Annotated in this window: 218 protein-coding genes, 8 tRNA genes, 1 other RNA gene, 3 pseudogenes and 1 riboswitch (2 of these 231 cut by a window edge); of the genes and pseudogenes, 134 read left to right on the top strand and 96 right to left on the bottom strand. The window is 62.5% G+C overall.

The features are described 5' to 3' along the window. On the top strand, nt 1-1,021 hold the 3' portion of the coding sequence (gene folP, locus LZ496_RS00860; protein WP_249902717.1) for a dihydropteroate synthase. It extends 56 nt beyond the left edge of the window; the window shows 1,021 of its 1,077 coding nt (coding positions 57-1,077); the start codon falls outside the window, past its left edge; its stop codon occupies nt 1,019-1,021. On the opposite strand, the gene LZ496_RS00865 is transcribed toward folP, so the two are convergent. Together LZ496_RS00865 and LZ496_RS00870 are read right to left on the bottom strand one after the other, a co-directional pair. Further along, the gene (locus LZ496_RS00865) at nt 1,018-1,764 is read right to left on the bottom strand and encodes an SDR family NAD(P)-dependent oxidoreductase (protein ID WP_249902718.1); all 747 of its coding nucleotides are present in this window, start codon (nt 1,762-1,764) and stop codon (nt 1,018-1,020) included. The genes folP and LZ496_RS00865 overlap by 4 nt on opposite strands. Nucleotides 1,765-1,783: 19 nt before the next feature. Then, on the bottom strand, nt 1,784-3,223 hold the full coding sequence (locus LZ496_RS00870) for a sigma-54-dependent transcriptional regulator (protein ID WP_249902719.1): 1,440 nt from the start codon (nt 3,221-3,223) through the stop codon (nt 1,784-1,786). Nucleotides 3,224-3,342: 119 nt separating this feature from the next. Between LZ496_RS00870 and LZ496_RS00875 the strand changes: the two genes are divergently transcribed. Beyond that, nucleotides 3,343-3,492 carry an aa3-type cytochrome c oxidase subunit IV gene (locus LZ496_RS00875; protein ID WP_249902720.1) on the top strand — a complete coding sequence of 50 codons (150 nt, stop codon included), beginning with the start codon at nt 3,343-3,345 and terminating at the stop codon, nt 3,490-3,492. Nucleotides 3,493-3,501: 9 nt separating this feature from the next. After that, on the top strand, nt 3,502-4,632 hold the full coding sequence (locus tag LZ496_RS00880) for an NAD(P) transhydrogenase subunit alpha (protein WP_249902721.1): 1,131 nt from the start codon (nt 3,502-3,504) through the stop codon (nt 4,630-4,632). A gap of 502 nt (nt 4,633-5,134) precedes the next feature. Here LZ496_RS00880 and LZ496_RS00885 read toward each other — a convergent pair. Further along, a complete protein-coding gene (locus LZ496_RS00885; protein ID WP_249902722.1) occupies nt 5,135-7,423 on the bottom strand; it encodes an EAL domain-containing protein in 2,289 nt (762 codons plus the stop codon). A 168-nt stretch (nt 7,424-7,591) separates the two neighbouring features. Between LZ496_RS00885 and LZ496_RS00890 the strand changes: the two genes are divergently transcribed. From LZ496_RS00890 to LZ496_RS00905, 4 genes are all read left to right on the top strand, one after another. After that, on the top strand, nt 7,592-7,873 hold the full coding sequence (locus tag LZ496_RS00890; protein WP_249902723.1) for a proton-translocating transhydrogenase family protein: 282 nt from the start codon (nt 7,592-7,594) through the stop codon (nt 7,871-7,873). A 3-nt stretch (nt 7,874-7,876) separates the two neighbouring features. Further along, nucleotides 7,877-9,307: an NAD(P)(+) transhydrogenase (Re/Si-specific) subunit beta gene (locus LZ496_RS00895; RefSeq protein WP_249902724.1), complete on the top strand. Its 1,431-nt coding sequence runs from the start codon at nt 7,877-7,879 to the stop codon at nt 9,305-9,307. A 61-nt stretch (nt 9,308-9,368) separates the two neighbouring features. Then, nucleotides 9,369-10,166: a class I SAM-dependent methyltransferase gene (locus tag LZ496_RS00900; RefSeq protein ID WP_249902725.1), complete on the top strand. Its 798-nt coding sequence runs from the start codon at nt 9,369-9,371 to the stop codon at nt 10,164-10,166. A 93-nt stretch (nt 10,167-10,259) separates the two neighbouring features. Next, the gene (locus LZ496_RS00905) at nt 10,260-11,756 is read left to right on the top strand and encodes a tetratricopeptide repeat protein (RefSeq protein WP_249902726.1); all 1,497 of its coding nucleotides are present in this window, start codon (nt 10,260-10,262) and stop codon (nt 11,754-11,756) included. Here LZ496_RS00905 and LZ496_RS00910 read toward each other — a convergent pair. Next, the gene (locus tag LZ496_RS00910) at nt 11,753-12,157 is read right to left on the bottom strand and encodes a DUF6356 family protein (protein ID WP_249902727.1); all 405 of its coding nucleotides are present in this window, start codon (nt 12,155-12,157) and stop codon (nt 11,753-11,755) included. The genes LZ496_RS00905 and LZ496_RS00910 overlap by 4 nt on opposite strands. A 145-nt stretch (nt 12,158-12,302) precedes the next feature. On the opposite strand from LZ496_RS00910, the gene uvrC reads away from it, so the two are divergent. From uvrC to apaG, 3 genes are read left to right on the top strand one after another with little or no spacing between them, the layout of a single operon-like run. Next, on the top strand, nt 12,303-14,249 hold the full coding sequence (uvrC, locus tag LZ496_RS00915; protein WP_249902728.1) for an excinuclease ABC subunit UvrC: 1,947 nt from the start codon (nt 12,303-12,305) through the stop codon (nt 14,247-14,249). Then, nucleotides 14,249-14,986: a DNA repair protein RecO gene (gene recO, locus LZ496_RS00920; protein WP_249902729.1), complete on the top strand. Its 738-nt coding sequence runs from the start codon at nt 14,249-14,251 to the stop codon at nt 14,984-14,986. Before uvrC ends, recO begins: the two co-directional genes overlap by 1 nt. Nucleotides 14,987-14,994: 8 nt before the next feature. Then, the gene (apaG, locus tag LZ496_RS00925; RefSeq protein ID WP_249902730.1) at nt 14,995-15,414 is read left to right on the top strand and encodes a Co2+/Mg2+ efflux protein ApaG; all 420 of its coding nucleotides are present in this window, start codon (nt 14,995-14,997) and stop codon (nt 15,412-15,414) included. 35 nt (nt 15,415-15,449) lie between these two features. Here apaG and LZ496_RS00930 read toward each other — a convergent pair whose 3' ends face one another. Beyond that, on the bottom strand, nt 15,450-15,797 hold the full coding sequence (locus LZ496_RS00930) for a hypothetical protein (protein ID WP_249902731.1): 348 nt from the start codon (nt 15,795-15,797) through the stop codon (nt 15,450-15,452). Nucleotides 15,798-16,015: 218 nt separating this feature from the next. On the opposite strand from LZ496_RS00930, the gene LZ496_RS00935 reads away from it, so the two are divergent. From LZ496_RS00935 to LZ496_RS00965, 7 genes are all read left to right on the top strand, one after another. Further along, on the top strand, nt 16,016-17,149 hold the full coding sequence (locus LZ496_RS00935) for a glycosyltransferase family 4 protein (RefSeq protein WP_249902732.1): 1,134 nt from the start codon (nt 16,016-16,018) through the stop codon (nt 17,147-17,149). Nucleotides 17,150-17,156: 7 nt separating this feature from the next. After that, nucleotides 17,157-17,921: a metallophosphoesterase gene (locus LZ496_RS00940; RefSeq protein ID WP_249902733.1), complete on the top strand. Its 765-nt coding sequence runs from the start codon at nt 17,157-17,159 to the stop codon at nt 17,919-17,921. A gap of 135 nt (nt 17,922-18,056) precedes the next feature. Further along, nucleotides 18,057-18,731: a polysaccharide biosynthesis/export family protein gene (locus LZ496_RS00945; protein ID WP_249902734.1), complete on the top strand. Its 675-nt coding sequence runs from the start codon at nt 18,057-18,059 to the stop codon at nt 18,729-18,731. A gap of 39 nt (nt 18,732-18,770) precedes the next feature. Continuing rightward, nucleotides 18,771-20,972, top strand: a complete 2,202-nt coding sequence (locus LZ496_RS00950; protein WP_249902735.1) for a GumC family protein — start codon at nt 18,771-18,773, stop codon at nt 20,970-20,972. A 17-nt stretch (nt 20,973-20,989) separates the two neighbouring features. Then, nucleotides 20,990-22,165, top strand: coding sequence for a tetratricopeptide repeat protein (locus tag LZ496_RS00955; RefSeq protein WP_249902736.1), 1,176 nt, complete (start codon nt 20,990-20,992; stop codon nt 22,163-22,165). Continuing rightward, complete coding sequence (locus LZ496_RS14030) at nt 22,162-23,529, top strand: O-antigen ligase family protein (protein ID WP_249902737.1); 1,368 nt, start codon at nt 22,162-22,164, stop codon at nt 23,527-23,529. The genes LZ496_RS00955 and LZ496_RS14030 overlap by 4 nt, the downstream gene beginning before the upstream one ends. Before the next feature lie 116 nt (nt 23,530-23,645). Beyond that, nucleotides 23,646-24,686 (top strand): EpsG family protein, encoded by a 1,041-nt coding sequence (locus tag LZ496_RS00965; RefSeq protein WP_249902738.1) that lies wholly within the window; start codon nt 23,646-23,648, stop codon nt 24,684-24,686. Here the strand turns inward: LZ496_RS00965 and LZ496_RS00970 are convergent. Genes LZ496_RS00970 through LZ496_RS00980 form a run of 3 tightly spaced genes read right to left on the bottom strand, consistent with a single transcriptional unit; the run spans nt 24,683 to nt 27,469 of the window. Next, complete coding sequence (locus LZ496_RS00970; protein ID WP_249902739.1) at nt 24,683-25,462, bottom strand: hypothetical protein; 780 nt, start codon at nt 25,460-25,462, stop codon at nt 24,683-24,685. The two genes, LZ496_RS00965 and LZ496_RS00970, sit on opposite strands and share 4 nt — an antisense overlap. Next, a complete protein-coding gene (locus LZ496_RS00975) occupies nt 25,443-26,108 on the bottom strand; it encodes an HAD family hydrolase (RefSeq protein ID WP_249902740.1) in 666 nt (221 codons plus the stop codon). The genes LZ496_RS00970 and LZ496_RS00975 overlap by 20 nt, the downstream gene beginning before the upstream one ends. Further along, nucleotides 26,105-27,469 (bottom strand): glycosyltransferase, encoded by a 1,365-nt coding sequence (locus LZ496_RS00980; RefSeq protein WP_249902741.1) that lies wholly within the window; start codon nt 27,467-27,469, stop codon nt 26,105-26,107. Before LZ496_RS00980 ends, LZ496_RS00975 begins: the two co-directional genes overlap by 4 nt. Between LZ496_RS00980 and LZ496_RS00985 the strand changes: the two genes are divergently transcribed. Then, nucleotides 27,450-28,460, top strand: a complete 1,011-nt coding sequence (locus LZ496_RS00985) for a glycosyltransferase (RefSeq protein WP_249902742.1) — start codon at nt 27,450-27,452, stop codon at nt 28,458-28,460. The two genes, LZ496_RS00980 and LZ496_RS00985, sit on opposite strands and share 20 nt — an antisense overlap. Here the strand turns inward: LZ496_RS00985 and LZ496_RS00990 are convergent. After that, nucleotides 28,440-29,774 (bottom strand): lipopolysaccharide biosynthesis protein, encoded by a 1,335-nt coding sequence (locus LZ496_RS00990; RefSeq protein ID WP_249902743.1) that lies wholly within the window; start codon nt 29,772-29,774, stop codon nt 28,440-28,442. The two genes, LZ496_RS00985 and LZ496_RS00990, sit on opposite strands and share 21 nt — an antisense overlap. Nucleotides 29,775-30,069: 295 nt before the next feature. On the opposite strand from LZ496_RS00990, the pseudogene LZ496_RS14120 reads away from it, so the two are divergent. Next, nucleotides 30,070-30,297: pseudogene (locus LZ496_RS14120) on the top strand (DapH/DapD/GlmU-related protein); the annotation flags it as partial. 132 nt (nt 30,298-30,429) lie between these two features. Further along, on the top strand, nt 30,430-32,415 hold the full coding sequence (gene asnB, locus LZ496_RS01000) for an asparagine synthase (glutamine-hydrolyzing) (protein WP_249902744.1): 1,986 nt from the start codon (nt 30,430-30,432) through the stop codon (nt 32,413-32,415). Nucleotides 32,416-32,602: 187 nt separating this feature from the next. On the opposite strand, the pseudogene LZ496_RS01005 reads toward asnB, so the two are convergent. Both LZ496_RS01005 and surE read right to left on the bottom strand, forming a co-directional pair. Next, nucleotides 32,603-34,072 (bottom strand): annotated as a pseudogene (locus LZ496_RS01005) (ATP-binding cassette domain-containing protein); the annotation flags it as partial. An 86-nt stretch (nt 34,073-34,158) separates the two neighbouring features. Further along, complete coding sequence (surE, locus tag LZ496_RS01010; protein WP_249902745.1) at nt 34,159-34,935, bottom strand: 5'/3'-nucleotidase SurE; 777 nt, start codon at nt 34,933-34,935, stop codon at nt 34,159-34,161. Between the two features lie 245 nt (nt 34,936-35,180). On the opposite strand from surE, the gene dksA reads away from it, so the two are divergent. Continuing rightward, on the top strand, nt 35,181-35,645 hold the full coding sequence (gene dksA, locus LZ496_RS01015) for an RNA polymerase-binding protein DksA (protein WP_436286442.1): 465 nt from the start codon (nt 35,181-35,183) through the stop codon (nt 35,643-35,645). Between the two features lie 105 nt (nt 35,646-35,750). On the opposite strand, the gene LZ496_RS01020 is transcribed toward dksA, so the two are convergent. Next, nucleotides 35,751-35,906 carry a YdcH family protein gene (locus tag LZ496_RS01020; RefSeq protein WP_249902746.1) on the bottom strand — a complete coding sequence of 52 codons (156 nt, stop codon included), beginning with the start codon at nt 35,904-35,906 and terminating at the stop codon, nt 35,751-35,753. 164 nt (nt 35,907-36,070) lie between these two features. Here LZ496_RS01020 and LZ496_RS01025 point away from each other — a divergent pair, with 164 nt between their 5' ends. From LZ496_RS01025 to LZ496_RS01040, 4 genes are all read left to right on the top strand, one after another. Beyond that, nucleotides 36,071-36,268 carry a YdcH family protein gene (locus tag LZ496_RS01025; RefSeq protein WP_249902747.1) on the top strand — a complete coding sequence of 66 codons (198 nt, stop codon included), beginning with the start codon at nt 36,071-36,073 and terminating at the stop codon, nt 36,266-36,268. Between the two features lie 100 nt (nt 36,269-36,368). Beyond that, entirely contained in the window at nt 36,369-36,863 is a 495-nt protein-coding gene (locus LZ496_RS01030; RefSeq protein WP_249902748.1) for a DUF1465 family protein, read from the top strand. A gap of 19 nt (nt 36,864-36,882) precedes the next feature. Then, entirely contained in the window at nt 36,883-38,028 is a 1,146-nt protein-coding gene (locus LZ496_RS01035) for an iron-containing alcohol dehydrogenase (RefSeq protein WP_249902749.1), read from the top strand. A gap of 41 nt (nt 38,029-38,069) precedes the next feature. Then, entirely contained in the window at nt 38,070-38,456 is a 387-nt protein-coding gene (locus tag LZ496_RS01040) for an acyl-CoA thioesterase (protein ID WP_249902750.1), read from the top strand. A 71-nt stretch (nt 38,457-38,527) separates the two neighbouring features. On the opposite strand, the gene LZ496_RS01045 is transcribed toward LZ496_RS01040, so the two are convergent. Next, entirely contained in the window at nt 38,528-39,475 is a 948-nt protein-coding gene (locus tag LZ496_RS01045; RefSeq protein ID WP_249902751.1) for an NAD(P)H-dependent flavin oxidoreductase, read from the bottom strand. 15 nt (nt 39,476-39,490) lie between these two features. Continuing rightward, complete coding sequence (locus LZ496_RS01050) at nt 39,491-40,492, bottom strand: GDP-mannose 4,6-dehydratase (RefSeq protein WP_249902752.1); 1,002 nt, start codon at nt 40,490-40,492, stop codon at nt 39,491-39,493. A 94-nt stretch (nt 40,493-40,586) separates the two neighbouring features. Between LZ496_RS01050 and acs the strand changes: the two genes are divergently transcribed. Next, entirely contained in the window at nt 40,587-42,536 is a 1,950-nt protein-coding gene (acs, locus tag LZ496_RS01055) for an acetate--CoA ligase (protein ID WP_249902753.1), read from the top strand. On the opposite strand, the gene LZ496_RS01060 is transcribed toward acs, so the two are convergent. The 12 genes from LZ496_RS01060 to LZ496_RS01110 form a co-directional block, all read right to left on the bottom strand. After that, nucleotides 42,520-43,593 carry a nucleotidyltransferase domain-containing protein gene (locus tag LZ496_RS01060; protein ID WP_249902754.1) on the bottom strand — a complete coding sequence of 358 codons (1,074 nt, stop codon included), beginning with the start codon at nt 43,591-43,593 and terminating at the stop codon, nt 42,520-42,522. The two genes, acs and LZ496_RS01060, sit on opposite strands and share 17 nt — an antisense overlap. Beyond that, the gene (locus LZ496_RS01065; RefSeq protein WP_249902755.1) at nt 43,590-45,521 is read right to left on the bottom strand and encodes an asparagine synthase-related protein; all 1,932 of its coding nucleotides are present in this window, start codon (nt 45,519-45,521) and stop codon (nt 43,590-43,592) included. Before LZ496_RS01065 ends, LZ496_RS01060 begins: the two co-directional genes overlap by 4 nt. A 75-nt stretch (nt 45,522-45,596) precedes the next feature. Continuing rightward, a complete protein-coding gene (locus tag LZ496_RS13855) occupies nt 45,597-45,719 on the bottom strand; it encodes a hypothetical protein (protein WP_283937854.1) in 123 nt (40 codons plus the stop codon). 90 nt (nt 45,720-45,809) lie between these two features. After that, nucleotides 45,810-46,241: a lasso peptide biosynthesis B2 protein gene (locus LZ496_RS01070; protein ID WP_249902756.1), complete on the bottom strand. Its 432-nt coding sequence runs from the start codon at nt 46,239-46,241 to the stop codon at nt 45,810-45,812. After that, nucleotides 46,228-46,494, bottom strand: coding sequence for a PqqD family protein (locus tag LZ496_RS01075; protein ID WP_249902757.1), 267 nt, complete (start codon nt 46,492-46,494; stop codon nt 46,228-46,230). The genes LZ496_RS01070 and LZ496_RS01075 overlap by 14 nt, the downstream gene beginning before the upstream one ends. Next, nucleotides 46,491-47,351: a phosphoenolpyruvate carboxykinase (ATP) gene (locus LZ496_RS01080; protein WP_249902758.1), complete on the bottom strand. Its 861-nt coding sequence runs from the start codon at nt 47,349-47,351 to the stop codon at nt 46,491-46,493. The genes LZ496_RS01075 and LZ496_RS01080 overlap by 4 nt, the downstream gene beginning before the upstream one ends. 66 nt (nt 47,352-47,417) lie before the next feature. Next, nucleotides 47,418-47,493, bottom strand: a tRNA-Lys gene (locus tag LZ496_RS01085). A 97-nt stretch (nt 47,494-47,590) separates the two neighbouring features. Continuing rightward, nucleotides 47,591-48,703, bottom strand: coding sequence for a rod shape-determining protein RodA (gene rodA / locus LZ496_RS01090; RefSeq protein ID WP_249903824.1), 1,113 nt, complete (start codon nt 48,701-48,703; stop codon nt 47,591-47,593). After that, nucleotides 48,703-50,625, bottom strand: coding sequence for a penicillin-binding protein 2 (gene mrdA / locus LZ496_RS01095; RefSeq protein ID WP_249902759.1), 1,923 nt, complete (start codon nt 50,623-50,625; stop codon nt 48,703-48,705). The genes rodA and mrdA overlap by 1 nt, the downstream gene beginning before the upstream one ends. Continuing rightward, nucleotides 50,622-51,149, bottom strand: a complete 528-nt coding sequence (mreD, locus tag LZ496_RS01100; RefSeq protein WP_249902760.1) for a rod shape-determining protein MreD — start codon at nt 51,147-51,149, stop codon at nt 50,622-50,624. Before mreD ends, mrdA begins: the two co-directional genes overlap by 4 nt. Then, a complete protein-coding gene (locus LZ496_RS01105; RefSeq protein WP_249902761.1) occupies nt 51,149-52,033 on the bottom strand; it encodes a rod shape-determining protein MreC in 885 nt (294 codons plus the stop codon). Before LZ496_RS01105 ends, mreD begins: the two co-directional genes overlap by 1 nt. Before the next feature lie 13 nt (nt 52,034-52,046). After that, nucleotides 52,047-53,090, bottom strand: coding sequence for a rod shape-determining protein (locus LZ496_RS01110; RefSeq protein ID WP_249902762.1), 1,044 nt, complete (start codon nt 53,088-53,090; stop codon nt 52,047-52,049). A 152-nt stretch (nt 53,091-53,242) separates the two neighbouring features. Here LZ496_RS01110 and mutL point away from each other — a divergent pair, with 152 nt between their 5' ends. From mutL to LZ496_RS01125, 3 genes are all read left to right on the top strand, one after another. Continuing rightward, the gene (gene mutL / locus LZ496_RS01115) at nt 53,243-55,027 is read left to right on the top strand and encodes a DNA mismatch repair endonuclease MutL (RefSeq protein WP_249902763.1); all 1,785 of its coding nucleotides are present in this window, start codon (nt 53,243-53,245) and stop codon (nt 55,025-55,027) included. A gap of 261 nt (nt 55,028-55,288) precedes the next feature. Continuing rightward, nucleotides 55,289-55,834 carry a porin family protein gene (locus LZ496_RS01120; RefSeq protein WP_249902764.1) on the top strand — a complete coding sequence of 182 codons (546 nt, stop codon included), beginning with the start codon at nt 55,289-55,291 and terminating at the stop codon, nt 55,832-55,834. 116 nt (nt 55,835-55,950) lie between these two features. After that, complete coding sequence (locus LZ496_RS01125; RefSeq protein WP_249902765.1) at nt 55,951-56,124, top strand: hypothetical protein; 174 nt, start codon at nt 55,951-55,953, stop codon at nt 56,122-56,124. Here the strand turns inward: LZ496_RS01125 and ilvC are convergent. Further along, complete coding sequence (gene ilvC, locus LZ496_RS01130; protein ID WP_249902766.1) at nt 56,121-57,086, bottom strand: ketol-acid reductoisomerase; 966 nt, start codon at nt 57,084-57,086, stop codon at nt 56,121-56,123. The genes LZ496_RS01125 and ilvC overlap by 4 nt on opposite strands. Nucleotides 57,087-57,095: 9 nt before the next feature. After that, on the bottom strand, nt 57,096-58,028 hold the full coding sequence (gene miaA, locus LZ496_RS01135; RefSeq protein ID WP_249902767.1) for a tRNA (adenosine(37)-N6)-dimethylallyltransferase MiaA: 933 nt from the start codon (nt 58,026-58,028) through the stop codon (nt 57,096-57,098). Between miaA and serB the strand changes: the two genes are divergently transcribed. Next, complete coding sequence (gene serB / locus LZ496_RS01140) at nt 57,994-58,887, top strand: phosphoserine phosphatase SerB (RefSeq protein ID WP_249902768.1); 894 nt, start codon at nt 57,994-57,996, stop codon at nt 58,885-58,887. The two genes, miaA and serB, sit on opposite strands and share 35 nt — an antisense overlap. A gap of 30 nt (nt 58,888-58,917) precedes the next feature. On the opposite strand, the gene LZ496_RS01145 is transcribed toward serB, so the two are convergent. Further along, on the bottom strand, nt 58,918-59,838 hold the full coding sequence (locus tag LZ496_RS01145) for an SPOR domain-containing protein (RefSeq protein ID WP_249902769.1): 921 nt from the start codon (nt 59,836-59,838) through the stop codon (nt 58,918-58,920). 141 nt (nt 59,839-59,979) lie between these two features. On the opposite strand from LZ496_RS01145, the gene LZ496_RS01150 reads away from it, so the two are divergent. From LZ496_RS01150 to LZ496_RS01160, 3 genes are read left to right on the top strand one after another with little or no spacing between them, the layout of a single operon-like run. Continuing rightward, the gene (locus tag LZ496_RS01150; RefSeq protein ID WP_249902770.1) at nt 59,980-60,702 is read left to right on the top strand and encodes a ParA family protein; all 723 of its coding nucleotides are present in this window, start codon (nt 59,980-59,982) and stop codon (nt 60,700-60,702) included. A 12-nt stretch (nt 60,703-60,714) separates the two neighbouring features. Continuing rightward, nucleotides 60,715-61,425: a hypothetical protein gene (locus tag LZ496_RS01155; protein WP_249902771.1), complete on the top strand. Its 711-nt coding sequence runs from the start codon at nt 60,715-60,717 to the stop codon at nt 61,423-61,425. A gap of 28 nt (nt 61,426-61,453) precedes the next feature. Beyond that, nucleotides 61,454-62,773, top strand: coding sequence for an SPOR domain-containing protein (locus LZ496_RS01160; protein WP_249902772.1), 1,320 nt, complete (start codon nt 61,454-61,456; stop codon nt 62,771-62,773). Between the two features lie 38 nt (nt 62,774-62,811). Here the strand turns inward: LZ496_RS01160 and LZ496_RS01165 are convergent, their stop codons facing one another. From LZ496_RS01165 to LZ496_RS01175, 3 genes are read right to left on the bottom strand one after another with little or no spacing between them, the layout of a single operon-like run. Beyond that, a complete protein-coding gene (locus LZ496_RS01165) occupies nt 62,812-63,711 on the bottom strand; it encodes an aspartate carbamoyltransferase catalytic subunit (RefSeq protein ID WP_249902773.1) in 900 nt (299 codons plus the stop codon). Nucleotides 63,712-63,723: 12 nt separating this feature from the next. Continuing rightward, on the bottom strand, nt 63,724-64,212 hold the full coding sequence (gene ruvX / locus LZ496_RS01170) for a Holliday junction resolvase RuvX (RefSeq protein ID WP_249902774.1): 489 nt from the start codon (nt 64,210-64,212) through the stop codon (nt 63,724-63,726). Continuing rightward, nucleotides 64,197-65,306, bottom strand: a complete 1,110-nt coding sequence (locus tag LZ496_RS01175; protein WP_249902775.1) for a DUF3089 domain-containing protein — start codon at nt 65,304-65,306, stop codon at nt 64,197-64,199. The genes ruvX and LZ496_RS01175 overlap by 16 nt, the downstream gene beginning before the upstream one ends. Before the next feature lie 178 nt (nt 65,307-65,484). Between LZ496_RS01175 and LZ496_RS01180 the strand changes: the two genes are divergently transcribed. From LZ496_RS01180 to LZ496_RS01230, 11 genes are all read left to right on the top strand, one after another. Next, on the top strand, nt 65,485-66,297 hold the full coding sequence (locus LZ496_RS01180) for a bestrophin-like domain (protein ID WP_249902776.1): 813 nt from the start codon (nt 65,485-65,487) through the stop codon (nt 66,295-66,297). Between the two features lie 138 nt (nt 66,298-66,435). Beyond that, a complete protein-coding gene (locus LZ496_RS01185) occupies nt 66,436-67,902 on the top strand; it encodes a phospholipase D family protein (RefSeq protein ID WP_249902777.1) in 1,467 nt (488 codons plus the stop codon). Nucleotides 67,903-67,931: 29 nt separating this feature from the next. Beyond that, the gene (locus LZ496_RS01190) at nt 67,932-68,657 is read left to right on the top strand and encodes a CDP-alcohol phosphatidyltransferase family protein (RefSeq protein WP_249902778.1); all 726 of its coding nucleotides are present in this window, start codon (nt 67,932-67,934) and stop codon (nt 68,655-68,657) included. 124 nt (nt 68,658-68,781) lie between these two features. After that, nucleotides 68,782-70,470, top strand: coding sequence for a DUF4153 domain-containing protein (locus tag LZ496_RS01195; RefSeq protein WP_249902779.1), 1,689 nt, complete (start codon nt 68,782-68,784; stop codon nt 70,468-70,470). A gap of 38 nt (nt 70,471-70,508) precedes the next feature. Next, complete coding sequence (gatC, locus tag LZ496_RS01200) at nt 70,509-70,796, top strand: Asp-tRNA(Asn)/Glu-tRNA(Gln) amidotransferase subunit GatC (protein ID WP_249902780.1); 288 nt, start codon at nt 70,509-70,511, stop codon at nt 70,794-70,796. Further along, nucleotides 70,796-72,277 carry an Asp-tRNA(Asn)/Glu-tRNA(Gln) amidotransferase subunit GatA gene (gatA, locus tag LZ496_RS01205; protein WP_249902781.1) on the top strand — a complete coding sequence of 494 codons (1,482 nt, stop codon included), beginning with the start codon at nt 70,796-70,798 and terminating at the stop codon, nt 72,275-72,277. Before gatC ends, gatA begins: the two co-directional genes overlap by 1 nt. 141 nt (nt 72,278-72,418) lie before the next feature. Continuing rightward, on the top strand, nt 72,419-73,894 hold the full coding sequence (gene gatB, locus LZ496_RS01210; RefSeq protein WP_249902782.1) for an Asp-tRNA(Asn)/Glu-tRNA(Gln) amidotransferase subunit GatB: 1,476 nt from the start codon (nt 72,419-72,421) through the stop codon (nt 73,892-73,894). 107 nt (nt 73,895-74,001) lie between these two features. Next, entirely contained in the window at nt 74,002-75,645 is a 1,644-nt protein-coding gene (locus tag LZ496_RS01215; protein ID WP_249902783.1) for an alkaline phosphatase family protein, read from the top strand. Between the two features lie 78 nt (nt 75,646-75,723). Continuing rightward, entirely contained in the window at nt 75,724-76,494 is a 771-nt protein-coding gene (locus tag LZ496_RS01220; RefSeq protein WP_249902784.1) for a hypothetical protein, read from the top strand. Further along, nucleotides 76,491-77,717 carry a M48 family metalloprotease gene (locus LZ496_RS01225; RefSeq protein WP_249902785.1) on the top strand — a complete coding sequence of 409 codons (1,227 nt, stop codon included), beginning with the start codon at nt 76,491-76,493 and terminating at the stop codon, nt 77,715-77,717. Before LZ496_RS01220 ends, LZ496_RS01225 begins: the two co-directional genes overlap by 4 nt. A gap of 11 nt (nt 77,718-77,728) precedes the next feature. Then, a complete protein-coding gene (locus LZ496_RS01230; RefSeq protein ID WP_249902786.1) occupies nt 77,729-78,352 on the top strand; it encodes a hypothetical protein in 624 nt (207 codons plus the stop codon). Between the two features lie 105 nt (nt 78,353-78,457). Here LZ496_RS01230 and LZ496_RS01235 read toward each other — a convergent pair whose 3' ends face one another. Continuing rightward, the gene (locus LZ496_RS01235; protein WP_249902787.1) at nt 78,458-78,634 is read right to left on the bottom strand and encodes a hypothetical protein; all 177 of its coding nucleotides are present in this window, start codon (nt 78,632-78,634) and stop codon (nt 78,458-78,460) included. Between the two features lie 111 nt (nt 78,635-78,745). Here LZ496_RS01235 and LZ496_RS01240 point away from each other — a divergent pair. From LZ496_RS01240 to clpP, 5 genes are all read left to right on the top strand, one after another. Continuing rightward, nucleotides 78,746-78,830: transfer RNA gene (locus LZ496_RS01240), tRNA-Leu, on the top strand. A gap of 95 nt (nt 78,831-78,925) precedes the next feature. Next, nucleotides 78,926-80,518 (top strand): trigger factor, encoded by a 1,593-nt coding sequence (tig, locus tag LZ496_RS01245; RefSeq protein ID WP_249903825.1) that lies wholly within the window; start codon nt 78,926-78,928, stop codon nt 80,516-80,518. A gap of 105 nt (nt 80,519-80,623) precedes the next feature. Next, entirely contained in the window at nt 80,624-81,574 is a 951-nt protein-coding gene (locus tag LZ496_RS01250; protein WP_249902788.1) for a glycosyltransferase, read from the top strand. A 93-nt stretch (nt 81,575-81,667) separates the two neighbouring features. Then, nucleotides 81,668-84,511 (top strand): TonB-dependent receptor, encoded by a 2,844-nt coding sequence (locus LZ496_RS01255; RefSeq protein WP_249902789.1) that lies wholly within the window; start codon nt 81,668-81,670, stop codon nt 84,509-84,511. A gap of 148 nt (nt 84,512-84,659) precedes the next feature. After that, a complete protein-coding gene (gene clpP, locus LZ496_RS01260; RefSeq protein WP_249902790.1) occupies nt 84,660-85,313 on the top strand; it encodes an ATP-dependent Clp endopeptidase proteolytic subunit ClpP in 654 nt (217 codons plus the stop codon). 15 nt (nt 85,314-85,328) lie between these two features. Here clpP and LZ496_RS01265 read toward each other — a convergent pair whose 3' ends face one another. Continuing rightward, nucleotides 85,329-86,234 carry a DUF1349 domain-containing protein gene (locus LZ496_RS01265; RefSeq protein WP_249902791.1) on the bottom strand — a complete coding sequence of 302 codons (906 nt, stop codon included), beginning with the start codon at nt 86,232-86,234 and terminating at the stop codon, nt 85,329-85,331. Between the two features lie 276 nt (nt 86,235-86,510). On the opposite strand from LZ496_RS01265, the gene clpX reads away from it, so the two are divergent. The 5 genes from clpX to LZ496_RS01290 all read left to right on the top strand — a co-directional run bounded on the left by clpX (nt 86,511) and on the right by LZ496_RS01290 (nt 91,303). Further along, a complete protein-coding gene (gene clpX, locus LZ496_RS01270; protein ID WP_249902792.1) occupies nt 86,511-87,788 on the top strand; it encodes an ATP-dependent Clp protease ATP-binding subunit ClpX in 1,278 nt (425 codons plus the stop codon). A 3-nt stretch (nt 87,789-87,791) separates the two neighbouring features. After that, nucleotides 87,792-88,310, top strand: a complete 519-nt coding sequence (locus tag LZ496_RS01275; RefSeq protein ID WP_249902793.1) for a CPBP family glutamic-type intramembrane protease — start codon at nt 87,792-87,794, stop codon at nt 88,308-88,310. A gap of 42 nt (nt 88,311-88,352) precedes the next feature. Further along, nucleotides 88,353-90,755, top strand: coding sequence for an endopeptidase La (gene lon, locus LZ496_RS01280; protein ID WP_249902794.1), 2,403 nt, complete (start codon nt 88,353-88,355; stop codon nt 90,753-90,755). An 86-nt stretch (nt 90,756-90,841) separates the two neighbouring features. Next, nucleotides 90,842-91,114: an HU family DNA-binding protein gene (locus LZ496_RS01285; protein WP_249902795.1), complete on the top strand. Its 273-nt coding sequence runs from the start codon at nt 90,842-90,844 to the stop codon at nt 91,112-91,114. Between the two features lie 114 nt (nt 91,115-91,228). Beyond that, a tRNA-Val gene (locus LZ496_RS01290) sits at nt 91,229-91,303 on the top strand. 85 nt (nt 91,304-91,388) lie between these two features. Here the strand turns inward: LZ496_RS01290 and LZ496_RS01295 are convergent. Then, nucleotides 91,389-92,105: a Crp/Fnr family transcriptional regulator gene (locus tag LZ496_RS01295; protein ID WP_249902796.1), complete on the bottom strand. Its 717-nt coding sequence runs from the start codon at nt 92,103-92,105 to the stop codon at nt 91,389-91,391. Nucleotides 92,106-92,187: 82 nt separating this feature from the next. Beyond that, nucleotides 92,188-92,613 carry an HIT family protein gene (locus LZ496_RS01300; protein ID WP_249903826.1) on the bottom strand — a complete coding sequence of 142 codons (426 nt, stop codon included), beginning with the start codon at nt 92,611-92,613 and terminating at the stop codon, nt 92,188-92,190. Between the two features lie 95 nt (nt 92,614-92,708). On the opposite strand from LZ496_RS01300, the gene LZ496_RS01305 reads away from it, so the two are divergent. The 9 genes from LZ496_RS01305 (at nt 92,709) to LZ496_RS01345 (ending at nt 98,971) form a co-directional block, all read left to right on the top strand. Further along, nucleotides 92,709-92,785 (top strand) — tRNA-His (locus tag LZ496_RS01305). Nucleotides 92,786-92,875: 90 nt separating this feature from the next. Then, nucleotides 92,876-93,925 carry a Glu/Leu/Phe/Val family dehydrogenase gene (locus LZ496_RS01310; protein WP_249902797.1) on the top strand — a complete coding sequence of 350 codons (1,050 nt, stop codon included), beginning with the start codon at nt 92,876-92,878 and terminating at the stop codon, nt 93,923-93,925. Nucleotides 93,926-94,037: 112 nt separating this feature from the next. After that, nucleotides 94,038-94,757 (top strand): heme ABC transporter permease, encoded by a 720-nt coding sequence (locus tag LZ496_RS01315; protein WP_249903827.1) that lies wholly within the window; start codon nt 94,038-94,040, stop codon nt 94,755-94,757. Continuing rightward, complete coding sequence (locus LZ496_RS01320) at nt 94,754-94,885, top strand: heme exporter protein CcmD (RefSeq protein ID WP_249902798.1); 132 nt, start codon at nt 94,754-94,756, stop codon at nt 94,883-94,885. Before LZ496_RS01315 ends, LZ496_RS01320 begins: the two co-directional genes overlap by 4 nt. Beyond that, nucleotides 94,882-95,307 (top strand): cytochrome c maturation protein CcmE, encoded by a 426-nt coding sequence (gene ccmE / locus LZ496_RS01325; protein WP_249902799.1) that lies wholly within the window; start codon nt 94,882-94,884, stop codon nt 95,305-95,307. The genes LZ496_RS01320 and ccmE overlap by 4 nt, the downstream gene beginning before the upstream one ends. A 115-nt stretch (nt 95,308-95,422) precedes the next feature. Beyond that, on the top strand, nt 95,423-97,345 hold the full coding sequence (locus LZ496_RS01330; RefSeq protein WP_249902800.1) for a heme lyase CcmF/NrfE family subunit: 1,923 nt from the start codon (nt 95,423-95,425) through the stop codon (nt 97,343-97,345). Beyond that, entirely contained in the window at nt 97,342-97,869 is a 528-nt protein-coding gene (locus LZ496_RS01335; RefSeq protein ID WP_249902801.1) for a DsbE family thiol:disulfide interchange protein, read from the top strand. Before LZ496_RS01330 ends, LZ496_RS01335 begins: the two co-directional genes overlap by 4 nt. A gap of 71 nt (nt 97,870-97,940) precedes the next feature. Beyond that, nucleotides 97,941-98,333, top strand: coding sequence for a cytochrome c-type biogenesis protein (locus LZ496_RS01340; RefSeq protein WP_249902802.1), 393 nt, complete (start codon nt 97,941-97,943; stop codon nt 98,331-98,333). Continuing rightward, nucleotides 98,330-98,971 (top strand): tetratricopeptide repeat protein, encoded by a 642-nt coding sequence (locus LZ496_RS01345; RefSeq protein ID WP_249902803.1) that lies wholly within the window; start codon nt 98,330-98,332, stop codon nt 98,969-98,971. The genes LZ496_RS01340 and LZ496_RS01345 overlap by 4 nt, the downstream gene beginning before the upstream one ends. On the opposite strand, the gene ald is transcribed toward LZ496_RS01345, so the two are convergent. Continuing rightward, nucleotides 98,956-100,056 carry an alanine dehydrogenase gene (gene ald / locus LZ496_RS01350; protein ID WP_249902804.1) on the bottom strand — a complete coding sequence of 367 codons (1,101 nt, stop codon included), beginning with the start codon at nt 100,054-100,056 and terminating at the stop codon, nt 98,956-98,958. The two genes, LZ496_RS01345 and ald, sit on opposite strands and share 16 nt — an antisense overlap. A gap of 187 nt (nt 100,057-100,243) precedes the next feature. On the opposite strand from ald, the gene LZ496_RS01355 reads away from it, so the two are divergent. Next, nucleotides 100,244-102,193 carry a potassium transporter Kup gene (locus tag LZ496_RS01355; RefSeq protein ID WP_249902805.1) on the top strand — a complete coding sequence of 650 codons (1,950 nt, stop codon included), beginning with the start codon at nt 100,244-100,246 and terminating at the stop codon, nt 102,191-102,193. Nucleotides 102,194-102,274: 81 nt separating this feature from the next. Then, a complete protein-coding gene (locus LZ496_RS01360; protein ID WP_249902806.1) occupies nt 102,275-102,784 on the top strand; it encodes a 2'-5' RNA ligase family protein in 510 nt (169 codons plus the stop codon). Here the strand turns inward: LZ496_RS01360 and LZ496_RS01365 are convergent. After that, complete coding sequence (locus tag LZ496_RS01365; RefSeq protein WP_249902807.1) at nt 102,777-103,187, bottom strand: DUF3775 domain-containing protein; 411 nt, start codon at nt 103,185-103,187, stop codon at nt 102,777-102,779. The genes LZ496_RS01360 and LZ496_RS01365 overlap by 8 nt on opposite strands. Before the next feature lie 130 nt (nt 103,188-103,317). Between LZ496_RS01365 and LZ496_RS01370 the strand changes: the two genes are divergently transcribed. After that, a tRNA-Met gene (locus LZ496_RS01370) sits at nt 103,318-103,394 on the top strand. 12 nt (nt 103,395-103,406) lie between these two features. On the opposite strand, the gene LZ496_RS01375 is transcribed toward LZ496_RS01370, so the two are convergent. From LZ496_RS01375 to LZ496_RS01385, 3 genes are read right to left on the bottom strand one after another with little or no spacing between them, the layout of a single operon-like run. Next, complete coding sequence (locus LZ496_RS01375) at nt 103,407-104,072, bottom strand: MIP/aquaporin family protein (RefSeq protein ID WP_249902808.1); 666 nt, start codon at nt 104,070-104,072, stop codon at nt 103,407-103,409. Beyond that, nucleotides 104,065-104,577 carry an arsenate reductase ArsC gene (locus LZ496_RS01380; protein ID WP_249902809.1) on the bottom strand — a complete coding sequence of 171 codons (513 nt, stop codon included), beginning with the start codon at nt 104,575-104,577 and terminating at the stop codon, nt 104,065-104,067. Before LZ496_RS01380 ends, LZ496_RS01375 begins: the two co-directional genes overlap by 8 nt. Then, nucleotides 104,574-104,924 (bottom strand): ArsR/SmtB family transcription factor, encoded by a 351-nt coding sequence (locus tag LZ496_RS01385; protein WP_249902810.1) that lies wholly within the window; start codon nt 104,922-104,924, stop codon nt 104,574-104,576. The genes LZ496_RS01380 and LZ496_RS01385 overlap by 4 nt, the downstream gene beginning before the upstream one ends. Before the next feature lie 153 nt (nt 104,925-105,077). On the opposite strand from LZ496_RS01385, the gene LZ496_RS01390 reads away from it, so the two are divergent. Then, the gene (locus LZ496_RS01390) at nt 105,078-105,518 is read left to right on the top strand and encodes a DUF2165 family protein (protein WP_249902811.1); all 441 of its coding nucleotides are present in this window, start codon (nt 105,078-105,080) and stop codon (nt 105,516-105,518) included. Nucleotides 105,519-105,614: 96 nt separating this feature from the next. Then, a complete protein-coding gene (locus LZ496_RS01395; RefSeq protein ID WP_249902812.1) occupies nt 105,615-106,043 on the top strand; it encodes a Crp/Fnr family transcriptional regulator in 429 nt (142 codons plus the stop codon). Between the two features lie 164 nt (nt 106,044-106,207). Here the strand turns inward: LZ496_RS01395 and LZ496_RS13860 are convergent, their stop codons facing one another. Then, nucleotides 106,208-106,342, bottom strand: a complete 135-nt coding sequence (locus LZ496_RS13860) for a hypothetical protein (protein ID WP_283937855.1) — start codon at nt 106,340-106,342, stop codon at nt 106,208-106,210. Between the two features lie 213 nt (nt 106,343-106,555). Continuing rightward, nucleotides 106,556-106,786, bottom strand: a complete 231-nt coding sequence (locus tag LZ496_RS01400) for a cold-shock protein (protein ID WP_249902813.1) — start codon at nt 106,784-106,786, stop codon at nt 106,556-106,558. A 291-nt stretch (nt 106,787-107,077) separates the two neighbouring features. Between LZ496_RS01400 and LZ496_RS01405 the strand changes: the two genes are divergently transcribed. Together LZ496_RS01405 and LZ496_RS01410 are read left to right on the top strand one after the other, a co-directional pair. Then, on the top strand, nt 107,078-107,236 hold the full coding sequence (locus LZ496_RS01405) for a hypothetical protein (protein ID WP_249902814.1): 159 nt from the start codon (nt 107,078-107,080) through the stop codon (nt 107,234-107,236). Between the two features lie 34 nt (nt 107,237-107,270). Then, complete coding sequence (locus LZ496_RS01410) at nt 107,271-107,447, top strand: hypothetical protein (RefSeq protein WP_249902815.1); 177 nt, start codon at nt 107,271-107,273, stop codon at nt 107,445-107,447. A gap of 23 nt (nt 107,448-107,470) precedes the next feature. Here LZ496_RS01410 and LZ496_RS01415 read toward each other — a convergent pair whose 3' ends face one another. Further along, nucleotides 107,471-109,168: an AMP-binding protein gene (locus tag LZ496_RS01415; RefSeq protein WP_249902816.1), complete on the bottom strand. Its 1,698-nt coding sequence runs from the start codon at nt 109,166-109,168 to the stop codon at nt 107,471-107,473. A 556-nt stretch (nt 109,169-109,724) separates the two neighbouring features. Here LZ496_RS01415 and proS point away from each other — a divergent pair. The 5 genes from proS (at nt 109,725) to dnaE (ending at nt 117,057) form a co-directional block, all read left to right on the top strand. After that, a complete protein-coding gene (proS, locus tag LZ496_RS01420; protein WP_249902817.1) occupies nt 109,725-111,047 on the top strand; it encodes a proline--tRNA ligase in 1,323 nt (440 codons plus the stop codon). Next, complete coding sequence (locus tag LZ496_RS01425) at nt 111,044-112,294, top strand: lipoprotein-releasing ABC transporter permease subunit (protein ID WP_249902818.1); 1,251 nt, start codon at nt 111,044-111,046, stop codon at nt 112,292-112,294. Before proS ends, LZ496_RS01425 begins: the two co-directional genes overlap by 4 nt. Next, on the top strand, nt 112,287-112,961 hold the full coding sequence (locus LZ496_RS01430) for an ABC transporter ATP-binding protein (protein WP_249902819.1): 675 nt from the start codon (nt 112,287-112,289) through the stop codon (nt 112,959-112,961). Before LZ496_RS01425 ends, LZ496_RS01430 begins: the two co-directional genes overlap by 8 nt. A gap of 79 nt (nt 112,962-113,040) precedes the next feature. Next, nucleotides 113,041-113,523 carry a glutathione peroxidase gene (locus LZ496_RS01435; protein ID WP_249902820.1) on the top strand — a complete coding sequence of 161 codons (483 nt, stop codon included), beginning with the start codon at nt 113,041-113,043 and terminating at the stop codon, nt 113,521-113,523. Between the two features lie 72 nt (nt 113,524-113,595). Continuing rightward, nucleotides 113,596-117,057: a DNA polymerase III subunit alpha gene (dnaE, locus tag LZ496_RS01440; protein WP_249902821.1), complete on the top strand. Its 3,462-nt coding sequence runs from the start codon at nt 113,596-113,598 to the stop codon at nt 117,055-117,057. A gap of 260 nt (nt 117,058-117,317) precedes the next feature. On the opposite strand, the pseudogene mtgA reads toward dnaE, so the two are convergent. Both mtgA and LZ496_RS01450 read right to left on the bottom strand, forming a co-directional pair. Continuing rightward, nucleotides 117,318-118,037, bottom strand: a pseudogene (gene mtgA, locus LZ496_RS01445) (monofunctional biosynthetic peptidoglycan transglycosylase); the annotation flags it as partial. Nucleotides 118,038-118,188: 151 nt separating this feature from the next. Continuing rightward, entirely contained in the window at nt 118,189-118,749 is a 561-nt protein-coding gene (locus LZ496_RS01450) for a hypothetical protein (RefSeq protein ID WP_249902822.1), read from the bottom strand. Between the two features lie 129 nt (nt 118,750-118,878). Between LZ496_RS01450 and LZ496_RS01455 the strand changes: the two genes are divergently transcribed. The 4 genes from LZ496_RS01455 to LZ496_RS01470 all read left to right on the top strand — a co-directional run bounded on the left by LZ496_RS01455 (nt 118,879) and on the right by LZ496_RS01470 (nt 123,956). Further along, nucleotides 118,879-119,859, top strand: a complete 981-nt coding sequence (locus tag LZ496_RS01455) for a hypothetical protein (protein WP_249902823.1) — start codon at nt 118,879-118,881, stop codon at nt 119,857-119,859. 108 nt (nt 119,860-119,967) lie between these two features. After that, a complete protein-coding gene (locus LZ496_RS01460; protein ID WP_249902824.1) occupies nt 119,968-120,819 on the top strand; it encodes an NAD-dependent epimerase/dehydratase family protein in 852 nt (283 codons plus the stop codon). A 45-nt stretch (nt 120,820-120,864) separates the two neighbouring features. Further along, the gene (gene alaS / locus LZ496_RS01465) at nt 120,865-123,519 is read left to right on the top strand and encodes an alanine--tRNA ligase (RefSeq protein WP_249902825.1); all 2,655 of its coding nucleotides are present in this window, start codon (nt 120,865-120,867) and stop codon (nt 123,517-123,519) included. 23 nt (nt 123,520-123,542) lie between these two features. After that, nucleotides 123,543-123,956: a GFA family protein gene (locus LZ496_RS01470; RefSeq protein ID WP_436286458.1), complete on the top strand. Its 414-nt coding sequence runs from the start codon at nt 123,543-123,545 to the stop codon at nt 123,954-123,956. On the opposite strand, the gene LZ496_RS01475 is transcribed toward LZ496_RS01470, so the two are convergent. Beyond that, nucleotides 123,940-125,706, bottom strand: a complete 1,767-nt coding sequence (locus LZ496_RS01475; RefSeq protein WP_249902827.1) for a cation:proton antiporter domain-containing protein — start codon at nt 125,704-125,706, stop codon at nt 123,940-123,942. The two genes, LZ496_RS01470 and LZ496_RS01475, sit on opposite strands and share 17 nt — an antisense overlap. Nucleotides 125,707-125,785: 79 nt before the next feature. Here LZ496_RS01475 and LZ496_RS01480 point away from each other — a divergent pair, with 79 nt between their 5' ends. Continuing rightward, entirely contained in the window at nt 125,786-127,390 is a 1,605-nt protein-coding gene (locus LZ496_RS01480) for a cation:proton antiporter domain-containing protein (RefSeq protein WP_249902828.1), read from the top strand. A gap of 41 nt (nt 127,391-127,431) precedes the next feature. Here LZ496_RS01480 and LZ496_RS01485 read toward each other — a convergent pair whose 3' ends face one another. After that, the gene (locus LZ496_RS01485) at nt 127,432-128,661 is read right to left on the bottom strand and encodes an NADP-dependent isocitrate dehydrogenase (protein ID WP_249902829.1); all 1,230 of its coding nucleotides are present in this window, start codon (nt 128,659-128,661) and stop codon (nt 127,432-127,434) included. 112 nt (nt 128,662-128,773) lie between these two features. Between LZ496_RS01485 and LZ496_RS01490 the strand changes: the two genes are divergently transcribed. Together LZ496_RS01490 and LZ496_RS01495 are read left to right on the top strand one after the other, a co-directional pair. Next, complete coding sequence (locus tag LZ496_RS01490) at nt 128,774-129,502, top strand: phosphatidylserine decarboxylase (protein ID WP_249902830.1); 729 nt, start codon at nt 128,774-128,776, stop codon at nt 129,500-129,502. A gap of 38 nt (nt 129,503-129,540) precedes the next feature. Continuing rightward, a complete protein-coding gene (locus LZ496_RS01495; protein ID WP_366516671.1) occupies nt 129,541-130,293 on the top strand; it encodes a CDP-alcohol phosphatidyltransferase family protein in 753 nt (250 codons plus the stop codon). On the opposite strand, the gene LZ496_RS01500 is transcribed toward LZ496_RS01495, so the two are convergent. Continuing rightward, complete coding sequence (locus tag LZ496_RS01500; protein WP_249902832.1) at nt 130,226-130,447, bottom strand: hypothetical protein; 222 nt, start codon at nt 130,445-130,447, stop codon at nt 130,226-130,228. The genes LZ496_RS01495 and LZ496_RS01500 overlap by 68 nt on opposite strands. Nucleotides 130,448-130,671: 224 nt before the next feature. Between LZ496_RS01500 and rpsB the strand changes: the two genes are divergently transcribed. The 11 genes from rpsB to fabZ all read left to right on the top strand — a co-directional run bounded on the left by rpsB (nt 130,672) and on the right by fabZ (nt 141,413). After that, nucleotides 130,672-131,427, top strand: a complete 756-nt coding sequence (gene rpsB / locus LZ496_RS01505) for a 30S ribosomal protein S2 (RefSeq protein ID WP_249902833.1) — start codon at nt 130,672-130,674, stop codon at nt 131,425-131,427. An 87-nt stretch (nt 131,428-131,514) separates the two neighbouring features. Further along, nucleotides 131,515-132,459 carry a translation elongation factor Ts gene (gene tsf / locus LZ496_RS01510; protein ID WP_249902834.1) on the top strand — a complete coding sequence of 315 codons (945 nt, stop codon included), beginning with the start codon at nt 131,515-131,517 and terminating at the stop codon, nt 132,457-132,459. 105 nt (nt 132,460-132,564) lie between these two features. Then, on the top strand, nt 132,565-133,287 hold the full coding sequence (gene pyrH / locus LZ496_RS01515; protein ID WP_249902835.1) for a UMP kinase: 723 nt from the start codon (nt 132,565-132,567) through the stop codon (nt 133,285-133,287). A gap of 4 nt (nt 133,288-133,291) precedes the next feature. After that, on the top strand, nt 133,292-133,849 hold the full coding sequence (frr, locus tag LZ496_RS01520) for a ribosome recycling factor (protein WP_249902836.1): 558 nt from the start codon (nt 133,292-133,294) through the stop codon (nt 133,847-133,849). Further along, complete coding sequence (gene uppS, locus LZ496_RS01525) at nt 133,846-134,592, top strand: polyprenyl diphosphate synthase (RefSeq protein WP_436286443.1); 747 nt, start codon at nt 133,846-133,848, stop codon at nt 134,590-134,592. The genes frr and uppS overlap by 4 nt, the downstream gene beginning before the upstream one ends. After that, nucleotides 134,589-135,236, top strand: coding sequence for a phosphatidate cytidylyltransferase (locus LZ496_RS01530; protein ID WP_249902837.1), 648 nt, complete (start codon nt 134,589-134,591; stop codon nt 135,234-135,236). Before uppS ends, LZ496_RS01530 begins: the two co-directional genes overlap by 4 nt. Then, the gene (locus LZ496_RS01535; protein WP_249902838.1) at nt 135,233-136,396 is read left to right on the top strand and encodes a 1-deoxy-D-xylulose-5-phosphate reductoisomerase; all 1,164 of its coding nucleotides are present in this window, start codon (nt 135,233-135,235) and stop codon (nt 136,394-136,396) included. The genes LZ496_RS01530 and LZ496_RS01535 overlap by 4 nt, the downstream gene beginning before the upstream one ends. Next, the gene (rseP, locus tag LZ496_RS01540; RefSeq protein ID WP_249902839.1) at nt 136,396-137,505 is read left to right on the top strand and encodes an RIP metalloprotease RseP; all 1,110 of its coding nucleotides are present in this window, start codon (nt 136,396-136,398) and stop codon (nt 137,503-137,505) included. Before LZ496_RS01535 ends, rseP begins: the two co-directional genes overlap by 1 nt. Nucleotides 137,506-137,602: 97 nt before the next feature. Further along, a complete protein-coding gene (bamA, locus tag LZ496_RS01545) occupies nt 137,603-140,347 on the top strand; it encodes an outer membrane protein assembly factor BamA (RefSeq protein ID WP_436286444.1) in 2,745 nt (914 codons plus the stop codon). After that, complete coding sequence (locus LZ496_RS01550) at nt 140,347-140,940, top strand: OmpH/Skp family outer membrane protein (protein ID WP_249902840.1); 594 nt, start codon at nt 140,347-140,349, stop codon at nt 140,938-140,940. The genes bamA and LZ496_RS01550 overlap by 1 nt, the downstream gene beginning before the upstream one ends. 50 nt (nt 140,941-140,990) lie before the next feature. Next, the gene (gene fabZ, locus LZ496_RS01555; protein WP_249903830.1) at nt 140,991-141,413 is read left to right on the top strand and encodes a 3-hydroxyacyl-ACP dehydratase FabZ; all 423 of its coding nucleotides are present in this window, start codon (nt 140,991-140,993) and stop codon (nt 141,411-141,413) included. Here fabZ and LZ496_RS01560 read toward each other — a convergent pair. Genes LZ496_RS01560 through LZ496_RS01575 form a run of 4 tightly spaced genes read right to left on the bottom strand, consistent with a single transcriptional unit; the run spans nt 141,379 to nt 145,589 of the window. Further along, nucleotides 141,379-142,104, bottom strand: coding sequence for an ABC transporter ATP-binding protein (locus LZ496_RS01560; protein WP_249902841.1), 726 nt, complete (start codon nt 142,102-142,104; stop codon nt 141,379-141,381). The two genes, fabZ and LZ496_RS01560, sit on opposite strands and share 35 nt — an antisense overlap. Then, nucleotides 142,101-143,057: a FecCD family ABC transporter permease gene (locus LZ496_RS01565; RefSeq protein WP_249902842.1), complete on the bottom strand. Its 957-nt coding sequence runs from the start codon at nt 143,055-143,057 to the stop codon at nt 142,101-142,103. The genes LZ496_RS01560 and LZ496_RS01565 overlap by 4 nt, the downstream gene beginning before the upstream one ends. Next, complete coding sequence (locus tag LZ496_RS01570; protein ID WP_249902843.1) at nt 143,054-143,800, bottom strand: ABC transporter substrate-binding protein; 747 nt, start codon at nt 143,798-143,800, stop codon at nt 143,054-143,056. The genes LZ496_RS01565 and LZ496_RS01570 overlap by 4 nt, the downstream gene beginning before the upstream one ends. Then, complete coding sequence (locus LZ496_RS01575) at nt 143,769-145,589, bottom strand: TonB-dependent receptor plug domain-containing protein (protein ID WP_249902844.1); 1,821 nt, start codon at nt 145,587-145,589, stop codon at nt 143,769-143,771. The genes LZ496_RS01570 and LZ496_RS01575 overlap by 32 nt, the downstream gene beginning before the upstream one ends. Nucleotides 145,590-145,684: 95 nt before the next feature. Further along, nucleotides 145,685-145,827: riboswitch (cobalamin riboswitch) on the bottom strand. Nucleotides 145,828-145,930: 103 nt separating this feature from the next. Between LZ496_RS01575 and rpmE the strand changes: the two genes are divergently transcribed. Together rpmE and LZ496_RS01585 are read left to right on the top strand one after the other, a co-directional pair. Beyond that, nucleotides 145,931-146,161: a 50S ribosomal protein L31 gene (gene rpmE, locus LZ496_RS01580; RefSeq protein WP_249902845.1), complete on the top strand. Its 231-nt coding sequence runs from the start codon at nt 145,931-145,933 to the stop codon at nt 146,159-146,161. Between the two features lie 9 nt (nt 146,162-146,170). Then, a complete protein-coding gene (locus LZ496_RS01585) occupies nt 146,171-146,731 on the top strand; it encodes a GNAT family N-acetyltransferase (protein ID WP_249902846.1) in 561 nt (186 codons plus the stop codon). A gap of 151 nt (nt 146,732-146,882) precedes the next feature. Here LZ496_RS01585 and LZ496_RS01590 read toward each other — a convergent pair whose 3' ends face one another. The 4 genes from LZ496_RS01590 to LZ496_RS01605 form a co-directional block, all read right to left on the bottom strand. After that, nucleotides 146,883-148,796, bottom strand: coding sequence for a DUF2207 domain-containing protein (locus LZ496_RS01590; RefSeq protein ID WP_249902847.1), 1,914 nt, complete (start codon nt 148,794-148,796; stop codon nt 146,883-146,885). Between the two features lie 4 nt (nt 148,797-148,800). Next, nucleotides 148,801-149,361 carry a LemA family protein gene (locus LZ496_RS01595; RefSeq protein ID WP_249902848.1) on the bottom strand — a complete coding sequence of 187 codons (561 nt, stop codon included), beginning with the start codon at nt 149,359-149,361 and terminating at the stop codon, nt 148,801-148,803. Between the two features lie 133 nt (nt 149,362-149,494). Next, nucleotides 149,495-150,685: an acyl-CoA dehydrogenase gene (locus LZ496_RS01600; protein WP_249902849.1), complete on the bottom strand. Its 1,191-nt coding sequence runs from the start codon at nt 150,683-150,685 to the stop codon at nt 149,495-149,497. A gap of 46 nt (nt 150,686-150,731) precedes the next feature. After that, the gene (locus tag LZ496_RS01605; RefSeq protein WP_249902850.1) at nt 150,732-152,903 is read right to left on the bottom strand and encodes a TonB-dependent receptor plug domain-containing protein; all 2,172 of its coding nucleotides are present in this window, start codon (nt 152,901-152,903) and stop codon (nt 150,732-150,734) included. 179 nt (nt 152,904-153,082) lie between these two features. Here LZ496_RS01605 and LZ496_RS01610 point away from each other — a divergent pair, with 179 nt between their 5' ends. Continuing rightward, on the top strand, nt 153,083-153,349 hold the full coding sequence (locus tag LZ496_RS01610) for a hypothetical protein (protein WP_249902851.1): 267 nt from the start codon (nt 153,083-153,085) through the stop codon (nt 153,347-153,349). Between the two features lie 15 nt (nt 153,350-153,364). On the opposite strand, the gene LZ496_RS01615 is transcribed toward LZ496_RS01610, so the two are convergent. Together LZ496_RS01615 and LZ496_RS01620 are read right to left on the bottom strand one after the other, a co-directional pair. Then, the gene (locus LZ496_RS01615) at nt 153,365-155,122 is read right to left on the bottom strand and encodes a TIR domain-containing protein (protein WP_249902852.1); all 1,758 of its coding nucleotides are present in this window, start codon (nt 155,120-155,122) and stop codon (nt 153,365-153,367) included. Between the two features lie 68 nt (nt 155,123-155,190). Next, a complete protein-coding gene (locus LZ496_RS01620) occupies nt 155,191-156,267 on the bottom strand; it encodes an alpha/beta fold hydrolase (protein ID WP_249902853.1) in 1,077 nt (358 codons plus the stop codon). Between the two features lie 247 nt (nt 156,268-156,514). Here LZ496_RS01620 and LZ496_RS01625 point away from each other — a divergent pair, with 247 nt between their 5' ends. Both LZ496_RS01625 and LZ496_RS01630 read left to right on the top strand, forming a co-directional pair. After that, complete coding sequence (locus tag LZ496_RS01625) at nt 156,515-156,778, top strand: hypothetical protein (protein WP_249902854.1); 264 nt, start codon at nt 156,515-156,517, stop codon at nt 156,776-156,778. A 118-nt stretch (nt 156,779-156,896) separates the two neighbouring features. Next, nucleotides 156,897-157,553, top strand: a complete 657-nt coding sequence (locus tag LZ496_RS01630) for a hypothetical protein (RefSeq protein ID WP_249902855.1) — start codon at nt 156,897-156,899, stop codon at nt 157,551-157,553. 4 nt (nt 157,554-157,557) lie between these two features. On the opposite strand, the gene LZ496_RS01635 is transcribed toward LZ496_RS01630, so the two are convergent. Further along, nucleotides 157,558-157,645 (bottom strand) — tRNA-Ser (locus tag LZ496_RS01635). A gap of 153 nt (nt 157,646-157,798) precedes the next feature. On the opposite strand from LZ496_RS01635, the gene LZ496_RS01640 reads away from it, so the two are divergent. From LZ496_RS01640 to mazG, 9 genes are all read left to right on the top strand, one after another. Further along, nucleotides 157,799-158,902: a lytic murein transglycosylase gene (locus LZ496_RS01640; RefSeq protein WP_249902856.1), complete on the top strand. Its 1,104-nt coding sequence runs from the start codon at nt 157,799-157,801 to the stop codon at nt 158,900-158,902. Nucleotides 158,903-158,972: 70 nt separating this feature from the next. Next, nucleotides 158,973-160,148, top strand: coding sequence for a D-alanyl-D-alanine carboxypeptidase family protein (locus tag LZ496_RS01645; protein ID WP_249902857.1), 1,176 nt, complete (start codon nt 158,973-158,975; stop codon nt 160,146-160,148). Nucleotides 160,149-160,157: 9 nt separating this feature from the next. After that, nucleotides 160,158-160,787: a dTMP kinase gene (tmk, locus tag LZ496_RS01650; RefSeq protein WP_249902858.1), complete on the top strand. Its 630-nt coding sequence runs from the start codon at nt 160,158-160,160 to the stop codon at nt 160,785-160,787. Then, entirely contained in the window at nt 160,784-161,749 is a 966-nt protein-coding gene (locus LZ496_RS01655) for a DNA polymerase III subunit delta' (protein WP_249902859.1), read from the top strand. The genes tmk and LZ496_RS01655 overlap by 4 nt, the downstream gene beginning before the upstream one ends. Nucleotides 161,750-161,774: 25 nt before the next feature. Then, nucleotides 161,775-163,283, top strand: coding sequence for a methionine--tRNA ligase (metG, locus tag LZ496_RS01660; RefSeq protein ID WP_249902860.1), 1,509 nt, complete (start codon nt 161,775-161,777; stop codon nt 163,281-163,283). Next, a complete protein-coding gene (locus LZ496_RS01665) occupies nt 163,280-164,059 on the top strand; it encodes a TatD family hydrolase (protein WP_249902861.1) in 780 nt (259 codons plus the stop codon). The genes metG and LZ496_RS01665 overlap by 4 nt, the downstream gene beginning before the upstream one ends. After that, a complete protein-coding gene (locus LZ496_RS01670) occupies nt 164,056-164,820 on the top strand; it encodes an MBL fold metallo-hydrolase (protein ID WP_249902862.1) in 765 nt (254 codons plus the stop codon). The genes LZ496_RS01665 and LZ496_RS01670 overlap by 4 nt, the downstream gene beginning before the upstream one ends. Then, nucleotides 164,817-165,404 (top strand): retropepsin-like aspartic protease family protein, encoded by a 588-nt coding sequence (locus LZ496_RS14035; protein ID WP_249902863.1) that lies wholly within the window; start codon nt 164,817-164,819, stop codon nt 165,402-165,404. The genes LZ496_RS01670 and LZ496_RS14035 overlap by 4 nt, the downstream gene beginning before the upstream one ends. A gap of 131 nt (nt 165,405-165,535) precedes the next feature. Beyond that, nucleotides 165,536-166,279 (top strand): nucleoside triphosphate pyrophosphohydrolase, encoded by a 744-nt coding sequence (mazG, locus tag LZ496_RS01680; protein WP_249902864.1) that lies wholly within the window; start codon nt 165,536-165,538, stop codon nt 166,277-166,279. On the opposite strand, the gene hflX is transcribed toward mazG, so the two are convergent. The 5 genes from hflX to dusB form a co-directional block, all read right to left on the bottom strand. Then, a complete protein-coding gene (gene hflX, locus LZ496_RS01685; protein WP_249903831.1) occupies nt 166,276-167,574 on the bottom strand; it encodes a GTPase HflX in 1,299 nt (432 codons plus the stop codon). The genes mazG and hflX overlap by 4 nt on opposite strands. Then, the gene (hfq, locus tag LZ496_RS01690) at nt 167,571-168,062 is read right to left on the bottom strand and encodes an RNA chaperone Hfq (protein WP_249902865.1); all 492 of its coding nucleotides are present in this window, start codon (nt 168,060-168,062) and stop codon (nt 167,571-167,573) included. The genes hflX and hfq overlap by 4 nt, the downstream gene beginning before the upstream one ends. Before the next feature lie 8 nt (nt 168,063-168,070). Beyond that, on the bottom strand, nt 168,071-169,450 hold the full coding sequence (ntrX, locus tag LZ496_RS01695) for a nitrogen assimilation response regulator NtrX (protein ID WP_249902866.1): 1,380 nt from the start codon (nt 169,448-169,450) through the stop codon (nt 168,071-168,073). Further along, nucleotides 169,450-171,678, bottom strand: a complete 2,229-nt coding sequence (locus LZ496_RS01700; RefSeq protein WP_249902867.1) for a sensor histidine kinase NtrY-like — start codon at nt 171,676-171,678, stop codon at nt 169,450-169,452. The genes ntrX and LZ496_RS01700 overlap by 1 nt, the downstream gene beginning before the upstream one ends. Before the next feature lie 96 nt (nt 171,679-171,774). Continuing rightward, nucleotides 171,775-172,773, bottom strand: coding sequence for a tRNA dihydrouridine synthase DusB (dusB, locus tag LZ496_RS01705; protein ID WP_249902868.1), 999 nt, complete (start codon nt 172,771-172,773; stop codon nt 171,775-171,777). Between the two features lie 132 nt (nt 172,774-172,905). Here dusB and LZ496_RS01710 point away from each other — a divergent pair, with 132 nt between their 5' ends. The 3 genes from LZ496_RS01710 to LZ496_RS01720 are packed head-to-tail and all read left to right on the top strand — an operon-like array spanning nt 172,906 to nt 175,131. Further along, complete coding sequence (locus LZ496_RS01710) at nt 172,906-174,060, top strand: bifunctional 2-C-methyl-D-erythritol 4-phosphate cytidylyltransferase/2-C-methyl-D-erythritol 2,4-cyclodiphosphate synthase (protein WP_366516672.1); 1,155 nt, start codon at nt 172,906-172,908, stop codon at nt 174,058-174,060. A 41-nt stretch (nt 174,061-174,101) separates the two neighbouring features. Next, complete coding sequence (locus LZ496_RS01715) at nt 174,102-174,617, top strand: hypothetical protein (RefSeq protein WP_249902869.1); 516 nt, start codon at nt 174,102-174,104, stop codon at nt 174,615-174,617. A 4-nt stretch (nt 174,618-174,621) separates the two neighbouring features. Continuing rightward, nucleotides 174,622-175,131, top strand: coding sequence for a CinA family protein (locus LZ496_RS01720; RefSeq protein ID WP_436286445.1), 510 nt, complete (start codon nt 174,622-174,624; stop codon nt 175,129-175,131). Here LZ496_RS01720 and LZ496_RS01725 read toward each other — a convergent pair. Both LZ496_RS01725 and lipA read right to left on the bottom strand, forming a co-directional pair. Then, nucleotides 175,092-175,553: a type II toxin-antitoxin system RatA family toxin gene (locus tag LZ496_RS01725; protein ID WP_249902871.1), complete on the bottom strand. Its 462-nt coding sequence runs from the start codon at nt 175,551-175,553 to the stop codon at nt 175,092-175,094. The two genes, LZ496_RS01720 and LZ496_RS01725, sit on opposite strands and share 40 nt — an antisense overlap. Further along, nucleotides 175,553-176,494, bottom strand: a complete 942-nt coding sequence (gene lipA / locus LZ496_RS01730; RefSeq protein ID WP_249902872.1) for a lipoyl synthase — start codon at nt 176,492-176,494, stop codon at nt 175,553-175,555. The genes LZ496_RS01725 and lipA overlap by 1 nt, the downstream gene beginning before the upstream one ends. Before the next feature lie 83 nt (nt 176,495-176,577). Between lipA and LZ496_RS01735 the strand changes: the two genes are divergently transcribed. Then, entirely contained in the window at nt 176,578-177,210 is a 633-nt protein-coding gene (locus tag LZ496_RS01735; protein ID WP_249902873.1) for a carbonic anhydrase, read from the top strand. A gap of 18 nt (nt 177,211-177,228) precedes the next feature. Here LZ496_RS01735 and LZ496_RS01740 read toward each other — a convergent pair whose 3' ends face one another. Continuing rightward, nucleotides 177,229-177,549, bottom strand: coding sequence for a YMGG-like glycine zipper-containing protein (locus LZ496_RS01740; RefSeq protein WP_249902874.1), 321 nt, complete (start codon nt 177,547-177,549; stop codon nt 177,229-177,231). Nucleotides 177,550-177,667: 118 nt separating this feature from the next. On the opposite strand from LZ496_RS01740, the gene LZ496_RS01745 reads away from it, so the two are divergent. Beyond that, the gene (locus tag LZ496_RS01745; protein WP_249902875.1) at nt 177,668-178,402 is read left to right on the top strand and encodes an NYN domain-containing protein; all 735 of its coding nucleotides are present in this window, start codon (nt 177,668-177,670) and stop codon (nt 178,400-178,402) included. Here LZ496_RS01745 and LZ496_RS01750 read toward each other — a convergent pair whose 3' ends face one another. Both LZ496_RS01750 and LZ496_RS01755 read right to left on the bottom strand, forming a co-directional pair. Further along, the gene (locus LZ496_RS01750) at nt 178,403-178,690 is read right to left on the bottom strand and encodes a DUF1905 domain-containing protein (RefSeq protein WP_249902876.1); all 288 of its coding nucleotides are present in this window, start codon (nt 178,688-178,690) and stop codon (nt 178,403-178,405) included. Between the two features lie 146 nt (nt 178,691-178,836). Next, entirely contained in the window at nt 178,837-179,415 is a 579-nt protein-coding gene (locus tag LZ496_RS01755) for a YdeI/OmpD-associated family protein (protein WP_249902877.1), read from the bottom strand. Nucleotides 179,416-179,508: 93 nt separating this feature from the next. Between LZ496_RS01755 and LZ496_RS01760 the strand changes: the two genes are divergently transcribed. Continuing rightward, nucleotides 179,509-179,988 (top strand): hypothetical protein, encoded by a 480-nt coding sequence (locus LZ496_RS01760; RefSeq protein ID WP_249902878.1) that lies wholly within the window; start codon nt 179,509-179,511, stop codon nt 179,986-179,988. Between the two features lie 43 nt (nt 179,989-180,031). On the opposite strand, the gene ettA is transcribed toward LZ496_RS01760, so the two are convergent. From ettA to ffs, 5 genes are all read right to left on the bottom strand, one after another. Beyond that, nucleotides 180,032-181,711: an energy-dependent translational throttle protein EttA gene (gene ettA, locus LZ496_RS01765; RefSeq protein ID WP_249902879.1), complete on the bottom strand. Its 1,680-nt coding sequence runs from the start codon at nt 181,709-181,711 to the stop codon at nt 180,032-180,034. Nucleotides 181,712-181,854: 143 nt separating this feature from the next. Continuing rightward, nucleotides 181,855-183,459: a long-chain fatty acid--CoA ligase gene (locus LZ496_RS01770; protein WP_249902880.1), complete on the bottom strand. Its 1,605-nt coding sequence runs from the start codon at nt 183,457-183,459 to the stop codon at nt 181,855-181,857. Nucleotides 183,460-183,582: 123 nt separating this feature from the next. Next, on the bottom strand, nt 183,583-183,906 hold the full coding sequence (locus LZ496_RS01775) for a YbaB/EbfC family nucleoid-associated protein (RefSeq protein ID WP_249903833.1): 324 nt from the start codon (nt 183,904-183,906) through the stop codon (nt 183,583-183,585). A gap of 2 nt (nt 183,907-183,908) precedes the next feature. Continuing rightward, nucleotides 183,909-185,546: a DNA polymerase III subunit gamma/tau gene (locus LZ496_RS01780; RefSeq protein ID WP_249902881.1), complete on the bottom strand. Its 1,638-nt coding sequence runs from the start codon at nt 185,544-185,546 to the stop codon at nt 183,909-183,911. Between the two features lie 175 nt (nt 185,547-185,721). Next, nucleotides 185,722-185,816, bottom strand: an RNA gene (gene ffs / locus LZ496_RS01785) — signal recognition particle sRNA small type. 189 nt (nt 185,817-186,005) lie between these two features. Between ffs and LZ496_RS01790 the strand changes: the two genes are divergently transcribed. Beyond that, nucleotides 186,006-186,563 (top strand): EF-hand domain-containing protein, encoded by a 558-nt coding sequence (locus LZ496_RS01790; protein WP_249902882.1) that lies wholly within the window; start codon nt 186,006-186,008, stop codon nt 186,561-186,563. Here LZ496_RS01790 and LZ496_RS01795 read toward each other — a convergent pair. Genes LZ496_RS01795 through LZ496_RS01805 form a run of 3 tightly spaced genes read right to left on the bottom strand, consistent with a single transcriptional unit; the run spans nt 186,560 to nt 189,071 of the window. After that, the gene (locus LZ496_RS01795) at nt 186,560-186,892 is read right to left on the bottom strand and encodes a 2Fe-2S iron-sulfur cluster-binding protein (protein WP_249902883.1); all 333 of its coding nucleotides are present in this window, start codon (nt 186,890-186,892) and stop codon (nt 186,560-186,562) included. The genes LZ496_RS01790 and LZ496_RS01795 overlap by 4 nt on opposite strands. Continuing rightward, nucleotides 186,889-188,001 carry a cysteine desulfurase family protein gene (locus tag LZ496_RS01800; protein ID WP_249903834.1) on the bottom strand — a complete coding sequence of 371 codons (1,113 nt, stop codon included), beginning with the start codon at nt 187,999-188,001 and terminating at the stop codon, nt 186,889-186,891. The genes LZ496_RS01795 and LZ496_RS01800 overlap by 4 nt, the downstream gene beginning before the upstream one ends. Beyond that, a complete protein-coding gene (locus tag LZ496_RS01805; RefSeq protein WP_249902884.1) occupies nt 187,998-189,071 on the bottom strand; it encodes a cysteine desulfurase family protein in 1,074 nt (357 codons plus the stop codon). The genes LZ496_RS01800 and LZ496_RS01805 overlap by 4 nt, the downstream gene beginning before the upstream one ends. A gap of 117 nt (nt 189,072-189,188) precedes the next feature. On the opposite strand from LZ496_RS01805, the gene LZ496_RS01810 reads away from it, so the two are divergent. Together LZ496_RS01810 and LZ496_RS01815 are read left to right on the top strand one after the other, a co-directional pair. Further along, nucleotides 189,189-189,845: an alpha/beta hydrolase gene (locus LZ496_RS01810; RefSeq protein WP_249902885.1), complete on the top strand. Its 657-nt coding sequence runs from the start codon at nt 189,189-189,191 to the stop codon at nt 189,843-189,845. Nucleotides 189,846-189,903: 58 nt separating this feature from the next. After that, nucleotides 189,904-190,191, top strand: coding sequence for a GIY-YIG nuclease family protein (locus LZ496_RS01815; protein ID WP_249902886.1), 288 nt, complete (start codon nt 189,904-189,906; stop codon nt 190,189-190,191). 42 nt (nt 190,192-190,233) lie between these two features. Here the strand turns inward: LZ496_RS01815 and LZ496_RS13870 are convergent, their stop codons facing one another. Continuing rightward, on the bottom strand, nt 190,234-190,365 hold the full coding sequence (locus tag LZ496_RS13870; RefSeq protein WP_283937857.1) for a hypothetical protein: 132 nt from the start codon (nt 190,363-190,365) through the stop codon (nt 190,234-190,236). Between the two features lie 86 nt (nt 190,366-190,451). Between LZ496_RS13870 and LZ496_RS01820 the strand changes: the two genes are divergently transcribed. Next, nucleotides 190,452-190,715 (top strand): hypothetical protein, encoded by a 264-nt coding sequence (locus LZ496_RS01820; protein ID WP_249902887.1) that lies wholly within the window; start codon nt 190,452-190,454, stop codon nt 190,713-190,715. Here LZ496_RS01820 and LZ496_RS01825 read toward each other — a convergent pair. Next, a complete protein-coding gene (locus LZ496_RS01825) occupies nt 190,712-191,671 on the bottom strand; it encodes a threonine ammonia-lyase (protein ID WP_249902888.1) in 960 nt (319 codons plus the stop codon). The genes LZ496_RS01820 and LZ496_RS01825 overlap by 4 nt on opposite strands. 191 nt (nt 191,672-191,862) lie before the next feature. On the opposite strand from LZ496_RS01825, the gene LZ496_RS01830 reads away from it, so the two are divergent. The 5 genes from LZ496_RS01830 to LZ496_RS01850 all read left to right on the top strand — a co-directional run bounded on the left by LZ496_RS01830 (nt 191,863) and on the right by LZ496_RS01850 (nt 196,564). Continuing rightward, on the top strand, nt 191,863-193,050 hold the full coding sequence (locus LZ496_RS01830; protein WP_249902889.1) for a type III PLP-dependent enzyme: 1,188 nt from the start codon (nt 191,863-191,865) through the stop codon (nt 193,048-193,050). Between the two features lie 125 nt (nt 193,051-193,175). Continuing rightward, nucleotides 193,176-194,261, top strand: coding sequence for a 1,9-bis(guanidino)-5-aza-nonane synthase (locus LZ496_RS01835; protein ID WP_249902890.1), 1,086 nt, complete (start codon nt 193,176-193,178; stop codon nt 194,259-194,261). Next, on the top strand, nt 194,261-195,691 hold the full coding sequence (locus LZ496_RS01840; RefSeq protein ID WP_249902891.1) for an amidohydrolase family protein: 1,431 nt from the start codon (nt 194,261-194,263) through the stop codon (nt 195,689-195,691). The genes LZ496_RS01835 and LZ496_RS01840 overlap by 1 nt, the downstream gene beginning before the upstream one ends. 151 nt (nt 195,692-195,842) lie before the next feature. Beyond that, complete coding sequence (locus LZ496_RS01845) at nt 195,843-196,037, top strand: hypothetical protein (RefSeq protein WP_249902892.1); 195 nt, start codon at nt 195,843-195,845, stop codon at nt 196,035-196,037. 77 nt (nt 196,038-196,114) lie between these two features. After that, nucleotides 196,115-196,564 carry an MAPEG family protein gene (locus tag LZ496_RS01850; RefSeq protein ID WP_249902893.1) on the top strand — a complete coding sequence of 150 codons (450 nt, stop codon included), beginning with the start codon at nt 196,115-196,117 and terminating at the stop codon, nt 196,562-196,564. 3 nt (nt 196,565-196,567) lie between these two features. On the opposite strand, the gene LZ496_RS01855 is transcribed toward LZ496_RS01850, so the two are convergent. Genes LZ496_RS01855 through LZ496_RS01875 form a run of 5 tightly spaced genes read right to left on the bottom strand, consistent with a single transcriptional unit; the run spans nt 196,568 to nt 203,192 of the window. Continuing rightward, entirely contained in the window at nt 196,568-197,752 is a 1,185-nt protein-coding gene (locus LZ496_RS01855) for a class I SAM-dependent RNA methyltransferase (RefSeq protein ID WP_249902894.1), read from the bottom strand. Continuing rightward, entirely contained in the window at nt 197,749-199,101 is a 1,353-nt protein-coding gene (locus LZ496_RS01860) for an NAD(P)H-hydrate dehydratase (protein ID WP_249902895.1), read from the bottom strand. Before LZ496_RS01860 ends, LZ496_RS01855 begins: the two co-directional genes overlap by 4 nt. An 11-nt stretch (nt 199,102-199,112) precedes the next feature. After that, the gene (locus LZ496_RS01865) at nt 199,113-199,916 is read right to left on the bottom strand and encodes a 4-(cytidine 5'-diphospho)-2-C-methyl-D-erythritol kinase (RefSeq protein WP_436286446.1); all 804 of its coding nucleotides are present in this window, start codon (nt 199,914-199,916) and stop codon (nt 199,113-199,115) included. Next, on the bottom strand, nt 199,916-201,541 hold the full coding sequence (locus tag LZ496_RS01870) for a tetratricopeptide repeat protein (RefSeq protein WP_249902896.1): 1,626 nt from the start codon (nt 201,539-201,541) through the stop codon (nt 199,916-199,918). Before LZ496_RS01870 ends, LZ496_RS01865 begins: the two co-directional genes overlap by 1 nt. Nucleotides 201,542-201,545: 4 nt before the next feature. Then, on the bottom strand, nt 201,546-203,192 hold the full coding sequence (locus LZ496_RS01875) for an electron transfer flavoprotein-ubiquinone oxidoreductase (protein WP_249902897.1): 1,647 nt from the start codon (nt 203,190-203,192) through the stop codon (nt 201,546-201,548). Between the two features lie 137 nt (nt 203,193-203,329). Here LZ496_RS01875 and LZ496_RS01880 point away from each other — a divergent pair, with 137 nt between their 5' ends. The 7 genes from LZ496_RS01880 to LZ496_RS01910 all read left to right on the top strand — a co-directional run bounded on the left by LZ496_RS01880 (nt 203,330) and on the right by LZ496_RS01910 (nt 209,065). Beyond that, a complete protein-coding gene (locus LZ496_RS01880; RefSeq protein ID WP_249902898.1) occupies nt 203,330-204,019 on the top strand; it encodes a uracil-DNA glycosylase in 690 nt (229 codons plus the stop codon). Beyond that, nucleotides 204,019-205,803, top strand: a complete 1,785-nt coding sequence (locus LZ496_RS01885; RefSeq protein ID WP_249902899.1) for a lytic transglycosylase domain-containing protein — start codon at nt 204,019-204,021, stop codon at nt 205,801-205,803. Before LZ496_RS01880 ends, LZ496_RS01885 begins: the two co-directional genes overlap by 1 nt. Before the next feature lie 174 nt (nt 205,804-205,977). Next, the gene (locus tag LZ496_RS01890) at nt 205,978-207,048 is read left to right on the top strand and encodes a PA0069 family radical SAM protein (RefSeq protein ID WP_249902900.1); all 1,071 of its coding nucleotides are present in this window, start codon (nt 205,978-205,980) and stop codon (nt 207,046-207,048) included. A gap of 79 nt (nt 207,049-207,127) precedes the next feature. Beyond that, nucleotides 207,128-208,516 carry a M20/M25/M40 family metallo-hydrolase gene (locus LZ496_RS01895; protein WP_249902901.1) on the top strand — a complete coding sequence of 463 codons (1,389 nt, stop codon included), beginning with the start codon at nt 207,128-207,130 and terminating at the stop codon, nt 208,514-208,516. Between the two features lie 32 nt (nt 208,517-208,548). Continuing rightward, nucleotides 208,549-208,785, top strand: a complete 237-nt coding sequence (locus LZ496_RS01900; RefSeq protein ID WP_249902902.1) for a hypothetical protein — start codon at nt 208,549-208,551, stop codon at nt 208,783-208,785. Between the two features lie 64 nt (nt 208,786-208,849). Next, a tRNA-Pro gene (locus LZ496_RS01905) sits at nt 208,850-208,926 on the top strand. Between the two features lie 64 nt (nt 208,927-208,990). Continuing rightward, nucleotides 208,991-209,065, top strand: a tRNA-Ile gene (locus tag LZ496_RS01910). Between the two features lie 6 nt (nt 209,066-209,071). Here the strand turns inward: LZ496_RS01910 and LZ496_RS01915 are convergent. Next, a complete protein-coding gene (locus LZ496_RS01915) occupies nt 209,072-210,604 on the bottom strand; it encodes a sensor histidine kinase (RefSeq protein WP_249902903.1) in 1,533 nt (510 codons plus the stop codon). Between the two features lie 185 nt (nt 210,605-210,789). Beyond that, nucleotides 210,790-212,028 carry a tetratricopeptide repeat protein gene (locus tag LZ496_RS01920; protein ID WP_249902904.1) on the bottom strand — a complete coding sequence of 413 codons (1,239 nt, stop codon included), beginning with the start codon at nt 212,026-212,028 and terminating at the stop codon, nt 210,790-210,792. A 290-nt stretch (nt 212,029-212,318) separates the two neighbouring features. Here LZ496_RS01920 and gyrA point away from each other — a divergent pair, with 290 nt between their 5' ends. After that, nucleotides 212,319-215,099, top strand: coding sequence for a DNA gyrase subunit A (gene gyrA / locus LZ496_RS01925; RefSeq protein WP_283937858.1), 2,781 nt, complete (start codon nt 212,319-212,321; stop codon nt 215,097-215,099). A gap of 66 nt (nt 215,100-215,165) precedes the next feature. Beyond that, nucleotides 215,166-215,633 carry a host attachment family protein gene (locus tag LZ496_RS01930; protein ID WP_249902905.1) on the top strand — a complete coding sequence of 156 codons (468 nt, stop codon included), beginning with the start codon at nt 215,166-215,168 and terminating at the stop codon, nt 215,631-215,633. On the opposite strand, the gene LZ496_RS01935 is transcribed toward LZ496_RS01930, so the two are convergent. Both LZ496_RS01935 and LZ496_RS01940 read right to left on the bottom strand, forming a co-directional pair. Next, nucleotides 215,630-216,061, bottom strand: coding sequence for a DUF488 domain-containing protein (locus LZ496_RS01935; protein ID WP_249902906.1), 432 nt, complete (start codon nt 216,059-216,061; stop codon nt 215,630-215,632). The two genes, LZ496_RS01930 and LZ496_RS01935, sit on opposite strands and share 4 nt — an antisense overlap. Further along, the gene (locus tag LZ496_RS01940) at nt 216,061-216,555 is read right to left on the bottom strand and encodes a putative glycolipid-binding domain-containing protein (RefSeq protein WP_249902907.1); all 495 of its coding nucleotides are present in this window, start codon (nt 216,553-216,555) and stop codon (nt 216,061-216,063) included. Before LZ496_RS01940 ends, LZ496_RS01935 begins: the two co-directional genes overlap by 1 nt. Nucleotides 216,556-216,704: 149 nt before the next feature. Between LZ496_RS01940 and trmFO the strand changes: the two genes are divergently transcribed. Then, on the top strand, nt 216,705-218,039 hold the full coding sequence (trmFO, locus tag LZ496_RS01945; protein WP_249902908.1) for a methylenetetrahydrofolate--tRNA-(uracil(54)-C(5))-methyltransferase (FADH(2)-oxidizing) TrmFO: 1,335 nt from the start codon (nt 216,705-216,707) through the stop codon (nt 218,037-218,039). Here trmFO and LZ496_RS01950 read toward each other — a convergent pair. Further along, nucleotides 218,036-218,479 (bottom strand): EF-hand domain-containing protein, encoded by a 444-nt coding sequence (locus tag LZ496_RS01950; RefSeq protein WP_249902909.1) that lies wholly within the window; start codon nt 218,477-218,479, stop codon nt 218,036-218,038. The two genes, trmFO and LZ496_RS01950, sit on opposite strands and share 4 nt — an antisense overlap. Before the next feature lie 136 nt (nt 218,480-218,615). Between LZ496_RS01950 and LZ496_RS01955 the strand changes: the two genes are divergently transcribed. After that, nucleotides 218,616-219,569 carry a hypothetical protein gene (locus LZ496_RS01955; protein ID WP_249902910.1) on the top strand — a complete coding sequence of 318 codons (954 nt, stop codon included), beginning with the start codon at nt 218,616-218,618 and terminating at the stop codon, nt 219,567-219,569. A gap of 112 nt (nt 219,570-219,681) precedes the next feature. Continuing rightward, nucleotides 219,682-220,638: a hypothetical protein gene (locus LZ496_RS01960; RefSeq protein WP_249902911.1), complete on the top strand. Its 957-nt coding sequence runs from the start codon at nt 219,682-219,684 to the stop codon at nt 220,636-220,638. On the opposite strand, the gene LZ496_RS01965 is transcribed toward LZ496_RS01960, so the two are convergent. From LZ496_RS01965 to eno, 6 genes are all read right to left on the bottom strand, one after another. Beyond that, nucleotides 220,635-221,162, bottom strand: coding sequence for a hypothetical protein (locus LZ496_RS01965; protein WP_249902912.1), 528 nt, complete (start codon nt 221,160-221,162; stop codon nt 220,635-220,637). The two genes, LZ496_RS01960 and LZ496_RS01965, sit on opposite strands and share 4 nt — an antisense overlap. 97 nt (nt 221,163-221,259) lie before the next feature. Then, nucleotides 221,260-222,633 carry a pyruvate dehydrogenase complex E1 component subunit beta gene (locus tag LZ496_RS01970; protein ID WP_249902913.1) on the bottom strand — a complete coding sequence of 458 codons (1,374 nt, stop codon included), beginning with the start codon at nt 222,631-222,633 and terminating at the stop codon, nt 221,260-221,262. Then, entirely contained in the window at nt 222,633-223,703 is a 1,071-nt protein-coding gene (gene pdhA / locus LZ496_RS01975; protein ID WP_249902914.1) for a pyruvate dehydrogenase (acetyl-transferring) E1 component subunit alpha, read from the bottom strand. The genes LZ496_RS01970 and pdhA overlap by 1 nt, the downstream gene beginning before the upstream one ends. A 69-nt stretch (nt 223,704-223,772) precedes the next feature. Beyond that, nucleotides 223,773-224,426 (bottom strand): hypothetical protein, encoded by a 654-nt coding sequence (locus tag LZ496_RS01980; RefSeq protein WP_249902915.1) that lies wholly within the window; start codon nt 224,424-224,426, stop codon nt 223,773-223,775. A gap of 27 nt (nt 224,427-224,453) precedes the next feature. Beyond that, on the bottom strand, nt 224,454-224,765 hold the full coding sequence (locus tag LZ496_RS01985) for an FtsB family cell division protein (RefSeq protein ID WP_249902916.1): 312 nt from the start codon (nt 224,763-224,765) through the stop codon (nt 224,454-224,456). A gap of 79 nt (nt 224,766-224,844) precedes the next feature. Further along, a protein-coding gene (eno, locus tag LZ496_RS01990) for a phosphopyruvate hydratase (RefSeq protein WP_249902917.1) crosses the window boundary here: on the bottom strand, nt 224,845-225,964 show its 3' portion. The gene runs 170 nt beyond the window's last position; only the last 1,120 of its 1,290 coding nucleotides appear in the window; the start codon falls outside the window, past its right edge — the gene reads right to left on this strand; its stop codon occupies nt 224,845-224,847.

Here is a 225,964-nt window from a genome sequence, read left to right on the forward strand (position 1 = left end):
CGGCAAAGTCGCGCGGCTTGCCGGTGGCTTGAACTGGTTCGGCCTGGTCGAGCTTCTCCGGATCGATGGCAATCGCCGCACGGCAGGTGAGATCGTCCCAGTCGCAGGCATCGAAGATCGCTTCGACGCGGCAATGGCAGCCGACTGGGCGCGGATCACCGGTCAGCGAAAAGCGCTGCAGATGGGCGAGCGGACGATCCGCCTGGACCAGCCGCAGGTGATGGGCATCGTCAATGCGACGCCCGACAGCTTTTCCGACGGGGGAGCCTATGCCGACGCGTCCGGTGCAGCCGATGCTGGAGCAGTAATGGCGGCCGCAGGTGCGGCGATCATCGACATCGGCGGAGAGTCCACCCGGCCCGGCGCGACTACCGTGTGGGAAAATGACGAGATCGAACGAGTTCTTCCGATCGTCCAGCGACTGGCAGCGGGCGGTCATGCCGTTTCGATCGATACGCGTAAGTCTGGCGTGATGAGCGCTGCGCTGGGGGCGGGGGCCAAGCTGGTCAATGACGTATCCGCGCTAACCTGGGACCCGCAGTCGGCGAAGGTCGTCGCGGAGGCGGGCGCTCCGGTCGTGCTGATGCATCACCAGGGCGATCCCACAACGATGCAGGACGCGCCGCGCTATGACGATGCGCTGGTCGAGGTGTTTCTGTGGCTGGAGGAACGGATTGCTGCCGCGGAGGAAACGGGGATTCCGCGCGACAGGATCCTGGTCGACCCGGGAATCGGATTCGGAAAGACCGTCGCCCACAATCTGGAGCTGATGAACGGGCTGGCGCTGCTGCATGGCCTCGGCTGCCCGATCGTCCTCGGCGCAAGCCGCAAGAGGATGATCGGCGCGCTTGCCAATGAGGCGCCGGCGGACAAAAGATTGCCGGGAAGCCTGGCTCTCGCGCTCAAGGGGGTGGAGCAAGGCGCGCAGATCCTCCGGGTGCATGACATTCCCGAAACGGTGCAGGCACTGAAAGTCTGGCGCGGCCTCAGGGATGCCGCGCTGACGCCGAAGTCCGTCTAAAGTGAGTAGCCGCCGTCGCTGGTGAGGACGGTGCCGGTCATCGTCGCGGCATCATCTGACAGCAGGAATGCGATTTGCGCGGCAATTTCGTCGGCACTGGCATAACGGCCTAAAGGCGTTGCCATCTTCGCCATGGCGCTGATCGCGGCTTCGCGGCTGCCCTCACTGGCGACGAGCTGTTCAAAGAAGGGCATGTCGTCCCAGATCGGCGTGTCGACACCGCCGGGTGCGATCGCATTGACGCGAATGCCGTCTGGCGCGACTTCCTTGGCGGCGACTTTCGCCAACTGCAGGACCGCAGCCTTCGATGCGCCATAGGCTGCCACGCCGGCTTCCGCCTTCATTCCGGAGATGGAGCCGGTGATGACGATGGAACGTGGGCCGCTGCTGGCCTTGATCGCTCGTAGCGCGGCCCGCAGCGTCAGGAACGCTCCGTCGAGATTGACCGACATCACGCGGCGCCACTCGTCGAATTCGAGCGCCTCGATCGGCCCGCCGCTGGAGACGCCGGCATTGACGACTGCGTGTGTCAGGCCGGCCAGCGCGGACTGGTTTGCGGACCAGAAGCTTTCGTCGGAGACGCTGCCCCGCAGTCGCTGAACTGGTGAATGTTGGGACGCGACATCCGCATGATCTGCCAAGTCGACGAGGACCAGATCATAGCCCTTGGCGGCAAACAGATCGGCGACGGCACGGCCAATGCCGGATGCGGCGCCGGTGATGAGGATTTTGGGCTGCGGCATAAGCCGCAACTAGACCGGCTCAGGCGGCGGTGTCGATCCCGAGCTCGCCAAGCTTGCGGTAGAGAGTCGACCGGCCGATCCCGAGGCGGCGAGCGACTTCCGTCATGCGTCCGCGATAATGGCCGATCGCCAGCCGGATGATATCCGCCTCGATTTCCTCGAGACTGCGGAGGTGGCCATCCTGGCGATATAAAGTGACGCCGGGCGCGCCGGCCATCGCCGCGTCTGTCGATAGCTTGCCGATGTCCGGCGAAGCATCGCTGCGACGGCCTGAAAAACGCGACTGGATGGCGATGTGCGGGAATTCATTGGCCGTCAGCGAATTGCCATCGCTCTGGAGCGCGGCTCGGAACAGCACGCCGGCCAGCTGGCGGACGTTGCCCGGCCAGCCGTAGCGCATGAGGATTGCGAGCGCGTCATTGCCGATCGAAAGGGGGCGCATGCCCGGCTCTTCGGCGAAGCGTCCCAACAGGTGGCGGGCCAGCGTTGGAATATCCCCGCTACGCTCCCGCAGAGGCGGCAGGGTGACCGTGGTCGCGGAAATGCGCTCGGCCAGGCTCGGTAGGAAATCGCCTGGCAGGGGACGGCTGGACGTCGCGATCAGGCGAATATCGACGGAATTGGAACCATTGCATCCGACCGGGCGAACTTCGCCGGTCGCCAGGACGCGGTCGAGCTTCTCCTGCGTTTCCTGAGGCAGCGATCCCACCTCGTCGAGCAGCAAGGTTCCGCCGTCCGCTTCCACAATACGGCCGACACGCTCCGCGAAGGCGCCCGGGAAAGCGCCCGGCATATGGCCGAACAGCTCGCTGTCGATGATGTTGGCGGCGACCGACTTGCAGTCGACCTTCACGATCTGATTCTTGGCGCGAAGGCTTGCGTGATGGATCGATCGGGCAAAGGTTTCCTTGCCCGAACCGGGCTCGCCGACGATGAGGATCGGAAGGCGGTTGCGGGCCGCCTTGGCCGCAACGGCCAGTGCCGCGCGGAAGGCCGGAGCCGAGCCTACCAGCTGGTCCAGCATCAGTTCCGGAGCGATCTTTTCGGAAATGGGCGCAAGCTCGCCGGCGGCGCGGCGGCGATCGGCGTGGGCAGCCAGCGCATCGAGCAGCCGTTCCGGAGCGACCGGCTTGGCCAGGAAATCGGACGCACCCGCACGCATCGCATCGACCGCCTGCGCGATCGAGCCGGCGTCGGCCAGTGCAATAATCGGCAATGTGGAACGGCAACGGCGCAGCGCCGCAATCAGGGCAGGGCCGTTCTCGGCATCCCAGCTCGACAGCACAGCGGCGCGGACCTCGCGGCCATGCGGGCCTTGCAGGATGGCCGCAGCCGTCTCGTCGCATGATGCGCCGACCGTGCTCCAGCCGGCGCGCGAGGCGATCGCGGAGAGCTGCCTCCGCTCATTGGCATCGGCATCGATCAGGAGCAGCGAGCGTAGGACGACTTCTTCGCGCATGCGTAACTTTTAGCGCAAATGGGTAAAGCTCCCCTTAAAGCTTCGCAAAAAGCTGCTTGGGCGTCGGCGGCGGGCTTGTTAAGACCGCCCCAACCAGAAGTTGAACGGGGAATATCGTAATGGCTGACAACAAGGTTCATCCGACCGCCACCGAAATGGATTATCCGGCGCATCACCGGAACTACGCCGGTTTCATCACTCTGTTGAAATACGGCATTATTGCCAGTGCGATCGTTACCGCGATCGTCATCTACACGATTTCGAACTAGGGCCCCGGCTTGAAGGTCGCGGTCCTGAAGGAAGGCGCGGGGGAAACCCGGGTCGCCGCCATTCCCGAAACGGTGAAGAAGTTCGCCGGGCTCGGCGCAACGGTCGCCGTTGAGAAGGGCGCCGGCGAAGGCGCCACCATCTCCGACGCCGAGTATGAGGGCGCGGGAGCCGCGACCGGTTCCAGGGCCGACGTCCTGAAAGACGCCGATATCATCCTTTGCGTCAGCGGGCCTGATGCTTCGACGTTGAGCGGAGCCAAATCGGGTGCGCTACTCGTCGGCGCGCTGGATCCGGCAAAGCGGAGCGAGGCGATCGCCGACTACGCCAAGGCCGGGCTCGAGGCGCTGGCGATGGAATGGATGCCGCGCATCACGCGGGCCCAGTCGATGGACATCTTATCGTCGCAGTCGAACCTCGCCGGATACAAGGCGGTGGTAGACGCGGCATCGACTTATGGCCGCGCCTTTCCGATGATGATGACAGCCGCCGGGACGGTCAGTCCCGCGAAGGTCTTTGTGATGGGGGTCGGCGTTGCGGGCCTCCAGGCGATCGCCACCGCGAAACGGCTCGGTGCGCAAGTCAGCGCCACCGACGTCCGTTCGGCGACGAAGGAACAGATCCAGTCACTGGGTGCCAAACCGATCTTCGTAGAAGGCGTTGCCGGCATCGAAGGCGAAGGGCAGGGCGGCTATGCCAGCGAAACCAGCCCCGAATATCAGGCGGCGCAGGCCGAACTTGTGTCCGGCCATATCGCCAAGCAGGATATCGTGATCACCACCGCGCTGATTCCGGGACGCCCCGCGCCGCGGCTGATCAGCGATGCCCAGCTGGCGACGATGCGGCCGGGCAGCGTCATTGTCGACCTGGCCGCCGAAGCGGGTGGCAATGTCGAAGGGTGCGTGGCCGGAGAAACGGTCGTGCGCCACGGCGTAGCGATTGTCGGCGCGGTTCAGCTGGCGCGGACGCTTGCCGCAGACTCTTCCGCACTATTCGCGCGAAACCTGGCCAACTTCCTGACTGCCTTCTGGGACAAGGAAAAGTCGGAAGTCGTCCTTCCTGACGATGATGAGATTGTGACCGGTATCCGCCTGACGCGCGGCGGCGCGGTGGTTCACGAGCGCCTCAAGACAGCGCAGTAACGATTAACCATTTCGAATCGGGCAAACAGGCTCTGCACCGTGCAGGGGCCGGTTACTTCCGTGCCTGAATGGACCATGCGCTTTGGCTGAAAAGAGAAAGGCGTCCCCGCAATGCGGAGACGCCAAAAGACGATCCACGCCGAGCCGTAGATCGTCGAATTTTTGGCAGAATCCCGACCTTTCGGCCGGGGATTCAATTAGCCGCTGCCGCCAGCGCCGCTCCAGCCATGGCCGAACAGCCAGCTCCAGAGGCCAAGACGGGTAGCACTCGCTTTCTTGTACTTCATGATCGTCCCCTGTCGTCAAACGCGACTCACGCCGCCGACAAGGACATTAACCTTAATCGAAATGGTTAGCAACGAATTTACCAAGTTCTCCAGAAGCGGCCGCTAAGGGTCAAAGTAATGGATGAGTCAAACGGCACTCCCGCAGTAGAAACTGCGACCGTGTCTTGCGTTAACCTTTATTAACAGAAGGCTGAAAAGCTAAGCAGAAGAGTGCTTTAAGCGGCGCGCTTTTTCCGTTCGCCATTCAAGCGCTTGGCAAGGTCGTTAAGACTGCTGGGCCGACCGACAATAAAGCCCTGGGCGACTTCGCACTTCATCGCGATCAGCATGTCGAGGATCTCGCGATTTTCCACGCCTTCCGCGACGACTGTACGACCGAGCGAATGGGCCAGTGCAATGGTCGACTGGACCATCACCAGGTCGCTGCGATGTTCGCGCATGGATTTGACGAAACTCTGGTCGATCTTGATTTCGCTCGCCGGCACCTTCTTCAGATAGTCGAGCGTCGACAGGCCGGTGCCATAGTCGTCGATCGATACCCGCACGCCCAGGTCCTTGAGACCGAACAGGGGGCTGGTATCCGCGCCGTTGGCAAGCGCTGCCGTTTCGGTCAGCTCAAGCGTCAGTCGGGCAGGGTCCAGCCCATGTTTGTCGAGGACGGCGCGCACGCGCGAAGGAAGCGATTTGTCGCCCAGCATTCGGGCCGACAGATTCACGGCCATGTCGAACGGCCCATGTTCCTTGTTGATGCGCGCGGCTGCTTCGACCGCCTTGTCCAGCACGAACATGGTCAGCTTTTCGATGCGATCGTTCTGCTCGGCGGCGGCCACGAATTCGACCGGGCTGATCGGGCCCTTTTCCGGATGGGTCCAGCGCGCAAGCGCCTCGGCTCCGCGGATTCGATGGCTCCGGAGATCCAGCTGCGGCTGGTAAGCGACCCAAACCTGTCCATTGTCGATCGCATCGTCGAGCTGGCTGAGCAACGACAAGCGCCAATCGGCATCCTTCAAGCGCTCAGGATCGTGATACTTCCACCGAAGGCCTTCATTCGTGGCCTCGTCGGCGGCGACCAGCGCACTGTTCAAACGGTTGCTGAGCGAGCGACCGCTTCCGATCTCGACGCCGAAGGTGATCGCGATGTCGAGCGGCCGGCCGTCGATCTTCGCCGGACTGCGGAAGAGAGCAGCGAGCGCTTCGACATGGTGACCGATCGCGGTGCCGGGGGGAACGGTCCAGGCGAAGATGCCTTCGTCGCCCTGATAGACAGTCGCGACTTCCGAACCGACCTTGAGGCGAGCTGCCACCTGTTCGACGAGGTTGCGCTCGTTGGCCTGGGTGAGCGTCGATACGATCTGCGCATAGTTGACGACGCGCGCGACGATGAGCGGACGATCGCGCTCCGTGCTCGCGCGCCGAAGTGCATTGAGGTTCGGCAGTCCGCTGATGGCGTTGGTAAGGCCGCGGCGCTTGGCGTTCCGCAGCAGCAAGCCAATGCCAACCCAACTGACGACGAACAGGCCGGGCGTTACGTCCGCGAATATCTGCGAGCGTTCAAGAAGTGCCGGGAGCAGGAGCAGAGCCGCCATACCGGAAACAAGCGCCACAATCTGCTGTCGACCGCTGCGCTTGATCGTCAAGCATACCAAAGCCGTGGCGAGGAGGAAGGCCGGGATCCAGCCAAGATCGATTGGCTTACCCGCTTTCAGCGTCTCTGCACCGATGATGTGAATGTAGACGCCGCTCATCTTGCCCCAGCCGGGCAGCATGAACTGGTCGCCCAACCGCTCGGCGGCCAGGCCGACGACTACGGTCTTTCCACGAAGCGCTTCGCGATGGCGGCCGGCAATGACGTCCGCTGCGCTAAACGTCTTGATGGAAGCCGGGTCGAACGCATAGTTGACGCGGAATTCCTCGCTTCGTCCGGAATAGCGTTGGGCCAACACCGTCGCGAGTGACGGGATGACCGAATTTCCGCGCTCGGTACCGAGCGGCAGCATCCAGCCTTCGTTCGCATAATTATACTGCAGGGCGATCGCGCCGACCCCTGTATGCTCCCGGAATTCGGGCAGCGGCTGCACGTCTTCGTAGACGCCTTGCTGCGCACCGGCACGGGGAAGATAGGCGAGGGTCACATTGCTGCTGCGCGCAAAGGAGGCTGCAAGCAGCCGGTCCTGCGCCGGATCCGACCGATCCGGGAACATGATGTCGTGAACCTGCTGCTTCGGCCTTGCCGCATCGATCGCATCGACCAGATCGGCATAGCGGCCGCGCGGCCATGGCCAGCGACCGACCTCCCGCAGCGACTTTTCGTCGATTCCGACCATGACGATTTCGCCGCTGGCGGGGCGTTCGTTCAGATGATTACGGACGGCCCGCAGCCGGTCCTCGGGATATTCGCCCGCGCGTACGAGCGCAAAAAGCAGGCCAAGGACGATCGCCCAGCCAAGCAGCCTGGTCGGCCTACTTTCCTTTCGCTCTCGGTCCTTGCGGCGCAACCAGCGCATCGGCGCTTGTTCCCTTCCTGCTTCGTTAACTGCTTCACCAGAAAGAGGTTAACAAATGGGAAACCGCGCTAAATTTAATGGTATGGCGAAAGCGGAAATATTCGCGCCTCGACATCCATCGCCGGGCTTGCCACAAGTTCAGTCAGAACAGTGCAGGGGAGGTGCCCGTTGGACTTTATTTCGATCCTGTCGATCTTCGTCCTGGCCTGCTTCGTCGGATATTATGTCGTCTGGTCGGTGACGCCGGCACTCCACACGCCATTGATGAGCGTGACCAACGCCATTTCTTCCGTGATCGTCGTAGGCGCGCTGATCGCGGCGGCCTCATCGGGCAGTGTCCAATCCAAATGGCTTGGGTTGATCGGCGTCGCGCTGGCGTCGGTTAACATTTTCGGCGGCTTCGCGGTCACCTACCGAATGCTCGCCATGTACAAGAAGAAGGAGCGCTGATCGATGAGCGCTCCTGAAGTTCATACCGACGTGATCCACGTCATCCCGAGCTGGGTTCTCATTGCCTATCTGATCTCCGGCGTCTGTTTCATCCTGGCGCTTCGCGGCCTGTCGAGCCCCGACAGCAGTCGTCGCGGCAACATCATCGGCATGATCGGGATGACGATAGCGGTCGTAACGACCCTTGCGACGCACGAAATCGCGACTTTGTGGGAGATTGCCGCCGCTATCCTCATCGGCGGGGGAATTGGCCTTGTGACTGCCCGGCGGATCCAGATGACGGCAATGCCGCAATTGGTCGCGGCATTTCACTCGTTGGTCGGCATGGCGGCCGTCCTGGTCGGGGCCGCGGCGTTCCTCAATCCATCCGCATTCGGAATTGTCGATGGCTCGGGCGCGATATTGGGCGTCAGCCGCATCGAGATGGGATTGGGCGTCGCCATCGGCGCCATCACCTTCTCAGGCTCGGTAATCGCGTTCCTGAAGCTCAACGGGAACATGAGCGGCAAGCCGATCCTCCTGCCCGCCCGGCACTGGATCAACCTGGCCGTCGGACTTGCGATCTTCTTCTTCATCTATGGCTTCTGGCATTCCCAATCGCCGATCGACTTCTGGACCTTGACCGCGCTGGCATTCGTGATCGGCTTCCTGCTGATCATCCCCATCGGCGGCGCCGACATGCCTGTCGTGATCTCGATGCTCAACAGCTATTCCGGCTGGGCCGCGGCCGCGATGGGCTTCACGCTGCACAACACCGCGATGATCATCACTGGCGCACTGGTCGGCTCGTCGGGCGCGATCCTTAGCTACATCATGTGCAAGGCCATGAACCGCAGCTTCATTTCGGTCATTGCCGGCGGATTCGGCGCCGTCGAGGCGGCGGGTAGCGCCGCTGCAATCGACCGGCCCTATAAGCGCGGCTCGGCCGAAGACGCTGCCTTCCTCATGAAGCAGTCCGACAAGGTCATTGTCGTGCCCGGCTATGGCATGGCCGTCGCCCAGGCGCAGCATGTGCTGAGGGAAATGGGAGACCTCCTCAAAAAAGAGGGGGTGGAGGTCAAGTATGCGATCCACCCGGTCGCGGGCCGCATGCCGGGCCATATGAACGTGCTGCTCGCCGAGGCGAACGTTCCCTATGACGAGGTGTTCGAACTGGAGGACATCAACAGCGAATTCGCGCAGGCGGATGTCGCCTTTGTCATCGGCGCCAATGACGTCACCAACCCGGCCGCCAAGACCGACAAGAGTTCGCCGATTTACGGGATGCCCGTCCTCGACGTCGAAAAGGCGCGGACGGTGCTGTTCGTCAAGCGGTCGATGGGGGGCGTCGGCTATGCCGGCGTCGATAACGAGCTCTTCTATCGCGACAATACGATGATGCTGCTCGCCGACGCCAAGAAGATGGTGGAAGAGATTGTAAAGGCGCTCGGGTAGCGGCCGTTAACCTGCAGTAACGTGACGTTCGCCTGCACGTCTCTGGCGCGTCGGCATAGGCGTGGCCGAACCTTCCGCCATGCTGCGCTCGGTCTCCATCATCACCTTCGTCCTTGGTTTCGCCTTATTGGCAGGTCCGGCAGGCGCTGAGCCCGCGGATATCAAGGCCGCAGTCGCGGATGCCGACCGGCCAGAGAAGACCAAACTGATCGACATGGTGCGAAAGCCGGTCGAAGTCCTCCAGTTCCTGGGACTTCAGCGGGGCGGTCATGCGCTCGACCTGTTCGGTAGCGGCTCCTACTACGGCCGGATCATGGCGCGGGCCGTCGGACCGGAAGGTTCGGTGGACGCTTGGGAGGCGGCCAATTTCTCGAGCCCCAAATCGCGCAAGAGCTGGAACGAGATCGAAGCCACCTATCCGAACATGAAGCTTCTCGTCAGTCCGGCGAACAGGATCCAACTGTCGGAAAACAAATATGATTTCGTGATGTTCAACCTGAACTATCACGACCTTTATTGGGAAAGCACCAAGTTCAACTTTCCCCGCATGGACCCCAAGCCGTTCGTCCGGACAGTCTTCAACGCGATGAAGCCGGGAGCAGTGATCGGTGTGATCGATCATGTGGCGAATCCCGGCGGGGATGTTCGAAAGGTCGCCCAGGACCTGCACCGTATCGATCCTGCGCGGGTGAAAGCCGATTTCGAGGCGGCAGGATTTGTGTTGGAGGCGGAATCTCCCGTCCTTCGCAACCCGGCCGACGATCACAGCAAGAATGTGTTCGACGAAGCCATCCGGTTTCGGACCGACCAGCTCATCTATCGCTTCCGGAAGCCGGCGAACGTCAGTTCCAAGCCCTAAGCCGTGCGTGGCGGGGAGCACAGCCGCCTAATTGAATTGCCAATTCTGGTACGGTGACCTAGCCTGCAACCAGCAGTTCGCAGGGGGATGGCGATGACTGTAACCAGAATTATCGTAGCGCTGACGCTGATGGGTGCCCCGGTTCCGGCCTTGGCGCAGCACGAAGGACATGGCGGGGCGGAAGCACAGGCTGTGCCCAGTGGCCAGAATCCGTATGCGCGCGGCCTCTACCTGCTTCACAACTTCGAATATCCTACCGCTGCGGCGGCATTTCGTGATGCGCAGAAAGCCGATCCCGCCAACGTCATGGCCTATTGGGGCGAGGCGATGACCCACAACCACCCGCTATGGGCTGAGCAGGACACCGCTGCCGCGCGTGCCGTGCTGGCGCGGCTGGGCCCGGACCCCGCGGCCCGACGCACCAAGGCGCGATCGGCGCGCGAAGCGGCATGGCTGGACGCCGTCGAGGCCCTGTATGGGACCGGCAGCAAGATCGAACGCGACGTCGCCTATCATGAGCGGATGCGGGCCTTGTTCGAAGCCGACCGTTCGGACATCGACGCGCGGACATTTTACGCGCTGGCCACGCTGGGCCTGGCGAGCCAGGGCCGCGACACGGCGCTTTACATGAAGTCGGCTGCGCTGCTCGAAGAGGCCCTACCGGCGCACCCCGACCATCCGGGCCTGCTCCATTATATGATCCACAGCTATGACGATCCGGCGCATGCGCCCTTGGGCGAGCGCGCAGCGGCACGTTATGCACTCGTCGCGCCGGATGCCGGTCATGCCCAGCATATGATTTCCCACATCTATCTCGCGCTTGGCCGTTGGGATGCGGTGGAACGCGCCAATGTGACGGCCGCCAAGCTGGTCAACGAGCAGCGTGCCGCAGCCGGCAGGCCGCCGACCAGCTGCGGCCACTACAATGAATGGCTGGCATATTCGCTCGACCAGCAAGGGAAGGACAGTCGCCCATTGGTCGATGCCTGCCGGGCCGAGGCGCTGGCCGCGGCGGCCAAGGGCGAGGACAAGTCGGTTCTTGGCGCCGTCAGAAATCCCTTCAACAATTGGGCGAATATCGCGGTTCGGCACGGTGTCGACACCGGCAACTGGCCACCTGCGGACGCGGTTTCGGCTGGGGATCGGGCCCTGTGGGGCCGCTTCTCGCTGGCTTATGGGCGGGTGCTCGGCTCACGCAACGATGCTGCGGCTGCCGGTGCCGCCCTGGCCGAAATGAAGAGCTACCGAGGCGAAATAGCCGCTGCCTTGCCGGTCGAATCTCCAGACGACCATGAGTCCGGCGCATGGCTGGATCGCGCGGTCGCACAAGGCGAAGCGGTCGTCGCTCTTGCACGCGGTGAGTATGATCTGGGTGTTGAGCTATTGCAGGCGGCAGCCAATGCCGAGGCCGCCCTGCCTGTGCCATTCGGTCCGCCGGCACTTGCCAAGCCAAGCGCGGAATTGCTCGGCGATGAGCTTTTGGCGAAGGGCCGCAAGGCGGATGCTGCGGTTGCCTATCGGCAGGCGCTGGCAGCGGCGCCGAACCGGCGGCGTTCGGTCGACGGACTGAAGGCGGCCGCGGCGCCCTAGGCCGCGTGCTCTTCGCTGGTGATTAGTTCGGGATTGCTGATCATCAGCGCGGCGGGCAGCGCGAAGGCGAGTACCGTGTAGGCAATGCGCAAGGCATTCGGTGCGTCCAATATCCACAGCGGCGCGACGGCTGCAGTCGCCAAAAGCAGCAGCATCACGAAAGCCCGAGCTTCCACCGCCTCATTCTCGATCGCGTCGATCTTGCTACGATCCTCAAGCAGGTTGCCGAGGTGGCGGATGATGCGGCTGGCGGTGCTGGTGCAGACACCAGGGATGAAGGCGTGGAGGATGGCCGCGAAGCCTGCCGCCATGGCCAGAAGCCCAAAGGTCGTGGCAAAGCGGAAATGCTGCCAATAGCCTTCGCCGGCACTTCGAAGATGGGCTCTCGATTGACCAATCATGGCGCGTCCCCAGCCGTGAAGCCGCAACGCCGCCAGAAGTGCCGGAAACTGTCAATCTCCGCGCGGCTGGTTGGCGGCAGGCGCATTGCCGGGTGCGCCGAGTTGATCTCTGGCTTCAGGCGAAGGCTGCTCCTACATCAGCAATATGGACCGAACGCCCGCCGGCCGGCCCGACCTTCCGGGGTCTGGCGACCGCTTCAATGAGGAGAAGGCGACCTACGCGCTGCGTGGGGCGGATGCGCCTGACCTTGAGGCGGGGGTGAAGGCGATCCGCAATGTGCTGAAGACGCTGCCGGCGCGGCCCGGCGTCTACCGCATGCAGGATGCGAAGGGGGAGGTGCTCTACGTCGGCAAGGCGAGGGCGCTGAAGAACCGGGTGACCAACTACACCCAGGTCACGAAACTGCCGAAGCGGCTGCAGCGAATGGTTGCCCAGACGCGCGACATGACGATCGTCACCACGCGGACGGAGGCCGAGGCGCTGCTCCTCGAGGCGCAGCTGATCAAGCGCTTTCGCCCGGCGTTCAACGTCCTGCTTCGCGATGACAAGAGCTTTCCGTTCATCCTGCTCCGGGAAGACCATCCCTTTCCGCGCGTTCAGAAACATCGCGGTGCGCGGCGGGCGAGGGGCCAGTATTTCGGGCCGTTCGCAAGTGCTGGCTCGGTTACCAGCACTCTTAATGCGCTGCAGAAGCTGTTTCTTTTAAGAAGTTGTTCTGACAGCTTTTTTGCCAATCGATCGCGGCCCTGCCTGCTTTATCAAATCAAGCGCTGCTCGGCTCCCTGCGTCGATCGTATCAGCAAGGGGGATTATGCCGAGCTGGTCGCTGACGCGAAGCTCTTCCTGGCCGGCAAGTCGACCGGGGTGCAGGCGCGGCTTGGGAAGCTGATGGCGGAAGCTGCGGAAAAGCAGGATTTCGAGCTGGCCGCCGTCTATCGCGACCGGCTTCGCGCCCTGACTTACATCCAGGGCAGTCAGTCGGTCCATTCGGAGGGTCTCGGAGACGGCGATATTTTCGCGCTGGCGAGCAAGGCCGGCCAAATGTGCATCCAGGCATTCTTCATTCGGGGCGGCCAGAATTGGGGCCACCGCAGCTTCTTCCCGGCCCACACCAACGACGTTCCGGAAGAGGAAGTGCTATCGACTTTCCTGATGCAATTTTACGAGGAGGTGCCGCCGCCGAAACGGATTCTGGTCGATCGGGATCTAGAGGAGGCCGAATTGATCGGCGAGGCTCTATGCGAGCGAGCCGGATACAAGGTCGAGATCAGCCAACCGCAGCGCGGAGCGCGCCGAAAGTTGATTGAACAGGCGAAGCGCAATGCCGAGGAAGCGCTCGACCGGCGAATGGCGGAGACAACGACGCAGGGCAAGCTGCTTCGAGAGCTGGCAGAGGTCTTCGAACTTCCCGAGCAGCCGAAGCGGATCGAGGTCTATGATAACAGTCACATCATGGGGACGAATGCCACTGGCGCGATGATCGTCGCCGGCCCCGAAGGCTTCCGCAAGAACGCCTATCGCAAGTTCAACATCAAGTCGGGCGTCACGCCGGGTGACGACTTCGGGATGATGCGCGAGGTGTTGGAACGGCGTTTCGCCAGGCTCGAGAAGGAAGATCCCGACAGGACCGGCGGCGAATGGCCCGACCTGCTGCTGATCGACGGCGGCAAGGGGCAATTATCCGCGGTATGCGAGGTCATGGAAGAGCTGGGCGTACATGACGTGCCCGTCGTCGGCGTGGCCAAGGGGCCGCATCACGGTCGCGAGGGTCGCGAGGTGTTCCATTTGCCCGGGGGCAGGGAGATCACCTTCCCGCCCAACAATGCGCTGCTCTTCTATCTCCAGAGATTGCGCGACGAGGCCCACCGGTTCGCGATCGGCACACACCGGCAGAAGCGGGCCAAGAGCCTGACCACCTCGACCCTCGACGAAGTCCCCGGCATCGGCCCGAACCGCAAGCGCGCCCTGCTGATGCACTTCGGAACAGCTCGGGCGGTCAAGGGCGCGGCGCTTGAGGACCTGGAGCGTGCGCCCGGCATCAGCAAGGCGATGGCGCGCCAGATCCACGACTATTTCCACCCGCGCGGCTGATGCGGTTCACCACGCCAGCAATCATCGTCGCGCTCCGCCCGCATGGCGAGCATGGTGCGATCGTTCGCTTGATGACACCGGACCATGGCCTGCAGGCGGCCTATGTGAGGGGAGCGCGCGGGCGCCAGTTGCGGCCCGTACTGATGCCGGGAAACCAGGTGGAGGCAACGCTATCGGCGCGAACCGAGGCCCAGCTTGCCCAAGGCACGATCGAGCTCGTCCATAGTCGTGGACCGCTTCTGCAGGAGCCGTTGCCGGCGGCTGCAATCGACTGGATCGCTGCACTGACCGCGACGGTATTGCCGGAAGGCCAGCCCTATCCGCGCTTGTACCAGGCCCTGGACGGACTGCTGGCGGCGATCGAGGCCGCTCCGTCGGCCAGCGGCTGGGGAGCCGCGTTGGTGCGGTACGAACTGCTACTGCTCGCGGAACTTGGGTTCGGTCTGGATCTGGAGAAATGCGCGGTTTCCGGCGCGAATGACGAGCTGATCGCGGTCAGTCCCCGATCGGGCCGGGCGGTAAGCGCAGCGGAAGCCGAGCCCTATGCCGGGAAGCTGCTGCCGCTGCCACGGTTCGTCATCGAAGGGGGCACGGCGAACTGGCCGGAAATATTGGAAGGACTGGCACTTACCGGCCATTTCCTGCTTCGCGACCTGGTAACCGACCGGTCCGCCCCGATCGCCGAGTCACGAATCCGACTGTTTGAGCGCTTGCGAAAGGCTGCGGGTCAGGCATAGCGTTAACCATGGCCGATACACTCGCCCTGCTATTTCCCAATGTCGCGGTCACCGGCGAACTGACGGTCCGCGTTGCCGTGAGCTTCCTGCCCGAGCAGTCGGCGCCGGAGCAGGATCGCTGGTTCTGGTCCTACCACATCCGTATCGAGAATGACGGGGAACGGACGGTCCAGCTTATGGAACGTTACTGGCGGATCGTCGACGGACGCGGGAACGTCCATGAGGTGAGGGGACAGGGCGTGGTCGGCGAAATGCCCGTGATCACACCCGGAGACAGCTTCGATTATGTCTCCGGCTGCCCGCTCGATACGCCTGCGGGCACGATGGAGGGCCATTACATCTTCATCGACGAGGAAGGTGACCGCGTTACCGCGGACATCCCCGAGTTTACCTTGCTTTCGCCGCTTGAGCCGGGATTGAAATCCTAGGACTTAGGGCGCGGCCTCACGGGGCATCAGTGCGTTCAAGCAGGACTGACCGGCTCTTGTTGGATCGAGAAATGCCCGTTGTCGTCATGAACTAGGATCCAGACGCCCAAGGCGATCGTCCCAAGCATAACCATAAGCGGAGCGAGTGGCGGAAAGCCGGCTTCGCCTCCGTCATTTGCAGCGGCGGCCGTTGCCGCGGCCGCGCTCGACGAGCTTCCGGTCATCGCGCTCAATGTCAGCCAGGGATTGGTCGATGCGGCGGCAGCAGCCTGCTGTACCTTGGGCGCCGGGGTTGGCGGTGCAGCCGCGATCGAGCCCGTCGGAACGGCGACAACCGCGACGGCAGTAATCACAGCACAGAGTCTACGAACAAGATTCGGCATCTTCATTCCACTCGGCAAAGGCGATCTCAACCGGCTGAGCCGCCTTCGTCCTGGCGATCATAGCCATAATCCGCTGGAATGCCCACGCCGGTTGGCAGTTAACTGTAATTTTCTCGCCGACTGTTGCAGCGAGGGCAGATTTCGACTGGCGTCGCGGCGATTAACCGGCAAGCTATCTGCTCCAGTAGCAGGATCGTGGTATGACTTCGGAATGGGCAGTGCGAACCACTTCAGGCGCCCGCCCTGCCATCATCCTGTCAGCCAATTCATTCTGGAACGTCGCCAATTTTCGGGCCGGTTTGCTGAAGGCATTGGCCGCAGAAGGATTTCGCATCGTCATTGCGGCGCCCCAACCGGACGAGGAATGGGCGGCGCGACATGGAGCGTCGACGAATCCGATTTCCATCGATCGTTCGGGTCTCAATCCCTTTCGGGATGCGCTGCTCTTTTTTGAATATCTCAAGCTGATCCGCAGGGTCCGGCCCGCAGCATTCATCGGCTTTACGGCAAAGCCCAATATCTACGGGTCGCTTGCGGCAGTCATTTGCGGCGTGCCGTCGTTGCCCAACGTCAGCGGACTGGGAACGGCGTTCATCAAGCCTGGACCGCTATCCGTCATTGTCGGCACTCTCTATCGGCTGGCATTCCGCAATTGCCCGATCGTCTTTTTCCAGAACCCGGACGACAGCGAACTCTTCATTCAACGGGGAATCGTGCGGCGGGAACAGGTCCGGATATTGCCCGGTTCCGGCGTGGACCTTGCGCATTTCTCGCCGGCTCCGACACCCGATGCGATCCGCTTCCTGTTCGTCGGTAGGCTGCTCGGCGACAAGGGCGTTCGGGAATTCGTGGAAGCTGCACGACTGGTTCGCCAGGATCATCCCGACTGGATTTTTCAGCTGCTTGGCCCGCTGGACGAGGACAATCGCTCGGCGATCCAACGAGCAGAACTCGATCAGTGGCTGGCGGACGGTACGGTGGAATATCTGGGGGCGGTCGATGACGTTCGGCCTCATATTGCCGCGGCAACTGCCATTGTCCTGCCGTCCTATCGGGAAGGTCTTTCGCGCTCCTTGCTCGAGGCCGCGGCGATGGCGAGGCCGCTCATCGCCACCGATGTCCCAGGCAACCGCCATATCGTAAGCGATGGCAATAATGGCCTGTTGTGTGCGGTGCGGAAGCCGTTGAGCTTGGCGTCGGCCATTCGGAAGATGGGCCAGATGGCGAGCGGCGAACGGGAAGCCATGGGGCAGTCAGGCCGGGCAATTGTCGAGCGGGAGTTTAGCGAAGCCAAGGTGACAAGCGCTTATTCCGAAGCGCTCGCGCAACTTTGCAATCGGCCGAGGAGTTAGGATCGAGATGCTCGGATGGCGCTCCAAAGAAGGGGGGCGTGCTCGCACTCCGCGAGGGCGCCGCGCCTATGCGATCGGGGACGTGCATGGCCGGCTCGATCTGCTCGACCAGCTTCTGTTGCAGATCGAGCAGGATATCGATCGCCGACCGACAAGGAAGGCCGCCCTGATTTTCCTCGGCGACTTGATCGACCGAGGAGCGGATTCGCGCGGCGTGATCGAACGGCTGCGCAATTATCGCCACAGCACCCTGAAGCCATATTTCCTCGCCGGGAACCATGAAGAGGTGCTGCTCCGCTTGCTGCAAGGGGAGCGCGGCATCCTGACGAGCTGGCTCAAATATGGCGGAGCACAGTGCCTGGCCAGCTATGGCCTGGATGTTGGGCAGCTGGACATCCGCAACGAACATGCGACGCTGTCGGCGATCCGGGGAATCATTCCGAACTCTCATGTGGAATTCATCTCCGGCTTTGGCGATACGCTTCGCTTCGGCGACTATCTGTTCGTTCATGCCGGAATTCGTCCGGGAATCGATCTGGAGCTGCAGAGTCAGTCGGACCTGCGCTGGATCCGATCGCCTTTCCTGGAAGATAAAAGCGATCATGGGATGATCGTCGTGCATGGCCACACGATCAGCAACGACGTCGAAGTGGAACATAATCGGATCGGCATCGATACTGGAGCCTATCGAACCGGTCGCCTTTCCGCACTTGCAGTCGAGGGCGAGGATCGCTGGTTCCTCGACACCGCGGCTGCTGCCGATCAGGGTTAATTTACGTGACGTTAAATTAACCCATTTTGTCGATTGCACGAAAAGGCGCAGCGGGTATCTAAGAGGTTGTCCGTAATCGTGAATCTCAACTTAGCGCAGTTTTAGTCGGCAGTGTCCATGATCAAAAAATTCGTAATGCCGGCGCTTCTTCTTGCAGGATTGGCGCTTGCCAGTTGCGCGGACAGCCCTGGCGGCCCCATTCCCTATAATGTCTCCAGTTTCGGAGTGCCGGACTCGCCGGCGCTGGTTCCACTGGAAGCGGGCTACAAGATCGCCCCGTTGGACACGTTGACGGTCAAGGTTTTCAAAATGCCCGATCTGTCGGGAGATTATGATGTCGACCTCGCCGGCAACATCTCCATGCCTCTGGTGGGAGAGTTGCGGGCTTATGATTTGACGACGGCTGAGCTTGATGAATCGCTGACGCAGAAACTCGGCGCCAAATATCTCGAGAATCCCGATGTCAGCGTCGGCATCAAATCGTCGACGCGCCGAAGCGTGACGGTCGATGGTGCGGTGAACCGGGCAGGATCCTATCCCGTCAGTGGTCCGACGACCCTGATGCAGGCCGTGGCCGCGGCCGGGGGCGCGCGGGAGGATGCCAATATCCGTCGCGTCGCGATCTTCCGGACGATCGGCGGGCAGCGCCAGGCCGCGGCATTCGATTTGCAGGGCATTCGGCGGGGCGAAGCCAATGATCCACCGGTCTACGCCGGCGACATCGTCATTATCGACGGATCGGCGATCAAGGCGGCCCAGAAGCAGATCCTACAGTCCTTTCCGCTACTATCGATTTTCTCTCCACTATGATGACTGCTTCCAGGAAACCGTCGACCTTGGAGTCACTGGGTGAACAATAATCTTGCAGTTCCCGACGGCGATGCGTGGCTGATCGATCGTTATGATCCCAGCCGCGGGCTTCGTCCGGGGACCGCAACACAGCCGGAAAATCCCGGTCTCGATCTCGCGGCGCTGCTCCGCATCGTCAATAACTGGCGCTGGCTGATCCTGGGCTGTCTCGCGCTCGGCATTTTGGTCGCGATCATCGTCACGCTGCTGACGCCGCCGACCTATCGTTCCTGGGTTACCCTTGAGGTCAATCCGCCCACGGTGGAGATCATGGACGAGCAATCGCGGGATCGCTCGTCGACCGGGGCGAATAGCTGGGACTTTATCGCTACCCAGGTCGGGCTGCTTTCCAGTCGAAACATAGCGGAGCGAGCAGCTCAGGATCTCAATCTCCCCAACAACAAGGAATTCGTCGATAGCACGGCCAACGTTCCGACCCGGCTCAGGATGGCAACGTCAAAGGTTGCAAGCGGCCTCGACGTGGAAGTGCCGGAAGAAGGACAGTTGATCCGGTTTAGCTATGTCGCCGAGTCCCCGCAGCTTTCGGCCACCATTGCGAACCAGATTGCCGAAAGCTTTATCAATTCGAACCTGCAGCGCCGCTTCGAAGCGTCCGCCTATGCCCGGAACTTCCTGGAAAAGCAGATCGCCAAGACCCGAACGGATCTTGAGCGTTCGGAGCGCCAGCTTGTTGCCTACGCGCAGGCCCAGGGGATCATTGTCACTGGAAGCGGCGAGGCGGGATCCTCACCGAGCGACGCCAACTCCATTCAGGGCGAATCCCTGATCGCGCTGAACCGGGCATTGGCTGAGGCGACGGCCAGGAGGGTTGCGGCCGAAGGTGCCTATCGATCGGGCGTGTCGGTGGGTCCGACAGCTGACGTCACCGCAAGCACCCAGGCGCTTCGGCAGTCCCGGTCCTCTCTGGAGGCGGAATATCAGGACAAGCGAACGCTCATGAAGCCGGAGCATCCGGATATGTTGAGCCTGCGTTCGCGGATCGACGAGCTGGATCGCCAGATCGCTCGCGAATCTTCCCAGGCATCGTCTGGCCGCAACAATTCGCTGCTCGCCGAATATCGCGGAGCGCTCGCTGCCGAACGCGCGCTGCAGTCGCGGGTCGGAGGGCTGAAAAGCTCCGTCCTGAACCTGCGCGGACGAAGCATCCAGTACACGATCCTGCAGCGTGAAGTGGATACCAACCGAAGCCTCTATGAGGCGCTGCTGCAGCGCTACAAGGAAGTGGGCGTTGCGGGCGGGATCGGGACCTCGCCGATTTCAATCGTCGACCGGGCGGAAGTTCCGACCGGTCCTTACAAGCCCAATCTGCTGCTCAATCTCCTGATCGGATTCGGGCTGGGACTGGCTGCCGGGCTGGCCACCGCGATAGCGCTCGAATTCCTGTACGACACGATCAAGACGCGTGACGATGTTCGCAACAAGCTGGGTCTTGGCTGCCTGGGCGCAATTCCCAAGGCGACCGGACAAGACTCGTTTGTCGAAGCACTGCGGGACCCCAGTTCGCTCGTTTCCGAGGCCTATTCAGCGGTGGTGACTTCGCTGCGCTTCAGCACGGAAGAAGGGCTCCCGAAGACGCTGGTCGTCACAAGCACCCGGTCGGGAGAGGGGAAGTCCTCGACGGCACTGGCAGTTGCCCAGAATTTCGCGCGCCGCGGAGCGTCAGTGCTTTTGATCGACGGCGACCTTCGCAAGCCGGCCTTCAAGGCGGCTTCGGACAAGGTCGGCCTTACCCGCCTTCTGACGAGCGATGACGAGGCGGCGCGCAATCATATCCTTCCGACCCAGTTCGACGATCTTTGGCTGATGCCCAGCGGTCCATTGCCTCCCAATCCCGCCGACCTGCTTTCCACCGGGCGGTTCCAGGAAATATTGGGAGAGGCCGCCGCGCAGTTCGACATCGTCATTGTCGATGCTCCGCCGGTCATCGGCCTGGCCGATTCATTGCTGCTGTCTTCCGTCGCCGCCCATGTCCTGTTCGTCATCGAAAGCGGGAAAACCCGAACGAAGGCCGCGGTTGAAGCCTTGCGAATGCTCGGTGGCACGGGGACTCACCTCCTCGGCGCCGCCTTGACCAAGTCGAAGGAAGACATGGGCGGATATGGCTACAAGGCCTATGGCTATGGCTCGCTCGACCGCAAGCGGACGGAAATCCGGATGATCCCGCACGAGGCGGAGCACTGAGGCGCACTCGGCCCTTCATGGCTTGGGGTCGCACGGCACTGGCGCTGGCCGTTGCGCTCTCCCTTGCGATCCTGATCGTCCTGGTTGCTCTGAGCCAATCGTACTCAGGCGGAAATGCCGCGAAATTGTCGAGGTTTTGGCCAGGCCATCCGGATGCCGTCTTGCAATCGGGCCTTGCGGAAATCGGTGCCAAGGCCGCAGCGGCAGAACCAATCGATCCGGCGCTGATCGATCACCTGCTGGACGCATCGGCGAAAGCGCCGCTCGCGCCGGAGCCTTTCCTGGTCCGCGGCGTCGAAGCCCAGTTGGCCGGGGATGAACAGCTCGCGCTGCGCGCCTTTATTGCCGCCCGCGAACGAAGTCCTCGAACGATCGCCGCTCGTTACTTCCTGGCGGATCATTATTTGAAGGCCGGGCAGACGGGGCAGGGGCTCGCCGAGATTTCCACCCTTGCCCGCCTGGTGCCGCAGAGCATCCCCGACATGGCTCCCTTTCTCGCTGCCTTCGCGCGTTCGCCGGGCGCTGCGCCGCAGGTCAGGCAAGTGCTTCGCACACATCCGCAGCTTGAACCTGTGTTGCTCGACGCGCTGTCGACCGATCCTGAAAACGTCGACCTGATCCTTGGGCTGTGGAACGGCCAAGGCGGCGAGCAGGATGCAATTTGGCAAAGGCGCCTGTTGAACCATCTCGTCGATGCCGGACGGTTCCAAATGGCGCGTGAGACCTGGGCTCGTTTTGCCGGCGTGGTTGCCGAGCCGAGCCGCCTCTTTGATCCCGAGTTTGGCAAGCCGGCGCCCCCCCCGTTCGGATGGAGCCTGGCGTCCGGTCCGGCGGGTGTCGCGGAATCGGAAGGGGACGGCCGGCTTCACGCATTGTTCTACGGGCGTGACGACGCGGTGCTTGCGACGCAGCTCCTGGTGCTGGAGCCCGGGCGCTACAGGCTTTCGATGAAGGCCGAGGCGACGGCCCCGTCATCAAGCTCCCTAGAATGGACCGTGAAATGCCTCCCCTCGTTGGATCCGGTAGCGGTCATCCCGCTGATCCGCTCCGGCTCGATTTCGCAATCATTTTCGGTGCCGACTACCGGTTGCCCGGCGCAGCGATTGGAATTGAACGGGACTGCTCAGCAAATGCCGCAACAGGCTGACGTCACGATCAGCCAATTCAACCTCCAGCCGGAGGTCGCCCGGTGATCGAACGGATAAGGCCCGCGGTTGCGCCCGCATATCTGTTCCTTTGCCTGCTGTTGGGAGGCAGTCCGCAGGGAGTATTGGGCAATGTCCTGCTCCAGCTGCTCGCCGTGGCGATCATCCTGTGGGCGCTGGTCGAATGGCGTGTCGATAGCCTGACCCGACCCGTGCGGCAGTTACTGATGATCGTGGCGGCCGCGATCTTGATCCTTGTGGCGCAGCTGTTGCCGCTGCCGGCCAGCGTCTGGAGCGCGCTACCCGGCCGCGACTTCGTCGTGGACGGGTTCAACCTGCTCGGCATTCCGCTGCCGGCAATGCCGGTATCGCTGGCTCCCTACGACAGCATTGCAATGCTGCCCGCCTTGCTTCCGCCGCTTGGAATGCTTGCCGCCATGATCGGCCTACGCGGATATTCGGCCCTGTCACTCGCCGTGGCTTTGATCGGGGGTGCGATGGCCGGCGTCCTGCTCGGAATCCTGCAGGTCAGCAGCCCCATGCCGATGGAATCCCCGTGGTATCTCTATCGGATCAGCAATTTCGGAGTTGCAACGGGCTTCTTCGCCAACAGCAACCACATGGCCAGCCTTTTGCTCGTCACAATTCCGTTCGTTGCATCGCTGGGCGCTACCATTCGCCATCGGTCGTCGGACGCGCGGTCGCGTGCCGTGGGCACCGCGGTTGTGTCGGGCGGATTGATCCTCGCGATCCTGGGCCTGGCACTCAATCGGTCGCTTGCCGGATACGGCCTTGGCGTTCCGGTCGTGCTGGCCAGCCTGATGATACTCTTCGGTTTGTCGGCCAAGTGGGTTCGCGGTTCGATCGCGGCGATCGGAATAACCGGGGCGGCGGCGATGGCGATACTTTGGGCTAGCCCCGTTGGATCGCAAATGGACAAGCTTGGCGTCAGCACGTCGATTGCGTCGCGACATGAGATTGTTTCGAACAGCACTGAACTGGCGCTTCAATTTGCGCCGTTCGGGTCCGGCATCGGGACCTTCCCGAAGCTCTACGTATTGACGGAAGATGCCGACAGGATCGACCGCTACTACGTCAATCATGCGCACAACGACTATCTTGAGCTAGCCGTCGAAACGGGCCTGCCGGGCGTCCTGCTGATCATCCTGTTCATGCTGTGGTGGGGAAGGTCAGTCGTGCAAATGCTGCGTTCTCCGGCCGCTGACCAGTTCGCGATGGCGGGAGCGATCGCGTCCGCGGCGATCCTCCTTCACAGCCTGGTCGATTATCCGCTGCGAACAGCCGCCATTAGCGCGGTCTTTGCCATGTCGATCGTGCTGGTCATTCAGTCCCGGCGGACGGCGCAAAAGGATACCGACCTTTGGCCCACCCGCCACATCGTCATCGACTGAGCCATGGACCGGATCACCTGCACAGCAGCCGTGACCGCCGAACTGGCTTGCTGGACGGTGCGCGATTGCCGACTTAGAACGGCCGCGCGGACCTGTTGCGCGAAGGATAGCATCGCTTGCTCGTCTATTGGCTGATGCTTGGATATTTCGCCGCGGGATCATTCTTCTACCGTCCTTCGCCGAACCAAAGAACCGGGTCGCTTCCGCTCTACTTCGGGACGGTCCTGGTCGCCCTCGCGATCGGCCTTCGATACAAGGTCGGCGCGGACTGGGAGGCGTACAGGTTCCTCTTTTCCTATGCGGGCTATGCCCCGCTGCATCGAGTTCTGAACATCGGTGATCCGGGCTATCAGCTGGTGAACTGGTCCGTTCAGCGTGCCGGTTTCGAACTTTGGCTGGTCAACCTCATCTGCGGCGCCATTTTCTCGATTGGCCTGTACCGATTTGCGCGCGCTCAACCGGATCCCTGGCTGACCTTCGTCGTCGCCGTCCCTTATCTCGTGGTAGTCGTGGCGATGGGCTACACGCGACAGGCAGCTGCCATCGGCATATTGATGGCCGGCCTGGCTTCGCTGCAACGTGGCTCGTCGGTCCTTCGCTTCACCATCTATATCGCGGTGGCCGCCCTGTTTCACAAAACCGTCGTAGCGATCTTGCCGCTCGTGGTCTTCGCCAGCCAACGCAGCCGGCTTCTCAACCTGCTGGCCGGGATCGCCGGTACGATCCTCCTGTACGACATTTTCCTATCGTCTTCGGTCGAAGGCTTCGTTCGCAATTACATCGATGCGGAATATAATTCCCAGGGAGCATTGATCAGGGTCGTCATGAACCTGGTGCCCGCGGTCGCCCTCCTGATGTTCCGCCGCCGCCTGTCGTTCAGTCCGGTTGAGGGAAGGATGTGGACCTATTTCGCCTGGGCCGCGGCGGTGATGCCCTTGGCACTGGCGATCCTGCCTTCGACAACGGTGATCGACAGGCTGTCGCTCTATCTGATCCCCCTGCAACTCGCCGTGCTGCCGCGACTTGCCCAATTGTTGAAGCAGCCCGGGCGGATGCTGGTGATTTGCTACGCAGTGTCAGTGATGTTCGTCTGGCTGAACTATGCCGCCCATGCGAAATATTGGGTACCGTATCGGATCCAGCCCGACTTGTTCTAGCGCGGGGCCTGCGGCAGCCGAGCCATCGCCCACCAGATTCCATAGATGACAAGATAATATGCCGTCAGCTCGACCAATGCCGTCGTTCGGAGCAGGTAAGCTGAAAAGAGCAGCAAGGGCGCCAGTGAAAGGATGAGGAAGAAGCCGAACTGCGGCTCCCTCCGCTCAGGCAGGTTCAATATGTCCTTACTGTCCAGATAGCCCAGGAATCGTGGGAAGCTGTATAACAGCAACGCTGTCAGGATCGCCGCTGGCAGCGAGGCGGCGGGCAAGGCAGCCAAGACTGGCAGTAGAAACCGAAGGGTTGCAAGTTCGTAGAAGGACGCCAGGCGCAGCCCGTTCGACTGGAATATATTGTGCTGGGCGATGGCCAGGCACAGCGCTGCGTAGCCGGCCAGCCAGAGCGGATTGTCGATCCATCCGGTCAACACGCCGACGACCGCCCAGACGGCAAGACGAATTGCAACGAATGCCAGCGCGAATGATGGCGTAATTGGAAAATTCAATCGCTGACGGCCTTGCGGTGATCGGGGTGCGTCCCAGGCATCGTTGACGAGGTATCCGATCTCGTAAATCGAGATATAGGCGAGATAGCCCGCAGCGAAGGCGAGCGCCGAACCGGCTACACTGAGGTCGGTTAGCCTCCACAGCAGCCAAATCGCGGGCAGCCATGATGTCGCGACGAGATAGGTCATTTCGCGCGACGTCCAGGCACGGGAAGTAGCGAAGTAGGCAAAGGGGAACAGGCAGATCGCCCTAGAGGCTGATATATTCACAATTATCCCCCGCCCATCGGTCCTGCCGTCTGCCGCGCGGCAGTACGATTGTCGCTCGGCCCACACTTGCTACCAGATTCTTGTCGGATCGGTTGTCGGTATAGACCCAGGTTTCGATACCCGGTCCCGCAAGGCCGCGCAGTTGATCCGCTTTTCTACCGGTAAGGTCGGCGGCCAAGCGCCCCGTGCACAGGTCGTCGTCGAATTCCAGGACGGATGCCCGATATTCGGTGTCCAGGACGGCTGCGATCTGGCTGACGACCAGATCGATGCTGCTCGACATCAATATGACCCGATCCCCAGCCTCTTGATGCGCTTTCAGCCTGTCGTGAATTGGCTGGTTGGCGGATGCCGGAAGGATGTCGCGCACATATTGAAATGCTGCATCCGTCAATCGGCTCCGGGGTTCGCCGTCCAATGCGGCAATGATCCGCTGTCGTGCGACATCCCAACCGAGCAAATGATGCGCCGCCGCGCCCGCGTAAAAGAATGGCGACCCTCGATCGAGCCAGCGCGAAAGGGCTTTTGCGAGCGCACCGCTCGCATGGCGGGACTGATAGTAGCGAATGAATCCAATGGTCGTATTGGCGTCGTAGAGGGTGTCACAGACGTCGAATATCACCAGGCGGGAGGCGCTGTCGCTCATCGCAATCCTACATCGACCGCGGTGTGAAGATCACGATAAATGGCCTGATAAGCGTCGGCTGCCACGTCGAGGTCGAACGGCTGCGCTCGCCTCCGCAATGCCTGACGGTCAACGGTCCGCAACTTGAAGAATGCATCGACCGCAGCGCCCACATCCTCCGCACCGAAATCGGAAAGGAGGTGCCCCGCGTCGAGCTTCGTCACAATCTCTTCCACGTCCCCGACGCATGTGTTGGCGATAACCGGGATGCCGCTCGCCAGATATTCGGCAAGCTTTGTCGGCGATACGCCCTTGCTCGAAGGCCGCGGAATGATGAAGCAGGTACCTACATCGACGGCGCCAAGCCATTTGGGCAATTCGCTTCGTTCCCCCGCGACGACGATCACATCCTTTTCATCAAGGCTGACCCCCATGTCGGCGGCCAGCGACAATATCTCCGCCGCCTGGTTGCGCCCGATAAACAACGCCTTCGCCCGCGGGTCGCGGCGCTTGATGGCCTCGAAAAGCTGAAGATGGCGGCCGATCATGTAGACCGTTCCAATCGATCCAAGATATCCGAGAACCGGATCTTCCGGGCCGATCCCAAGCCGCAGTCGCGTCTCAAGCGCCGCCGACCGGTCGGCAACCTCGAATATGTCGAAATCGGCACAGCATGGGATCACCGAAATGGGTGCCCCCCGATAGGCGGCACAACTCTCGACCTCCCGTTTTGCGGCATGGGTCAGTACGATGATGTGGTCCGCTTGCTTTACGAGCCGCGCCTCATGGCCCTTCCAGCGCCGATACAACCAGTTGCCGATCGGGCTACGCCGCGACCAGCGGCCCCCTTCGCGGCGCTGGTCCGGCCAGAAACCACGCATGTCGAATAGCAACGGCGTGCCGTGGCGGCGCTTGATCGCCAATCCGGCCATCGCGGCAGGGTAGCTGCGGCAATGAAGAAGATCGAAGCGGGTTTCGCCAATTGCAGCGCTGGCTGCCCGCTGCATGGCCAGCTGATCGATGAATTTGGCGAGATAAGGAGGGCTGCTTCGGAATCGCTTGGGGCGCCAATCGATTCCGGCATCGCGGCAAGTGCGCTCGACCTCAGCCCCGATGATCGCCTGTCGGTCGGGCTTTTCGAAGCTGACAACGGTGAAGCGCGCGCCAGCCGCCGCACTGCCCAATAGATAGGGCAACACTTGTGACTGGCCGATAAAGTCGGTCAGGCCGTCGTAGGTGATGTAGAGTATCTTCATCGGCTTCGCTTGAGACTTAGCCGATCGCCAATGGGCGACAAGATCAGTTCCCGCGAGGCGCCGCCGAGGTGGTGCGACGCCAATGTCCGTGCCATCACCTGCCGCAATGGCCAGCGTCTCCGTCATCATCACTTGCTTCAACCTGGAACGATACATCGGCAAGGCCATCGAGTCCGTGCTCGCCCAGGATTGCCCGGTGCCAGTGGAAATCATTGTCGTCGACGACTGCTCCACCGACGCAAGCGCCGCCATCATCCAGTCCCATCCGGAGGTCCGCTACGTCCGCACGCCAAGCAACAGCGGCGTACTGCTGGCCACGCTGGAAGGGATAAAGTCGTCCAGCGGCGAACTCATTTTCTTTCTAGACGGCGACGACCTGTGGGAACCGGACAAGCTGTCGCTTTGCGTCGCTGCATTTGACCAGGATCCAGGCTGCGCACTGGTGACGCATGACCTCGGCTTTATCGACCAGGATGGCGAGTTCGTTGAGAGGATTTCGCGTCCCAAGCAGGTCCTGGGTCCGCTGTCGGTGGCCAGTCGCGGTCCCGCGGTGATCGACGCTATCCTGCATCACCGCGACTATGTGTGGTTGGGAAGCGCGCTGGGCATTCGCAGATCGCGGGCCCGCCTGGATGAGTTCGCCGGTTGGGCAACGGCCTTGCCCGACCCCGCCAACACCTATCAGGATTGGCCGCTTGCCTATTGGGTCGCGTCATTGGGTGGCGCAACTGCTTCCTTCTTGCCGGCGCGATTGTTTCGCTACCGCCTGCATGGGGCAAATCACAGCGGCGATGCAGGCACCGCCGATCGCGCCGTCCGGAACTTTACCAGGGCCAAGAATACGCTTCTGGCGATGAAAGACATCGCAGTCAGTCGGGAATTACCTGGCCATGTCCAATTCATGCTTGAGAGCCGAGCAAATGCGAACGCCTATCTAGCCTCTCTCCATAATGTTGGGGCCATCCGGGCGTTCTCCGGGTTTGCCGGCAGTGCCCGCGAATTTCTCAGGAAAGGAGAGTTGGCGAAGGAGGTGGCACGTTTCACAGGTGTCTTGCTTGCCGGGCCCGACCGGTTTGCGCGATGGGCTGCGCGGCGCTCAGGCGGCAGACCGCAGTAGCGGAAGAAGAGTAGAATCGACGCCAAGCCGGCGTAGCCCCCATCGCCACGACAGGAACCCGGTTGAGCCGTTGGACAGGATGATGGCGGCGGCCGCACCGGCCGGGCCGAACTCCATGATCAGCGGGACGGCGGCCAGCATGCCCAGCCCAACGGAAAACAGGTAGATCCGGATCAGGTGACGTTCGCCTTCGCACATCGCCAGCAGGATTGGCCCCATTCCGAAGAAGGCGAAGACAAGTTGTGCCACGCACATCAGGAACAATGGCAGCCATGCCGACCCATAGGCCGGGCCGAATACCAGCTCGATGAGGTCGCGGCCGATGAGCCATGCAGCAAGGGTAATGGGAACGACCGCGAGGACGAGCGTCATGCTGGTCCGGCTCAGCAACTGCTGCAGCTCGACCACCCGGCCTGACTTCTGGAGCGGCCCAAGTCGCGGGGCAAGGACGACATGCAGGATCGTGACGGGCATCGCGACAACGACGCTGCACGCAACTGCGACACGGAAGATGCCGAGCGCTTCGTCGCTTGCAAGCCATCCCATCATCACCACGCCATAGGCCCCGTCGAGCTGGCGGAGGATATCGACCGCGCCAAGGGGCAGGGCAGCCGCGGCCCAGGGGATGGCCGGCAAGGTGTCAGTCTGGCCCTCACCGCGCGGGATTGCGCCCCTGATCCATGCGAAGCTGACAATTGCCGCAATCAATGCAACGAACACCTGTGCCCACAGGGCCAATGTTGCGGTCAGGCCAATGCCAGCCAGCAACAAGGACAGCATGACGACAAGCGTGAGGACGGGCCTGGCGAAGATATCCATGACCTGGCCCCTGAACAGCTGTCCGAGGCCTCTAAGCTCAGCAGCCAGTAACGACGTGACGCCGATGAGCATCATCAAGGCCGCTCCCGGGAGTAAGAGGCTGATCGTGCTCCCGTCGCCGCTATCGAGTGTCGCGCCGACGAGGATCGCGATCACTGCGATCAGTGCTGACGCGGCGGCCGTAGCCAGCCCGAAGCGCTTGAACAGGGATCGAATCCCGGCCCAATCCCCGCGGTCCTTGCGAATGCTGAACTCCCGCACGGCAAGCTGCGGCGTTCCCAATAGCCCCGCGCTCATTCCCAGCGCCGCAAGCGTCGTCACCAGTCCATAGATGCCGAATTGCGCTGGGCCCAATAGTCGAGCGAGCAACACACCGAGCAGGAATGTGGACGCGAGACCAGCGATGCGCAGCGCCAGGCTGGACATGCTCGCATGGATGACCTGCCGGCCCTCCGCCAACATTTCCGCAACCCGCGAGCGAGACCTACTCATCATGGTTGCGGAGCTAACCGGCCACGCATAGCGATTTCAATTGGCCCCATGGCAGGGGATGCTGCTTATATGCATGGAGAGATGGGAGGGGCCATTGCTGCAACGGTTAAGGCGCTACTGGCTGGCGCTCAAGGGCTACCGGAAATTTGGCAAGCGGGTGGAAGTTTTCGGCAACTTCACCGTCATCAATCCGAAGAATGTTCGGATCGGCACTCGGTGCGCGATCAACCATGACGTGTTCATCCTCGGCCGGACCGGCATCACGATCGAGGACGATGTCGTTCTTTCGGCTCGCTGCATGTTGCTCGATGGAGGACTTCAGGCGGCCGGTTTCCAGTCGACCGAGACGCGCGGCTACAAGGAGGAGCCGATAACCATCCAGCGTGGCGCCTGGGTCGGTGCCGGTGCAATCATCCTTCCCGGCGTGACAGTCGGCAGCAGAAGCATTATCGGCGCCGGAAGCGTCGTGACGAGGGACGTCCCCCCTAATACGATCGTCGCCGGTAACCCCGCGCGGCCAATTGGGTCTATCGATAGCTAGATTGAGTGCTCGACGAACTGGGCGCCGGTTCGCGTCGTGGCTTTCCGGGTTTGCCCAGACGCATGAACGAGAATACTTCCCTTTCACTTCTTTGAGTTCAAGCGAAACGACAAATCCATGTGCGGAATTGCCGGCCTTTTCACTCTCGACCGCATCGACCCGGCTCTGCTGAGGCGGATGGGCGATGCGATCGCGCACCGTGGGCCGGACGATCAGGGGATTTGGTCGGACGAAAGCGCCGGGATCGGATTTTCCCATCGACGTCTATCGATCCTCGATCTTTCGGCCGAGGGGCATCAACCGATGCACTCGGCGAACGGGCGCTTCGTCATCTGCTTCAATGGCGAGATCTATAATCATGCCGAAATTCGCACCGAGCTCGAGCAAGCGGGCCTGACGCCCGAGACCGGCTGGCGCGGCCACTCCGACACCGAAATCCTGCTCCAGGCCTTTGTCGCGTGGGGCGTTGAAGTCGCAATATCCAGGACGGTCGGGATGTTCGCCCTGGCACTGTGGGACCGCCAGGAACGGCTGCTTCACCTCGCCCGCGACCGGTTTGGGGAGAAGCCGCTATTTTATGGCTGGGCGGGTCGCGACCTGGTCTTTGGGTCGGAACTGAAGGCACTCCGCACCCATCCAAAGTTCGAACCGACTATCGACCGGGCCGCACTGAAAGCCTTCGTGGCGCGGACGTACATTCCCGCTCCACTGTCCATCTATCGGGGCATTTTCAAACTGCTGCCTGGCACCATCCTCACCGTGTCGCCGGCAGCACTGGAACAGCCCGGATCCGGCCCGGCAGAGGAGGGTAGGGCTGGCCCCGTGCAGCTCCGCCGCTACTGGAACTATCGCGACGTCGTCCGCGAGGGATTGGCAAATCCGATCGAGGATGAGGCCGAGGCAATCGAACTGCTTGAGCGGGCGCTCAGCCAGTCAATTGGGGGACAGTCCTTCGCCGACGTCCCTGTCGGCGCCTTCCTTTCCGGCGGCATCGACAGTTCGACGATCGTCGCCCTTTATCAGAAATATTCGGCGCAGCCGGTTCGAACCTATTCGATCGGGTTCGACGAGGCCGGCTTCAACGAGGCCGAACATGCCAAGGCCGTCGCAGCGCAGCTGGGGACGATCCATCACGAGTATTATGTGACGGTCGCCGAGGCGCGTGACGCCATTCCGATGCTGCCGACGATGTTCGATGAGCCTTTCGCGGATTCTTCCCAGATCCCGACATTACTGATCAGCCGTTTCGCACGGCACGACGTAAAGGTGGCGCTGACCGGCGATGGCGGGGACGAACTGTTCGGCGGCTACAATCGGCATGTCATGGCACCCCGGCTGTGGGGTCAGCTCCGGCGGGTTCCACTAGCGCTAAGGTCGATCGCCGCGGGGCCGCTTTCCCGCATTTCGCCGGACGCCTGGGAAAGAATGGCGCGACTGGTCCATGGTTCAAGCGGGCCGTTTGTCGGTGCCCGTATCCAGAAGGGACTCCGGATCGCGCAATCCGCCTCAACATTCGATGATATCTACCTGAGCTTCCTCGACGAATGGGGTCCCGGGGAGAATCCGGTGCTGTCTGCCGACGTTCAAGCAGGCTTCGATCTAGATGTGGGTGATAGCGCCAGCGACACCGAAAGGATGATGTATTGCGACGCCGTCAGCTATTTGCCCGACGATATTTTGGCGAAGGTCGATCGCGCATCGATGGCGGTCGGCCTGGAAACACGAGTTCCCTTCCTGGACCATCGCGTCGCCGCCCTGGCTGCCCGTATTCCTGAGACCATGAAGATCCGCAGCGGGCAGGGGAAACACGTCTTGCGCCAGCTCCTGTATCGGGAGGCGCCCCGCCACTTGTTCGAACGGCCGAAGGCCGGCTTTGCGATTCCGGTGGGGCAATGGATCAAGGGACCGCTGAGGCCTTGGGCGGAAGAGTTGCTCGATCCCAGGCATATGGCCGAGGAGGGCTGGTTCAATCCGGCGATCGTTCAGCGCCGCTGGCAGGACCATCTTGCCGGCCGGCGCGATGCAACGCCGGCACTGTGGGCGGTGCTGATGTTCCAGGCGTGGATGCGGGAGCAGAAGGGCCGGATGGCCTTGGCCGCCTGACAGGCATTTCCTGTGCCGCGGCGGAGCGCACCAATCTTCCTTCGTCCAACATCAACAACTGGTCGCAGCTTTCCACTGTCGAGGAGCGGTGGGCGATGATGACGATGGTGCAGCCGCGCTCCTGCAAGCGGTCGAGCGACGCCATCACCGCGGCCTCCGTTTCCTCGTCCAGCGAACTCGTCGCTTCGTCGAGCACCAGCAAAGGCGCCTGCTTGTAAATCGCGCGGGCCAAAGCGAGGCGTTGCCGCTGGCCTCCGGACAATCTTGCCCCCCGTTCGCCGATCATCGTGTCATATCCGTGCGGAAGTGAGGCAATGAATGCATCGAGGTGCGCTGCGCCTGCGGCCGCCGCGACCCGGGCCACATCCGGTTCCTCGCCGGGGGCCACCAAGGCGATGTTTCTCGCGATCGTCGTGTCCGCGAGGAAGATGGACTGCGGCACATGGGCGACCGATCTTCGCCAGGCCGCGAGGTCGGCGGCGAGAAGCGGCCTGCCGTCCACCAATATCTGGCCTTCGGTCGGTTCGATTAGGCCCATCAGCAAGTCGGCCAGCGTACTTTTGCCGGCGCCGGTTTTGCCAACGATCGCAGTGCGAGCACCATGTGGAATGGCAAAGTCGAGATCGCTAAGGGCGGCTGCTTCTCGATCTGAATAATGAAATCCAACCTGTTGAAATTTAATGTCCTTGTGGAACGAAATTTTGGTGTGATGTTCTTCCACCCGATCGACCGGCAGCCTCAGCATGGAGGTGACGTCCCGCAAGATCGGTGCGGATGAAGTGAAGCCGGTCCAGGCAGAGTAGATCTGGCTGCTGAGCGGCAACAGTCGCTGCGCTCCAAGCGTCAGCGCTCCCAGCACGGGGAGCGCGGCAGGAAGGCCGCCGGGTCGAGTAGCCAGGAACAGACCGAATAGGGCGATGAGGCAAAGGCCGATGCCTTCGGCAAGGTATCGCGGCGCTCCGGTAAGGAACATCGCCTCGGCCCGAGCACGCTGGAAGGGTTGGTCTATCGATTTGAACGCGGCGAGGTGGGTAGGCTGCGATTGGTCGATAATGACGTCGCGAATGCCGCCAATGCTTTCCTGCACCTGCTGAATCCGTCGCTCATAGGCACGGGCCAATATGTCCGTGCTGGCGTTGAGCCGGCGCCGGAACATGATCGATACGAAGCCGTAGAGCATTGCGACTAGCGCCGCCGCCGCGGCTGCGCTGAGCGGGTCTACCTTGAGCAGCACGGCGATAACCGCCAGCGAAATGATTGCGGCGCTGATGCCTTGGAGGCCGCGCTGCGCCAGATCGAAGGCGAGCTGGTCGACCTTATCCAACGATGCGACCGGCTTGCTGCTGTTGGACTCGACATGGAACAGATAGGGCTGGTGAAGCAGCCGGTGCTGGACGGCGAGGTTGAGATCGTGGCCAAACCGGGCCGAGAAGCGAAGCGTCGACCAGGACAGAAGCAGCCTTAGCGCGGCGGCCGTGAGAGACGCGGCCACGAACAGGATAGCGGCCGCCGACAGTGGCGAATCCGGCGAAATCCACTCGATCCAGCCGCGCAGCATCGGCAGAATCGCCATTTCCGGGCCTCTTCCGGTCAGGATCGAGAGCACCGGAACGACCGCGGCAACCATGAGCATCTCGGCGGCTGCCGCGATCGGCATCAGCAGGCTGAGCCGAACAAGCTCCCGCCGTCTTTCAGACGGCACTGCGCCAAATATCGTTCGAATCTCGGCCGTGACCGGGATCGTCACCGGACATTCTCTCCAAACCGGTCGGCCAAGAGATCGAGACCAGGCTCGTGCGTCAGGTCGAGATAGAGCGGCGTGACGGCCACATAGCCGTCGGCGACCACTTCGAGGTCGGTGACATGGCCCGGCGTTTCGACGGTCGGGGCAAGACCGAACCAATAATAGCGATAACCCCGGGGATCGGTCCGTTCGACAATCCTCAGCCGCCCATAGTCGCGGATACCCTGCCGGCAGACTCGGACACCCTTGATCGCGTCGGGTTCCATCGCAGGGAAATTCACATTTATCAGCGTGCCCGGCGTGAAGGGCGCCTCCATTAGCGGGCGGAGCACGCGCTCGGCCCAAGCTTCGGCCGCGGCGAACGGTACCTGGTCGCCAAGTCCTTCGCGAGAGTAGACCTGGCTAAGAGCGATCGAGCGCAGGCCGGCCAGCGCGCCTTCCATCGCGGCCGAGACGGTTCCGGAATAGGTGACGTCCTCGGCCAAGTTGGCGCCGCGGTTGACGCCGGACAGGATAAGGTCGGGCGGATTGTCCTTCATGACATGGGCCAGAGCCATCATCACGGCGTCGGTCGGCGTTCCGCTGACCGAATATTTCCGGTCGCCGTGCTTCCGAAGACGGATAGGGCGGCTGAGCGTCAGCGAATGGCCGGCGCCCGATTGCTCTTCGGCGGGAGCGACCATCCAAATGTCGTCCGACAGCTTCGCGGCGATCGACTCGAGCACCGCAAAACCGGGGGCATGGATGCCGTCGTCATTGGTCAGGAGAATGCGCATTTCGGTCATCCTATGCGGATTGTGCGGCGATGGGACAACCACCTGAGGCATCCCCGCAACAATCCACAGTTAATTTGGAAAATGGCCGGTCAGTCCTTGTTAAGGCGGCCAGCCTTAACTATTAGCGCGTTGGGGACACTAGCATACCCGGGTTAAGTATCGGGAATGTATAGTGTATTTGCCTCCGGCCGTTACCGGAGCACCGGTCGCGGCAGCGGCAGGCGCTTGTGTCGGGGAGGGAGTGAATGGCTACCGCTCTAGTGGACCTTTACGGTTCAGGTTCAGAACAATTTGACCAGATAGTGTTGCCGGAAGGCTATCGTCCCGCAGAGGACGAAGACTTCATGGGCGTTCAGCAGCGGGCTTATTTCCTGCAGAAGCTCAAGGACTGGAAAGAATCCATCATTGAGGAAAGCCGCGCGACCATGGCGCAGCTTCAGGTCGATTCACTGCGCGAGCCGGATATTGCCGACCGCGCATCGAGCGAAACCGATTGGTCGATCGAGCTTCGCACCCGCGATCGCCAGCGCAAGCTGATCGCCAAGATCGATGCGGCGGTTCGCCGCCTCTACGATGGCGAATATGGCTATTGCGAAGTGACCGGCGATCCCATCTCGCTTGCCCGGCTCGAGGCCCGTCCGATCGCGACGATGACCCTTGAAGCCCAGGAAAAGCATGAGCGGATCGAGCGAGTCTCGCGGGACGATTGAAGCGCGCAGCCAATCCGGGGGATTGGCGAGCACTTCAATGACGGTTCTCACAAAAAAGGCCGGCTGCTCTTAAGAGTGGCCGGCCTTTTTTCTGGCCTACGTGCGCTAGTGTCCGACTAGCTCATCCTTCAGCCTAAGCTTTTCCTTCTTCAAGCGCGTCAACAAGTCCAGGTCCGGATGCGGGCGATGCTCTTCTGCGTCGATAACTGCGTGAAGAGCGGCATGTTTAGATGCGATTGCCTCGGCATGGGCCTTGTCCATCGGTCAATTTCCTTTCGTTGGCTGACGCGTGACAACTTCGTGAATAAATCACGAAATGAAGCGTTTGTCGCTAGGCAAAGATCACGGCTCGACGGGCAGAAAATACGTCTTGGCGATGATGGGCCAAACGTGACGGCAGGATGTGCTTCCTGTAAGGCAGGGACATGAACGACGACGATCCGCGAGAAGTTCTCCAGCTTCTCAAAGCCGAGCACCGCCGTCTCGACGAGGAAATCGAGCTCCTGCGATCATCCGGAAATTGCGATCAGCTGGAGCTGGCGCGGATGAAAAAGAAGAAGCTGGCGCTGAAGGACGAGATTCAGGTCCTTAGCGACCGCATCATTCCCGACATCATCGCGTGAAGATTGATGTCCACGGGCGGGACAGCCGGTTCTGCCGCATTGCCCAATTGCCGAGACGGGCGTTTCCTATGGTCCTCCTAGATGGCAGAATCAGCGTCGCATGACCGAATCGGACGAAGAATGGCAGGGAATGGAAGCGCGGATCACGCCGCGGCTGATCGATTCCCTTTATACGGAAGCGATGCTCCTGGCCGATGAGGCGCGTGCCTATTTTGACGAAACCGGGCGCGATGACCGGCAATTGCTGGAGCCTTTTGCCCGCGTTGGCTTCGCCTGTGAGTCGTTGAAGGTCACGACCCGGATCATGCATATCGTCGCCTGGCTATTGACCCAGAAGGCGGTGGAGAGCGGAGAGATCAGGTCGGTGGACGGCAGGCGTCCGGAGCGGCGGCTTGGCCATGCCAACGAGAGCGATCCCGCCGTGATCGTCCAGATGCCGGAAGCAGCGCAACGCCTCATCAATTCGAGCGCGGATCTTTACTCCCGGATCAAGCGACTGGACGAAGGCCAGCTAGTGGATGAGCCCGCGCCGAGCCCGGCGCGCGCCTTGATGGGCAGGCTGGAACGAGACTTCATCTGGAATCGCGACGGCTAAATCATTAGCGTCGGCGCCCATGCGCCCCTTCACCTTTAATCGCGGTCCAAGAATCATATCCGGAGATGGCTGCGCAACGCGGCTCGCCGATATGCTTCCTGACGGGCCATGCCTGTTCGTCACAGACAAGGACGTGCTGCGCCTCGGTCTGACGGACGCGTGCCGGTCTGCGCTCGAGGCGGGCGGGCGCGAGATCATCCTGTTCGACAGCGTCGAAGCCGATCCTTCGAAGGATACGCTGCTTGCTGCGGTCGAGTTGGGACGGCGTCATGACGTCACTCATGTCGTCGGCTTCGGAGGCGGCAGTCCGATGGATGTCGCAAAGCTGGCGGCTTACCTGCTCGGTTCGGGCGATGTGCTCGATGAGGTTTGGGGCGTTGATATCGCGAGGGGCGCGCGCCTGCCGCTTGCGCTGGTTCCGACGACGGCCGGTACCGGGTCGGAGGCGACGCCGATCTCCGTGATCACCTGCGAGGGAGGCGTGAAGCTGGCCGTTAATTCGCGGCCGCTGGTGGCCGATTGGGCGGCGCTGGACGCCAGCCTGACGCTGGGCCTTCCGGCTCATGTCACGGCGGCGACGGGCATCGACGCCATCGTCCATGCGGTCGAGGCCTATACGTCGGTCCGGCTCAAGAACCCGCTGTCCGACGCATTGGCGCGCGAGGCGCTAAACCTGCTGTCGGCCAATCTGATCAGGGCGATCGAGGAGCCGCGGAATGTCGAGGCGCGCTCGGCGATGCTCCTGGGCGCGCATCTTGCCGGTCTGGCCTTCGCCAATGCCCCGGTCGCCGGCGTTCATGCGCTGGCCTATCCGCTCGGCGGAATCCACCATCTGCCGCACGGACTTTCCAATGCGCTGATGCTGCGGGTCGTGCTGCAGCATAACAGTGAGGCGGCAAGGGAGCTTTATGCCGAACTGGCGCCGATCCTGGTACCGGAATGCGAGGGGCAGGGGAGCCAGGCGCGATGTGCAGCATTGATCGACCGGCTTGACCGGCTGGTCGCGGAAAGCGGGTTGAAACCCCGGCTTCGCGATCATGGCATTCCGGAGGAGGATATCCCGATGCTGGCCAAGGAAGCGATGCGGCAGACCCGGCTGCTCGTGAACAACCCATGCCCGATCGAGGAAGAAGATGCGCGGCGCCTATATGAGGCTGCCTGGTGACGCGCGTGGCGCCGCGGGGGCGGGCGGACTATCGCTGGTTCATGACGATTGCGACGCGCTGGGCGGACAATGATGCCTACGGTCACGTCAACAATACCGTCTATTACCAATGGTTCGATACGGCGGTGAATGCCTGGCTGGTCGAAGCTGGGTTGCTGGATATCGAAGCTGGCGACCCGATCGGTTTGGTGGTCGAAACCAGCTGCACCTATTTTTCGCCGCTCAGCTTTCCGGGTGACGTCGAGGTCGGCATCGCGGTCGAGCGGCTCGGGAGCTCGAGCGTCACTTATCGGATCGGCGTGTTTGGAGTGGGTTCAAGCGAGGCAAGCGCGCAGGGCCATTTTACTCATGTCTATGTTGGACGCGAGAGCAGGCGGCCGACGGAATTGCCGGGTGAGTGGCGGGAGAAGTTGGGAACTCTCGTATGATCGTCATCCCCGCGAAACCGGGGACCCAGCTACAAAAATCTAGGTTCCCGCTTTCGCGGGAATGACGAAGTCTAAAGTCGAGCCTTCGCCGCCTCATATTCCCGAGCCAGCCGATTGATCAGCTCCGCCGCCGGGGTAACCTTGTCGATCATCCCGATGCCCTGTCCCGATCCCCAGATATCCCGCCATGCCTTGGCGCCCGTCGCGGACTGGAAGTTCATGGCGTCCGGACCCGGCTGGGGCAGGTTTTCAGGATCGAGGCCCGCCGCGACGATCGACTTGCGCAGGTAATTGCCGCTGACCCCGGTGAACAAGGCGGAGGTGACAATGTCGGCCGCGCCGCCCTCGATGATCGCTTCCTTATACTCGTCGGTCGCGCGCGCTTCCGGCGTGGCGATGAAAGGCGAGCCGATATAGGCGAAATCGGCACCCATCGCCTTGGCCGCGAGCACCGCTCCTCCCGTCGCAATCGCTCCGGACAGGGCCAGCGGGCCATCGAACCATTTGCGGATTTCCTGGACCAGCGCGAAGGGCGACCAGCGCCCGGCGTGGCCGCCGGCACCCGCCGCGACTGCGATCAGCCCGTCCGCGCCCTTCTCGATCGCCTTGCGGGCGAAGCGGTCGTCGATAATGTCGTGGAGCGTAATGCCGCCCCATCCGTGAACCGCCTCGTTGAGCTCAACCCGTGCGCCGAGCGACGTGATGACGATCGGCACCTTCCACTTGGCGCAAACCATCATGTCATGTTCGAACCGGTCGTTGGACCGGTGGACGATCTGATTGACGGCGAAGGGCGCAGACGGAGTGTCGGGGTGGTCGCGATCGTAGGCGGCAAGTTCTTCCGTGATCTGGTGGATCCACTCGTCCAGCTGGCTTGCCGGCCGCGCGTTCAAGGATGGGAAGCTGCCGACGATGCCAGCCTTGCACTGGGCAATGACCAGGTCGGGGTTCGAAACGATGAACAAAGGCGCGCCGATGACCGGAATGCGCAGACGGTCGAAAATGGCTGGGACGGGCATTCGAGCTCCTCGGGTCTAGTCTATCCGGTGGTACGCCTTGAACCATTCGACGAATTTCGGAACGCCGTCATCGATGGTGGTACTGGGCTCGAAGCCATGGTCACGCTGGATGGCACTGATGTCGGCGAACGTATCCTTGACGTCGCCCGCCTGCATCGGTTGGAAATCGATCTCGGCCTTCCTGCCGGTCGCCTGCTCGAGCAGCCCGACCATCCGCATCAACTCTTCCGACCGGTGATTGCCGATATTGTAGATGGCATGCGGGCTGCTGCTTCCGCCCGCCTTCGCCTCGCCGTTGTCCGCGGGCGGCCCATCGAGGCAGGCCAGGACTCCGCTGACGATGTCGTCGATGTAGGTGAAATCGCGCCGCATATCGCCCTGATTGAAGATGGAGAGCGGGCGGCCTTCGTATAGCGCCTTGGTGAAGATCCACATCGCCATGTCGGGCCGGCCCCAGGGCCCGTAGACGGTGAAGAAGCGCAGGCCCGTCATCGGCATCCGGAAGAGATGGGCGTAGCTTTCGCTCATCAACTCGTCCGACTTCTTCGTCGCTGCGTAGAGGGAGATGGGATGGTCGACCCGATCCTCGACGCGGAACGGCAGGCTGTCGTTGCCGCCATAGACGGATGAGGAACTGGCATAGACGAAGTGGCTGGCGCCGCTGTGGCGGGCCAGCTCAAGCATGTTGATCTGCCCCATGAGGTTGGAGCGGACATAGGCCTGGGGATTGACCAGCGAGTAGCGGACACCCGCCTGGGCGCCCAAGTGGACGATGCGATCGAACCGGTGCGGCCTGGCGAATTGCTCCAGCGCCTGCTGATCGCCAAAATCCACGGTTTCGAACGTGAAAGCATTGCCGTGCGCTGCCTTCAGCCGTTCGATCCGGGCGAGCTTCAGCGCCGGGTCGTAGTAATCGTTGAGATTGTCGATTCCGACGACCTGCTGGCCGCGATCGAGCAGCGCCATGGCGACATGCGATCCGATGAAGCCGGCGGCGCCAGTTACGAGCAAAGTCATGCCGCGTTGCTAGCGCGGCAAGTCGCAGCTTGCGAGGGGCTTTGCACGGACGCTACGGAAGCTAAGCTGCACGGCAGCAAAAGGAGAGGCTGGGATGACCGACGAGCTTTATCCGGTGCCCGCCGAATGGGCCGAAAAGGCGATCATCAACGCCGATCGCTATGCCGCCAAGTATCGCGAGTCGGTCGAGGATCCGGACGGGTTCTGGCGCCGCGAAGCGCAGCGGATCGACTGGATCAAGCCGTTCACGACGGTCAAGGATACCAGCTTCCACGAGGATGACTTCAACATCAGCTGGTTCGGTGACGGAACGCTCAACCTGTCATCGAATTGCCTCGACCGGCATCTGGCAACACGGGGAAGCGCGACCGCGATCATCTGGGAAGCTGACGATCCCAACGAGCGCGGCATGACTATCAGCTATCGCGAATTGCACAGCATGGTCTGCCGCTTCGCCAACGCGCTGAAGGCGCAAGGGGTGAAGCGCGGCGATCGGGTGACGATCTATCTTCCGATGGTGCCCGAAGCGGCGGTCGCGATGCTCGCCTGCGCCCGGATCGGCGCGATCCATTCGGTCGTGTTCGGCGGCTTCTCGCCCGATGCGCTGGCGGGGCGGATCAAGGATTGCGACAGCAGCCTGGTGATCACGGCGGACGAGGGACTTCGCGGCGGCAGGGTCGTTCCCTTGAAGCATAATGTCGACGAGGCGCTGGATCAGTGCACGTCCGTCACACGGGTCATCGTCATGCGTCGCACCGATACCGACGTCCCGATGACGGAGGGCCGCGACATCTGGTGGCTGGATGCGGAAGCCGGAGTTACCGCCGACTGCCCGCCGGAAGAGATGGGCGCGGAGGACCCGCTGTTCATCCTCTACACGTCCGGATCGACCGGCCAGCCCAAGGGCGTCCTGCACACCACCGGCGGCTATGCGGTCTGGACGTCGATGACGCACGAATATGTCTTCGATTACCGCCCCGGTCAGATTTACTGGTGCGCGGCGGACATCGGCTGGGTCACCGGCCACAGCTATATCGTCTACGGACCGCTGGCGAATGGCGCGACCATCGTCATGTACGAAGGCGTGCCCAATTGGCCCGATCCCAGCCGGATCTGGCAGGTCGTCGACAAGCACCAGGTCGAGATCCTCTACACGGCACCGACGGCGATCCGGGCACTGGAGCGTGAAGGCGATGAATGGGTCAAAAAGACATCGCGTAAGTCGTTGAAATTGCTGGGCACGGTCGGCGAGCCGATCAACCCGGAAGCCTGGGGCTGGTATCACAGCGTCGTGGGCGAGGGGCGTTGCCCGATCGTCGACACCTATTGGCAGACGGAAACCGGCGCGACGATGATCTCGCCAATGCCCGGCGCGACCGATTTGAAGCCGGGCAGCGCAAGCAAGCCGATGTTCGGAGTGAAGCCGGCGCTGGTGGATGACAAGGGCCACATATTGGAGGGTGCCGTAAGCGGCGCCCTGGTGATCACCGATAGCTGGCCCGGCCAGATGCGGAGCGTCTGGGGCGATCCGGCGCGCTTCTTCAACACCTATTTCACCCACTATCCGGGCTATTATTTTACCGGCGACGGCTGCCGGCGGGACGAAGACGGCTATTACTGGATCACGGGGCGGATCGACGACGTCATCAACGTGTCCGGCCACCGGCTGGGTACAGCGGAGATCGAGAGCGCCTTGGTCGCTCACGAAAAAGTGGCAGAGGCTGCGGTCGTGGGCATGCCGCACGAGATCAAGGGTCAGGGCATTTACGCCTATGTGACGGTCAACGCCGGCTGCCAGGTAGACGAGAAGTTGCGAACCGAACTGATCCACTGGGTGCGCGCCGAGATCGGACCGATCGCGACACCGGACGTCATCCAGTTCGCGCCAGCGCTCCCCAAGACCAGGTCGGGGAAGATCATGCGCCGGATCCTGCGGAAGATCGCGGAAGGGGATATCTCGCATCTCGGCGATACTTCGACTCTGGCGGACCCGGCAGTTGTCGATGACCTTGTGGCGAACCGGCCCTCTAATGCCGGAGGCTGAGCAGTCCCGCCTGTCGCCTTAGTTCCGAATATTTGAATCCAATGCCTGGCCGAAGCAGGAACTGGGTCCAGTGGATCGGCAAGGTTCCAAGCAGGCGCTCGGTCGGTTCGCCGATCCTCGTCATCATCCGCAGCGCGGCTTCGCAAAGCAGTTTGGCGGTCCAATCCTCGGAAAGAAGCCCCTTAAGTCTTGGACTTGGACCAAGCACCTGAAAGAGCGTGTCGGCCAGCAGCAAAGCCTGTCCGAAAGCCCGGGCCGAGCCGAGCTGCTGGGATTGCCGGTACAGACTCTCAACGTCTTCGCCGCTTTTCCCGGCGAGCCGCGCTGCGAAATCGGAAATCCACTTCAGCCGGAACCAGGCGCTCGAGGCTCCGTGGACGGCGAGGTAGGCGAGTAGTTCCTCCTCGGCCAACGTCGGCAGTCTGATGTCTGGCGCGACCTCAACCCATTGGTTCGGGGAGTGGACGTCGATTGTCGGGATTAGCAGCGGATTGTCGGCGAGGCGTGTGTGAAGCTCGACATGAAAGGCGCCGTCCCGGTCCCAGACGGACTCCTTGCTACGGGCGTGCCAAGCCGAAAGTTTGGCCGCATCCGCCGGAATTTGAAGAGTGTAGCCGAGCGAGGAAATCAAGTCGGATGCTTGTTCCAGGTCCCGCGGGTCGATCAGAAGATCGATGTCCCAGCCCATCTTGAGGAGGGGGTAACGGTAGGCCAGCGCCCCGACCGTCAGCCCTTTGACGAAGAGCAGGGGGACTCCGGCTCCCTCGAATGCCTGGAGAAGCGCTTGGCTCTCCTTCGCGATACCGAGGTTCGTGGCTGCAACCGATCGGGCATCCGACGACAGTGCTTCCTTCGCTGGATGAGGGAGGTCTTCGAACTTCGCCAGCGCATTCCACACCAGCCCCTGAACCCGGTGCCGCCGCGCAAGCTCAACGAGCAGGTTCCAATCGAGACCAGGCAAAATTTCGGGTCGCGCATGCTCCGGCGCTGATCGGAAATTCCATTGGCAGCAGCGGGTCAGCAGCGAGAATTCCGGTCCGATCGCTAATGGCTTCACCGTTCGTTCCGGCCTTCGACATAGTCGATGAAACGCGCGGTCAGCAGGCCGCGGGGGACTGCGAACTCCCGCGCAAAAAATTGCTGCGGGTCGGTTTCGGTATCCTCAGGCCAATCTTCCAGCGCGGCGCGCAGTCTCGGCAAATCAAGCATCTCGGCCATTCGCTCATCTTTCGCCAGCCGATCCAGCTCGGCAACGAGGTCGGATCGACGTCGCCCGAGGCGAAGGAGCCAGTCGGCATCCCAACGGCCATTCAACCGATTGGTCCGCTGCTCTTCCGGCATGATCCCCTTGGCCATTTCCTTGGCAAGCCAGCGCGTACGGCCATCCCTCATGAACATTTCCACCGGAAGGCCGAAGCAAAATTCAACGAAGGGGCGATAGGCCATCGGATCACGCAGCGCGACGCCATACATTTGTTCGAATGCCTGATAGACCTCCGCCGCGTCGGCATCGCCGTTCATGAAGAGCATCTTCTGTGCGTGCCTGCGGTTGCGGGGCTGATACCGTTCGATGCCGACGCCTGACTGCTTCAAGCGGCGTTCTGCCCCCGAGATCTTGCGATACTTGCTTCCAAGCGGCTGCATCAGGTCCAGCAGGGACCGATGCCTGGGCTTGGCAACTTTCCTTGCGGCGCTCCAAACGAAGTCCGGCATCAATGGCATCAGGCAGCGAAGCAGGAATCGTCCAAACACCGAGCGATCGTCATTGTTGATGCAGGTAAGGGCTCGCCACAGCTGCCGCCACCTGCCAGTCAGGAAGTACTCAACATAGCCCCACTCGCCCTTGTCGCTGAAGGTGTAGTTGCCCCACTCGGCCAGCAGCAGCACGTCACAGCGTTCGCGCGCGGCCCCCGACAGAAGGCCATGGAAGACATACATGTTGCTCAGCCCTGAGGGAGCCGCGCCCATCAGGTGGAAGAAATCATTCCAGCGGTAATCGTGCTCATAACCTTCATTTGCGGTGAAATGGGGTTCGAGGCGCGGATGCATGGCGGCGAAAGCCTCGACCATGGGCCGCTCGTTGCCGAGGAAATATTCCTGGACCCGCTCGTCGTAGCCAGTTTCCGGATGAAAGGTGAAGGTCGGCAGCGCTTCGTCGGCGGCCATGCATTCCAGCGCCCGAAGTGCGACTTGCGGACTATCGAGGCCCGCCGAGAGCGTTGCCCCCGGTCGTTGAAAGCCCGCCAAGCAGGTACGGACCCCGTCATCCAGAAGTTCGCTGGCCCGCGCGACATATTCCGCATCGCCGCCAAGGCGAACCGCCGGCATAGCAAACAGGTCATAATATTGGCGGAGCACTCGTGACCTACCGCGCCGAAGCTCGACGATGTGACCGGTCGGCACCTTGAACAGCTTCTCGAAATAGGTCGCTTCCAGGTCGCTGAAGTTCAGCAGTGCGCTGTCAGCCAGCCTTTCCTCATTGAGCCTTTGTTCTACGCCGGCGGCAAAAATGGCCCGCGGAACCGACGATGCAGCGACGAGGCCCTCGTCGTGGAAATAGTGGAGGGGCGGCGCCCTCAACGGACTTCGCGACAGACGCAACGTTTCGCTGTCCGGGTCGGCGATGATCGCGCAATATTCGCCGATGATCCGCCGGTCGGCATCGTCTCCCCACCGCTCGACAGCCAAGCCGTAGAGCAGGGCAGGGTTCGACGGATCGGCCCCCATCTCGGCAGCAATCGATGCAGCATTGTCGAAATAGCCGTGAAACGCTGCGATTCGGCCGCTGGGCATGGCCGATGGCTTCCAGGAGCGGCTCTTGGCAGCCGAGGAACGCAGCTCCCGATATGCGAAGTGCAAGCCACCGATGCTGGCTGAGCCAGCATGGCCGCCAATGCCGGCGCACAGTGACGATGCGAGCCGCTGCGAGAGTAGCTGAGGGCCTTCGTCGGCAGGGCGGCCCCAGGGCCATGCGAAAGCGAGCATCAGGTGCCCAAAGTAAATGAGAAGGGCCTAGAGTTCGCCAATCGGAACGCGCCCAGGCATTGGTGTCAGCTAAGCTCAACTTTTGTTGTTGGTCGCCTGGGACAATGGCGTCTGTTTTCCGGCGACGTCCTTGATCTGGCCGAGGCGAACCAGGTTCGGCCTGGTCCATGCGGGCCGCTTGACCGAATTTTCCTTCATGCCGAACCTCGCAGGTAAAACGCACGCAACGGTGCCTGATCGTGCAAGTTTTGCGTTGATAAGCACGGGTTTGCAAGAGTTTGCCGCGCCTTAGTTTCCTTCCGGATTTCCAGCGCCCAATCGCAGCGTTTCGACCCACGGCCCCGGCAAATCGCCAATGACGATTTCACCCGCCACCTCCACCCATGCATGGAGGGGATCGGCAAAGCGGCGCTCCGCTTCGGGTCGGACCGCAAAAACAACCGCATGGTCGATCTGGCGGCGTCGCAGCATCCAGCTCAGCGCCATCGCGCGCGGAAGGCATTTGGTCGGAAACGGAATTCGCCGAGCCGCCCAATCGACATTGGCAGCGAGCGTTCGGGCGAGGCCCGTATCGGAACCGGGGCCGCTTCCACTGCTCCTGCCAAGCGAATGTCGCCAGCGCTCGAAGAGGAACGAACCGATCAGCAGGCGAGCAGCGCACAAGGCCATCATCGCCTCTCCGGTACGCAGCTTCGATCGCCAGCGCTCAATCAACGTCAACGAGGCCTACCGCCGCCAGCTGTCCGAGGAATGCATCGACGTCGAAGCCAATATCCGCGCCCTGGCTTGCGAAATGACCGGAAAGTTCGATCGCAAGGTCGGACCGGCTCCGCGTTCCGTCGATCAGCCGCCAGATCGTCGCTGCGGTCCCCGCCAGGGAATAGAATTCGCCCGTGCCCAGATGCATGACGACGATTTCGTCGTCGATTTCCGTTTCCGTGAACGTCCCGGATCGTTTGACGACGGTGGTCATGCGCTCAACTGGCCGCGGTTTCGAATATAGTCGGCAACCATCGCAATGCCCTCATCGAACCTGCTGGCATCTCGCGGCCTAACGAAACGTGACATGGCCATCTGCCGCGCCAATCGGGCGCGATGGGCGAAAAGTCCGGCGCGATCGAACCGGCGGGCCGCTTCGAACAAATAGGCGGTCTGATGATCGTCATCCAATCTGACGAACCGCTCGGCCCCGGCAATTCGCGAAACCGCCGGATCAGGTCCATCTTCAAGGAAGATCAGTTCGGCGAGCGGCATCACGGTTTCGATCATTCCTCCGGCCGGGCTTGCGTAATATTTGTCGTAGGTCGCGGAGACCTTTTCTTCCTGGATGGCCCCGGCGAGCGCGAACGCGTCAGGGCATAGCTTCAACCTCTTGTGCCCTGGCAAACAGACGAGCCGAAGCGGATCCGACAAATCCAGGACCAAAGTGTCGTCGCAGAACATCGAAAAGCCGTGGCGTCCAAGTGCCGCCGCCAGTGTGGATTTGCCGGCGCCGGCGGGCCCGGTGAAGGCGAACACTTCGCCTTCATGGGCAACGGCCGACGCATGGATCGGCACCAGCCCATTCATGCTCGCGATGGCGGCATAGACGCTGCCGTTCAGCCAGAGCGTTTCCTCGCTGGCGTCAGCAGCGATGCCTTGCTGGATCGTTAGGCCTTCGCCGCGGCGGTAATAGAAATAATGATCGCCCTCGGCGCGCAGGAGAAACGCTTCCTCGCCCATCTGCCAGCTCATCGGCTGGAGGGCCTCGTCGCACAATCCAATAGGAACCGGACCGTAACGGGCCCGGGTTTCACGCTCCAGCAGCAGTTCGGCAGGCGATCTTGCCATTGGCCCCTTCGACTTGCCGCCAACGAACAGTCCGGGGCGTTCAAGATCAAGTGTAATTTTGGAAGGTGGTGGACGCACTAGGGCTCGAACCTAGGACCCGCTGATTAAGAGTCAGCTGCTCTACCAACTGAGCTATGCGTCCATGCCTGAGGCAAACGCGCGGACCGCATGAAGCGGCGGCGCGGGCGGGCCTCTAACAAGGTTGGGGCAGGCTGGCAACCGTCTGCCGCGGGGAAATTTTATGCAAGCGTCGAACGGGTGCGCGATTGGCGCTCGATCCCCATCAGCAGTCCAAGGCAGATCATGACCGTCATGACGGCCGATCCGCCGTAGCTTACGAGGGGCAAGGGGATGCCGACGACGGGGGCAAGACCCATCACCATCATCAAATTGACGGTAAAATAGAAGAAGATCGTCATCGAAAGCCCGGCCGCAGCAAGCTGTGAATAGCGGCTTCTGGCCCTCTGGCTGACCTTCATTCCCCACCTGACCACCATCGCGAAGGCAAAGATCAGCATCACTCCGCCGATAAGACCCCATTCCTCGACGAACGTCGCAAAGACGAAGTCGGTGTGCCCTTCAGGAAGATAGTCGAGATGGCTCTGGCTGCCGTTCAGATAGCCTTTGCCCCAGATACCGCCGGATCCGATCGCGATCTTGGACTGGCTGATGTGGTAACCGGCGCCGAGCGGGTCCGCTTCGGGATCGAGGAAGATCAGCACGCGCTTGCGCTGATAGTCGTGCATCATGGCATAGACGACGGGCAGTGCCGCCCCGAGCGCTGCCGCGGCCGAGACGAAATACCACATGGGGAGGCCGGCAACGAACATGACCGTCACGCCGCCGACGAGGACCATGGTGGCCGTGCCGAGATCGGGCTGGGTCAGGATCAGCGCGAAGGGTACCAGCACCAGCAACGCAGCCGGCCATAGTCCGCGCCATTGGCGGACGTCTGACGCCGGGATCAGGTCATAGAAGCGGGCCAACACCAGCACGACGCCAGGCTTCATGAACTCGGAGGGCTGAAGGCGGATGAAGCCGAGATCGATCCAGCGCTGCGCGCCCTTGCCGACGAAGCCGACCATATCGACGATGATCAGCAGGACGACGATCACCATATAGGTCGGGAAGGTGACTTGTTTGACGAAGCGTTCGGGGATGTAGCTGATCGCGATCGCGAGGCCAAAGAAGGCGAGGATGATCAGGCCCTGTTTCAACGCCCAGGGCGACCAGCTGCCCCCGGCCGCCGAGAAAAGCGTGACGATGCCGATGGTGCAGATCAGCGCGACCAGCCAGATAAGCCGCCAGGGGAGGCGGGCGAGCGGTTGCGGGATGATCGCCGAGGAGATCATCATGCGCTTCGCCTCAGATTGGCCTTGGAAATCTCCTCGACCTGCGATTGGCGACGCGCCGTCCGTTCAAGAAGCGTACCGCCCCATTGCTGTTCAAGCGCGGTGAGCGAAGCCATCGCCCGTTCCTGGTCGAACAGAAAGGTGAGTACGTCCTTGGCGACCGGTGCGGCGGCCCGAGCACCGCCAAGGCCGTGCTCGATCACGACCGAGCCAGCGTAACGCGGGTTATCGTAGGGAGCGAAGAAGACGAACAGGCCGTGGTCGCGATATTTCCAGTCGCCCGACTGGCCGCGCTGGCTCCCGACGATTTTGCGGACCTGAGCCGTACCGGTCTTGCCGCACATTTCGATGCCGGGCACCTGGAGACGGCTTGCGCCGGCGGTACCGTCGCCGTTCACCACCTCCCACATCCCGCCGCGCGTGGCATCGAGATGCTCCTGCGGGATGCCCAGCAGGGGCGCTGGCTGTTTATGGACTCCGAGCAGGTTGGGCTGGACGTTGCGGCCGGACGCGATGCGCGCGGCCATGACCGCCAGCTGGAGCGGATTGAGGATCAGGAAGCCTTGGCCGATGGAAGCATTGAGCGTATCGGATGCGGTCCAGTCTGGACGCTCCACCACTCGGCGGTTTTCTTTATATTTCCGTGCTTTCCACGCGCTGTCTGGTACGGTGCCATAACTTTGACTGACCACCGGAAGGTCGAATTTCTGACCCAACCCCGTCCGCCGCGCCATTTCGGCGATCCGGTCGTAGCCGACGCGATGTCCCATGGCGTAGAAATAGGTGTTGCAGCTCTTGGCGATCGCCCGGCGCATATTCACCGTGCCGTGACGCCCGAGGCAGCGGAAGAAGCGGTTTCCGAGCCTGTAGCCGCCCGGACAGAAGATGGTCTCGTCCGGGTCCACACCCGCCGCCTGCAGCGCCAGCGAATTCATCGGCTTGATCGTCGAGCCTGGCGGATAGAGCGCGTTCAGCGTCTTGTTGACCAGCGGGCGGCGTTCATCCTGCGACAGCATGCTCCACTCGGTCCGTCCGATTCCGTCGGAGAAACTGTTGGGGTCGTAAGCCGGCATCGAGGCCATGCAGAGGATGTCGCCGGTCTGGCAGTCCAAGATCGTACATGCGCCGGATTCCTCGCCAAGTCGCCGGGCGGCGAAGTCCTGCAGGCCGGCGTCGATCGAGAGCTGGATCGTCTGCCCGGAGCGATCCGGCTTGGGTTCCAGTTCGCGGACCAGCTTGCCCCTGGCCGTCAGCTCGACCCGCTGACCGCCAGGTTGGCCCCGGAGGTTCTTCTCCAGTGTCTTCTCAAGACCTTCCTTGCCGATCTTGAACCCCGGGGTGACGAGAAGGGGATTTTTCTCCTCCTCATATTCCTTGGCCGAGGCGGCGCCGACATAGCCGATCAGGTGGCCGACCGCCGGGCCGGTCGGGTAGAAGCGGGAGAAGCCACGCATCGGCTGGACGCCGGGCATTTCGGGAAGCCGGACCGTGACTGCCGCATATTGCTCGTACGGAACATTTTCGGCGACCTGCACCGGCTGGTAACCGCGAGAAGCCTTGATCTCCTTGATGATCCGATCGACGTCATCGGGGCCGAGCTTGAGCGACTGGGTTAGCGTCCGAAGGGTGTCGGTCGGGCGCTCAAGCTGCTCCGGAATGATATCGACCCGAAAATCGGAGCGGTTGATGGCAATTGGTTTTCCGGCGCGGTCGACGATCCAGCCGCGGCGGGGCGGGACGATGATCAGCTGGACTCGATTGCTTTCGGAAAGCAGCTGATAATGTTCGTTCTGGGCGATCGACAGATAGCCGAGGCGGGCGATCAATGCCCCGCCAAGCGCGGCCTGAGCACCGCCGACCAGCATCATCCGGCGCGAAAAGGTGATCGACTGGTGCGCCGCCGTATAGCGAGAGGCCTTCATCGCCCAAGCCTCCAGCGATCGAGGCGGGTGGCGATGAACGCCGCGATCGGGAAGGTCAGAACGCCGACCAGGATCGCCGGCCCGGCGCTGATGTTGAAGGGGACGTCCGCGCCCATCAGGCCGGCGGCGCGCCAATGCGCGATTTCCGACAGGGCGATGACGACCGTGGCGATCGCCCATTCGATCCAATAGTCGCGCCACATCGTGCGACGGTCGAGGATGTCGAGTGCAATCATGATGGCGGCCCACATGGCGACCGACATTCCGATCGGGTTTCCAACGATGACGTCATTGACGAAGCCGAGCGGTGCTGCCCACCAGGCGGGCCAGGCGTCGGCCCGGAGCAGCCGCCAGCCGAGCAGCATCAGCAGGCCGAAGTCGGGCCACCAGCCGGTTGCGGATACGATGGGCAGCAACGCCAGCAAGGACCCGGCGACGACGGTTGCCGCCGGGATATAATCCGCCCCGGCGCGCGGTCCCTTGTTAAGACGCGCGCTTTGGGGCCCCAGCGCCGAGCGGACCATCAGGGGCCCTCGCTGGCGGGTTCGGCGGCCGCCGCAAGCGCCGTCGGTTCGAACGGCGGCTCGACGATCGCAAAACTCACTCGCGAAGGGTCGGCTATGGGGATCGCGATGGCGCCATCGTCGTCCAGCCGGATCACTTTGGCGATCGGAACCAATGGCGGATAAAGCCCGCCGGTCCCGGACGTCACGATGACGTCGCCGCGCTTGAACGGGTTCTTGCCGACTTCGAGCGGGCGGACATCGATGGTTCCGTCGCCGCGCCCGGTCGAAATCACGGGCTGTCCACCGCGCAGGATTCGCGCCGGGACGATGTTGGCCCGGTCAGTGACGAGCAACACGCGGCTGGCGATCGAACCGGCATCGATGACTCGGCCGATCAGGCCCTCGGCGGCACGGACCGGCATTCCGATCTGGACGCCTTCGCTGGATCCGACCGAGATGATCGCGAACCGCCTTGAGCTTTCGAACGACGATCCAACGACCCGGCCTGCCGCAACGGCGTCCCGGCTATGCTCCCGAAGCTGCAGGGCGGCCCTCAGCTGCTGGTTTTCCTCGAGGATGCCGCGAGCTTCCACCATTCGGCGCATCAGCGCCGCACGCTCGCGCTTGAGCTGTGCGTTCTGATTGGCGGCATCCCAATAATTGCCGGCTCCACCGACCAGCCCGGTCACGGTGGTCGTTACTTCGCGCAGCGCTCCGCTGATCGGCGCAGTCGCATCCAGCGCCGCGCCGCGAACCACCGAATAGCTCTGCGGTGCGACCAACGAGAGGATCAGCAGGATGAGCCCGACCGCCAACCCGGCGAGCACCGCCAGGAAGCTGAAGAACAGGCCATATTGAGCGCGCCTCGACCAGCCCGGGCGCGGTCCCGCCGAGGCTGCCACTGCTCAGTTACTCCTAAGCGGTCTGGAGGACGCCGCGGAACTGCTCCTCTTCGAGCGCCCGGCCAGTGCCAAGCGCAACGCAGGTCAGCGGATCCTCGGCAACAGTAACCGGAAGGCCGGTTTCGTCGCGCAGCACCTCGTCGAGGCCCTGGAGAAGCGCACCGCCACCAGTCAGCACGATGCCCTGGTCGCAGATGTCCGCGGCCAGTTCGGGCGCGGTATTTTCAAGCGCGATTCGAACGCCCTCGACGATGGTGCCGACCGGCTCGGACAGCGCCTCGGCGATCTGGCCCTGGTTGATCGAGATTTCCTTCGGCACGCCGTTGACGAGGTCGCGGCCCTTAATGTGGACCGTGGTGCCGATGCCGTCGACCGGCGGCTTGGCGATGCCGACTTCCTTCTTGATCCGCTCGGCCGTTGCTTCGCCGATCAGGAGGTTGTGGTTGCGGCGGACATAGGATGAAATGGCTTCGTCCATCTTGTCGCCGCCGACGCGGACCGAGGTGGTGTAGGCGAGGCCGCGGAGCGAAAGCACCGCGACTTCGGTGGTGCCGCCGCCGATGTCGACGACCATCGATCCGATCGGCTGGGTCACCGGCATGTCGGCGCCGATCGCGGCAGCCATCGGCTCCTCAATCAGATAGACCTGCGAAGCGCCTGCATTGGAAGCCGCGTCACGGATCGCGCGGCGCTCGACCGAGGTCGAGCCCGACGGAACGCAGATCACAATCTCCGGGAAGCGCCAGGCGCGCATCTTGCCGCCATGAACTTTGTGAATGAAGTGCTTGATCATCTGCTCGGCGACATCGATGTCGGCGATGACACCGTCGCGAAGCGGACGGATCGCCTCGATCTGGTCCGGGGTCTTGCCCATCATCAGCTTGGCGTCGTCGCCGACAGCCTTGACCTTCTTGACGCCGTTGATCGTCTCGATCGCAACGACGGACGGCTCGTTAAGAACGATCCCGCGACCCCTCACATAGACCAACGTATTGGCCGTGCCGAGGTCGATCGCCATGTCGTGCGACATCCATTTGAACCAGCGGTTCCAGAACATGCTTTACCCGTCTCACTCTTGTTGTGGAGATTGGGCCGCTTGCCGACAGCCCGATTCACCGCCCTTTATCCAAGCCCTTGTGAAAGCAGTCTTAATTCTGGGGGAAATAACACGCTTCAAGGGTGGCATCGGATTGGGCTAGGACCGTTAACATGTCAATAAGAAGGCTGCCTTCCGAAGTCATCAATCGCATCGCCGCGGGCGAGGTCGTGGAGCGTCCGGCCAGCGCGTTGAAAGAGCTGGTCGAAAACGCGCTCGATGCCGGATCCGGAACGATCTCGATTCGGATTTCCGCGGGTGGGCTGGACCTCGTCGAAGTGACCGACGACGGTCATGGCATGGCGCCCGCGGAAATGGGCCTGGCACTCGAACGGCACGCCACGTCAAAGCTGCCCGACGATGCGATCGAAGAGGTCACCAGCTTCGGATTTCGCGGCGAAGCGCTGCCCTCGATCGCCAGCGTGTCCCGCCTGATCCTGGAAAGCCGGCCACGCGGAAGCGACGGCTGGCGGATCGAGATCGACCATGGCGTCAAGGCGGGAGAGGGGCCGGCGGCACTACCGCCCGGCACGCGAGTTCGAGTCGAGGGCCTGTTCGACAAGGTGCCGGCCCGGCGCAAGTTCCTGCGCTCGCCCCGATCCGAATATGCCGCCTGCCTGGACGCGGTGAAGCGCCTGGCGATGGCCCGACCCGACGTCGGCTTTTCGGTAGAGCACGATGGCCGGCGGGTTCTAGCGGTCCAACCATCGGATGGCCCTATCCGGGTTGCCGCGCTGCTCAGCCATGAGCTGGATCGCCACGCGATCGGGATCGATTGCGTCCGCCACGACATGCGGCTTTCCGGGGTCATCAGCCTGCCGACCTTCAATCGCGGCATGGCCGACCAGCAGTTTCTGTTCGTCAACTCGCGCCCCGTGAAGGATCGGCTTCTCGTCGGGGCGCTCCGGGCGGCCTATCGCGACCTACTGGCGCGCGACCGGCATCCAATCGCCGCCTTGTTCGTCGAGGTTCCGACCGCCGAGGTCGATATCAATGTCCACCCGGCCAAGACCGAGGTCCGCTTCCGCGATCCCGCTGCCGTTCGGGGACTCATCGTCGGCGGTCTCAAGGCGGCGCTGGACGAGGCCGGACACCGCAGCGCGGCGAGGGAGCAGTTTGCGCAGCAAGCTGCGTGGCAGGTTGAGCCGGTTAGTCCTTCAGCTCGTCATCCCAGCGAAGGCTGGGATCCAGGCCATGCCGAAATGGCGAGGGAGCCTGGCACTGAAACATGGATCCCAGCCTTCGCTGGGGTGACGGAGAAGTTGCGGGAATTCGCTCCCGCCGCCCGCGCCGAGCCTGCGGCAGCGCCGGTTCCTTCCTATCCTCTCGGCGTTGCTCGCGGCCAGGTTGCAGCCACATACATCGTTGCCGAGGCCGAGGACGGTCTCGTCATCGTCGACCAGCATGCAGCGCACGAACGGCTGGTGCTGGAGCGGATGCGCAAGGCATCGAACGGCGGCCAGGTGGCACGGCAGGCGCTGTTGATGCCCGACGTCGTTGAGCTGGACGAGCCCGAATGCGATCGGCTCGAGGCGGTGGTCGGCGAGCTGGCGGATCTCGGGCTGGAGATCGAGCGCTTCGGCCCGACGGCGATGCTCGTCAGGGCTACACCGGCGCCGCTTGGAAAGACCGACATCCCCGGCCTGCTTGCGGACCTTGCCGCCGAGCTGGCCGAGCTCGGCACAGCGCTAGGCCTCCGCGACCGGCTCGACCATGTCGCCGCAACCATGGCCTGCCATGGATCGGTCCGAGCAGGTCGGATCCTCTCGGTCGCGGAGATGAATGCGCTGCTCCGCGAGATGGAGGTCACGCCCCATTCGGGACAGTGCAACCATGGACGCCCCACCTGGGTGAAGCTTGCTCATGCCGATATCGAGAAGCTGTTCGGCCGCCGATAGGCCGATTGTCATCTCGTCGTAAAAATTTTTCGAGCTACCCAAGCAGTTGGTTTTAAAGCGGAACTGATCGGGCCTGAATGGTTTCGGTCATTTCCGTTCATTGAAGCGACAAGTGGCGTTCCCAAATGAGCGGACGGGGCTGCCGGTCCACACGGCATCATAGGGAAATTGGCGGATTTCATAGGGTTACCTGTGATTCCGACGACGACCTCCCATGTCTTCCCGTCCTGGGAAGGCGGTCAAAAACAATGGAGTATTGTTGTGAAAAAGATTCTGCTCGCCACCGCTGCCACGTCGGCATTTCTGGCTGCTACGCCGGCCTTGGCCCAGAACGTCGCGCCCGCCGGGCCGCGCGTCGAAGCCGTTGTCGGTTACGACAAGGTCAAGGCGCTGGGTGAGAAAGACGGCGGAGCCCTGTTCGGCATCGGCGCCGGCTACGACTTCGCCGTGGCCCCGAGCGTTTCGCTAGGCGCCGATATCGAAGCCACCGGGTCGACCATGAAGGAAGGCGATGAGGACATTGCCGAAGTCAAGGCCGGCCGCGACCTCTATGCCGGCGTTCGCGCCAGCGTCGCGGTTGCACCCAACGCCAACCTCTATGTGAAGGGCGGCTACACCAACGCTCGCTTCAAGGCGACGGTCGCTGATGACAGCTTCTCAGAGAATTTCGACGGTTACCGTCTCGGTGCCGGCGGCCAGCTTGGAATTGGCGGCAAGGCCTATGTCGGCAGCGAATATCGCTACTCAAACTATGAGGACGGCCTTTCGCGTCACCAGGTGGCGATGACGGTCGGCACCCGCTTCTAATCGCGGATGCAAATCGTGGGGCGCCCGAGCGATTGGGCGCCCCATTTTGCGTTTTAAGGACTTTGGCAGGCAAAGCTGTTATACCGCCTGTCGATCCTATCGTCGGGAGAACGGCCATGAGCGAATATGACAAGGGCTACTATGCCAGCCGCGCGGCCGAGGAAGCGGAGCTCGCGTTGGCTGCCGACGATCCGGAAGTCGCCGATGCCCATCGTAAGCTGCAGCGAGCTTATATCGAACGTGCTTCGGTCGGGGATCGGCCAGAAGAGGTCGCACAGATCATCGGCTAGCCGATCAGTTTTTTCCGGGCTTGTTCGACGTTGAGTTGCCGCGCTTTATCGCGAGCTACCTTTAGGCGCGGGTAGCCCGACGCCTCTTCGTCGCGCAGCAGGTCGCTGAACCGGCCTGCCCGGACCTCGGCCAATATCTCCCGCATTCGGGCCCGCACGCCATCATCGACAATGCGCGGCCCGCCGATCACGGCGCCAAGCTCCGCCGTGTTGCTGATCGCTTCCCTCATTCCCGCGATCCCGCGCGCTTCGATCAGTTCGGCGATCAGCTTCAGTTCGCCGACGCATTCCATGTAGGCGACTTCTTCGCTGACTCCGGCTTCGACCAGCGTGTCGAAGCCCGCGATCAATATTTCCGGCACCGCACCCCATACGACCGCTTGCTCGTTGAAAAGGTCCGCCTCGCACTCTTCCGCGAAGCTGGACGCGAGAATCCCTGCGCGGCCGCAGCCAAGGGCCTGGCCATAGGCAAGCGCGATGGCCTTGGCATTGCCGTTGGCGTCCTGCTCGACGGCGTAGAGGGCAACCATGCCCTTACCGTCGAGATACAGGGAACGAAGCGCCGTTCCCGGTCCCTTGGGCGCGACCATGAAGATATCCAGGTCGGACCGGGGGACAATGAAGCCAAACCGGATCGCAAGGCCATGGCTGAATCCCAGCGCTGCTCCCTCGCGGATGCTGGGTTCGACCTCGCGATAAATGGCCGCCAGTGCTTCGTCAGGCGCAAGCAACATCACCACGTTCGCCGACGATGCGGCTTCGGCGAGCGAAGCGGTCGCAATGCCGTCCGCTACTGCCCGATCATGGCTAGGCGATCCATCGCGCAGGCCGACGACGACGTCGATCCCGCTGTCCTTCAGGTTCAGCGCCTGGGCCCGGCCCTGGTTGCCATAGCCAAGGATGGCGATGCGCTTCCCGGCCAGCACCGCTGGGTCAATGTCGCCGTCTCGAATAGCGTCCATGCCGCCTCGCTACCCTGCCGGCGCGAACATCGCCAGCGCCCGCTCAATCGTCTCCCCTTCAAGCGGTTCGTGGAAACGCGGCCATTCCGGCGGCGGTTGATGCGCGAACCAAGTATATTGGCGCTTGGCATAGCGGCGCGTGGCTTGCGCGCCCGCCGCAGTGGCGTCCTCCAAAGTCCGCTCACCCCGCAAATAGGTGCCCAGCTCAGCGACGCCGATCGCCCGCATTACCGGCAGGTCCGGGTTGAGGCCGCGCGCCAGCAGGGTTTCGACCTCCTCTAGCGCTCCTCGCTCCACCATCTGCGCGAACCGCACGTCGCACCGCTCGTAAAGCCAAGGACGGGGAGAGGTGAGGACGAGCGCCTTGATGTCGATCGTGTCGGCGATACCTCCTTCGCATTCTTCCTGCCACGAATTGAGGGTCTTCCCCGTCGACCGAACGACTTCGAGCGCGCGGGCAATGCGCGTCGTATCGCCAGGGTTGAGCGTCGCCGCAGCGACAGGATCCAGCGGGGTAAGCGCAGCGAGATTCTCGGCGACGCCGGCTGCGCGGACATCGGCGCGAATCTGCGGGTCGATCTCGGGAATCGGGGCGATACCGTCGAGCAGGGTACGAAGGTAAAGGCCGGTTCCGCCAACCAGCACTGGCAATCGGCCTTCGGCATGCAGCCGGGCTATTTCCGACTTCGCCGATTCCGCCCAGTCGGCGGCGGAGCAGGACTCGGCGCCATCCAGCACACCGTAGAGGCAATGCTCGGCCCTTGCGCGATCCTCTGCGGTTGGTGCCGCCGAGAGTATCGGCAAGTCGCGATAAACTTGCGCGCTGTCGGCGTTGAGGACGGCCCCACTGCTGATTTCCGCAAGCCTTAACGCCAGAGCCGACTTGCCGCTTGCGGTCGGACCGGCAATGAGAGCGACAGGAGGCTTTTCGACCTTGGTCATCGCGACGCTGATAGCAGCCGGACGGCTCGACGAAAGACTGCTGACTGCGGCGCTGGGGCGCGTGCAGGGCTCCCGGCTGGTCTGCTGGATCGATCAGGGCGATGCGGCCGATCTTGAGATTCCGGCCGAGCTTATGGCGGTGCGCTCGGCTTTCCAGGGTTGGGGAGAGGTGGACATCATTCCGCATCCGGCGGGACCGCGCGAAAAACGCTTGCTGGTCGCCGACATGGATTCGACCATGATCGGTCAGGAATGCATCGACGAACTGGCTGATTATGCGGGTGTAAAGCCCGAGGTAGCCGATATTACGGAACGGGCGATGCAGGGCGAGTTGGATTTCGCTGGCGCCCTGAAGGAGCGGGTGGCTTTGCTTCGGGGGCTGGACGCTTCCGTGATCGACCAGTGTCTTGCCGAACGCATTCGGCCGAATGCGGGCGCCGAGACGCTGGTCCGTACGATGCGCTCCAGGGGCGCCATGACGATGCTGGTCTCTGGAGGATTTACCGCCTTCGTCGGGCCGATCGCCGAGAAAATCGGCTTCGAACGGTTCGAAGCCAATGTGCTTGGTGTGACGGGCGGTAAACTAAGCGGTGCAACCGAAGGCCGCATCGTCGATTCCCGGCGGAAGCATGACGTTCTATCGGAGCTGCGCGATCAGCTTGGGCTTGTTGCCAACCAGACGTTGGCCATTGGCGACGGCGCCAATGACATCCCGATGATTGAGGAAGCCGGCCTCGGCATTGCCTACCGCGCCAAGCCGGCATTGGCGGCCGTCGCCGATGCGCGGCTGGACCATCATGGGCTGGACGCACTGCTATGGGCACAGGGAATACCGAAGTCCGAGTGGGTTGGGGAATAAATCCGCTCAGGACGAACGAATTCTCAGCCCTTACTTCGTTTCAACCGGGAAGCAGGGCTGGGGCGCCAGGCGCGCGCAGGCGGCGGACGCGGCGGCCCGGCTTTCAAACGGCCCAGCCTGCAGACGAACGACCGCACCTGCCGGGACATAATAGGCCGGCTTCCCGCCAAGCTTGCCTGACAGCTTCGCATATAATGTCTCGGCTGACTTGCGTTGGCCGAACGCTCCCAACTGAACACGCCAGCGGCCGGTGGCTGCCGCAGAAGCCTTCGGCGGAGACGCAGGCGTGGCCTTGGGCGGGGCAGGCGGCTTTGCCTGCGCGACTTTGGGCGGGATTGGCTTTGCGGCTGGTGGCTTGGACGATGAGGGCGCCTTGGATTCGCTGGCGAGCGTTCGATTCACCATCGACTGCGCAAGCGCGACGCCCTCCTGGCGCTGTTCGAGCGGCATGACCGAATCCATATCGGCCAAAGTCGCCTTTGCCGGAGCGAGGCCCTGGGCGGCAGCGCGGCTGACATAGGCATAGGCCTTGACCGGATCGCGGGCGACCCCGTCTCCGTTGTAAAGAGCGGTTCCCACCATCAGGAGCGCACGGGGCTCTCCCGCCTCGGCCGCACCATTCAACCACCGCATGGCCGCGGTCTGGTTGCCGTTCTGGAACAGCAACAGTCCGAGCGTCGTCTGGGCGTCGACGTGCCCCTTGCGCGCCGCTCGATCCAGCCAGATCTGGGCCTGCGACAAATCCAGCTTCACGCCTCGTCCCAGCCGATAGGCCTGGCCGAGGTTGAATGCCGCGTCGGCATCGCCCTTTTCAGCGAGCGGCCGCCAGATCGCGACGGCGGCGGCGGTATCGCCTTTTTGCCACGCATCGATGCCCGCACGAACGGACTGAGCTTGGGCGGGCAACACTGCCAACGCCCCAATCATCAAGCCAAGCAACAACTTACGCATTTTTTGAACACCCTGATCGGTCGCCGCTTAACCCTAGCCTGCCTCGCGAAGACTGAACAAGGTCGGGCCGACATTAACCAGTTTTTAGGGCCTTTGCTGTCAGGTGGCTGCAGATCAATGGTCTCGGCCAAGGGGAAATTCATGCGCGTTTTGGCAATGGCATCGCAGAAGGGCGGGTCTGGAAAGACGACCCTGTCCGGACATCTTGCGGTGCAAGCGCAGTTGGCGGGCGCCGGTCCCGTCTGTCTCATCGACATCGATCCGCAAGGTTCGCTGGCCGACTGGTGGAACGAACGGCAGGAAGACATGCCGGCCTTCGCCCAGACGACGGTTGCGCGACTCGCCTCGGATCTTGAAGTGCTTCGCCAGCAGGGCTTCCGCCTCGCTGTCATCGATACGCCGCCTGCGATCACCATGGCCATCCAGTCAGTCATCGCGGTTGCCGAGCTGATCGTCATTCCGACCCGTCCCAGTCCGCACGACCTTCGCGCTGTCGGCGCCACGGTCGATCTGTGCGATCGCGCCGGCAAGCCGCTGATCTTTGTCGTCAACGCGGCAACCCCGAAAGCCAAGATCACTTACGAGGCCGCCGTGGCTCTGTCGCAGCATGGCACGGTCGCCCCGGTCACGCTTCACCACCGCACGGACTTCGCGGCGTCGATGATCGACGGCCGTACCGTCATGGAAGTCGATCCGCAGGGCCGCTCGGCCCGTGAAGTCACCGAGCTTTGGGATTATATCTCCGATCGCCTCGAAAAGAATTTCCGCCGCACCGTTTTCGCCGCGCCGAACCAGGCGCCAGGTATTGGTGCAGCCAGCCCGCGTCCAGTCGGCGGCTTCGGTCGTCGGGTGATGGGCCAGTAAGGAGTGAGCGCGATGGGTGAACCCAAGGCATTCGCGTCGCTCTCGTCGGGCCTTCTGGCTCGCAAGGGTGCCGCCCGTCCGGCGATGAGGCCGCAAGGCTTCGGCGCCCAGAGCGGGGCAGGACTGGAAGATCTCGGCTGGAACGACATGGGCTTCGAGCCGCCCAAGCCGGTCATCGCACCCGTTCTTGACGAAGATCATGACGCGTTCGGCGAGGAATTGCCGGACCAGCCGTTGCGCAATCCGCTGTCGGCGCTGACTCCGATCGCTTCGCCGGTTCACGACCAGCAAGCCGAAATCCAGAGCCGCTTCGCCAACCATGACGAAGATGGCGAGGATGAAGACGGCGAATATGTCGACGAGACGGCCGAGCTGTACGATCCGGAAGCTGACGATACCGCGCCGGTCCTGGCCGAGCCTGAACCTGTCGCCTTCAAACCGGAGCCGATCGCCTCTTTCGATCCGGAACCGATCGCTTCGTTCGAACCGGCTCCGGCACCGGCTCCTGTCCGTGCACGCCGGCCGCGCGCTCAGCCCGGAGCGAAGGGGAAGGCCGCGTTCACGCTGCGCCTGGATCCGTCGCGCCACCTGAAGCTTCGTCTGGCATGTGCCGTCAACGGCCGCTCTGCCCAGCAGCTCGTGACCGACGCTTTGGACCAACTGCTCAAAGATATGCCGGAACTTGAATCGATGGCCGAACGGGCGCCGCGAAAGAGCGCCTGACGCATCAGACCCTGGGGAAGGAAGTGCAATGACCAAGAACCGTCTGGGAACCGCACTCACTGCCGTTTCACTGATCGCAATCACCGCGGGTTGTACGACGCCCGGACAGAAGTTCGGCAGTGCGTCCGGCTTCGGAGGGCCGGTCAACTCCGGCGAGCTCGGACTTGCGACGAAAGCGCAGCTTGCGCTCGCCGCCAACGATATTGTTTCGGCCATTTCACTCGCGGAGCGCGCTGTTGAGCGCAGCCCGCAGGATGCCGGCTTTCGTGCTCTCCTCGGCAACAGCTATCTCGCTGGCGGCCGCTTCGCTTCGGCTGAAGCCGCCTACCGCGATTCGCTCAGCATCTACGCTGCCCAGCCCCAGGTCGTGCTGAAGCTTGCCCTGGTGCAGATCGCGCTCGGCAAGAATGACGAAGCCAAGCTGTTGCTGGCGGAATCGCAGGGGCTGGTCGATCCATCCGACGCAGGTCTGGCGCTCGCCCTTGCCGGCGATCCGCAGGCTGCGATCGCAGTGCTCGAACCGGTTGCCCGCGCAGTCGGCGCCGATGCCCGTACTCGCCAAAACCTGGCGCTGGCCCATGCCTTCGCCGGCAATTGGGAACAAGCCAAGATCGTTGCCGCCCAGGACGTTCCGGGCGACCAGCTCGATGCCCGCATCCAGCAGTGGATGGCCCTGTCGACGCCGGCGCGCGCTTCCGACCAGGTCGCTGCGCTGATCGGCATCCAGCCTGCCGCCGCCGATCCGGGCCAGCCGGTCCGTCTGGCCCTGAACAAGAATGAGGCCGTCCGCGAAGCCGCGGCTCAGCCGGTCGTTCAGCCCTATGTCGAACCGTCTGCTCCGGTTGAGCTCAGCTCGTCGGCAACCGTCGAGCTTCCGCCGGCGGTCGAAGCGCCGGTCGCTGCTCCGCCGGTCGTGCTTGCAAGCGCTCCGGCTCCGGAAGCTGTGCCGCAGGCCGAGATCCAGACCGCGTCGCTGCACGAAGCACGTCCGGCACTTTCGCCGGCCGCCGCCCGCCTGTCCGACCCACTGCCGATCCGCAAGGCATCGGCGCCCCGCGTCGCCACCGGCAAGAGCAAGGCCGTTGTACAGCTCGGCGCCTATTCGTCGCGTGAACGGGTTGCCGCTGCCTGGGCCAAGGTTTCGGGCAAGCATGGCTCGTTGAAGAATTATGTGCCGGTCACGGCGCGCTTCACCGGTGCTCATGGAACGGTCTATCGCCTTTCCGTGAAGGGCTTCGACAACAGCAAGGAAGCCAACGGCCTCTGCGCCTCGCTGAAGCGCAACGGCCGCGAATGCTTCGTCCGTGCTGCCTCGGGCGACGCGCCCGTCCAGTTCGCTTCGCGCTAATAAGGACCCAGCACTGTCCGGGGGACAGTGCGGTCCACTTATCTGGGCAAACGTTCGGCTGTCAGGAGGTCCAGGCAGGCCATCCTGACGGCCACGCCCATTTCCACCTGCCGCACGATTAGCGACCGCGTCGGATGATCGGCCAGTGAGCCGTCGATCTCCACGCCGCGATTGATCGGGCCGGGATGCATGATCACGGCGCCGGGGGCTGCGGTTGCAAATCGCTCCTCGGTCAGCCCGAATCGCTCAAAATACTCACCGGGAGCATCGCCCAGCTCTTCCTCCAGCCGTTCCCGCTGCACCCGAAGCATCATCACGACGTCCGCGCCCTCGACAGCTTTGTCCAGCGCTCCGCCGGGCAAATCGTCGGGCATCAGTGAGGGCGGGGCGGCAAAGCGCAATTCCGCGCCGAGACGGCCAAGCAGCTTGGCGTTGGAGCGCGCGACGCGGCTATGCTTGAGGTCCCCGCAAATCGCGATCTTCAGTCCTTCGACCCTGCCGAAATGCTGGCGGATCGTCGCGGCGTCGAGCAGCGCCTGGGTCGGATGCTCGCCGGTCCCGTCGCCGGCATTGATCACCGGGCAGTCCATGATCGCCGCGACGCTCGCCGGAGCGCCGCTGGTGCGATGCCGGATGACCAGCGCATCGGGCCGCATGGCGTTCAGCGTTCGCGCCGTGTCATCCAGCGTCTCGCCCTTCTTGATCGAGCTATGCTCGACCTGCATCGTAACCACCTGCGCGCCGAGGCGATTGGCCGCGATCTCGAAGCTCAAAAGTGTCCGCGTGGAATTTTCGAAGAAGGCATTGACGACCGTCAGGCCGTCCAGCCGATGGTCGTTCCGCCGGGGCTGGCGATTATAGGAGAACCATCGCTCGCCCTCGTCGAGGATGGTGGCGATCTGATCGTCGGAGAGATCGTCGATGGATAAGAGGTGCATTAAAGCCGCGCCCTAGCGCGAAGCCGGCAAATTGACCAGCGCATCGATTGCCCCCTGCAGGATATGTGCAGCAGCGTGCGCATCGACCTTCGTCGCGCGCTTCGCCCGGCTCATGTCTGCTTCGATCATCGCCCGCTCGACCGCCACGGTCGACCAGCGCTCGTCCCATATCAGGATGGGAAGGGCGAGGGGGGCAAGATTGCGGGCGAAGGCCCGCACAGACTGGGTGCGTGGACTATCAGTGCCATCGAGGTTGAGCGGCAGTCCGACCACCAGTCCGACGATGCCGTGCTTGGCCGCGAACGCCCTCAATGCCTCGAGATCGGCGGTGAACTTGGTCCGCTTCAGCGTTTCGGCAGGTGTTGCATAGCTCCAACCAGCGTCACAGGTCGCGAGACCGACTGTTTTGGTCCCGACGTCGAGCCCGGCGAGCCGCCCGCCCTGACCTGGAAGGGCGGCCAGATAGTCCGCCGCATTCGTAGCGATCAGCGCGCCTGCCATGCCGTCAGCCGCCTTTCTGCATCCGCGCGAACCGAGCCCCAGAACAGCGCATAATCGTAAACATGATAATTGTTACCCGGCAGCACGTAGGTGCCGAGGTTCGGGATGTCTCCCTCGATCATCAGGAAGCCATTGTCGCATCGCGCGCCCACCCGGCCCGGCTGCAACGTCGCATTGGTCAGGCTGCTATCGGGAACGAGCGTGCCCTGGTTGGAAGCGGGCGGTGCGGTTGCTCCCGCCGTACCGGTCAGCGGGTTGGTGCACAGCATGTCGTCGCGCGCACGATCTGCGCCGGTCAGGCCCTTTGTTCCGACCCACGCTTCGGTCACCAGTTGGGGGTTAGCCGGATCCTTGAAGCTTTGCCAGCTGGTGACGCAACCTAGCTGGCCTGAGCTTGTGCAAGGCGAAAGTCCGGTTGCCGGCAAGTCCGATTGAACCCCGACAGGCCAGCCGACGACATAAGCAGCAACCAGCCGGCCGTTGATCGCTGCCTTCCGTTCCTTGAGCAATCGAAGCAGGTGCATCGACCCTTGGCTGTGCCCGGCAAGAATGATCGGCTTGTCGGCTGCCTGCTCCTTCAGGAACGCATCGAAGGCCGCCAGGACATCGCGATAGGCCAGGTTCAAAGCCTTATGGGCATCCTCGCTCTTCAGGAGGAAAGCGCCGAACGCCGCCTGGCGATATTTGGGCGCCCACACGTCCGAAACGTCATCGAACGCGCTGGCCTGGCTCTCGACGAAGAGCTCGGCCCGCCGATCGGGCTCGCCCGCGGCATCGATCGGCGCATTCCAGCGGTCGCGCTCCAGATAAGTCGTTGGATGGACGAAGAACGTCGCGGCGCGATTGTCCTTATGCAGGTGAACCACGCCTTGGGGTGCCCAATGCGACGGATCCTTCGGAAGGCCGGGTTTCGCAATCCAGCTGGCCATCTTTGAATAATCGGGAGAGCTGCTTTTCGGTGGCTCCCGGAAATGTCCGGTGGGCGTCGCCATCCGGACCAGCACCCGGTCACCGAATTGATAGAGCGCGAACGCCCCGCCGACGAAAATCAGCGTCAGGATGAAGATGAGCATGAGGAAGCGACGGGCACACATAGGGCGGAGCGGTTAGGGGAGGGCGCTGTCGCGGGCAAGCTGCCTACTGGTTAACCCGAAATCGGGTGATCGGGGGAACGCCCGATTGCGGCCGCCAGCCATTCTCGCAACAGGCTCTTGTTTGACGTGTGGCTTCGGGCGCCATCGCCTTGAGCAGTTGCCACGGGGGGACGCCGCAATGGACTGGTTTGCGGAGCTGATCGACCGAATGAACTTTTGGGTCGTTACGCTGGTGCTTCTGGTTTCGCTGGTCGCTGCACGCGAATTCGGAGGCTGGCTTCATCGCCGGTTGGAAGGGAACAAGGACGACTGCGCCGAGGACGGCGTCGATAAGCAGTTCGTGATCACCGGGACGCTCGGTCTGCTCGCGTTATTGATCGCGTTCACCTTCAGCCTATCGCTCCACCGCTACGAGGAACGCCGCATGACCGTCGTTGCCGAAGCGAATGCGATCGGCACTGCGGAAATGCGCGTCCGACTCCTCAATCCCCCGGACAATGCGCGAATGGCGGCTTTGCTGCAGGCCTACGCGCGCGCCCGGCTCGCCTACGGGCTTGCGGACTCTGCCGAGAAGCGTGCCCTGGCGGCGAAATCTGCTTCGCTTCGATCGGAAATCCAGGCCGCGGCACTTGCGGCTCTTGCGCCGGAATCCCGCACGCCGCTGGGGATCACTGTCACGCCTTCTATCAACGCCGTGCTCGACATTGGTGCTGAGCGCGAGGCCCTCAACACGGCCCGAGTGCCTGGGGCGATCCTGTTTTGCCTGTTCTCCTTCAACCTGCTTTCCGCGGCGATGCTCGGCTACGCGCTTACCGGTACTCGGGCACGGCAGCGGCCGGCGACGATCGCATTGTTCCTGTTGCTGACGATGGCGCTCATGCTGATCCTCGATCTCGATGCTCCGCAGCGCGGGATGATCAAGGTAGACCAATCGCCGATGTTGCAGCTGGTCGACGGCTTTGCGCCGCTTCCCCAAGCCAACTTGCAGTAGAAAACCCCGATGGGAGTTTTCCCGTAGCGAACACTCGGGGCAGGCCTGATTGCTGTGAGCAGCCATAACCGCAACAGCTCCACTTGGAGCGCGGCATATGCTGATCAGAAACTGTAAATCGAGCCTCTGCGGTTCGGCATGACCTCCGCGGCGGACAGCATCAACAGTCGCATCGGCGATCCTCCAGCGAGACTTGATCAAATATTCGGTCCGGCGGCCAGCCAGCATCCGGGCCTGTCCGGCTTCAGCCTGCTGAGCCATGGGCGGGAGGCCTTCATCATCCGCCTTGCGGCCATCGACCTCGCCGAGCGAACCCTCGACATGCAATATTACATCTGGGAAGGGGATACGACTGGGCGGATCATCCTTGACCGCGTCATGTCGGCCGCCGACCGCGGAGTAAGAGTGCGGCTCCTCGTTGATGATCCTTATTACAAGGCAAACGACGAAGTTAAGGGCTCCCTCGACGCCCATCCCAACATCGAAATTCGACTGTTCAATCCCTTCAAGAGGCGGCGCTTGAAGTATCTCGAATTTCTAGCCGACTATGGCCGCGTCAATCGCCGCATGCACAACAAGTTGACCGTTGCCGATCATGCGACGGCAATCGTCGGCGGCCGCAATATCGCGGACATCTACTACGGCGTGAACACGACACATAATTATCGCGATCTGGACGTGCTGGCAGTTGGGCCAATCGTCCATGAACTATCGAAGAAGTTCGAGCGGTACTGGAACAGCCCGACGACCGTCCCGATCAAGAAGATTGTCGATCGGGAATATGGTCCGGCCGATTTGCAGGCCATCCGCAATCGACTGGCGAGGGAAATTGCCGCATCTGAACATCCTTATCCCAGCGACCAGAATAGGGAAGAGCGGGCGCTCATGCAGTCCGAGCTTCTCGACGACCTCGTCTGGGCCAGCGCCAGGGTCATCGCCGATGATCCCGACGAGATCTTCCATGGCAACGACAGCAACAACGTCGTCGAATTCGTTCGCTGGAAGATCGCCCAGCTCAAGAGCCATTTGTTGCTGGAGTCGCCCTATTTCGTCCTTCCTGCCCGCGCGCAGGCAATCGTGAAGGTACTTACCGACCGCAAAATCCGGGTGCGCGTTCTAACCAACTCGCTCGCTTCGAATGACATGCTCCCGGCGCATTCAGGTTATGCCAAGACCCGCAGGACATTGCTTCTGAACGGGATGGAGATTTACGAGCTGCGCCCTGACACTGACGCCTTCCGGCCAGGGTGGTCGCTCCTTGCAGGCCGGTCGCAAGCGGCCTTGCATACCAAGGCCATGGTCTTCGACGGCGATGCTGTGTTTATCGGCAGCCTCAACCTGGATTCCCGTTCCGCGGTGATCAATACCGAAGCCGGGCTCTACATCGAGAGCAAGGAGTTCGCCCAAAAGCTGACCGCCTATATGGAGTCCGGTGTCGTCCCTCCGAATTGTTATCGCGTCTTCCTAGATCGGAACGGCAGGATGATGTGGGAAACGGAGCAGGATGGCAGGACCGTGCGCTACGATAACGAGCCCCAAACCGACTTCCGCCGGCGTCTGGTTGCACGCTTGCTGAAGCTCCTGCCGATCGACTCCCAACTCTGATCTGAACCCGTGCAGGAAGGAGGGCCGCGATGGACGAGCAACAGCGCGCAACTCCAGCAACTGCACGCGTCGCCGCATGGGCAGTCCATCTCTTTTCAGCGACCGGCGCCGTCCTTGCCTTGCTCGCCCTGGCGGCAATCTCGAAGCACGAGTGGACCGAGGCCATGTACTGGCTTTTCGCTGCTCTCGTGGTCGACGGAGTGGATGGAAGTTTTGCGCGGGCGGCGAGGGTCAAAGAGGTGGTTCCGAGGATCGACGGCGAGGCCCTCGACCTGGTGATCGACTATCTGAACTATGTGTTCGTCCCGACGCTGTTCATGTGGGAGGCCGGGCTGTTGCCGAATCCGCTGTTTCTCGGAGCGCTGATCCAGGTCTCGTCGCTCTATGTTTTCGCGCGCCGCGACATGAAGACCGAGGACGGCTATTTTCGCGGCTTCCCGGCCCTATGGAACATCGTCGCGCTTTATCTTTTCGCCGCCGGATTGCCCCGCGACACTGCCGGGTTGATCGTCGCCGCGCTTGTCCTGCTGACCTTCGCGCCGATCCATTTTGCGCACCCGTTCAGGGTCCGGGATTATGGCATCTGGCTTCCGGCGCTTGCTGTGGTGTGGAGTGCGGCAACGGTCGCGATGTTGCTCCCTGGCATCTCTGACGCAGTGCGTTCACCGCTCTTGATGTTGTCGAGTGGGGCGGCCCTCATCATCGTTGGACTTGGACTGTTTCGAAGCATGCGCGGGCCCTTGCCGGCAAGCTAGCCGCCTGGGGCGCTTTTCAGTAAAAGCTCAGACTTTGCTCATGCGCGTCACCGATGCGTGCCCCTATGTCGTTGCAGGCAGGCAAGTAGCCGCTAACCTGCGGCGGCAAGAAGGGGAGAGGCTTGTGGCCCAACGTTTTGATGACGAGGACCGGGATTGGCCGCAGCGGCCGTGGATCATGGCCGCGGTCGGCGCCGTGGGCGGCCTCATCGTTCACCTGCTGACCGACGGGCACACCGGGTACGACCAGACATTTCCGGTGTTGAAGCAGGCGGCAACGGCCTTCACCGTGGTCGCCACCATCGCCTTCCTTCTGACGGTCGAGCTGCGCCGCTGGACCTGGGCGATCGGCTTCGCGCTCGGCTGGGGCGCGGTGATCGCGATGATCGGCTGGTTCACCGCCCAGTACAACCGGATGCCGGAGATCATGGAATTCCCGTTCCTGTCGGGAATAGTTGCCGTGCTCATCGCCGCTCCCCTCTTCCAGACCGCCCGCGACGAGGGCGCCTGGCGCTTCCCCTACGAAAGATTGCATCGTCACGCCTGGACAGACGCGGTAATCGGTGCGGCGAGCCTTTTCTTCACCGGCATCACCTTCCTCCTCGCCTGGCTGATCGCCACGCTTTTCGATGTGATCGGCATCGATGCGATCAAGGATTTGCTTCAGGCGGAATGGTTCGGCTGGATGCTGGGGGGCCTCGCCTTTGGCGGCGCGGTCGGGATCCTAAGGGAACGGGACGCGCTGGTCGCGACATTGCAAAAGCTGGTGATGGTCGTGCTGGCGGTGCTGGCACCAGTACTGGCGGTTGCTCTTGCGGCATTCCTCCTGTCGCTGCCCTTCACCGGTCTTGGCGGGCTGTGGGACTCTGACATTCCCGCGACCCCGATGCTGCTCCTGTCCGGCGCCGGCGCGATCCTGCTGGTCAATGCCGTGATCGGCGACGGGCGCGACGAGCGCAGTCCCAACAGCTGGCTCCAGCGGTCGGCGATGCTGCTGCTGGTCTGCATCCTTCCGCTGGCAATCCTTGCGGCACTATCGATGGGCGAGCGGATCAATCAATATGGCTGGACGCCGGAGCGCATATGGGGCGTCGTCGCGGTCGGAATTGCGATTGCTTATGGCGCTGCAGCCTGGTGGGCCGTGTTCAAGGGCCGCGCGGACTTCGACGAGCCACTTCGGCCAACGCAGACGAAGCTCGCGATCGGACTATGCGGGTTGGCGCTGTTCCTTGCGCTGCCGATCCTCGATTTCGGAGCCATCAGCGCCCGTTCGCAGCTTGCTCGCCTTCATTCGGGAAAGGTGACGCCCGAACAGTTCGACTGGCGCGCGATGGCGTTTGATTTTGGTCCCGAAGGCCGGGAACGGCTGAAAGCCATTGCACAGAGAGGCGGGCCTGACGAACGCAAGCTGGCCGACGAGGCATTGAAGGCCGACAATCGTTACGACGTTAAGGTGGTTGAGCAGGTTAAGACCGAGCAGGAACTCGACCGTTACCTGCGCAAGATTCCGTCCGATCTTCAGCTGCCAGCGAACCTTCGCATCATGATCGCCAACGCCAACTTCTGCCGGGAGAGACCGTGCGTGCTTGTGCAGGCCAACCCGAACAGCATGGTGCTGGCCGGGCGCTATCATGACAATGGGCCAGTTGAGGCGATTCATTACTCCTTGGCCGACGGGCAGTGGGTGACGGCGCGCCCAGTCGCCGATGCGGTAGCGGATATCAATCTTGCTACTGCCCGTGTTGAAATCCGGACGGTCGAGCGCAAGCAGCTCTACGTCGACGGCAAGCCGGTCGGTGAGAATATGGAATAGGCGTTGAAGGGGCGGGGGCGTCCTGCTAGCCGCCCCTCATGTCCGTAAACGCAGATCAGGTGCGCCACGTCGCGCGTCTCGCCCGGCTGGCGCTCGGCAATGACGAAATCGACCGCATGGTGCCGGAATTGAATAATATCCTCGGCTGGGTCGAACAGCTTGGCGAGGTCGATACCGACGGCGTCGAGCCGTTGACTGCGGTGATCGAAAATCACCTTCGTCTCCGCGACGATGTCGTCAACGACGGGAATGTCCGCGACGACATCCTGGAGAACGCACCCGATGCGCAGCATGGCTTCTTCGCCGTGCCTAAGGTGATCGAATAATGTCCGAACTGACCCTCAAGACGATCACCGAGCTTCGCGAAGGCTTTCGCGGCGGCGATTTCTCGGCCCGCGAGATTGCGGAGGCATTCAACGCCGCTGTCGTCGCCGGACGCCAGCTAAACGCCTACACGGTCGAGACGCCGGAGCTGGCGCTGGAAGCCGCCGATGCGGCGGATCGCGACCGGACGACCAATTCGCTGAAGCCGTTGTCGGGCATTCCGCTGGGCATCAAGGACCTGTTCGCAACTGTTGGCGTCGACAGCACTTCGGGATCGAACATACTGAAGGGCTTCAAGCCGACTTACGAGAGCACCGTTTCGGGCAATCTCAAGGCGGCTGGCGCGGGCATGCTGGGCAAGCTCAACATGGATGAATTCGCCATGGGCTCGTCCAACGAAACCAGCGCCTATGGCCCCGTCATGAGCCCATGGAAGCGCAACGACGGCGGCAATGCCGCGCTGACCCCGGGCGGTTCTTCGGGCGGTTCGGCGGCGGCGGTTTCCGCCGGTCTGGCCCCGGGCGTCACCGGAACCGACACCGGCGGCTCGATCCGCCAGCCGGCGGCCTTCACCGGAATCTCGGGCATCAAGCCGACCTATGGCCGCTGCTCGCGCTGGGGCATCGTCGCATTCGCCAGCTCGCTCGACCAGGCCGGGCCGATGGCTCGCACGGTGCGCGATTGCGCTATCATGCTGGAAGCAATGGCGGGCTTTGATCCGAAGGATGCGACTTCGCTCAACCTGCCGGTGCCGCAGTGGGAGGCGGGGCTGACCACCGACCTTCGCGGCAAGAAGGTTGGCATTCCCAAGGAATATCGCATCGACGGCGTTCCGGATGAGATCAACGCGATCTGGGACCAGGGCATCGAGTGGCTGAAGGATGCCGGCGCGGAAGTCGTCCAGATCAGCCTTCCGCACACCAAATATGCGCTGCCGACCTATTACATTATCGCACCAGCAGAGGCTTCGTCGAACCTAGCCCGCTATGACGGCGTTCGGTACGGACTTCGCGACACGCCGGAGGGCGGCAATCTCGACGCCATGTACGCCGCAACCCGCGCTGCGGGCTTCGGCGCGGAGGTGAAGCGCCGCATCATGATCGGCACCTATGTGCTGTCGGCGGGCTTCTACGACGCCTATTTCACCAAGGCGCAGAAGGTCCGCACCCTGATCAAGCGCGACTTCGCCGAAGCCTTCAAGCAGTGCGACCTGATCCTGACCCCGACGGCTCCATCGGCGGCGTTCGGGCTCAATGAGAAGATGGCGGATCCGCTGGCCATGTATCTGAACGACGTGTTCGCCGTTCCAGCGAGTCTCGCTGGCCTCCCGGCCATGTCGGTGCCCGGCGGGCTCGACAGCCAGGGCCTGCCGCTCGGCATCCACCTGATCGGCCGCGAACTGGACGAGCAGGGCGTGCTCAATGCCGGCCTCGCCATCGAGGAGCGCGCCGGCTTCACGCATCGTCCCAAGAGGTGGTGGTGAGCAGTTACGTCGCAATAGTTTCCGTTCGTCCTGAGCGGAGTGCGAAGCGCGCAGTCGAAGGGCGGTTGCGCCAACGCCCTTCGACTTCGGCCCTGTCGGGCCTTCGCTCAGGACGAACGATAATAGTTAGGATTGCCTAGAATGGCTGATGCAACCGCACCCTACCGCATCAAGGGCGAAACTGGCGATTGGGAGGTCGTGATCGGCCTCGAAGTCCATGCCCAGGTCACCTCAAATGCCAAGCTTTTCTCGGGCGCCGCGACGGCGTTCGGAGCAGAGCCTAACACCCAGGTCAGCCTGGTCGATGCGGCCATGCCCGGCATGCTGCCTGTGCCCAACCGCGAGTGCATCCGTCAGGCGGTGCGCACCGGCATGGCGCTGGACGCGGTGATCAACCGTTGGAGCCGTTTCGACCGCAAGAACTACTTCTACGCCGACCTGCCGCAGGGCTATCAGATCTCGCAGCTCTACCACCCGCTCGTCGGGCCGGGCGAGGTCGAGATCCTGCTCGACGAGAAGGATGAGAATAGCGTCAAGCAGATCGGCATCGAGCGCATCCACGTCGAGCAGGACGCGGGCAAGCTGATGCACGATCAGCATCCGACCATGTCCTATGTCGACCTCAACCGGTCGGGCGTCGCGCTGATGGAAATCGTGTCACGACCTGACATGCGTTCTCCTGCCGAAGCAGGGGCTTACCTTCGGAAATTGAGGGCAATTCTCCGCTATGTCGGTTCATGCGACGGCAATATGGAGGAAGGCTCCATGCGCGCCGACGTCAACGTCAGTGTGCGCAAGGTCGGCGGCGAACTGGGCACCCGAACGGAAACCAAGAACGTCAACTCAGTCCGCTTCGTCATGGCCGTCATCGAGCATGAAGCCCGCCGCCAGGTAGAGCTGATCGAGGAAGGCGGCGAAGTCGCGCAGGAAACACGCCTCTACGACCCGGACAAGAATGTCACGCGGACCCTTCGTTCGAAGGAAGACGCGCACGACTATCGCTACTTCCCCGACCCGGACCTGCTGCCGCTGGAACTGGACGAAGCTTTCCTCGAAGAGTGTCGCTCGTCACTGCCGGAACTGCCGGATGCCAAGCGCAAGCGTTTCGAAGGGCTGGGGATCAGCGCCTATGGCGCGTCGGTGCTGACGGCCGAAGTCGAGACGGCGCGCTGGTTCGATGGACTCCTTTCTGCGGGCGCGGAGCCCAAACAGGCTGCCAACTGGACCGTTGCCGAGCTGTTCGGAGCGTTGAACCGCACCGGCAAGAGCATCGACGAATGCCCGATCTCGCCTGAGGAAGCTGCAGAGCTGCTGAAGCTGGTCGCCGACGGAACGATCAGTGGCACCATCGCCAAGCAGGTGTTCGAGATCATGCTCGAAACCGGCGATGCGCCGTCGAAGATCGTCGAGGAACGCGGCCTCAAGCAGACCAGCGACACCGGTGCGATCGATGCGGAGATCGACAAGATCCTCGCTGCCAACGCCGATAAGGTCGAGCAGTATAAGGCGGGCAAGGAAGCCCTGTTCGGCTTCTTCGTTGGCCAGACGATGAAGGCGATGGCCGGCAAGGCCAACCCCGGCGTGGTCAACGAGCGGCTGCGGGCGAAGCTGGGCTAAGTTGTCACGAAGTCGTCATTGCGAGGAGCGAAGCGACGCGGCAATCCAGGGTTGGGCGAGCGAAACTGGATTGCTTCGCTTCGCTCGTAATGACGGGGAGATGAGGTTTGCGTAAGGTTTTGTTGGCAGCTGCAGCTGCGATCGCGGTCACTCCCGCCTGTGCCCAGCCAGCAGTCCAGGCCACCGCCGTGCCCGGTGCCCCCAAGCTGATCGTCGCCCTATCGATCGACCAATTCTCTGCCGACCTGTACGACGAATATCGCCCCGTGCTTCTCGGCGGGATCGGGCGGCTGTCGCAGGGCACGGTATTCCGCAACGGCTACCAGTCGCACAATGCGACCGAGACCTGCCCGGGCCATTCGACGATCATGACAGGATCCAGGCCGTCGCGGACCGGGATCATCGCCAATTACTGGTACGACCAGTCGCAAACGCGCAGCGACAAGGGCGTATATTGCTCAGAGGACGAACGCGTCGCGGGGAGCTCGTCCACTGCCTATTCGGTGTCGCCCTATCACCTGCGCGTGCCGACGCTCGGCGACCTGTTGAAGAATGCCCAATCCGGCAGCCGGAACGTCGCGGTGGCGGGCAAGGACCGCTCGGCAGTGATGATGTCGGGACACCACGCGGACCAGCGCTGGTATTGGGACGGCAAGACCTTCGTCACCGACATGACGGGCGTTGTCATGCCGCGCTCAGTGGCTGCGGCGAAGCAGGCTGTTTCCAATGCCGTCGCCCAGGATCGTCCGGCGCTCGAGCTTCCGGCGCTTTGCCAGCCCAAGGCAACCGCCATCCCGATCGAAGGCGGCGGAGCTCCGGTCGGCGCCAACAGGTTCGGCCGCAAGGCAGGTGACCTGAAGAATTTCCGCGCCAGCCCCGAATTCGACGGCGCGACCTTGGCGCTCGCCGCGTCACTTATCGAGGAGATGCAGCTCGGCCGAGGTGCTTCGACGGACGTCATTTCGATCGGCCTTTCGGGCACTGACGTCATCGGCCACACCTATGGCACTGAGGGCGCGGAAATGTGCCTCCAGCTATTCTCGATCGACCGCGACTTAGGCGATTTCTTCCGCCTGCTCGACAGCAAGGGCATCGATTATATGGTCGTGCTGACCGCCGATCATGGCGGCCAGGATATACCCGAGCGCAAGCGGTTGCACGGCACACCCGGTGCCGCGCGTGTCGATGCGAAGCTCACGGCCAAGGACGTCGGCGCTGCTGTGGCTGCCCAGTTGGGACTCAAAGGACCCGTCCTCTACGGCGACGGATCATTCGGCGACATGTATGTGGATCGCGCCCTTTCGCCGGCCGACCAGGCCAGGGCCAAGGCGGCGGCCATCGCCGCTTTCAAGGCGCACCCGCAGGTCGAAACGGTGTTCACAAGGGAGCAGTTGGCCGCTGCGGCTTCGCCAACATCGCCACCGAACGAGTGGAGCCTGATCGACAAGGCGCGGGCCAGCTTCGATCCCGAACGCTCGGGGGATTTCATCGTGCTGTTGAAGCGCGACGTGAATCCGGTGGCGGTCACCACTTCCTACGTCGCGACGCACGGCAGCCCCTGGGATTATGATCGCCGGGTGCCGATCCTGTTCTGGCGGCGCGGGATGAGCCAGAATTTGCGGAACGATTCGATCGAGACCGTCGACATCATGCCGACGCTCGCAGCCGCGATTGGCCTTGCCGTGGACCAGAAGTCGATCGACGGCGAATGCCTTACTGGTGTTCAAGGCGTTAACTGTCCTGCACGCTAAGCCACTTTAAAGGCTTGCCTTTTTCGATGGACTAAGCAACCTTCGAAACCGGAGCCCAGTCTTCGGGGAGAGGGATGTATGCGCCGTGTAGTGTTGGCGCTGATGGCGTCGGTCATGCTCGCCGGGTGCGTTCAGCAACGCCAATATGCTGACGTGGAATTCACTCCGCCTTCCGGGGATTACAAGCTGTTGGTCATGCGGCCCGACGTCAGTGTCGGATCGGTAACGACCGGCGGAATGGTCGAGCCTCGAGCCGACTGGACCGAACAGGCCAGGGCCAATTTCCTGACCGCGCTCAAGGCTCAACAGGCAGCGCGCGGCGGCAATGCATTCATCATGGAAAAGCGCGACTCCCTGGCCGGCGTCGATCCTGACACGATCGCGGAACTCGATCGCCTTCACTACGCCGTCGCCAGTTCAATCGCGCTGCATCGTTATTCCGGCGACTATCTGCCGACCAAACGCAACAAGGGCCTCGACTGGACACTCGGCGAAGACGCCGTCGCATTGGGGCAAAAGACCGGCTACGACTATGCCTTGTTCCTCTACGCCGAAGACAGTTTCGCATCGACCGGTCGGGTTGCGCTGCAGGTACTTGGCGTCGCAGGCTGCTTTGTCGGATTTTGCGCACCGAATGTCGGCGGCGGAGGCCAGTTCGGCTATGCCAGCCTGGTGGACCTGCATACCGGCGAGGTGGTCTGGTTCAATGTGTCCCAAGCCAGCAGCCAGATCGCCGGGATCAAGTTCGGCGACATCCGAACACCCGAGGGCGCGGCGGAAATGGTCGATCGCCTGCTCGACCGGATGAAGCCTGGCCGCAATGTTCGCCGCCGGGAGAGCGCGCGATGATGCCGCAGCTCAGCCGCCGTGCCTTGTTGGGCGGCGCGGGCACGTTGGCAGCGGCGCTCAGCACCGGAGCAGCGAACGCCCGAATTTTGCCGAAGGACATGGATCCGCTGATCGGCCCGGGCTACCGCGCGGTTGACCAGGACGAAAAAGGCCTGTGGCAGTTGATGGAGCGGGTCGAGGAGGAGGTTTCCGGCTCGAACCTGATGATCCAGGACGACGGGCTCAAGCGCTATCTCGGCGACCTCATCGGCAATGTCGGCGGGCCGGCAGCCAGGGACATGCGCATCTATCTGGCGCGCATTCCAGAATTCAACGCGATGATGTTTCCGACCGGTTTCACGGTCGTCTTTTCTGGCCTTCTGCTGCGGATGCGGAATGAGGCGCAATTGGCGGGCGTCATCGCCCACGAAAGCGCCCACTTCCTGAGGAAGCACCAGATCCGCCAGTGGCGCGATATGCGCCGGAAGACGGACATCTTCTCTTTCCTGGCGATGGGTGCGGGCGTGGCCGGTGGTGCCGCTGGCATTTACGCCGGCGACCTCATTCAGCTCGCACAGTTCGGAACGATTCTGTCGCTCCTGAAATATAACCGCACGCTGGAAGCGGAGGCTGACGCCATGGGCGTCCGCCTTCTGGCCGAGGCCGGTTACGACCCGATGGCCATGAGCGAGACATGGGAGCAATTGATCGGCGAGCTGGACCTCAGCGCCAAATATCGTCGCAAACGGCGCGACCGCGATTTCTCGCTCTTTTCCACTCACCCATCGCCGGATTCGCGGATGGCCGATCTCAAGATTTCGGCGGCGGAGGTCAGGCAGCCGGGCAAAACCTACGATGCCTATCGGGAACGCTATCTGGGGGCATTGAAGGAACTTAGGCCGACGCTGCTCGACGACCAGGTCAAGCTGAACGACCCCGGTGCCAGCCAATATATCATCGATACGCTGGCCAAGGACGGTTGGAATGGACTGCTCCGCTTCCACGAAGGTGAAATCTGGCGGCTTCGGAACAGCCAGAGCAAGGGTGACGAGACACGCGCCGCTCAGGGATATGCCGCCGCTGTCATGTATCCCGATGCACCGCCCGACGCCTGGCGCTGGCATGGCGTGATGCTGATGAAGCAGGGAAGGGCGGGTGAGGCCCGTGCCGCCTTTACGCGATATCTGCAGATGTCCCCCAATGCGCCCGATGCGGCGCTCGTCCGGCAAATGGTCGCGGGTTGAGGAGTAAGGTCATGCGTCCCACCAGAAATTTGGCGTTGCTCCTGTCCGCCGCTGCGCTCTCAGCCTGCGCTTCGGTTGGCGGCGACGGCTTCGGGTCCGGCCGCTACACGCTGGTGCGGGTCCAGGAAGTCAGGGTCGGCAACGACAGCATGGCGGTCACGCCGCCGCGCGAATGGAACAAGATTTCGTCGAGCCTGTTCGTCGACATCCATGCGGTCGAGGACTGGACCCAGAATGGCCCCTATCTCGACGGCATCAGCTTCGTGACGGGGCTGAAGGACGGCAAGGCGCTGGTTTATCAGCGGAGCCGCGACGACCGTCAGGTTCCCAAGTTTCGATCCAACATGACGCCGCTTGAGATCACCTCCATGATCGAAAGCTTGTTCCGCGTCCGCGCCGGAGCCGTCGATTTCAAGACGGTTGGCCTCAGCCCGCGAACCTTCATGGGCTATAGCGGCTTTCAGTATGACTATGAGCATCTGGATGGCGACGAGGTTCGCCGGAAGGGGCGTGCGGTCGGCGCCGTGATCGACGGGCGGCTATATCTCATCCTGTTCGATGCGGCCCGCTCCCACTATTACGGCGCTCTACTTCCGGACTTCGAAGCGGTCGTCAATTCCGCGCGGTTGATCTAGCGCAAAACCGGATCGGGCGGCGGCGGAGGCTCCGGCTCTCCAGGAAGCGGCGGAACCTTCCCCGGCTCTTCGTCCGGGGGCGGGGCATCGGGTCTCGGCGGGCGGCTAGCCATCATTGGCTCCTGTACGCGTGGTTCCAGGGGCTGGAATATCAACATCCGGGGCGATTGGCGGAGCTTCGGCGGGCGGCACCGTCGGCTGGGCCGGTTGTCCCGGCTGGGCGGGCTCCGACGGCTGGGCAGGCGTTTCGGGCGGCGCGGTATTTGGGGTTTCCTGCATCATGAAATGCTCCTTTACCTCAATAACCCCGTCGCGGCCTCCAAGTTGCCTGTCCCGTTGCTCTTGCCCCCGTGCCGAACCTTGCTATAGGCCGCGCACCTTTAAGGCGTCCGCGCGGGCGTGGCGGAATTGGTAGACGCGCTGGATTTAGGTTCCAGTATCGCAAGATGTGGGGGTTCGAGTCCCTTCGCCCGCACCAATTCCGAGCACAGTCTGTCCGGGGGACAGACGAGCACGGAATTCGCGGTCGCAGGGCGCAACAGTTTTAGACGATTTAGGAAATTCGCCGTGACCATGAAGACCGTTGAGACGGAAAACGAAGGCCTGAAGCGGGCCTACAAGCTCACCATTCCGGCCAAGGACATCGACGCCCGCGTCGAAGGCGAGGTCAAGCGGATCGCGCCGACCGTGCGCATGCCCGGCTTCCGTCCCGGCAAGGTTCCGCCCAACCTCATCCGCAAGATGCACGGCGAGGCGCTGATGCGCGATGCGCTCAACACGGCCGTCCAGGATTGCGTCCAGAAGCTTCTCAATGAGAAGAAGCTGCGCCCCGCGATGCAACCGGAAGTCGAACTCGACGAAAAATATGAAACCGGCGGCGACGCCGAGGTTCATGTCCGCCTCGAGACGCTCCCGGAGGTTCCGGCACCGAAGATCGACGGCCTGAAGCTCGAGCGTTTGACGGTCGAGGCCGATGAAAAGGCGCTCGAAGAGCAGCTGAAGCAGCTTGCCTCGTCGCAGACCCGTTTCGAGGATTCGAAGAAGGGCCACAAGGCTGCCAACGGCGACCAGGTCACGATCGACTTCGTCGGCAAGGTTGATGGCGTTGCCTTCGATGGCGGCACCGGCACAGACATGCCGGTCGTGCTCGGTTCGGGCCAGCTGATCCCGGGCTTCGAGGACCAGCTCGTCGGCATCAAGGCCGGCGACGAGAAGCAGATCAACGTCACCTTCCCGGAAGATTACCCCTCCGAGAACCTCAAGGGTGCGGCCGCAACCTTCGACATCAGCGCCAAGGCGGTGAAGGTTGCCGGAGAGACCAAGCTGGACGATGATTTCGCCAAGCAGCTCGGCCTCAACGACATCGACCAGCTCAAGGGCCTGCTTCGCGATCAGCAGCAGCAGGAACTGAACGGCCTTACGCGCACACACATGAAGCGCCGCCTGCTCGACCAGTTGGCCGCGGATCATGACTTCGACGTTCCGCCGTCGATGGTCGAAGCGGAATATCAGAACATCATGGCCCAGCTTCGCCACGAAGCGAGCCATGAGGCCGATCCGGAAGCGGCGCTGAAGGAAATCGAAGGCGACGCCGAAGAATATCGCGGTATCGCCGTTCGCCGCGTCCGCCTCGGCCTGCTGCTGAGCGAGATCGGCGGCGCCAACAACATCGACGTGACGCAGCAGGAAATGAACCGGCTGATCGGCCAGGCTGCTGCGCAATATCAGCCGAAGGACCGCGAGGCTTTCGTCCGCTACATCCAGCAAAATGCGATGGCGGCAGCTCAGCTGCGCGCTCCGCTTTACGAGGACAAGGTCGTCGACTTCCTCTTCTCGAAGGCGGAAATCTCCGAGCGTTCGGTCAAGCGGGCGGAGCTCGAGGCAGACCTCGAAAGCGAAGAGATGCATGTTCATGGCCCCGGCTGTGGCCATGACCATCACGACGAAGTGAAGCCGAAGAAGGCCGCAGCCAAGAAGCCAGCAGCCAAGAAGGAAGCTGCTCCGGCCAAGACCGAAAAGGCTCCGGCCAAGAAGGAAGCGGCCCCCGCCAAGGCCGAAGCCAAGAAGCCGGCAGCCAAGAAGGAAGCAGCTCCCGCCAAGGCTGAGAAGGCTCCGGCCAAGGCCGAAAAGGCTCCAGCGAAGAAGGCTCCGCCGAAGAAAAAATAATCCGTTCGTCCTGAGCTTGTCGAAGGACTGTCCTTTTCTCTACTCTCGTGGGAAGAAGGGCAGGGCTTCGACTTCGCTCAGCCCGAACGTGGTTGGGGGGTAAGTTTGGACAGCCTGCGGATTGCCGTCATCCTGCCCTGCTACAATGAGGAAGCGGCGATCGCGGAGACGGTCGCCGGTTTTCGTGCCGCGCTTCCTGAAGCCGACATCTACGTTTACGACAACAACAGCAAGGACCGCACCGCCGAGATAGCTCGCGCGTCCGGTGCGGTCGTCAGGACCGAGCGACAGCAGGGCAAGGGCCATGTCGTCCGTCGAATGTTCGCGGATGTGGATGCCGACATCTACGTCATGGCGGATGGCGACCTGACCTATGACCCGGCTTCGGCACCCGAAATGGTCCGGATGCTCATCGACGATCAGCTCGATATGGTCGTGGGGACCCGGCAGCATGAGGTGGCCGAGGCCTATCGCGGCGGCCATGTCATCGGGAACCGCCTGTTCACGGGGCTGTTAGCCGGTCTCTTCGGCCGCAGCTTCACCGATATATTCTCCGGCTATCGCGTCTTTTCGCGGCGTTTCGTCAAAAGCTTTCCGGCACTCTCGCAGGGTTTCGAAATCGAAACGGAGATCAGCGTCCATGCGCTGGAACTCCGAATGCCGGTCGGCGAGCTCGCTACAGCCTATGGCGCGCGGCCTGAGGGATCGGCTTCGAAACTTTCCACCTATCGTGATGGCTGGCGGATCCTGACCACGATCGGAACCTTGTACCGCATTGAGCGACCCGTGCTTTTCTACGGCTTGATCGCCGCCATTCTGATGCTGGTCGCGGTCGTCATCTCGGTACCGCTGTTGCTCACTTACCTCGAAACCGGACTGGTGCCGCGTTTCCCCACGGCCATCCTGGCGACAGGCCTGGCGATTGTCGCAGTGCTGAGCTTCTTTGCGGGATTGATCCTCGACACGGTGACTCGGGGCCGGAGGGAGATGCGGCGATTGGCCTACCTCTCCCAACCAGCCGTTTGTGGCAGAAAAGCTACAGTTCTTTCGGATTAGACGAACGGCATATTCGCCGAAACAACTAGATTTGTTACTCTCCCGTTCTAGCGGATGTCGTTAACACTACTTCGCTTAACAGGGAGATAATCTATGGGCCGAGTACCGACGGGGCTTCGCTGCGGAGCTGGCTTGCTCGCATTGGTCGTTGGCAGCGCTGCCGGTGCGCAAAGCACCTTGCCGCCGCCCGACATATCCCAGGCTCCATCAAGCGCGTCGGAACCGACGCAGGGCGGCGATATCGTCGTCACCGGTTCGCGCATTCGCCGCGATCCCCTGGCTCAAGACGCGCCAATCGTATTCGTCGACCAGGACGACATCGCCAAGACCGGCCTCAACTCGGTCAACGACGTGCTGCAGCGGCTGCCTAGCGCTGCCGGCGGTCTCAACAGCAAGTTCAACAACAGCGGTAACTTCGGCAATCCGCCAGACGGCGGCGGCGTAGGTGCCGGTGCGGCCGAAATCGACCTGCGCTATCTCGGATCGAAGCGGACCCTGGTGCTGGTTGACGGCCTCCGGTTCGTCAATGCCGCTTCGGCTTCCGGCGTTCCCGGATCGGTCGATTTGAACGCCATCCCGGAAAGCATGATCGAACGGGTCGAAGTGCTTCAGGACGGCGCTTCGGCGATTTACGGTTCGGACGCGATCGCCGGGGTCGTCAACATCATCACGAAGCGGAGCCAGAAGGGCCTGAATGCGGTTGTCCAGCTCGGCATCAATGAAGAAGGCGACGGAAACACCCAGAATTACCAGATCAGCTGGGGTAACGGCGACGATGGGCCGCTTCAGTTCGTGGTCGGCGGTAACTTCGTAAAGCAGGGCTCGATCAGCTCAGGCGATCGCGACATTTCGCTGTTCCCGACGCCTGGGGCGACCGCGTGCGACGGTGCTTGCAGCTCCGGTACGCCAAAGGGCCGGTTCATCGTGCTGGGTCAGGACCTGACCCTCATCGATCCGCTGCCTGCCGGCGAAATACCGACTCTGGCCGATTATCGCGCCTGGGCCGGTGCATCGGACCGGTTCAACTTCGCCCCGTATAACTTCATCCAGACGCCGCTGAAGCGTTACGGCGTTTTTGCCAACCTCCGGTATGAAGTCGCCGACAACATCAACTTCTCGGCGAAGGGTGTCTGGAACGAGCGCAAGTCCAAGAACCAGGCGGCGCCGTTGCCGCTGTTCGTCGGCCCTGATGCCGGCAATGGCAATTTGCTCGACACCATCAGGATCGACGCCAGCAACCCGTTCAACCCGTTCGGTACGCTACGCGCCGACGATCCGCTAACCCCTGCGTTCGACCCGACCTATGCCTTTATCGGCCGTCGCGTCGTCGAGGGCGGTCCGCGTCGTTACAACCAGTCGGTCGAGACCTGGTACGGCACGGCCACGCTGGACGGCAGCTTCGGTATGTTCGGCCGCGATTGGTATTGGGACGTCAACGGCGTCTATGGTCACAACAAGGCCAAGCAGACGATGTTCGGCAACGTCAATGCCGCCAACCTGCAGCTGGCCTTGGGGCCGATCGCCAACTGCACGGGCGCATGCGTCCCATTCAACATTTTCGGCGGTGAAGGGTCTATCACCCAGGCGATGCTGGACTTCGTCGGGTTCGAGCAAAACGATAGCAGCAAGCAAGAGTTGTGGACCTTCAGCGCCAACCTGTCGGGTGGAATCCTCGACCTTCCGGGCGGCGAGCTGGGCTTGGCGATCGGTTATGAGCACCGCGATTATAGTGGCCGGTTCGATCCTGATCCGATCGTAGCCGCAGGCCTTGGGTCGGATATTCCCGCACTACCCACCAAGGGCGGCTATGACGTCGACGAGCTCTATGCCGAGCTTCGCGCGCCCATATTCGCGGATCGTCCGGGCCTCCAGTTGCTCGAGCTCGAAGGCGCAGTGCGCTTCTCCGACTATTCCAGCTCGGGCTCCACGACGACCTTCAAGGGCGGGATCAACTGGAAACCCATCGTCGACCTGAGGCTCCGCGGATCCTATTCCGAAGGTTTCCGTGCCCCGTCGATCGGTGAATTGTTCGGAACGCCGTCCCGGTTCGACCAGGAAATCGACGATCCCTGCAACTTCGATGCGACGCCGCCGACTGGCCAGACACTAGCGAACTGCACGGCACAGGGCGTCCCGCCCGGCTACGTCCAGAACAATCCCCAGATTTCCGTCATCACCGGCGGCAATCCGGATCTGGATGCGGAATCGTCGAAGGGTTGGGTGCTGGGCGCGGTCTACAGCCCGTCCTACATCCCGCGCTTCTCGATCGAAGCCAACTGGTACAAGATCAAGGTCGACGACGCGATCCAGGCGGTTAATGCCAACACCACCCTGGAGCAGTGCGTTCTCAACAACGACGCATTGGCCTGTGCCAACGTCACCCGCACGGGGACGGGCCAGATCGCCAACATCCAGGGCCTGTTGCAGAATATCGCAAGCATCAAGACGGAAGGGTTGGACGTAAACCTGGCGTACCGGACCGACCAGACGAGCATCGGGCGGTTCGGCTTCACCTGGAACAATACCTTCTTGTTCAATTATGACGTCTTCGTGCCGTCGGTTGACGGGACGGAAAAGATCAGTCGCGAAGGAACGGAACAAGGTAGCCCCGATCAGGCCTTCCCGAAGTGGAAAGCCGTCGGCATTCTCGACTGGGACCTGGAGGACTTCGGGGCGTCGCTGACCGGCCGTTACATCAAGGCAGTCAAGGAAACACTGGCGGCCGATAACAAGCTCGGCAGCCGCTTCTACGTCGACATGCAGCTGCGTTGGCAGTCGCCGAGCTTCGCCAACAATTTCGACTTCGCTCTCGGCGTCAACAACCTGTTCGACAAGGATCCTCCGGGCTGCATCAGCTGCGGCCTCAACAACTTCGATCCAACGACCTACGATGTTCCGGGCCGCTATCTCTACGCCCGGGCGAGCGTGAAGATGTAACCGGCGGCCTCCTAGGGGCTGTCAAAGGGGGAAGGGCGGTCAGTCTTCGGATTGACCGCCCTTTTGCTTTGTTGAGCGAAGGCGGCTTGAACATTGGCGCGAACCTGCCGATGTAGGGTCCGACACAAGCCAAGGACCCGTTCTTCCCATGGATCATCAAGACATCGTTTCCGGCCTCGTCCCAATCGTCATCGAGCAATCGAACCGGGGTGAGCGCAGCTTCGACATTTATTCCCGACTGCTGCGGGAAAGGATTGTCTTCATCACCGGGCCGATCGAGGACCATATGGCCTCGCTGATCACCGCCCAGCTGCTCTTCCTCGAGTCAGAGAACCCGAAGAAGGACATCTTCATGTACATCAATTCGCCGGGCGGCGTGGTGACCGCAGGCCTCGCGATCCATGACACGATGCAATACATCCGTCCGAAGATCGGCACGGTGTGTATCGGCCAGGCAGCGTCGATGGGCAGCTTCCTGCTGGCAGCTGGCGAACCCGGAATGCGCGTGGCGCTGACCAACAGCCGCATCATGGTTCACCAGCCCTCTGGCGGCGCGCAGGGCATGGCGTCCGATATCGAGATCCAGGCGCGCGAAATCCTTCGCATGCGCACCCGGCTCAATTCGCTTTATGCCAAGTACACAGGGCAGGACATTGAGGCGATCGAGGCAGCAATGGACCGCGACAAGTTCCTTGAGGCCGACGAGGCCAAGGAATTCGGCCTCATCGACGAAGTCTTCGATCGGCGTCCAGACTTGGGCGATGGCGATTCTACCGGTGCGGCGGACGTAACGCCGGCTTAAAGCGCGGCGCAGGCGTCAGGCGCCGAGCGCTTTCAAGATTTCGGCCTCGGCAAGGTTCGGGTCGGCGAGCGGATGCGCCTGAACCTGCATCTGCCAGGCTTTTTCGATCTTGGGTGCGGGCCGTGAGAAGCGGATCCAGTCGACGTCCATCACCATGTCGACGGGCAGACTCCGCTCGACGCTGCGATTCGAAACCGCGGCATTTTCCGGAACCGGCTTCGCGTCCGGACTGGTCGTATAGGCGATGAGGCCGACCTGCATGAAGGGCGAGGGCTCCATTCGGTAGAAGCGGTCACGGACTTCCCACGATCCGTTGGGGTCGGTCCTGGCCAGTGCGAACAGGGTCATCCCAACGCGGACGAGCCGCAGTTCCACCCAGCCAGGCTCGACCGGCCGCAGCTTCAGAGAGCTGTAGCTGTTGTAGGTGCCCTTGGTTTCGATGCGTGGCTCGCCCGGCTCCAGCCCGACGCCAGTCGTGATGAAGTGCCAATTCTCGCGGCGCGGCTCCCAATCTTTTTCGGTGAGACCGTTGGGAACCCGCGCCATCAGGCCGCCCAGGGACCAGGTTCCGGCGGCGATCGGGCCCTTGCCTGACCTAACCCGGACGCGCGCGCGCACGTCGAAATCGCCGTGGATTCGCTGGAACAGGAAAGGGGCCTGCACATCGCGGACCCAGGCGCTGTCATAGGGTTGGAGGTTGAGCGCGCCCTGTACGGTTCGGCCGACGTCGATCGACTTCAGCTTGTCCGGCCAGCCAAATTCCTTGTCGAAGCGGACCCATTTGGAATCCAGGCTCGGGCCATCGAATTCATCGCTTAGCTCGATGAGGGCCGAATTAGGATCTGGCGGGGTGACTTGGCCGGAGGCCGGTGCTGAGGCGATGAGGAATGCCGAAAAACCAAGAAGAACGACTGGCTTCATGAGGAAGTCCCTTTCCGAGGAGCAGCCGAAGCTCTGCTGGTCAGGACTGTCACAATCTTTAGTAATTCGACCAGCCGACAGGCGGTTCGACGGATTGCGAAGCACTTATCAAAGGTTCGCCTCGGGCCTTGCCGCTTCCGTCTCGACGTTCCATATTTGGGACAGGCACTTACCGGCGTGGGGCACGTTAACCCATCTGCCAGTTTGATTGTGCGATAAACCGGGTTAGCATACCCGGGCGGCAGCGCGGGCAGCCGTGTGAAGACAAGGGAATATATGACGAAGCTTTCCGGCGGCGGCGATAGCAAGAGCACGCTTTACTGCAGCTTCTGCGGCAAGTCGCAGCATGAGGTACGCAAACTGATTGCGGGCCCGACCGTCTTCATCTGCGACGAATGCGTCGAACTTTGTAACGACATTATCAGGGAAGAGACGAAGTCCGCCCTGGTCAAGACACGCGACGGCGTGCCGACCCCGTCCGAGATCTACAAGGTCCTCGACGACTATGTGATCGGGCAGCAGCGCGCCAAGCGCGTCCTGTCGGTTGCCGTCCACAACCATTACAAGCGGCTCGCCCACGGCTCCAAGACCGGCACGGATGTCGAGCTTGCCAAGTCGAACATCCTGCTGATCGGCCCGACCGGCTGCGGCAAGACCTTGCTCGCCCAGACCTTGGCGCGCATCCTCGATGTGCCGTTCACCATGGCCGATGCGACGACGCTGACCGAGGCCGGCTATGTCGGCGAGGATGTCGAGAACATCATCCTGAAGCTGCTGCAGGCGTCCGACTATAATGTCGAGAAGGCGCAGCGCGGCATTGTCTATATCGACGAAATCGACAAGATTTCGCGGAAATCCGACAATCCCTCGATCACGCGCGACGTGTCGGGCGAGGGCGTGCAGCAGGCACTGCTGAAGCTGATGGAAGGCACCACCGCCTCCGTCCCGCCGCAGGGTGGGCGCAAGCATCCGCAGCAGGAATTCCTGCAGGTCGACACGACCAATATCCTGTTTATCTGCGGCGGTGCCTTCGCCGGCCTTGAAAAGATCATTGGCGACCGGCTGCAGGGTAAGTCGATTGGCTTCGGCGCCCATGTCGCCGCGCCGGAGGAGAGGCGCACCGGCGACACGCTCAAGTCGACCGAGCCCGAGGATCTGCTGAAGTTCGGCCTGATCCCGGAATTCATCGGCCGTCTGCCGGTCATCGCCACGCTCGAGGATCTCGACGAGGAAGCGCTGGTCAAGATCCTGGTCGAACCGAAGAACGCGCTGGTGAAGCAATATCAGAAGCTGTTCGACATGGAGGATGTCGAACTGGGCTTCTCGGATGAAGCGCTTCATGCGGTCGCCAGGAAGGCGATCGACCGGAAGACGGGCGCTCGCGGACTTCGCTCGATCATCGAGGGCATTTTGCTCGACACCATGTTCGACCTGCCGTCGATGGAGGGCGTCGATGAGGTCCATGTCGACAAGGATGTGATCGACGGCCGAAAGGATCCGGTCCGCGTCTACGCCAAGAAGGACAAGTCCGCTTCCTCGGGCGACGCGGCCTAAGGCGTGGCAACCTCTCAGCCGGTGCCGGCTTCGGGCCGGCTGTTCGATGACAGCTTCCTGAGGTTCTTTCCGGCGACGATGCGCGAGCCAAGGCGTGCCTGGCTCGCGATCCTGACCGGGTGGGCGTTCAGCATCGTCGGAAGCATTGCGCTAGCGGCGATTTCCGGAGCCATCGCGCCGGCCTTGGCGACGCCGGAGTTTCCAATGAAGGGCCCGATGGCCTTCTTCATGCTGGTCGTGTTCGCACCATTCGTCGAAACCTTGATCATGGCGGGCCTGCTGTCGCTGCTGCTCCGCTTCTTTTCGCCGTCCGCTTCGGTCTTGATCAGCGCCCTGGCCTGGGGTGCGGCCCATTCGTCAATGGCCTTGGGCTGGGGCCTGGTCATCTGGTGGCCCTTCCTGATCTTCTCGACACTCTATGTCGTTTGGCGCCAGCGCGGCTTCTGGGCTGCGGTCGGAATCGCCGCCACCACCCATGCGCTGCAGAATATGGCGCCCGGCCTCATAGTGGCGTTCGGCTGATCCTTCATTGCGCTGGCGGACAGGGCCGCCCATATAGGATTTATGACTAAACAGACGCTTCCCGTACTGCCTCTTCGTGACATCGTAGTATTCCCTCACCGCATCGTGCCGCTGTTCGTCGGGCGCGAGAAGTCGGTTGCGGCGCTTGAGGCCGCAATGGGGACCGACAAGCAATTGTTCCTCGTGGCTCAGCTCGATCCCGCCGAGGACGATCCGGACCGTGACGCGCTCTACGACCTCGGTGTAATTGCGACGGCCATGCAGCTCCTGAAGCTGCCCGATGGAACCGTCCGGGTTCTGGTCGAAGGCGCACAGCGCGCACGCCTTGTCGGTCTCAACGATGCGGACGGCTATCAGCAGGCGGAAGTCGAGCTGGTCGATGAGGAGATGGCCGAAGGTCCCGAGGCCGCGGCTTTGATGCGGTCGGTCATCGATCAGTTTGAAAATTACGCGAAGCTCAACAAAAGGCTTCCAGCCGAAACGTCGATGCAGCTCGGCGAGATCGACAATCCTTCCATACTCGCCGATGCCGTGGCCTCGAACCTGTCTATCAAGGTCGCCGACAAGCAGGCGCTGCTTGGCGAGCTCAATCCGGCGCGCCGCCTGGAAATGGTCTTTGCCTTCATGGAAGGCGAATTGGGCGTCCTCCAGGTCGAGAAGAAGATCCGCAGCCGCGTTAAGCGGCAAATGGAGAAGACTCAGCGCGAATATTATCTCAACGAGCAGCTGAAGGCGATCCAGCGCGAGCTCGGCAATGAGGCCGAGGACGGCGGCGACGAGCTCAATGAGCTGGCCGCCAAGATCCGCAAGACACGCCTCAGCAAGGAAGCACGCAACCGTGCCAATGCGGAGCTTAAGAAGCTTCGCGCCATGGCTCCGATGAGCGCGGAGGCGACCGTTGCGCGCAATTATCTCGATGTGCTGCTCGGCCTGCCGTGGGGCAAGAAGTCCCGCCTCAAGCGCGACATTGCCGAAGCCCAGCGCGTCCTTGATGAAGACCATTATGGCCTTGAGAAGGTCAAGGAACGGATCGTCGAGTATCTCGCGGTCCAGGCTCGCACCAACCGCCTCAAGGGTCCGATCCTTTGCCTGGTAGGCCCGCCGGGTGTCGGCAAGACCTCGCTCGGCCGCTCGATTGCTCGCGCCACGGGCCGCGAGTTCGCTCGCCAGTCGCTTGGCGGTGTTCGTGACGAGGCCGAGATCCGTGGCCATCGTCGCACCTATATCGGCTCGCTTCCCGGCAAGATTGTCGCCAATCTCAAGAAGGCAGGGACCAGCAATCCGCTGTTCCTGCTCGATGAGATCGACAAGCTTGGGCAGGACTTCCGCGGCGACCCCGCTTCGGCGCTTCTGGAGGTGCTCGACCCCGAACAGAACAGCCGCTTCCAGGACCATTATCTGGAAATCGACTATGATCTTTCGGACGTGATGTTCGTCACGACCGCCAATTCGCTCGATATGCCACAGCCACTGCTCGACCGAATGGAGATCATCCGCCTCGAAGGCTACACCGAGGATGAGAAGGTGGAGATTGCCAAGCGCCATCTCATCCCCAAGCAGATCGAGGCGCACGGCCTGAAGGACGGCGAACTAATCTTCACGGATGAGGGCCTGCGCTCGATCATCCGCCATTACACGCGCGAAGCCGGCGTCCGGACCTTGGAACGGGAACTGGCCAAGATTTCGCGCAAGGCACTTCGGCAGATTCTTGAAAGCAAGACCGAAAAGGCCACGCTCGAGGCAGACAATGTTGGCGATTATCTTGGCGTCCGCAAGTTTCGCTACGGCGTTGGCGAGGAAGAGGATCAAGTTGGTGCGGTTACCGGCCTCGCATGGACCGAGGTTGGCGGTGAGCTGCTGACGATTGAAGCTGTCACTGTCCCGGGCAAGGGCCAGATCAAGACGACCGGCAAGCTCGGCGAGGTGATGCAGGAATCGATCCAGGCGGCGATGAGCTTCGTCAAGGCGCGCGCTCCGGTCTATGGCGTCAAGCCGTCGATCTTCAGCACCAAGGACATCCACGTCCACTTGCCTGAAGGCGCTGTTCCCAAGGACGGCCCGTCCGCGGGTATCGGCATGGTGACGGCGATGATCTCTACGCTGACGGGAATTCCAGTCCGCCGCGATATCGCCATGACCGGCGAGGTCACGTTGCGCGGCCGCGTCCTTCCGATCGGCGGCCTGAAGGAAAAGCTGCTCGCGGCATTGCGGGGCGGAATTCGCATCGTGCTGATCCCGGCGGAGAACGAAAAGGATCTGGCCGAGATCCCTGCGACCGTGAAGGAAGCACTCGAGATTATTCCGGTCAGCCATGTCGATGAGGTGCTGGCAAAGGCGCTGACCCAAGCCATGACGCCGATTGAGTGGACCGATGCTGACGAGCAGGCGACCCAGCCCATGGTTCCACCTGCAGTCGGTGGGGACGGGGCCACCGTTCGTCATTAGGCCTTTGACTTGGGGCCAGGAAATTGCCTTAAGTCAATTTTTCTCGGTTTTCCGAGTCTCGTGCGGTTAATGCGGGAGCGTAAAAGATGAACAAGCAGGAATTGATCGGCCAGGTTGCCGAACGTGCGGGATTGTCACGGAATGACGCCAGCCGGGCCGTCGAAACCATGCTTGAGCTGATCACGTCGACGCTGAAGCGCGGGGATGAAGTCCGCCTTGTCGGATTCGGCAATTTCTCCGTCACCCGCCGCAAGGCTTCGACCGGCCGCAACCCGCGGACCGGCGAGCCGATGCAGATCAAGGCGACGTCCCAACCCAAGTTCCGTCCGGGCAAGGTCCTGAAGGACGCTGTTCAATAAGGTCCCGGCGCAGCTTGTCTGGGAGACAAGCGAGCAAGGGCCTCGTTTCTAGAGAGGTTTGACGTCTGGACAGAGGTTCGGCCCTCGCTTAAGGGCCGCTCACATTCCAGGCATGGGCGCGTAGCTCAGCGGTAGAGCACACCCTTCACACGGGTGGGGTCACAGGTTCAATCCCTGTCGCGCCCACCATGCCTGTAGTCGGACACTGAGCGCATACAGAAAAGCCCGCTCAAGCATAGGCTTGGCGGGCTTTTGTGTGATGGCATCCTAGGTTTTAGCGCAGATAACCCGGCTGGAACCCGCCGACGCGGCGAAGTTCTTCCCAATCCGTGAATTCCAACTCGCGTCCGCGGCGATGGATCAAGCCCTGCCGCTCCAGGTCGGCGAAGACGCGGTTCACATTGACCGACGTCTGGCCGGTAATGTCCGCGATCTGCTGCTGGGTGAATGGATTGATCATGCGCTGCGTGGTCGGGTCGATCCGCATCCGGGTGACCGTCTCGCACAGCAAGTGCGCGACGCGCGCCGTGGAATCGCGCCTGCCTGTATTGACCAGCCACTCATATCCGATCGCATTCTGGCGCTGGACGAGTTTCCAGAAGAAGCGTGCGACTTCGGGATTGGCATTGACGATCGCATCGAAATCGTCGGCCTTTCCGACCAGCACTTCGCTTCGTACGATCGCCTGGATCCCATAGTCGGCCGAACCGTCGTGCGGCAGGATGCCTTCTCCGGGAAAGCGCAGGGACACGATCTGCCGCCGGCCGCTGCCGTCGCTTTTGAACTTCGCGAGCAGGCCGGAACGGACCAGCATGACCTCGTCGCGCGGGACACCAGGTTCGCGGAACGACCGCCGCGGTTCAGCCTGCATGACCTTATGCGGCATGTTCAGAAACAGGTCGGCAAGTTTTGTGTCCAGTCCGGCCTGGACAAGTCTATCGCGCACGGTCACGCCGGAATCATCCGGGGCGCGCGCCCGTCGAATCGTCATTTCAATCTCCCCTGCCGGGACGCATGCTCTGCTTGCCGGGGTCGTGCAAGGATAATCCATTACGGGCGCGCATAAAATTAGGTTAGTTTTCAATAAGCCATGTCTGGGAAATGCGATTTCTTAACTGCTCATTGTCCTCCGGTGTCAGTTCTATAGCCGACTTAAGGTCCGGTTGGCCGGGCCAGCCTGCGTCGCTAAAGTCCAGTCCATTAAAGCTTTTTGAGCCCGAATACCGCGGCAAGACATGAAAGTGGACATGAGGATCCACCATCATCAGCATGAGATAGTTGATTTTTTCGTAGCCAAGACCGGTAAGCAAAGTCGCTTCAAGGTCCTTGGTTACCGTGGCGAGTTCCGCATGGGCTCCGGGCGGCAATTGGCCGAATGCCGTCGCATCGCCTTTGGCGGCCAGGATCAGCGAGCCGAGCGTCACCTGGGCGGGCCGAAGCAGCACCACCCAATGTTCATATTCGCGGATCAGACTGTCCGGATATCCGAACCTCAGCATCGTATCATTGGCCACGGGCCGGTCCTTTCGCTATCGCTTGCCAAGCTGGAGGCGCTTCCTTAAGGGGGCGGCGCGTCCCTTCAAGGCGCTATATGGCGATCGTAGCTCAGTTGGTTAGAGCACCGGTTTGTGGTACCGGGGGTCGCGGGTTCAAGTCCCGTCGATCGCCCCATTAATTCAGGCACTTAGCCTAAAAACAGACAATTGCTCCGACCGTTCGCGCTGAACCGGCTGGAGCGCGATCAGGCGGATGCATTTTCCCATGAACACTCCTTGGGGCTACCCCGACTTCGATGCGCATGAAGCGCTGCACTTCGTTAACGATGAGTCGACCGGTCTTCGTGCGATAATCGCCATGCACTCGACCCATCTGGGACCGGCCGCTGGCGGCACCCGTTTCTGGCACTATGCCGACGATGCCGAGGCGCTGACAGACGCGCTGCGCCTGTCCCGGGGCATGAGCTACAAGAACGCGATGGCCGGCCTCCCCTTGGGCGGCGGCAAGGCGGTCGTGCTTGCCAACAAGTCGCGCACCAAGACGCCGGAAATGCTTGCTGCCTTCGGTGCGGCGGTGAACGGCCTGTGCGGAAAATATGTGACCGCCGAGGACGTCGGCATGTCGGTCGCCGACATGATCGAAATCTCGAAGCAGACGAAGTTCGTTGCCGGCCTGCCTGTCGAAGGCGGCGCGGTTGGCGGGGATCCCGGTCCGCACACCTCGCTTGGCGTGTTCCTCGGCATCAAGGCTGCGGTGAAGCGCGCGCTGGGCAAGGACAGCCTCAATGGCCTCCACATCGCATTGCAGGGCGCTGGAAGCGTGGCCGGCGGCGTCGCGCGCCAGGCGGCCGCCGAAGGCGCGAAGCTGTCGATCGCCGACGTTGACCGGACCCGCGCCGAGAATCTCGCCGCGGAAACCGGCGGTTCGGTCGTGACTCCGGATGACATCCTGTTCCTTGAAGCGGACGTAGTCAGCCCCTGTGCGCTGGGCGCGATCCTGACCGAACAGTCGATTGCACGGCTAAACAGCCCGATCGTCGCCGGCGGCGCAAACAATCAGCTGGCAACGGCCGAGGACGGTCGCCGTCTGCAGGCGCGGGGCATCCTTTATGCGCCGGACTATGTCATCAACGCCGGCGGAATCATCAACGTGTCGACCGAATATCTTGGCGATGGTGGTCCCGACCTTGTCCGTTCGCGCGTGGAAGCAATTCCAGGCCGTCTCGAGCAGATCTGGTCGGAGAGCGCAGCGTCGCAGCAGGACCCGGCATCGGTGGCCGATGCAATGGCGCAAAAGCTGATCGGCCGCCGCTGATAGATATCGTGAACGTCATTGCGAGCCCAGCGAAGCAATCCAGCAACTTGGATTGCCGCGTCGCTTCGCTCCTCGCAATGACAAGCATGTTTGGCTAGAGACGCCCTACGCCATGCACGGTTACGCCAACCCCACCCGCTTCCTGAAGATCGCACGGCCCGCAACCGCGTGGCTGTTTGGCATCGGCTTGCTGCTGCTGGTGGCAGGAGCGTGGGGCGGGCTGACGATGACCCCGCCCGACTATCTGCAGGGCGATACGGTGCGCATCCTCTACATCCACGTGCCAGCGGCTTGGCTCGGCATGGCGGGGTGGGCGTCGATCGCCGCTGCCTCGATCAGCCAGCTTGTCTGGCGGCACCCGCTTGCCGCCGTCGCAGGCCGGGCCATCGCGCCGGCGGGCGCGACATTCGCGGCGCTATGCCTTGCGACCGGATCGATCTGGGGCCGTCCGACATGGGGCACCTGGTGGGAGTGGGACGGGCGCCTGACCTCCATGCTGATCCTTTTCTTCCTATACCTGGGCTACATCGCGCTTGCATCGGCGGAGCGGGAGCGGGGCGGCGATGGCCGCATGGCCGCGCTGTTCGGCGTGGTCGGGGCGATCAACTTGCCGATCATCCATTATTCGGTCCTGTGGTGGAGGACGCTGCACCAGGGCCAGTCGATCAGCATCGCGCAAGGATCGTCCATCGCGCCCGAACTGCTGTGGCCGCTGCCGCTGACCATGCTCGGATTCACCGCCCTGTTCGCCGCGGTCGCGCTGATGCGGATGCGGGCGGAACTCGCACGGCAGAAGGTCGAGGCCCGGTTGCGTCGGAGCATGGCTGAATGAACCAGTGGGCGTTTGTAGTTGCGGCGTACGGCGTGACAATTGTCGCGACGGTCGGGCTGTTGGCCTGGGCATTCCTGTCGATGCGGACAGCCGAGGCGGAAGCCGACGCGCTGAAGCGCCGCCAATGAAGGTAAAGCCAAAGCATCAACGGCTGGTCCTGGTTGTCCTCGCCGCGGCGGCGATGATCGGTGCGGTCCTGCTCGCCATGTGGGGCCTTCAGGACCGGGCGGCCTATTTCGTCACGCCTTCGGATATTGCCGCCGGAAAGGCTGCGCCGGACAAGGCCATGCGCCTCGGCGGGATGGTCGAGAAAGGATCGCTGAAGCGCGATCCGGATGGCGTGACCGTCCGCTTCACGGTTAGCGATGGAAAGTCCGAAACCCCCGTCGTGTTCCGCGGCATAACGCCCGACCTGTTCAAGGAAGGAAGCGGCGTCGTCGCCGAAGGACGGCTCGATCCCAACGGCCTGTTCGTTGCCGACAATATCCTCGCCAAGCATGACGAGCGCTACATGCCGCCGCAAATGGCGAATGAGGTGGCTGCACGGTGACACCCTTATCCGTCATGCTGAACGCGTTTCAGCATCCATACTTCCATGCTCACCGGGCTTCTCGAGGATGGACCCTGAAACGAGTTCAGGGTGACGTTCCTGGGAGCGGCGCTAAATGATCGCTGAGGCAGGCCTCGCTGCACTGTGGCTTGCAGCCGCGCTTTCCGCGCTTCAGCTGGCCTTGGCGTTCGGTCTCGGAGGCGAGCAGGGGCGTTCGCTGCCAACCATCCGCAGTGTCGCACTTGCTCAGGGCCTGCTTACGCTGCTCGCGTTCGGCGCCTTGATCGCGGTGTTCCTCAATAGCGATATGAGCGTGCTTCTGGTCGCCGAGAACAGCCACAGCGAGAAGCCCTGGCTCTATAAGTTCGCCGGTGCCTGGGGAAATCACGAAGGTTCGATGCTGCTGTGGGTGGCTGTGCTGGCGCTGTCCGGCGCGGTTGTCGCACTGTTCGAACATCGGCTCGACGAGCGTACATTGGGCGCCACCTTGGGAGCGCAGGCGGCGTTGGCCCTGGGTTTCTTCGCTTTCCTGCTGTTCGCTTCAAACCCGTTCGAACGGCTGGATCCGGCGCCGCTTGACGGCCGCGGGCTCAATCCGCTCCTCCAGGACCCCGGTCTCGCCTTCCATCCGCCGACGCTTTACCTCGGCTATGTCGGGCTGTCGGTCGCATTCAGCCTTGCCGTGGGCGGGCTGGTCCGAGGCAATTTCGGCCCGGCGATCGCTCGCGCAATGCGGCCGTGGGTCCTCGCGGCCTGGGTCCTGCTGACGCTAGGGATCACCGCCGGCAGCTACTGGGCCTATTATGAGCTCGGCTGGGGCGGCTGGTGGTTCTGGGACCCGGTCGAAAATGCCTCGCTGATGCCATGGCTCGCCGCCACCGCGCTGTTGCACAGCGTCAACGTGCTGGCGGCAAGGGGCGGCCTTCGCGCGTGGACGATGATGCTGGCCCTCATTGCCTTTTCGATGTCGATGGTCGGGACCTTCCTGGTGCGGTCGGGCATCCTGACGTCGGTTCACTCCTTCGCCGTCGACCCGACCCGGGGAACCTTCATCCTCGCCTTGCTGGCGATCTACATCGGCGGCGCCCTGACGTTGTTCGCGTTTCGCATTGCCCATGTGAAGGAAGGTTCGCCGTTCGAAGTGGTGAGCAGGGAAGGCGGTCTCGTCGCCAACAACCTCATCCTCTCTGTCATCCTCGGAGTGGTGTTCGTCGGAACGCTCTATCCGCTGCTCGCCGAGGCGCTGTCCGGCGAGAAATTGTCGGTCGGGCCGCCCTATTTCGATAGCGTCGCAAGTCCGATGGCGCTGGTTCTTGCCGTACTGATGATGATCGCTCCTCAGTTGAAATGGCGCCGCGATGCCGCGCCGATACTGCCAAGGGTGGCACCGGGGCTGCTGGTAGCCGTCGCCGTCCTGATCGCGTCCGTCATCCTTGCTCCGAACATCGGCATGTTGCCGCGCTTCGGTTTGGCAATCGGTGCCGGTTTGCTTCCTGCCAGCCTGCTGCCCTTGTTCGGCCGCTCCTTGAAGCGGACCCCGCTCGCCATCTGGGGAATGGCGATCGCGCATCTCGGGGTTGCCGTTGCGATCTTGGGCATGGCTTCGGACAGCGCATTCACGGAGGAAAGACTGGCTGCCGCGCGTCCGGGAGAAACCATCTCGATCGGCCCCTGGCTGGTCGAGTTCCGCAACGTCATGCCGGTTGCCGGGCCCAACTGGACGGCGCTGGAAGCGGAGCTTCGCGCATCCAAAGGCTCGGGCGCGCTCGTGCTCAACCCGCAAAGCCGCTTCTTCCCGTCGCCGCCGACGACCACCAATGAAGCAGCGATCGATACCAGCTGGAATGGCCAGCTCTACGCCGTCCTCGGCGAGCGCGACGAGCAGGGCCGATGGCAGCTTCGGCTGTGGTGGAAGCCGTTCGTCACCCTGATCTGGCTCGGCGGTATCCTGATCGCACTCGGCGGTGCCCTTGCGCTGGTCGGGCGGATGGTCCGGGAAAGGCGGCAGCGGATCCGGGGCGAAGAGGCATTCCTGTGAGCCGCCTGCTTCGCTTCTTGCCGCTTCTGGTCCTCGCTGCCTTCGTCGCGGCTGTCGCCTGGCGTTTGGGCAAGCCCGCCGAGGAAGAGATCCGATCCCAGCTCGTCGGACAACCAGTGCCGGCATTCGCACTGGCTCCGGCTTTACCAGGCAGGGCAGCGCTCGCCTCTTCGGATCTCGCTTCCGGCCAGCCGCGCATGATCAATGTCTTCGCCAGCTGGTGTGTGCCCTGCATTGCCGAGGCGCCCTTGCTGATGGAGTTGAAGCGGCAGGGCGTCACCATCGACGCGGTGGCCGTGCGGGACCGTCCGGAGGATATCGCGGCATTCCTCGCTCGTCACGGCGATCCGTTCGACCGGATTGGGTCGGACCCTGAAAGCCGTCTGCAGCTTGCGCTAGGATCGTCGGGTGTCCCGGAAAGCTTCATCGTCGATGGTCGCGGCATTATCCGCTACCAGCATATGGGCCCGATCGAGCCGGACGATCTGCCGGCAATCATGCGCGAGTGGGAGGCGGCAAGGTGACCAACCACTCGTCATTCCCGCGCAGGCGGGAACCTAGATTCTTGTTGGGCTGGGTCCCCGCCTGCGCGGGGATGACGATCTGTCTGTTACTAGCTTCACCTACGTTCGCCGACAGCGACCTGCCCGCCGCACGCTGGGCCAACCAGCAGCTGCCCGACGCTCGCCAGGAAGCACAGGCGAAGGCCCTGATGGAGGAGCTTCGCTGCCTCGTCTGCCAGGGGCAATCGATCGCCGACAGCGATGCCGAGCTTGCCGGCGACATGCGCGCCTTGGTCCGGCAGCGGATCGCCGCCGGCGAGCGGCCCGAGCAAGTCCGGAGCTGGCTGATCGAGCGTTACGGCAATTGGGTCAGCTATCGTCCGCCGGTCGAGCCGGTGACCTGGCCGCTGTGGCTGGCGCCGATCCTGCTCCTGCTTGCCGGTGGGTGGCTGCTGCGCAAGCGCCTGGTCCGGAGGCGCGGATGAGCGGCTATCTTCTGCTCGCGCTGCTCGCTTTGGGGGCTATTGGCCTGTTCTGGCTGATGAAGCTTCGTGGGCCGATGCTGACCCTGGTCGGCGCGGCCCTTGCCTTCGGCTCTGCGGGATATGCGCTGCAAGGAAGTCCGGGCCTAAGCGGCCAGCCGCGGGTTGCGGACAAGCGCGCCCCGCCGATGCCGCTCACCGGCGCGCGTCAAGCGATGACCGGCCGCTTCGATTATGCCGACACATGGCTCAACATGGCCGATGCGCTCGCCTCCCGGGGCAATACCGAGGACGCCGCCAAGCTGCTGCAGTCGCAGGTAGAGAGGCATCCGGGCGATTATAAATTGTGGGTTGGGCTGGGGAATGCGCTGACCGATCATGCCCGAACCATCACGCCGGCAGGGCGTCTGGCCTTCGAACGGGCTGCCGAGCTCGCGCCCGGCTACCCCGCACCACCGTTTTTCCTCGGTCTTGCCGAAGCGCGCTCCGGCAATCCGGAAGCAGCAATAAAGCTATGGCAGCAGATCCTCGCGGACGCGCCGGCCGATGCCAGCTGGCGTCCGATAGTCGAGGACGGGTTGCTGTTGATGCGGGGAGGGGCGGCACCGCCGCCCCCCGTTCGCCCTCAGGCGGGTTCGTAAGGAAGGTCGAGCGCCTCGGCGACCGCCTCATGGCGGATCTTGCCGCCCGAGACGTTGAGACCGTTGGCCAGATGCGGATCCTGCCGCATCGCCTCTTCTGCGCCAAGGTTCGCAAGCTTGATCGCGAAGGGCAGGGTCGCATTGTTGAGCGCGAAGGCCGAGGTACGGGCGACCGCGCCCGGCATGTTCGCGACGCAATAATGGATGACACCGTCGACCTCATAAACCGGGTCCGAATGGGTCGTCGCATGGCTGGTTTCAAAGCAGCCGCCCTGATCGATCGCGATGTCGACCAGCACCGAACCGCGCTTCATCGTCTTCAGCATGTCGCGGGTAACCAGCTTCGGCGCAGCCGCGCCCGGCACCAGCACCGCGCCAATGACCAGTTCGGCCTCATCGACCGCGCGGGCGATCGCATCGCGCGACGCATAGGCCGTCTTGATCTGGGATCCGAAGAACATGTCCAGCTCGGCCAGGCGTTCGTTCGAGATGTCGTAGATGGTGACGTCGGCGCGCATTCCGACCGCCATCTGCGCCGCGTTCACGCCGGCGACACCGCCGCCGAGGATTGCGACGCGCGCAGGGGCAACACCAGGGACGCCGCCCAGAAGCACGCCACGTCCGCCCGGTTCCTTTTCGAGGTAATGGGCGCCGACCTGGATCGACATGCGGCCCGCGACTTCGCTCATCGGCTTCAGGAGCGGGAGCGCGCCCGTGCGCGACGTCACCGTTTCATAGGCGATGCAGGTCGCGCCCGACTTCATCAGTCCCTCGGCCTGCGGCTTGTCGGCGGCGAGGTGGAGATAGGTGAACAGCAGGTGCCGCGACTCCAGCATCGCGATTTCCTGCGGCCGCGGCTCCTTCACCTTCACGATCATGTCGCTCTTGGCGAAGACATCCGCCGCGGTCGGCAGGATGGTCGCGCCGGCCTTTTGATAGGCGGCGTCCGGGCAGTCGATTCCCGAACCGGCCTTGGTCTCGACGAACACTTCATGACCGTGGGCGACCAGTTCGGCCACCGAGGCGGGAGTGAGGCCCACGCGATATTCATGAACCTTGATTTCTTTCGGCACTCCGACGCGCATGATGAGTTAGCTCCAATGAGGGAAAGTTTGCGGCCCTATAGCGGCGGCTGGGAATGATTGCAGCGCCTTTTTACGGGACAGGCCCGGGGCGGGCTATTGATTCCTGCTGCAGGCCAGTTGAGCCTGAAACGATCAAGGTCTAAGGCGGCGCGCCGCGCCCGCTCGGTGTCGTGAGGATCGAAACTGTATGAATAGCTCCGCCGCCGGGACTGCAGAGACCGCAACCGGCGATCAAGTCCTTGGACATGGACATGCTCAGGGGTCGCTAGCCAAGATGATGGTCGGCGCCGTCGGCATCGTGTTCGGCGACATCGGTACCTCGCCGATCTACGCCTTCCGCGAGACTTTCGCTGGTCACCATACGCTCCGGCCCGACGTCCTCCACATCTACGGCGTGCTCAGCCTCATCTTCTGGTCGATGCTGATCATCGTGGCGCTGAAATATGTCACGATCATCATGCGCGCGGACAATAAGGGCGAGGGCGGAAGCCTTGCGCTGCTGGCGCTGATCAACCGATCCGCCGCCGAGGGCGAGAAGAAGAAATGGACGGTCGGCATTGTCATGCTCGGCGTCTTCGCGACCGCCCTGTTCTACGGCGACAGCATGATCACTCCGGCCATCTCGGTCCTGTCGGCGGTCGAGGGCCTGACAACCGTCCAGGCCGGCTTTGAGCCCTATGTCGTCCCGACCGCGATCGGTATCCTGGTGGGGCTTTTCGCGATCCAGTCCCATGGCACGGCCCGTGTGGGCGCGCTGTTCGGGCCGATCATGCTGATCTACTTTCTGACCCTGGCGATGCTCGGCGGCATGCACATCGTGAAGCACCCGCAGGTGTTCTACGAGATGTTCAATCCGCTGAACGCCCTGCAATTCTACCTGGCCGAGCCGCTACCCGCGTTCATCGCGATGGGCAGCGTCGTCCTTTCGGTGACCGGCGCTGAAGCGCTTTACGCGGACATGGGCCATTTCGGACGCCGGCCGATCAAGTTCAGCTGGCTATACTTCGTCATGCCGGCGCTGCTCCTCAACTATATGGGGCAGGGCGCCTTGCTCCTGTCGCAGGACCCGGCCGAAGCACTTGAAACGGTCAAGAACCCATTCTTCTTCCTTGCGCCCGAAGGCTTGCGACTGCCGCTGGTCATCCTGGCCACCATGGCCACGATCATCGCCAGCCAGGCGGTCATTTCCGGCGCCTTCTCGGTCACCCAGCAGGCGATCCAACTGGGCTTTATCCCGCGCCTGCGCATCACCCACACCAGCGAGCATGCCGCCGGCCAGATCTACATCCCGGTCGTCAATTGGGCGCTGATGATCATGGTCATCCTGCTGGTCCTGATGTTCGGCTCCTCGTCGAACCTCGCCGCTGCCTATGGCATCGCGGTGACCGGCGCGATGCTGATCGACGGCGTGCTGATCACGGTGGTGCTGATCACCTTGTGGAAATGGCCGTCGTGGAAGGCGATCCCGCTGCTTGTGATCTTCTTCACGATCGACATTCTCTACTTCGGCGCGAACCTCCTGAAGGTCCCGGATGGAGGCTGGTTCCCGCTCCTGATCGGCGCGATCGCCTTCACGTTGCTCACCACATGGGCCAAGGGCCGCAAGCTGATGATCGACCGCATGGCCGAAGCCAGCTTGCCCATCGAAGTGTTCATCAAGTCCGCCGCCACCAGCGCGGCGCGCGTTCCCGGGACCGCGGTGTTCATGACCACCTCGATGACCGGCGTTCCGCACGCGCTGCTCCACAATCTGAAGCACAACAAGGTGCTTCACGAGCGGGTGATGCTGCTCACCGTCAGGATCGAGGACGTTCCCTTCGTCGGCGGACAGCGGCGCATCGAAACCAAGGATTATGGCGCCGGCTTCTACCGGATCATCATCCGCTACGGCTTCATGGAGGAAATCGACGTCCCCGCGGCGCTTGCCCAGGTCAAGGCATGCGGCCCGCAATTCAAGATGATGGACACCAGCTTCTTCCTCGCCCGCCAGACCCTAATCGCCTCGGCCCGGCCCGGCATGGCCATCTGGCGCGAAAAGCTGTTCGCCTGGATGCTCCGAAACGCCGAAAGCGCGATGGAGTTCTTCAAGCTGCCGACGAACCGCGTGGTGGAATTGGGTTCGCAGGTAGAGATCTAAATCATGTCGTCATTGCGAGGAGCGCAGCGACGCGGCAATCCAGCCTGGATTGCTTCGCTTCGCTCGCAATGACGAACTGACATGGCAGGTCCCCTCATCGTCACCGCGCAATTCGCAAAGGACGATCATGCCTGGCTCGAAGGGCTCAGGCGCGCGCATTACCCCTTCGACCAGAACCGCGTCCCGGTCCATCTCACCATGTTCCAGGGCCTGCCGCCCTCGGCTGAGGAGGAGGTTCGACATCAGCTGGCGCTCCATGTCGCCGCGCCGCCGCCACGCGCCTCGATCGAGGGCCTGATGAACCTCAGCAGCGGAGTAGCCTACCGCGTGGTTTCCGACGAGCTCGAATCGATCCGCGATTCCATCGCCGATCATTTCCACGGAATGCTGTGCGCTCCGGACGCCGGCGGCTGGCGCCCGCACATCACCATCCAGAACAAGGTTTCCGCCCGCGAGGCAAAGGCGCTGCTCGATAAGCTGGAACGCGATTTCAGGCCGCGTCCGCTCGGCATTTCCGGGCTGTTGCTTCACCGCTATCGCGGCGGTCCGTGGGAAACGCTTGCGACCTACAAGTTTCGCGGCGCTAGCTGAGGTCGCCGACTCCGTTGCAGCTCAGGTCGAACGCCGCCATCCCGGCCTCCAGCACCGACGCCAGCATCGGCATTTCAAGGAGCTCCTCGGAGACATTGCCGACGGCGGATGCTTCCTCGATCGCTTCGTCCCAATCTGCCGCGTCATAGGTGCCCTGGCCGACCCAGGCGAAGGCGAGCAGTTCGGCCTGCTGATCCTCGGCGAGGTCGTCGATTGCCGCGGTCAGCTCTTCCTCGACCCCGGTGTTGATCGAATCGTCGAGGACTGAAAGCGTGCCTTCACCTTCGTCGTCGACATTTTCCGGTGCTTCGTTGCCGTCATAATCGGACGGAACCTGCGCTTCATATTCGCGGGCGCGAAGGATGATCCGGCAAAGGGTTTCCAAAGGAGTAAGCGGTTCCATCGAGTCACAGGCCTCCAGTTCCTCGCCCTTGAACGAGGGGAGGGGTGGGCGGTTCCCACCCTCTTGTTGACGCCCAAAACTATGCCACCTATAGGCTCGCCGCGCCCCCAAAGGGCAAGCCTTTTTCAGGGGCGGAGTAGCTCAGCTGGTTAGAGCAGCGGAATCATAATCCGCGTGTCGGGGGTTCAAGTCCCTCCTCCGCTACCATTTCCCACATGGTCACTCGGATTTTTCGAAAAGTGACCTTCCGACCAAGGCACCCACTGCCGCTCCGGCAAATTGGGCGAAAATAAACATCGGCACATTGGCCGGTGCGATGCCGGCGAAGCTGTTACTGAGGCTGCGGACGATGGTGATCGCCGGATTGGCGAAACTGGTCGACGACGTGAACCAGTAGGCGGCCGTAATATACAGCGCGACAGACGCGGGAACGGCATTCGGCCGGTGCCGCACCGTGCCGATAATGGTGAGGATCAGGCCGAACGTGGCTACCATTTCGCCCGTCCATTGGCCGATTCCTGACCGCGCCTTCACCGACGCCTGCAGGATCGGCAAATCGAACATGAGTTGGGCGGCGAAAGCGCCAAGCAATCCACCGGCAAGCTGAGCGGCCACATAGGGCAGGACGTCACGCCACGGCAGCTCCCGACGCTGGGCCATGACCACCGTAACCGCCGGATTGAAGTGGGCGCCCGACACCGGCCCAATCATGGCGATCAGCACGAACAATATCGCGCCGGTCGCGAGGGTATTGCCCAGGAGCGCTATCGCGACATTCCCGCCCGACAGTGCCTCGGCCATGATGCCCGAGCCGATCACCGTCCCGAACAGGATGAAGGAACCGACGGCTTCCGCGGCAAGGCGGCGCCCAAGCGTCTCAGCCAACGGTCGACCCTTGGTCCGCCGTCTTTCCAATTTCCTTGATCCGGTTCCGAAGGCTGAGTTCGTCAATGTCCTCGATCGGCAGCGCGAGGAACAGCTGGATGCGCCGTTGGAGCTGCTGAAAGGCGTTCCAGAAGGCCTGCTCCTGCCTGGCGCCTTCGACTGCCGCCGGATCCTCGATGCCCCAATGCGCCGTCATCGGTTGGCCCGGCCAGATCGGGCAAACCTCGCCGGCGGCGTTGTCGCAAACGGTGAATACGAAATCGAGTGCTGGCGCTCCCGGCCTGGCAAACTCGTCCCAGCTTTTGGATCGAAGCCCGTCGGTTTCATATTCCAGCTCGTTGAGCAGCTCGATCGCTGCTGGATGAACCTGGCCTTTGGGAAGACTCCCTGCCGAATATGCATGAAAGCGTCCCATGCCTTGGCTGTTCAGGATCGCTTCGGCCAAGATTGATCGAGCCGAGTTTCCAGTACAAAGGAACAGGACATTGTAGGGCGGCTTGGTCATGCGGATATCCTCGGACTGGACCGTTCTTCGGAAGTCGAACAATCGGCCCCGCCGCAGCAATTTTCGGTCAGGAAGCCGATCAGCCGGTTCATCGAGCTGAAGTTGGCGGAATAGATGATCGATCGGCTCTCGCGGCGCTGGTCGATCAGCCCGGCGCGATTAAGATGGGCGAGATGGAAGCTCAGCGAGCTATTGGGAACTCCGAGGGCTTCAGCCAACGCCCCAGCGGCCAGGCCGGATGGGCCTGCTTGCACAAGCAAGCGGAATAATTCCAATCGGTGCGCTTGCGCCAAGCTAGCCAATGCAGCGACGGCCTCGTCGGGTGAGGGCAAGCGATTCGTTTCCATATTTCGACTAATATGGAAACATTGGTCCAAAGCAAACGCATTCGAAGCTCGTCAGCCAGAAGCTTGCGAGCCCGATATTCGGGGCTTTCCCCGATGGCTGCCGAACCCAACGTCGTGAAAAACTGCCTCACTCACTTCTGGGGGTGAGCCGCGATGAGAGTTTTCAAAAGCCTTCTTGTGTCGCTCATCGGGTTTACGGCCCTGATGTACGCGCTTCAGAATGTCGGGCATGTCGGCGAGATACGTAAGCAGATGGACGTGGCGCCTTCTGCCGCCGTTTCCCCGGCGATAAACTGGACCGGGTTCGTCCTCATTACCCTTTGCCAGCTGGCGATCGCTGCAACCGCCTTCAAAGGCGCCTGGGACCTGCTTGCCGCACGGAAGGGCACGGCGGACGAGTTCAGGGAAGCCAAGTCCATCCCGGTGTGGGCCGGCGGCCTGTCGCTCCTGTCCTGGTTCGCCCTCTCGCTGATGGTCGGCGCCGGGCTGTTCCAGTGGGGCACCGACTTCGGCGCCGCCGCGCTGGCCAAGTCCTTCGCGCTGGGCACGACCTCGGCCCTCACCATCCTCTTCGTATGGGGAACCAGGGATTAGGCGAAGCCGGCGGGAAAACGACCTAACCTGCATCATCAAGCGGAACGTTGGCCGCCCGCGAACGATACGTCTCCATGCCGATGTTCCGAATTGCAGGTGCCGCATGCGTCGCTCCGCCAGCTGGCAACGCATTTTCCCAACATCGGCGAAGCATTCTGGCGGCACTGCGTGGTCGATGCAGGCATATTGATGGAATGGGTGGTGAATGTCGGAAGACGCGATGCCCGGAAAAGAATGGCGCATTTCTTCTGCGAATTGGCGACCAGGGCGGTCGGCGGAACTCCCGGCAACGGGACGGTCATTCCGTTCCCCATCACCCAGTTCCAGCTGAGCGACATCCTCAGCCTTACAGCCGTGCACATCAATCGAACGCTTCAGGTGTTGCGTCAGGCTGGGTTGTTGGAAATCGCCGATCGATCCACGCACCGTATACTCGACTGGAATGGGCTGGCGCGCATCGGGGAATTCGATCCGACCTACTTGCAGCTTGGGCCCAGATCGCTTGATGAAGTTACATACGCATAACCGCTGACTCGAGCGGGACGCTGGACAATGAAGTCAGTTCTTGGGCGCCAGGCCCTTTGACTTCATTGTCGGTAGGGGCGCGTTGCTTTTCGGCGCGCTGGTTTTGGGTTTCCTGATTTCACGAATGCCGCACTTCTGGCCCTTGGCCATGGTGCGGATCCGCTTTAGCCGAGCGCCTTCGCGGCGGCGGCGTAGGCAATCGGGTCGCGCGCGGACAAGGTCGGCTTCACGGAAGTGCGTTCCGCCCGAGTGATCCTCGTCGCGGCAACCGCGTTGGATGTGCCTGATCTATTCGTCATTGTTGATCTGTTTCTATTGGTTTTGTCTGGTCTTGCTGGACGCGGCCCTCCAGGGCCCGTGCTGCTTTCTGGGCCAGGCTCGACCAGGCTGCTTCGGAACGGTGACAACGCTCTCGCACGTGCGAGAGCGTTGCCGCCTTTGCTTCCTGGCGCGCCTGTTCCGCTCGGTCGAGATAGAACTGAAGCGTGTTGGAATTTGCCATTTGGAACGAGTTACTGCGCGTTCGGCGCGGTCTGGTCGTCCAACTTCAGGTTCACGGCCTGCATCTTGCCGCGGCGGTCTTCCTCGAGGTCGTAGCTGACCCGCTGTTCCTGCTGGAGCGAACGCAGGCCCGATCGTTCGAGCGAAGTAATGTGGACGAATGCGTCCGTTCCGCCATCATCGGGCTGGATGAAGCCGAAGCCCTTGGCGTCGTTGAAAAATTTTACGGTGCCGACTGGCATATCAATTTCCTTCGGTTGGGAAGCCGAGCGTCGGCTTCCTTGTTGCTAAGAGCAGCGAGATAGAAGGAAAAAGGAGCCGCAAAGCGCCATAAAACCGTCAATTTGCGACCAGTAGCGGGCCTTACATAGGCTAATAATCGACGAATTGCCATATCATAAGTAATAATTCATCGATTAGGTTGAATCTGAAAACTTGTGCTAAACGGGTCATATCGCGTCCTTTTTATTCGTAGGCATCACGCGACCGAGAGACAAATATTGTGCTCGCGCTTACAAACCGGAGCCGATTTTATGGATCTCAACTATCTTTATGAGCGCTACGCTGTGTCGCTGCAGATGTCGGAAAGCGCCGCATGCGACAGCTCTCGCATCGTCCACCGCAAGCTGGCCGAGGCCTATGCGGCCCAGATTGCCCAGGCGAAGATCCATGGCTCGCTGAGTCCGGCCTGATGAACCGGCTGTTCCCTCCAGAAGGCGATTGTCGATGATCTATGGAGCACCGGGCATCATCGAACGCGCGTTCCAGCTCGCGGCGTCGTCGCTCAACGTGGAACACATCCGGTCGCAGCTTCGCAAGGAAGGCTATTCCAATGTCGACGCGCATCTGTCCGGCGCGAAGATCCGATCGGAACTGAGCAAGTCCATCAAGCAGCGGGACTAGGACGGGTTAATTGCGCTTGTGCTTCAAGCGTTCTGGGACGACGAAATCTCGATTATCGGCGGCTGCTTTCCCAGGATCGCGGCCATTTCCTCGCGGATCAGGAATTTCTGCACCTTGCCGGTGACCGTCATCGGGAAGGCATCGACGAAGCGGATGAAGCGCGGGATCTTGTAGTGCGCGATCTGGTCACGGCAGAATTCGCGTATCTCTTCCTCTGACGCCTCTTGCCCCGCGCTCAGTCGGATCCAGGCGCAGACCTCCTCGCCATATCGCTCGTCGGGCAGGCCGACGACGGCGACATCCTCGATCTTCGGATGGTCGATCAGGAACTCCTCGATCTCCTTGGGATAGATATTCTCGCCGCCGCGGATGATCATGTCCTTGATGCGGCCGACGATCTCTCCGAAGCCCTCCTCGTCGAACACCGCGATGTCGCCGCTGTGCATGAAGCCGTCGGAATCGATCGCGTCGGCGGTTTTCTTCGGCTCGTCCCAATAGCCGAGCATCACCGAATAGCCCCGCGTGCAAAGCTCACCGGGCGTGCCCACCGGCACAGTCTCGCCATTCTCGTCGACCAGCTTGCATTCCAGATGAGGCTGGACCCGGCCGACTGTCGATACGCGGCGGATCAGGGGATCGTCGGGTGAGGTCTGGAAGCTGATCGGGCTAGTCTCCGTCATCCCATAGGCGATGGTGACTTCGCTCATATGCATCCGCTCGATGACTTCCCGCATGACCGGTTCGGGACAGATTGCCCCGGCCATGATTCCAGTTCGGAGCGAGCTAAGGTCGAAGCTCTCGCGATCCAGCTGCTCCAGCTCGGCGATGAACATGGTCGGCACGCCGTAAAGCGCCGTGCAGCGCTCCTTCTCGATCGCCTTCAGGACCAGCCGGGGATCGAATGAGTCGTTCGGCAGGACCATCGCTGCCCCATGGGTTAGGCAGCCAAGATTGCCCATCACCATTCCGAAGCAATGATAGAGCGGGACGGGAATGCAGAGGCGGTCCGCTGGCCCGAAACGCAATGTAATCCCCAGGAAATATCCATTGTTGAGGATGTTGTGGTGGGAAAGGGTGGCCCCCTTGGGCGAACCCGTCGTGCCGCTCGTAAACTGGATGTTGATGGCGTCATGCTGGTCGAGCGATGCAGCTCGACTTGCCAGCTCGCTACGATCCGCCGGCCGCGTCGCGATATCGTCGAACTGTAGCCAGCCGGGACGGTCGGCACCGCCGATCTTGATCGCAATCTCAAGGCTCGGAAGCTTGGCGGCCTTTAGTCGCCCGGGAGCGGAGGTGATGAGCTCCGGCGCCAGCGCCTCGACCATGGCGGGATAGTCGCTCGTCTTGAACTTGTCGGCCACGACCAGCGCCCGAAGGCCGACCTTGTTGAACGTATATTCCGCCTCATGCAGCCGATAGGCGGGGTTGATGGTCACGAAGACCAGCCCGACGCGGGCCGCGGCGAACTGGGTCAGCACCCATTCCGCGCAATTGGGCGCCCAGATGCCGATCCGGTCGCCCTTCTCAAGGCCGAGCGCGATCAAATTGCTTGCCAGCTGGTCCACTTGTTCAAGCAATTGCGAATAGGTGAAGCGCAAATCCTGGTGGACGGAGACCAGTGCGTCACGTTCGCCCCATCGCTCGGCGGCGGAGACCAAGGCTTCGCCGATTGTCGATTGGAGTTGCGGGGGTTCGGTCGGACCTTTGAACTGACTCAGCATCGTCGCCTCCGTCGAGGCCATTCATGCGCCCAACCAAATTCAAATGCCAGTTTCCGGCATGGGTTGGCGTTTTCTGCTGTCCTACAAGCTGTCAGACATGGCAGAGTTGCCGGCGGCTGACAGGCTGCCGGCTCTTTCGCTTCGTGAACAATCTCGGTTGGATCTCGCTAAAGTCACTAAAGTCGCACGAAAAGGCGCCGCACCTTGAGACTTTTGGGACGTTAGGGCGTCCGGGCGGCCCAAAAAGCAAAACGCCCGGGCACTAGTCCCGGGCGTCCTTGCGTGACGATCGCTCGTCAGCCCCCTTGGAAGTAGTTCGACGCCTCGCGCCCCCTGACCTGCGCTTGGCATCCTCCCCGGACTTCCGGCCTGACGACCGCGTCCGAGGCGCATCGCTACGCCCGCCGCGACCGGCTTGTCACGTCAGAATCGGCAGAAGCGACACATTCTCTATCAGTATGTGGCACCTGTGCCACAGGCTGTCCGCGATTGCCTTGGGCGGGGGCGCCCACTAGGACAACGCGCAATCACCATCATCCAATCAGGATCAATCACCTTGCGCGTCTCCCGATCGTTTCTCCCGGTCCTCAAGGAAAGCCCGACCGATGCCCAGATCGTCAGCCATAAACTGATGCTTCGCGCCGGGCTGGTCCGGCAGACCGCCGCCGGCATTTATGCCTGGCTGCCCATCGGCTTCCGCGTCCTCAAGAAGATCGAGCAGATCGTCCGCGAGGAACAGGACCGGGCCAGCGCGATCGAGCTTTTGATGCCGACGCTCCAGTCTGCCGACCTGTGGCGCCAATCGGGCCGCTACGACGCCTACGGACCGGAGATGCTGCGCATCAAGGATCGGCATGAGCGCGAGATGCTCTACGGTCCGACCAATGAGGAGATGATCACCTCGCTCTTCCGGGACGAGGTGAAGAGCTACCGCGACCTGCCGCGTACCCTCTACCACATCCAGTGGAAGTTCCGGGACGAGGTCCGCCCCCGGTTCGGCGTCATGCGCGGCCGCGAATTCCTGATGAAGGATGCCTATAGCTTCGACCTCGACGAGGCGGGCGCCCGGCAAAGCTATTACACCCAGCTGCTGGCCTATCTCCGAACCTTCCAGCGCATGGGCATCCGCGCTGTGCCGATGAAGGCCGCGTCCGGCCCGATCGGCGGTGACCTCAGCCACGAATTCATCGTCCTCGCACCCACGGGCGAAAGCGAGGTCTTCTACGATGCCTCGTTCGAGGAGTTCGACTGGCACCAGGACGAACTTCGCTACGGCGATGCCGAGGGCCTGCGGGGCCTGTTCGACAAGGTCAGCTCGACCTACGCCGCGACCGACGAGACCCATGACGAGGCGCGCTGGGCCGAGGTTCCGGCCGACCGCCAGCGGCAGGGCCGGGGCATCGAGGTCGGCCATATCTTCTACTTCGGCACCAAATATTCCGCCTCGCTGGGCCTCAAGGTTTCCGGGGCCGATGGTTCGATGGTGACCCCAGAAATGGGCAGCTACGGCATCGGCGTATCGCGCCTCGTCGGCGCGATCATCGAGGCCAGCCATGACGACAACGGTATCATCTGGCCGGAAGCGGTTGCGCCATGGAAGGTTGGTCTCGTCACCATGCGCGGGGACGATGCGGCATCGGTTACAGCTGCCGACGACATCTATGCGAAGCTCACCGCCGCTGGCGTCGAAACCCTCTACGACGACCGTGACGAGCGGGGCGGGGTCAAGCTCGGCTCGATGGACCTCATCGGCCTGCCGTGGCAGCTGATCATTGGCCCGCGCGGCCTTGCCGCCGGAGTGGTCGAGTTGAAGAACCGTCGCACCGGCGAGCGCGAGGAACTTTCGATCGATTCCGCGCTTGAGCGCCTGACCGCATGATCCTCAACGCCCACGAAAAGATGATTGCCAAGCGCTACCTCGTCCCGGTCAAGGGCGAGCGCTTCATCTTTGTCGTCGCCGGCTTCTCCGTCGGCGCGGTAGCTCTTGGAGTTGCGGCGCTGATCATCGTCATGAGCGTGATGAACGGCTTCCGAGCGGAGCTATTCGACAAGATCGTCGGGTTGAATGGCCATGCCATCGTGCAGGGCTACGACGGCCGCCTCGCCAACTGGGAGCAGATCGCCGATGCGGCGCGGAAGACGCCCGGCGTCCAGTCCGCGACCCCGCTGATCGAACAGCCGCTGATGGCGTCGGCCAATGGCCGGGTCGAAGGCGTGCTCGTCCGGGGCAACACGCTGGAGGACATCCGCACCAACCCGATCCTCAACGGCAAGGTAATCGCCGGGGACCTGAAGACGATTGTGCCGGGCAGCGGCCGCGTCGCCATCGGTGCCAGGCTTGCCGAAACGCTCGGCGCTTATCCCGGATCGGAGATTTCGCTGATCAGCCCAGACGGCCGCTCGACACCCGTGGGAACCGTCCCGCGCATCGTTACCTATACGGTCGGCGCCATCTTCGAGGTCGGCATCTTCGAATATGACAAGGCGTTCGTCATCATGCCGATGCAGGACGCGCAAACCTTGCTGCTGCTCGGCGACGGAGTCGGCATGGTCGAAGTGCAGGTCGACGACCCGGACAAGGTCGCCGAAACGCTTGCGCCGCTCCAGCCGCTGGTCCGGGGCAAGGGCATCGTCGTCGACTGGAAGCAGATGAACTCGGCGCTGTTCGAAGCACTGGAGGTGGAGCGCATCGCCATGTTCGTCGTGTTGTGCATCATCATCCTGGTCGCGGCGTTCAACATCGCCTCCTCGCTGATCATGCTGGTACGAGCCAAAACCCGCGACATCGCCATCCTCCGCACCATGGGTGCGAGCCGCCGCTCGCTCCTCAAGATCTTCATGACGGTGGGGCTCAGTATCGGCCTGATCGGGATCATCACCGGCTCGATCCTCGGCGCGGTCTTCCTCTTCTTCCGGCAGCAGGTGGTGAACGTCATCCAGCTGGTGACCGGCCAGAACCTGTGGGACCCTTCGGTCCGTTTCCTGACCGAACTGCCTTCGCGGACCGACCCGTTCGAAGTGGTTGCAATCGTCGCGGTCACGCTGGTGCTGACCTATGTCGCCACGCTGTTCCCGGCGCGAAATGCTGCCAACACCGATCCAGTCCAGGTGCTTCGCTATGAGTGATGCGGTTCTTGCGACGCGCGGGCTGAAGCGCAGCTTCACGCAAGGCGACGTCACCATCGAGGTGCTTCGAGGCGTCGACCTTGAGGTTCGACCCGGCGAGATCGTTGCGCTCCTCGGCCCTTCCGGTTCGGGCAAGTCGACCTTGCTCCAGGCGGTCGGGCTGCTGGAAGGCGGCTTTGAAGGATCAATCCGGATTGCCGGGCAAGAGGCTTCGGCGCTCGACGATGATGGCCGAACCGCCCTTCGCCGCGATGCGTTGGGCTTTGTCTACCAATTCCACCACCTGCTGCCCGACTTCGATGCGCTGGAAAATGTCCTCTTGCCGCAGATCATTCATGGCGCAGAAGCCGGCACCGCCCGTTCGCGTGCCGAGGAATTGCTCGGCAAACTTGGCCTGTCGCAGCGCCTCGATCACCGTCCGTCAAAGCTGTCAGGCGGGGAGCAGCAGCGGGTAGCGGTGGCACGCGCGCTTGCTAACCGGCCGCCGCTGGTCCTTGCCGACGAGCCGACCGGCAATCTTGACGAGGCAACTGCCGATCGCGTCCTCGGCGAGTTCCTGGCCCTGGTCCGGGGCGAGGGCAGCGCGGCACTGGTCGCCACCCACAATGAGCGGCTTGCCGCAAAGATGGACCGCGTTGTCCGCTTGCACGATGGGCACCTCAGCTAATTCGTCATTGCGAGGAGCGTAGCGACGCGGCAATCCAGTCTGGATTGCTTCGCTGCGCTCGCAATGACGGAGAGGAATGATGGCCAACGACCTCACTAGCATCCCGGTGACCAAGGCAGATGGATCGACCGCGGACCTTTCCGATCACAAGGGCGAGGTCATGTTGATCGTAAACGTTGCCTCGCAATGCGGATTCACGCCGCAATATGAGGGGCTGGAGGCGCTTCAACGCAAGTATGACGGCAAGGGCTTTTCCGTGCTTGGCTTCCCCTGCAACCAGTTCGGTGCCCAGGAACCGGGCAACGCGGAGGAAATCGCCAGTTTCTGCAAGCTCAACTACGACGTCAGCTTCCCGCTTTACGGCAAGATCGACGTCAACGGCGACAATGCCGCGCCGATCTACAAGCATCTCAAGGACGAGGCCCCAGGATTGCTCGGCTCGAAGTCGATCAAGTGGAACTTCACCAAATTCCTGGTCGATCGTTCGGGCAAGGTGGTGAAACGCTATCCGCCGCAGGCCAAGCCGGAAGACCTCGCCCGAGACGTCGAGGCGCTACTCTAGCCTCAGCATAAACTGGGGATAAGTCGGCAGCTTGTGCTGGCGACTCACGGCCGCATTGCCCATAGTCTTTGGATGTCCGTGCCGTACGTCCCGCTGCGTGTTTTTTCCTCGTTCACGATGCTCGAAGGCGCGATCGAGCCCAAGCTTATCGCGAAGCATGCAGCCAAGCTCGGATTTCCTGCCGTTGGGCTTAATGATCGCAACGGACTTTACGCCGCAATGGCCTTTGGCGAGGCCTGTCAGGATGCCGGCGTTCAGCCGGTTGTCGGCGCCATGCTCGGGGTGGCTCGGCCCGCCGATATCGGTCCAGCGAATTCCATCGATTGGCTGGTTCTGCTGGCGCAGGACGAGACGGGTTATGACAACCTCTGCCGTTTGGTATCGGCGGCCCATCTCGATCGCCCCGTCCACGAGGATCCTCATGTGTCGATGGAGGCGCTGGAGGGTGCGACCGACGGGCTCATCTGCCTGACGGCGGGTGGGGAGGGCGCACTCGCCCGGCTGTTCTCCGATGGTCAGTCGGACAAGGCCGGGAGCTACGCCGGACGGCTGAAGGCATTGTTCCCGAACCGCCTTTATTTCGAACTGTCACGACGGGGCGACGCAGTCGAAGAAGCGGCCGAAGCGCAGCTGATCGACCTCGCATATGCGCTCGACGTCCCGATCGTCGCGACCAATCCGGCCCAATATGCCGAGCCGGATTTCCACGCGGCGCATGACGCGATGATGTGCATCGCCGGATCGACCTATGTCGAAAATGACGACCGGCCGCGCAGTTCGTCCGAGGCTTGGCTCAAGCCCGCGCCGGTAATGGAGCAGCTATTCGCCGACTTGCCCGAGGCCATCGCAAACACGGCCGTGATTGCCCAGCGTTGCGCCGTTTCCGCGCCTAAGCGGCGGCCGATCCTTCCGAGGCTGAGCGACGATGAGGATGAAACGCTTCGCCGCGATGCGCATGCCGGCCTCGACAAAAGGATCGAGGGGAAAACGGAAGAGGAAAAGACCGCGTATCGTGAGCGGCTCGACTTCGAGATCGACGTCATCACGCGCATGGGCTTCGCGGGTTACTTCCTGATCGTCGCCGACTTCATTCAGTGGGCCAAGGCGAATGATATTCCGGTTGGCCCGGGACGTGGTTCGGGCGCCGGAAGCGTTGTCGCCTGGGCGCTGACAATCACGGATCTCGACCCCATTGAACTGAACCTGCTGTTCGAACGCTTCCTGAACCCGGAACGCGTTTCGATGCCGGACTTCGACATCGACTTCTGCGAAACGCATCGCGACAAGGTCATCGCCTACGTCCAGCAGAAATATGGGCGCGACAAGGTCGCCCAGATCATCACTTTCGGCCGTCTGAAGGCGCGCGCCGTGCTGAAGGACACGGGCCGCGTGCTCCAGATGAGCTACGGCCAAGTCGACCGGTTGGCGAAGCTGGTGCCCAACCATCCCACTGACCCCTGGACGCTCGAACGCAGCCTCAACGGCGTTGGGGAGCTGGAGAAGGAATATCGCTCCGACCCCGACGTGAAGCGGCTGTTCGATCTGGCGATGAAGCTGGAGGGCCTGCCGCGCCACAGCTCGACCCACGCCGCCGGCGTCGTCATCGGCGACCGACCGCTGTCGGAACTGGTGCCCCTGTACCGCGACCCGCGGTCGGACATGCCGGTCACCCAGTTCGACATGAAATATGTCGAAGGTGCCGGCCTGGTGAAGTTCGACTTCCTTGGCTTGAAGACGCTGTCGGTGTTGAAGGAAGGCCAGCGGTTGCTCGCCCAGCGCGGGATCGAGGTAGATTTCGCGTCGCTGCAATGGGACGACCCCGCCGTTTATGAGCTGCTCCAGCGCGGCGACACGGTCGGCGTGTTCCAGCTGGAATCGGAAGGCATGCGGCGCACGCTCGCTGCTGTCCGGCCCACCAATTTCGGCGATATCATCGCGCTTGTTTCGCTCTACCGGCCCGGCCCGATGGACAACATCCCGCTGTTCGGCGACCGCAAGAACGGCCGCGTTCCGATCGCCTATCCGCATCCGATGCTGGAAGAGGTGCTGAAGGAAACCTACGGCATCTTCGTCTACCAGGAACAGGTGATGGAGGCCGCAAAAGTGCTGGCCGGCTACAGCCTCGGCGAAGCGGACTTGCTGCGCCGTGCCATGGGCAAGAAAATCCAGTCGGAGATGAACGAACAGCGCGCCCGCTTCATCGAGGGCGCAGCGAAGAATGACATCGGTCCGGCCAAGGCCAACGAGCTGTTCGATTTGATCGACAAGTTCGCAGGCTACGGTTTCAACAAGAGCCACGCCGCCGCTTATGCGCTGGTTGCCTACCACACGGCCTGGCTGAAGGCGCATCATGCACCGGAATTCTTCGCTGCCTCGATGAGCTTCGACATGGCGCAGACCGACAAGCTCTCATTGTTCGTGGAGGATATGCGGCGGAGCGAGGTCGATTGCCTTGGGCCGGATGTTAATTCCAGCCAGGCGGATTTCTCCGTCGAGGAGGCGCCAAAGGGGCTTAGCGTGCGATATGCCCTCGGTGCTCTCAAGGGCGTGGGCGAGAAGGCCATGGAGGCCCTTGTTGCCGAGCGTTCAGCCAATGGGCCTTTCAAGGACCTCGATCAATTCTCCGAGCGGATCGATCCCAAGCTGCTCAACCGGCGGCAGTTGGAGAGTTTGGCCGGCGCGGGCGCATTCGATGGACTCAATCCGGACCGCGCTTCGGTCCATGCCGGAGCGGACACCATTCTGGCCCATGCAGCTTCCGCCCACGACCAACGGACCAGCGGCCAGCATGGCCTGTTCGGGGGCGGAGCGAGCAGCGGCGTTGCTCCGATCCGGCTTCCGAAAGATGCCAGCTGGAATTTGGCCGAGCGAATGGCTGCCGAGCGCGACGCGTTTGGTTTCTACTTCTCGGCGCACCCCGTCGATGCGCAACGACATGTCCTTGCAGCGCATAAGGTGCGGAGTTTCGCGGAACTGGCGGCAATGCCGGGACCTCCCGAAGGAGGGAGGTCATCGTCGATGCTCGCCGGTCTCATCGAAGGCGCACGCTGGAGGGTGTCGGCAAGGGGTCGCAGATTTCTCACCGCAACCATCTCGGACGCCAGCGGACAATATGAAGCGACCGCCTTCGACGACGAGCCATGTGCCGACCTGGAAGCCGCTGCTAAGTCCGCTTCATGCGGCCTGATGACTGTCGAGCTGGACCGCAGGCCAGGCGACGACATGCCGCGAGTGACGGTGAAGAAATTCCAGCCGCTCGATAGCCTGGCGAAAAGATCGCGGCTGATGCTTTCCGTAAAGATCGCCGACGCTTCGCTTCTGCCCGCCATTGGCCGGGAACTCAGCGAAGCTCGCGGCGGAAATGGCGTGGTTCGGGCAATCCTCCCGATCAGCGATGGGCGGCAGGCAACATTGGTGCTTGGCCGCGACTATTCACTGGATGCCGATCTCGCTGCCCGCCTCACTCGAATCCTGGGTGAGGGGGCGGTCGAGCTTAGCGCACAAGAACCCCCGAGGCTGGCACTCGTCGGCTAGTTATGGGCTGGCGATTCTGTCGGCGGAGGAGCTGTTGGCTCCTCTACCGGAGGGCTGGCTACCGGCTCATCCGGCACCAGGTCGGGCGTTGCTTCCACCCCGTTTGCGTCAGTCGTAACCGTCGGCTCCTCGATCGCCGGGGTATCGACCGTTGCTTCCGGTGGCGGAGGCGTCGCCGTCTCATACTCCGATCCCGGCAGCTCGCGCGGCGCCTTGCTCGGCGGGGGTGTCTTGTCCTTCGGTACGGTGGCGCCTTGGTAGACGCAGGCGTCCAGACCATCGCGTCGAACCTGTCCGATCCGCGCCGAAATGGTGTTGCCGTAGCGCCGGGTGAAACCCTTGGGAGCGACCGCACCGCGCTTCTTGGGAAGCGGAAGGACGGCGGCGATCCGTGCAGCCTCGGTCGCGCTCAGCGCGCTCGCGTCGTGTCCGAAATAGCGCTGTGCTCCGGCATTGGCGCCGTAAGTGCCGATCCCCGTCTCCGCGACGTTGAGGTAAACCTCCATGATGCGCCGCTTGCCCCAGATCTGCTCGATCAGGAAGGTGAAGTAGGCCTCGACGCCCTTTCGGACATAGCCGCCGCCCTGCCACAGAAACGCGTTCTTGGCGGTCTGCTGGCTGATCGTCGATCCGCCGCGAATCCGTCCGCCCGAGGCATTGCGCTTCATGGCGTCCTCGATCGCCTCGAAGTCGAAGCCATTGTGTTGGCAGAATTTGCCGTCTTCCGCCGCGATGGCTGCGCGCACCATGTCGCGATCCATCTCGTCGAGACTCATCCAGTCCTTGTCGAGCCCGCGTCCTCCGACCAGATCGCCGATCATCGTCGCGGTGATGGGCGGCGGGACGAAGCGATAGGCGACGACCCAAAGGATACTGAACAGAAACAGCCCCAGCACGATGCGCCACAGCCAGCCAAGGAATCCGCGGCGGCCCTTACGCTTACGTTGGTAGGTCGGAATGCTGCTCTTACGCTTGGCCATGGCGCTTTGTGTCCGGCCCGCCGTGAAAAGGAAAGAGCGCCAATCGACCGGGCGAACATGAACCTCAAATTACGCAGGGTTGAGCCGCCCCGCTGCCGCGATCAGTCGAGCAGGATCGGGGCCCGGTTCATCCGGCGCACAGGCACAATTCCTACTCTAGGCGGTTGATATTCATAACTTTCAATTGAGCGAGGAGGTTGTAATGACTCGCAAGTTTTTCCTGATTGCTGGTGTCGCCGCAGTGGCGCTGACCAGCCCGGTAAGTGCCGAACGTAGAAACAATGATCGTGAGGGCCGTACCCAAACGAGCCAGAGTAGCGAACGCAAGGCCCAGCGTGCCCAACGTGCCGAACGTCCGCAACGCGCGGAGCGACAGAGCGTCCAACGTGCCGAACGCTCTCAACGTGCTGAGCGTCAGCGCGTCCAGCGGGCAGAACGCCCTCAACGGGTCGAGCGCCAGTCTATCCAGCGCGCCGAACGTCCACAACGTGTGGAACGCCAACGTATCCAGCGCGCCGAACGCCCGCAGCGCGTCGAACGCCAGAGCGTTCAACGTACGCAGCGTCCACAGCGCGCCGAGCGTCAGCAAATTCAGCGGGCTGAGCGTCCACAGCGCGTCGAGCGTCAGGCTACTCAGAGCGTCGAGCGCCCGCAGCGAGTTGAGCGCCAGCGCATCGAGCGCGCCGAACGGCCGCAGCGCGTTGAGCGCCAACGTGTCCGGCAGGCCGAGCGCAAGACCGTCGATCGGATCGATCGCCAGTCATTCGCCCGTCAGGAGCGGAACAGCATCGACCGTGTTAACTTGCGGCGCGAGACCCGCCGGGAGCTCCCGGCCCGGTTCGTGGCTCGCGACGACCGGCAGCTGGCGCGCATCTTCAATGATCGCCCGATGCGCACAATGAAGATCAGGGACGACCGGCGCATCATTGCGATCGGTGACCGGATCGATCCGGCGCGCTTCTCGAGCAGCATCCCGCTCGTCTATCGGACGCGCTACTATGACACGCCGGACTATTATTATCGCTACGATGACGACCTGGGCTATCTGTACCAGATCGACCGTGGCGATGATTTCGTCCGGGGTCTGATCCCGCTGTTTGGCGGCTATGGCATCGGCGATCCGTGGCCGAACACCTATTACAGCAGCTATGTGCCGGTCGGCTATCGTTCGCTCTACTACGATACGCCCGACTATTATTATCGATCGGACGGCTACGGCATCTACCGGGTTAATGCCGGAACGCAGTTGATCGCAGGCCTCGTCGCGTTGCTCGGCGGCCAGGGCTTCGGCGTTGGTCAGATGCTCCCAGCCAGCTACGGCGCCTATAATGTGCCGATGGCCTATCGTTCGACCTATTATGATCGAAACGATGCCTGGTACCGCTATGGCGACGGGTTCATCTATCAGGTCGACCCGTACAGCCGCCGGATCGATGCGCGATATCCGCTCTACGGAGCGGGCTACGACTATTCGATAGGGCAGCAATGGCCGGTCGCCTATCCGGGCTACAATGTGCCGCTGGCCTATCAGCCGCTTTATTACGATACGCCGCAGTATCAGTATCGCTATGCCAACGGCGGGATCTACCAGGTCGACCCGACCACCCAGGTGATCCAGGCGCTGGTAGCGCTGGTGAGCGGGCAGCCGATGGCAATCGGGCAGCCGCTGCCGGGAGGCTATGGCACCTACAATGTGCCGCTCGCCTATCGCGACCGCTACTATGACACCAACGATAGCTGGTACCGCTACGCGGACGGCTATGTTTACGAGGTCGACCCGAGGAGCGGGCTGATCGAGGAATCCTTCCCGATCTACGCTTAGTCAGAAATTGAACAAGGCAATGGGCAGCGGTGTGCATTTTGCGCGCCGCTGCCTTGCCATGTTTGAACCGCTTGGCCATTCCAGCCGCGAAGAATGGCGGGGAGGGGCATGCACGTTCTGGTCACCGGCGCGGCAGGGCTGATCGGCAGTGGTGTAGCCGCGCGCCTGAGGGAAGATCATGACGTCACCGGCCTTGATCTTGTAGCCGGTGAGCAGGTTCAGGTCATCGGCGACTGCTTTGACGTGGCGGACTGGCGTCATCGGGCCGGAAAGATCGACGCGGTCGTCCATGTCGCTGCCCTGCACGCTCCTCATGTCGGACAGCGGAGTGAGGCCGATTTCCGCCAAGCCAACGTCAAGGCAACGTCGCGGCTCCTGGATTTTGCAGTCGGAGCTGGTGCGTGCAGTTTCGTCCTTACCAGCACCACCTCGCTTTACGGTCATGCTCTGATGCCGAGTGGCGGTGCTGTTTGGATTGACGAACAGCTTCAGCCCCAGCCCCGCGACATCTACGACGAAACCAAGCTATTGGCCGAAGAGCTTGTCGCGTCCGCAAGCAACGCGCTCAATGTGACGTCACTTCGGATGTCGCGATGCTTCCCCGAGCCGGCTGACGTCATGGCTTGGTATCGCCTGCATCGCGGCATCGACCGGCGTGATGTGGCGGAGGCGCATGCACTGGCACTCAGTCGAAAGGGACCCGCCGCGACTTACGTCATCAGCGCAGCGACACCATTTCACCGGGATGATTGCGGTGACTTGTCCCTCGATGCCCCATCGGCGATCGAGCGGCGCTGCCCGGGACTCATCGCGCGCACCGCCCAACAAGGTTGGATGCCACCCAACTCGATCGATCGGGTCTATGATGCCAGCCTCGCCGCGCGCGAACTTGGCTTTGCGCCTCGTTTTGGCATTGAAGCCTGCCTCGCGGCCGACTGGGATCCGCTTCCGTCGGCCTGAAGCCACGTCTTGCCGCAATGCAGCAAGGAACGTATCTGCCACCTCATGACATCGATGAACGACATCCGCCGCAGCTTCCTCGACTATTTCGAGAAGAATGGACACGCGCGCGTGCAATCGGCTCCGCTGGTTCCGCACAACGACCCGACGTTGATGTTCGTCAATGCCGGCATGGTGCCGTTCAAGAATGTGTTCACGGGGCTGGAAACGCGCCCCTATTCGACCGCGGTCAGCAGCCAGAAGTGCGTCCGTGCCGGTGGCAAGCATAATGACCTCGACAATGTCGGCTACACTGCGCGCCACCATACTTTCTTCGAAATGCTGGGGAATTTTTCCTTCGGCGACTATTTCAAGGAACAGGCAATCCACCATGCCTGGACACTGATCACCAAGGAATGGGGACTACCGGCCGACCGGCTGATAGCCACGGTCTACCACACGGACGACGAGGCGTTCGACCTGTGGAAGAAGGTCGCCGGCCTGCCCGAAAGCCGCATCATCCGCATTCCGACAAAGGATAATTTCTGGGCAATGGGCGATGATGGTCCCTGCGGCCCCTGTTCGGAGATCTTCTTCGATCACGGCGACCACATCCCGGGAGGCCCGCCGGGCTCCCCCGACGAGGACGGAGATCGCTTCGTCGAGATCTGGAACCTGGTGTTCATGCAGTTCGAGCAGGCGGCAGGCGAAATCGTATCCGAACTGCCGAAGAAGAGCATCGACACCGGCATGGGCCTGGAACGCGTCGCGGCCGTCCTTCAGGGCGTCCACGACAACTACGACACCGACACGTTCAAGGCGCTGATCGCCGCCAGCGAGGAGCTGACCAAGACCCGCGCCGAAGGAGCCCAGCAGGCGAGCCATCGCGTCATTGCCGATCACCTTCGTGCCTCAGGATTCCTGGTCGCGGACGGCGTGCTGCCGGCCAATGAGGGCAGGGGCTATGTCCTCCGCCGCATCATGCGCCGCGCCATGCGGCACGCCCACTTGCTCGGTGCGAAGGAGCCGTTGATGTGGCGGCTCGTGCCGGAACTGGTCTCGGAAATGGGCAGCGCCTATCCCGAACTGGTCCGCGCGCAGCCGCTGATCGAGGCGACGCTGCTTCAGGAAGAAACCCGCTTCCGCCAGACGCTGGCGAACGGCCTCAAGCTTCTCGACGAAGCGACCTCAGAGCTTTCCGAAGGCGGTACGCTTCCGGGCGCGATGGCGTTCAAGCTCTACGACACCTTCGGTTTCCCCTACGACCTGACCGAGGACGCTTTGCGCGCTCGCGGACTGACGGTCGATCGCGCCGGTTTCGATGCATCGATGGCCGAGCAGAAGGCGCAGGCTCGCGCCGCCTGGAAGGGATCGGGCGAGAAGGCGTCCGACGAACTTTGGTTCGACCTTGCCGAAGAGCTCGGGTCGACCGAATTCATTGGCTATTCCAGCCATGAGGGCGAGGGCGTGGTCCTGGCGATCCTCAAGGACGGACAGCGCGTCGAAGATGGCAACCAGGGCGAAACCGTCACCATCCTGATGAACCAGACCCCTTTCTATGGGGAAAGCGGCGGGCAGGTCGGCGATGCCGGAAAACTTACTTCGCTCAATGGCTTTGTCGGTGAAGTTGAGGATACGTCAAAGCCGCTGGGCAAGCTACATGCGCTCCGGACCAAGGTATCGAAGGGGCAAGTCAGCGTCGGCAATACGCTTCACCAGATAGTGGACATCGAACGGAGGACGCAGATCCGCGCGAACCATAGTGCCACGCACTTGCTGCACGCGGCGCTGCGCGAGCGGCTCGGCGGACATGTGACGCAAAAGGGCAGCCTGGTAGCTCCCGATCGGCTGCGCTTCGACTTTTCACATCCCAAGGCCCTGACGCCAGAAGAAATCGCAGCCATTGAAGGCGATGTGAACGCCGAAATCCGCGCCAACGAGCCGGTGTCGACCCGACTCATGACGCCGGACGAGGCAGTAAATGCCGGTGCCCTGGCTCTGTTCGGCGAGAAATATGGCGACGAGGTTCGTGTCCTCAGCATGGGGCGCGGCGATCAGCGCAGCTATTCGGTCGAACTATGCGGTGGAACCCACGTCACGGCCACCGGCGATATTCAGCTGTTGAAGATCATCAGCGAAAGCGCAGTTTCGTCTGGCGTTCGTCGCATCGAAGCGCTGACTGGCGAAGCCGCACGCCAATGGCTCAATCATCGCGACGAGACACTCAAGGAAGCGGCATCGGCGTTGAAGGCCTCGCCAGACGAAGTTCCGGCTCGCGTCGCAGCGCTGGTCGAGGAACGGCGCCGGCTCGAGCGTGAGCTGGCGGATGCCAAGAAAGCGCTGGCGATGGGCGGTGGAGGGAAGGCCGAAGCTGCCGGGCCGGAACAAGTTGGGGGACATGCCTTCCTTGGTCAGGTTGTAGATGGTCTGGATCCTAAGGGCCTTCGCGGCGAGGTCGACGGGATGAAGGAGCGCCTCGGAAGCGGAATCGCTGCCCTCATCGCGATCAACGAAGGCCGTGCGAGCGTTGCCGTCGGCGTAACCGGTGATCTGTCAGGGCAGGTGAGCGCGGTCGATCTCGTCAAGGCGGCAGTCGCGGCCTTGGGCGGGCAGGGCGGCGGCGGCCGACCCGACATGGCGCAGGGCGGCGGTCCGGATGGTTCGAAGGCCAATGACGCTCTCCAGGCGGTCCGCGAAGCATTGGAGAAGGTCGCGGCATAGTGGATCTGACGTCATCCGAACCGGTGACCCTCAATGGCAGCTGCCACTGCGGCTCAGTCCGATTTCGGGTGACTCTAACCGAGGGCTTTGCTTCGGTGCGGCGATGTACCTGCAGCATCTGCAGGATGCGCGGCGCGGTTGCGGTGACGTCAACGCCCGGGGAGTTCGAACTGCTGGAAGGCGCGGACCTCCTGGCGACCTACCGGTTCAATACAATGACCGCCGAGCATCATTTCTGCGGCAATTGCGGCATCTACACCCATCACAAGCGACGATCGAACCCCAATCAGCTTGGCGTCAATGTCGCTTGCCTGGAAGGCGTCTCGCCCTTCGATTTTCGTGAGATCAAGGTCTACGACGGGTCTCGTCATCCTGCCGACAATGCGGACCACAAGACCTACCTCGCCGGAACGCTGACCTTCACGCCTGCGGTTTAGCAGAGTCCCTTAGCCGGCGCCTGCCGAGGCTCGGTTCAACGTCGAGATGCCCAGCTTCCATGATCGATGCACGAAGCTCGCTTCGTTTTTCGTGGATCGACGCGATGACGGGCCCCATTGCCACCCCAATGTCGACCAGGACAGCCTCGCTGAGCTGCAACGATGCCTCCAGGGCCTCGGGCACGGCATCGGTGACCCCGGCCCGATAGAGCGCGGCCGCATGGTCGGTATCGCGGGCCCGGGCAATGATGGGGAGGGCGGGAAATTCCTGCCGCAGACGCTTGGCAAGGCGTGCGGTCAGAACGGGATCGTCCATGGTCAGCACCACCGCGAGCGCATGGTCCAGCTGCAACTTCTCGATGAGTTCTTTTCTCGAAACATCGCCGTAAAGTACGGAATAGCCGGCCTTTCTTGCATCAGCAAAGCCGTCGATGTCGCTGTCGACCGCAAGGTAGGGGCGCCGATGCTCTTGCAACATGTCGGCCACCATCCTTCCGACGCGTCCGAAACCGAAAATAACGGTCTTGCCGGTCGAGATGGTGATCTCCTCTTCTTGCAAGTCGGTCTGTCTGACCCTGTTGGCCATGAAGCGCCCGAAGCTGGCCAGCAATGGCGTCATCGTCAGACCGATGGCCGTTGCCGCGGACCAGAAGCCGACCGTTTCCGAACTGAGGATCCCGGCCAGGCCCGCTGCGCCCAGCACAATCAGCGTCGTTTCTGACGGGCTTGCCATTAGAATGCCGGTCTCGCGCGCGACCGACGCAGGTGCTCCGGCCATTTTCAGAAGCGCGCCCGTAACGATTGCCTTGATTAGTATAACTCCAGCAAGCGCGCTCAGCAGCAACAGCCAATCGTCGAGCAGGCCTCCGACATCGATGCTCATACCCACGGTGATCAGGAAGACACCGAGCGCCAACCCCTTGAACGGCTCAATCACCATCTGGACTTCGTTGCGATATTCGGTCTCGGCGATAATCAGGCCGGCAACGAGCGCCCCCATGATCGTTGAAAGCCCTGCGGAGGCCGTAAGCGCGGCCGACAGGATCACCACGAGCAGCGTGATTGCCAGGAAAAGTTCTGGCTTCTTTGATCGCGCCGCCTGGGCGAACAGCGCTGGCAGGATGAAGCGCCCGACAACCAAGATTGCGATTACAACTAGCGCACCCTGAAGCGCTATCTCGCCAAGGCCACTTGCCGCCTTTCCGGCGGCGCCGACCAGGAACAGCATTGGCACCAGTGCCAGGTCCTCGAACAGCAACATGGCGAGTGCGGCGCGCCCGACCTGGCTCTGGGTTCCGGAAATCGGCAGCACCAGCGCGGTCGACGACATCGCCAGGGCCAGCGCCAGCCACATTGCCGGCTCGACATTCCAGCCAAACAGGACCAGCGCGCCGCCGATCAAAAGCGCCGTGCCGAGCAGTTCGGCCGCGCCGATGCCGAAGACCATTCTTCGCATCGCCACGAGGCGCCTGAAACTGAGCTCCAGGCCGATCGAGAATAGCAGGAAGATGATCCCGAGCTCGGCGAATGGCTCGATTGCCTCGGTGTCCGTAATGCTGAACGACCGGAGCCATGGATGCTCACTGGCCAGCGCACCGAGCCCGAACGGCCCGGCGACGATGCCCACCAGGATGAAGCCGATGACCGGGTTGATCTTGAAGCGGGCGAAGGCCGGAATGACGATTCCCGCGGCGCCGAGGATCACAAGCGTGTTGGCCAGTGCGGGGGAAACGACCATTTCCGTTGTCATGGCCTTTCATTGCGGCTTTGTTGGATGAAAGCCAGCCCGCTTGCTATCGCCCGAACGAACTTAACGACATGGAGAGACTGTGCCGCATCTGACCCCGCTTATTGGAACCATGGTTGCGGGTCTCGTAATCGCTTTCCTGTTCGGCATGGCGGCACATCGCCTGAAACTGCCGCCGATTGTCGGCTATCTTCTTGCCGGGGTGATCGTCGGACCGTTCACGCCCGGCTATGTCGCCGACCAGAAGATCGCGACGGAACTCGCCGAGCTGGGTGTCATCCTGCTGATGTTCGGGGTGGGCCTTCATTTCTCATTACGAGATCTTTTGTCGGTCCGATCGATCGCGGTTCCTGGAGCGGTCGTTCAAATCGGCGTCGCCGTGGTCCTCGGTTGGCTGCTCGCCATGGCCCTGGGGTGGAGCCACGGCGCCGGACTGACGTTCGGCTTGGCCCTTTCAGTTGCATCTACGGTGGTGCTGCTTCGCGCCATGCAGGAGCGGCGCCTGTTGGAAACCGACAGAGGGAAAATCGCGGTCGGCTGGCTGATCGTCGAAGATGTGGCGATGGTGCTCGCACTGGTGCTTCTGCCGGTCATGGCGGCCAGCGCCACGCCTGCGGAGATGGCGGGGGCGATCGGCATTACCCTGCTCAAGGTTGGGGGATTCGTGGCCGCGATGCTGATTGTCGGTCGCCGTGCCATTCCCTGGCTGCTCCATGTCGTCGCTCATAGCGGTTCGAGGGAGCTGTTCCGGCTGGCGGTGCTGGCAATCGCGCTAGGCGTAGCTCTTGGGGCGGCCTTGCTGTTCGGCGTCAGCTTTGCGCTGGGCGCCTTCTTTGCGGGCATGATCCTTGCGGAATCGCCGTTCAGCCAACGCGCCGGTGAAGAAACGCTGCCGCTTCGCGATGCATTCGCGGTGCTGTTCTTCGTCTCGGTCGGCATGTTGTTCAACCCGTCGGTTCTGGTCGAGGCACCGCTGGCGCTGGCAGGTACCGTCCTGATCATCGTCGTCGGCAAATCGATTGCCGCCTACTTCATCGTCCGGGCCTTTGGCCGTGACCATCGCGTTGCGCTGACCATCGCTGCCAGCCTCGCCCAGATCGGCGAATTCTCGTTCATCCTCGCAACGCTCGGCAGCGAAGGAGGCTTGATCGAGCCGATGGCGCGGGACCTGATCCTGGCGGGCGCGATCATTTCGATCCTGATCAACCCCTTGGTCTTTGCATTGGCTGGGCGGCGCGAAGAGGCCGTAATCAAACCTTCTTCCGCGAAGGAATCGCGCGAAGCCGCAGTCGTGCTGATTGGCCATGGCCGGGTTGGCAGCCGCATCGCCAACGAACTGCTGGCAGCGGGTCAAAGGGTGACGCTGATCGAATCCAGTAGTGACATAGGGTTGCCGGAGGAGAGCGAACGACTCGACTTGATCATCGGCAATGCGGCGTCACCCCTGGTCTTGGCGGAGGCTGCGATTGAAGATGCACGCATGTTGATGGTCGCGATCCCGGAGACCTTCGAGGCCGGCCAGATCATCGAGCAGGCGCGGCGGCTCAATCCGGGAATTCAGATTATCGCCCGCGCCCATAGCGACGCCGAGGTCGAGTATCTCACTGGGCGAGGTGCCAACCGGACGATCATGGGCGAGGAAGAAATCGCCAGGCGCATGAGCAACCTGGCACTCGCCGTGCGCTAATAGCGGCGGGTGACGTCATGGCGCCACCCGCCGCTCTCTAATTAGGCGGCGATACCCTCGTCAGCCATTGCGGCTTCGAGGTTTTCACGGATGGCTTCGAAGAATTGCTCCGTGGTCATCCAGGCCTGTTCCGGGCCGACCAGCAGCGCGAGATCCTTGGTCATTTTGCCGCTTTCGACGGTCTCGATGCAAACGCGCTCGAGCGTCTCGGCGAACCGGACGACTTCCGGCGTATCGTCGAGGCGGCCGCGGAACTTGAGGCCGCCGGTCCAGGCAAAGATCGATGCGATCGGGTTGGTGGAGGTCGCCTTGCCCTGCTGATGCTGGCGATAGTGGCGGGTGACGGTGCCGTGCGCTGCTTCCGCTTCGACCGTCTTTCCGTCCGGGGTCATCAGGACCGAGGTCATAAGCCCGAGCGAGCCGAAGCCCTGCGCGACCTGGTCGGATTGGACGTCGCCGTCGTAATTCTTGCAGGCCCAGACGAACTTGCCGCTCCACTTGAGAGCAGACGCGACCATGTCGTCGATCAGGCGGTGCTCGTAGACGATGCCGGCTGCTTCGAACGCCGACTTGAATTCGGCGTCGTAGATTTCCTGGAAAATGTCCTTGAAGCGCCCGTCATAGGCCTTGAGGATGGTGTTCTTGGTCGACAGATAGACCGGCCAGCCGCGCTGCAGGCCATAGTTGAGGCTCGCCCGGGCGAAGTCGCGGATCGATGCATCGAGATTGTACATGCCCATGGCGACGCCGGCTTCCGGGAAGTCGAACACTTCATGTTCGATCACTTCGCCGTCTTCGCCGACCCACTTGATGCTTAGCTTGCCCTTGCCCGGCACCCTGAAATCGGTCGCCTTGTACTGGTCGCCGAACGCGTGACGGCCGACGACGATCGGGTCGGTCCAGCCAGGAATGAGCCGCGGCACGTTCTGGATGACGATAGGTTCGCGGAAGATAGTGCCGCCGAGGATGTTGCGGATGGTGCCGTTGGGCGATTTCCACATCTTCTTGAGGCCGAATTCCTCGACCCGCTGCTCGTCCGGAGTGATCGTGGCGCATTTGACGCCGACGCCATATTGCTTGATCGCCTCGGCCGCTTCGACCGTGATCTTGTCTTCCGTTTCGTCGCGCTTCTCGACGCCAAGATCATAATATTTAAGGTCGATATCGAGGTAGGGCAGGATCAGCTTTTCGCGAATCCACTGCCAGATGATGCGGGTCATCTCGTCGCCGTCGAGTTCGACGACCGGGTTCTTCACCTTGATCTTGGCCATTTTGCTTTCCTGTGCCGGGATTTGTTGTTGGCGCGGCGCTTAGGACGTCGTTTCGCGATAGGCAACCATCGCGCATTGCCCCTCGTTCAGCTTGTCCTTAAGGAACGGCGCCATGTCTCAGCTTCAGAACCCCGATAGCCAGCTGACTGCAGTCAAATGGCGATTTCCGTCGGTCCACCCCGAAGGCCGCAAGTTCACCCTGATCGCCGGTTTTCTGGCGCTGATCGGTTTTCAGGGGCCGGATGTCTTTGGATGGTTGCTGGTAGGTCTGACGATCTGGGTCGCGGCATTCTTTCGCGATCCGGTTCGCACTACGCCCGCCGATCCCAAGTTGATTGTCGCGCCAGCAGACGGGTTGGTGACGATGATCAAACGGGTGCCAGCGCCGCTGGAGCTGGCAGGCGAGGGCGGGCTTTCCGGTGAGTTCACCCGAGTTTCCATTTTCATGAGCGTGTTCGACGTCCACATCAATCGCTCGCCGATCGCGGGCACGGTACGCCGCATCGCCTATGTTCCGGGCAAGTTCCTCAATGCCGACCTCGACAAGGCGAGCGAGGACAATGAGCGGCAGCATTTCCTGGTCGAACGCGAGGACGGCGTCGCAATCGGCTTCACCCAGATCGCGGGCCTGGTCGCTCGCCGCATCATGTCCTTTGTCAAGGAAGGCGACCGTGTCGAGGCCGGAGAGCGTATCGGCCTGATCCGCTTCGGCAGCCGCGTCGACGTTTTCCTGCCCGCGGGCACCGGGTCGCAGGTTCTACTCGGCCAACGGACGATCGCCGGCGAGACGATCCTGGGTGAACTTGGATCGGATCCGCAGCGCGGCGGGGTCAGCCAGTGAACGACCGGGGCAGGGGCGGCTTTCCCATCCGGGCTTTTGTGCCCAATGCAATTACCGCACTCGCCCTCTGCTTCGGCCTGACCGGCGTTCGCTTCGGAATCACCGGCGAATGGCCGCAGGCACTGGCCTGCATCGTTGGGGCAGGCGTGCTCGATGGTTTTGACGGACGGATCGCGCGACTTTTGCGGGCGCAGAGCAAGTTCGGAGCCGAGCTCGACAGCCTGTCTGACAATATCGCATTCGGTACGGCGCCCGCACTGATCATCTTCCTGTGGTCGCTTCAGGAAGCACCCAGGTTCGGCTGGATCGCCGCGCTGGCACTGGCCGTTTGCTGCGCTCTGCGTCTTGCACGGTACAATGCCGGCATCGATGCCGATTTCCAGCCGCACAAGTCTGCCGGCTTCAACACCGGCGTTCCAGCGCCGGTTGGGGCGGGGCTGGCGTTCGTTCCGATCTACCTTTGGCTGATCAGCGGAAACGAGCTGTTTCGCGGCTGGGCACTCGTTCTTCCCTGGACGCTGTTCATTGCACTGCTGATGATTTCGAACGTCCCCACCTATACCTGGGGCTCGATCCGTATCCGCCGTGGTTGGCGATTGTTCGCTCTTGCCGGCGTGGCCTTGCTTGGCGCAGCATTGCTCAACGCGCCGTGGATGACGCTGCTGGCGATTTCCGTCATTTACCTTGCACTTCTTCCGTTCAGCATCGCCAGCTATGCCGGGGTCAAGCGGCGGCGCGCAGCGCAGGCTCCCACAGCGGCTCCAGTTCCACCTCCGTACGCCGCGGATTGAAGCGGATCGTGACGGGCCGGCCTTCGGTCGGTCCTGCCTTCCAGCTATGTCCTTCAAGCGCCGCGATGACTTTGCCGCCGTCACGTCGAATGACGTCGATAACCAGCGTCAGAATGAAGCCAAACAGTGCGATCGTGAGAGCGATACCGACCATTGAACTATCCCTTCAAACCATCGATTGATTGTTATGTTCTTTAAATGTTCCGCATTCGTCAAGCGAAATTGTTCTCTTAATGTTCTTATTTGAGCCAACCGCTTGATATCTCACGTTTCATCTTGTAGGGGCCCCCGCATCCCACAGGTGGAACCACCATACCGGTGCCGGCCAATTGGCCGGTGACACGGTTCCACCGAGGCATAACCGGAGGAGATATCCCTATGGCGACCAATGTCGTCACGATGCAGCAATTGCTCGAAGCTGGCGCCCATTTCGGCCACCAGACCCACCGCTGGAATCCGCGGATGAAGCCGTACATTTTCGGCGACCGCAACGGCGTTCACATCATCGACTTGTCGCAGAGCGTTCCGCTGTTCGCCCGCGCGCTCGACTTCGTTCAGCAGACCGTCGCTCGCGGCGGCAAGGTGCTGTTCGTCGGCACCAAGCGCCAGGCGCAGGACGCGGTTGCCGAAGCGGCCCGCACCTCGGGCCAGCATTTCGTCAACCACCGCTGGCTCGGCGGCATGCTGACCAACTGGAAGACCATTTCCAACTCCATCAAGCGCTTCAAGAGCCTTGAAGAGCAGCTGTCGGGCGACACCGCCGGCCTCACCAAGAAGGAAGTGCTCCAGCTGACCCGCGAGCGCGACAAGCTTGAGAACTCGCTCGGCGGTATCCGCGACATGGGCGGTCTGCCCGACGTCATGTTCGTCATCGACACGAACAAGGAAGAGCTGGCGATCAAGGAAGCGAACGTCCTGGGTATCCCGGTAATCGCGATCCTCGACAGCAATTCGAACCCGCAGGGCATCGCTTTCCCGGTCCCGGGCAACGACGACGCCAGCCGCGCGATCCGTCTCTACTGCGAGGCGATCGCCAATGCTGCCAACACCGGCAAGTCCGGTGGCGCTGCGGCTCGCGGTGAAGACATCGGTGCGATGGCTGAGCCGCCGGCGGAAGCCGCGCTCGAGGCTTAAGCCCTTACGCGAACGAAATTCGGGGCGCGTCGCGGAGGGCTTGGGCTTTCCGCGACGCGTCCCATATTCCCATTTGGAGGATTTAACATGGCTGAGATCACCGCCGCTTCGGTGAAAGAACTGCGCGAGCGCACTGGCGCCGGCATGATGGATTGCAAGAAGGCCTTGGCCGAAAACAACGGCGACATGGAAGCGTCGGTCGACTGGCTGCGCGCCAAGGGCCTCGCTGCCGCAGCCAAAAAGGCCGGCCGCACCGCTGCAGAAGGCCTCGTCGGCGTCGCCGTGGAAGGAACCAAGGGCGCGGTTGTCGAGATCAACTCGGAAACCGACTTCGTCGCCAAGAACGAGCAGTTCCAGGACTTCGTCCGCAACGTTTCGACCCTGGCCCTGCAGGCCAACGGCGACGTCGAGGCGCTGAAGTCGGCTGGCTACCCGACCGGCGGCACCGTCGAAGAAAAGCTGACTGAAAACATTGCCACCATCGGCGAGAATCAGTCGCTGCGTCGCACTGCCCTGCTGCAGGTCAGCGAAGGCGTAGTGGTCAGCTATGTCCACAATGCGGTTGCACCGGGCATGGGCAAGATCGGCGTTCTGGTCGCTCTTGAGAGCGCCACTTCGGCCGACGCCCTTCAGACGCTCGGCAAGCAGATTGCCATGCACATAGCCGCCGCCAACCCGCTGGCGCTGGACGCCGACGGCCTTGATCCTGCGATGCTCGAGCGTGAGCGCGCGATCGCGATCGAAAAGGCGAAGGAAAGCGGCAAGCCGGACAACATCGTCGAAAAGATGGTCGAAGGCGCGATGGCCAAGTTCCGCAAGGAAAATGCCCTGTTGAGCCAGCTGTTCGTCATGGACAACAAGACGCCGGTCGCTGATGTCGTTTCCCAGGCTGGCAAGGAAGCCGGTTCGCCGATCACGCTGAAGGCGTTCGAACGCTTCCAGCTGGGCGAAGGCATCGAGAAGGCCGAAAGCGACTTCGCCGCCGAGGTGGCCGCCGCCGCCGGCGTCAAGAAGGACGAGCCGGTCGCCTAATTGCGACGCCTGCCGCATTCAAAGGCGGTTGGCAGAGAGGCGGGTGCGCCGTAAGAGCGCATCCGCCTTTCGCATATCTGGCGTAGTTGAAGGAACGACCTGCCCATGACCCGACCCCGCTTTCACCGCATCCTGCTGAAGCTGTCCGGTGAGGCGTTAATGGGTCCCAACCAGTTCGGGATCGACCCTGCAACCGTTGCGAGCATGGCGGCGGAAGTGGCAGCGGCCAAGGAAGCGGGTCACGAACTTTGCCTGGTCGTTGGTGGCGGCAATATCTTCCGCGGGATTGCAGGGGCAGCCCAAGGCTTCGACCGGGCGACTGGCGATTACATGGGCATGCTGGCGACCGTCATGAACGCGCTGGCCGTTCAGAACGCCCTCGAAAAGATCGGCGTCGACACCCGCGTATTGTCCGCCATCCCGATGGCCAGCGTTTGCGAGCCCTACATCCGCCGCCGCGCAATCCGTCATATGGAAAAGGGCCGGATCGTTATTTTCGCCGCCGGAACTGGCAATCCGTTCTTCACGACTGACACTGCCGCGGCTCTTCGTGCCGCGGAAATGGGGTGTCATGCGCTGTTCAAGGGCACCAGCGTCGACGGCGTCTACAATGCCGATCCCAAGAAGGTCAGCGAGGCCAAGCGCTATGAAACGCTTGGCTTCAATCGCGTCCTCGCCGACAATTTGAGGGTCATGGACGCAAGTGCCGTGGCGCTCTGCCGAGACAATAATATTCCGATCGTTGTTTTTAATATTCGCCAGCCAGGCAACCTTTCCGAGGTCTTGGCCGGGCGTGGAACGGCGACGATCGTCCAGAACGAGGAGTAAGAGGATGCCCGCTTACAGTAAGAGTGACCTGGACCGCCGCATGCACGGCGCGCTTGACGTGTTCAAACACGACCTGGCCGGTCTTCGCACCGGGCGCGCTTCAACGGCCTTGCTCGATCCCATCCAGGTCGAGGTTTATGGCGCGAACATGCCGATCAACCAGGTTGCCACCGTTTCGGTGCCAGAGCCGCGGCTCCTCTCCGTGCAAGTCTGGGATCGCAGCAACATCGGGCCGGTCGAAAAGGCCATCCGCAACGCGGGTCTGGGGATCAATCCGATCGTCGACGGGCAGGTCATTCGCCTGCCAATTCCCGATCTGACCGAGGAACGCCGCAAGGAATTGGCCAAGCTGGCCGGTCAATATGCGGAAAAGGCGCGGGTTGCCGTCCGCAACGTCCGCCGGGATGGCATGGATGCCCTCAAGACCGACGAAAAGAAGCATGAGATCAGCGAGGACGAGCACAAGCGGCTTTCCGTCGAGGTCCAGAAGATGACCGACGCTGTGATCGCCGACATCGATGCTGCCGCGCACAGCAAGGAACAGGAAATTCTCGGTAAGTGAGCCCAGCTCCGGCCCCGGCTGAAGGGGCGACTTCCGCCGGCCAGGGCGGGGCGCCTCGTCACGTCGCCATCATCATGGACGGCAACGGCCGCTGGGCCGAAAAGCGTGGTTTGCCGCGTGCGGCGGGTCATCGGGCTGGTGCTGAAGCGGTCCGCCGCATCCTCAAGGCAGCGGTCAAGCAAGGCGTCGAGGTCCTCACGCTCTATGCTTTTTCGTCGGAGAATTGGCGACGGTCGGAAGACGAGATCAGCGACCTCAAGGGCCTTATGGCCTATTATCTGGAGCGCGAACTCGACGAGCTGGCCCGCAACGGCGTTCAGATCCGGTTGATAGGCGACCATAAGGCATTTGGTCCACAATTGGTGGAACGGCTGGAACGAGCGGTCGAACGGACCGCTAAGAATGACCGCCTGATACTGGTTGTTGCGCTGAACTATGGGGCGAGGGATGAGATCGCGGCCGCGGCCAAGCGGCTTGCGGAAAAATCCGTGTCGGGCGAACTGGACCCGGCTTCCATCGACGAAAAGCGACTGGAATCAGAGCTGTCCACCGATGGCTTGCCCGTTTTGGACCTCGTCATCCGGACGTCGGGTGAGAAACGGCTATCGAATTTCCTGCTGTGGCAGGCGGCCTATGCCGAGCTAATATTCGTCGACACGCTCTGGCCGGATTTCGGAGAAGAAGAGTTTGCGGCGGCCCTAACGGAATTTGCAGGCCGCCAGCGGCGGTTCGGAGGTCGATGAGCGAGCTTGCCACGAGAACTGCGGTCGGGATCATCCTGATCGGTATAGCGCTTGCCTCGGCACTCTTCGGCGGCACGGTGTTCGCCGTGCTCGTCGCCCTGATTGCCACGGTCATGTACGTCGAATGGACGCGCATCGTGGATACCTGGGGTCTTGGTTGGAAGATCCTGGGCTTCTTCTACTGCCTCTTGCCCGCGGTTTCCCTGCTTTGGATCCGCGAGCGTGCGGAGTATGGGGGCGTCGGTACCGGTTTCGACCTTCTGATCTGGGTATTTCTGGTGGTTTGGGCGACGGACATTGGCGCATATTTTGCGGGTCGCGCGATCGGCGGACCCAAGCTTGCGCCTTCGATCAGTCCGAACAAGACCGTTGCCGGCCTGATCGGCGGCGTGATCTGCGCTGGCCTATTGGCTGGAGCCTGGGTCTATTGCGTAGGATTGCCCGCCAAGCTGCTGTGGCTCGCAGTAATTTTCGGAGCGGCCGCGCAATTGGGCGATCTGTTCGAAAGCGGGCTGAAGCGGAAGGCGGGGGTCAAGGATAGCGGGACCTGGTTGCCGGGCCACGGCGGCTTGCTCGACCGATTGGACGGCTTGGTGCCGGTAGCCATCCTGACCGCGGCATTGCTCGTACTGGGCGCGCTGTGACCCGAAAGACCATCTCCATCCTCGGTGCAACCGGGTCGGTAGGCAGCTCGACGCTGGACTTGGTCGAGCGGAATCCGGACCGCTTCGAAGTGGTGGCGCTGACCGCGGCCAAGAATGTTGTTTCCTTGGCTGATGCAGCCTTGCGGACTGGCGCCAAGCTGGCGGTTATCGGGGACCCGGCACTGCTTCCGGAGCTGAATGACCGCCTCGCCGGCAGCACTTGCCGTGCCGCGACCGGGTCGGATGCGCTGGCGGAGGCCGCAAGCGGCGAAGCAGAGCTGGTGATGGCCGCGATCGTGGGGTGTGCCGGCCTGGAGCCGGTGATGGCAGCAATTGAGGCCGGGCGGACGGTAGCGCTTGCCAACAAGGAATCGCTGGTGACGGCTGGCGAGTTGATGACGACCGCTGCGGAAACCCACGGCGCGACGATACTGCCTGTCGACAGCGAGCATAATGCAATTTTTCAATGCCTTGCCGGCAATCATGCATCCGACATCTCAAGATTGGTGTTGACAGCGAGCGGCGGACCATTTCGCAGCTTGAGCCGGGATCAGATGGCTGGTGCTTCCCCGGACCAGGCCGTCGCCCACCCGAACTGGTCGATGGGTGCCAAGATCAGCGTCGATTCAGCGACGATGATGAACAAGGGCCTGGAACTGATCGAGGCACATCATCTATTCGGCTTGCCCAGCGGGCGGCTCGATGTTCTCATCCATCCTCAATCCGTCATCCATTCCATGGTCGAATTTGTCGATGGATCGGTATTGGCCCAACTGGGTACTCCCGACATGCGTATTCCGATCGCATATGCCCTCGCATGGCCTGAGCGGATGGAAACGCCGGCAGAAAAGCTTGATCTGGCGCGGATCGGCAATTTGAACTTCGAGCAACCCGACCTGACCAGATTCCCGGCGCTAGACGTTGCACGGCAGGCAATGGAAGCGGGGGCAGCAGCACCCGTTGTTCTTAATGCCGCCAACGAAGTAGCCGTCGCGGCATTTCTCGAAGGCAGGATCGGTTTCCTGGCAATCGTCGACACGGTGAAGGAAGCGTTGGCTCGCATGGACCTGCCCAAGCCTCAATCTATCGCGGACGTGATCGACATCGACCGTCGAACGCGAGCATTGGCAAATGACCTCATGAGCGAGATGGCCGCCTGATGTTTGACCAGCCACCGCTATGGTTCATCCTTATCGCCTTTCTTCTGGCGATCGGCCCGCTCGTCTTCTTCCATGAGCTTGGCCATTATTGGGTGGCACGCATGTTCGGTGTGGGTGCCGAGCAGTTCTCGATCGGGTTCGGGCGTGAAATCGCTGGCTGGACGGACAAGCGCGGCACGCGCTGGAAGGTCGGCTGGCTGCCTCTTGGCGGATATGTTCGCTTCGTCGGGGACATGAACCCCGCCAGCCAGCCGGACACGACGAAGGACGTGGCGCCGGAGCTTCGGGACATCTCCTTTCACCATAAGCCATGGTGGCAGCGTTTCCTGATCGTTCTGGCCGGGCCAGTCGCCAATTTCCTGCTCGCAATTGCCATTTTCGCGGCGTTTTTCGCTGTGTTCGGAATGCCACGCACTCCGGCGCTCGTAGGGCAGGTTCAGCCCGGTAGCGTCGCCGCATCGATCAAGCTGCAGCCCGGAGACCGAATCGAATCGATTGCTGGCCAGGATGTCCGATCGTTCGAAGACATGCGCCGCGTCGTGTCGCTACGACCTGGGGAGCGGGTAACGATCGCGTTCGAACGAGCTGGCAGCCGTCAGGAAGTCGAGGCACGGCTGGGCGAGCAAGTGGTGACCGACGAGTTCGGTCAAGAATTCCGGATTGGCCTGCTCGGCGTACTCGGGGGCGATCGGGTACTCGAAAAGGTACCTGTCCTTCGCATAATTCCGGAAGCGACCAGCTATACGTTCGCATTGACCCGTTCGATGATCGACGGATTGGTCCAGATCGTAACGGGTCGTCGATCGACGAAGGATTTGGGCGGGCCGCTCAAGATGGCTCAGATCGCCGGACAACAAGCCAGCCTCGGCGCATTTGCGTTCATCCAGCTGATCGCGCTCTTCTCCATAAATCTCGGGTTCATCAATCTCTTGCCAGTCCCCATGCTCGATGGCGGACATCTCGTATTCTATGTCGCGGAGGGAATCCGGCGCCGCCCAGTCAGCGAACGGGCCCAGGATTGGGCGTTTCGCGGCGGTCTCGCACTCCTTCTGGCACTTCTCTTGTTCACCACAGTCAACGACTTGGCCTCTTTTGGCCTGTTCGGATGACGTGGACGCTTGATTGGATAGAGCGGTTGGGGCAGGGCTAGGCATCATCTGCGGCGCCGCGGGCAGCGGGTCGCTCAGCAACAGTAGGCGGGGAAGCGTGAGTTCCAGCAGCACTCAATTTACCAAGCGGATGGCCGGCGTATTGTTGGTCGGGACGGTCATCGGCGGTTGGACCTCGCCTGCCTGGGCGCAAGAGGCGCAACCGGCACCGGCACAGCAGCCTCCCGCGACGCAGCCGCCGGCGACTCAGCCGGCGCCTACCGCACCTGTGGCTACCGCCGCGGTTGAAGGCGTTATCCGATCCATTCGCGTCGCGGGCTCAGAGCGATTGGAGCCCGAAACGGTTCGTAGCTATGCGAACCTCAGTCCCGGGCAGGAGTATAACGCCGAGACGCTCGATCAGGCGTTGAAGGACCTGTACGCGACCGAACTGTTCGCCGACGTTGTGATCACAGGAGCCGACACCGGCAATCTGGTCATCACCGTGCGCGAGAACCCGGTGATCAACCGCATTGTCCTGGAGGGCAATAAGCGGATCAAGAACGACAAGATCACGCCGGAAATCAAGCTTGCTCCGCGGCAGATCTACACGCGTTCCAAGGTCCGCGCGGACGTGGACCGGATTATCGAACTGTACCGGCGCCAGGGCCGGTTTGCCGCCACGGTCGAGCCGAAGATCGTGGAACTGGACCAGAACCGAGTCGACCTGATCTTCGAGATTACCGAAGGCGACAAGTCCAAGGTCCAGGCGATCAACATCATCGGCAACGAAGAATATTCCGATGGCCGGCTCCGGAAGGAAATGTTCACCAAGGAAGCGGGCGGCCTCCTGGGCTTCTTCAAGTCGAACGACAGTTACGACCCGGATCGCCTCGCCGCTGACCAGCAGAAGCTCCGCGCCTTCTATCTGACTGAGGGATATGCGGATTTCCGCGTTGTTTCTGCATTGGCCGAACTGACGCCGGACCGCCGGGACTTCATCATTACATATGTCATCGAAGAAGGTCCGCGCTTCAAATTCGGAACCGTCGACGCGGAAAGCGAACTTCGGGATTTCGACGCCGAATATGTAAAATCGCTACTCAAGATGAAACCGGGCGACTGGTTCAACGCGAAGCTGGTTGAGGATACGGTGACGGGCCTCAATGAGGTTGCCGGCGCTCGTGGCTACGCCTTTGCTGACGTCTCGCCGAACTTCGAGCGCGATGCCGAAGCCAAGACGATGAGCATCACGTTCCAGGTTGGAGAAACGCCGCGCGTCTACGTCGAGCGAATCAATATCCAAGGCAACACGGTGACCCGCGACAAGGTCATCCGCCGCGAATTCCGTTTGAATGAGGGCGATGCGTTCAATGCGTTCAAGGTCAAGCGAAGCCAGGACCGCATCCAGAACCTTGGTTTCTTCCAGGAGAATCTTGAGATCAAGCAGGTCCAGGGTTCGCAGAACGATCGTGTCGTCCTGAACCTTGACGTCGAGGAAAAATCGACTGGCGAACTCCAGTTGTCGGCTGGCTATTCGAGCCTTGAGAAATTTATCATTTCCAGTTCGATCGCGCAGCGCAACTTCATGGGCAAGGGCCAGATCCTGCAGGCAGGCGTAAACTGGTCACGCTATTCGCGGGGCGTTTCGGCGGGCTTCACTGAGCCTTACCTCTTCGACAAGAACATCCTGCTTGGCGGCGAGCTATTCTACCGCGACTTCAACTCGTTCGTTTATGACGAGAACGACGACCGCGATGAAACCTATGGGCAGAAATCTCTGGGTGGCGTCCTCCGCCTGGGCTTCCCGGTCACCGAATATGTCACCTTCGGCACTCGCTATTCGCTTATCCAGGACGATATCACGCTCGACGAGGACATCTATTTCACCAATCCCGCCGACCCCGACGGCGATGGTCCGCTGCCGGATCCGCCTGCTTTCTGCGATCCGTTGAAGGCCGGTCGTTATCTTTGCGATGAGCTTGGCAAGAATCTGACGTCGGCGATCGGCGCGACGGTGGCATTCGACAATACGAATGGGATACGCGCGACGCGCGGTCATCGGATTATCGCAAGCCAGGACTTCGCCGGGCTTGGCGGCGACGTGAAATATCTGCGCAGCCGCCTCGATGCGACCAAATATTGGGGTCTGCCGGCCGGATTCGTGCTCTCAGTGCACGGAGAAGGCGGCTACATCCACCCGCTGGAAGACGCGGAAAATCCGGACCAGGATGCCGTCCGCCTGACGGATCGCTTCTTCGGCCCCACCATGCGCGGCTTCGACATTCGCGGCATTGGCCCGCGCGTCGTGCGCTTGCCCTATATCGCCGGGGATCCTGCAACCGGGGCGCCGGTTGTCGACGAAGACGCCGATTTCCTGCTCAGCGACGCGCTGGGTGGCCGTGCCTACTACATGGGACGTATCGAAGTTGAGTTTCCGACCAGCTCGTCGCTCCGCAGCATGGGGCTGAGGCCGTCGGCGTTCGTAGACATCGGTTCGGTGTTCAAGCTGAAGCAGCCCGATCTCGTCAATTTCCCAGGCAGCTGCACCGGCGACGACGGATCTGACGAGGGCACTCTTCCGGATTCGATCACGCTCAACCCGCTGGTCGATGGACAAACCTGCCTTCAGGCCGCCACGGCACAGGGCAAGACCAACCCAAGTAGTTTCGTCTATAATTCGGGATCCGGCTTCAGGGAGCTGTTCCTGGGGAACTCGGCAAAGCCGCGTCTTTCGGTCGGCATCGGCGTCAATTGGGTGTCGCCGTTCGGCCCGCTGCGTATCGATATCGCCAAGGCTCTGATGAAGCAGGATGGCGATGAAACCAAATTGTTCTCATTCAACGTAGGAACCCAATTCTAATGAAGACTCGTATTGCTGCCGCCCTTATCGCGGCTACTGCCCTTGCTGCTCCGGCGATGGCGCAGCGCGCACCTGCTACGGTTGCCATCGTGATCAACACCGATCGCATCTACCGCGATTGCAACGCCTGCCGGACCGCGCAGACCCAGCTGCAGTCCCAGGTTACCGCACTCCGTACCCGTCAGCAGACGCTGGAAGGCCAGCTTCGCCCTGAAGGCCAGGCGATCCAGACGGCTGTAAACGCACTGGCTGGTAAGCAGCCCGACGCGGCGCTTCAGAACCGCGTGAAGGCGTTCCAGCAAAAGCAGGACCAGGCCAATCAGGAACTGCAACGCGGCCAGCAGAACATCCAGTCGATCCAGGCGAACGTCGTTCGCCAGATCAACGAGCGGCTTCAGCCGGTGATCAACCAGGTCATGACCCAGAAGGGCGCGAACCTAGCCGTCGACGAGGGTTCGACCCTGGCTCATTCACAGGCGACGGACGCCACCAACGACGTTCTGGCCGCGCTGAACACTGCACTGCCCGCGGTCAGCCTGACGCCGCTTCCGCAGCAGGCTCAGCCGCAGCAGCAGACCCCGCAGGGTCGGTGAGCGAGGAATCGCCTAAAGCCGCCATTGGCCCGCTAGATATCAAGCGGGTGATGGCGGCCCTGCCGCATCGCTATCCGATGCTGCTGGTTGACCGCGTCGAGCAAATTGTCCCCGACCAGTCGATCACTGCCATCAAGGCGGTGAGCATGAATGAGGAGTTCTTCCAGGGGCACTTCCCTGGTCGGCCGATCATGCCCGGCGTGCTCCAGGTTGAGGCTTTGGCGCAGGCTGCGGGCGTGTTGGCCGTGGAAAGCCTGGGTCTCGCTGGGTCGGGCAAGCTGGTCTATTTCATGTCGATCGATGGCGTGAAGTTCAGGAAGCCCGTTGAGCCGGGTTGCCTGCTTCGACTGGAAGTCGAGTTCATTCAGAAGCGCTCGCGGGTTTGCAAGTTCGCTGGTCGTGCAATGCTCGATGGCGAAATAGCCACCGAGTGCGAATTCACGGCAATGATCGCGGATCCGCCGGCTTCCTGATTGCCCATCGGCCATTTGCCGAACTGATCCGGAATATTTCTTCGAAGCGCTCGCTAGCCACCAGCTTAGCGGGCGTTTCGTCCATCTGGATTCGGCCGTCGGCGATCAGCAGTGCTCGGCTAAATCGGTCGAGTTGAGAAAGATCGTGCAACGCTGCGAGCACCATATGGCCGGCCTCTGCAGCGGCTTCAAAGATCTCAAGAAAGTGGAGGACCCAGTAGGGGTCGAGGTTCGATAGCGGCTCGTCGAGTAGGAGTAGCTTCGGATTTCCTACAAGCGCCCTGGCCGCCAGGACCCGGGCCCGCTCTCCGGTCGACAATTGGTTGACCGGTCGGTCGGCCAGCCGGCCCAGCTCGAACAGCGACACCATTTCCTCGATGCGCTTCTCGTCATCGCGGTCGAGGCCGAGCCTGATGACGTCACGGGCCGAGATCGGCCAGGTCACATCGCGCGAGGCGGGGAGGAAGGAGAGCAGCTGCCGCCGGCGCGCCATCGGTGCTTCGTCGATATCCTCGCCATCGACGGCCACGACACCAGAAGCGCCCTCGATGCGGGCCAGAGCGCGGAGCAGGCTGGTCTTGCCGCCGCCGTTAGGGCCGATCAGCGCCACCAGCTCGCCGGCCTGGACGTCCAGCGCTGTCGGGTGAAGGCGGTTATGTATCGCCAGGTCGCGGGCGGACAGCAGGGTCATGCCGTGACCCTCCGGCGCATTGTCACGACGAGCCACAGGAAGAGCGGCGTACCGAACAGGGCGGTTATGACCCCGACGGGGATTGGCCGATCCAGCGGTATGGCGCGGACGACCAGGTCGGCGATCGTCAGAAGCAGCGCCCCGATGAGGGCCGAAGGGACGAGTGCTTTACCCGGATGGCCGCGGGAGACCTGGCGGCCGAATACGGGCGCGACCAGTCCGACAAAGCCGATCGCGCCGGCGACGGCTACGCAGGCGCCGACGGCAATCGCGGACAAGGCGATGATCTCCATCGCCAATCGCCGGGGCCGAATCCCCAGCGACGCGGCGACGTCGTCGCCTAGTGCGATGAGGTCGAGCGCTCGTGAGCGCCTGAGAAGAAGCAGCGTGGCAATGCCTGCGGGGACTAGTGCCGCAACAGCCTGGGACATGCTGCGGTCGGTGAAGCTGCCCATCAGCCAGTCGAAAGCGTCGTAGAAGGCGAAGGGCGAGGGGGCGAGGGCGAGGGCGAGGCTGGTCGCAGCGCCCGCTGCGAGTGCAATAGCGAGGCCGGCGAGCAGGAGGGTGGCGGTATCGGCCTTGCGACCTGCCAGCGTGACGAGGAGCGCCAATGTCCCAAGAGCGCCGGCCGCGCCGCAGGCGGCGAGTAGCAGGGGTTGGGTCAGGCCGAGCCAATAGCCGCCCACGACCGCGCCCAGCGCAGCTCCGCTCGATGCGCCGCTGATATCCGGCGAGGCGAGAGGATTGGCGAAGATCGCCTGCAATGCCGCTCCGCTGACGCCTAGCGCCGCGCCATAGCCGAGAACTAGCATCGTTCTTGGCAGCCGCAACTCGATCAGGATCAGGTCGGCCAGGCCGGGATCGATCGCCTGGGCCTCGCGCAAGGGCGTCAGCGGCAAGAGCAGGTGCGCCGCAGCGCCCAGAACCAGCAAGGCGACGAGGAGCAATCTCACAACATTCTCCTCAGGCGCTCGACCTCGCCCAGCATCAGGGGGCCCGCGCAGGTCCAAGGGCGGCCGTCGACTTCCACGATGCGAGAGGATTTGGGGCGGGCGAGGGGATGTTCGAGCCAGGTCTGGCCGATGGATCGTTCGGAACGGCGGTAGGTAGATCGAAGCAAGATCTGCGGCGGGCGAGTTGCTAGCAGTTCCAGGCTTGCCCGACCGGCTGGAAGCGAGCGCTGCCTTAGGCCGGCTAGCCGCATCCATTCGGCCTCCACCGATTGGGCGCCGACGCTGTTGCCGCCAGCACCGAGGAAAATTGCGTCCTTTTCAGTGTGGCCCGTGCGACGCAGGCCCGCCAGGCGCCGGTTCCACGCTTCAGCACGGCGTGGTTCGCCGAGCGCCGCCGCGACCGTCGACAAGTTTCGCGCGACATCGTCAATTGTCATGGGGAAGGGGAGGTCGACAGTCTTGAGGCCCATGCGCTGGGCGATGACGGACGTCGATCGCCCGCCACCACCCATGGTTAGCAACAGGTTGGGCCGTGTTTTTAGCGCGCTTTCGAGATCGCCGCGGTTGCCGGGATAGCGCTGGCCCAACCGCCAAAGGCTGCTGTCAGCCGGGTCTCTCGACAACCGGCTGACGCTTGCGATCTCGTCGGGCTTGGCGAGCAGCAGCAGATATTCGTCGGCGCACATGTTGAGCGACGCGACGCGAAGGGTGCTAGCCGCCAATAGCGAAGCGAAGCCCGGCATGGATGCTCCTTCCCTCCGTCCGGTAGCCGAACACGTCCTGATAATCGTCGTCGAAGGCATTGGCGACGCGAAGATGGATCTCGACGGGATCGGCGACCCGATAGGCGATGCGGGCGCTAGCGAGCCAATAGGGGTCGAGCTTCACCAAGGCCGACGGGATGATGTCGAAGTTGGTGTCGGTTCGTTCGCCGGTGTAGGCGATCGCGGCGCCATAAGTGAAACGGCGGGATGTGCCGTCGATCGCGACGCTGCCGCTATGCTTGGGGCGCCGCTGCTCCTTCAGCTGGGCATCGTCCACATCTGGCTCGCTCGCGTCGAGCCAAGCATAGTTTACGGTTAGTCGCAGCGCATCGGAGTGTTGATAAAAGCCTTCCAGTTCAACGCCCAGCCGCTTGCTCTTACCATCGGCATTCTCCGTCGTTGACGAGAAATCGGGCAGGAAGACCGTGGCGATCTCATCCTTCAAACGCTGATGGAAATAAGTGACCGACCCGCCGAACCGATCGGCCGAATAGCGGAGCGAGATCTCGCCGCCACGGCTCGATTCCGGCTTCAGGTCTGGATTGCCGGTGAAGGTGGGCGGGAAGAAGCCGAACAGGTCGAAGAAGCTGGGCTGGGCAATGCCTTCGCCAAAGCTGCCGGCAAGCGCGAATCCTTGGCCGAGTTCGGCCCTCAGCGCAGCGCGATAGGTGGTGGCGTCCTTGAATTCGGAGAAGATGTCGTGGCGAACCGCGACATTGGCGCTGACCGGGCCAAGATCCTGCGCCGACCATTCGAGCGCTATGGATTCGTGGTGACGGGACTGGTCCTGGTGAGGGAAGTCGCCACGGACCTTGAAGGTCTCTCGCTCGCTTTCGACAGCGGCGATCAGCTGGTGCTTGCCGAACCGATGGCCGCCCTCCAGCCCGATGGTACGGCGCTTTGCTGAGGTACGGTTCAGCGGGTCCTCATCGACATAGTTACGGTTGGAGGAGCCGAGCAGGCTGGCCGAGCCGATGGCGTAGCTTCTGTCCCGATTGCCGGCCTCGAGGAACAGTCGGCCTGCGGCCATGCGGTTCTTGCTGTTGTCGAGCGTGTCGGTGTGCGGGAATGGGAAGGTGCCGGAGATGCCGTCGAATTCGCTTTCCGCCCATTGCGCGAACCCGGACCCGCCGATGAGGAAGTTCGGATCGATCCTATAGCGGCCAGAGCCCCGAAGCCCAACGTTGCTGTAGCCGTCCCTGTCGCCGTCCCCGGCGACGCTGTTGATGCCGTTGCTGGTTTGTCCGGCAACGCCCAGCGAAATACTCCGATCGGCATCGCCGGCTTCGGTCCTTGCGGCGCCGCGCCAGGTGGCATGACTGCCGCCTTCGGCAAATGCCTGGGTGCCGCCAGAGCCTGGGGCGGCTCCCGTGACGGCGACAACGCCGCCGATCGCTTCCGATCCCCAGAGTGCCGATTGCGGGCCGCGCACGACTTCGATCTTGCTGGCGAGGTCGGCATTCAAAAGCTCGAAGCGCGGCTCATTGCCTGACGCGGGGTCGTTGGCGCGGATTCCCTCCACAAACAACAATGTGTGATTGGCCTCGGCGCCCCGAATGCGCACCTGGGTCAGCGATCCGGCGGGGCCGCTGACGGCAACGGCCACGGACGGAACCAGCCGGAGCAGGTCGGGGACGAGCGGCGAACCGATGCGTTCGATCCGTTTCGCATCGATGAGGGTAGCGCTGGCAGGCGTTTTGTCGGCGGTTTCTTCGGCGCGCGAGGCGGTAACGACAATCGCGGGCGGTTCTACTGGTAGATCAATCACTTCAAGTCCTTCCGTTCCATGACAAGTCGTCACGGAGGGAAGGACCATGATGTCGTTGGCCTCACCCACGTCCCAAGGCTGGTCCCGGCCAAGGAAACGGACGACGGGCCAAGGCGGGTATCTGACTACGCTCGGCCCGAAGCCGAGATCACAGTTGCGGGCACAGTGCCGGATGTTCGCCGGCTTCCCCCTTCGCCCGCGGCATTACACCGCGGGAACCCTGGTCGCTGGGGCGCGAACTGCGCTGGCGTGCCGCAACTTGTCAAGCACAGCGGCTTAAGCTAGTGGCGCCGCTCACCTTTTCAGGCTGGTCGGAACCAGCCACTTACAAGGAATTGATCATGAAGAGCGGGACGCACCCCGATTATCACTTCATCACGGTCGAAATGACCGACGGCACCAAGTACCAGACCCGGTCGACTTGGGGCAAGGAAGGCGACACGCTGCACCTTGAAATCGATCCCACCGCCCACCCGGCCTGGACCGGCGGTCGCGGCCAGATGCTCGATACCGGTGGCCAGGTCGCGCGCTTCAACAAGCGCTTCGGCGGTCTTTCGCTCGGCAAGAAGTAAGTGGGACGGGTGAAGAGCCCGTTTCATCTTCCTCCCGACATCAAAGGGTCTGTCGCTCCCACGCTTGTGACGGAGCGGCTGACCCTTCGTCATGTCCGGCCTTCGGACATCCATTATTTCGAGGAAACGCACGCCGATCCTGAAGTCATGCGCTTCGTCGGCGGCGCGGTAAGCCGCGAGGACGCCTGGCGCCGGGCAATGACCGGGGCGGGGTTCTGGGGCGTGCTCGGGATCGGCCTGTGGGCCGTCGAACAGCAGGCGGACGGCGAAACCATCGGCCATGTCGGCTTCTTCGACTTCCAGCGGGACATGGAGCCGTCCATCGCGGGCGAGCCGGAGATGGGGTGGATCTTCAGTCCCAAGGCGCAGGGCAAAGGCTATGCGTCCGAAGCCGGCAGGGCCGCGCTCAAGTGGTTCGATGCCACGGTTGGCCCACTGTCGGTGCCGGCGATCATCGACCTGGAAAATACACCGTCCATGAAACTCGCCGAACGGCTAGGGTTCGAGCGGCAGGCCGATGCGACGTACCGGGATGCGCAGATCGGGTTTTTCCGGCGGCCTGCGAAATAATTCGGGCTAACTCCGTTCTTTAACCGTTCATCCTGAGGAGGGATTGAGAAAGCGAAGCGCATCGAAAGACCGTCTCGAAGGGCCATCCTTCGAGACGCCGCTTCGACAGGCTCAGCGGCTCCTCAGGACGAACGGGATGGCGTTCGCGGGTTTACCACCCGCCGCCGCCGCCTCCGCCTCCGCCGCCGCCAGACGATCCGCCTCCGCCGGAGCCGCTGGAGGAACCAGGGGCCGTCGATGCGGAGCTGACCGAGCTGACCAGTGACGATCCGATATTGTCGACGAAGCCGCCCGTGTCGTTCCAGGGGTTGGACGAACCGGAATACCAGGCGAAGCCCTGGCTTGCGCCCGGTGCGGCGGCGGCGGCGGCCAGCAAGCCGGTGTAGCGGTCGGCCCAGCGGTTCTCGACGTCCAGCGCGATCGCATAGGGCAAATAGCGTTCGAACAGCTGCAGCGTGTCCTCCGGCGCCTGCATGCGGTCGAGCCGGTCGCGCTCGGTGATCGACAGATATTGTTTGAAGCCGGCGATGCGATCGAGAACGCCGCGCCCTTCTTTTGTCGGCGCCGACATCCAGAAAGTGCTGCTGAACACAAAGGGTAGTCCGATGAGCGGGATCGCCAGTGGCAGCCAGTTTCCGGTGGTCAGCGCCTGGGGAATGAGCGGTACGCCGAGCGCGACGCCTGCACCGCCAAATGCCAGCGCCAGCAGATGAAGCAGGCAGCGGCCGCTGGACTTATCCTTTGGCGCGGCGTGAAAAATCAGGGCGCCGATCGCCATGCCCGAAGCTGACAGCAGGACCAGAAGCTGGTTTCCGGCGCCTTCGGCCAGGACCACGGATGCCGCGGCCAACCAGAGCGCGGCGATGAAGATCACGAAGGCGGCGCCGATCCAGCCGTAATTTCGGAGGAACAGCTTGCCGTCATAGGCCTCGGCATAGCGATCGCCGAGCGCCTTGATCGCGGATGAAAAGGTGGCGTGGTTCTTCTGTTCCATCACCAGCGAATCGTTGGGACCGACGAGAAGGTTGAGCGATGCCTGTTCGGGCGCCGCAAGCGGTGTTGCGCCAGGCATGTCGTAGCGTTCGATACGGCGCTGGTTGCCGCTGAACCAGCCGCCTTCCTCTTCCACCAGCCGGACGTGGCCCTTCACGGCGGCATCGACCAATGCCGCCGCGAAGGCACAATTGTCGAAATGCTGATTGACAATGTAGCGCATGGCCGCCGGGGTCAGCTCGTCGGGCGGGGAGAAGAGCGGAACGATGGTTCCGGCGCGCGGGTCTCGTCCGGCCTTGCGCCACGCATAGAAGAGATATCCCAGCACGGCGGCGAGGCCGAGTGTGCCGACCAGTGGCGGTCCCCAATCGGAAAGGAACCAGCCCATCCGGTCGGTTTCGGTGGGCGCGGTCACGACGTCCTTGGGAAAGGCAACTGCGACGGTCAGCCCTTCGTGCGAATATAGGGGACGCGTTGTGTCGAACCGGATCTTCCCGGGTTCCTCCTCGGTCACTCGAGCAGCGCTGTCCGTCGAGCCTTGCGAGCCGGTGTAGGCGGCGCGCTGGCCGAAACGGGCGGGCGAGGGGAGGGTGACGGTCGCCGAGGCCCGATCGATCGGGAAGTCCCAGCCGTTGCCGGTGGCGTTCCAATAGAGCTCGTCATAGCCGTCGAACCGGCCGATCATCCGGCTGGCGCGGTAGCGGATGGTGTAGATATGCTCGCCGGGAGAAACGGTGCGATCGGCGCTGCCGATCTTGATGCGGACGCCGTTGGTCAGCGTTTCGAGCTTGTTGGGCTCCACTTGCCCATCGAGCCAGGTGTCGGTGAGATCGAAATCGACTTTCACCCTGCGGCCGCCGGTCGCCCGATATTTGGTCGGGAAGTCGCGGTAGATGCCGTGATTGATCCGGACATTCTCGACCCGGACGTGGATGGTCTCCGTGACGTCGAGCGTGCCGTCGCGGCCGACGGCGATATTGCTGTCGAAACGGAGGATCCGTTCTTCCGCCGCCGCTTCGCGAGGAAGCAGCAGCGAGGCCAGCGCGGCGAGCGCGACGATCAATAGCCGCATCGGGCTAGGGCCGCTGGAATTCGACCTTGGGCGCGCTCTGGATCGCCGGATCGGCGTCCTCATAATAGGGCTCTTCCTTGAACCCCATCGGCGATGCGAACAGCATGTCGGGGAAGGAGAAGATGCGGGTGTTCAGGTCCCGCGCGGTGGCGTTGTAGTAGCGGCGGGCCGACTGGAGTTCCGTCTCGAGGCTGCTGAGCTCGCCCTGCAATTCGCGGAAATTGGCGTCGGCCTTCAGCTCTGGATAGGCCTCGGCGACCGCGAACAGGCGACCAAGCATCGCCGTCATGGCATTATCGGCCTGGGCGGTCGCGGCGACGCTGCCGGCGTTCATCGCATCGGTGCGATGGGCGGTTACCTGGTCAAGCGTTTCGCGCTCGTGCGTCGCATAGCCCTTTACGGTTTCGACCAGGTTGGGGACGAGGTCGGCGCGGCGGCGAAGCTGGACGGTGATTCCGCTGAAGCCTTCGTGCACCAGAGCGCGAAGGCGAACCAGGCGGTTGTAGACCCCCACTGCGTAAACCAGCAGCAGGACGACGGCAGCAAGGAAGATCCAAAGGCCCATGACGTGTGTTCCCCCCGATAGGACAGGGGGAACATAGTGAAGGCTCGGGCTACCCGCTAGCCGTCATTGCGAGGAGCGAAGCGACGCGGCAATCCAACTGGATTGCTTCGCTCCGCTCGCAATGACGACGAGCTTAGAAAGCCGGAATTCCGGTGATGGCGCGGCCGAGGATCAGCGCATGGACGTCATGCGTGCCCTCATAGGTGTTGACCGTTTCAAGGTTGGCGGCGTGGCGCATCACCTGGAACTCGGCACTGATGCCGTTGCCGCCATGCATGTCGCGGGCGATGCGGGCGATGTCGAGCGCCTTGCCGCAATTGTTGCGCTTGATGAGGCTGATCGCTTCGGGGATGAGCTCGCCTGCTTCAAGACGGCGACCGACGCGAAGCGCGGCCTGAAGGCCGAGGGTGATCTCGGTGACCATGTTGGCAAGCTTCAGCTGGACGAGCTGGTTGGCGGCCAACGGACGGCCGAACTGCTTGCGGTCCAGCGTGTACTGGCGGGCGGTGGCATAGCATGCCTCGGCCGCGCCCATGCTGCCCCAGCCGATGCCGTAGCGGGCGCGATTGAGGCAGCCGAACGGACCTTTCAGGCCCTGTACGTTGGGGAGAAGGGCGTCCTCGCCGACCTCGACTTCGTCCATGACGATCTCGCCGGTGATCGAGGCGCGAAGCGAGAGCTTCTCCTTGATCTTGGGGGCGGAGAGGCCGGGCATACCCTTTTCGAGGACGAAGCCGCGGATCGCGCCGCCATGTTCCTCCGACTTCGCCCAGACGACGAACACGTCGGCGATGGGTGAGTTGGTGATCCACATCTTGGTGCCGCTGAGCTTGTAGCCGTTGGCGGTCTTCTGGGCGCGGGTGCGCATTCCGCCAGGGTCGGAACCGGCGTCGGGCTCAGTGAGGCCGAAGCAGCCGACCAGCTCGCCCTTGGCGAGGCCGGGGAGGTACTTCTTGCGCTGCTCCTCCGAGCCGTAGGCGTGGATCGGGTGCATGACGAGCGAGCTCTGCACCGACATGGCCGAGCGATACCCGCTGTCGACGCGTTCGACTTCGCGGGCGATGAGGCCGTAGCTGACGTAGCCTAGGCCAGCGCCGCCATAGACTTCAGGGATCGTCGCGCCGAGGAGGCCGAGGCCACCCATTTCGCGGAGGATTTCGCGATCGAAATTCTCGTTCAAATAGGCTTCGGTGACGCGCGGCTGGAGATTGTCCTGGGCGTAGGCCGAAGCCGTGTCGCGGACCATCCGCTCTTCGTCGGTCAGCTGGTGGTTGAGGTCGAACGGATCGGCCCAGTCGAACGGCAGGATGGCAGGCTCGCCCACTTGTTTCTCCAAAGGAATGAAGCGTGTGGGCCGCCCTTTAGCGGCGCTATGCGGCTGGCGCCACCCCGCTGCCGCTGCCGCCGAAGGTCTGCTTCAGGGTGAGGCCGAAGTTGAGGTGGCGGTTGCGCTCGCGGAACTCGTCGATGACGGTAGTCGGCGTAGCTCGGTTCGGGCGGAAAATGGTGCGGTGGCGATTGCCGGACGTGTCCAGCGCATTGTCGAGGTCGAGCGTGATCGTCGTGCCGTTGCGCGGCCGATATTCGACGAATGCCGTGCCAAATGGCCCGCCGTTGAAGTTCACGTCATATTCGTCGGTCCGATAGAAAGTGAAGCGCTGCCGGTCGCTGACAGTGAAACCGTAGGACCATTGGCCGATGTCATGCCGAACTTCGGCATTCCACTGCCATTCGGGAAAGAAGTCCGACCAGTTGCGTGGCTCGCCGGAGATCGGATCGTCGACGCGGGTGCGCTGCAGCGTACCGTCCAGTTTTACGCGCAGACCCTTGAGGCCGATCTTGGCGAGCGGTGCATCGAGCGTCAGCGTCGCGAAAGCGCGCTTGCCGGTGCCCAGATTGCCCGGTGCGTCGAAACATTCGGTCGGATCCTCAATATCGCAGATCAGGATGCGATCCTGGAGGTCGTTGACCAGGTCGTAGCCGATGTCGAGTTTGGCAAGGCCATCGCCAAGCAGCGGATGATTGACCGTGCCGCGGAACTGCCAGGTCTGTTGCGGGACGAGGTTGGTATTGCCGCCATTGACGCGGTCGGTGCTGAGTTCGGCCGAGCTGATGAAGTCGTAGAAATTGAGCTGGGCGACGACGCGCTTGGCCGAGACCTGCGCATGCCAGCCACTCGGGGCCTTCCAGTCCAAGGTCAGGCTGGGCTTCCAGAATTTGAGCGGGTCGCGATCCTGATCGACGTCGCCACGGACCGAGATTTTGGAATATTCGTAGGTGAGGCCGGCATCGAGGCGGATCGTACTGGACAGCTGCCGGCCGACATTGATGAAAGGCTCTGCACGCTTCTCCTTGACCCTGGCCTGATCGACGGGAAGGTTGATGCGCACCGGCTCGCCGCCTTCGAGGAACTCGAATAGCTGCACATCCTGGTCGAGGGTGTTGAGCGCGAATTCCGAGCCCGTTTCGACCGAGAAGCCGGCGACATTCGACTTGCTCCACGTCAGGCGAAGAATGGATTCGTTGCGCTGGGCGTCCTGCAGCTGTTCGAAGCCGCCGAGGATGTCGGTGCCGCCTTCGCTCCGGAAGCGATAGCGTTCCGACCAGTCGCGCTTGCGGCGAGTGGCAAGGCCCACCAGCTTGATCGCACCGCCGGCCAGTGGACGCGTGATGTCGCCGCCAAGCTCGAACACCGGGCTTTCGAAATCCTGGACCAGGTCGTCGTCACGCTCCGGACCGACCGCCGGTGTCACATGATTGTCCTGTGTCAAATAGAAGCTGCCGGGCGACCAGCGCGTGTTGACGTGGATAGACTTGTCGCTGGCCTGTTCGAACGCCCAGTTGGCTGAGATGAACGGGTTGAAGTCGCGGTAGCTGTTATGCTTGCGGCGATGCTCGATGAAGGCACCGGTTTCGGGATCGGTCAGGAGATCCGTACCTTCTTCAAGGTTCAGGACGTTGCTGGTGCCGGCCGACAGGTTGATGCTGTGCTCTCCGCGCCGGATGATCGCGGAAGCGGAGAGGTCGGGAACGATCCGGCCAGTGTAGAGGCGGCGGATGGAGCCGGTGACATTGCCGTCGATCCCGCTCACCTCGGACAGGATCACGTTCAAAACCTGGCTGCGGGTCGCATATTCCGCGCCGTAAATCGTGCCCGGGCCGATCTCGACCCGCACGACCTGGCCTGCGGGGATGTTTCTAAGGACGGACGTCAGGCTTTCCGACTTGCTGCTGGGGCGCTGGCCATTGATGACCACATTGCCGGCGGCCTGCGCGAAACCGCGAACTTCTACGTCTCCGAGATCGAGGTTGAAGCCGGGAACCAGCCGGGCGATGTCGAGTGCCGTCTGTGGCGCCGATGGAGCGAAGAACGCAGCGCTATAAGTAGTGGTACGCGTTATCTCGGTGCCCGGTGCGCCTGCGACCGGGGCCTGCGCCTCCTGCGTTTCGGTCTCCGGCGCTTCGGAGTCCTGGGCATATGCTGGACTGGCAATGGCGGCCGATAGTGCAAACAAACTAAGGCTCGAAAGGCCGCGACGCATGGAAATTTCCCCGATTGATACTGTTTCGCCGCCGCCTACGCTTACAAATGTAGTTGAGGGAGCGGCGTTCGACCAATCGACGAACGGTTCTGCCAGTGCGTAAGTCGATTTCCTGATGCTACCGATACCGGGGATGTGGCATGGTAGCGCTGATCGATGCCGCGTTCCCGGAGGAATAAATGGCCGTCAAACTATGGATGCCGGTGGTAGTGGCGCTCTTTGCGCCCGATCTTGCGGCGGCCGCCCAAGATCCGGCTCCGCCCGGGAAAGACACCAAGATTTGCAGGGAAGCCAAGCAGAAAACCGGCAGTCGCGTTCGAACCGGTCCGAAATGCCGAACCGCCGAGGAATGGCGGAAGGAAGACGAAGAACGAAGCCGGATGCCCTTGTCGGCGACGATTACCGAAGGGCAGCCAGACGGCCCGACCCGGCCGCGTCCTCAATAGAGCTTTTGAACCGGTTTATCCGGCCGCAATTGCCTCAAGGCGCACATGGGCATCGGAAACCATCGTCTTGAATCTTGGTAGCTCCCGTAGTGCATCGAGGTCGGGGTCGATCGCCGCGTGGCGAAGGAACGCCAAGCTGTCGAGGCGCTCGAAGAACTGTTCTAGCAGGTCCATTGCCCCATCCAGATCGGCATTGCGGAAAGTCAGGCCGCAGGCGGCGTTGTACATGACCCACAGATTGTCGGGATCGAGCAAGAGCGCGCGCTGAACCCAGTCCTTGCCCCTGTCGACTTCGCCCAGCATCATCAGCGAGCTCGCACCCGCGGCGAGGGCGGCTCCATTCGCCGGATCCTTGGCCGCGGCCGCCTCTGCGCGCGACAATGTGCGTCGTGCGGCATCCAGTGCAGCTGCCTCGTCGCCGATCCCGTCGTAACAGGTGATCAGCATCGAGACGCTGTGGAAATCGGTGGGCATCAGTTCCGCGGCTTTTTCAAAGTAGCGGATCGCGTCGCCCATTCGATCGCGCCGGAACATGAGCCGAGCAGCCTCGCGGTTCACCTCCCAGGATTCAGATCCTAACCGAAGCGCTTCGCCAAGCTGCCGGTCGGCTTCGTCGTGGCGGCCCTGCTGTTCCAGGTCCCTGACCTTGACGCAGTATGGCTCCGCCAGTCTTTTATTGAGTTCCAGCGCACGATCGGCGGCGGGGAGGGGATCCTCGTCCTTGCCATGCCAGAACCTAAGTTCAGCCTGGGCCAGCGCCATCAGTGCCCAGGCCTCCGCATAGTCGGGATCGAATGCCACAGCCTGCTTGCAGATACGGACTACAGTTTCGTCGCGGCGGCTGTTGCCCCAGGTTCCCCAAATCCATTGCTGGCGAGCCATGAGGTAGAGGTTGTAGGCATCAACGCGATCCGTGCCCCGTGCCTCGATCGCCTGCTCCTCTTCCGGCAGCAGCTTGACCTTCAGTGATTCAACAATGGCCTTCGAAATCTCATCCTGGATTTCGAAGATGTCGGTGAGGTCGCGATCGTAGCGGTCGGCCCAATGGTGATCGCCCGCTTTTCCATCGATCAGCTGAGCGGTGATGCGGACACGGTTGCCAGATTTGCGAACGCTGCCTTCCAGCACGAAGGCGACACCGAGCTGTTCGGCGACATCCTTCACGTCAACCGACTGCCCCTTGAAGGTGAAGGCGGTATTGCGAGCCACGACTGACAGGGCCGAAACCTTCGACAAGTCAGTGATGATGTCTTCGGTAATGCCGTCGCTAAAATATTCCTGTTCCGGATCGCCGCTCATGTTCGCGAACGGCAGCACGCAAACCGAAGGGCGGCTTGGCTTGGACTTCGATGCCGGTTTGGCCTCCGCGGCGGCGGGTTTTGCGCCGTTGCCCTTCTGCGCAATTCCCTCGAGGAGCGTGCTCAGAGCGGGCGGATCGGCGCGACCATCCCAACTGCCGAAATCGATCGACTGGAACTGCCGGAATCCCAGCGGCGGCTTTTCCGCGCCCATGATGACGGGAAGCAAGCGCCCGGAATCGCGCCCTTCTGCAGCTTCATCCTGCACCCAGGGAGATTCGACCGAGGTCTTCGTCCAAAGAACGACAACGGCGTCGGCATTCTTCAACTCGCGATCGATTTCCGTGGCGAAGCGAGAACCACCCTGGATCTGATGGTCCCACCAGACCTGATGACCGGCACGTTCGATTGCGGCTGCGAGCTGCTTCGCGGCGGCTGCGTCATCACGGGCGTAGCTTAAGAAAACTCGCGCCACCGGCACCCCTAACAAAATGTAAACAGCTTTTGCGACGAAGTGGTGCGTCGTTGCAAGCCCCGGAGAGCTTAATTCGTCCTGGCCAATAGCCGCACAAGATCATCCTTCCAGAATTTCGCCCAGGTGTGGGTCCCATGGCCGCGCGTGTCGTCGGTTTCGGCGATCATCCGGAACTGGGCGTTCGGCATCCGCTTCACCGCCTCACCGGGGACATTGAGGTTTCGAGGATTGATGAAGTCGTCAGCCGAGTTGATCCACATGACGGGAGCGGTCATCGACTCCAGCTTCGGCCAGGGATTGTAGTTCCGCGACGATTCAAGCTGGTAGATCAGGTCATTGGCATCGAGCGCGGCCAGGGCCGTCGAGACCCGTTCTTCGGCAAAGGTGCCGGCAGCTTGCCGGGTTGGGTATTGCGCCTGATAGTTGAGGGGTGCGGCGCCGGCGACGAAGAGAAGGCTCTGCGCGGTTCGCAGGCCCAGCGTGGGTTGCGCCGTGTAGGCACCGCTCTGCCAGGCCGGATCGGACTTGATTCCGTTGATCGCCAATTGGCGCCACATCCGGTTCAGCCCGGCGATCTCGATCGGTTCGCAGGCCATCGGCATCAAGGCGCGCGCAAAATTCGGGTGCGTCTCCCCCCATACGAAGGCGTGCATGCAGCCCATCGACGTCCCAAAGATCAGGCGAAGGCGGTTGACTTCAAGCTCCTTCAGCATCAGCCGCTGGGCCTCGACCATGTCGTCATAGTCATATTTGGGGAATTGCATCTTGAGGCCGTCCGACGGCTTCGACGATTTCCCATGGCCGATATTGTCCGGAAGGATGATCCAGTAGCGGCTGATGTCCAGCGGCTGGCCGGGCCCATAAAGCTCGCCCGCGAACTGCGGCCTCAGAAATTGTTGCCCAGTGCCGCCAGTGCCGTGAAGCACCATGACCGCATTATCGATCTCGCCCGCCGCATTTCGGTGCGGCTTCCCCAAGGTCGTGTAGTGCATGTTGAGGCGAGGCAGGGTCTCGCCGGAGCGAAACTTGAAGTTGACGAGGGAGACGTCGCCTTCCTGCGCCGGCCAAGTGACGGCAGTTGGAGCCGCGGCAGGAGCGGGGGTCGAAGCAGGCTGAAGCGCAAGCGCCGCAAGAAACAGGAACATCGTTGGCCTCCAATCGGGTTACCCGGAATATGACCGTTGCCCGGCGATTGGGAAGTGCCGATGTGGAATGGGCGAGGTTTCCATCGAGATTGGAACAATTCCCCGGTTTTCTCAGTATTTTTGCCAACTGCGTTACACAAAAAGTGGCGATAGGAGTGATGCTCCCGGCTCTGAATTGCCGGGCCATCATCGCGTTTGAGGAAAGCTTGTTCGGGCTCGATCAAGCTCAAGCCAGAGGAGTGGAAATATGCGAAAGGGCATTGCCACAACCACATTGATCCTGTTGGGCGGACTTAGCCTAAGCGCCTGTGCCACGACCGATTATGTCGATGAACGGATCGCGGCAGTGAACGCGCGCATCGATGCGCTCGAAACGCGTGTGAATGAAAATGCGGCAGCAGCTCAGGCAGCATCGGCGCAGGCCCAGACAAACAGCCAGAGGATCGACCAGCTGACAGGCCGCGTGGACGGCCTTGAGCAGCGCATGGCGACAAGGGCGCCGCGCAACTAGGGTTAACCGTTGACCGCGAAGCAAAGAGGCAACCTGGGCCAGCGCATCGCGTTATTCGGTCGGGAACTGTCGGAGAGTTTAGTTGGCTAGGCGCAATCGCGTTCTTCTGCCGTTAGCAGTGGTGACTCTTTTGGGCGGTGCTTTGCCACTGGCAGCGGCGCAATCCGAGGAACGGTCCGGTGTCGTTCACACCAACTCGGTGGAAGCGCTTCAGCTGGCCAGTTGGGTGACGGCGTCGCGGGACAATGACGACCGGCCATTCATCGTAATCGACAAGGTCACGGCCGAGGTGCTGATCTTCGATTCGACCGGCGTGCTCCAGGGAATAACGCCGGCGTTGCTGGGAATTGCCAAGGGCGACGATGCGACACCGGGGATTGGCGACAAGGAGCTGAGCGAAATCGGGCCGGCAGAGAAGACCACGCCGGCGGGGCGGTTCTTCGCGCGGCTTGGACCCGCCAAGGGCGACCAGACAGTGCTTTGGGTCGATTTCAACACGTCTGTTGCGCTGCACGCCGTCGTCACAAAGAACCCAAGCGAGCACCGGTTAGAACGCCTGGAATCCCCCACACCCAGCGATAATCGGATCACCTTCGGATGCATCAATGTGCCGGCGACATTCTTTGAGGAGGTGGTCAGGCCGATTTTCGGTGGCGGCGGCGGGATGGTCTATATCCTGCCGGAATCGAAGTTCCTGATCGAAGTGTTCCCTGCCTTCGACATGTTTGCGCCGCCAATCGAGCGCACCGCGCAAACGATTCCAGTGGACGGCTGAGCGCTGGCGGATGGGGTGGGATTCGAACCCACGGACGCTTGCACGTCGCCGGTTTTCAAGACCGGTGCCTTAAACCGCTCGGCCACCCATCCATCTGCCCGGCGGTCATCCGGGCTTCAGCTTCGCCCGCCTAGGCGACGGCGATGGGCTGTGCAAGGCACGGGATGAATGCGATGGGCGCTGCGGGTGTCCCCGGTTACGTTGGCCCGGTTAGCCTGACAACAAGAACCCCGTAAGGAGGCGGAATGCGAGTTGCTCTGACGTTGGCCGTGTTGATTTTTGGAACCAGCGCCAGCGCCCAGGTGGATCCGCTGGCGCCCTTGCCGGCTGCGCCACCGCAACCCGTTGTCCAGCAAGCCGCGCAGCCCGTTGCGGCATCCTCGGCCACAAGTTCGCAGATGGGTTTCGCGGCCTACAAGCAGCGGCTGTCCAGCCTGGCCCGTTCGGCCGGCGTTCGCGAGGCGACGATCCAGTCGGTCATCCCCTATCTGTCGCTCAACAGCAGCGCGATTCGGCTCGACCGGGCCCAGCCGGGGCAGATCAACAACCCCAATGCCACGCCGCCCTTCGCACCCTATCGCAGGAAGCATGTGACAAGCGACCTGATCCGGCGCGGCGCAGCGAAATATCGCGAGCATTATTCGCGCCTGATGCAGATCGAGCAGCGCATGGGCGTTCCCGCTTCGGTCATCCTCGGCATCTACGGCAAGGAAACCAGCTACGGGCGGATCACGGGCAATTTCGATGTGCCCGACGTGCTTGCGAGCCTCGCCTATGAGGGTCGCCGCCGGGACCTGTTCGAAAGCGAGTTCGTCGCGGCATTGAAGCTGATCGACCTTGGCTATTCGCGTTCGAGGCTTCGCGGAAGCTGGGCGGGCGCGATGGGCTATCCGCAGTTCATGCCATCGGTGGTGCTGCGCTTGAGAGCAGACGGCGACGGCGACGGCTATGCCGATATCTGGCGGAGCGAGGACGATGCCTTCGCGTCGATTGGAAACTATCTGCGCGATGCTGGATGGAAGGCAGGAATGCTGTGGGGCGTTCCCGTTCGGGTGCCCAGTGGCTTCAATCGAGCAGCGGTACGAAATCCGGTGACTTCAACCGAATGCCCTCGGGTGCACGCACGGCACAGCCGCCCCATGACGATGGCACAATGGCGCGCACTGGGAGTGGTCCCGGTCAGCCGGTCGCACCGCGAAACCGACATGGCGACCTTGATTGAGCCCGACGGCCCCGGAGAAACCGCCTATCTGGTGACCGACAATTACCGGGCGATCCTCAAATATAATTGCTCCAACTTCTATGCCTTGTCTGTCCTGCTGCTTGCCGATGGAATTATCGGCCGTTGAGGCGCTGACAGGGGCGGAAGGGCACCTTAAAGACGGGTGGTCCAACATTCACCGGAGTCGTTACCGCGTCATGATTCGTGCCTCACTGCTCGCCACCGTCTCCCTTGCCCTGGTTGCCGGCGCTGCCCCGGCCAAGGCTCCGCCATTCGAGACACCTGCCCAGGTCGCCTATCTCATCGATCTGTCGTCTGGCGCCGTCCTGCTCGCAAAGGATGCCGATCGGCGGATGCCGCCGGCGTCGATGGCCAAGATGATGACCACCAATGTGGCCTTCGAGCTGATCAAGAAGGGCGACCTGAAGCTCGACAAGATGTGCACGGTACGTCCGGAAACCTGGCAAAAGTGGCACGGCCCGCAAGCCGGATCGACGATGTTCCTGTCGCCGAACGAGCAGGTCAGCGTCGAGAATTTGCTTCACGGAATCGTGACCCTGTCGGGCAATGATGCTTCGGTAGTGCTCGCGGAGTGCATTGCCGGTACCGAGGAAGCCTTTGCCAACGTCATGAACGAGAATGCCAAGCGGCTGGGTTTGACCGGCAGCAACTTCGGCAATTCCAACGGCTGGCCGGACGAGGGCAGGACCTATGTCACCGCGCGAGACCTCGCTGCGCTGGCCCGGGCCGAGATCGAGAACCATCCGGACCTCTACAAGAAGTTCTACAGCCAGACGAGCTTCACCTGGGGCAAGACGCTGGGCAGCGGCGCCGACATCACCCAGGCCAATCGCAACCCTCTGCTCGGCCGAGTGCCGGGCGCGGACGGGCTGAAGACCGGCCACACTGACGAGGCGGGCTATGGCTTCACCGGGTCGGCCGACCAGAACGGCCGCCGCCTCATCATGGTCGTTGCCGGGCTCGGCAGCTTCAACCAGCGGATCGAGGAATCGGTGAAGCTGATGCAGTGGGGCTTCAACGCCTGGCAGTCGAAGTCGCTGTACAAGGCCGGCACGACCGTTGGCAGCGCCAAGGTACAGTTGGGCGGCGATGACGAGGTGGCGCTGGTGGCGCCGCGCGATCTTGCCATCACCATTCCCGCGGGCGTGCTGTCCAAGGTCACCTCGACCAAGATCCGCTACCAGGGACCGCTCAAGGCGCCGATCGCCAAGGGCCAGCATATCGCCGACCTGGTGGTGACGACCACGGAGGGTGAGCAGGTGACGCCGCTGGTCGCGGCCGAAGCGGTCGAGGAAGCGGGTTTCTTCGCGCGTGCGTGGATCGGGCTGAAGCAGCTCCTCGGGATGGCCTGATCGATCGAAATGGCGCGGGGGCGGTTCATTTCGCTTGAGGGCGGCGAGGGGGCCGGGAAGTCCACTCAACTGGCGGCGTTGGCCGAGGCGCTCCGGGGTCGCGGGCTGACGGTCATCGTGACTCGTGAGCCGGGCGGCAGCCCCGGCGCCGAAGCCATTCGCAAGCTGTTGCTGGAAGGCGAGGAGACGCGGTGGAATGCCCGCGCCGAGGCGCTGCTATTCGCCGCAGCCAGGTCCGACCATATCGAAAAGACCATCCAGCCGGCACTCGATCGCGGCGAATGGGTGCTGAGCGACCGTTTCCTCGACAGCAGCCTTGCCTATCAGGGCGAAGCCGGCGGGTTGGGCATCGAGGCGGTGCGCGATCTCCATCGCTTCGGCAGTCTCGATTTCCTGCCGGACCGTACGTTGGTCCTGACACTCGATGAGTCCGAAGGTGCGCTGCGCGCCCGGGCAAGGGACGGGCATCTGGGGGATCGGATCGGATCGCGGCCGCCAAGCTATCACGCGGCAGTCGATGCCGGGTTTCGCGCGATGGCCGAAAAGGAGCCCGAACGGGTCAAGCTGATCGACGCCAGCGGCACGCCGGAAACGGTGACGGCGCGGCTGCTCTACGCGCTGGGCGACCTGCTCCCATGATCGTGGGGCAGGATCGGGCGGTCGAGGCCTTCACCAATGCATGGCGGACGCAGCGGCTGCATCACGGCTGGCTGCTGACAGGGCCAAAGGGCGTGGGGAAGGCGACGTTCGCCAAGGCAGCCGCGACCCGGGTGCTGGCGGAAGCCGCCGGGCCTCCGGTTGACCTGTCGGGGCTGGAAACGCCCGCCGATCATCCGATGGCGCGATTGCTCGCGGCGGGAAGCCATCCGGATTTCCGCCTGCTGGAGCGTCTCGAACGGCCGACCGGCGGACTTGCCCGCAATATCAGCGTCGATCAGGTGCGGTCGCTGGGTGAGCTGTTGGCGGTGACGCCGTCGATGAGCCCTTGGCGCGCGATCGTCATCGACGCGGCCGACGATCTGGAGGCTTCGGCCGCCAGCGCGCTGCTCAAGATGCTGGAGGAGCCGCCGGCCAATACGCTGTTCTTCCTAATCAGCCATGCGCCAGGCCGATTGCTTCCAACCATACGCTCGCGCTGCCGTCGTCTGGACTTTGCCAGGATCGGCGATGACGCCATGACGTCATTGCTAAGCCGTTCATTGCCAGAGGAAAATTCCGCGGAGCTTGGTCGGTTGATCGAGTTTGCCAATGGATCGATCGGGCGTGCCCTGGCGATTGCCGAGCTGGATCTTGCGCCGCTGGAAAGCGAGGCGCTCGCTATACTGCGCCAGGGAGACGCCGATAATGCGCGGCGGTCGAAACTCGCCTCCGCTCTTGGCCCAAAGGGCGCGGCTGAGCGCTATGCGGCTTTCCTTGATCTGGTGCCGGGACTGATTGCGACTGAAGCCGCGGCATTGACTGGTCAAGCTCGGGGCCGGGCATTGGACGCTTACACCAAGGTCCGGGAGACGGCGGCGTTGGCGCCCCGCCTGTCGCTGGATCCTGCGGCCACGGTTTTCCAGATCGGAACGATCCTCGCCTCGGTTGCCTTGAAGGACTAAGGCAGGGCCGCTAGTGGCATCGGCAATGTCCGAGCCATTCTATATCACCACCGCGATCAGCTACCCCAACGGCAAGCCGCATATCGGCCACGCCTATGAAGCCATTGCCGCCGACGCAATGGCCCGTTTCCGCCGTGCCCAGGGTCGCGACGTGCGCCTGATCACAGGTACCGACGAGCATGGGCTGAAGATGGTCCAGACAGCCCGCGCCCAGGGGCGGGATACGCTGGAATTTGCGGATGAAATGTCAGGATATTTCCGTGAGATGTGTCACGGATTGAATATCTCATATGATGCGTTCGTGCGGACCACCGAGCCGCGCCATTATGAGGCCAGCCAGAAGATCTGGAAGGCGATGGAGGCGAATGGCGACCTCTATCTCGACCGTTATGAGGGCTGGTATTCGGTCCGGGACGAAGCTTTCTACGACGAAAGCGAGCTGATCGCGGGAGAGGGGGGCGAAAAGCTGTCGCCGCAGGGGACGCCCGTCGATTGGACCGTCGAGGAGACCTGGTTCTTCCGCCTGTCCAAATATCAGGACAAGCTGCTGCAGCTCTATCGCGACAATCCAGACTTCATCCGCCCGGAAAGCCGCCGCAACGAAGTGGTTCGCTTCGTCGAGGGCGGCCTCAAGGATCTGAGCGTCTCACGTACCAGCTTCGACTGGGGCGTTCCGGTGCCGAACTCGCCCGGTCACGTCATGTACGTCTGGGTCGACGCGCTGACGACCTATATGACCGGCGTTGGGTTCGCCGATGACGAAGCCAGCTATGACCGCTTCTGGCCGGCGGACGTGCACCTGATCGGCAAGGACATCGTCCGGTTTCACGCGGTTTACTGGCCGGCCTTCCTGATGTCGGCGAACCTGAAGCTGCCGAAGCAGGTCTTCGGCCATGGCTTCCTGCTGGCGCGCGGCGAGAAAATGTCCAAGTCGCTCGGCAATGTGGTCGATCCGATGGAGCTGGCCGAGCGCTATGGCGTCGATGCCCTGCGCTATTTCCTCCTGCGCGAAGTGAGCTTCGGCCAGGACGGCAGCTACAGCAACGAGGCGATCGTCAACCGCGTGAACAGCGAGCTGGCCAATAGCTTCGGCAACCTTGCCCAGCGCAGCCTGTCGATGATTTTCAAGAATTTAGGCGGCGTCATTCCCGCGGCAGGTCAGGCGGAGGAAGACAAGGCGCTGCTTGCCCAGGTCGACGAGGCATGCGCCAGCCTGGAGCGCGAGTTCGACGGCTTCGCCTTCTCGACGGGCCTCGAGGCGTGGATGACGGCAGTGTTCGCATGCAATGCCTATGTCGATACGATGGCACCCTGGGCGCTCAAGAAGAGCGATCCGGAGCGGATGGCCGCGGTGCTTGGAACCTTGGTCGCGGCGGTGCGGAAGCTTGCGGTCGCGGTGCAGCCCATCGTTCCGGCGTCGGCTGAGAAGCTGCTTGGCTTGATCGATAGCGGCGAGGGCGGGGCGCCGATCGAGCAGCCAACGCCCATCTTCCCGCGTTTGGAGCTTCCGGAGGATGAGGAAGAAGCCGCGTGAAGCTGATCGATAGCCATTGCCACCTCAACTATGCCGGTCTGGCCGAGCGGCAGGATGTAGTGTTGGCCAATGCCCGGCAGCGTGGAATCGGCGGATTTCTCAATATTTCGACCCGCCAGAAAGAGTGGGGCGACATTATCGGCACGGCCGAGCGCAATAGCGACGTCTGGGCGACTGTCGGCGTTCACCCGCACGAAGCCGATGCGCATCCCGATCTTGGCGCCGCCGCGCTGATCGAAGCCGCGCAGCATCCCAAGGTCATCGCGATCGGCGAATGCGGGCTCGATTATTATTACGACAAGTCCGACCGCGCGGCCCAGCGCGAGCGGTTCCAGGCACATATCGAAGCGGCGCGGGAGACCGGCCTGCCGCTGGTGATTCACACTCGCGACGCCGAGGACGACACGGCCGAAATCCTCACCCGCGAGGTGGAGAAGGGCGGCGTCACTGGGGTGCTGCACTGCTTCACCGGAAGCGCGGAGCTGGCCCGGAAGGGGCTGGACCTAGGCTTCTATGTATCCATCTCGGGTATCGTGACGTTCAAGAACGCAAAGGACCTGCAGGAAACGGCCAAGAGGATCCCGCAGGACCGGCTGCTGGTAGAGACGGACTCACCCTTCCTGGCGCCCGTCCCGCATCGTGGGCAGACCTGCGAACCGGCATTTGTTGCCGACACAGCGGCGTTCCTTTCGGAATTGCGCGGCGAGCCGGTCGAGCAATTGGCCGAGGCGACGACCGCCAACTTCTTCAAACTGTTCGGTAAAGCTGAAGCGTGAAGATCCGGATACTCGGTTGCGGGACGTCAACCGGGGTTCCACGGATCGGGAACGACTGGGGCGATTGCGATCCCAATGAACAGCGAAACCGGCGCACACGCTCTTCGATCATGGTCGAGAGCGGCGGTGAAACTCTTCTGGTGGATTGCGGACCCGATCTCCGCGAACAATTGCTGGCCGCCGGGACTTCCCAGGTCGACCGAGTGATCGTCACGCACGATCATGCCGATCATTGCCACGGGATCGACGATTTGCGGCAGATCGCCCAGCTTCGCGGCAGCCAGGTGCCGCTCCATGCGCGCTCCAAGACCTTGGAACGGCTTCACAGGCGCTTCAAATATCTATTTGAAGGCGTTGCACTTTATCATCCGGTTGTGGTGCCGGTCGAGATCGACATCGAAGAGCGGCTGGGGGATTCCAGGCTGACCTTTGTCGATCAGCCGCACGGTGGCATCACGTCGCTAGGCATCAGGGCCGACGAGGGCGATCGTTCGTTCGGCTATGCCATTGATTTTCATGATTTTACACCCGAAATGAAGGCACATTATGATGGTGTCGGCCTGTGGATCTGCGATTGCCTGCGACGAGAGCCGCATCCAACGCATGCGCATCTCGATGCCGTTCTCAGCTGGGCACGTGATTTGAAGGTGGGGCAATTGCTGCTGACGCATCTCGACAAATCAATGGATTATGCGACGTTGATCGGAGAGTTGCCCGATTGGGCGGAGCCGGCCTTTGACGGCCAGGAGATCATGTTGTGACCAACGACTGGATGCTGGGCAGCCTGTATCTGTTGATGGCCCTGATGCTCGTCGCCGGATCGCTGATCGCCAGGCGGGAACGCTTCGCCAAGCTGGCGACCTTCGCATTAGCCTGGATCGCCATTTTTGGGGCAGGCTTCGTGCTGTTCACCTTCAGGGACGACCTTGGCTATGTCGCGCAACGGCTTCGCGCGGAAGCGAGCGGCGAGCCGGTGGTGGAAGGCCAGCAAGTCCGCATTCCGATGGCGATCGACGGGCATTTCTGGGTCGAGGCATCGCTGAACGGCGTTCCGGTGAAGTTCCTGGTCGATAGCGGCGCCACCATGACGACGATCGGCCGGGCAACCGCGGAATCTGCCGGTGTGGCGGTCAGCACCAATCGGACGCAGCTTGTTCGCACGGGAAATGGGATGCTGCGCGTTTCAACGGGACGTGCGGACAGCCTATCGATCGGCCCGATCGAGCGGAACGCCGTTGGCCTTCACGTCACCGAGAATGAAGATCTGAACGTCCTCGGCATGAACTATCTGTCGACGATGAACCGTTGGGGGGTCGAAGGCCGGTGGCTGATCCTCGAAAGCTGATGAGGGTGCCGAGGGGGCTTTCTTCCTCTGTATATACATCTTTTACTTTACATAATATATATTATCATACTCATATATCAGGTCGGGCCGGGGCAATTTCAGGGGCCCCTCACGACCTTAGGGAGCGCTAAATGGGCCTCGACCGCCTCGACAATATCATGAAGCGGCTGCGGGACCGCGAGACCGGCTGCGAATGGGATAGCGTCCAGACGTTTGAAACGATCGCCCCCTATACGATCGAGGAAGCTTATGAGGTCGCCGATGCGATCCATCGCGGCGACATGGATGCGCTGGTCGATGAGCTTGGCGACCTGCAGCTTCAGGTCGTTTTCCATGCCCGCATGGCCGAGGAAGAAGGTCATTTCACCCTGGCTGACGTCCTCCAGCGCATTTCCGACAAGCTGGAGCGCCGCCATCCGCACATCTTCGGTGATGCGGAGCAAGGCGGTCATCATCTGTGGGAAGTGATCAAGGCCGAGGAACGAGCCAAACTGGACGACAAGAGCGCGCTGGCCGGTGTCGCCCTGGCCCTTCCCGCGCTGGAACGTGCGGCAAAGCTGCAGAAGCGCGCGGCCCGAACGGGCTTCGACTGGCCGGATATCGAAGGGCCGAAAGCCAAGATCCGAGAGGAGATGGACGAAATTGCCGCGGCTTCGCCGGAAGAACTTGAGGAAGAGGTTGGCGACCTGTTGTTCGCCGTAGTGAACTTCGCACGGTTTCTCAAGATCGAGCCCGAAGAGGCACTGCGAAAAGCGAACCGCAAGTTTGAGAAGCGATTTCGCCAGATCGAACAGGCTCCAGGCTTCAGGGACATGAGCCTCGATGAAATGGAAGAGCTTTGGGTCGCTGCGAAGAAGGCTCCGGCCGACGCCTAGAGCCTCTCGAACCTCGCCCAATTCTCGGGGCTAAGCTTCACCTCCAAGTGCAATTGGTCGCCGTCGGCGTGCTGCTCAATGACGTCACCGCGCGCGTGCAGCCAGGCAATGCGTGGGCCGTCACCTGCATTGAGGCGAACATGATGCGTCTGAGAGCCGGAATGGAGCCGGTCGGCAATGGCTTCGCGAAGGTCGTCAACTCCTTCCCCGGTCAATGCGGAAAGGGCGATGACGTCATCGCGGCGCTTGGCCTCCCCAGTCAGCTCCTTGCGCTGGTCCGGGGGCAGGAGGTCCAGCTTGTTCCACACTTCCATCCGAGGCGGCGCACCCTCCTCCGCCAGTCCAAGCGTTGCCAGCACCGCCTCTACATCGGCGGCCTGCGCATCGCTGTCCGGGTGAGCGATATCGCGAACGTGGAGGATGAGGTCGGCCGCCGCCACTTCCTCGAGCGTAGCCCGGAAGGCCGCGACAAGCTCGGTCGGGAGATTCGAGACGAAGCCGACCGTATCGGAGAGGATCGCGCGGTCAAATCCGGGGATTTTTACCTGCCGCATGGTCGGATCGAGCGTGGCGAACAACAGGTCTTCGGCCATCACCGAAGCCTGGGTCATCCGGTTGAACAGGGTCGATTTTCCGGCATTGGTATAGCCGACAAGCGCAATCACCGGCCAAGGCGCCCGCTGCCGGCGATCGCGATGCAGGCCGCGCGTGCGGCGCACCTGATCCAGCTCGCGCCGGATGCGGGCCATCCGGTCGCGGATCAGCCGCCTGTCGGCCTCGATCTGGGTTTCGCCAGGGCCGCCGAGGAAGCCGAAGCCGCCGCGCTGCCGCTCAAGGTGGGTCCAGCTGCGGACCAGGCGGCCAGCCTGATAGTCGAGATGCGCGAGCTCGACTTGCAGGCGCCCTTCCGCAGTTGCTGCCCGTTCGCCGAATATTTCGAGGATGAGGCCGGTGCGGTCGATGACCTTGCACTTGGTCTCCTCCTCCAGCGTCTTCTGCTGGACGGGGCTAAGCGCGGCATCGACGACGAGCAATTTGGCGTCATGGGCCTCCGCGAGCTCGCCGATTTCCTCGACTTGTCCCTTGCCGAACAGGCTGGCGGGGCGGATCTGGCGCAGCCTGAAGCTCTTGCGGCCAACAACATCGATGCCGATCGCCTCGGCAAGACCCGCCGCTTCCTCGACCCGGGCATCGAGCGAACGAAGAGCGCCCTCCCCGGTGCGTTCAGGCACGACAATGAGGGCGCGCTCGCCGCGCGCTACGCCACCATCGTCAGCACGGTTGAAAACGCTCAGCCTTCATCCTCCGTTTGGCTCTCGCCGGCGAGGTTCAGCGGATGACCTGGCTGCATCGTCGAAATAGCGTGCTTGTAGACCAGCTGGACCTGCCCGCCGCGCTCTAGAAGGAGCGAGAATTGGTCGAAACCGGCAACAGCCCCCTGCAGCATCACGCCGTTGACCAGGAATACGGTCATCGGCTCATGCTCCCGGGAAGCAGCGTTCAGGAACAGATCCTGAAGCATCGGCTTCTTGCCATTGCCCCCCTCCCCGCCATTGCCGAGATTCAGGTCAGCTGGGGCATGGGTGGGCATGATGGTGGAAATCGCATGCTTGTAGACGAGCTGTGCGTTGCCATCACGTCGAAGCAGCAGGGAGAATGGATCGAACCAGGTTACTACCCCTTGAAGCTTTACTCCCTTCACTAGGAAGATCGTCACGGGGGTCTTGGAACGACGAATTGAATTCAGGAACTGATCCTGCAAACTCAGCGACTTCTCAGGCATTGTTATTATTATTCCTCATCGCGTTTGTCGCCCAGGCCAAGGGCTTTGAGTTTCCGGTGCAGCGCCGAGCGCTCCATGCCGATGAACGAGGCGGTGCGGGAGATGTTGCCGGAAAAGCGCCGGATCTGGATCTTCAGATACTCACGTTCGAAGCTTTCCCGCGCCTCGCGGAGCGGAGAACCCATGATCGCCAGCGACGGGCCGCCCACTCCGGCGGAGGCCTGGGAGTCCAATATTTCGGGCGGAAGAAGGTCGACCTCGATGCAGCCGACACGATCGCCCGGAGTCAGGATCAAGGTCCGCTCGATGATGTTGCGGAGCTGCCGGACATTTCCGGGCCAGTCATGCGCCTGGAGGGCGGCCATCGCTTCCTTCGAAAGCTCCGGCGTGGAAATCCGCCGCTCGGACGCGAAGCGGGCCAGGAAGTGGTTGACCAGCTCCGGAATGTCCTCGCGCCGTTCCCTCAGCGGCGGGATACGAACCGGCACGACGTTGAGCCGATAGTAGAGATCCTCGCGGAAGCGTCCGGCCGCGATCTCCTCGGCCAGGTTGCGAGAGGTGGCGGAAAGAACGCGGACGTCCACCTTGACCGGCCGTTGGCCGCCGACCCGCGTATAGCTCTGATCCGTGAGGACCCTCAGTATCTTGGCCTGGGTGGTTTGCGGCATGTCCGCGATCTCATCGAGGAACAACGTCCCGCCATGCGCCTGTTCCAGCAGGCCCGGCCTGGAAACGCCGTTCTGCTCGCTTCCGAACAATTCCTCTTCAACCCTTTCCGGGCTCATCATCGCGGCCGAAAGGACGATGAAAGGCGCGGAAGCCCGGGGGCTCCAATTATGGATCATGCGGGCGGCGATTTCCTTGCCCACGCCCGCCGGACCCGTGATCATCACGCGGCTTCCCGTCGGCGCAACCCGCTTCAGCGTCGCCCGGACGGTATTGATCGCGACGGACGTCCCGTCGAGCTGGTCGTCGGGCCCAAGCTGGTGCCGAAGATTGGCGACCTCGCGCCGCAGCCGGTCGGTCTCGGTCGCCCGGCCGACGAGATGCAGGAGGCGGTCTGCCTTGAACGGCTTCTCGATGAAGTCGACGGCTCCCTCGCGGATGGCAGCGACGGCGGTGTCGAGGTTGCCGTGCCCGGAGATCATCAGCACTGGCAGGCTCGCGTCGCGGCGCTTGATCTGTTCCAGCAGCTGCAGCCCGTCGAGCTTCGAACCTTGCAGCCAGACGTCGAGAAGCACCAGGCTGGGCCGGCGATCGTCGATAGCGTCGAGCGCCGACGTGCTGTCCGCGGCCGAGCGGACGGCATAGCCTTCATCCTCCAGCACGCCCGAAACCAGCTCGCGGATGTCCGCCTCGTCGTCGACTACAAGCACTTCAAGCGCCATTACTGAGGTACCTCCTCGTCATATTCGTCGTCGTCGCCGTGCCTTGCTGGTGCAGGCTCGTCGGTTGCCAGGTCGGCCAGTCGATCGGCGTCCAGCGCAATACGCACCCTGGTCCCGCCCCCAGCCCTGTCGAGAAAGGCGATCTCGCCCAGATGTTCCTCGACAATCTTCTTGACGATGGCGAGCCCAAGGCCCGTGCCGCGGATGCGTGTCGTCATATAAGGTTCGGTCAAGCGCTCGCGATCCTGGGGCAGCCCAACGCCGGTATCAGTGAGCTCAATGACCAGCTGTTCCGCCTCCCGCTTGATGGTGAGGTCGATGCGGTCGCCGTCCGGATGCTGGTCACCCCGGTTGCGCCGGGATTCGATGGCCTCGACTGCGTTCTTGACCACATTGGTCAGTGCCTGGCCAAGCTGCCGGCGGTCGCAAACCAGCTTAATCTCGCCGCTGGGCGGATCGATGCTGAAGCTGATGCCGGGGTGCGCGACCTCGTGCAGGAACAGCGCGGCCCGGGCGATGTCGTGGACATTCTCTTCGCGGAACACCGGCTTCGGCATCCGGGCGAAGTTGGAGAACTCATCAACCATCCGGCGAAGGTCGCCCACCTGACGGACGATCGTATCGGTAAGCCGATTGAAGGTTTCGGGGTCGGATGCGACTTCGGAGCCATAGCGTCGTTGCAGCCGCTCTGCCGCCAGCTGGATCGGGGTCAGCGGGTTTTTGATCTCATGGGCGATGCGCCGGGCAATGTCCGACCATGCCGCGCGCCTCTGGTCGCTCAGCTGGTCCGTGATATCGTCGAAGGTCAGCACGAAGCCGTCGCCGTAACGCATCCGCTTGACCGCCAAGGTCCGCTGCGCTTCGGCGGAATGGAGCAGGACATTGGCTTCGCGAGCCTCGCCGGCCATGAATTCGCCGAGCTCCACAGAGACTTCGTAGAGCTGGCGTCCCTCGATCCCGCCTTCTCCGCCTGCGAGCAGCGTATCCGCCGTTCGGTTGGTGAGCAGGATGCCGCCATCGGCGTCCAGCGCCACGACCCCGGCCGTTACGCTGGACAGTACCGCTTCCATGAAGGCCCGGCGCGTATCCAACTGCTGGTTGGCGGTCATCAGCGCGCCGGTCTGTTCCTGCAAGCGTACCGTCATTCGGTTGAATGCGGTTCCGAGCGTGATGATCTCGTCTTCGGTTCGGTCGGAAATCGCCACCCGGGCCGTAAGGTCGCCTTCCTCGATCCGTCCCGCCGCGTCGACCAGATCCTCTACCGGCCGGAGGAGACGGTCGGCGAGCTTCAGTGCGGCGAGAATGGCCAGCGCGACGATGAGGAGCGCACCCGCAAGCAGCGCTCCGTTGAAGGTCAGCTGGTTGGCGCGGCTACGCTGGAGCAACTCCCGATAGTCGGCAAGCACGCCGTTAGCCCGCGCGATCTGGTCGCGGAAATCCTCACTCGCCTGCTTGGCAACGAACAAATAAGTCCGGTCGGCATTGGGCAAGGGCGTTATGACGGCGATCCGGCCGCTGGTTAGCACTTCCGCAGCGTTGGTGGCTCCACGGAGCTGCGACAGCGCCTGGGCGACCCGCGACGGGTCGATCAGCCCGTCATAATAGTTGATGCCCCTGAGGACGGTGACCTGGCCGTTGTTCTGAAGCCTGATCACCGCGGATTCATTCAGGCTTCGCTGATAGGTCTGGTAGCCAAGATATTGTTCGAACTGCAGGCTTTCGATCGGGTTGCCGTCCAGAAAGCGAGCGAGGTCCCCAGCCATGGTTACCGCTTCCGCGCCAACGCGATTGACTTCGCTAGTATAGGTGGACTGAGCGAGCTCGACGGTGTTTTCGAGCATTCCGCGCGCACGATCGGAGAACCAGAATTCGAGCCCCGACTGCAAAAGCAGTGACGCGAAGATGGCCACGATCACGGTTGGGACAGCTGCGATCACGGAGAATAGCGCCACCAGCCGGGTATGAAGCTGTCCCGTGCCGATCGCCCTCGCCGCAGCGCGTGCCATCGCAATCCGCCTCGACAGCAGGACCATCAAGGCGATGGCCGGTACCAGATTGGCGATTAGCAGCAGGGCAATCTGCGGAGGGGTCAGCATCGAGCCGGGCTGGCCGGCGCGGCTCAACATCCAGTAGCTAAGCAACAGCGTCGCCGCGAGGATTACCCCGCTTGCGATCGTTGCCCAATCGTAGATCCGGCCGCTTTCCTTTTCGCGAGCCAGCCAACGCAATTTGGGCCGTTTGATCAGTTCAGATTCGGCGGCCTGCAAGTCCATGTCGGCCTTGGCGTAGCATGGACGCGTTGCATAAAAAACACAGTTTGTCGGTTAGGCCGCAGAACGAGTCAGCCAGGGCGCATAAAAGTCCTGCAGCATGGCGATGACGACCTTCGGATCGTCCTGCATGTTCACCTTGTTCCGGAACTCGGCGGAACCAGCCAAACCCTTGGTGTACCAGCCAATATGCTTGCGGGCGAGATTGACACCAGTCTGCGTGCCGTAGAGCGATTGCATGGCGTCATATTGCTCGAGGATGATCGCGAGCTGCTCGTCCATTGAAGGCTCAGGCTTGTGTCCATCCTGGCAGAGGTCGCTGACAACCTGGCCTAGCAGCCACGGTTTTCCATAGGCTCCGCGGCCGATCATGACGCCGTCGGCCCCGGACTGTTCGAGAGCCGTGCGCGCATCCTCGCGGCTGCAGATGTCGCCGTTGACGATCACCGGCAGCGAGGTTGCCTGCTTGACGCCGCGGACGAAGGCCCAGTCGGCCGAACCCTTGTACATCTGGTTGCGCGTACGGCCGTGGACGGTGATCATCTTGATGCCGAGGTCCTCGGCGATGCGGGCGAGTTCGGGCGCGTTGAGGCTGTCGTGGCACCAGCCCATCCGCATTTTAAGCGTCACCGGGACCTTCACCGCCTTGACGGTCGCTTCGATGATCGACGCAGCAAGCGGCAGGTCGCGCATCAGCGCCGATCCAGCATCGCCGTTCACCACCTTCTTCACCGGGCAGCCCATGTTGATGTCAATGATTGCCGCGCCGCGCTGCTCGTTGAGCTTTGCGGCCTCAGCCATTTCCATTGGGGCGCAGCCGGCCAGCTGAAGAGACACGGGCTCCTCGCTTGGGTCCCAGGCCGCCTTCTGAAGCGATTGGCGGGTTTCGCGGATCATCGCCTGGCTGGCGATCATCTCGCTGACCGTCAGGCCGGCGCCGTAGCGCTTGACGATTTTCCGGAACGGTAGATCGGTGACGCCAGTCATCGGCGCCAGAATGACGGGCGCTTCGATGGTCACCGGACCGACCGAGATGGGCTTTACCAGGCTCATGGGAAGGCGCGCCTGTAATGGAAATTGGCAATTCAAACAACCATTCGTCCTGAGCGAAGTCGAAGGACTGCTTTTTTTTGTCGCGCATCAAAGTAAGGACAGCCCTTCGACAAGCTCAGGGCGAACGGATTCGTGGAAAAGAAGGTTATCGCCCTGATCGTCGCCGCCGGCTCCGGAAGCCGGATGGGCGGCGATGTGCCGAAGCAGTTTAGGCCGATCGCTGGAAAGCCTGTGCTGGGTCATGCGGTCGACGCGCTGATTTCGCATCCTGCGATCGATGCGGTTCGTGTCGTGATCGGTCCCGGTCAGCAGGAAATGGCACGACAGGCATTGGACGATCGTCCGGTTGGCGAACTGATCGAAGGCGGGCTGGAACGGTCCGACAGCGTCCGGGCCGGTCTGAGCGCAATCGAAGCGGATATTGTCCTAGTGCACGACGCCGCGCGACCTTTTTGCCGCCATGACGTCATCGATCGACTGCTCGCCGCACTCGACAATTTCGAAGGCGCGGTGCCCGTGCTTCCCGTGGCCGATACGCTGGCGCGGGCCGGCGAAATGCTGGGCGATCTCGTGGACCGCGGTGGCCTGGTTCGTGTCCAGACCCCGCAAGCATTCAGGTGCCGCAGCCTGGTTGAAACCTATGCGCAATGGAACGGGCCTAGCCCAACCGACGAATCGACGGTGTTGCGTGCTGCCGGTCGCAAGGTAGCGATCGTCGAGGGGGATCCGATGCTGGAAAAGCTGACCACCGCCGCCGATTGGGAACGGGCCGAGGAATGGCATCGCGCTCGCCTCGTGCCTCGCACGGGAATGGGGTTCGATGTCCACGCATTTTCCGGAGATGGACCGATCACGATCGGCGGTATCTCCATTCCCCACGAGCGGGGCCTGGCCGGCCACAGCGATGCGGACGTGGTGCTTCACGCTATTACCGACGCGGTGCTCGGTGCGGCCGCGCTGGGCGACATCGGTAGTCACTTCCCGCCCAGCGATCCGCAGTGGAAGGGCACGGATAGCAGCATCTTCCTGTCGCACGCGGCCCGGCTGCTGCGCGACGCCGGCGGGACGATCGACTTCGTCGACTGCACGGTCATCTGCGAAGCACCCAAGATCGGGCCTCACCGTGACGCCATGCGTTCGCGCGTCGCGGAGATACTGGCCATTCCGCCAGGATCCGTCAGCATCAAGGCCACCACCACCGAGCGCCTGGGCTTTACAGGTCGGCGCGAGGGCATTGCGGCACAGGCCGTTGCAAGCGTCCGAATGCCTCCCGCCAGCTTGTTGTAGTAAAGCCCTCTGCTAGGCTGTTGGAACAGCTGGGGAACTGAATGAAAATATTTCGATCGATAGCCTGCCTGGCCCTCGCGACAGCGATGGGATCGGCCAGCGCCGCAGCTTCCAAGGATTGCCTTTCGGAGGTCGAAGGTGCAGCGGTCATGGCCGCCGTGCTGCCCGACCTGATCGACGGCCTCCGTGACAAATGTGCGGCACATCTCCCTGCCAAAGCGTTCCTGACGTCGAATGCCGATGCAATGGTCGGGAAGTTCAGGGTTGTCGCGGACGAACGCTGGCCGACGGCCAAGCTGGCGTTCGCCAGGATTGCCGGACAGGAAGACATGGCTGACAAATTGCCCGACGAATATTTCAAGCCGATGCTGGGCGCGATGGTCGGTGCCGAGCTGGTCAAGGACGTCAAGGCTGACGATTGTCCGGCGATCGATCGTGTCGTCGAAAATCTGTCGCCACTGCCGGCGGAGAATGTTGCAGCCCTTATCGGGGCAATCCTGATGTTGGCGAACGACGAAAAGGATCAGGACAACAGCCTTCCGATGTGCAAGGCCTGAAATGGTGGACGCACAATATCTTCTGCCTGACGACCTCGTTGCGTTGGCGCGCCAGGTTGTCGAAGCCAACCGCAAGGCCGGGCGGAGGATCGCGGTCGCCGAAAGTTGCACTGGCGGCCTGGTGAGTGCCGCACTGACTGAAATCCCCGGATCCTCGGAGGTGTTCGAAGCAGGCTATGTCACCTATTCCAACGCCGCCAAGATCTCCGAGCTCAACGTCTCGCTGGACGTCGTCGAGACATTCGGGGCGGTAAGCGTCGCAACCGCTTGGGCGATGGCTCAGGGGGCGCTGGAAGCTTCCGGCGCCGATGTCGCCGTTGCAATCACCGGCATTGCCGGACCGGACGGCGGCACCGAACAGAAGCCGGTGGGAACCGTGGTCTTTGCCCGTGCGGAGCGGCGGCCCGGTCCCGACGAAATCGTCGCCGATCAGAAGCTGCTAGATGCGAGCGCGGGCCGGTCCGGCATCCGCCATCAGGCAGCGCTTTGCGCGCTGGAACTACTGCTTCCGTAGAGTTCCTCGGCGCGCTTTTCGAAGGCCCCGGTCATCCGCCTCAACGCGCGATCGAACATTTGCCCGGCAAGCGATTCGAAGATCCGCGACTTGAAGGCGAAATCGACCGAGAAATAGACATTGGTCCCGCCCTGCGGCGCCGGGTCGAAGCGCCACTCGTTCTTCAGATATTTGAGCGGACCCTCGATATAGTCGACACAGATATGACCTGGCCGATCCTTGGTCACCCGCGAAGTGAACCGTTCCTTGAAGGCGTTGAAGCCGACGATGAGGTCGGCGATCATTTCGGTTTCCGTGTTCGATTTCACCCGAACCGCGCTGACCCATGGCAGGAATTCGTCGTAGTGGGCGACATCCGCCACAAGGTCGAACATCTGGTCCGGCGTATAAGGCAGATGCTTCGTCTCGCTATGCCGAGGCATCAGGCGACGGCGCCCCCTGCCCTCGCAAGCTGTGCGTTGCGGGCGTCCCGCATCTTCTGGAAATCGTCGCCGGCGTGATAGCTTGAGCGGGTCAGCGGCGATGCCGCGACCAGCAGGAAGCCCTTGGCCCGGGCGATCGAGGCATAGGCCTTGAACGCGTCCGGCGTGACGAATTCCTCGACCGTCGCATGGCGGGGTGTCGGCTGGAGATATTGGCCCATGGTCAGAAAATCGATGCCGGCGGAGCGCATGTCGTCCATCACCTGGTGGACTTCGAGCCGCTGCTCACCGAGGCCGACCATGATGCCCGACTTGGTGAAAATCGACGGATCCAGCTTCTTCACCTGCTCCAGCAGCCTGAGCGACGCATAGTAGCGGGCGCCCGGGCGGATGGTCGGATAGAGCCTCGGCACGGTTTCGAGGTTGTGATTGTAGACGTCCGGGCGAGCGGCAACGATCGCCTCGATCGCGGCCTCATGCTTGTTGCGGAAGTCGGGCGTCAGGATTTCGATCGTCGTATCCGGCGTTTCGCGGCGGAGCGCCTCGATCACCTTCACGAACTGCGATGCGCCGCCATCCGGCAAGTCGTCGCGATCGACCGACGTCACGACGATATGTTCGAGTCCGAGCTTCGCTGCGGCGATCGCCACATGCTCCGGCTCAAGCGGATCGACCTTGCGGGGCATGCCGGTCTTGACGTTGCAGAAGGCGCAGGCCCGGGTGCAGGTATCGCCCAGGATCATCACCGTCGCATGCTTCTTGGTCCAGCATTCACCGATGTTCGGGCAGGCCGCTTCCTCGCAAACCGTGGCCAGGTTGAGCTCGCGCATCAGCTTGCGCGTCTCGGCATAGCCCTGGCTGACCGGAGCCTTCACCCGGATCCAGTCGGGCTTGCGTTGGCGTCCTGGTGCTTGGGGCGGCGTTGGAAGCGGTGCGTTCATGGCGGGCCAGATAGCGATTTGATGCCCGACTTGCCACCCCTGCCCCGCGCGACTAACCGGCTGACCGGATATAGGGAGAGCGTATGAAGGGGTTCGGCAATCTGCTGGAAGGGTATCAGCGGTTTCGGGAAAACCGCTTCGAGACCGCACGGGACCGCTGGGAGGAGCTGGCCGAGGGCCAATCGCCGCGGGCCGTGGTCATCGCTTGCAGCGACAGCCGGGCCGATCCCGCCACCATATTCGACACCAATCCCGGCGAGATATTCGTCGTCCGCAACGTCGCCAACCTCGTCCCGCCCTTCGAGACCGGCGGCGGGCGTCACGGTGTGTCGGCAGCTCTGGAATTTGCGGTCACCCAGCTGAACGTCCCGGAAATCGTGGTCATGGGTCACGAGCGCTGCGGCGGCATCACCGCTGCCCTCACAGGCATGTTCCATGGTGCGAAGGCCGGCGAAGGCGGGTTCGTCCACAAATGGATGAGCCAGATCGAAGGGCCAGCGGAGGAAATCGCCCACGAACATGGCACCGGCGAGGACGCGCAGCGCATACTGGAGGAGGTCTCGATCCGGCAGAGCCTGGCGAACCTTCGGACCTTCCCCTTCGTCGCCGAACGCGAAAAAAATGGCACCCTCAAGCTATTGGGGTGCCATTTTTCCATTCGCGATGGCGAACTTTGGTTGCTTGACGAGGTGGAAGATAGCTTCCGCCCTGTCTGAGCGATGTTCGCTAACTAACTAGCAACGAACGTTATAATCGTAGACCGGATTACCGTTCTGGTCGACGTAATAGCAGTAGCCGCGGGTATCGCGGTAATATTGCTTACCCTTGATCAACGCGCCGGCAACACCGCCCAAGGCCGCACCAACCAGGGCGCCTTCGACGGGGCTGACACCGCCAACGACTGCGCCGGTCGCAGCGCCGACGAGGCCGCCAAGCGCAGCGCCGCCTACGGCCCGCTGGGCCTGCGGATTGTTGTTATAGCCGTAGGGATCGGTGGCACAGCCTGCTACCGAGACGCTGGCTGCAATTGCCGTTACTAGTACCAGGCGTTTCATGACTCTAATCCTCCTCATACATCCTCCCCAACCCTATGGGGGCAAAAGCGTTCAGACGCCGATTTCGTTCCGATCCCGTTGCGGTATGAACGGCAGATAAACGGAAGCAGAAGACTCGATGACCGACCGAAATGATTACGCCGAATCCGAGCTGAACATCGCATTGCTGATCGATGCGGACAACGCGTCCCCGGACCATCTCGATGAAGTGCTGCTGGTCCTCGGCGAGCTTGGAACGATCAATATCCGCAGGGCATATGGCAACTGGGCCAAGACCAGCCTCAAGGGCTGGGGCGAACTGACCGGGCTTCATTCGATCGTCCCGATGCAGCAGTTCGACGTGGTGAAGGGCAAGAGCTCGACCGACATGCGGATGACGATCGATGCGATGGACCTGCTCTATCGCGGTCATGTCGACGGGTTCGGGATCATGTCGTCGGATTCGGACTTCCTCCCACTCGCCCAGCGGATCCGCGAGGATGGGCTGCCGGTTTACGGCTTTGGCACGACCAAGACCCCGACCAGCTTCCAGCAAGCCTGCACCCGCTTCTTCGACGTGGCCGCGCTGGCGGCGGCCGAGGACGACATGATCGAGGCCCCGCCCGCCGCGAAGGGGCAGCGCGCCATCGATGCGGAGCTGCTGCAGGTGCTGGGCGCGGCGTTCAAGGCGTCGAAACGCGACGAGGAAGGCTATGCCGCGCTGAGCGAAATGGGGCAGCGAGCCAAGGCCGTGTCGAGTTTCGCGGTCAGGAATTACGGGTTCACGCGCCTCAGCGAGCTGATCAAGGCGGTACCGAATTTCGGAACCAAGGTCGGTGACGACGGCCGCCTGATGGTGAAGCGGCTGCGCTAGCTAGAGCAGATCCAGTTCGACGTGGACATCATCGCCCGCGGCAAGGCCGGCGCGGCGGCAGACCTCGATCTTTACCGGCAGGAAATAACCGCCACTCTTCTGGGGGAAGACGGACGTCCGCCAGGTGACGTCATCGATCGTGCATTCGACCCGGACCGACCGGAAGCCCCGAGGGTTCATGAAGGCGTGGGCGCGGATTTCGAGCGATTCCGCTTCGGGTATCGTCATGAAATGCGAGCCGCCCTCGCCATTCGACCAATATTGCAGGGGCTGGGTTACGGTGATCACCGAAAAGGGGCTCCTAAGGTCGCAAATGTCTCAAGGTTGAGCGCCATTTCATGCGACTTTAGTGACTTTAGGCCGATATCGGGAATTAGCTTCACAAGTGGGAAAGAGCCGGCCCGAGGCTGGCAGCCGAAATCCTATTCTGCCAGTCATTTCTTTCGCCAGTCATAGCCCGCGATCCGCCTCCCCGCGGCGCAATCCACGATCAAGGTGGCGAGCCTTTTGGCGCGCGTTTCGGGCTTCTTCGCGGTGGTGATCCAGTTCAACACGACCTTGCGATAGCCGGGCGGCTGCTCTTCCCAATATTTCCAGGCGCTCTTGTCCTTGCGGAAAAGCTTTTCTTCACCGGCGTCGAGCGAGGCGAGCGGCTTTTCGTAGGAGTATAGACCGGTCTTATGCTTGTTCTCTTCATAAGCCAGTTCGCCGGCCGGGGTCATTTGGCCGTCGGCTTTGAGGGCTTTGAAGCGATCCACATTGACCTTCGACCAGATGCTGCCCTTACGGCGCGGCGTGAAACGGATGGTGTAGGCTTCGTCGCCCAGTGATTTGCGGACCCCGTCGATCCAGCCGAAGCACAAGGCCTGGTCGCGGGCCTGCGGCCAGTCAATCGACGGCTTGCCGGTGGATTTCTTCCAAAAGCCGACGAGGAGATCCGGCGCGATCTCGTGGTTGGCCTTCAGCCAGCGGCGGAAGTCGGCCTCGGTTGGGAAGTAGGTCGGTTTGGCCATGACATATTGTGAGGCGGATGAACGCCAAGCGCTATCATCTTTGCATCGCCCGAAAGCTGTATTATATGCGCCATACAGTGAAAGAGGCGCGATATGCTTAGTCGGATATTCTGGATTGGCCTTGCCGGCATTGCCCTGATTGGCGGGATGTTCCTGCAGAGCAACGGCGGGATCTTCGACTGGGGCGACCATCGGGAGATTTCCGCGAAGGTCGACGAAAGCATTGAGGACCGCGTCGATCGGGCCATCGACCGCAGCTTCGACAAGATGACCGTGACGAGAATTGGCGGCGAGGAAGTCGATGTGCCGGCCGAAACCAAGCGGGCAATGGCCGCCGCCGTGGGCGAATTGGTCAAGGCGGAGACGGACCTTGCGATGGTCAAGGTCGGCGACGGCAGCGACGAAGAGCTCAAGGCCGCTCGCGCTCGGAGCGCAAAGGCGCGGGCCGAAGTCGACCGGCTGGAGGCCGAGATCAAGAAGATCGAGCGCATGACGACCAGCGACCGCGATGCCCTGCGCGAACAAATCAAGCGCGAAGTCCGGGAGGACGTTCGCGAAGCGGTCCGGAGCTGAGTTCCGGAAGGTGGACCCCGGGTCAAGCCCGGGGTGACGACCACTATCGTGTTAGCTTGCGGTAGGTAGTCCGATGCGGCCGCGTGGCTTCTTCACCCAACCGGCGGATCTTGTCTTCTTCATAGGCTTCGAAGTTGCCTTCGAACCATTCGACGTGGCTGTCGCCCTCGAAAGCGAGGATATGCGTCGCGAGACGATCGAGGAAGAAGCGGTCGTGGCTGATGACCACGGCGCAGCCGGCGAAATTCTCGATCGCTTCCTCAAGCGCGCTCAAGGTTTCGACGTCGAGATCGTTGGTCGGCTCGTCGAGCAGCAGGACGTTGCCGCCCCGCTTCAGCATCTTGGCGATGTTGACGCGGTTGCGTTCGCCGCCTGACAGCTTGCCGACGTTCTTCTGCTGGTCCTGGCCCTTGAAGTTGAAGGCGCCGACATAGGCGCGGGTCGACTGGTCGTGGCCGTTGACCTTCATATAGTCGAGGCCGTCCGAGATCTCCTGCCAGACATTATTCTTGTCATTGAGGTGATCGCGGCTCTGATCGACATAGCCGAGGTGGACGGTCGGCCCGATGTCGATCGAGCCGGTATCAGGCTGTTCCTGGCCAGTGATCAGCTTGAACAGCGTCGACTTGCCGGCGCCGTTCGGACCGATGACGCCGACGATGCCGCCCGGCGGCAGCGTGAAGGACAGATTCTCGAACAACAGCTTGTCGCCATAGGCCTTCGAGATGTTCTCGACCTCGATGACCTTGCCACCCAGGCGCTCCGGCACCTGGATCAGGATCTGGGCCTTGCCGGGGACATGCTTTTCCTGCGCAGCAACGAGCTGGTCGAACTTGGCGATACGCGCCTTCGACTTCGCCTGGCGGCCCTTCGGACCCTGGCGGATCCACTCAAGCTCGTCCTTGATCGCCTTCTGGCGGCCGGATTCCTCGCGATCCTCCTGCTCCATGCGCTTCGACTTCTTCTCGAGGTAGGTCGAGTAGTTGCCTTCGTAGGGGAAGTATTTCCCGCGATCGAGCTCGAGGATCCAGCTGACCACATTGTCGAGGAAGTAGCGGTCGTGGGTGATCATCAGCACCGCGCCCGGATATTCCTTGAGATGGCTTTCCAGCCACTGGACGCTCTCCGCGTCGAGGTGGTTGGTCGGTTCGTCCAGCAGCAAAATCGACGGCTTCTGGATCAACAGGCGGGTGAGCGCGATGCGGCGCTTCTCACCGCCGGATAGGTTCTCGACCGGCCAGTCGGACGGCGGGCAGCGCAGGGCTTCCATCGCCACTTCGAGCTGGTTGTCGAGGGTCCAGCCGTCGACGGCGTCGATCTTCTCCTGGAGAGTCCCCATCTCCTCCATCAGCGCGTCGAAATCGGTGTCGTCCTTGGGATCGCCCATCTCCGCCGAGATGGCGTTGAAGCGATCGACCATGTCGGCGGTTTCGCGGGCGCCGTCCTTGACGTTCTCAAGCACCGACTTGGTGGGATCGAGCTGCGGTTCCTGCGCCAGATAGCCGACGGTCACGTTTTCGCCCGGCCATGCCTCGCCCGAAAATTCCTTATCGATGCCGGCCATGATCTTCATCAAGGTCGACTTGCCGGCGCCGTTGGGGCCGACGATGCCGATCTTGGCACCGTGATAGAATTGCAGGTTGATGTGGTTCAGCACCGGCTTCTGGGCGCCGGGGAAGGACTTGGTCATGTCCTTCATCACATATGCATATTGGGCGGCCATGGGGTCGCGTCGTCCTTCGAATTGGGGAATTTGAAGGAGCAGATAGGGGAAGGCCGCCGGCTTTGCTAGTCCGTCATTGCGAGCGTAGCGAAGCAATCCAGAATGGATTGCCGCGTCGCTATGCTCCTCGCAAAGACGACTGGTTAGTCCCGCCCGACCATCGCTTCGGCATCGGCGAAGCGGTAGTCGCTGAACTGTTTGCGCAAGGTGAGCTTGCTGAGCTTGCCGGTCGCAGTGTGGGGTAGTTCGTCGACGAACTCGATCGCGTCGGGGAGCCACCATTTGGCGACATGGGCGGTCAGATGCTCGCGGACCTTTACCGCGCAAACATCCATGCCTTCGACCTTGACGCAGACCAGCAAAGGCCGCTCGTCCCATTTAGGATGGGCGATGCCAATCGCGGCGGCTTCCTTGATGCCGGGGCAGCCGACGGCGGCGTTTTCAAGCTCGATCGAGCTGATCCACTCGCCGCCCGACTTGATGACGTCCTTCGAGCGGTCGGTGATTTGCAAGGTGCCGTCGGGGTGGATCGCGCCAACGTCACCGGTGTCGAACCATTCGCCGTCCTCGGTCGCGTCCTCGTCGGCCTTGAAATAGCGCTTGATGACCCAGGGGCCCCGGCATTGCAGGCGGCCCGAGGTCTGGCCATCGCGCGGCAGGACATTGCCCTCGTCGTCGATGGTGCGAAGCTCGACGCCGAAGGGCGGCCGGCCCTGCAGGGCGATATAGTCGACCTTCTCCTCAAGGCTGTAATTTTCCCATCCCAGGGGACGCGAGCCGCAAGTGCCGATCGGGGAGGTTTCCGTCATTCCCCAGGCATGGCCGACTTCGATGCCGCGCTCGAGGAACCAGTGGATCATGGCGCGGGGCGCAGCCGATCCGCCGATGGTCACCTGGTGGAGCGGTCCCAATTCCTCGCCGGTGCGAAGGATATGCTCGATCATGGTCAACCAGACGGTCGGAACGCCAGCCGAATGGGTCACCTTCTCTTCGCGGAACAGGGCGCACATCTTGTCAGGGCGATAGTCGGCCGACAGGACCATCTTGCAACCAACCATCGGCGCCGCCCATGGCAGGCCCCAGGCATTGGCATGGAACATCGGAACGATCGGAAGCACGACGGCCCGCTTGGTCAGGTTGAACAGGTCGGGAATGGCCTCCGTCAAGGTGTGAAGCATGGTCGAGCGGTGCTCGTAGATCACGCCCTTGGGATTGCCGGTGGTTCCTGAGGTGTAGCAGAGGCCGATTGGGTCGCGCTCGTCGCCGTCGACCCAGGTGTAATTGTCGCTATGCCCCTCGATCCACTGCGGGAAGCCCTGCTCCCCTTCCGCCGGATCGAAGCAGACATAATGTTCGATGGTCGTCCAACGAGGCTTCATACGCTCGACGATCGGCGTGAAGGCGCGGTCGTAGAACAGCACCCGGTCTTCGGCATGGTTGGCGATATATTCGAGCTGGTCGTCGAACAGGCGCGGGTTGATGGTGTGGAGGATGCCGCCCATCCCGACGACGCCGTACCAGGCCGTCAGATGCCGGCTGTGGTTCATCCCCAGGGTGGCGATGCGGTCGCCCTTCTTCATGCCGATGGATTCAAGGGCATTGGCCATGCGCCGGGCGTCACTCGCGAGCGTGCGCCAGTTGGTGCGGGTAGTCGACCCATCCGCCCAGGCCGTTACAACTTCGGAATCTCCATGCTCTCGCTCGGCATGGTTGACCAGGCTCATCACCCTGAGCGGCCAATTCTGCATCGCCCCTAGTTGCAAGGCGCTACTCCTCTTCCCGATCCGTTCCACTTTAAGGCGGAACGTGGAACAGACAAGCGGCGGACTTTATTTGCTCCGGAATGACGCCGATTTGCGAAACCGCGCCAACTAGAAGGGTAGTTTAAATCCGGGCGGGAGCTGCATTCCGGCGGTCATCGCCTGCATCTGGTCGCCGGCAGCGGCATCGGCCTTGGCGCGGGCGTCATTGATGGCGGCGGCGATAAGGTCCTCCAGCATCGATTTTTCGGCCGGGACGAGCAGGCTGTCGTCGATCGAAACGCCGAGGATGCGGCCCTTGGCGGTCGCGCGGATCTTGACCAGCCCGCCGCCCGACGCGCCTTCAACCTCGACCTTGTCGAGATTTTCCTGCGCCTGGGCGAGCTGCTGCTGCGCGGCTTCGGCCATTTTCATGATTTCGTCGAGGCTGGGCATGGTCATGCTTCTTTCCGGTCGATGGTTTCCAGGGTGGCGTCGGGGAACTCGTCCAGCAGCGCCTTCACATTCGGTTCTTCAAGCACCGCGGCGCGCATTCGTTCCTCGGCCATCACTTCCTGCTGCTGGAGCGAGGGCGACCCGCCCTCGTCCGTAAGCCGGACTTCCCAGCTTTGGCCGGTGACCTGCTTGGCGGCGGCGGCGAGTTCTCGCGCGAATTCGGCGCCCAGAGGCTTCAACGGTTTCAGGATGATTTCGCCGGGTGCGAAGCTGACCAGGCCGACATGGTCGCGGAGCTGGACGCCGAGCAATTGCTTGCCCTGCCGCTCGACCGCGTCGACCAGGGCGGGGAAATCGCTTGGAATAAGCGCGGTTGCGCTTGGCGAGGCCGTCGGTGCTGGGGGTGCGGATGACGGCGTGACCGTCGGAGCTGCACCACCCGCCAGCATCGCCGCCAGTTGCGAGGGATCCGGCATTTCGGCGGCGTGGATCAGGCGGAGGAGCGCCATGGTCGCGGCTTCCTGCGGATCAGGCGCGATGCGGACGTCCTCCAGCCCCTTCAGCAGCAGTTGCCACAGGCGGTGGAGATTACCCCAACTGAGCCGTGCGGCGAGTTCGGCGCCATGCTCGCGCTCTTCCGCCGACTGGAGCAGGTCGGCGCCGGCGCCCGCTTTGGCGCGGGTCACGGCGTGGAGCGATTCCATGAGACCGCGGATTAGCGAACCAGGATCGATACCGAGCGAATGGGCTTCGTCGAGCTGCGCGATGGTTTCGGCGACCTGGCCGGAGAGGAGCGTTTCGAGCAGGCGGCGGACTCGACCGCGATCGGCCTGGCCCAGCATGTCACGGACCTGGTCGGCGGTTACCCTGCCCTCGCCATGGGCAATAGCCTGGTCGAGGATCGAGAGGCCGTCTCGGGCAGAACCTTCGGCGGCCGTGGCAATCGCCTGAAGCGCCTCTTCCTCGACATCGACACCCTCGGCGCGGGCAACGTTGGCGAAGTGCTCGGCAAGCTTCTCGGACGGGATCCGGCGGAGGTCGAAGCGCTGGCAGCGCGACAGGACGGTGACCGGAACCTTGTTCACCTCCGTCGTAGCGAACAGGAATTTCACATGGGCCGGCGGTTCCTCAAGCGTCTTCAGGAGCGCGTTGAACGCGCTTTTTGACAGCATGTGGACCTCGTCGATGATGTAGATCTTGTAGCGCGCGGAGACCGAGGCGTAGCGGACGGCCTCGATAATCTCGCGAACGTCGTCGACGCCGGTGTGCGAGGCGGCGTCCATCTCGATCACGTCGATATGGCGGCCTTCGGCGATCGCGCGACACGGCTCGCAGACGCCGCACGGATTTATCGTCGGGCCGCCCTGCCCGTCCGGGCCGATGCAATTCAATGCCTTCGCGACGAGCCGCGCGGTCGAGGTCTTGCCGACCCCGCGAACGCCGGTCAGCAGGAAGGCATGGGCGATGCGGCCGCGCTCGATCGCATTGCCGAGCGTCTGCACCATCGCATCCTGGCCGATCAGCTCGGCGAAGGTCTGCGGACGATATTTGCGGGCGAGGACGCGATAATGCGTCTCGTCGTCGGGCTTTTTCACTTCTTCGGGAAGGTCGAGCCCGAGGCCCGGCGATTCGTCGTCCATGGGGGTGGTTTAGTCAGCCCAATGCAGTCATGCCAGCGCAGGCTGGCATCCATGCAAATCATTTCTGGCGTAAACCGGCGCGGAGTAAATCCGCGCCGTCGGTCCTGTCCGCTCTGCGGCAGGCCGTCCGGCATTCGCTGTCTCTGCGTGCTGCTGCGCTGCACTCGGCAGCTCATGCGGTGGAAGCCGACGACCCGGCACGAAATCGTTGTGGCTGCTTCCTTCCGGATCTGACCAGGTTGGCGACAATGCCGTCCGCCGACTTCCGCGGGCCATATGGTTGAAGAAGCGCCCTTTCGCAACCCCGCCAAAGCCTTCATCAAGCATTCACCCTGCCGATTGGACTAGAGCCTCATGCCGTTGCCCACCCTGATTGTTCCCATCCTATTGTCCGTCGCAGTGGCGGAAGATGCACCGATCACGGTCAAGGCCTTTCCCTGGGCGCCGTTCATCAGCCCGATGGGCGAGCCGTTCCGCCCGCCGTCAAGCGGCGAGGCGCCGATCGAACGCTGGTTTGTTCAGGCAGATCGCAACCGTGACGGCCTGCTGACGAGCGATGAAATGCAGGCCGATGCAGAGCGCTTCTTCGCGCGGCTCGATGATAATCAGGACGGGCAGATCGATCCGGACGAGCGCAGGGCTTACGAACAGGAGATCGCGCCGGAGATCCAGGTGAACTCGGACTGGCGGCAGGCTCGCGGCGAGCCTAAGCCAAAGCGCGACGATTATGACGGCTACAACAAAAGCGGCCTGCAAGGCGCCGCGCGCTACGGGATTCTCAATATCCCGCAGCCCGTCGCTAGCGCCGATGCCGACTTCAACCGGGCCGTAAGCCTGGCCGAGTTCAGGCAAGCCGCCGCCTATCGATTCACACTTCTGGACAGCAGCGGCCGTGGGAAGATCGCGTTGCCGGAACTGGTCGAACGCCTGCCGATCCGGCCCAAGGGCAAGCGCCCCAAGCCAAAAAAGAACGAATTGGACACGCGAGTTGGCGCCCCGCTGCCGGAAGGCAGCTAGCGATCGAGGTTGTAGGCGCCGCCCGGCATCTGCACCGTCAGCGTTTCCAGATCCTCGGTAAGATTGATTTGGCAGGCGAGCCGCGACGTTGGGCGGACTGCCCATGCAAGGTCGAGCAAATCGTCTTCCTCTTCGCTTGCCGGCGGCAGGCGCGAGAAATCTTCCTTGGCGACGATGACATGGCAGGTCGAGCAGGCCATTTGCCCTTCGCACGCCCCTTCGAGCGGCTGGCGTTCCCGCTGCGCGAGATCGAGCAGGTTGGTGCCGGCTGGAGCATCGACTTCATGGTCGAGCGTGCCGTCAGCCTTGAGGAAGCGGACCTTGATCATGCCGGGAGATGCGCCTGTTCGATCGCCGCCTCATTGATCCTGCGGCAAGCCGAAACCAGCTCATCCTCACCGGTATAGCGGCCGAACCCGAGGCGGACCGACGAACGGGCCGCGCGGTCGTTGAGCCCGATGGCACGGAGCACATGGCTCGGCCGGCCCGAACCGCTGGCGCAGGCCGAGCCGAGCGAAAAAGCGATGTTGCGCAGGTCTGAAATCAGCCTCGCGCCATCAAGTCCTTCACGCCGGACATTGAGGTTTCCGCGATAGCGGTCGGTCAGACTGCCGTTGACAGTCCATCCCTGTCCGAGAGTTGCGAGTGCAAGTTGAGATAGTTTCTCAACATGCGCCGCATCGGCATCGCGCCTTTCGGCGGCAAGGCGGGCGGCCTCGCCCAGCCCCACACAAAGCGATGGCGAGAGCGTGCCGGAACGCATGCCCAATTCCTGCCCACCGCCGTGGATCTGTGACGCGGGTTCGGTCCCTGAGCGCATCCAAAGGCCGCCGACGCCCTTCGGTCCATGGATCTTGTGGGCCGAAACGGCGACCAGGTCCGGCCCGTCCGGAATGGCCAGGCGGCCGAAGCCCTGGACCGCATCGCACAGCATCAACGCGCCTGCTTCCCGCGCAGCTTGCGCAAGCCGGGCAACGGGCTGCATCACGCCAATCTCGTTGTTCACCAGCATCGCCGCGACGAGCGCCGTCTTGTCGTCGATGTGGGCCAACGCCTCGTCCAGGTCGATCAAGCCGTCTGCACCGACCTTGAGCCTGACGACTTCGATATCCTGCTTTTCCAGCCATTCCGCCGTGTCGAGGACGGCCGCATGTTCCGTCGAGATGGTCACCAGCTTGCGCCGCAGGCTGTCCTCGAACGTTCCCTTGATCGCCCAGTTTATCGCTTCGGTAGCTCCGGACGTGAAGGCAAACCTCCCGCCGGCCAAGCCGATCGCCTGTTCGACACGGCCGCGCGCAACCTCGATCGCCGCCGCCGCTTCACGGCCCCAGGTCGAAGGGCTGTGCGGATTGGCGAACTTCTCCTCGAACCAGGGACGCATTGCCGCCGCCACCTCGGGCGCCAACGGCGTCGTCGCCTGATAGTCGAGATAAATCATGCCGCGCGCTGCCGGCTGGCGATCCGCGACCATTCAGCGAGGAAAGCGTCGACTTCGGCTTCGGTTGTGTGCGGGCCGAAGCTGATGCGGAGGAAGCCGCCCGCTACAGCCGGATCAACCTTCATTGCAGCCAGGACGGCGCTTTCCTTCATTTTGCCTGACGAACAGGCGCTGCCAGCGGAAACTGCGATGCCCGCCAGGTCGAACTGCACCAGCAAGGAGGCACTGGAGGCGCCGGGCAGCGAGACCGCGCCAATTGTCGAAAGCCGCGGGCTTTCCTCGCCGATCACGATGCCGCCGACCGATTTTACGCCTTCGTCCAACCTAGCGCGCAGGGCAGCGAGCCTGCCCATTTCATAGGGCATGGCAGCGAGCGCAGTTGCAAACGCAAGAGCGCTGGGCGCGTCCTGCGTTCCGCGCCGATAGCCCTTTTCCTGGCCGCCGACCGGATCCAGCGTTCCAAGATCCTTGACCAGCAGTGCTCCGATGCCGGGCGGGCCGCCAAGCTTATGGGCCGACAGGGCGATGAAATCCGCGTCAGGAAGAGGATGCTTGCCCGCGCTCTGTGCGCAATCGGCCAGCAGCAAGGAACCGGCTTCACGGATCTTCGGGGCGATATGGTCCAGCGGCTGGAGAATGCCGGTCTCGTTGTTGACCTGCTGGATCGCGACCAAGGCCGGACCTTCGGCAAGTATGGCGTCCAGCGCAGCCTCGTCGATCAGGCCGTCGGGGCGGACCGGGATGACCCGGGCATCCGCGCCCATTGCGTGGGGAACGATCGCATGCTCGGTAGCACCGAGGGCGCGCCCAGCGATGCGCGCGCGCGCCGCCACCATCTCGATCGCTTCGCTCGCCCCGCTGGTGAAGATGACGTCATGACGCCAGCCCAGCACCTCGGCGAGCGTCGTCCTCGCCTCCTCCAACAGCGCCCTGGCCTGCCGGCCTTCCGCATGAGGGGAACTTGGGTTGGCCCAGGCCTTAAAGCCGCGTTCCATGGCCGCCACCGCTTCCGGAAGGACGCGCGTGGTGGCTGCGTGATCGAGGAAGATGCGGGAATGAGAATCGGTCATTGGAAAACTCAAGGAATCCTGCCGTTGCCAGAGGTTGCGCCGGCCCTATATAGGAGCCGCCGCCGCGGTGCATCCCTTCCGCGGATATCAGTTTCAATTCCTAATAAGCGAGCGCCCATGCCCGAAGTGATTTTTCCCGGACCCGAAGGCCGTCTGGAAGGCCGGTTCAACCCGGGGCCTCGTCCACGGGCACCGGTGGCGCTGATCCTGCACAGCCACCCGCAGGCCGGCGGGACGATGAACAACAAGATCGTCCAGCTGCTCTACAAGGATTTCGTCCGCCGCGGGTTCGCGACCCTGCGCTTCAATTTCCGCGGCGTCGGAAAGAGCCAGGGCACGTTCGACAATGGCATTGGCGAATTGAGCGATGCGGCCTCGGCGCTCGACTGGGTCCAGCAGATCCACCCGGAGGCAGAGGTCACCTGGGTCGCAGGTGTCAGCTTCGGCGCATGGATCGGAATGCAGCTGCTGATGCGCCGCCCGGAGATCCGCGGCTTCATCTCCATCGCGCCGCCGGCGAACATGTATGATTTCGCCTTCCTCGCCCCCTGCCCGGCTTCGGGCATCATCATCCAGGGCGAAGCGGACGAGGTCGTCACCCCGGGCGCGGTCCAGAAGCTGGTCGACAAGCTTCGCACGCAGCGGCACATCACCATCGCCCATGACACCATTCCGGGCGCCAACCATTTCTTTGCCAATGAGCTCGACCTGCTCATGAAGAGCGTGGACGATTATCTGGACTACCGGTTGGATCCGAGCTGCCCGATACGGTGACGGCTGTTCCCCGGCGAAGGCCGGGGCCCAGGAGACAACGTCTCGCAAAGGAGGTCCGATGAAGGCTGGTTACGTCTACATAATGGCCAGCCGGAAGAATGGAACGATCTACATTGGCGTAACGTCCGATCTGATTGGGCGTGTCCACCAGCATCGGCAAGGATTGGTTTCCGGCTTCACCAAGCAATATGGCTGCAAGTTATTGGTTTGGTTCGAGGCGCATGAGAATTTAGAGGATGCGCGGCGTCGCGAATTGCAAATGAAAGAATGGAAGCGGAGTTGGAAGATTCGGCTGATCGAAGAAAACAACTTCGACTGGCTGGACCTTTATCCGACGTTGCGCTGACCCGGCTATTGCCGGGCCTGAGCCCCGGCCTTCGCCGGGGAACTACACCGTCCAGATCAGGACGTTGGCGACGAAAATCACCCCACAGGCAATCATCAGCAGTCCGCGCTGACGAGTTTCACGGTTCATCGCCTGCTTGATGCCGAATCCGAGCAGCAGGAAAGCCGCGATCATCATGAGGGCCAGTGTCGCGGATATGAAATTTCCCAAAACGGACCCTTTCACGGCTTTTTAACTCGCGGCGGTGCATGCTTATGCCCATGCGCGATGTCCAGCAGCAACAGGCCCGCCTTGAAGAGGCTTTCGACCGGATCGAGGAAACGATCCTTCCGTGCATCGCAATGATGCTGGAAACGCTGCTCGATGCTTCTGCCAACCTGTCCGAGCTCGACCCCAAGGCGCTGATTGCGGAGCTTCAAACGCTGGCAGCCGAGCTGGAAGAGCTCACCCGCGCGGTAGAACGCAGCTCACCGGTCCACGTCGACGCGGGCGAATATCGGATTGCCGGAGCGAGTGGCAACTAGGAGACAAGGCTGGCGTGCAGCGCCGGGTCGATGTTTCCGCCCGATAGAAGTGCTACCGTTTCCGGTACGATTTCGACTTTTCCGGCAAGCAATGCGGCGAGCGACACCGCCGCGCCAGGTTCGACCACCAAGCCATGCTCCTTCCACGCCCAGCGGACCGCAGCTTTCGTTTCTTCTTCGCTGACGGCCAGGCCTTGCGATCCACGCGCATGAAGGATGCCAAAGGTGATGGGCGACACCCGCAGGGTCTGGATCGCATCACATAGCGTCGGCGGCGGATTAGGGCCGACCGGCACAATCTCGCCAAGCTCAAGCGACCGGAGCATGTCGTCCCAGCCCTCTGGCTCGACGGGAATGACGTCCGCGTCCGGGCAGGCAAGGGCGATCCCGGACGTCAGCCCTCCTCCACCGCAGTTGACGAGAATGCGAGCCGGCGGCCCTGCCCCGGCTTCCTCGAGCTGGTCGAGGATCTCCAGGCCGACCGTCCCCTGCCCTGCGACGATGTCAGGATCGTCATAGCTGGGCACGACGATCGAGCCTTTCTCCGAGGCGATGCGGGCGGCGATCTCCTCGCGGCTCTCGGTCTTGCGATCGAAGAAGATGATTTCGGCGCCCTGGGCCCTGGTTCCCTCGACCTTCAGGCGTGGGGCGTCCGACGGCATGACGATGATCGCCGGGATGCCGAGGCGCTTGGCGGCGATCGCAACGCCCTGCGCATGATTGCCGGACGAAAAGGCGACGACGCCCCTGTTTCGCTCTTCCTCGCTGAGCTGGTTCAAGCGATTGGTTGCGCCCCTGAGCTTGAACGAGCCGCCGGTCTGCAAGCATTCGCATTTCAGCCATACGCGATTCCCGCGAATCTCCGCCCCGAGCAAAGGCGTGCGTTCGACCGCGCCGGAAATGCGCTTGGCAGCCGCCAGAACATCATCGCGGGTGACCTGTGGATATTCGCTCAAGCCGTTCAACTCCTTGATCTTTCGGCGAACCGTGGCCGTGCAGGGATAAAGCTGTCCCAGCCGGGTTCAATTGGGGTCCAAAAAAACTTTACATGGGGGACCCTCGAACATATATCGCGCCTCCGCTGCCCCATGGGACTTCCAACCGCAAGGCAGCTTTGTCTCGAACTACCAGTTGGAGGTCCCTTGAGTTGCACAAGCATCATAGCGCGCTGGGGCTAGCTACCGCCCTTCGACCGGTCCAGCCGGTCACGCTTCTTCGTCCGCATGCCGCAAAGCGTGCTGCCCGCTTCTTTGCCGAGAAGTTTCCGGGGAAGTCGCTCTATGCGGTCAAGGCCAATCCCTCACCCGACCTGCTGAGGGTCCTGTGGGATGCTGGCGTTACCCACTATGACGTCGCCTCGCTTGGCGAAGTTCGCATGGTTGCGGAAACGCTGCCCGATGCCGTGCTGTGCTTCATGCACCCGGTGAAGGCCGAGGAAGCGATCGCGGAAGCCTATTTCGACTATGGCGTGAAGACCTTCAGCCTCGACACGATCGAGGAACTGGAGAAGATCCAGCGCGCCACCCGCAACGCCAGCGACCTCAACCTGCTGGTTCGCCTGCGGGTATCGTCCGATCATTCGAAGCTCAGCCTCGCCTCCAAGTTCGGCGCCGAGCCGCATGAGGTGAAGCAGCTTCTGATGGCTGCACGCCAGGCGTCGGACGCGCTCGGCATCTGTTTCCATGTCGGCAGCCAGGCGATGAGCCCGGCAGCTTATGGCGAAGCGATGAGCCGCGTTCGCGATGCCATCGTCGAGGCGGCCGTCACGGTCGACATCGTCGACGTCGGCGGCGGCTTTCCGAGCTGGTATCCGGGAATGGAGCCGCCGGCTCTCGAAAGCTATTTCGACGTCATCTACCGCGCGTTCGAAGACCTGCCGATCAGCTATTCGGCCGAACTGTGGTGCGAGCCGGGCCGTGCGCTTTGCGCGGAATATGCAAGCGTCCTCGTTCGCGTCGAAAAGCGCCGCGGAAGCGAGCTGTACATCAACGACGGTGCCTACGGCGCCCTGTTCGATGCGGCACATATCGGTTGGCGCTACCCTGTGAAGCTGGTTCGCGACGAGGAGTCGGATGCCAAGGACATGGAGTTCAGCTTCTACGGGCCGACTTGCGACGACCTCGACCACATGGCCGGTCCGTTCGAGCTTCCCGCCGACGTCCAGGCCGGCGATTATATCGAGGTCGGGATGCTGGGCGCCTATGGCTGTGCCATGCGCACCGGCTTCAACGGCTTCGGGGTCGAGGATCGGGTGATCGTTACCGACGAGCCGATGGCCTCGCTCTACACCGACGTCCCGGAACGCAAACGCGCGACGAACGTCATCACGCTGTAGCGGCAGAGCATTTTAAGTGCGTCATTCCAGCGAAGGCTGGAAACCATGATCTATTGGGTGCAAAGGGCCCGCGACATGGACCCCAGCTTGCGCTGGGGTGACGATTTTCAGTTTCGGAGAAGAGAATGACCACCGATACGCTGAACAAGGTCCAGGACGCCGAGAACCTGGTCAACGACAAGCGCAAGGAAGAGCTGCTGTCGAGCGAAGTCGAGCATATCGACATCACGAGCTTCGACGCCCGCCCGATCGTCGAGGCGATGGGCAAGATGAGCTTCACCAGCCGCGACCTCGCCCGCGCGACCGACATCTACAACCAGATGCTGGCCGACCCCAATTGTTCGGTGTGGCTGGTGATCGCCGGATCGACCTCGGCCGGTGGCTGCATGGATCTGTATGCCGAGCTGGTGCGCAACAACATGGTCGACGCGATCGTCGCCACCGGCGCCAGCATCGTCGACATGGATTTCTTCGAAGCGCTTGGCCACAAGCATTACCAGGCGCTGGAAATCCCCGACGACGACACGTTGCGCTCGCTCTACATCGACCGCATCTACGACACCTACATCGACGAAGTCGCGCTGCAGGACTGCGACTATACGATCGGCAAGATCGCGGACTCGCTGGAGCCCCGCCCCTATTCGTCGCGCGCCTTCATCCGTGAGATGGGCAAGTGGCTGAGCGAGGGGAACGGCAAGAAGGACAACAGCCTGGTCAAGCTCGCCTATGAGCATGACGTGCCGATCTTCTGCCCAGCCTTCACCGACAGCTCGGCCGGCTTCGGTCTCGTCAAGCACCAGGTCGATGCGATGAAGCGCGGCGGCCACTGGATGACCTTGGACAGCATCGCCGACTTCCGCGAGCTGACCGACATCAAGATCGAGGCCGGAACCACCGGCCTCCTCATGATCGGCGGCGGCGTTCCGAAGAACTTCGCGCAGGACACCGTGGTTTGCGCCGAGATCCTCGGCCACGACGATGTCGAGGTTCACAAATATGCGGTGCAGATCACCGTCGCCGACGTCCGCGACGGCGCCTGCTCCTCCTCGACGCTTCAGGAAGCGGCCAGCTGGGGCAAGGTTTCGACCGCGCTCGAGCAGATGGTCTATGCCGAGGCGACCTCGGTCCTGCCGCTGCTGGCCAGCGACGCCTATCACCGCGGACATTGGAAGAGCCGCGAGAAGCGCCGCTTCGCAAAGCTGTTCGACTAATGAGATTTGTGGTTGCCACGGTCGCCGCGGCGGTCGTGGCATCGCCTGCCTTTGCAGCGGCCCAGCCCGCTGACCTGCTGATCCGGCATGCGACGGTCATCGACGTCGCCAAGGGCCGGACGCTGACCGACCAGGCAGTTGCGGTCCGCAATGGCGACATTGTCGCCGTTGGCGCGGACAGTTCGGTAGCGCGCCGCGTTTCAGCAAAGCAGACGGTCGATGCGACGGGCAAGTTCGTCATGCCGGGCCTGTGGGACATGCACGTCCATTTCGGCGGCGGCACGGAGCTGATCCAGGAAAACAAGGATCTGCTGCCGATCTACGTCGCCTATGGGATCACCTCGGTGCGGGATTGCGCGGGCGATCTCAGCGATTCCGTCATCCAGTGGCGGAGCGAAGTGGCGGCGGGATCGCTGCTCGGACCGACGATCTACACCTCCGGTCCCAAGCTGGAGGGCTACAAGCCGCTGTGGAAGGGCACGATCGAGGTCGGGACGCCCGCCGAGGTCGATGCGGCGCTCGACCGGCTGCAGTCGATGAAGGTCGATTTCGTCAAGATCACCGACAACACGCTGAAGCCGGAAATCTTCGAATATGCGGTGAAGGCAGCGAAGAAGCGCGGGCTGAAGACTTCTGCGCACACGCCGTTTGCGCTGACCATCGAGCAAGCGGCGAAGGACGGCCTTAGCTCGGTTGAGCATCTCGACTATCTGATCAAGGCCGGATCGCCGGCGGAAACGAGTATCGCCGCCGATTATCTGGCCAAGAAGCTCACCTATGGCGAGGCGTCGGACAAGTTCGTCGAGACGTTCGATGCGAGCTACGCCAAGGCGGAATATGATCGGCTGGCCAAGCTCGGCCTCAATGTGACGCCGACGCTCAACATGAGCCGTATCCTCGCCTATCTGGACCGCGAGGATCACCGCAATGACACCGGCCTCGCCCTGATGGGGCCGGGATTGCGCAAGACCTACGAATGGCGCGTCGAACGCGCGGCCAAGTCGACGCCTGAGCAGGTCGCGGCCCGGCACAAGGAATATGAGCTGAGCGTCAAGGTTCTGCCGATGCTTCGCGATGCAGGCATTCCGATCCTGGCCGGGACGGACGCCGGTTTTCTCAACAGCTTCAACTATCCCGGCATTGGGCTGCACGACGAGTTGCAGCGCTATGTCGAGGCCGGGCTGACCCCGCGCGAGGCACTGGCCAGCGCGACGATTACGGGACCCAGCTTCCTTGGCCATTCCGACCGTTACGGTTCTCTCGCCAAGGGCAAGGCGGCGGACATCCTCATCCTCGATGCCAATCCGCTGCAGGACATCGCTGCAACGCGGACAATCCGTGGGGTCGTCGCCAAGGGCCAATGGTTCGACCGCGCCGCGCTCGATCGGCTGCTGGAGTCAGTCAAGGCAAAGGCCGCAACGGCGCGGTAGCAGCGCTCGGGAAAATCCCGATTACTTCAGCCCCTTCGCGAAATGGCTCGCGAGGGGGCTTTTCCATGAAATCATCTGCTGGTTTCTACTGATTGCGCCATGGCCGCTTCACCCGGATTTATAGTCGCCAAATCCAGATGGGGAGACGCACATGGGAACCCGCAAGCTCGTCCTTACCGCAGCAGCCGTCATTTTCCTGCTGGTTACGCTGGCCGCCCTTTACCGGCTGCTGGTCGGTTTTCCGATTTCGATCGGTGGCGAGGAAGTCGGCCAGGTGAGCACTTTCTTCGTGCTGGTCTGCGGCGCGGCACTCACCTTGATGCTGTTCAACGAGGCAAGGAAATAAAGATCGCCTGGGCAGGCTTGAGCAGGCCGCAAATCTGACGCACCCTCCTCCGCCTCCAAACAGGGGGGAGGGAAATCATGGAATATAGCCCGTTACTGGCGCCCGTCGTGGCGCTCATAGCCTGGACCCTGGTCATTATGGCCTGGATGGCCGTGACCCGTTTTTCGGCCTTCAAGAAAATGGGAATTTCGCTTGGGACCGTCCCCGCTGGCTCGCGCGGCTGCGACATGGATGGCAAGGCGCCGAACGAGGCTCAGTGGAAGGCCCATAATTACAACCACCTGCTGGAACAGCCGACGATCTTCTACGCCATCGTCCTGACCTTGGCGCTGATGGGGATGGATCAGCCGATCAATCAATATCTGGCATGGGGTTATGTCGGCATCAGGGTCGTGCACAGCCTGGTTCAGTGCACCGTGAACACCGTGAAATACCGGTTTACACTCTTTTCGCTAGCGTCACTCTGCTTGCTCGGTCTGACGGTGCATGCCGGAGCCCGCATCCTGCACGACTGCCTGGGCTGGTAACCGTTAGCGGCTGAAGGAGGCCGCAAGCTCGACATGGGTCGACCAGCGGAACTGACCGACCGGTTTGACCCAATCGAGCTTGTAGCCGCCCCCCACGAGGATTTCGGCGTCCCGGGCGAATGTAGCGGGGTTGCAGCTGACGTAGGCAATCCGCACGACTGGAGAAGCCGCCAGTTCGCGAACCTGCTCCTGCGCACCGGCCCTGGGAGGGTCGAGCACGACAGAATCGAAGGCTGTAAGTTCCTTGGCGTCGTAGGGGCGGCGATAGAGATCGCGATGCTCGGCAGTAACTTGCCGACCCGAGCGAGCCGCAGCCAGCTTCAATGCAAGGACGGCATCGCGAGACGCCTCCGCCGCCGTAAGCTGTCCTTCCAGCGACAGGGCGAAGGTCCCAAGTCCGGCGAAAAGGTCGGCAATTCGCGCGGACCCTGCCGTGGCTTCGCGAGCCGCCGCGACGAGGGCCGCTTCTCCGTCCTCCGTGGCCTGAAGGAAGGAACCGATCGGCATCGGCACCGCGGTTCCACCGAGCGTGATCGTCACCGGCTGGGGCTCGTAGCGGGGCTCGGGCCCAAAGCCCTCGTCAATGCTGAGACGGGCCAAGCGGTTGGTTTCACTGAACTGGCTCAGCGCCTCGACTGCTTCGAGGCCAACGACTTCAATGCCCTTCAGCATCACGTCTGGTCCCTGATCGGCAAGTGTCAGCTGTATTTCGGCAGTTCGCTTCGATGGCAGGGCCGTCGCCAGAAAGGTCCGGAGGGGCTGCAGCAGCGCGAGAAGTCGCGGGTGAAGGACATGGCATTCGAGCATGTCGACGATGCGGTTGCTGCCGGCCTCGTTGAACCCGATCAGCACTCTGCCGCCGGCCTTCAAGGCGCGAAGCGTCGCGCGCCTGCGGCTATTTGGCGGGGAAAGATGGGCCGGACGGATTTCGGCACCGAGGCCGTGCTGCGCGAGCGCTCCCGTCACTCTCGAGGCGCAATAATCCGCATAGGCGGCATCGGTCAGATGCTGGAGTTGGCACCCCCCGCACTGAGGAAAGTGGCGGCAGGGCGGGACTTGGTGGCCAGCGCCGGGCTGAACCGTCCCATCGGCGAGCAGGACATCGCCCGGAACGGCGAACGGCACATGGCGGCCGCTGGCGGTGACGCCGTCACCGCGCGCCGCGATCCGGACAATGGTTTCGCTCATAACTCTGCGATTGCCAGGGGGATCGCCTCGACCAAATCGTCCGCGATCATAGCGGAACCGGCGACTTCCGCCGCCCTCCCATGCAGCCAGACGGCAGCGCATGCCGCATCGAATGGTCCAAGGCCCCGCGCCCGAAGTGCAGCGATCATGCCGGAGAGAACGTCACCGGTTCCGGCGGTCGCCAGCCAGGCCGGTGCCGGCGGAGCGAATGCCAGGCTTCCGACCGGAGATGCGACCAGCGTATCCGGGCCCTTGTAGACGATCACGGATTGGGAACGCCGCGCTGCCTCCAGCGCGCGCTCAGCCTTGGAGCCCTCACTCTCCCCAAAAAGCTTTCGAAACTCACCCTCATGTGGAGTCAGAATCGTATCGTGGCCCTGCAGCCGTTCCGGCTCCCCAACCAGCCCAATCGCATCCGCGTCGATCACGATGGGCCTTGGCGCCGTCAGCGCCAAGGTCAGCACCTGCGGAACGTCGCCGAGCCCGGGTCCGACCAGGATGCAGCCGATCCGCTCATCTTGAAGATCGGCACCCCCCGTCTGGACAATGGAAGACGGCAGGCCGTCGATCGGCAGAGACGTCGATACCCGAACGTAGCCGGCCCCCGACCGGGCGGCGGCATTCGCCGCAAGGGCAATCGCTCCCGGCATTTGCCCGGCGAGGCAATGAACCAGTCCGCGGCTGTATTTATGTCCTGCCGGTTCGAGCGGTGGCAGGTCGGGCGCACCGATTTCGAACCATGCTGATCCGGCATCAATGCCAATGTCGGCGAGCACGACCCTGCCCATACTGGCCATTGCGGGCATCAGCCGATGCGCGGGCTTTAACGCCCCGAACGTCACCGTCAGGTCGTAGCGCCCTATCGGCGAAAGCAGCGCGCCGTCGTCGCTGCTGACGCCGCTTGGCAAATCGCAGGCAATTGCGACGAGTGCGTTGTCGACCAGCAGCATTAGTCGTTGGAAAAGAGATTGTTCTAGGCCGCGGCTAAGACCGGTTCCAAACAGGCAATCGATGACGATCGGGGTTTCGGTAGCGCTTGCGAATGGCTCTACGGGACCATTCCACTGGCTTCTGGCCCATCGGGCAGCATCGGATGTCGGGTCGGCCCATGCAGCGACTTTCACCGTATAGCCCATGGCGGCGAGGTGCCGGGCCGCGACATAACCATCGCCCCCATTGTTTCCCGGGCCGCAGAGGAGGAGTACGTCGCGCGGTCCGACATGAAGGCGGACAGTCTCGGCAAGGGCCTGGCCAGCACGCTCCATAAGGGTCGTTTCCGGCGTGCCTGAAGCGATGGCCTGCCTCTCGGCGGCGCGCATCTGTTCGGCGGTAAGGATCGGACGGGCCATAGTGGCCGCCCCTATCGCAGAAATGTCGCCAAATGCCACCAGTTCGAGGGGCAGGTCGCGGCAGCGGCATCCCGCTCCGCCTCGCTGTCGAACAAGGCGAAGCAGGTCGCGCCGCTTCCGGACATGCGAATGAAACCGGCTCCGGGTTGCGTGCCAAGCCAGTCGAGGACGTGTCCGATGTCCGGCGCAAGTGTCAGCGCTGCCGCTTCCAGGTCGTTGCGGCCTCTCCGCCAGTCGCCAAGCGGTCCGCGATCGATGCCATCCCATGCGGCGAACACGGCGCCTGTCGACAGAGGCACAAGCGGGTTGACCAGCAGCGCCGGAGTGCCGGAAATCGACGGGTCCTGCACAAGCTCGAGCTTGTCCCCGGCCTCCGTGCCCTTCGCGCTGAGGCTGAGCAGGCAGGCAGGGACATCGGAACCGATGGCCGGGGCAACGTCGACGGCATGGCGGGGGTCGATGCCCCACAGCCCAGTCAGGAGCCGAAGAGCCGCCGCGGCATCGGCCGAACCGCCACCAATGCCCGATGCTACCGGCAGCTTCTTAGTCAAATATAGGCTGGCGCCCGCGTCGACACCGGCTGCCTGCTTCAGCGCCTTGGCCGCGTCGAGGACAAGGTTATCGGTTGTCGAGAGGCCTTCCGCGAACGGTCCACTGATCGACAGGTTGAGTTCGTCGGCCTTCTCCGCCTCCAGCCGATCTCCATCGATGCAAAAGGCAAAAATCGTTTCCAGCGAATGGCGTCCGTCGGGAAGCTTGCCCCGGACATGAAGCGCAAGGTTGAGCTTGGCCGGAGCCGGCTCCGAATACTTCATCAGGGCGCGGCGTTTGCCGTGTTGAGGCCAAGCTCCATCTTGCGTTCGAGCCGCGACTTGGCCTGGTCCTCGGCCGTGATGAGCGCGGCCTGCCAGGAGAAGCGCGCCTCGATCCTCCGGCCCGCCGAATAGAGGGCATCGCCGAGATGCTCGTGGATCTCCGCCTGCGACGGATCCCCGGCGGCTGCACGGCTCAAGGTCTCGATCGCCTCGTCGACCCGGCCCCGCTTGAACAGAGCCCAGCCGAGGGAATCGGTGATGGAAGCATCGTCGGGCCTCAGCGCGCTGGCCTTGCGGATCATCGCTTCGGCCGTGTCGAGGTCCTCACCCCGCTCAAGCTTCCCATAGCCCAGGAAATTGAGCAGCAGGGCGTTGTCCGGGTCCAGCTTCAGCGCGGTCTCAAGCTCCACCTTCGCCTCGCCCCAACGGTCGGCCTGTTCGAGGCTTGCGGCCCGAAGGAGGTGGAGCGTCCAAAGCTCCGGATTGGCGCCGCGCTCTGTCCGGTTGATCGCCTCGCCATATGCCGCGGCTGCCTCGGTGTGGCGGTCCATGTCGCCGAGCACGTTGGCAAGTCGGGAGAAGTCGTGCGGCCCTGCCCCGGCGGCCTGCGTTGCCGCCTGCGCCCGGGTCAGGGCGCGGGAATAATCGGATGTGTCGCCCAGGATCCGGGTCTCGACGTCAAGCGCCTCGCCGGCCAGCAGGTCGTCCTGACGGACGGAGTCGAGCAGAGCGAGCGCCTCCTTCGACCTACCGTCGCCGTCGTAGAGAAGCGCGAGCAGGATCGTACCTTCGCTGTTGCCGGGATTGGCGTGACGGGCGACCTGTGTCAGCGCGATCGGAAGGGCCTTATTGTCTTCCCGTCCAAGGTCGATCGCCATCGCGAGCAGCAATTCGGCATAGCCGTCCGAGGGCGTAGCGATCGCCATTCCGAGCAATTTGCCATCCGCAACGCGCGACCGGGCGGCGGCAAGTGCCTCATCATCACCCTGCAGCATCGCCATCGCATCGTCCTTGCGCTTCAAGCGAACGAGCGAGTCCGCATAAGCGAGGCGAAGCCGGGTGTTTCGGCCTGCCGACTGGACGAGCACGCGCTGTGCAAGCGGCAAGGCATCGTCGGGCTTGCCGAGCGCGAACAGCATCGCTGCCTTCTGCTCGTTGATAATCGGCGCAAGCGGACTGGCGGCCGACATCTGGGACAGCGATTCAATGCCGTCGTTCTTGCCACGCGCGGTGCGGTCCCAGGCCTTCATGACCGGTCCGAACAGGTCGACTTCGGTCGAAGTCACGCCTTTCTCCAGCGCGGCCGCGGCATCCTTGTTCTTGCCGCGCCGGAGCTGGTCGGCGGCCAACATCAACCGTGCATCGATCGGCAATTCATTGGGCGGGATTTGCTTGGCCAGGGAGATGGCGAGGTCGGCCTGTCCCGACTGGATGGCGGTAGAGATGGCCTTTCGAGCAATGGTCCGGTCCGCCGGATCAGCTTCCGCCATCAAGGCGTAGAGTTGCGCGGAACGGGATTCGTCGCCGTTCATTTCCGCGGCCCTTGCTTCGACATAGGTCGACAGGGGCACGGCGGCCGAGGCAGCCGGCGCGGCGGCGGCCAGGATTAGTGCCAGGGCGGTCAAACCATCACATGTTCGGGTAATTGGGACCTCCACCGCCTTCGGGGACCACCCAGTTGATGTTCTGGGTCGGGTCCTTGATATCACAGGTTTTACAATGGACGCAGTTCTGCGCGTTGATCTGAAGGCGAGGTGAACCGCCTTCCGCGACAATCTCGTAAACGCCTGCGGGGCAATAGCGTTGCTCGGGCGCGTCGTAGAGCGCGAGGTTGACCTTGATCGGAACCTCCGCGTCCTTGAGCGTCAGGTGGATCGGCTGGTCTTCCTCATGATTGGTGTTGGAAATGAAAACCGATCCAAGGCGATCGAAGGTTAGCTTCCCATCGGGCTTGGGATAGTCGATCGGCTTAAAATCTTCCTTGCGGCCGATTTCCTTGTGGTCCGCCCTAAGCTTCAGCGTCCAGGGCGTGCGAAGCTTCAGATAGTTGAGCCACATATCGAAGCCGGCGAACAGCGTGCCGAGCGTCCCGCCCCAATGCGCCACAGCGGGCTGGGCATTACGGACGACCTTCAGCTCATCCGCGATCCAGCTTGAGCGGACGGCGGGTTCGTACGAGTCCAGCACATCGCTGCGGCGGTCGGCGGAAATGGCTTCGAAAGCGGCTTCGGCCGCGAGCATGCCCGACTTCATTGCCGTGTGGCTGCCCTTGATCCGGGGCACGTTGACGAAGCCGGCCGAGCAACCGATCAGCGCGCCGCCCGGAAAAGCGAGCTGCGGGATGGCCTGCCACCCGCCTTCATTGATCGCCCGCGCGCCGTAGCTGACGCGCTTCCCGCCCTCGATCTCAGCGCGGATCGCCGGATGGGTCTTCCAGCGCTGGAATTCCTCGAACGGCGAGAGATAGGGGTTCTTGTAGTCGAGCGAGACGACGAAGCCGAGCGCCACCTGACCATTCGCCTGGTGGTAGAGGAAGCCCCCTCCCCATGCGTCGTCCAGTGGCCAGCCTTGCGTGTGGACTACCTTGCCGGGCCGATGTTTGTCGGCAGGAACGTCCCATAATTCTTTGATTCCGATACCGAAAACCTGTGGTCCGGATTGTTCCCGAAGGTCGAAGATGCGGGTCAACTCCTTGGTCAGGTGACCGCGCGCGCCCTCGGCGAAGAAGGTGTAGCGGGCGTGGAGCTCCATGCCCGGCTGATAGTCCGGCTTGTGCGTTCCATCGCGGGCTACGCCCATGTCGCCGGTTGCGACACCCGTCACCGATCCGTCGTCGTTGAACAGGACCTCGGCAGCCGCGAACCCTGGGAAAATTTCGACGCCCAGCCCTTCAGCCTGCCCCGCCAGCCAGCGCGTCAGATTGCCGAGGCTGGCCGTGTATGTCCCCTTGTTGTTCATCAACGGCGGCATCAGGATGTGCGGAAACTCCCACTTGCCAGTGCTGGTCAGCAGCCAGTGGCGGTTTTCCGTGACCGGGACGGTGAGCGGGCTGTCCTTTTCCCGCCAGTCGGGAATGAGCTCGTCCAGAGCCTTCGGATCGATGACGGCACCCGACAGGATGTGCGCACCGACTTCACTGCCTTTTTCGAGAATGCAGACCGAGAGGTCCCGACTTTTCTCTTCGGCTAGCTGCTTGAGGCGGATCGCGGCGGCAAGGCCTGCCGGGCCGGCGCCAACGATTACGACATCATATTCCATCGATTCGCGCTGGCTCATCGCAATCCTCGCTCTCCCGCACGCGTGGCTCCAACAAGCCTTCTATCGCGCCCCGCCGTCCATCCGGCCAAAAATGCCCTGCCAATTCCTTGACCGGACAGTCAACCTTGGACGACAGAAGGACGATGGGTGGGGAAATGCAAGCAATCGACCGCGGCGCGGCCGCCAGCCTCGTCGGCTGGTGGCTGGAGGCCGGCGTTGACGCTGCGGTAAGCGAGACTCCGCGCGACTGGCTGGGCCGGCAGAAATCATTGCCGGAAGCTGTTCCGGCAACTCCACCACCAACTGAGAATCCTGCCGACCTTGCGGCATTCCAGGCGTGGCTGGCGACGGCGGCAGGCCTGCCGATGGATCGTCCCGGTGCGATTCGCGTTGCTTCGCATGGACCTGAAACAGCGAAGGTGATGCTGCTGTCCGATCTTCCTGCTCGTGAGGATGTTGCCGACGACAAACCGATCGGCGGCGAGGCTTGGGCCCTGACGAACAGGATGCTGGCGGCGATCGGCATTGGCACGGACGAAGCCTATGTCGCCTCGCTGTCCCCCTTTCATGCGCCGGGCGCTCGTTTCAACGGCGATCTCGATGCCTGCGCGGGGATCGCGCGCGACCATATCAGGCTGGCGCGGCCCGAACGGCTGATCCTGTTTGGCGATGCCCCGGCCAAGGCCTTGATCGGCGAACCCCTGGCCCGTGCCCGAGGCAAGGTCCATCGGGTCGAAGGCATCCGGACCATTGCGACCTTCCACCCCCGATGGCTGCTTCAGCGTCCGTCGGACAAGGCGCTGGCGTGGCGCGACCTTTTGTTATTGATGAGTGAGAGCGATTGATGCGATTTGGTTTGGTACTGATTGCCGGCTTGCTGTTGGGCTCGCCCGTTATCGCTCAAGAGACCGATCCGCTTGCGCCCCTGGAGCCCGATGGCAGCGAGCCGCCGGAGCCCATCATCCCGGTGACCCAGCCGGCAACCAAGCCATCGGGGACGGCCACGACGACGGTCACGCCGACGCCGGCCCCACCCCCTCGCCCCGTTGTAATTCCAAAGGATTGGCGCGGTGTTTTGACGGCCATTCGCAACGGCGAGTGGGAGGCAGCGCGTCTCGGCATCGATGCTCTTCCAAACGGCCCATTGAAGCCCTTCGCAAAGGCTGAACTCTACACGGCCAAGGATTCGCCCAAGGTCGAGCTCGGTCCGATCCTGGCCTTGATGGAGGAGGCTCCCGAACTCCCGCAGGCGGAACAGCTCTACCGGATGGCGGTGAGCCGTGGCGCCCATCACTCCGAGCTGCCGTCGATCTTTTGGGCGCGTCCGACCGTCTCCCTTGGCAGTGCGCCGCGGCGTGGCAAGACGCGCCCGGTAGAGGGTGAGCCTTATGCCGACCAGCTCCGCCTGACGCTGGAGCCGATGATCAAGACCGACGACGGTACGGGCGCGGAGGCCGCTTATCTCGCGGCGATGCCCTATTTGTCGGTCGAAGCCAGGGCGGAGGCCGCCCATCGGGTAGCCTGGATCTACTTCGTCGGAGGCCGCGATGCAGACGCTGTTCGGATTGCCGACATGGGCCGGGCCGGCGCGTCCGGCGAATGGGCTGCGCAGGCAGCCTGGATTTCCGGTCTCGCCTCCTGGCGACTGAACGATTTCAACGCCGCCTTCTACAGCTTGCGGCAGGCCGCGAGGCTGGCGCGAGAGCCCGAATTCTACGCGGCGACCCATTATTGGTCGGCGAGAGCGGCACAGGCCAGCCGGCGGCCGCAGGAAGTCAATCCGCTCCTGCGCGCGGCGGCGCGATCGGCGGAAAGCTTCTACGGACTGCTGGCCCGTGAAGCCCTGGGCATGGACAAGCGATTGCCGCAAACGGCAGCGTCGCGAGACCTCAACAAGGTCGAAGCTTTGCCGAATATCCGCCGGGCAACGGAATTGGCGGCACTTGGCTGGCGGTCCAGCGCGGAGCAACTCTTGCGCCATCAGGCCAAGATCGGAAATCCTGCCGATCACCGCAGCCTGGTCCGCGTGGCCGACAAGCTGGACCTGGCAGGCGCGCAATTCTGGCTGGCCCACTTCGGACCTCAGGGCGCCCAGGTGGACGCTGCGGACCGCTATCCGACGCCGAACTGGACCCCGTACAATGGCTGGCGGGTCGATCCGGCGCTGGCCTATGCCCACATCATCCAGGAATCGAACTTCCGCGCCGAAGCCGTGAGCCCTGCCGGAGCGGTCGGCCTGATGCAGGTTCGGCCGGGCACCGCCGGCGATACGGCAAGGGCTCGCGGCACGTCCGTGACCGCCGCATCGCTCAAGGACCCGCTGGTCAACATCGACTATGGCCAGGCGTTTATCGAGCTAATTCGCGGCAACGCCGCCACCCGCGGGCAACTGCCGAAGGTGATTGCGGCCTACAACGCCGGGCCCGTACCGGTTCAGCGATGGGCTTATTACGATCGCGGCGATCCGCTGCTTTGGATCGAAAGCATTCCCTATTGGGAAACGCGGTTCTACGTTCCTTCAGTCCTGCGCAATATGTGGGTCATCCAGGGCCTGAAGGGCGAACCCACGCCGACCCTCACGTCCCTTGCCGAACATAAATGGCCGGACTTCCCAGCGAAGCGCCGCTGAGCCGGGGAACCGGCTTTGTTCCGATTGGTTGAATTCGCGAAGAGCGGGGCAGTCGGAGACTGCTCATGTATATCGGAATTGGTGGACTTATCCTGCTGATAATCGTGCTGGTTGTCCTCTTCTAGCAAGGCATTCGTTCTTGTTACGTTCTCATTGTTCGACTAGGCTGGCACCATGCCGGTCGAGTCGATCAGTGGGCGCGGCGCCACCCGAAACGCCACTCCGACGCGCTTCAACCTGAAGGAGCGCATTGCCGATGGTGATTGGCTTGACGAGGTGGAAAGTCTCGATGGCCTTCCTACACGGCGAACCACGGTCACCGTCGAACGGCCGAAAAGCATCATCACCCGCAACAGTTCGCCGGACCTGGGCTTTGATCGCTCGATCAATCCCTATCGCGGCTGCGAGCATGGCTGCATCTATTGCTTCGCAAGGCCAACCCACGCCTTCCATGACCTCTCCCCCGGGGTCGATTTCGAAAGCCGACTGTTCGCCAAGCCGGACGCCGCGAAGCTGCTGCACGCCGCACTGTCACAGCCGGGCTATTCGGTGGCGCCGATCGCGCTCGGGACGAACACCGATCCCTACCAGCCGATCGAAGAAGATTGGCGGATTACGCGTTCGATCCTCGAGTTGCTGCTTGAGACGAAGCACCCCTTCACCATCACCACGAAATCGGACCGGGTGGTACGCGACCTGGATATCATTGGACCGGCAGCGCGCCTTGGAATCGCCGCCGTCGCGGTCTCGGTTACTTCGCTCGATCCCAAGGTGCTTTCTACGCTCGAACCCCGGGCCCCCGCTCCGCGCAAGCGACTGGCGGCGATCAAGGCTCTGACCGAGGCGGGCGTGCCGACCTTTGTGTCCGTCGCGCCGGTGATCCCCCAGATCACCGATCATGAGCTGGAATCGATCGTCGAAGCGGCGGCGGAAGCCGGCGCGCGCGGCGCCACCTTCATTCCGGTCCGGCTGCCGCACGAAGTGGCCCCGCTGTTCCGCGCCTGGCTCGACGACCATTATCCCGACCGCGCGGCCAAGGTCATGGCCACCATCCAGTCACTTCGCGGCGGCAAGGACAATGACCCCAACTTCTTCACGAGGATGCGTGGACAGGGGGCCTGGGCGGAGCTTATCCGCACGCGCTTCGAGATCGCTTGCCGGAAGCACAACCTGCCGCGCCTGAAAATTCCGCTGCGCCGCGACCTGTTCGAGCCGCCAGCAGGCGACCAGTTGCGACTGTTTTGATCGATCGCCTCTGCCATTTTATGGCAATTTTTGACAAAGGGCGGTGACAGGCGCGCGAACCGCCCTTAGCAATCCGGCCATGTTTCGTACCCTTGTTGCAGCATCGCTGCTGGCCGCCGCTTCCGCCCTTCCCGCCCAAGTCCATCAGTCCCCGCTGGTGGATCCCAAGGTCGCCGCCCTGCGTGATGCGGCGCATGACGGCGATCATTATGCCTGGGACATCACAGAAGGACTGACGACTGAGGTAGGCCCGCGCCTTGCCGGCACCGAAGCGGAGGCCCGCGCACGGGATTGGTCGGTCAAGAAGCTGACGGAAATGGGCTTTGCCAACGTCCGCATCGAACCGTTCGACCTGCCCGTATGGGTGCGCGGCCACGAAAGCGCGGAGATCCTCGCCCCCTTCCCCCAGCCGATGGTTGTAGCTGCGCTCGGCAACAGCGCTTCGTCGGGACCGGATGGGGTGACGGGAGAGATCGTCGCCTTCGACAGCATGGACGCTCTCCGCGCCGCGCCAGATGAACTGGTTCGCGGCAAGATTGTTTTCGTCGACCATGCGATGCCGGCTAACCAGGACGGCTCGGGCTACGGACAGTTTGGCGCGGCGCGGCGGCAGGGCCCGACCCTCGCCTCGCAGAAGGGCGCGCTGGCAATCGTGGTTCGCTCCATCGGAACGGACAATCACCGGACTCCGCACACGGGGACCATGTCCTTCGACAATGGGGCCAAGCCGATCCCGGCAGGCGCCTTGTCCAATCCCGACGCCGATCAGCTGCTGCGCATCCTGAAGCGCGGCCAGCCTGTGCGCATGAAGCTGGTCCTGGAAAGCCGGCAACTTGGAACCGGAAAATCGGGCAATGTGATTGCCGAAGTGCCGGGCCGCGACCCGAACCTGCCGCCGATCCTGGTCAGCGGGCATCTCGACAGCTGGGACCAGGGCACCGGTGCGATCGACGACGCCTCGGGCGTTGCGATCGCTGCGGCCGCGGCGAAGCGCATCATGGATGCGGGCCGTCCGCTGCGAACGATCCGGATCGTCTGGTTCGGCGCCGAGGAGGTTGGGCTGTTCGGCGGCCTCGCTTATCGCGCGACGCACGGCAAGGAACCGCATTATGCGATGATGGAAAGCGATTTCGGCGCCGACAGGATCTACAAGGTCGACAGCAAGCTGGGCCCGGACCGCAAGTCGGAAGCCGAGGCGATCGCCAAGGCGCTGGCGCCGCTCGGAATCGTCACCGGTTCCTTCACGGAGGCTGAAGGATCGGACATCGGACCGATGCTGAAGGACGGGCATTTCGGGGTAGGCCTTAGCCAGGACGGGACACGCTATTTCGACCTGCATCACACCGCCGACGACACGTTGGACAAGATCGACCCCGCCCAGCTTCGGCAGAATGTGGCCGCCTGGACCACCGTGCTGGCGATACTTTCGGGCGGGATCGAGGAGCCGAAAGCAGGGAAGCGGCGTTAAGCCCCCGCAACAAATCGTTACGGGAGGAATATATGCGAATGATCGTGGCCCTGCCCTTGCTGGCGCTTGCCGCCTGTCAGGTGACGAAGGACGATGCCAACGACAGCGTGACGGTTGAATATAATCAGGACGTCGCGGAAAACGGCCTTGAAGATGCGGCCAATCTTGCCGGAAATGTCGCGGCGACCGTCAGCAATGACGTTCAGGAAGCCGCCGACAAGGTCGAGAACACCGACATCGACGTCGACGTGAACACGAACGCAAACTAGTCCGTCGCCAGTTCGAATTAGCCTTTTCGAGGCCACATCACGCTGCTAGGCGGCGCTCTCCGGTCGGGGAGTAGCGCAGCCTGGTAGCGCATCTGCTTTGGGAGCAGAGGGTCGCAGGTTCGAATCCTGTCTCCCCGACCATCACCTTTTCAGGACCATCTGGGAGATGGTCCGAAATTGTGATCAATGTGTCGGGTAAGCGGTGGGGCCTGTAGCTCAATGGTAGAGCTGGCCGCTCATAACGGCTTGGTTGTAGGTTCGAGTCCTGCCGGGCCCACCAGCCCGGCTATTTCCTGGATGCAGGCAGGACGAGCTGGAATTCGGTCGGGGTCAGGCGCAGGCTTCCCGAAGCGAGCTGGGCAAGTCCGCGGACCAGCCTGAGGGCGAACCCAAGGCCAAGGGGCGATACAGTGCCAGCGTCTTCGACCTGGAATGCGGGATCCATGATCTGCGCATCAGTGAGCTGGCGGGTCGATGCGGGCCGGGTCACCGAAATTGTGAGCCGCTTCTTGGCTTCCCGCACCTCCACATCGACTTGCTGCCCGTCCGGAGCAGCCTCGATAGCGGCGCCTAGCAGCCGACCCAGCAGCCGCCGAGCCAGTTCCGGTTCCAGTGCGCAGCGAAGCGAGCCGAGCGATGTCGCGATCCGCAAGCGAACATCGCGGGAAAGCGCGCGATTGCCCCATTCTTCAGCCAACGCAGGAAGTATTTCGGCAAGATCGGTCGATGCCCCTTCGGTTGCGGGCTGGGCCTGCAATCGGGCCGCGAAATCCAGGTCCTCGATCGCCGCCAGGAGCATTCGCGCCTGGCTAACGATCTCCGCAGCGCGGTGACGATAGTTGCGATGTGCCGGGCCGAGATACTGGCCGTCGATGATCTCGGCGAAACCGATAATCGCGTTGAGCGGGGTCTTGATCTCATGGATCGTCTCCCGAAGCGCGTCGGCATCGGCCATCGACGCAGGTAGCGACGGCTTTCCCTGAGCCTCTTCCTCCACTCCCTCGCGAATGGCGATGCCCCGGTAACCGAGGAAGCGGCCATCGTTCGGAGAGAAAGCGGGGATGCCGCTCAACCGCCATTCACCCTCGAGCGCCGGCGTGGGCAGCTTCATCGGCGTGTCATCGAACGGAAGACGATCGGTGAAGGCGCGGACAAGGGCGCGGGGCGCCCCTTCCTCGCTGGGGAGGCTTCGGCCAATGAGCGCGCCGCGCGGGGCGCCTTCTACCCAGCCGATCTGCCCCGACGCGTCGCATTCCCAACGGAACAGATTGGGTCCCGTTACAAGTTCCTTGCGATCGGGTTCGGGCAAGCGGGAGGATAGATCGGCGGCTTCCGCCGGCTGCGGCTCGCGCTTGCTTTTGAGCCGCTCGATACGCGCGACCATGTCTCCGATCGAAGGAGCAGGTTCCAACGCCGACTGAGGCACCTCGCCGGCCGTCGCCACGGGTTGCGCAGTCACAGCGACGGCGACATCGCCCCGGAGCGTCTGGATGAACGCGGCGACTTCATCACTCGCATCCCGAAGCACAAGCGCCCAGCCCTCCTCGTCGAGGGGAGCAGCGGCAAGCAGCGGTGCCGCAACCTCGAGCTTGTCCGCCGCGAAGATGGCGATCAGGCGGGGTTCGGCGGCGCGGCCGGCGATGCTCCGGGCGGTCGCAGCACGAACGGTCTTCGGTACGGAGCGAACGCCGGACTGGACCATGGTCAGCGCAGCGTCGAGCAACGCCGGGTCGAGTTCGTCATGGGGGCGGGAAAGAAGGTCGACGAGCTGGCGCCAGCGAACGGTCCGGTCGTGGGCGTCCGCGACCGGTTGCGTCATTACCGTCCTGAGGCGGTCATCGTAACGCACTGAATTCCATGCCCTCCCCGTACATGCCTGCAGCCATGCGGGTACGCGCGTGGGCGGGACAGTGGGTGAACATTAACCATCCCGAATTGGGACAATATGAAAAGGGCGCCGGAGCAGGTGCCCCGACGCCCTTAATCACGATGTGTCGCTGGAAACTAGGCCTTGGTTGCGACGTAGGCCAGCCAGAGCTTGGCGATCTCGGCCTGGGTGCCGCCAACCGCGTTCAACGCGGAGGTTGCGCCGGCCTTGTCGCCGGCACGGGCGAGCGCCATGCCGAGCCTCAGATTGGCGACGTCCTTGTCGACGCCCTGCTTGTCGAGCGCGGCGCGGAACAGGTCCGCCGACTTCTGATAATCGCCATAGCCATAATAGGCCTCGGCCGTGACCATCGCCTGTCGAGCGGCTGGAGCGGCCAGCGCCGTCTTTGCGCTGCCGTCGAGCGTCGCTCGATCGCCCTGCGACTTGGTGCTCGCCAGCGAATAAAGCTGACTGAAGGTCGCCTTGTTCTTGTCGATCGAATTGGCGGCGAAGCCCTGCTCGAGGACCATCTTGGCCTCGCCGGCGAAGCCCTTCGTCACCAGCGTATTGGCGAAGCGGAAATAGTCGTTCTCGCCCGCCAGCGCTCCGGTCGCCTGCGCAAGTCGCATCGTGTCGATCAGGCCGCTGTCGTCCAGCTGGCTGGAGGTCTGGTAGATGCGGATGGTGTCGCGCCAGGTCTTCGGACTCGGATAGGCTGCGACCCACTTGCGGCTGAGTTCCGGCGCATTCGGCAGCTTGGCGTTGAAGGCCAGTGCGACAGAGCGCTTGTACCAGCTTTCGTCAGCCTTCTGACCGCTCGCGGTCTTGGCGGCGATTGCTTTCTCGATGAGGGTCACCGCTTCGGCGGCCCGACCCTGACCGTTGCGCGTCTCGCCTAGCATCACGGTCGCTTCGAGGTGGTTGGGATCGATCTTCAGCACCTGCTCGAAGGCGGCGGCGGCCGGATCGAAATTCTTGGCGTTATAGTGAAGCTGCCCGAGGTTCATGTAGAGCGGTAGCGTTTCCGCCGGCGAGAGGTAGCCCGAGTTCAGAACCGCCTGGAGAGCCGTCAAGGTCGCTGCATTATCCTTCGCATCGACCGCGGCCTTCAGCTGCAGCTGGGCGATCACGAAATGATCGTCCTTGTTCTTTGCCTTGGCCTGCGCGGCGGCCACCGCAGCGGGGATAGCCGCCGCATCCTTGGCGTTGACGGCGGCCTGCAGGGCGACGATTTCCTTGCGTGCACCGCTGGAAATCTGCGGCTGCTTCGGCGCCGCGGCCGCTTCGTCCTTCTTGTCCTGGGCAACCGCCGGAGCAGTCGTTACCAGGCCGCCGGCAGCCAGCAAAAGCGCAAATGCGGTGGGGTTCAGTTTCATTCCTGTCTCCTGTTGCGCCGGCTTCCCGATCGGCCAGTCCGGCAGCGAAAGTTTTTTTGGATTACCGGGCAGCCCCATAGACTTGATCCCCGGCCACGAAAAGCGCGAATGGCGTAGATGGCCTTAACCCCGTTTGAACCACCGGTTCATTCGCGCGCGTACGCGTAGCGCGCGTGCGCGGGGTGGCGCTTCCACGCGCCATCGGCTAGCAGTCGTCGGAGGGGGCATCTCCTGCCGTTGGGCAGGCGATTCTCACTGCCCAACAAGAATCAGAAACGACAGGATTTCCCTTGGCGACCCAGCCTCCGGCCGACGATACCACCCCTCCTTCCGCGGGTGATATCGCCCCCATCTCCATCGTCGAGGAGATGAAGACCAGCTACCTCGACTATGCCATGTCGGTGATCGTCAGCCGCGCGCTGCCCGACGTGCGCGACGGGTTGAAGCCGGTCCATCGCCGGATCCTCCACGCCTGCCAGGAAGCGGGCTACGTAGCCGGGAAGCAGTACCGCAAGTCGAGCCGCATCGTCGGTGACGTCATGGGTAAATATCACCCGCATGGCGACAGCGCGATCTACGACGCGCTGGCCCGCATGGTGCAAAGCTGGTCGCTGCGCGTCCCGCTGATCGACGGCCAGGGCAACTTCGGATCGATGGACCCCGATCCGCCAGCGGCCATGCGTTACACCGAAGCGCGGTTGGCCAAGGTCAGCAACTTCCTGCTCGGCGACATCGACAAGGACACCGTCGATTTCCAGCCCAACTATGACGCCAGCGAGCGTGAGCCGCAGGTACTTCCGGCGCGCTTCCCCAACCTGCTGGTCAACGGGGCCGGCGGAATCGCGGTCGGCATGGCAACCAACATCCCGCCGCATAACCTCGGCGAAGTGCTTGCCGCGTGCCGCGCCTATATGGACGATCCGACCATCAGCTCGGAAGGGCTGATGGAGCATGTGAAGGGCCCGGACTTTCCGACCGCACCGCTGATCCTGGGCACGGCTGGCATTCGCGCGGCCTATACCACGGGCCGCGGGTCGATCCTGATGCGCAGCCGCGCGCATGTCGAGGAAGGCCGCAACGATCGCCGTTCGATCGTGCTGACTGCGATCCCCTACCAGGTCGGCAAGTCGGGCCTGGTCGAGAAGATCGCCGAGGCGGCCAAGGACAAGCGTATCGAGGGCGTGTCCGACATCCGCGACGAGTCCAACCGCGAAGGCGTCCGTATCGTCATCGACCTCAAGCGCGATGCGACGCCGGAAGTGGTACTCAACCAGCTTTGGCGGCACACGCCGGCCCAATCGAGCTTCCCGGCCAACATGCTGGCGATCCGTGGCGGTCGGCCCGAGACGCTGGCCCTGCGCGACATCATCGAGAGCTTCGTCAAGTTCCGCGAAGAAGTCATCACGCGCCGCTCCAAGTTCGAGCTTCTGAAAGCACGCGAGCGGGCCCATATCCTGCTCGGTCTCGTCATTGCGGTCACCAACCTTGATGAGGTCGTGAAGCTAATCCGAGGTTCGGCAAGTCCTGCAGAGGCCCGCGAAAAGCTGCAGTCGCGGGAATGGGCTGCCGATCAGATTCGCCAATATATCGCGCTCGTGGAAGCGGTAGAACCGCAGGCCAAGGGCGAAACCTACCGCCTAACGGAATTCCAGGTCCGGGCAATCCTGGAACTGCGCCTGCACCGGCTAACCGCGTTGGGCCGCGACGAGATCGGCGGCGAGTTGGAAGATCTTGCCAAGTCGATCGGCGAACTGCTTGAAATTCTGGGCAATCGCGTCCGCCTCTACGAGGTGATGCGCGAGGAATTCGACGAGGTCGAGGCCGAGTTCGCGACCCCGCGCGTGGCTGAAATCACCGCTGCGTTCGACGGGCTTGAGGACGAAGATCTGATTGAGGTCGAGGACATGGTCGTGACCGTGACCATGACCGGTTACATCAAGCGCACCCCGCTCGCCCTGTTCCGCGAACAGAAGCGCGGCGGCAAGGGCCGTTCGGGAATGAGCACGAAGGATGAGGATATCGTCACTGAGCTGTTCGTGACGTCGACCCACAATCCTGTGCTGTTCTTCTCCAACATCGGACGAGTCTATCGCATGAAGGTGTGGCGCCTGCCGGAGGGCGGGCCCACGGCCAAGGGTCGGCCGATGGTCAACCTGCTGCCGCTGGCGGAAGGTGAGACCATTACGACCGTGCTGCCCCTGCCGCAGGACGAAGCCGAATGGGGCGGGCTGCACATCATGTTCGCAACCGCCAAGGGCACGGTTCGCCGCAACTCGATGGATGCGTTCACCAACATCCCGACCGCCGGCAAGATCGCGATGAAGTTCGGAACGTCCGAGGAAGGCGAGGAAGAGGAAGACAGCCTCGATCGCATCATCGGCGTCGAATTGCTGACCGAGAATGACGACGTGCTGCTGGCCACCCGCAACGGCAAGGCGATACGTTTCCTGTCGACCGATGTTCGCGAGTTCCAGAGCCGTGCCTCGATGGGCGTACGCGGCGTGAGGCTGCAAGGCGACGACCAGGTTATTTCCATGTCGATACTTCACCGGGTCGGGACAACTCAGGAAGAGCGCGAAGCCTATCTTCGCTGCCCGGCCTGGCGGGAACGGGAAGAAGAATGCACCCTGCCCGCGGAACGCTATGCGGAGATCGTGGCGGGCGAGCAGTTCCTGCTGACCGTCACCGAAAACGGCTATGGCAAGCGGTCCTCGACCTATGAGTATCGCCGGACGAACCGCGGCGGCCAGGGCATCATCAATATCGTCACGTCCGAGCGAAACGGCGGCGTGGTCGCCAGCTTCCCGGTGAAGCCGGGAGAATCGCTGATGCTGGTTACCGACCAGGGCAAGATGATTAGGACGACGGTGGGGGATATCCGGATTGCGGGCCGCAACACCCAGGGCGTAACCATCTTCAACGTCGCCAATAACGAGAAGGTCGTATCGGTCGCCAAGATCGACGAGAGCGAGGAAGAGGAAGTCGAACTGGACGGCGGCGGAGAGATTGCGCCGGAAAGTGGCGGCGATACGTCCGAAGACCTGGCAGCAGGTCCAGAAGACGGCCAGTAGGAGGAACGAGGGCGTCGGGGGACGCGTTCACCGGGGGAGAGAGATTCACCGGAGAAGGAGACCCTGATGCCGCTTCCCAATAACGCCCTGGTCCTGGTCACAGACGGCCGCAAGACGCTCTTCTTCCGCAATCAGGGGGACGAGAACCAGATCGATCTCAGGACGGAGGCGTTCGAAGAACGCGAGGACGCGCCCGATCGCGATATCAAGACGGACGCCGCAGGCTCGTCGAAGCAAAGCAACGGATTTGGGCGCCCAGCCCTTGGCGAAACCGACTTCCATCAACTCGAGGAAGATCGCTGGGCACATAATGCGGCTGAAACGGTCAACAAGCGCGTTCTCACAAACGATTTCGATGCGTTGGCGATCATTGCGCCACCGAAGACGCTCGGCGTTCTGCGCAAGAAGCTTCACAAGGAAGCGGAGCGCCGGATCGTTTGCCAACTACCCAAGGAAATGACGAAACGCCCAATACCGGACATCGAGGCGCTGATCGTCGGTGAGATGCGCGCTGAGGCCCCGGCCGACTTTTAGGGAAAGAGGTGTGTGACGTCGGCGTCGGCCGCTTCGGCATCCAGCAATAACGACCGATGGCATTGAGCGGGCTCGCGCTCAAAGCATAGAAGCGCGCTTGGCTTGTCCGCGGCCAGTTCCCGCATCTGCTCGGCCTGAACCATCGCTTCGGGAAGTTCGAGCTGGCCGGCGTAGATTCGCTCCAGCTCCTCCTGCCGCCCTGCCCTGGCGGCGGCCCGACCATCCGCCGGAGTGCCAAGGGCCTTCAAATGCACATAGTCGATCCCGACTTCGGCGAGGGCGTTCTTCAGCGGGTTTTTCGAGAAGCCTGGCCTTCGCGAGTTGGGAACGGCGCGCACGTCGATCACCCGCTCGACACCCGCGCCCTGCAGGGCCGAGAGGAACTCCGCCATGGTAGTCGCCTCATAGCCGATGGTGAAGATATGCATCAGCGGGGCTCCTCCATTTCCCACAGCCCGGGATAGAGACGCACAAAGCCGTTGTGTGCAAGCTCCAGGACCGCCGAATAGGAAGCCGTCGGAGAATCATATTGGTAGCGGTCGTCCGCGAGGCGACGGTAATGTTGGGGCAGCCGGACCAATGTGGGTTCACCAATGTCGAACCATGCGGCGGGGATGTCCGCCTCCTCACCCTCTGCCAGCCCGGCATGCCGAAGCTGCTGCAAGTTGGTCGCGGGAGTGAAGCCGAAGTCGAGGTGTACAAGGTCGTCGAGCCCGGCGACCTGCGTACCGTCGAGATACCAGGCACCTTCCCGCCTAAACTCGTGGGCGACCGCCCGGTCCTCCCGAAATCCTTCGATGCGGGCCCGAAGCGTCGAATAGTCCGAATCCAGCTCCAGCCGATAATGGAGCCCGGTAACACCTTGCTCGAAGAAGGCCGCGAACCCGGTCAGCACCCATCCGTCGTTCCATTTTCGGATCATGGCAGCATCATGACCCCGCACGTCCAGGCGCCGCCAGAAAGCGAAAGCCCGGTCAGTCATATCTGGCTCTGACCGGACCCCGCCTGGATCGAGCCTTTCGTCCAACATACTCTTCCTCCTCGGGCAAAGCAGGACTAACGAACGCCGGCATGACCCATCAAGTTCATATCATCGGTGGCGGCCTGGCTGGTTCCGAAGCAGCGTGGCAGCTCGCGAATGCGGACATCAAGGTCCGCCTGAGCGAAATGCGCGGCAGCGGCGACATGACGCCCGCGCACGAAACGGACCGGCTGGCCGAAATGGTCTGCTCCAACAGCTTCCGGTCGGACGATGCCGAAAATAATGCGGTTGGCCTGCTGCACCAGGAAATGCGGGCGCTGGATTCGATCATCATGGCCGCTGCGGACGAGCATCGGGTGCCCGCGGGATCGGCGTTGGCCGTGGATCGGGAAGGCTTCGCGGGCGAAGTCACGAAGCGGATCGCCAACCATCCCAATATCGAGGTGGTGCGCGAGCGGGTGGATACCCTCCCCTCGTCCGGCCCGACGATCATCGCGACAGGGCCGCTAACTGCGCCAGGGCTGGCCGAGGCCATCGCCAAGGTGACCGGCAGCGACGCGCTCGCTTTCTTCGACGCGATTGCGCCGATCATCCACCGCGAGAGCATCGACATGTCGGTCTGCTGGATGGCGGCGCGTTGGGACAAGGGCGGCAAGGATTACATCAACTGCCCGATGACGAAGGAACAGTATGAGGCCTTCGTCGCAGCATTGAACGACGGCGAGAAGACCGAGTTCAAGGATTGGGAGAAGGACACACCCTATTTCGAAGGCTGCATGCCGATTGAAGTGATGGCGTCCCGCGGCGTCGAAACGCTCCGCTATGGTCCGATGAAGGGCGTCGGGCTCGACGATCCGCGAACCGGGCGATGGCCGCATGCGGTGGTCCAGCTTCGCCAGGACAATGCGCTAGGGACCTTGTGGAACATGGTCGGGTTCCAGACCAAGCTGAAACATGGCGAACAGGTGCGCATATTCCGCACCATCCCGGGCCTGGAGAATGCAGAGTTCGCGCGGCTCGGCGGCATCCATCGCAACAGCTTCATTCGGTCGCCCGAGCTGCTCGACGAGCAACTTCGCTTGAAATCTCTGCCGCATATCCGCTTGGCGGGGCAGATCACCGGCTGCGAGGGCTATGTCGAAAGCGCGGCCATCGGCCTGCTGGCGGCGAAATTTGCGGCAGCCGAGGTGGCGGGAAGCAGCTTGCCCGCGCCGCCGCTGGAAACAGCATTGGGCGCTCTGCTTGGTCACATCACCGGCGGCGCCGATGCCGAGACCTATCAGCCGATGAACGTCAACTTCGGATTGATGCCGCCGCTTTCCGGCCCGAAAACGAAGAAAGCCGACCGAAAGAAAATCTATACCGATCGCGCTCGCGCAGCTTTGAAGGAATGGTTGGCCGAAGCAGAGCCATTGCCCGCCTAAGCGCAGGCGCAGGCCGCCTTCTTCGGCCGCGCCTTAGGTGCCGTCGTGGCGAATTCGGCGCGAGTGAGCGCTTTGCTGCCATCAGCATCGGCGCCCTCAAATTTTTCGATGCTTTTGGCTGCCCATTCCTCGAAGCTCAGGCGGCCGTCGGCATCGGAATCCAGCTTAGCGAACGCCTTGCGGCGGGGTTCGACCAGCTCGGCAAGGGTGATGCGGCCATCCTCATTCTTGTCCGAACGGTCGAACCGTTTGACCTCCTTGCTTTTCGGATCGGCGGCAGGCGCCTCGCCAATCGGCGCGAGTTGGCCCGGCAACTGAGCCGCCAGCCGCGGCTCGGGTGCGGCGGGTAAGGCCGGTGGTTCGGCATCGCTTCGGAAAATAAGAACAGCCCCTGTCACGAACAGCAAAACAGCGGCAATACCGGCCAGCCAACGAAGCATAAGCCCTCCAACCACAATGACCCTAGGCCCGCGAGAGCAAGTGCCGTTCAGCGGAACGCAAACGCCGCCTACCCGAAATGGGATTGACCGCAGAGTTCGACGTTCGAACTTGCCTCCAATCAACGGGGAGTTCGGAATGCGTATTTCATCGAGCCTGGCGGCGGCTATCCTAATCTTAATCTCGACTACGGCCGCTGCGAGTTTGCAGCCAATCAATCAGACAATTGTCGTTAAGGCTACACGCCTCAATCCGAGTGAAGCACGCCAGCGAGCCGTTGATTTTGTGAAGAGCACTGGCGTCGCCAACGGGCAAAAGCAGGTAGCGCGCTGGGCAGTTCCGATCTGCATCAATGTTGTTGGCGTCTCAACGCCGCAGGCCGCGAAGATCGAAGATCTCATGCTAGGCGTTGCACGCCAAGCTGACGTGCCGGTGGCTCAGGGAGACTGCGATCCCAATATCAACGTGATTTTCACTGCCGACGCCAGCGGCGTCGTCAAACTGGTGCACCGGCGAAAGCCGCACCAACTGCGTGAACTCAGCCTAGCTGATCGCGAAAGGCTCCTGACCGGGTCTGCTCCGGTCCGCTGGTGGAATTCTACGGAAGCGATGGATCGCGACGGGGTGCGATCCAACAATATTTCTCCGGGATGGGTCAGTGCGGGTAAATCCGGCGGCGCCGGCGCCGTGACCGACCCCGTTACAATCGGAGGTGTCGGGGAAATCACGTCTACCCAGCAATATAATAGCGGCAGCCACGTCAGAACTCCGACGATCCGGTCGATTTATGGCGCGACCATCGTCGTAGATGTGACAAAGATCGGAGTAGTTGGGGTAAATTCTATTTCTGCCTATGCCGCTATGGTGGCGTTCGCCGAAATCGATGAGGGTGCGCCGCCTCCGGACTCGATCCTTGGACTGTTCGAACCATCGATAATCGAATCCTCGCTAACCGATTGGGATATGGCCTTTTTGAATTCGCTCTATCGAATGCCGCTGGACCGGCGTGCCCGGATACAGCGTGGCCATTTGGTTGAGGCCCTTCTGGACGAGCGCCTCGCGGAAAAGACAAAATACGAAAACCCTGACTGAGGAAGATCCAAAGCCTCTATCCCGTTGGTCGAACGATAGGTGAGGCTTGCCCGCAACCGCTTGACATCATTGCCGTACAGAAGATCATTCTCGCGTCAGTCGGGAGTTTGTCATGCGTTTGTCCTACCCCCTCGCCGCAATCCCGCTATTTATTTCGGCCGCTGCGCTTCCTGCCGCGCAGCAGAATTCCGGTAAGACCATTATCGTCAAAGGGACGCGGATCGATCCGGGTCAGGCGCGCGAGCGTGCCGTCGATTTTGTCAAACGCACCGGCGTCGCGCAGGGCCAGCAGCAGGTTGCGCGGTGGGTGGTCCCGGTTTGCATCAAAGCGATTGGGCTAAATACGCCACAAGCAGTGCGGGTCGAGGACCTCATGCTCGACATCGCCTATGAGGCCAATATGCCGGTTGCCGGGCCGGGTTGTGAGCCCAATGTCACCGTCAGCTTCGCTCCCGACGCAGGAGAGGTTGTCCGCCAAATCTATGCCCGCAAGCCAAACCAGTTGCGCGAGGCCAGTCGGACCGAAAAAGAGCAGTTACTTAATGGAACCGCTCCAGTCCGTTGGTGGTATGCAACGGAGATGGTGGATCGCGAAGGCGTGAAGTCCAACAATATTTCGCCGGGGTGGATTGGCGCCGGCGAGGGCAGCGGTGTTCCCGGCAATGCGGTTACCAGTGCCGTAAGTGTCGGAGGGGAAGGCGACATGACTTCGACACAGCAATATAATAGCGGCAGCAATGTACGGACCCCCACGGTTCGGTCGCTTTATGGCGCAACCGTCATCGTTGATGCGCCAAAAGCGGGAGCCGCGCCGATCGATGCGATCGCTGCTTATGCCGCGATGGTCGCCTTTGCCGAGATGAGTGCGACGAACCCGCCACCGGATTCCATCCTCAGCCTATTTCAGACTGATAGCGTTGAAACGAACCTGACTGACTGGGACATGGCGTTTCTAAAATCGCTCTATCGGATGCCGCTAGACCGCCGCACCCGCATTCAGCGCGGCCACTTGGTCGAGGCATTGCTGGACGAGCGTCTTCCCAAAGCGAACCAAGCCAAGAAGCCCTAGCCAATCGTTCCGAACAGGCGGTGGGAGAGCAGCGCCACGGCGCGGGCTGGAGTGGCCTCCGGTTCAATTTCTGGGAACTGCTTGACGTCACGCACCGCGAGCCGGGCAAATGCGGTGAGCGGCCGCAGCTTACGCGCGAAGCGATGCCCAGCGAGACCTGGTAATTCGCTGTCGGCATGGATGGATGGCCGCAAATGCTTCCTTGCGACCTGCTGAAGAGCGAATAAGCGCCCGGCCGGAGCAAGCTTCGAATCGGATTCCCCGAGCAACCTGGCCGCAATCTCGAAGATGAGTTCGCCTCGCTTTGCGATCCGGTCCCGGTCCGGGCTTTCATCGAGCAGTGTTGCCCAGCCATCTTCAATTGCAGCCAGTGCTTTCCCGCTGATTCCCCTAGGGATTAGCTGCGACACGACTGCCTGCAACCTTGGTTCGGGTGGCGGCGAACCGTTATCGAGCCGCTCCAGCGCTTCGCGCCACCAGGCGAGCCTGATCGCGCCGAGCGCAGGCTGCGTCGATGACGTCACCACATCGACCAGGGCATCGTCGATGCCGAACAGGGCGTCGAAGGCCGAGCGAAGCTCGACCGGCCAATAGAGCCGGACGAGATCGCGGTCGGTCGGATCAGCGATAGGTGACCGCCTTGGCTGCCTTCACGACGTCATCGGACTTGATGATCGCCATCTTCTCAAGGTTCGCGGCATAAGGCAGCGGAACATCCTCATCGGTGACACGCATGACCGGCGCATCGAGGTCGTCGAAGCCTTCTTCCATACAGATCGCCATGATCTCGGAACTGATCGAGCAGGTCGGCCAGCCTTCCTCGACCACTATAAGGCGGTTGGTCTTGGCCAGCGACGTCAATACGGCCTGCTTGTCGAGCGGACGAAGGGTGCGAAGGTCGATGACCTCGGCGTCAATTCCCTCAGCCGCCAACTTTTCGGCTGCTTCCAGCGAGATGCCGACACCGATCGAATAGCTGACGATCGTGACGTCATTGCCTTCGCGCATGATCCGCGCCTTGCCGATCGGAAGGACATATTCGTCGACCACCGGCACATCGAAATGCTGGCCGTAGAGCAGCTCATTCTCGAGGAAGACGACAGGGTCTTCGCTGCGGATTGCTGCCTTGAGCAGGCCCTTGGCATCAGCTGCGTCGTATGGTGCGATGACCACCAGTCCGGGGACAGCGGCATACCAGGGACCATAGTTCTGGCTGTGCTGGGCACCGACTCGACTGGCGGCGCCGTTGGGACCGCGGAACACGATCGGGCAACGCATCTGGCCACCGGACATATAATTGGTCTTGGCGGCCGAGTTGATGATGTGGTCGATCGCCTGCATGGCGAAATTGAAGGTCATGAACTCGATGATCGGCTTCAATCCGCCCATCGCCGCGCCCGAGCCGATTCCGGCAAAGCCATATTCGGTGATCGGCGTGTCAATGACGCGCTTTGCTCCGAACTCGTCCAACAGACCCTGGGTGACCTTGTAGGCGCCCTGATACTGCGCGACCTCTTCGCCCATCACGAAGACGCGCTCGTCACGGCGCATTTCCTCGGCCATGGCGTCGCGAAGCGCTTCGCGCACCGTCGTCGACTTCATTTCCGTACCCGGCGGGACATCGGTCGCCTGCATGGTCGGCGCCTTGGGTGCGGGCTTGGTGGGCTCCGCGGCCGGCGCCGGTGGAGTCGGCTCTTCTTTTTGCTCCGGCTGTTCGGGGCGTTCAATGAGCGCTTCGGACGATGCCTCGGCACCATCACCTCCCATGAGCGCGATCACCGTACCGACCTTCACGCCATCGGTACCTTCGGGGATCAAGATCTTGCTGATCGTGCCTTCGTCGACCGCTTCGAATTCCATCGTCGCCTTGTCGGTCTCGATTTCCGCCAGGATGTCGCCGGACGTGACGTTGTCGCCTTCCTTCACCAGCCACTTGGCCAAGGTGCCCTCTTCCATCGTCGGCGAGAGCGCCGGCATCTTCAGTTCGATACCCATCAGTAGCTCTCCACCAGCACGTCGGTGTATAGTTCGGACGCCTCCGGTTCCGGCGCCTCCTCAGAGAATTTCGCAGCTTCGACAACGATATCTTTGATTTCCTTGTCGATTGCCTTCAAATCCTCTTCCTTGAAGCCAAGCTTCGCAAGTTCGGCCGCCGCATGATCGATCGGGTCGTTATGCTCGCGATAATCCTGCACCTCTTCCTTGGTACGGTACTTCGCCGGGTCCGACATGGAATGGCCGCGGTAGCGATAGGTCAGCAGCTCGAGGATGATCGGCCCCTTGCCCGCTTGGGTCCAGGCCATTGCCTCTTCGGCCGCACCGCGAACGGCAAGCACGTCCATGCCGTCGACCTGGATGCCGGGAATGCGGAAGCTTTCGCCCCGCTTGTAGAATTCCGGCTCCGAAGCGGCCCGCTCCACCGCGGTGCCCATCGCATATTTGTTATTCTCGATCGCGTAGATGATCGGCAGGTCCCACAGCTTCGCCATGTTGAAGCTTTCATAGACCTGGCCCTGGTTGGCCGCTCCGTCGCCAAAATAGGCAAGGCAGGTGCCGCCATCGCCGCTGTACTGGTGCTTGAAGGCCAGGCCCGTTCCGAGCGAAACCTGAGCGCCGACGATGCCGTGGCCGCCGTAGAAGCCGTGCTCGACGCTGAACATATGCATCGAACCGCCCTTGCCCTTGGAAATACCGGCGGCGCGGCCGGTCAGTTCGGCCATGATGACCTTGGGGTCGATGCCGTAGGCGAGCATGTGGCCATGGTCGCGATAGCCGGTGATGACGCTGTCGCGTCCGACCTTCATCGCTGACTGAAGGCCGACGGCAACGGCCTCCTGGCCGATGTAGAGGTGGCAGAAGCCGCCGATCAGGCCGAGACCGTACAGCTGTCCAGCGCGCTCCTCGAAGCGGCGGATGAGCAGCATCTGCTTGTAAAAGTCGAGCAGCTCTTCCTTGGACGCCTTGTAACGCTGCGGCTCTTTCGGGCGCTCGCGATTGGTTTTGCCGGGCGCTGCTGCCGGGGCAGCCGTCTTGCGGGCCGATTTCGCCACTGACCTCTCCACCATGATCTGTTTGCGCGCCTATAGGAGCGGCAGGGGCGATAGGGCAATCCGTAGCGTCACTGGGTTTGAAATTCAGTCGCCTGCAAGGAAGCTGGTCATCAGCCACTTACCATTGCGACGCTCGAACGTGGCGCGATAGTCGATCGCGTTCCGGACCGCGTGAAGGCGGACATAGCCTGTTTGTCCGTTGGTCAGCCGGGCATGCAGCCACCCTTCGGGCGCCCAATTGTCCTGTTCCAGCAATATGTGGTTGTCGAGCAGCATGCGGACCGGCGCCATGTCACTTGGCTCGCTGCGCAAAGCTGCGCCTTGTGAAATTGAGAAATAGGGTGGCGGAAATCCTTCGAATTCACCGAGGCTCGAGAAGTTTCCGGGCATAATTTTCTGACCCTGATACTCTCCGCAACCCAGCGCCAGCACCTCGGCCAGCTCGGCCCACAGCGCACTATTTTCTGTGCCGTCCAAGCCCCAGGCTTCAACGAGCGCGGGCCAGCCGCTCCCACCGCCGAGATCAACACTGATTTCCGGATCTACCAATTGTCGAAGCGCCGCCTTGTCCTTCGACGCAACCGCCTTAGCCAGGCTTATCCGATACTCAGCAAAGGACGCATCGCTGTCGCAATCGTCGACAATCGGCGCACGCGCCGGCTCCGCTTGAGCCGCTTGAAGGGCTGCAAACAGGAAGACGACGTTCATGGATTCAAGCCTGATCGATACGCGGCTCAACGCCTATCGAAAACTTAAGACCCAGCCCTATTCGAGCGGAATGACGACCTCGTCGGTGCGAACCAGGCCGAGGTCCTTGCGAACCATTTCGTCGGCGAGGTCCGGATCGGCCTTGCGCGGATCCAGCAATGCCGATTTATGGCGAAGTCCGTCACGTTCCGCTTCGAGAGCGGCCAGTTCTGCCTTGCGTGCCTCAAGCTGCTGCGAATAACCTCGCCAGGCAAACAGCCCGTTTTGACCGGCGACCGCGTGACCGGCAAAGGTGCCCACGACGAGCAACGCCAGCACCGGCCATGCCGCGCGGCGGATCAATCCGATGCTCTTGGGCTTGCCCTTCATAAAACTAGAAGAATCAGAAAGACGCCATGAAGGCAAGCGCTTTCATGCTTTTGATTCACAGAAATATTTTCTGTGTGACTCAGGCGGCCTTGTAGGCCCTGAGCGCATTGACCCCGGGATAGCCCGCCGCATCGCCAAGCTCTTCCTCGATCCGGAGCAATTGGTTGTATTTGGCGGTGCGATCCGAGCGGGCAAGGCTGCCGGTTTTGATCTGCCCGCAGCTCAGCGCCACGGCGAGGTCGGCGATGGTCGAATCCTCGGTCTCGCCCGAGCGGTGCGACATGACGGCGGTATAGCCGGACGACTGGGCGAGCCGTACCGCGTTGATCGTTTCGGTGAGCGTGCCGATCTGGTTGACCTTGACCAGGATCGAATTGGCGATGCCGTTCTTGATCCCATCGGCAAGGCGCGCTTCGTTGGTAACGAACAGGTCGTCGCCGACCAACTGGACACGGCCACCAACCTTGTCGGTCAGAGCCTTCCAGCCAACCATGTCGTCTTCGCCCATGCCATCCTCGATCGAGGCGATCGGATAGGCGTCGCACAGCTCGACGAGGTAATCGGCCATCTGTTCCGACGAGAGGGTCCGCCCCTCACCTTCCATGGCGTAGGCGCCATTCTTGAAAAACTCGGTAGAGGCACAGTCGAGCGCGATGAGCACGTCGCTGCCAAGCTTGTAGCCGGCGGATTGGGTTGCTTCGGCGATCAGATCGAGCGCCGCGCGGGCCGATGCGATGTTCGGAGCGAAGCCACCTTCGTCCCCTACCGCCGTGCTGAGACCCTTGGCATGAAGCGCGGACTTCAACGCGTGGAAAATCTCGGTGCCGCAACGAAGCCCTTCCGAAAAATTCGGAGCTCCGACCGGCATGACCATGAATTCCTGGAAGTCGATCGGGTTATCGGCGTGGGCGCCGCCGTTGAGGATATTCATCATCGGTACCGGCAGCAGGGTCGCGCCGACGCCGCCGACATAGCGGTAAAGCGGAAGGCCTACTGCCTCGGCCGCCGCGCGGGCGGTCGCAAGGCTGACGCCGAGGATCGCGTTGGCGCCCAGCTTCGCCTTGTTGGCCGTGCCGTCGAGGTCGATCATCGTCGCGTCGATCTCGGCCTGGTCCTCGGCTTCGAAGCCGATGATGGCATCCGCGATCGCGCCATTGACCGCCTGGACTGCTTCGGAAACGCCCTTTCCGCCCCAGCGC

Source organism: Sphingomonas caseinilytica (assembly GCF_023516455.1).
GTDB classification, from domain to species: Bacteria; Pseudomonadota; Alphaproteobacteria; order Sphingomonadales; family Sphingomonadaceae; genus Sphingomicrobium; species Sphingomicrobium caseinilyticum.

Excerpts from the sequence above, each read along its gene's own strand:
- mazG (WP_249902864.1), top strand. The coding sequence starts at position 165,536 with ATGGGCCTCGACCGCCTCGACAATATCATGAAGCGGCTGCGGGACCGC.
- LZ496_RS01035 (WP_249902749.1), top strand. The coding sequence starts at position 36,883 with ATGCGCCCCTTCACCTTTAATCGCGGTCCAAGAATCATATCCGGAGAT.
- LZ496_RS01320 (WP_249902798.1), top strand. The coding sequence starts at position 94,754 with ATGAACCAGTGGGCGTTTGTAGTTGCGGCGTACGGCGTGACAATTGTC.
- rodA (WP_249903824.1), bottom strand. The coding sequence starts at position 48,703 with ATGATCTCCTCGGCGATCATCCCGCAACCGCTCGCCCGCCTCCCCTGG.
- mreD (WP_249902760.1), bottom strand. The coding sequence starts at position 51,149 with ATGGTCCGCTCGGCGCTGGGGCCCCAAAGCGCGCGTCTTAACAAGGGA.
- LZ496_RS01770 (WP_249902880.1), bottom strand. The coding sequence starts at position 183,459 with ATGCAGAATTGGCCGCTCAGGGTGATGAGCCTGGTCAACCATGCCGAG.
- LZ496_RS01145 (WP_249902769.1), bottom strand. The coding sequence starts at position 59,838 with ATGCGTAAGTTGTTGCTTGGCTTGATGATTGGGGCGTTGGCAGTGTTG.
- rpmE (WP_249902845.1), top strand. The coding sequence starts at position 145,931 with ATGAAGAGCGGGACGCACCCCGATTATCACTTCATCACGGTCGAAATG.
- ccmE (WP_249902799.1), top strand. The coding sequence starts at position 94,882 with ATGAAGGTAAAGCCAAAGCATCAACGGCTGGTCCTGGTTGTCCTCGCC.
- LZ496_RS01855 (WP_249902894.1), bottom strand. The coding sequence starts at position 197,752 with ATGAGCGAAACCATTGTCCGGATCGCGGCGCGCGGTGACGGCGTCACC.
- LZ496_RS01040 (WP_249902750.1), top strand. The coding sequence starts at position 38,070 with ATGACGATTGCGACGCGCTGGGCGGACAATGATGCCTACGGTCACGTC.
- LZ496_RS01950 (WP_249902909.1), bottom strand. The coding sequence starts at position 218,479 with ATGCTTCGTTGGCTGGCCGGTATTGCCGCTGTTTTGCTGTTCGTGACA.
- uvrC (WP_249902728.1), top strand. The coding sequence starts at position 12,303 with ATGGACCGAACGCCCGCCGGCCGGCCCGACCTTCCGGGGTCTGGCGAC.
- LZ496_RS01890 (WP_249902900.1), top strand. The coding sequence starts at position 205,978 with ATGCCGGTCGAGTCGATCAGTGGGCGCGGCGCCACCCGAAACGCCACT.
- LZ496_RS01050 (WP_249902752.1), bottom strand. The coding sequence starts at position 40,492 with ATGACTTTGCTCGTAACTGGCGCCGCCGGCTTCATCGGATCGCATGTC.
- LZ496_RS01030 (WP_249902748.1), top strand. The coding sequence starts at position 36,369 with ATGACCGAATCGGACGAAGAATGGCAGGGAATGGAAGCGCGGATCACG.
- LZ496_RS01175 (WP_249902775.1), bottom strand. The coding sequence starts at position 65,306 with ATGTGTGCCCGTCGCTTCCTCATGCTCATCTTCATCCTGACGCTGATT.
- lipA (WP_249902872.1), bottom strand. The coding sequence starts at position 176,494 with ATGAACGCACCGCTTCCAACGCCGCCCCAAGCACCAGGACGCCAACGC.
- acs (WP_249902753.1), top strand. The coding sequence starts at position 40,587 with ATGACCGACGAGCTTTATCCGGTGCCCGCCGAATGGGCCGAAAAGGCG.
- LZ496_RS01460 (WP_249902824.1), top strand. The coding sequence starts at position 119,968 with ATGCACGTTCTGGTCACCGGCGCGGCAGGGCTGATCGGCAGTGGTGTA.
- LZ496_RS01180 (WP_249902776.1), top strand. The coding sequence starts at position 65,485 with ATGGACTGGTTTGCGGAGCTGATCGACCGAATGAACTTTTGGGTCGTT.
- surE (WP_249902745.1), bottom strand. The coding sequence starts at position 34,935 with ATGCGCATTCTCCTGACCAATGACGACGGCATCCATGCCCCCGGTTTT.
- LZ496_RS01820 (WP_249902887.1), top strand. The coding sequence starts at position 190,452 with ATGCGCGATGTCCAGCAGCAACAGGCCCGCCTTGAAGAGGCTTTCGAC.
- gatC (WP_249902780.1), top strand. The coding sequence starts at position 70,509 with ATGTCCGTAAACGCAGATCAGGTGCGCCACGTCGCGCGTCTCGCCCGG.
- LZ496_RS00885 (WP_249902722.1), bottom strand. The coding sequence starts at position 7,423 with ATGCGCTGGTTGCGCCGCAAGGACCGAGAGCGAAAGGAAAGTAGGCCG.
- LZ496_RS01225 (WP_249902785.1), top strand. The coding sequence starts at position 76,491 with ATGATGCCGCAGCTCAGCCGCCGTGCCTTGTTGGGCGGCGCGGGCACG.
- clpX (WP_249902792.1), top strand. The coding sequence starts at position 86,511 with ATGACGAAGCTTTCCGGCGGCGGCGATAGCAAGAGCACGCTTTACTGC.
- LZ496_RS01895 (WP_249902901.1), top strand. The coding sequence starts at position 207,128 with ATGTTTCGTACCCTTGTTGCAGCATCGCTGCTGGCCGCCGCTTCCGCC.
- LZ496_RS01835 (WP_249902890.1), top strand. The coding sequence starts at position 193,176 with ATGACCACCGATACGCTGAACAAGGTCCAGGACGCCGAGAACCTGGTC.
- LZ496_RS01845 (WP_249902892.1), top strand. The coding sequence starts at position 195,843 with ATGGGAACCCGCAAGCTCGTCCTTACCGCAGCAGCCGTCATTTTCCTG.
- lon (WP_249902794.1), top strand. The coding sequence starts at position 88,353 with ATGACTAAACAGACGCTTCCCGTACTGCCTCTTCGTGACATCGTAGTA.
- trmFO (WP_249902908.1), top strand. The coding sequence starts at position 216,705 with ATGACCCATCAAGTTCATATCATCGGTGGCGGCCTGGCTGGTTCCGAA.
- LZ496_RS01640 (WP_249902856.1), top strand. The coding sequence starts at position 157,799 with ATGCGAGTTGCTCTGACGTTGGCCGTGTTGATTTTTGGAACCAGCGCC.
- tig (WP_249903825.1), top strand. The coding sequence starts at position 78,926 with ATGAAGACCGTTGAGACGGAAAACGAAGGCCTGAAGCGGGCCTACAAG.
- LZ496_RS01295 (WP_249902796.1), bottom strand. The coding sequence starts at position 92,105 with ATGACGATTCGACGGGCGCGCGCCCCGGATGATTCCGGCGTGACCGTG.
- LZ496_RS00980 (WP_249902741.1), bottom strand. The coding sequence starts at position 27,469 with ATGACGGAGACGCTGGCCATTGCGGCAGGTGATGGCACGGACATTGGC.
- LZ496_RS01970 (WP_249902913.1), bottom strand. The coding sequence starts at position 222,633 with ATGGGTATCGAACTGAAGATGCCGGCGCTCTCGCCGACGATGGAAGAG.
- miaA (WP_249902767.1), bottom strand. The coding sequence starts at position 58,028 with ATGACCAAGGTCGAAAAGCCTCCTGTCGCTCTCATTGCCGGTCCGACC.
- LZ496_RS01315 (WP_249903827.1), top strand. The coding sequence starts at position 94,038 with ATGCACGGTTACGCCAACCCCACCCGCTTCCTGAAGATCGCACGGCCC.
- LZ496_RS01475 (WP_249902827.1), bottom strand. The coding sequence starts at position 125,706 with ATGACAACGGAAATGGTCGTTTCCCCCGCACTGGCCAACACGCTTGTG.
- LZ496_RS01605 (WP_249902850.1), bottom strand. The coding sequence starts at position 152,903 with ATGCGTCGCGGCCTTTCGAGCCTTAGTTTGTTTGCACTATCGGCCGCC.
- mrdA (WP_249902759.1), bottom strand. The coding sequence starts at position 50,625 with ATGAAGGCCTCTCGCTATACGGCGGCGCACCAGTCGATCACCTTTTCG.
- LZ496_RS13870 (WP_283937857.1), bottom strand. The coding sequence starts at position 190,365 with ATGATCGCGGCTTTCCTGCTGCTCGGATTCGGCATCAAGCAGGCGATG.
- LZ496_RS01645 (WP_249902857.1), top strand. The coding sequence starts at position 158,973 with ATGATTCGTGCCTCACTGCTCGCCACCGTCTCCCTTGCCCTGGTTGCC.
- LZ496_RS01415 (WP_249902816.1), bottom strand. The coding sequence starts at position 109,168 with ATGCTGAGTCAGTTCAAAGGTCCGACCGAACCCCCGCAACTCCAATCG.
- frr (WP_249902836.1), top strand. The coding sequence starts at position 133,292 with ATGCCCGCTTACAGTAAGAGTGACCTGGACCGCCGCATGCACGGCGCG.
- metG (WP_249902860.1), top strand. The coding sequence starts at position 161,775 with ATGTCCGAGCCATTCTATATCACCACCGCGATCAGCTACCCCAACGGC.
- pyrH (WP_249902835.1), top strand. The coding sequence starts at position 132,565 with ATGACCCGACCCCGCTTTCACCGCATCCTGCTGAAGCTGTCCGGTGAG.
- LZ496_RS01810 (WP_249902885.1), top strand. The coding sequence starts at position 189,189 with ATGCCCGAAGTGATTTTTCCCGGACCCGAAGGCCGTCTGGAAGGCCGG.
- LZ496_RS01655 (WP_249902859.1), top strand. The coding sequence starts at position 160,784 with ATGATCGTGGGGCAGGATCGGGCGGTCGAGGCCTTCACCAATGCATGG.
- LZ496_RS01985 (WP_249902916.1), bottom strand. The coding sequence starts at position 224,765 with ATGAAGGGCAAGCCCAAGAGCATCGGATTGATCCGCCGCGCGGCATGG.
- LZ496_RS01430 (WP_249902819.1), top strand. The coding sequence starts at position 112,287 with ATGAGTGATGCGGTTCTTGCGACGCGCGGGCTGAAGCGCAGCTTCACG.
- LZ496_RS00945 (WP_249902734.1), top strand. The coding sequence starts at position 18,057 with ATGCCGGCGCTTCTTCTTGCAGGATTGGCGCTTGCCAGTTGCGCGGAC.
- LZ496_RS01790 (WP_249902882.1), top strand. The coding sequence starts at position 186,006 with ATGGGCGAGCCGTTCCGCCCGCCGTCAAGCGGCGAGGCGCCGATCGAA.
- LZ496_RS01065 (WP_249902755.1), bottom strand. The coding sequence starts at position 45,521 with ATGCTCGCTTTCGCATGGCCCTGGGGCCGCCCTGCCGACGAAGGCCCT.
- LZ496_RS01760 (WP_249902878.1), top strand. The coding sequence starts at position 179,509 with ATGCTTAGTCGGATATTCTGGATTGGCCTTGCCGGCATTGCCCTGATT.
- LZ496_RS01780 (WP_249902881.1), bottom strand. The coding sequence starts at position 185,546 with ATGGACGACGAATCGCCGGGCCTCGGGCTCGACCTTCCCGAAGAAGTG.
- ilvC (WP_249902766.1), bottom strand. The coding sequence starts at position 57,086 with ATGGACGCTATTCGAGACGGCGACATTGACCCAGCGGTGCTGGCCGGG.
- LZ496_RS01080 (WP_249902758.1), bottom strand. The coding sequence starts at position 47,351 with ATGGCAAGATCGCCTGCCGAACTGCTGCTGGAGCGTGAAACCCGGGCC.
- LZ496_RS01930 (WP_249902905.1), top strand. The coding sequence starts at position 215,166 with ATGCCGCTTCCCAATAACGCCCTGGTCCTGGTCACAGACGGCCGCAAG.
- LZ496_RS01960 (WP_249902911.1), top strand. The coding sequence starts at position 219,682 with ATGCGTTTGTCCTACCCCCTCGCCGCAATCCCGCTATTTATTTCGGCC.
- LZ496_RS01865 (WP_436286446.1), bottom strand. The coding sequence starts at position 199,916 with ATGAAGTATTCGGAGCCGGCTCCGGCCAAGCTCAACCTTGCGCTTCAT.
- LZ496_RS01735 (WP_249902873.1), top strand. The coding sequence starts at position 176,578 with ATGAAGGGGTTCGGCAATCTGCTGGAAGGGTATCAGCGGTTTCGGGAA.
- ald (WP_249902804.1), bottom strand. The coding sequence starts at position 100,056 with ATGCGCGTCGGAGTGCCGAAAGAAATCAAGGTTCATGAATATCGCGTG.
- asnB (WP_249902744.1), top strand. The coding sequence starts at position 30,430 with ATGTGCGGAATTGCCGGCCTTTTCACTCTCGACCGCATCGACCCGGCT.
- pdhA (WP_249902914.1), bottom strand. The coding sequence starts at position 223,703 with ATGGTGGAGAGGTCAGTGGCGAAATCGGCCCGCAAGACGGCTGCCCCG.
- LZ496_RS01425 (WP_249902818.1), top strand. The coding sequence starts at position 111,044 with ATGATCCTCAACGCCCACGAAAAGATGATTGCCAAGCGCTACCTCGTC.
- hfq (WP_249902865.1), bottom strand. The coding sequence starts at position 168,062 with ATGCCTGAGAAGTCGCTGAGTTTGCAGGATCAGTTCCTGAATTCAATT.
- LZ496_RS01365 (WP_249902807.1), bottom strand. The coding sequence starts at position 103,187 with ATGGAACCGCTTACTCCTTTGGAAACCCTTTGCCGGATCATCCTTCGC.
- fabZ (WP_249903830.1), top strand. The coding sequence starts at position 140,991 with ATGGCGGCCCTGCCGCATCGCTATCCGATGCTGCTGGTTGACCGCGTC.
- LZ496_RS00940 (WP_249902733.1), top strand. The coding sequence starts at position 17,157 with ATGCTCGGATGGCGCTCCAAAGAAGGGGGGCGTGCTCGCACTCCGCGA.
- LZ496_RS01800 (WP_249903834.1), bottom strand. The coding sequence starts at position 188,001 with ATGATTTATCTCGACTATCAGGCGACGACGCCGTTGGCGCCCGAGGTG.
- serB (WP_249902768.1), top strand. The coding sequence starts at position 57,994 with ATGAGAGCGACAGGAGGCTTTTCGACCTTGGTCATCGCGACGCTGATA.
- LZ496_RS01590 (WP_249902847.1), bottom strand. The coding sequence starts at position 148,796 with ATGCGGCTATTGATCGTCGCGCTCGCCGCGCTGGCCTCGCTGCTGCTT.
- LZ496_RS01405 (WP_249902814.1), top strand. The coding sequence starts at position 107,078 with ATGGATCTCAACTATCTTTATGAGCGCTACGCTGTGTCGCTGCAGATG.
- LZ496_RS01300 (WP_249903826.1), bottom strand. The coding sequence starts at position 92,613 with ATGCTGAGGTTCGGATATCCGGACAGTCTGATCCGCGAATATGAACAT.
- LZ496_RS01500 (WP_249902832.1), bottom strand. The coding sequence starts at position 130,447 with ATGGTCGGTATCGCTCTCACGATCGCACTGTTTGGCTTCATTCTGACG.
- LZ496_RS01625 (WP_249902854.1), top strand. The coding sequence starts at position 156,515 with ATGCGAAAGGGCATTGCCACAACCACATTGATCCTGTTGGGCGGACTT.
- LZ496_RS01920 (WP_249902904.1), bottom strand. The coding sequence starts at position 212,028 with ATGAAACTGAACCCCACCGCATTTGCGCTTTTGCTGGCTGCCGGCGGC.
- LZ496_RS01485 (WP_249902829.1), bottom strand. The coding sequence starts at position 128,661 with ATGGCCAAGATCAAGGTGAAGAACCCGGTCGTCGAACTCGACGGCGAC.
- LZ496_RS01255 (WP_249902789.1), top strand. The coding sequence starts at position 81,668 with ATGGGCCGAGTACCGACGGGGCTTCGCTGCGGAGCTGGCTTGCTCGCA.
- LZ496_RS00910 (WP_249902727.1), bottom strand. The coding sequence starts at position 12,157 with ATGATTGGTCAATCGAGAGCCCATCTTCGAAGTGCCGGCGAAGGCTAT.
- alaS (WP_249902825.1), top strand. The coding sequence starts at position 120,865 with ATGACATCGATGAACGACATCCGCCGCAGCTTCCTCGACTATTTCGAG.
- ettA (WP_249902879.1), bottom strand. The coding sequence starts at position 181,711 with ATGGCCGCCCAATATGCATATGTGATGAAGGACATGACCAAGTCCTTC.
- ruvX (WP_249902774.1), bottom strand. The coding sequence starts at position 64,212 with ATGGCAGGCGCGCTGATCGCTACGAATGCGGCGGACTATCTGGCCGCC.
- LZ496_RS01955 (WP_249902910.1), top strand. The coding sequence starts at position 218,616 with ATGCGTATTTCATCGAGCCTGGCGGCGGCTATCCTAATCTTAATCTCG.
- LZ496_RS01340 (WP_249902802.1), top strand. The coding sequence starts at position 97,941 with ATGACGATCTGTCTGTTACTAGCTTCACCTACGTTCGCCGACAGCGAC.
- LZ496_RS01385 (WP_249902810.1), bottom strand. The coding sequence starts at position 104,924 with ATGGAAACGAATCGCTTGCCCTCACCCGACGAGGCCGTCGCTGCATTG.
- LZ496_RS00865 (WP_249902718.1), bottom strand. The coding sequence starts at position 1,764 with ATGCCGCAGCCCAAAATCCTCATCACCGGCGCCGCATCCGGCATTGGC.
- LZ496_RS01740 (WP_249902874.1), bottom strand. The coding sequence starts at position 177,549 with ATGAAACGCCTGGTACTAGTAACGGCAATTGCAGCCAGCGTCTCGGTA.
- LZ496_RS01185 (WP_249902777.1), top strand. The coding sequence starts at position 66,436 with ATGACCTCCGCGGCGGACAGCATCAACAGTCGCATCGGCGATCCTCCA.
- ntrX (WP_249902866.1), bottom strand. The coding sequence starts at position 169,450 with ATGGCGCTTGAAGTGCTTGTAGTCGACGACGAGGCGGACATCCGCGAG.
- LZ496_RS01815 (WP_249902886.1), top strand. The coding sequence starts at position 189,904 with ATGAAGGCTGGTTACGTCTACATAATGGCCAGCCGGAAGAATGGAACG.
- apaG (WP_249902730.1), top strand. The coding sequence starts at position 14,995 with ATGGCCGATACACTCGCCCTGCTATTTCCCAATGTCGCGGTCACCGGC.
- LZ496_RS01235 (WP_249902787.1), bottom strand. The coding sequence starts at position 78,634 with ATGATGCAGGAAACCCCAAATACCGCGCCGCCCGAAACGCCTGCCCAG.
- LZ496_RS01900 (WP_249902902.1), top strand. The coding sequence starts at position 208,549 with ATGCGAATGATCGTGGCCCTGCCCTTGCTGGCGCTTGCCGCCTGTCAG.
- LZ496_RS01125 (WP_249902765.1), top strand. The coding sequence starts at position 55,951 with ATGAGCGAATATGACAAGGGCTACTATGCCAGCCGCGCGGCCGAGGAA.
- LZ496_RS01715 (WP_249902869.1), top strand. The coding sequence starts at position 174,102 with ATGAAAATATTTCGATCGATAGCCTGCCTGGCCCTCGCGACAGCGATG.
- LZ496_RS01160 (WP_249902772.1), top strand. The coding sequence starts at position 61,454 with ATGACCAAGAACCGTCTGGGAACCGCACTCACTGCCGTTTCACTGATC.
- LZ496_RS01775 (WP_249903833.1), bottom strand. The coding sequence starts at position 183,906 with ATGCCCAGCCTCGACGAAATCATGAAAATGGCCGAAGCCGCGCAGCAG.
- LZ496_RS01400 (WP_249902813.1), bottom strand. The coding sequence starts at position 106,786 with ATGCCAGTCGGCACCGTAAAATTTTTCAACGACGCCAAGGGCTTCGGC.
- LZ496_RS01795 (WP_249902883.1), bottom strand. The coding sequence starts at position 186,892 with ATGATCAAGGTCCGCTTCCTCAAGGCTGACGGCACGCTCGACCATGAA.
- LZ496_RS01285 (WP_249902795.1), top strand. The coding sequence starts at position 90,842 with ATGAACAAGCAGGAATTGATCGGCCAGGTTGCCGAACGTGCGGGATTG.
- LZ496_RS01880 (WP_249902898.1), top strand. The coding sequence starts at position 203,330 with ATGCAAGCAATCGACCGCGGCGCGGCCGCCAGCCTCGTCGGCTGGTGG.
- LZ496_RS01435 (WP_249902820.1), top strand. The coding sequence starts at position 113,041 with ATGGCCAACGACCTCACTAGCATCCCGGTGACCAAGGCAGATGGATCG.
- LZ496_RS01220 (WP_249902784.1), top strand. The coding sequence starts at position 75,724 with ATGCGCCGTGTAGTGTTGGCGCTGATGGCGTCGGTCATGCTCGCCGGG.
- LZ496_RS01310 (WP_249902797.1), top strand. The coding sequence starts at position 92,876 with ATGAACACTCCTTGGGGCTACCCCGACTTCGATGCGCATGAAGCGCTG.
- LZ496_RS01610 (WP_249902851.1), top strand. The coding sequence starts at position 153,083 with ATGGCCGTCAAACTATGGATGCCGGTGGTAGTGGCGCTCTTTGCGCCC.
- LZ496_RS01410 (WP_249902815.1), top strand. The coding sequence starts at position 107,271 with ATGATCTATGGAGCACCGGGCATCATCGAACGCGCGTTCCAGCTCGCG.
- gatB (WP_249902782.1), top strand. The coding sequence starts at position 72,419 with ATGGCTGATGCAACCGCACCCTACCGCATCAAGGGCGAAACTGGCGAT.
- LZ496_RS01165 (WP_249902773.1), bottom strand. The coding sequence starts at position 63,711 with ATGCACCTCTTATCCATCGACGATCTCTCCGACGATCAGATCGCCACC.
- tsf (WP_249902834.1), top strand. The coding sequence starts at position 131,515 with ATGGCTGAGATCACCGCCGCTTCGGTGAAAGAACTGCGCGAGCGCACT.
- LZ496_RS01875 (WP_249902897.1), bottom strand. The coding sequence starts at position 203,192 with ATGAGCCAGCGCGAATCGATGGAATATGATGTCGTAATCGTTGGCGCC.
- gatA (WP_249902781.1), top strand. The coding sequence starts at position 70,796 with ATGTCCGAACTGACCCTCAAGACGATCACCGAGCTTCGCGAAGGCTTT.
- LZ496_RS01550 (WP_249902840.1), top strand. The coding sequence starts at position 140,347 with ATGAAGACTCGTATTGCTGCCGCCCTTATCGCGGCTACTGCCCTTGCT.
- dksA (WP_436286442.1), top strand. The coding sequence starts at position 35,181 with ATGGCTACCGCTCTAGTGGACCTTTACGGTTCAGGTTCAGAACAATTT.
- LZ496_RS01805 (WP_249902884.1), bottom strand. The coding sequence starts at position 189,071 with ATGACCGATTCTCATTCCCGCATCTTCCTCGATCACGCAGCCACCACG.
- LZ496_RS01915 (WP_249902903.1), bottom strand. The coding sequence starts at position 210,604 with ATGACGCAACCGGTCGCGGACGCCCACGACCGGACCGTTCGCTGGCGC.
- LZ496_RS01345 (WP_249902803.1), top strand. The coding sequence starts at position 98,330 with ATGAGCGGCTATCTTCTGCTCGCGCTGCTCGCTTTGGGGGCTATTGGC.
- LZ496_RS01265 (WP_249902791.1), bottom strand. The coding sequence starts at position 86,234 with ATGAAGCCAGTCGTTCTTCTTGGTTTTTCGGCATTCCTCATCGCCTCA.
- LZ496_RS00975 (WP_249902740.1), bottom strand. The coding sequence starts at position 26,108 with ATGAGCGACAGCGCCTCCCGCCTGGTGATATTCGACGTCTGTGACACC.
- LZ496_RS01025 (WP_249902747.1), top strand. The coding sequence starts at position 36,071 with ATGAACGACGACGATCCGCGAGAAGTTCTCCAGCTTCTCAAAGCCGAG.
- LZ496_RS00990 (WP_249902743.1), bottom strand. The coding sequence starts at position 29,774 with ATGATGAGTAGGTCTCGCTCGCGGGTTGCGGAAATGTTGGCGGAGGGC.
- LZ496_RS00875 (WP_249902720.1), top strand. The coding sequence starts at position 3,343 with ATGGCTGACAACAAGGTTCATCCGACCGCCACCGAAATGGATTATCCG.
- LZ496_RS01850 (WP_249902893.1), top strand. The coding sequence starts at position 196,115 with ATGGAATATAGCCCGTTACTGGCGCCCGTCGTGGCGCTCATAGCCTGG.
- LZ496_RS01390 (WP_249902811.1), top strand. The coding sequence starts at position 105,078 with ATGAGAGTTTTCAAAAGCCTTCTTGTGTCGCTCATCGGGTTTACGGCC.
- LZ496_RS01150 (WP_249902770.1), top strand. The coding sequence starts at position 59,980 with ATGCGCGTTTTGGCAATGGCATCGCAGAAGGGCGGGTCTGGAAAGACG.
- LZ496_RS01020 (WP_249902746.1), bottom strand. The coding sequence starts at position 35,906 with ATGGACAAGGCCCATGCCGAGGCAATCGCATCTAAACATGCCGCTCTT.
- rpsB (WP_249902833.1), top strand. The coding sequence starts at position 130,672 with ATGGCGACCAATGTCGTCACGATGCAGCAATTGCTCGAAGCTGGCGCC.
- LZ496_RS01755 (WP_249902877.1), bottom strand. The coding sequence starts at position 179,415 with ATGGCCAAACCGACCTACTTCCCAACCGAGGCCGACTTCCGCCGCTGG.
- dnaE (WP_249902821.1), top strand. The coding sequence starts at position 113,596 with ATGTCCGTGCCGTACGTCCCGCTGCGTGTTTTTTCCTCGTTCACGATG.
- LZ496_RS01840 (WP_249902891.1), top strand. The coding sequence starts at position 194,261 with ATGAGATTTGTGGTTGCCACGGTCGCCGCGGCGGTCGTGGCATCGCCT.
- LZ496_RS01360 (WP_249902806.1), top strand. The coding sequence starts at position 102,275 with ATGGCAGGTCCCCTCATCGTCACCGCGCAATTCGCAAAGGACGATCAT.
- rseP (WP_249902839.1), top strand. The coding sequence starts at position 136,396 with ATGTTTGACCAGCCACCGCTATGGTTCATCCTTATCGCCTTTCTTCTG.
- LZ496_RS01595 (WP_249902848.1), bottom strand. The coding sequence starts at position 149,361 with ATGGGCCTTTGGATCTTCCTTGCTGCCGTCGTCCTGCTGCTGGTTTAC.
- LZ496_RS00955 (WP_249902736.1), top strand. The coding sequence starts at position 20,990 with ATGGCTTGGGGTCGCACGGCACTGGCGCTGGCCGTTGCGCTCTCCCTT.
- LZ496_RS00870 (WP_249902719.1), bottom strand. The coding sequence starts at position 3,223 with ATGCGCGAAGAAGTCGTCCTACGCTCGCTGCTCCTGATCGATGCCGAT.
- LZ496_RS01885 (WP_249902899.1), top strand. The coding sequence starts at position 204,019 with ATGCGATTTGGTTTGGTACTGATTGCCGGCTTGCTGTTGGGCTCGCCC.
- LZ496_RS01330 (WP_249902800.1), top strand. The coding sequence starts at position 95,423 with ATGATCGCTGAGGCAGGCCTCGCTGCACTGTGGCTTGCAGCCGCGCTT.
- LZ496_RS01045 (WP_249902751.1), bottom strand. The coding sequence starts at position 39,475 with ATGCCCGTCCCAGCCATTTTCGACCGTCTGCGCATTCCGGTCATCGGC.
- LZ496_RS01490 (WP_249902830.1), top strand. The coding sequence starts at position 128,774 with ATGTCTCAGCTTCAGAACCCCGATAGCCAGCTGACTGCAGTCAAATGG.
- mutL (WP_249902763.1), top strand. The coding sequence starts at position 53,243 with ATGTCAATAAGAAGGCTGCCTTCCGAAGTCATCAATCGCATCGCCGCG.
- LZ496_RS01075 (WP_249902757.1), bottom strand. The coding sequence starts at position 46,494 with ATGACCACCGTCGTCAAACGATCCGGGACGTTCACGGAAACGGAAATC.
- LZ496_RS01155 (WP_249902771.1), top strand. The coding sequence starts at position 60,715 with ATGGGTGAACCCAAGGCATTCGCGTCGCTCTCGTCGGGCCTTCTGGCT.
- LZ496_RS00905 (WP_249902726.1), top strand. The coding sequence starts at position 10,260 with ATGACTGTAACCAGAATTATCGTAGCGCTGACGCTGATGGGTGCCCCG.
- LZ496_RS00895 (WP_249902724.1), top strand. The coding sequence starts at position 7,877 with ATGAGCGCTCCTGAAGTTCATACCGACGTGATCCACGTCATCCCGAGC.
- LZ496_RS13860 (WP_283937855.1), bottom strand. The coding sequence starts at position 106,342 with ATGACGAATAGATCAGGCACATCCAACGCGGTTGCCGCGACGAGGATC.
- clpP (WP_249902790.1), top strand. The coding sequence starts at position 84,660 with ATGGATCATCAAGACATCGTTTCCGGCCTCGTCCCAATCGTCATCGAG.
- recO (WP_249902729.1), top strand. The coding sequence starts at position 14,249 with ATGCGGTTCACCACGCCAGCAATCATCGTCGCGCTCCGCCCGCATGGC.
- LZ496_RS01620 (WP_249902853.1), bottom strand. The coding sequence starts at position 156,267 with ATGTTCCTGTTTCTTGCGGCGCTTGCGCTTCAGCCTGCTTCGACCCCC.
- LZ496_RS01745 (WP_249902875.1), top strand. The coding sequence starts at position 177,668 with ATGACCGACCGAAATGATTACGCCGAATCCGAGCTGAACATCGCATTG.
- LZ496_RS01560 (WP_249902841.1), bottom strand. The coding sequence starts at position 142,104 with ATGACCCTGCTGTCCGCCCGCGACCTGGCGATACATAACCGCCTTCAC.
- dusB (WP_249902868.1), bottom strand. The coding sequence starts at position 172,773 with ATGAGCCTGGTAAAGCCCATCTCGGTCGGTCCGGTGACCATCGAAGCG.
- LZ496_RS01860 (WP_249902895.1), bottom strand. The coding sequence starts at position 199,101 with ATGGCCCGTCCGATCCTTACCGCCGAACAGATGCGCGCCGCCGAGAGG.
- LZ496_RS00930 (WP_249902731.1), bottom strand. The coding sequence starts at position 15,797 with ATGCCGAATCTTGTTCGTAGACTCTGTGCTGTGATTACTGCCGTCGCG.
- LZ496_RS01190 (WP_249902778.1), top strand. The coding sequence starts at position 67,932 with ATGGACGAGCAACAGCGCGCAACTCCAGCAACTGCACGCGTCGCCGCA.
- LZ496_RS01230 (WP_249902786.1), top strand. The coding sequence starts at position 77,729 with ATGCGTCCCACCAGAAATTTGGCGTTGCTCCTGTCCGCCGCTGCGCTC.
- LZ496_RS01935 (WP_249902906.1), bottom strand. The coding sequence starts at position 216,061 with ATGCATATCTTCACCATCGGCTATGAGGCGACTACCATGGCGGAGTTC.
- LZ496_RS01725 (WP_249902871.1), bottom strand. The coding sequence starts at position 175,553 with ATGCCTCGGCATAGCGAGACGAAGCATCTGCCTTATACGCCGGACCAG.
- tmk (WP_249902858.1), top strand. The coding sequence starts at position 160,158 with ATGGCGCGGGGGCGGTTCATTTCGCTTGAGGGCGGCGAGGGGGCCGGG.
- LZ496_RS01940 (WP_249902907.1), bottom strand. The coding sequence starts at position 216,555 with ATGATCCGAAAATGGAACGACGGATGGGTGCTGACCGGGTTCGCGGCC.
- LZ496_RS01355 (WP_249902805.1), top strand. The coding sequence starts at position 100,244 with ATGAATAGCTCCGCCGCCGGGACTGCAGAGACCGCAACCGGCGATCAA.
- LZ496_RS00985 (WP_249902742.1), top strand. The coding sequence starts at position 27,450 with ATGGCCAGCGTCTCCGTCATCATCACTTGCTTCAACCTGGAACGATAC.
- LZ496_RS01110 (WP_249902762.1), bottom strand. The coding sequence starts at position 53,090 with ATGTTCTGGAACCGCTGGTTCAAATGGATGTCGCACGACATGGCGATC.
- LZ496_RS01530 (WP_249902837.1), top strand. The coding sequence starts at position 134,589 with ATGAGCGAGCTTGCCACGAGAACTGCGGTCGGGATCATCCTGATCGGT.
- LZ496_RS01380 (WP_249902809.1), bottom strand. The coding sequence starts at position 104,577 with ATGACCAAGCCGCCCTACAATGTCCTGTTCCTTTGTACTGGAAACTCG.
- LZ496_RS01570 (WP_249902843.1), bottom strand. The coding sequence starts at position 143,800 with ATGCCGGGCTTCGCTTCGCTATTGGCGGCTAGCACCCTTCGCGTCGCG.
- LZ496_RS13855 (WP_283937854.1), bottom strand. The coding sequence starts at position 45,719 with ATGAAGGAAAATTCGGTCAAGCGGCCCGCATGGACCAGGCCGAACCTG.